Annotated in this window: 200 protein-coding genes, 1 tRNA gene, 4 pseudogenes and 3 riboswitches (2 of these 208 running past the window's edge); of the genes and pseudogenes, 130 read left to right on the plus strand and 75 right to left on the minus strand. The window is 64.1% G+C overall.

What is annotated here, in order from left to right:
- Window positions 1-705: the start of an aldehyde dehydrogenase family protein gene (locus tag OKW28_RS40500; RefSeq protein ID WP_429453738.1), read on the minus strand. Its footprint begins 744 nt before the window's first position; the window shows 705 of its 1,449 coding nt (coding positions 1-705); its start codon is at window positions 703-705; its stop codon lies beyond the left edge, outside the window.
- A 175-nt stretch (window positions 706-880) separates the two neighbouring features.
- Here OKW28_RS40500 and OKW28_RS40505 point away from each other — a divergent pair, with 175 nt between their 5' ends.
- Both OKW28_RS40505 and OKW28_RS40510 read left to right on the plus strand, forming a co-directional pair.
- Window positions 881-1,858: a LysR family transcriptional regulator gene (locus OKW28_RS40505; protein ID WP_018418915.1), complete on the plus strand. Its 978-nt coding sequence runs from the start codon at window positions 881-883 to the stop codon at window positions 1,856-1,858.
- A gap of 142 nt (window positions 1,859-2,000) precedes the next feature.
- Window positions 2,001-2,555 (plus strand): YaeQ family protein, encoded by a 555-nt coding sequence (locus OKW28_RS40510; RefSeq protein WP_429454621.1) that lies wholly within the window; start codon window positions 2,001-2,003, stop codon window positions 2,553-2,555.
- A gap of 44 nt (window positions 2,556-2,599) precedes the next feature.
- On the opposite strand, the gene OKW28_RS40515 is transcribed toward OKW28_RS40510, so the two are convergent.
- Complete coding sequence (locus OKW28_RS40515; protein ID WP_090802309.1) at window positions 2,600-3,025, minus strand: VOC family protein; 426 nt, start codon at window positions 3,023-3,025, stop codon at window positions 2,600-2,602.
- Window positions 3,026-3,488: 463 nt separating this feature from the next.
- On the opposite strand from OKW28_RS40515, the gene ada reads away from it, so the two are divergent.
- From ada to OKW28_RS40535, 4 genes are all read left to right on the plus strand, one after another.
- On the plus strand, window positions 3,489-4,676 hold the full coding sequence (gene ada, locus OKW28_RS40520) for a bifunctional DNA-binding transcriptional regulator/O6-methylguanine-DNA methyltransferase Ada (RefSeq protein ID WP_429453740.1): 1,188 nt from the start codon (window positions 3,489-3,491) through the stop codon (window positions 4,674-4,676).
- Entirely contained in the window at window positions 4,673-5,593 is a 921-nt protein-coding gene (locus OKW28_RS40525; protein WP_429453742.1) for a DNA-3-methyladenine glycosylase family protein, read from the plus strand. Before ada ends, OKW28_RS40525 begins: the two co-directional genes overlap by 4 nt.
- A 213-nt stretch (window positions 5,594-5,806) precedes the next feature.
- Window positions 5,807-7,423 (plus strand): glutamate--cysteine ligase, encoded by a 1,617-nt coding sequence (gshA, locus tag OKW28_RS40530; protein ID WP_429453744.1) that lies wholly within the window; start codon window positions 5,807-5,809, stop codon window positions 7,421-7,423.
- A gap of 223 nt (window positions 7,424-7,646) precedes the next feature.
- A complete protein-coding gene (locus OKW28_RS40535) occupies window positions 7,647-8,162 on the plus strand; it encodes a hypothetical protein (RefSeq protein WP_429453746.1) in 516 nt (171 codons plus the stop codon).
- A 51-nt stretch (window positions 8,163-8,213) separates the two neighbouring features.
- Here the strand turns inward: OKW28_RS40535 and OKW28_RS40540 are convergent, their stop codons facing one another.
- The gene (locus OKW28_RS40540) at window positions 8,214-9,776 is read right to left on the minus strand and encodes a DHA2 family efflux MFS transporter permease subunit (protein ID WP_429453748.1); all 1,563 of its coding nucleotides are present in this window, start codon (window positions 9,774-9,776) and stop codon (window positions 8,214-8,216) included.
- A 211-nt stretch (window positions 9,777-9,987) separates the two neighbouring features.
- A complete protein-coding gene (locus tag OKW28_RS40545; protein ID WP_429453750.1) occupies window positions 9,988-10,494 on the minus strand; it encodes a MarR family winged helix-turn-helix transcriptional regulator in 507 nt (168 codons plus the stop codon).
- A gap of 258 nt (window positions 10,495-10,752) precedes the next feature.
- On the opposite strand from OKW28_RS40545, the gene OKW28_RS40550 reads away from it, so the two are divergent.
- Together OKW28_RS40550 and OKW28_RS40555 are read left to right on the plus strand one after the other, a co-directional pair.
- Window positions 10,753-11,151 carry a hypothetical protein gene (locus OKW28_RS40550; RefSeq protein ID WP_429453752.1) on the plus strand — a complete coding sequence of 133 codons (399 nt, stop codon included), beginning with the start codon at window positions 10,753-10,755 and terminating at the stop codon, window positions 11,149-11,151.
- A 291-nt stretch (window positions 11,152-11,442) separates the two neighbouring features.
- Window positions 11,443-13,047, plus strand: coding sequence for an efflux transporter outer membrane subunit (locus tag OKW28_RS40555; RefSeq protein WP_429453754.1), 1,605 nt, complete (start codon window positions 11,443-11,445; stop codon window positions 13,045-13,047).
- 138 nt (window positions 13,048-13,185) lie between these two features.
- On the opposite strand, the gene OKW28_RS40560 is transcribed toward OKW28_RS40555, so the two are convergent.
- The 8 genes from OKW28_RS40560 to gspG all read right to left on the minus strand — a co-directional run bounded on the left by OKW28_RS40560 (window position 13,186) and on the right by gspG (window position 19,324).
- Window positions 13,186-13,965 carry a type II secretion system protein N gene (locus OKW28_RS40560; RefSeq protein WP_429453756.1) on the minus strand — a complete coding sequence of 260 codons (780 nt, stop codon included), beginning with the start codon at window positions 13,963-13,965 and terminating at the stop codon, window positions 13,186-13,188.
- A 28-nt stretch (window positions 13,966-13,993) separates the two neighbouring features.
- The gene (locus tag OKW28_RS40565) at window positions 13,994-14,497 is read right to left on the minus strand and encodes a type II secretion system protein M (RefSeq protein ID WP_429453758.1); all 504 of its coding nucleotides are present in this window, start codon (window positions 14,495-14,497) and stop codon (window positions 13,994-13,996) included.
- Entirely contained in the window at window positions 14,494-15,903 is a 1,410-nt protein-coding gene (gspL, locus tag OKW28_RS40570; protein WP_429453760.1) for a type II secretion system protein GspL, read from the minus strand. The genes OKW28_RS40565 and gspL overlap by 4 nt, the downstream gene beginning before the upstream one ends.
- A gap of 28 nt (window positions 15,904-15,931) precedes the next feature.
- Window positions 15,932-17,047, minus strand: coding sequence for a type II secretion system minor pseudopilin GspK (gene gspK / locus OKW28_RS40575; protein ID WP_429453762.1), 1,116 nt, complete (start codon window positions 17,045-17,047; stop codon window positions 15,932-15,934).
- A 1-nt stretch (window position 17,048) separates the two neighbouring features.
- Window positions 17,049-17,723 carry a PulJ/GspJ family protein gene (locus tag OKW28_RS40580; RefSeq protein ID WP_429453764.1) on the minus strand — a complete coding sequence of 225 codons (675 nt, stop codon included), beginning with the start codon at window positions 17,721-17,723 and terminating at the stop codon, window positions 17,049-17,051.
- Window positions 17,701-18,093: a type II secretion system minor pseudopilin GspI gene (gene gspI, locus OKW28_RS40585; RefSeq protein ID WP_429454623.1), complete on the minus strand. Its 393-nt coding sequence runs from the start codon at window positions 18,091-18,093 to the stop codon at window positions 17,701-17,703. Before gspI ends, OKW28_RS40580 begins: the two co-directional genes overlap by 23 nt.
- A gap of 52 nt (window positions 18,094-18,145) precedes the next feature.
- Complete coding sequence (locus OKW28_RS40590; protein WP_429453766.1) at window positions 18,146-18,682, minus strand: GspH/FimT family pseudopilin; 537 nt, start codon at window positions 18,680-18,682, stop codon at window positions 18,146-18,148.
- 177 nt (window positions 18,683-18,859) lie between these two features.
- A complete protein-coding gene (gene gspG / locus OKW28_RS40595; protein ID WP_429453768.1) occupies window positions 18,860-19,324 on the minus strand; it encodes a type II secretion system major pseudopilin GspG in 465 nt (154 codons plus the stop codon).
- A gap of 135 nt (window positions 19,325-19,459) precedes the next feature.
- On the opposite strand from gspG, the gene OKW28_RS40600 reads away from it, so the two are divergent.
- Entirely contained in the window at window positions 19,460-19,873 is a 414-nt protein-coding gene (locus tag OKW28_RS40600) for a type II secretion system protein N (RefSeq protein WP_429453770.1), read from the plus strand.
- Between the two features lie 76 nt (window positions 19,874-19,949).
- Here OKW28_RS40600 and gspF read toward each other — a convergent pair whose 3' ends face one another.
- The 3 genes from gspF to gspD are packed head-to-tail and all read right to left on the minus strand — an operon-like array spanning window position 19,950 to window position 25,085.
- Window positions 19,950-21,167 carry a type II secretion system inner membrane protein GspF gene (gene gspF / locus OKW28_RS40605; RefSeq protein WP_184036826.1) on the minus strand — a complete coding sequence of 406 codons (1,218 nt, stop codon included), beginning with the start codon at window positions 21,165-21,167 and terminating at the stop codon, window positions 19,950-19,952.
- 4 nt (window positions 21,168-21,171) lie between these two features.
- The gene (gene gspE, locus OKW28_RS40610; RefSeq protein ID WP_429454625.1) at window positions 21,172-22,686 is read right to left on the minus strand and encodes a type II secretion system ATPase GspE; all 1,515 of its coding nucleotides are present in this window, start codon (window positions 22,684-22,686) and stop codon (window positions 21,172-21,174) included.
- A gap of 5 nt (window positions 22,687-22,691) precedes the next feature.
- Window positions 22,692-25,085 carry a type II secretion system secretin GspD gene (gene gspD / locus OKW28_RS40615; RefSeq protein ID WP_429453772.1) on the minus strand — a complete coding sequence of 798 codons (2,394 nt, stop codon included), beginning with the start codon at window positions 25,083-25,085 and terminating at the stop codon, window positions 22,692-22,694.
- A gap of 497 nt (window positions 25,086-25,582) precedes the next feature.
- Here gspD and OKW28_RS40620 point away from each other — a divergent pair, with 497 nt between their 5' ends.
- Both OKW28_RS40620 and OKW28_RS40625 read left to right on the plus strand, forming a co-directional pair.
- On the plus strand, window positions 25,583-26,026 hold the full coding sequence (locus OKW28_RS40620; protein ID WP_429453774.1) for a lytic transglycosylase domain-containing protein: 444 nt from the start codon (window positions 25,583-25,585) through the stop codon (window positions 26,024-26,026).
- Window positions 26,027-26,171: 145 nt separating this feature from the next.
- A complete protein-coding gene (locus tag OKW28_RS40625) occupies window positions 26,172-27,512 on the plus strand; it encodes a GTP-binding protein (RefSeq protein WP_429453776.1) in 1,341 nt (446 codons plus the stop codon).
- 120 nt (window positions 27,513-27,632) lie between these two features.
- On the opposite strand, the gene ltrA is transcribed toward OKW28_RS40625, so the two are convergent.
- From ltrA to OKW28_RS40645, 4 genes and pseudogenes are all read right to left on the minus strand, one after another.
- On the minus strand, window positions 27,633-29,000 hold the full coding sequence (gene ltrA, locus OKW28_RS40630; RefSeq protein ID WP_429451686.1) for a group II intron reverse transcriptase/maturase: 1,368 nt from the start codon (window positions 28,998-29,000) through the stop codon (window positions 27,633-27,635).
- Between the two features lie 497 nt (window positions 29,001-29,497).
- Window positions 29,498-30,636, minus strand: a pseudogene (locus OKW28_RS40635) (IS3 family transposase); the annotation flags it as partial.
- A gap of 204 nt (window positions 30,637-30,840) precedes the next feature.
- On the minus strand, window positions 30,841-31,119 hold the full coding sequence (locus OKW28_RS40640; protein ID WP_018418891.1) for an HU family DNA-binding protein: 279 nt from the start codon (window positions 31,117-31,119) through the stop codon (window positions 30,841-30,843).
- Between the two features lie 18 nt (window positions 31,120-31,137).
- Entirely contained in the window at window positions 31,138-31,335 is a 198-nt protein-coding gene (locus tag OKW28_RS40645) for a hypothetical protein (protein WP_090802341.1), read from the minus strand.
- A 229-nt stretch (window positions 31,336-31,564) separates the two neighbouring features.
- Between OKW28_RS40645 and mnmC the strand changes: the two genes are divergently transcribed.
- The 7 genes and pseudogenes from mnmC (at window position 31,565) to OKW28_RS40680 (ending at window position 40,927) form a co-directional block, all read left to right on the plus strand.
- Window positions 31,565-33,532: a bifunctional tRNA (5-methylaminomethyl-2-thiouridine)(34)-methyltransferase MnmD/FAD-dependent 5-carboxymethylaminomethyl-2-thiouridine(34) oxidoreductase MnmC gene (gene mnmC / locus OKW28_RS40650; protein WP_429453778.1), complete on the plus strand. Its 1,968-nt coding sequence runs from the start codon at window positions 31,565-31,567 to the stop codon at window positions 33,530-33,532.
- A gap of 950 nt (window positions 33,533-34,482) precedes the next feature.
- Window positions 34,483-35,688: a cation:proton antiporter gene (locus OKW28_RS40655; protein ID WP_429453780.1), complete on the plus strand. Its 1,206-nt coding sequence runs from the start codon at window positions 34,483-34,485 to the stop codon at window positions 35,686-35,688.
- 87 nt (window positions 35,689-35,775) lie between these two features.
- Window positions 35,776-36,891: a YbdK family carboxylate-amine ligase gene (locus tag OKW28_RS40660; protein WP_429453782.1), complete on the plus strand. Its 1,116-nt coding sequence runs from the start codon at window positions 35,776-35,778 to the stop codon at window positions 36,889-36,891.
- Between the two features lie 571 nt (window positions 36,892-37,462).
- Window positions 37,463-38,102 (plus strand): annotated as a pseudogene (locus tag OKW28_RS40665) (MarR family winged helix-turn-helix transcriptional regulator).
- 142 nt (window positions 38,103-38,244) lie between these two features.
- Window positions 38,245-38,958, plus strand: a complete 714-nt coding sequence (locus OKW28_RS40670; protein WP_429453784.1) for a glutamine amidotransferase — start codon at window positions 38,245-38,247, stop codon at window positions 38,956-38,958.
- Between the two features lie 109 nt (window positions 38,959-39,067).
- Window positions 39,068-40,180 (plus strand): NADH:flavin oxidoreductase/NADH oxidase, encoded by a 1,113-nt coding sequence (locus tag OKW28_RS40675; protein ID WP_429453785.1) that lies wholly within the window; start codon window positions 39,068-39,070, stop codon window positions 40,178-40,180.
- 213 nt (window positions 40,181-40,393) lie between these two features.
- Window positions 40,394-40,927: an SET domain-containing protein gene (locus tag OKW28_RS40680; protein WP_018418882.1), complete on the plus strand. Its 534-nt coding sequence runs from the start codon at window positions 40,394-40,396 to the stop codon at window positions 40,925-40,927.
- A gap of 83 nt (window positions 40,928-41,010) precedes the next feature.
- On the opposite strand, the gene OKW28_RS40685 is transcribed toward OKW28_RS40680, so the two are convergent.
- Both OKW28_RS40685 and OKW28_RS40690 read right to left on the minus strand, forming a co-directional pair.
- The gene (locus OKW28_RS40685) at window positions 41,011-42,525 is read right to left on the minus strand and encodes a sensor histidine kinase (RefSeq protein WP_429453787.1); all 1,515 of its coding nucleotides are present in this window, start codon (window positions 42,523-42,525) and stop codon (window positions 41,011-41,013) included.
- 167 nt (window positions 42,526-42,692) lie between these two features.
- Complete coding sequence (locus tag OKW28_RS40690; protein WP_013090980.1) at window positions 42,693-43,379, minus strand: response regulator; 687 nt, start codon at window positions 43,377-43,379, stop codon at window positions 42,693-42,695.
- 149 nt (window positions 43,380-43,528) lie between these two features.
- Here OKW28_RS40690 and OKW28_RS40695 point away from each other — a divergent pair, with 149 nt between their 5' ends.
- Window positions 43,529-43,753 (plus strand): DUF3717 domain-containing protein, encoded by a 225-nt coding sequence (locus OKW28_RS40695; protein WP_429453789.1) that lies wholly within the window; start codon window positions 43,529-43,531, stop codon window positions 43,751-43,753.
- A gap of 104 nt (window positions 43,754-43,857) precedes the next feature.
- Here the strand turns inward: OKW28_RS40695 and OKW28_RS40700 are convergent, their stop codons facing one another.
- Window positions 43,858-44,148 (minus strand): 4a-hydroxytetrahydrobiopterin dehydratase, encoded by a 291-nt coding sequence (locus OKW28_RS40700; RefSeq protein WP_429453791.1) that lies wholly within the window; start codon window positions 44,146-44,148, stop codon window positions 43,858-43,860.
- A 116-nt stretch (window positions 44,149-44,264) separates the two neighbouring features.
- Window positions 44,265-45,151 (minus strand): annotated as a pseudogene (phhA, locus tag OKW28_RS40705) (phenylalanine 4-monooxygenase).
- A gap of 147 nt (window positions 45,152-45,298) precedes the next feature.
- On the opposite strand from phhA, the gene OKW28_RS40710 reads away from it, so the two are divergent.
- Complete coding sequence (locus tag OKW28_RS40710; protein WP_026225524.1) at window positions 45,299-45,790, plus strand: Lrp/AsnC family transcriptional regulator; 492 nt, start codon at window positions 45,299-45,301, stop codon at window positions 45,788-45,790.
- 85 nt (window positions 45,791-45,875) lie between these two features.
- On the opposite strand, the gene OKW28_RS40715 is transcribed toward OKW28_RS40710, so the two are convergent.
- Both OKW28_RS40715 and OKW28_RS40720 read right to left on the minus strand, forming a co-directional pair.
- A complete protein-coding gene (locus OKW28_RS40715) occupies window positions 45,876-46,412 on the minus strand; it encodes a class IV adenylate cyclase (RefSeq protein ID WP_018418876.1) in 537 nt (178 codons plus the stop codon).
- Window positions 46,413-46,648: 236 nt separating this feature from the next.
- Window positions 46,649-47,548, minus strand: a complete 900-nt coding sequence (locus OKW28_RS40720; RefSeq protein ID WP_429453794.1) for a LysR family transcriptional regulator — start codon at window positions 47,546-47,548, stop codon at window positions 46,649-46,651.
- A gap of 145 nt (window positions 47,549-47,693) precedes the next feature.
- Between OKW28_RS40720 and OKW28_RS40725 the strand changes: the two genes are divergently transcribed.
- The 26 genes from OKW28_RS40725 (at window position 47,694) to OKW28_RS40850 (ending at window position 78,274) form a co-directional block, all read left to right on the plus strand.
- Window positions 47,694-49,247: a CoA-acylating methylmalonate-semialdehyde dehydrogenase gene (locus OKW28_RS40725; RefSeq protein ID WP_429453796.1), complete on the plus strand. Its 1,554-nt coding sequence runs from the start codon at window positions 47,694-47,696 to the stop codon at window positions 49,245-49,247.
- A 128-nt stretch (window positions 49,248-49,375) separates the two neighbouring features.
- On the plus strand, window positions 49,376-51,091 hold the full coding sequence (locus tag OKW28_RS40730) for a GMC family oxidoreductase (RefSeq protein WP_429453798.1): 1,716 nt from the start codon (window positions 49,376-49,378) through the stop codon (window positions 51,089-51,091).
- 289 nt (window positions 51,092-51,380) lie between these two features.
- Window positions 51,381-52,160: an ABC transporter ATP-binding protein gene (locus OKW28_RS40735; RefSeq protein ID WP_018418872.1), complete on the plus strand. Its 780-nt coding sequence runs from the start codon at window positions 51,381-51,383 to the stop codon at window positions 52,158-52,160.
- The gene (locus tag OKW28_RS40740) at window positions 52,157-52,915 is read left to right on the plus strand and encodes an ABC transporter ATP-binding protein (RefSeq protein ID WP_429453800.1); all 759 of its coding nucleotides are present in this window, start codon (window positions 52,157-52,159) and stop codon (window positions 52,913-52,915) included. Before OKW28_RS40735 ends, OKW28_RS40740 begins: the two co-directional genes overlap by 4 nt.
- A gap of 62 nt (window positions 52,916-52,977) precedes the next feature.
- Entirely contained in the window at window positions 52,978-54,192 is a 1,215-nt protein-coding gene (locus OKW28_RS40745) for an ABC transporter substrate-binding protein (RefSeq protein ID WP_429453802.1), read from the plus strand.
- A 189-nt stretch (window positions 54,193-54,381) separates the two neighbouring features.
- Window positions 54,382-55,266, plus strand: a complete 885-nt coding sequence (locus OKW28_RS40750) for a branched-chain amino acid ABC transporter permease (RefSeq protein WP_429453804.1) — start codon at window positions 54,382-54,384, stop codon at window positions 55,264-55,266.
- Complete coding sequence (locus tag OKW28_RS40755) at window positions 55,266-56,237, plus strand: branched-chain amino acid ABC transporter permease (protein ID WP_429454627.1); 972 nt, start codon at window positions 55,266-55,268, stop codon at window positions 56,235-56,237. Before OKW28_RS40750 ends, OKW28_RS40755 begins: the two co-directional genes overlap by 1 nt.
- A gap of 558 nt (window positions 56,238-56,795) precedes the next feature.
- Window positions 56,796-57,962, plus strand: a complete 1,167-nt coding sequence (locus tag OKW28_RS40760) for an ABC transporter substrate-binding protein (protein WP_429453806.1) — start codon at window positions 56,796-56,798, stop codon at window positions 57,960-57,962.
- Between the two features lie 419 nt (window positions 57,963-58,381).
- The gene (locus OKW28_RS40765) at window positions 58,382-59,542 is read left to right on the plus strand and encodes an ABC transporter substrate-binding protein (protein ID WP_429453808.1); all 1,161 of its coding nucleotides are present in this window, start codon (window positions 58,382-58,384) and stop codon (window positions 59,540-59,542) included.
- 219 nt (window positions 59,543-59,761) lie between these two features.
- Window positions 59,762-60,817 (plus strand): branched-chain amino acid ABC transporter permease, encoded by a 1,056-nt coding sequence (locus OKW28_RS40770; RefSeq protein WP_429453810.1) that lies wholly within the window; start codon window positions 59,762-59,764, stop codon window positions 60,815-60,817.
- 4 nt (window positions 60,818-60,821) lie between these two features.
- Window positions 60,822-62,606: an ATP-binding cassette domain-containing protein gene (locus OKW28_RS40775; protein WP_184051700.1), complete on the plus strand. Its 1,785-nt coding sequence runs from the start codon at window positions 60,822-60,824 to the stop codon at window positions 62,604-62,606.
- Window positions 62,606-63,382, plus strand: a complete 777-nt coding sequence (locus OKW28_RS40780; RefSeq protein WP_429453812.1) for an ABC transporter ATP-binding protein — start codon at window positions 62,606-62,608, stop codon at window positions 63,380-63,382. The genes OKW28_RS40775 and OKW28_RS40780 overlap by 1 nt, the downstream gene beginning before the upstream one ends.
- Before the next feature lie 175 nt (window positions 63,383-63,557).
- Window positions 63,558-65,516 carry a tRNA uridine-5-carboxymethylaminomethyl(34) synthesis enzyme MnmG gene (gene mnmG / locus OKW28_RS40785; RefSeq protein ID WP_429453814.1) on the plus strand — a complete coding sequence of 653 codons (1,959 nt, stop codon included), beginning with the start codon at window positions 63,558-63,560 and terminating at the stop codon, window positions 65,514-65,516.
- Window positions 65,513-66,196, plus strand: coding sequence for a 16S rRNA (guanine(527)-N(7))-methyltransferase RsmG (gene rsmG / locus OKW28_RS40790; protein WP_429453816.1), 684 nt, complete (start codon window positions 65,513-65,515; stop codon window positions 66,194-66,196). The genes mnmG and rsmG overlap by 4 nt, the downstream gene beginning before the upstream one ends.
- A gap of 71 nt (window positions 66,197-66,267) precedes the next feature.
- Entirely contained in the window at window positions 66,268-67,059 is a 792-nt protein-coding gene (locus OKW28_RS40795; protein ID WP_429453818.1) for a ParA family protein, read from the plus strand.
- 18 nt (window positions 67,060-67,077) lie between these two features.
- A complete protein-coding gene (locus OKW28_RS40800) occupies window positions 67,078-67,965 on the plus strand; it encodes a ParB/RepB/Spo0J family partition protein (RefSeq protein ID WP_429453820.1) in 888 nt (295 codons plus the stop codon).
- A gap of 578 nt (window positions 67,966-68,543) precedes the next feature.
- Entirely contained in the window at window positions 68,544-69,089 is a 546-nt protein-coding gene (locus OKW28_RS40805; RefSeq protein WP_429453822.1) for an ATP synthase subunit I, read from the plus strand.
- A 165-nt stretch (window positions 69,090-69,254) separates the two neighbouring features.
- Window positions 69,255-70,106 (plus strand): F0F1 ATP synthase subunit A, encoded by an 852-nt coding sequence (gene atpB, locus OKW28_RS40810; RefSeq protein ID WP_429453824.1) that lies wholly within the window; start codon window positions 69,255-69,257, stop codon window positions 70,104-70,106.
- Between the two features lie 81 nt (window positions 70,107-70,187).
- Window positions 70,188-70,457 (plus strand): F0F1 ATP synthase subunit C, encoded by a 270-nt coding sequence (atpE, locus tag OKW28_RS40815; protein ID WP_007180033.1) that lies wholly within the window; start codon window positions 70,188-70,190, stop codon window positions 70,455-70,457.
- A gap of 136 nt (window positions 70,458-70,593) precedes the next feature.
- Complete coding sequence (locus tag OKW28_RS40820; RefSeq protein ID WP_429453826.1) at window positions 70,594-71,064, plus strand: F0F1 ATP synthase subunit B; 471 nt, start codon at window positions 70,594-70,596, stop codon at window positions 71,062-71,064.
- 2 nt (window positions 71,065-71,066) lie between these two features.
- On the plus strand, window positions 71,067-71,606 hold the full coding sequence (locus OKW28_RS40825) for a F0F1 ATP synthase subunit delta (RefSeq protein WP_429453828.1): 540 nt from the start codon (window positions 71,067-71,069) through the stop codon (window positions 71,604-71,606).
- Between the two features lie 56 nt (window positions 71,607-71,662).
- Window positions 71,663-73,204 (plus strand): F0F1 ATP synthase subunit alpha, encoded by a 1,542-nt coding sequence (gene atpA / locus OKW28_RS40830; RefSeq protein WP_184036907.1) that lies wholly within the window; start codon window positions 71,663-71,665, stop codon window positions 73,202-73,204.
- A gap of 140 nt (window positions 73,205-73,344) precedes the next feature.
- Entirely contained in the window at window positions 73,345-74,229 is an 885-nt protein-coding gene (gene atpG / locus OKW28_RS40835; RefSeq protein WP_429453830.1) for a F0F1 ATP synthase subunit gamma, read from the plus strand.
- A 101-nt stretch (window positions 74,230-74,330) separates the two neighbouring features.
- The gene (gene atpD / locus OKW28_RS40840) at window positions 74,331-75,725 is read left to right on the plus strand and encodes a F0F1 ATP synthase subunit beta (RefSeq protein ID WP_090802401.1); all 1,395 of its coding nucleotides are present in this window, start codon (window positions 74,331-74,333) and stop codon (window positions 75,723-75,725) included.
- Between the two features lie 158 nt (window positions 75,726-75,883).
- Window positions 75,884-76,309 carry a F0F1 ATP synthase subunit epsilon gene (locus tag OKW28_RS40845; RefSeq protein ID WP_008917918.1) on the plus strand — a complete coding sequence of 142 codons (426 nt, stop codon included), beginning with the start codon at window positions 75,884-75,886 and terminating at the stop codon, window positions 76,307-76,309.
- 234 nt (window positions 76,310-76,543) lie between these two features.
- A complete protein-coding gene (locus OKW28_RS40850) occupies window positions 76,544-78,274 on the plus strand; it encodes an AMP-binding protein (RefSeq protein WP_429453831.1) in 1,731 nt (576 codons plus the stop codon).
- Between the two features lie 790 nt (window positions 78,275-79,064).
- Here OKW28_RS40850 and OKW28_RS40855 read toward each other — a convergent pair.
- Window positions 79,065-79,856 (minus strand): transporter substrate-binding domain-containing protein, encoded by a 792-nt coding sequence (locus OKW28_RS40855; RefSeq protein WP_429453833.1) that lies wholly within the window; start codon window positions 79,854-79,856, stop codon window positions 79,065-79,067.
- 294 nt (window positions 79,857-80,150) lie between these two features.
- Here OKW28_RS40855 and hemE point away from each other — a divergent pair, with 294 nt between their 5' ends.
- The 6 genes from hemE (at window position 80,151) to OKW28_RS40885 (ending at window position 91,619) form a co-directional block, all read left to right on the plus strand.
- Window positions 80,151-81,251 carry a uroporphyrinogen decarboxylase gene (hemE, locus tag OKW28_RS40860; protein ID WP_429453835.1) on the plus strand — a complete coding sequence of 367 codons (1,101 nt, stop codon included), beginning with the start codon at window positions 80,151-80,153 and terminating at the stop codon, window positions 81,249-81,251.
- Window positions 81,252-81,725: 474 nt separating this feature from the next.
- The gene (locus OKW28_RS40865) at window positions 81,726-83,963 is read left to right on the plus strand and encodes a primosomal protein N' (protein ID WP_429453837.1); all 2,238 of its coding nucleotides are present in this window, start codon (window positions 81,726-81,728) and stop codon (window positions 83,961-83,963) included.
- A 169-nt stretch (window positions 83,964-84,132) separates the two neighbouring features.
- Window positions 84,133-85,563: a YeiH family protein gene (locus OKW28_RS40870; RefSeq protein WP_429453838.1), complete on the plus strand. Its 1,431-nt coding sequence runs from the start codon at window positions 84,133-84,135 to the stop codon at window positions 85,561-85,563.
- 109 nt (window positions 85,564-85,672) lie between these two features.
- A complete protein-coding gene (locus OKW28_RS40875; protein WP_429453840.1) occupies window positions 85,673-85,846 on the plus strand; it encodes a hypothetical protein in 174 nt (57 codons plus the stop codon).
- Between the two features lie 598 nt (window positions 85,847-86,444).
- On the plus strand, window positions 86,445-90,383 hold the full coding sequence (gene putA, locus OKW28_RS40880; protein ID WP_429453842.1) for a trifunctional transcriptional regulator/proline dehydrogenase/L-glutamate gamma-semialdehyde dehydrogenase: 3,939 nt from the start codon (window positions 86,445-86,447) through the stop codon (window positions 90,381-90,383).
- An 87-nt stretch (window positions 90,384-90,470) separates the two neighbouring features.
- Entirely contained in the window at window positions 90,471-91,619 is a 1,149-nt protein-coding gene (locus OKW28_RS40885) for a branched-chain amino acid ABC transporter substrate-binding protein (RefSeq protein ID WP_429453844.1), read from the plus strand.
- A gap of 95 nt (window positions 91,620-91,714) precedes the next feature.
- Here the strand turns inward: OKW28_RS40885 and OKW28_RS40890 are convergent, their stop codons facing one another.
- The 8 genes from OKW28_RS40890 to OKW28_RS40925 form a co-directional block, all read right to left on the minus strand.
- The gene (locus tag OKW28_RS40890) at window positions 91,715-93,460 is read right to left on the minus strand and encodes a thiamine pyrophosphate-binding protein (RefSeq protein ID WP_429453846.1); all 1,746 of its coding nucleotides are present in this window, start codon (window positions 93,458-93,460) and stop codon (window positions 91,715-91,717) included.
- 238 nt (window positions 93,461-93,698) lie between these two features.
- Window positions 93,699-95,087: an L-serine ammonia-lyase gene (locus OKW28_RS40895; RefSeq protein ID WP_090802417.1), complete on the minus strand. Its 1,389-nt coding sequence runs from the start codon at window positions 95,085-95,087 to the stop codon at window positions 93,699-93,701.
- A gap of 29 nt (window positions 95,088-95,116) precedes the next feature.
- Window positions 95,117-96,247 carry an alginate lyase family protein gene (locus OKW28_RS40900; protein WP_429453848.1) on the minus strand — a complete coding sequence of 377 codons (1,131 nt, stop codon included), beginning with the start codon at window positions 96,245-96,247 and terminating at the stop codon, window positions 95,117-95,119.
- Between the two features lie 139 nt (window positions 96,248-96,386).
- Window positions 96,387-99,323: an aminomethyl-transferring glycine dehydrogenase gene (gene gcvP, locus OKW28_RS40905; protein WP_429453850.1), complete on the minus strand. Its 2,937-nt coding sequence runs from the start codon at window positions 99,321-99,323 to the stop codon at window positions 96,387-96,389.
- A gap of 68 nt (window positions 99,324-99,391) precedes the next feature.
- Window positions 99,392-99,772: a glycine cleavage system protein GcvH gene (gene gcvH / locus OKW28_RS40910; protein ID WP_429453851.1), complete on the minus strand. Its 381-nt coding sequence runs from the start codon at window positions 99,770-99,772 to the stop codon at window positions 99,392-99,394.
- Between the two features lie 59 nt (window positions 99,773-99,831).
- Complete coding sequence (gcvT, locus tag OKW28_RS40915; RefSeq protein WP_429453853.1) at window positions 99,832-100,947, minus strand: glycine cleavage system aminomethyltransferase GcvT; 1,116 nt, start codon at window positions 100,945-100,947, stop codon at window positions 99,832-99,834.
- Between the two features lie 80 nt (window positions 100,948-101,027).
- Window positions 101,028-101,188: riboswitch (glycine riboswitch) on the minus strand.
- Window positions 101,189-101,209: 21 nt separating this feature from the next.
- Window positions 101,210-101,311, minus strand: a riboswitch (glycine riboswitch).
- A 219-nt stretch (window positions 101,312-101,530) separates the two neighbouring features.
- Window positions 101,531-101,881, minus strand: a complete 351-nt coding sequence (locus OKW28_RS40920) for a hypothetical protein (RefSeq protein ID WP_429453855.1) — start codon at window positions 101,879-101,881, stop codon at window positions 101,531-101,533.
- A gap of 218 nt (window positions 101,882-102,099) precedes the next feature.
- Window positions 102,100-103,149: an oxidoreductase gene (locus OKW28_RS40925; RefSeq protein WP_429453857.1), complete on the minus strand. Its 1,050-nt coding sequence runs from the start codon at window positions 103,147-103,149 to the stop codon at window positions 102,100-102,102.
- A gap of 308 nt (window positions 103,150-103,457) precedes the next feature.
- Here OKW28_RS40925 and OKW28_RS40930 point away from each other — a divergent pair, with 308 nt between their 5' ends.
- On the plus strand, window positions 103,458-105,548 hold the full coding sequence (locus tag OKW28_RS40930) for a UvrD-helicase domain-containing protein (protein WP_429453859.1): 2,091 nt from the start codon (window positions 103,458-103,460) through the stop codon (window positions 105,546-105,548).
- A gap of 120 nt (window positions 105,549-105,668) precedes the next feature.
- Here the strand turns inward: OKW28_RS40930 and OKW28_RS40935 are convergent, their stop codons facing one another.
- Window positions 105,669-106,568, minus strand: coding sequence for a c-type cytochrome (locus OKW28_RS40935; protein ID WP_429453861.1), 900 nt, complete (start codon window positions 106,566-106,568; stop codon window positions 105,669-105,671).
- A gap of 307 nt (window positions 106,569-106,875) precedes the next feature.
- Here OKW28_RS40935 and OKW28_RS40940 point away from each other — a divergent pair.
- Window positions 106,876-106,951, plus strand: a tRNA-Arg gene (locus tag OKW28_RS40940).
- Between the two features lie 92 nt (window positions 106,952-107,043).
- Here the strand turns inward: OKW28_RS40940 and OKW28_RS40945 are convergent.
- Window positions 107,044-107,544 (minus strand): hypothetical protein, encoded by a 501-nt coding sequence (locus tag OKW28_RS40945; RefSeq protein ID WP_429453863.1) that lies wholly within the window; start codon window positions 107,542-107,544, stop codon window positions 107,044-107,046.
- Window positions 107,545-107,890: 346 nt separating this feature from the next.
- Between OKW28_RS40945 and OKW28_RS40950 the strand changes: the two genes are divergently transcribed.
- Complete coding sequence (locus tag OKW28_RS40950) at window positions 107,891-108,877, plus strand: aldo/keto reductase (RefSeq protein WP_429453865.1); 987 nt, start codon at window positions 107,891-107,893, stop codon at window positions 108,875-108,877.
- A 638-nt stretch (window positions 108,878-109,515) separates the two neighbouring features.
- Here the strand turns inward: OKW28_RS40950 and OKW28_RS40955 are convergent.
- Window positions 109,516-111,807, minus strand: coding sequence for a LamG-like jellyroll fold domain-containing protein (locus OKW28_RS40955; protein WP_429453867.1), 2,292 nt, complete (start codon window positions 111,805-111,807; stop codon window positions 109,516-109,518).
- Between the two features lie 319 nt (window positions 111,808-112,126).
- On the opposite strand from OKW28_RS40955, the pseudogene OKW28_RS40960 reads away from it, so the two are divergent.
- Window positions 112,127-112,327, plus strand: a pseudogene (locus OKW28_RS40960) (IS5/IS1182 family transposase); the annotation flags it as partial.
- A 441-nt stretch (window positions 112,328-112,768) separates the two neighbouring features.
- Here OKW28_RS40960 and OKW28_RS40965 read toward each other — a convergent pair.
- From OKW28_RS40965 to OKW28_RS40980, 4 genes are all read right to left on the minus strand, one after another.
- Entirely contained in the window at window positions 112,769-113,830 is a 1,062-nt protein-coding gene (locus tag OKW28_RS40965; RefSeq protein ID WP_429453869.1) for a hypothetical protein, read from the minus strand.
- A gap of 171 nt (window positions 113,831-114,001) precedes the next feature.
- Complete coding sequence (locus tag OKW28_RS40970) at window positions 114,002-114,301, minus strand: flagellar protein FliT (RefSeq protein ID WP_429453871.1); 300 nt, start codon at window positions 114,299-114,301, stop codon at window positions 114,002-114,004.
- A 19-nt stretch (window positions 114,302-114,320) separates the two neighbouring features.
- Window positions 114,321-115,892 carry a flagellar filament capping protein FliD gene (gene fliD, locus OKW28_RS40975; RefSeq protein ID WP_429453873.1) on the minus strand — a complete coding sequence of 524 codons (1,572 nt, stop codon included), beginning with the start codon at window positions 115,890-115,892 and terminating at the stop codon, window positions 114,321-114,323.
- Window positions 115,893-116,064: 172 nt separating this feature from the next.
- Window positions 116,065-117,282, minus strand: a complete 1,218-nt coding sequence (locus OKW28_RS40980) for a flagellin (RefSeq protein WP_429453875.1) — start codon at window positions 117,280-117,282, stop codon at window positions 116,065-116,067.
- A gap of 387 nt (window positions 117,283-117,669) precedes the next feature.
- Between OKW28_RS40980 and OKW28_RS40985 the strand changes: the two genes are divergently transcribed.
- The 12 genes from OKW28_RS40985 to OKW28_RS41040 all read left to right on the plus strand — a co-directional run bounded on the left by OKW28_RS40985 (window position 117,670) and on the right by OKW28_RS41040 (window position 129,541).
- A complete protein-coding gene (locus tag OKW28_RS40985; protein WP_429453877.1) occupies window positions 117,670-119,352 on the plus strand; it encodes a glycosyltransferase in 1,683 nt (560 codons plus the stop codon).
- A gap of 84 nt (window positions 119,353-119,436) precedes the next feature.
- On the plus strand, window positions 119,437-120,555 hold the full coding sequence (locus tag OKW28_RS40990) for a DegT/DnrJ/EryC1/StrS family aminotransferase (protein ID WP_429453879.1): 1,119 nt from the start codon (window positions 119,437-119,439) through the stop codon (window positions 120,553-120,555).
- Window positions 120,556-120,572: 17 nt separating this feature from the next.
- The gene (locus OKW28_RS40995) at window positions 120,573-120,797 is read left to right on the plus strand and encodes an acyl carrier protein (RefSeq protein WP_018418810.1); all 225 of its coding nucleotides are present in this window, start codon (window positions 120,573-120,575) and stop codon (window positions 120,795-120,797) included.
- A gap of 4 nt (window positions 120,798-120,801) precedes the next feature.
- Window positions 120,802-121,839 (plus strand): ketoacyl-ACP synthase III, encoded by a 1,038-nt coding sequence (locus OKW28_RS41000; RefSeq protein WP_429453881.1) that lies wholly within the window; start codon window positions 120,802-120,804, stop codon window positions 121,837-121,839.
- 2 nt (window positions 121,840-121,841) lie between these two features.
- Window positions 121,842-122,597 (plus strand): SDR family NAD(P)-dependent oxidoreductase, encoded by a 756-nt coding sequence (locus OKW28_RS41005; protein ID WP_429453883.1) that lies wholly within the window; start codon window positions 121,842-121,844, stop codon window positions 122,595-122,597.
- A gap of 1 nt (window position 122,598) precedes the next feature.
- Window positions 122,599-123,243 (plus strand): acetyltransferase, encoded by a 645-nt coding sequence (locus tag OKW28_RS41010; RefSeq protein ID WP_429453885.1) that lies wholly within the window; start codon window positions 122,599-122,601, stop codon window positions 123,241-123,243.
- 4 nt (window positions 123,244-123,247) lie between these two features.
- The gene (locus tag OKW28_RS41015; RefSeq protein ID WP_429453887.1) at window positions 123,248-124,363 is read left to right on the plus strand and encodes an aromatic ring-hydroxylating oxygenase subunit alpha; all 1,116 of its coding nucleotides are present in this window, start codon (window positions 123,248-123,250) and stop codon (window positions 124,361-124,363) included.
- Entirely contained in the window at window positions 124,360-125,559 is a 1,200-nt protein-coding gene (locus tag OKW28_RS41020) for an FkbM family methyltransferase (protein ID WP_429453889.1), read from the plus strand. Before OKW28_RS41015 ends, OKW28_RS41020 begins: the two co-directional genes overlap by 4 nt.
- A 17-nt stretch (window positions 125,560-125,576) precedes the next feature.
- The gene (locus tag OKW28_RS41025) at window positions 125,577-126,494 is read left to right on the plus strand and encodes a sulfotransferase domain-containing protein (RefSeq protein WP_429453891.1); all 918 of its coding nucleotides are present in this window, start codon (window positions 125,577-125,579) and stop codon (window positions 126,492-126,494) included.
- Window positions 126,495-127,685 (plus strand): FkbM family methyltransferase, encoded by a 1,191-nt coding sequence (locus tag OKW28_RS41030; protein ID WP_429453893.1) that lies wholly within the window; start codon window positions 126,495-126,497, stop codon window positions 127,683-127,685. It begins immediately after the preceding gene.
- 12 nt (window positions 127,686-127,697) lie between these two features.
- Window positions 127,698-128,843 carry an aromatic ring-hydroxylating oxygenase subunit alpha gene (locus OKW28_RS41035; RefSeq protein ID WP_429453895.1) on the plus strand — a complete coding sequence of 382 codons (1,146 nt, stop codon included), beginning with the start codon at window positions 127,698-127,700 and terminating at the stop codon, window positions 128,841-128,843.
- Window positions 128,844-128,866: 23 nt separating this feature from the next.
- On the plus strand, window positions 128,867-129,541 hold the full coding sequence (locus OKW28_RS41040; protein WP_429453897.1) for a DapH/DapD/GlmU-related protein: 675 nt from the start codon (window positions 128,867-128,869) through the stop codon (window positions 129,539-129,541).
- A gap of 126 nt (window positions 129,542-129,667) precedes the next feature.
- On the opposite strand, the gene OKW28_RS41045 is transcribed toward OKW28_RS41040, so the two are convergent.
- Window positions 129,668-134,557, minus strand: a complete 4,890-nt coding sequence (locus tag OKW28_RS41045) for a tetratricopeptide repeat protein (protein ID WP_429453899.1) — start codon at window positions 134,555-134,557, stop codon at window positions 129,668-129,670.
- 426 nt (window positions 134,558-134,983) lie between these two features.
- Here OKW28_RS41045 and OKW28_RS41050 point away from each other — a divergent pair, with 426 nt between their 5' ends.
- Both OKW28_RS41050 and rpsU read left to right on the plus strand, forming a co-directional pair.
- Complete coding sequence (locus OKW28_RS41050) at window positions 134,984-135,925, plus strand: aldo/keto reductase (protein WP_429453901.1); 942 nt, start codon at window positions 134,984-134,986, stop codon at window positions 135,923-135,925.
- Window positions 135,926-136,343: 418 nt separating this feature from the next.
- Window positions 136,344-136,556, plus strand: a complete 213-nt coding sequence (gene rpsU, locus OKW28_RS41055) for a 30S ribosomal protein S21 (protein ID WP_006050883.1) — start codon at window positions 136,344-136,346, stop codon at window positions 136,554-136,556.
- Between the two features lie 99 nt (window positions 136,557-136,655).
- Here rpsU and OKW28_RS41060 read toward each other — a convergent pair whose 3' ends face one another.
- Together OKW28_RS41060 and OKW28_RS41065 are read right to left on the minus strand one after the other, a co-directional pair.
- Window positions 136,656-137,081, minus strand: coding sequence for a hypothetical protein (locus OKW28_RS41060; RefSeq protein ID WP_429453903.1), 426 nt, complete (start codon window positions 137,079-137,081; stop codon window positions 136,656-136,658).
- A 162-nt stretch (window positions 137,082-137,243) separates the two neighbouring features.
- Entirely contained in the window at window positions 137,244-137,840 is a 597-nt protein-coding gene (locus OKW28_RS41065; RefSeq protein WP_429453905.1) for a DNA-3-methyladenine glycosylase I, read from the minus strand.
- Window positions 137,841-137,980: 140 nt separating this feature from the next.
- On the opposite strand from OKW28_RS41065, the gene OKW28_RS41070 reads away from it, so the two are divergent.
- Both OKW28_RS41070 and OKW28_RS41075 read left to right on the plus strand, forming a co-directional pair.
- The gene (locus OKW28_RS41070; protein ID WP_429453907.1) at window positions 137,981-138,871 is read left to right on the plus strand and encodes a BadF/BadG/BcrA/BcrD ATPase family protein; all 891 of its coding nucleotides are present in this window, start codon (window positions 137,981-137,983) and stop codon (window positions 138,869-138,871) included.
- 47 nt (window positions 138,872-138,918) lie between these two features.
- Window positions 138,919-139,740, plus strand: coding sequence for a Cof-type HAD-IIB family hydrolase (locus tag OKW28_RS41075; protein WP_429453909.1), 822 nt, complete (start codon window positions 138,919-138,921; stop codon window positions 139,738-139,740).
- Between the two features lie 101 nt (window positions 139,741-139,841).
- Here OKW28_RS41075 and OKW28_RS41080 read toward each other — a convergent pair whose 3' ends face one another.
- The 3 genes from OKW28_RS41080 to aqpZ all read right to left on the minus strand — a co-directional run bounded on the left by OKW28_RS41080 (window position 139,842) and on the right by aqpZ (window position 142,104).
- Window positions 139,842-140,135 carry a PXPV repeat protein gene (locus tag OKW28_RS41080; protein WP_184069793.1) on the minus strand — a complete coding sequence of 98 codons (294 nt, stop codon included), beginning with the start codon at window positions 140,133-140,135 and terminating at the stop codon, window positions 139,842-139,844.
- A 287-nt stretch (window positions 140,136-140,422) separates the two neighbouring features.
- Window positions 140,423-141,190, minus strand: a complete 768-nt coding sequence (locus tag OKW28_RS41085) for a histidine phosphatase family protein (RefSeq protein ID WP_429453911.1) — start codon at window positions 141,188-141,190, stop codon at window positions 140,423-140,425.
- Window positions 141,191-141,363: 173 nt separating this feature from the next.
- Window positions 141,364-142,104, minus strand: coding sequence for an aquaporin Z (gene aqpZ, locus OKW28_RS41090; RefSeq protein ID WP_429453913.1), 741 nt, complete (start codon window positions 142,102-142,104; stop codon window positions 141,364-141,366).
- Window positions 142,105-142,390: 286 nt separating this feature from the next.
- Here aqpZ and OKW28_RS41095 point away from each other — a divergent pair, with 286 nt between their 5' ends.
- The gene (locus OKW28_RS41095) at window positions 142,391-142,693 is read left to right on the plus strand and encodes an H-NS family nucleoid-associated regulatory protein (protein ID WP_013090908.1); all 303 of its coding nucleotides are present in this window, start codon (window positions 142,391-142,393) and stop codon (window positions 142,691-142,693) included.
- Window positions 142,694-142,990: 297 nt separating this feature from the next.
- Here OKW28_RS41095 and OKW28_RS41100 read toward each other — a convergent pair whose 3' ends face one another.
- Window positions 142,991-144,055, minus strand: coding sequence for a glycosyltransferase family 4 protein (locus tag OKW28_RS41100; protein WP_429453915.1), 1,065 nt, complete (start codon window positions 144,053-144,055; stop codon window positions 142,991-142,993).
- Window positions 144,056-144,855: 800 nt separating this feature from the next.
- On the opposite strand from OKW28_RS41100, the gene flhD reads away from it, so the two are divergent.
- The 20 genes from flhD to OKW28_RS41200 all read left to right on the plus strand — a co-directional run bounded on the left by flhD (window position 144,856) and on the right by OKW28_RS41200 (window position 167,097).
- Window positions 144,856-145,176 carry a flagellar transcriptional regulator FlhD gene (gene flhD, locus OKW28_RS41105; protein ID WP_429453917.1) on the plus strand — a complete coding sequence of 107 codons (321 nt, stop codon included), beginning with the start codon at window positions 144,856-144,858 and terminating at the stop codon, window positions 145,174-145,176.
- On the plus strand, window positions 145,176-145,826 hold the full coding sequence (flhC, locus tag OKW28_RS41110; RefSeq protein ID WP_429453919.1) for a flagellar transcriptional regulator FlhC: 651 nt from the start codon (window positions 145,176-145,178) through the stop codon (window positions 145,824-145,826). Before flhD ends, flhC begins: the two co-directional genes overlap by 1 nt.
- 136 nt (window positions 145,827-145,962) lie before the next feature.
- On the plus strand, window positions 145,963-146,823 hold the full coding sequence (gene motA / locus OKW28_RS41115; protein WP_018418791.1) for a flagellar motor stator protein MotA: 861 nt from the start codon (window positions 145,963-145,965) through the stop codon (window positions 146,821-146,823).
- A 22-nt stretch (window positions 146,824-146,845) separates the two neighbouring features.
- Window positions 146,846-147,856 (plus strand): flagellar motor protein MotB, encoded by a 1,011-nt coding sequence (gene motB, locus OKW28_RS41120; RefSeq protein WP_429453921.1) that lies wholly within the window; start codon window positions 146,846-146,848, stop codon window positions 147,854-147,856.
- Between the two features lie 83 nt (window positions 147,857-147,939).
- On the plus strand, window positions 147,940-148,317 hold the full coding sequence (locus OKW28_RS41125; RefSeq protein WP_018418789.1) for a response regulator: 378 nt from the start codon (window positions 147,940-147,942) through the stop codon (window positions 148,315-148,317).
- 96 nt (window positions 148,318-148,413) lie between these two features.
- Entirely contained in the window at window positions 148,414-150,774 is a 2,361-nt protein-coding gene (gene cheA, locus OKW28_RS41130; RefSeq protein ID WP_429453923.1) for a chemotaxis protein CheA, read from the plus strand.
- A 78-nt stretch (window positions 150,775-150,852) separates the two neighbouring features.
- Window positions 150,853-151,386, plus strand: a complete 534-nt coding sequence (locus OKW28_RS41135) for a chemotaxis protein CheW (protein WP_090802480.1) — start codon at window positions 150,853-150,855, stop codon at window positions 151,384-151,386.
- Between the two features lie 39 nt (window positions 151,387-151,425).
- Window positions 151,426-153,282: a methyl-accepting chemotaxis protein gene (locus tag OKW28_RS41140; protein ID WP_429453925.1), complete on the plus strand. Its 1,857-nt coding sequence runs from the start codon at window positions 151,426-151,428 to the stop codon at window positions 153,280-153,282.
- Window positions 153,283-153,486: 204 nt separating this feature from the next.
- On the plus strand, window positions 153,487-154,458 hold the full coding sequence (locus tag OKW28_RS41145) for a CheR family methyltransferase (protein ID WP_429453927.1): 972 nt from the start codon (window positions 153,487-153,489) through the stop codon (window positions 154,456-154,458).
- Window positions 154,455-155,174: a chemoreceptor glutamine deamidase CheD gene (gene cheD / locus OKW28_RS41150; protein ID WP_018418784.1), complete on the plus strand. Its 720-nt coding sequence runs from the start codon at window positions 154,455-154,457 to the stop codon at window positions 155,172-155,174. The genes OKW28_RS41145 and cheD overlap by 4 nt, the downstream gene beginning before the upstream one ends.
- Before the next feature lie 5 nt (window positions 155,175-155,179).
- Complete coding sequence (locus tag OKW28_RS41155) at window positions 155,180-156,268, plus strand: protein-glutamate methylesterase/protein-glutamine glutaminase (RefSeq protein ID WP_429454629.1); 1,089 nt, start codon at window positions 155,180-155,182, stop codon at window positions 156,266-156,268.
- Between the two features lie 61 nt (window positions 156,269-156,329).
- Window positions 156,330-156,725: a chemotaxis response regulator CheY gene (gene cheY, locus OKW28_RS41160; RefSeq protein WP_018418782.1), complete on the plus strand. Its 396-nt coding sequence runs from the start codon at window positions 156,330-156,332 to the stop codon at window positions 156,723-156,725.
- Between the two features lies 1 nt (window position 156,726).
- The gene (cheZ, locus tag OKW28_RS41165) at window positions 156,727-157,437 is read left to right on the plus strand and encodes a protein phosphatase CheZ (protein ID WP_429453929.1); all 711 of its coding nucleotides are present in this window, start codon (window positions 156,727-156,729) and stop codon (window positions 157,435-157,437) included.
- A gap of 337 nt (window positions 157,438-157,774) precedes the next feature.
- Window positions 157,775-158,320 carry a DUF2844 domain-containing protein gene (locus OKW28_RS41170; protein WP_429453931.1) on the plus strand — a complete coding sequence of 182 codons (546 nt, stop codon included), beginning with the start codon at window positions 157,775-157,777 and terminating at the stop codon, window positions 158,318-158,320.
- Between the two features lie 14 nt (window positions 158,321-158,334).
- Window positions 158,335-159,660, plus strand: coding sequence for a DUF3443 domain-containing protein (locus OKW28_RS41175; RefSeq protein WP_429453933.1), 1,326 nt, complete (start codon window positions 158,335-158,337; stop codon window positions 159,658-159,660).
- Between the two features lie 175 nt (window positions 159,661-159,835).
- Complete coding sequence (gene flhB, locus OKW28_RS41180; protein ID WP_429453936.1) at window positions 159,836-161,071, plus strand: flagellar biosynthesis protein FlhB; 1,236 nt, start codon at window positions 159,836-159,838, stop codon at window positions 161,069-161,071.
- Entirely contained in the window at window positions 161,068-163,170 is a 2,103-nt protein-coding gene (gene flhA, locus OKW28_RS41185; RefSeq protein WP_429453938.1) for a flagellar biosynthesis protein FlhA, read from the plus strand. Before flhB ends, flhA begins: the two co-directional genes overlap by 4 nt.
- A gap of 248 nt (window positions 163,171-163,418) precedes the next feature.
- Entirely contained in the window at window positions 163,419-165,470 is a 2,052-nt protein-coding gene (gene flhF, locus OKW28_RS41190) for a flagellar biosynthesis protein FlhF (RefSeq protein WP_429453940.1), read from the plus strand.
- Entirely contained in the window at window positions 165,463-166,332 is an 870-nt protein-coding gene (locus OKW28_RS41195; RefSeq protein ID WP_429453942.1) for a MinD/ParA family ATP-binding protein, read from the plus strand. The genes flhF and OKW28_RS41195 overlap by 8 nt, the downstream gene beginning before the upstream one ends.
- Window positions 166,333-166,362: 30 nt before the next feature.
- Entirely contained in the window at window positions 166,363-167,097 is a 735-nt protein-coding gene (locus OKW28_RS41200) for an RNA polymerase sigma factor FliA (RefSeq protein ID WP_429453944.1), read from the plus strand.
- Window positions 167,098-167,190: 93 nt separating this feature from the next.
- Here OKW28_RS41200 and OKW28_RS41205 read toward each other — a convergent pair whose 3' ends face one another.
- The 5 genes from OKW28_RS41205 to flgA all read right to left on the minus strand — a co-directional run bounded on the left by OKW28_RS41205 (window position 167,191) and on the right by flgA (window position 170,625).
- Entirely contained in the window at window positions 167,191-167,601 is a 411-nt protein-coding gene (locus OKW28_RS41205) for a type II toxin-antitoxin system HicB family antitoxin (RefSeq protein WP_090802498.1), read from the minus strand.
- Complete coding sequence (locus OKW28_RS41210; RefSeq protein ID WP_429453946.1) at window positions 167,598-167,780, minus strand: type II toxin-antitoxin system HicA family toxin; 183 nt, start codon at window positions 167,778-167,780, stop codon at window positions 167,598-167,600. The genes OKW28_RS41205 and OKW28_RS41210 overlap by 4 nt, the downstream gene beginning before the upstream one ends.
- A 291-nt stretch (window positions 167,781-168,071) precedes the next feature.
- A complete protein-coding gene (locus OKW28_RS41215) occupies window positions 168,072-168,518 on the minus strand; it encodes a flagella synthesis protein FlgN (protein ID WP_429453948.1) in 447 nt (148 codons plus the stop codon).
- 94 nt (window positions 168,519-168,612) lie between these two features.
- Window positions 168,613-168,972 (minus strand): flagellar biosynthesis anti-sigma factor FlgM, encoded by a 360-nt coding sequence (gene flgM / locus OKW28_RS41220; protein ID WP_429453950.1) that lies wholly within the window; start codon window positions 168,970-168,972, stop codon window positions 168,613-168,615.
- Between the two features lie 177 nt (window positions 168,973-169,149).
- Complete coding sequence (gene flgA / locus OKW28_RS41225) at window positions 169,150-170,625, minus strand: flagellar basal body P-ring formation chaperone FlgA (RefSeq protein ID WP_429453952.1); 1,476 nt, start codon at window positions 170,623-170,625, stop codon at window positions 169,150-169,152.
- 218 nt (window positions 170,626-170,843) lie between these two features.
- Between flgA and flgB the strand changes: the two genes are divergently transcribed.
- From flgB to flgL, 12 genes are all read left to right on the plus strand, one after another.
- On the plus strand, window positions 170,844-171,344 hold the full coding sequence (gene flgB, locus OKW28_RS41230) for a flagellar basal body rod protein FlgB (RefSeq protein WP_090802505.1): 501 nt from the start codon (window positions 170,844-170,846) through the stop codon (window positions 171,342-171,344).
- Window positions 171,345-171,472: 128 nt separating this feature from the next.
- The gene (flgC, locus tag OKW28_RS41235) at window positions 171,473-171,898 is read left to right on the plus strand and encodes a flagellar basal body rod protein FlgC (protein WP_026225509.1); all 426 of its coding nucleotides are present in this window, start codon (window positions 171,473-171,475) and stop codon (window positions 171,896-171,898) included.
- A 10-nt stretch (window positions 171,899-171,908) separates the two neighbouring features.
- Complete coding sequence (locus tag OKW28_RS41240; RefSeq protein WP_429453954.1) at window positions 171,909-172,643, plus strand: flagellar hook assembly protein FlgD; 735 nt, start codon at window positions 171,909-171,911, stop codon at window positions 172,641-172,643.
- 43 nt (window positions 172,644-172,686) lie between these two features.
- Window positions 172,687-174,201 (plus strand): flagellar hook-basal body complex protein, encoded by a 1,515-nt coding sequence (locus OKW28_RS41245; RefSeq protein ID WP_429453956.1) that lies wholly within the window; start codon window positions 172,687-172,689, stop codon window positions 174,199-174,201.
- Window positions 174,202-174,218: 17 nt separating this feature from the next.
- Complete coding sequence (gene flgF / locus OKW28_RS41250) at window positions 174,219-174,977, plus strand: flagellar basal-body rod protein FlgF (RefSeq protein ID WP_429453958.1); 759 nt, start codon at window positions 174,219-174,221, stop codon at window positions 174,975-174,977.
- 104 nt (window positions 174,978-175,081) lie between these two features.
- Window positions 175,082-175,870, plus strand: a complete 789-nt coding sequence (gene flgG / locus OKW28_RS41255) for a flagellar basal-body rod protein FlgG (protein WP_429453960.1) — start codon at window positions 175,082-175,084, stop codon at window positions 175,868-175,870.
- 29 nt (window positions 175,871-175,899) lie between these two features.
- Window positions 175,900-176,598: a flagellar basal body L-ring protein FlgH gene (gene flgH / locus OKW28_RS41260; protein ID WP_429454631.1), complete on the plus strand. Its 699-nt coding sequence runs from the start codon at window positions 175,900-175,902 to the stop codon at window positions 176,596-176,598.
- A gap of 2 nt (window positions 176,599-176,600) precedes the next feature.
- Window positions 176,601-177,770 (plus strand): flagellar basal body P-ring protein FlgI, encoded by a 1,170-nt coding sequence (locus tag OKW28_RS41265; protein WP_429453962.1) that lies wholly within the window; start codon window positions 176,601-176,603, stop codon window positions 177,768-177,770.
- A 12-nt stretch (window positions 177,771-177,782) separates the two neighbouring features.
- Window positions 177,783-178,787: a flagellar assembly peptidoglycan hydrolase FlgJ gene (gene flgJ, locus OKW28_RS41270; RefSeq protein WP_429453964.1), complete on the plus strand. Its 1,005-nt coding sequence runs from the start codon at window positions 177,783-177,785 to the stop codon at window positions 178,785-178,787.
- Window positions 178,788-179,141: 354 nt separating this feature from the next.
- The gene (locus tag OKW28_RS41275; protein WP_429453966.1) at window positions 179,142-179,915 is read left to right on the plus strand and encodes a flagellar brake protein; all 774 of its coding nucleotides are present in this window, start codon (window positions 179,142-179,144) and stop codon (window positions 179,913-179,915) included.
- Between the two features lie 235 nt (window positions 179,916-180,150).
- Window positions 180,151-182,145 carry a flagellar hook-associated protein FlgK gene (flgK, locus tag OKW28_RS41280; RefSeq protein WP_429453968.1) on the plus strand — a complete coding sequence of 665 codons (1,995 nt, stop codon included), beginning with the start codon at window positions 180,151-180,153 and terminating at the stop codon, window positions 182,143-182,145.
- Window positions 182,146-182,154: 9 nt separating this feature from the next.
- Window positions 182,155-183,381 carry a flagellar hook-associated protein FlgL gene (flgL, locus tag OKW28_RS41285; protein ID WP_429453970.1) on the plus strand — a complete coding sequence of 409 codons (1,227 nt, stop codon included), beginning with the start codon at window positions 182,155-182,157 and terminating at the stop codon, window positions 183,379-183,381.
- Between the two features lie 67 nt (window positions 183,382-183,448).
- Here the strand turns inward: flgL and fliR are convergent, their stop codons facing one another.
- The 13 genes from fliR to fliF all read right to left on the minus strand — a co-directional run bounded on the left by fliR (window position 183,449) and on the right by fliF (window position 195,822).
- Window positions 183,449-184,231: a flagellar biosynthetic protein FliR gene (fliR, locus tag OKW28_RS41290; protein ID WP_184051828.1), complete on the minus strand. Its 783-nt coding sequence runs from the start codon at window positions 184,229-184,231 to the stop codon at window positions 183,449-183,451.
- Between the two features lie 30 nt (window positions 184,232-184,261).
- Window positions 184,262-184,531 (minus strand): flagellar biosynthesis protein FliQ, encoded by a 270-nt coding sequence (gene fliQ / locus OKW28_RS41295; protein ID WP_090802525.1) that lies wholly within the window; start codon window positions 184,529-184,531, stop codon window positions 184,262-184,264.
- Between the two features lie 34 nt (window positions 184,532-184,565).
- On the minus strand, window positions 184,566-185,375 hold the full coding sequence (gene fliP, locus OKW28_RS41300; protein WP_429453972.1) for a flagellar type III secretion system pore protein FliP: 810 nt from the start codon (window positions 185,373-185,375) through the stop codon (window positions 184,566-184,568).
- Complete coding sequence (gene fliO, locus OKW28_RS41305) at window positions 185,375-185,890, minus strand: flagellar biosynthetic protein FliO (RefSeq protein ID WP_429453974.1); 516 nt, start codon at window positions 185,888-185,890, stop codon at window positions 185,375-185,377. Before fliO ends, fliP begins: the two co-directional genes overlap by 1 nt.
- Window positions 185,887-186,351, minus strand: a complete 465-nt coding sequence (gene fliN, locus OKW28_RS41310) for a flagellar motor switch protein FliN (RefSeq protein ID WP_090802529.1) — start codon at window positions 186,349-186,351, stop codon at window positions 185,887-185,889. The genes fliO and fliN overlap by 4 nt, the downstream gene beginning before the upstream one ends.
- Window positions 186,344-187,342, minus strand: coding sequence for a flagellar motor switch protein FliM (fliM, locus tag OKW28_RS41315; RefSeq protein ID WP_018418751.1), 999 nt, complete (start codon window positions 187,340-187,342; stop codon window positions 186,344-186,346). The genes fliN and fliM overlap by 8 nt, the downstream gene beginning before the upstream one ends.
- A gap of 58 nt (window positions 187,343-187,400) precedes the next feature.
- The gene (gene fliL, locus OKW28_RS41320; RefSeq protein ID WP_429453976.1) at window positions 187,401-187,901 is read right to left on the minus strand and encodes a flagellar basal body-associated protein FliL; all 501 of its coding nucleotides are present in this window, start codon (window positions 187,899-187,901) and stop codon (window positions 187,401-187,403) included.
- Window positions 187,902-188,657: 756 nt separating this feature from the next.
- A complete protein-coding gene (locus tag OKW28_RS41325; RefSeq protein ID WP_429453978.1) occupies window positions 188,658-190,199 on the minus strand; it encodes a flagellar hook-length control protein FliK in 1,542 nt (513 codons plus the stop codon).
- 61 nt (window positions 190,200-190,260) lie between these two features.
- Window positions 190,261-190,710: a flagellar export protein FliJ gene (gene fliJ, locus OKW28_RS41330; RefSeq protein WP_018418748.1), complete on the minus strand. Its 450-nt coding sequence runs from the start codon at window positions 190,708-190,710 to the stop codon at window positions 190,261-190,263.
- A 17-nt stretch (window positions 190,711-190,727) separates the two neighbouring features.
- Window positions 190,728-192,371, minus strand: coding sequence for a flagellar protein export ATPase FliI (fliI, locus tag OKW28_RS41335; protein ID WP_429453980.1), 1,644 nt, complete (start codon window positions 192,369-192,371; stop codon window positions 190,728-190,730).
- Window positions 192,365-193,048 carry a flagellar assembly protein FliH gene (fliH, locus tag OKW28_RS41340; protein ID WP_429453982.1) on the minus strand — a complete coding sequence of 228 codons (684 nt, stop codon included), beginning with the start codon at window positions 193,046-193,048 and terminating at the stop codon, window positions 192,365-192,367. Before fliH ends, fliI begins: the two co-directional genes overlap by 7 nt.
- Window positions 193,041-194,036: a flagellar motor switch protein FliG gene (fliG, locus tag OKW28_RS41345; protein WP_429453984.1), complete on the minus strand. Its 996-nt coding sequence runs from the start codon at window positions 194,034-194,036 to the stop codon at window positions 193,041-193,043. Before fliG ends, fliH begins: the two co-directional genes overlap by 8 nt.
- Complete coding sequence (gene fliF / locus OKW28_RS41350; protein WP_429453986.1) at window positions 194,026-195,822, minus strand: flagellar basal-body MS-ring/collar protein FliF; 1,797 nt, start codon at window positions 195,820-195,822, stop codon at window positions 194,026-194,028. Before fliF ends, fliG begins: the two co-directional genes overlap by 11 nt.
- 236 nt (window positions 195,823-196,058) lie before the next feature.
- On the opposite strand from fliF, the gene fliE reads away from it, so the two are divergent.
- The 5 genes from fliE (at window position 196,059) to OKW28_RS41375 (ending at window position 199,316) form a co-directional block, all read left to right on the plus strand.
- A complete protein-coding gene (gene fliE / locus OKW28_RS41355; RefSeq protein ID WP_429453988.1) occupies window positions 196,059-196,394 on the plus strand; it encodes a flagellar hook-basal body complex protein FliE in 336 nt (111 codons plus the stop codon).
- 271 nt (window positions 196,395-196,665) lie between these two features.
- Entirely contained in the window at window positions 196,666-197,100 is a 435-nt protein-coding gene (gene fliS, locus OKW28_RS41360; protein WP_429453990.1) for a flagellar export chaperone FliS, read from the plus strand.
- Window positions 197,097-197,423 (plus strand): flagellar protein FliT, encoded by a 327-nt coding sequence (locus OKW28_RS41365; protein ID WP_429453992.1) that lies wholly within the window; start codon window positions 197,097-197,099, stop codon window positions 197,421-197,423. The genes fliS and OKW28_RS41365 overlap by 4 nt, the downstream gene beginning before the upstream one ends.
- 106 nt (window positions 197,424-197,529) lie before the next feature.
- A complete protein-coding gene (locus OKW28_RS41370; protein WP_429453994.1) occupies window positions 197,530-198,957 on the plus strand; it encodes a flagellar hook-length control protein FliK in 1,428 nt (475 codons plus the stop codon).
- Window positions 198,957-199,316 carry an EscU/YscU/HrcU family type III secretion system export apparatus switch protein gene (locus tag OKW28_RS41375; protein WP_429453996.1) on the plus strand — a complete coding sequence of 120 codons (360 nt, stop codon included), beginning with the start codon at window positions 198,957-198,959 and terminating at the stop codon, window positions 199,314-199,316. Before OKW28_RS41370 ends, OKW28_RS41375 begins: the two co-directional genes overlap by 1 nt.
- 832 nt (window positions 199,317-200,148) lie before the next feature.
- Here OKW28_RS41375 and OKW28_RS41380 read toward each other — a convergent pair.
- A complete protein-coding gene (locus OKW28_RS41380; RefSeq protein ID WP_429453998.1) occupies window positions 200,149-201,567 on the minus strand; it encodes a coniferyl aldehyde dehydrogenase in 1,419 nt (472 codons plus the stop codon).
- 107 nt (window positions 201,568-201,674) lie between these two features.
- A complete protein-coding gene (locus OKW28_RS41385) occupies window positions 201,675-203,363 on the minus strand; it encodes an isovaleryl-CoA dehydrogenase (RefSeq protein WP_429454000.1) in 1,689 nt (562 codons plus the stop codon).
- A gap of 316 nt (window positions 203,364-203,679) precedes the next feature.
- Between OKW28_RS41385 and OKW28_RS41390 the strand changes: the two genes are divergently transcribed.
- A complete protein-coding gene (locus tag OKW28_RS41390; RefSeq protein WP_429454002.1) occupies window positions 203,680-205,341 on the plus strand; it encodes a GMC family oxidoreductase in 1,662 nt (553 codons plus the stop codon).
- A 59-nt stretch (window positions 205,342-205,400) separates the two neighbouring features.
- On the opposite strand, the gene OKW28_RS41395 is transcribed toward OKW28_RS41390, so the two are convergent.
- Window positions 205,401-206,369, minus strand: coding sequence for a LysR substrate-binding domain-containing protein (locus OKW28_RS41395; RefSeq protein ID WP_429454004.1), 969 nt, complete (start codon window positions 206,367-206,369; stop codon window positions 205,401-205,403).
- Window positions 206,370-206,481: 112 nt separating this feature from the next.
- On the opposite strand from OKW28_RS41395, the gene OKW28_RS41400 reads away from it, so the two are divergent.
- From OKW28_RS41400 to OKW28_RS41460, 13 genes are all read left to right on the plus strand, one after another.
- Entirely contained in the window at window positions 206,482-206,973 is a 492-nt protein-coding gene (locus OKW28_RS41400; protein ID WP_429454006.1) for a CidA/LrgA family protein, read from the plus strand.
- Window positions 206,970-207,695: an LrgB family protein gene (locus OKW28_RS41405; RefSeq protein ID WP_429454008.1), complete on the plus strand. Its 726-nt coding sequence runs from the start codon at window positions 206,970-206,972 to the stop codon at window positions 207,693-207,695. The genes OKW28_RS41400 and OKW28_RS41405 overlap by 4 nt, the downstream gene beginning before the upstream one ends.
- A 65-nt stretch (window positions 207,696-207,760) precedes the next feature.
- Window positions 207,761-207,895, plus strand: a riboswitch (S-adenosyl-L-homocysteine riboswitch).
- Between the two features lie 33 nt (window positions 207,896-207,928).
- Entirely contained in the window at window positions 207,929-209,347 is a 1,419-nt protein-coding gene (ahcY, locus tag OKW28_RS41410) for an adenosylhomocysteinase (RefSeq protein WP_429454010.1), read from the plus strand.
- A 173-nt stretch (window positions 209,348-209,520) separates the two neighbouring features.
- Window positions 209,521-209,874 carry a phage holin family protein gene (locus OKW28_RS41415; RefSeq protein WP_090805530.1) on the plus strand — a complete coding sequence of 118 codons (354 nt, stop codon included), beginning with the start codon at window positions 209,521-209,523 and terminating at the stop codon, window positions 209,872-209,874.
- 10 nt (window positions 209,875-209,884) lie between these two features.
- Window positions 209,885-210,715 carry a methylenetetrahydrofolate reductase [NAD(P)H] gene (gene metF / locus OKW28_RS41420; protein WP_429454012.1) on the plus strand — a complete coding sequence of 277 codons (831 nt, stop codon included), beginning with the start codon at window positions 209,885-209,887 and terminating at the stop codon, window positions 210,713-210,715.
- A gap of 158 nt (window positions 210,716-210,873) precedes the next feature.
- The gene (locus tag OKW28_RS41425; RefSeq protein ID WP_429454014.1) at window positions 210,874-212,532 is read left to right on the plus strand and encodes an ABC transporter substrate-binding protein; all 1,659 of its coding nucleotides are present in this window, start codon (window positions 210,874-210,876) and stop codon (window positions 212,530-212,532) included.
- 204 nt (window positions 212,533-212,736) lie between these two features.
- A complete protein-coding gene (locus OKW28_RS41430; RefSeq protein WP_429454016.1) occupies window positions 212,737-214,368 on the plus strand; it encodes an ABC transporter substrate-binding protein in 1,632 nt (543 codons plus the stop codon).
- Between the two features lie 155 nt (window positions 214,369-214,523).
- The gene (locus tag OKW28_RS41435; protein ID WP_429454018.1) at window positions 214,524-215,534 is read left to right on the plus strand and encodes an ABC transporter permease subunit; all 1,011 of its coding nucleotides are present in this window, start codon (window positions 214,524-214,526) and stop codon (window positions 215,532-215,534) included.
- Between the two features lie 6 nt (window positions 215,535-215,540).
- Entirely contained in the window at window positions 215,541-216,458 is a 918-nt protein-coding gene (locus OKW28_RS41440) for an ABC transporter permease subunit (RefSeq protein WP_018418726.1), read from the plus strand.
- A gap of 2 nt (window positions 216,459-216,460) precedes the next feature.
- Window positions 216,461-217,465, plus strand: a complete 1,005-nt coding sequence (locus OKW28_RS41445) for an ABC transporter ATP-binding protein (RefSeq protein ID WP_429454020.1) — start codon at window positions 216,461-216,463, stop codon at window positions 217,463-217,465.
- The gene (locus tag OKW28_RS41450) at window positions 217,462-218,481 is read left to right on the plus strand and encodes a peptide ABC transporter ATP-binding protein (RefSeq protein WP_429454022.1); all 1,020 of its coding nucleotides are present in this window, start codon (window positions 217,462-217,464) and stop codon (window positions 218,479-218,481) included. The genes OKW28_RS41445 and OKW28_RS41450 overlap by 4 nt, the downstream gene beginning before the upstream one ends.
- Window positions 218,474-219,724 (plus strand): TraB/GumN family protein, encoded by a 1,251-nt coding sequence (locus OKW28_RS41455; RefSeq protein ID WP_429454632.1) that lies wholly within the window; start codon window positions 218,474-218,476, stop codon window positions 219,722-219,724. Before OKW28_RS41450 ends, OKW28_RS41455 begins: the two co-directional genes overlap by 8 nt.
- Window positions 219,721-220,026, plus strand: coding sequence for a hypothetical protein (locus OKW28_RS41460; protein ID WP_429454024.1), 306 nt, complete (start codon window positions 219,721-219,723; stop codon window positions 220,024-220,026). Before OKW28_RS41455 ends, OKW28_RS41460 begins: the two co-directional genes overlap by 4 nt.
- A 119-nt stretch (window positions 220,027-220,145) precedes the next feature.
- On the opposite strand, the gene pxpA is transcribed toward OKW28_RS41460, so the two are convergent.
- The 3 genes from pxpA to pxpB are packed head-to-tail and all read right to left on the minus strand — an operon-like array spanning window position 220,146 to window position 222,621.
- On the minus strand, window positions 220,146-220,898 hold the full coding sequence (gene pxpA / locus OKW28_RS41465) for a 5-oxoprolinase subunit PxpA (protein WP_429454026.1): 753 nt from the start codon (window positions 220,896-220,898) through the stop codon (window positions 220,146-220,148).
- 20 nt (window positions 220,899-220,918) lie between these two features.
- Window positions 220,919-221,971, minus strand: a complete 1,053-nt coding sequence (locus OKW28_RS41470; protein ID WP_429454028.1) for a biotin-dependent carboxyltransferase family protein — start codon at window positions 221,969-221,971, stop codon at window positions 220,919-220,921.
- Window positions 221,968-222,621: a 5-oxoprolinase subunit PxpB gene (gene pxpB / locus OKW28_RS41475; protein WP_429454030.1), complete on the minus strand. Its 654-nt coding sequence runs from the start codon at window positions 222,619-222,621 to the stop codon at window positions 221,968-221,970. The genes OKW28_RS41470 and pxpB overlap by 4 nt, the downstream gene beginning before the upstream one ends.
- 210 nt (window positions 222,622-222,831) lie before the next feature.
- Between pxpB and OKW28_RS41480 the strand changes: the two genes are divergently transcribed.
- Window positions 222,832-223,344 carry a winged helix DNA-binding protein gene (locus OKW28_RS41480; RefSeq protein WP_429454032.1) on the plus strand — a complete coding sequence of 171 codons (513 nt, stop codon included), beginning with the start codon at window positions 222,832-222,834 and terminating at the stop codon, window positions 223,342-223,344.
- A gap of 51 nt (window positions 223,345-223,395) precedes the next feature.
- On the opposite strand, the gene OKW28_RS41485 is transcribed toward OKW28_RS41480, so the two are convergent.
- Window positions 223,396-223,938: a 5-formyltetrahydrofolate cyclo-ligase gene (locus OKW28_RS41485; RefSeq protein ID WP_429454034.1), complete on the minus strand. Its 543-nt coding sequence runs from the start codon at window positions 223,936-223,938 to the stop codon at window positions 223,396-223,398.
- A 77-nt stretch (window positions 223,939-224,015) separates the two neighbouring features.
- On the opposite strand from OKW28_RS41485, the gene OKW28_RS41490 reads away from it, so the two are divergent.
- From OKW28_RS41490 to OKW28_RS41505, 4 genes are all read left to right on the plus strand, one after another.
- Window positions 224,016-225,983: a transglycosylase SLT domain-containing protein gene (locus OKW28_RS41490; RefSeq protein WP_429454036.1), complete on the plus strand. Its 1,968-nt coding sequence runs from the start codon at window positions 224,016-224,018 to the stop codon at window positions 225,981-225,983.
- Window positions 225,984-226,065: 82 nt separating this feature from the next.
- Entirely contained in the window at window positions 226,066-227,019 is a 954-nt protein-coding gene (locus tag OKW28_RS41495) for a complex I NDUFA9 subunit family protein (RefSeq protein ID WP_429454038.1), read from the plus strand.
- A gap of 27 nt (window positions 227,020-227,046) precedes the next feature.
- Complete coding sequence (locus OKW28_RS41500) at window positions 227,047-227,700, plus strand: glutathione S-transferase family protein (protein WP_184034757.1); 654 nt, start codon at window positions 227,047-227,049, stop codon at window positions 227,698-227,700.
- Complete coding sequence (locus tag OKW28_RS41505) at window positions 227,697-228,929, plus strand: multifunctional CCA addition/repair protein (protein ID WP_429454040.1); 1,233 nt, start codon at window positions 227,697-227,699, stop codon at window positions 228,927-228,929. The genes OKW28_RS41500 and OKW28_RS41505 overlap by 4 nt, the downstream gene beginning before the upstream one ends.
- Before the next feature lie 34 nt (window positions 228,930-228,963).
- Here the strand turns inward: OKW28_RS41505 and OKW28_RS41510 are convergent, their stop codons facing one another.
- Window positions 228,964-229,158: a DUF2905 domain-containing protein gene (locus OKW28_RS41510; RefSeq protein WP_018418711.1), complete on the minus strand. Its 195-nt coding sequence runs from the start codon at window positions 229,156-229,158 to the stop codon at window positions 228,964-228,966.
- Window positions 229,159-229,189: 31 nt separating this feature from the next.
- Window positions 229,190-230,392: a class I SAM-dependent methyltransferase gene (locus tag OKW28_RS41515; protein ID WP_429454042.1), complete on the minus strand. Its 1,203-nt coding sequence runs from the start codon at window positions 230,390-230,392 to the stop codon at window positions 229,190-229,192.
- Between the two features lie 13 nt (window positions 230,393-230,405).
- Between OKW28_RS41515 and OKW28_RS41520 the strand changes: the two genes are divergently transcribed.
- Window positions 230,406-230,686: the start of an SDR family oxidoreductase gene (locus OKW28_RS41520; RefSeq protein WP_184065800.1), read on the plus strand. Its footprint extends 547 nt past the window's final position; 281 of the gene's 828 nt are visible here — the first part of the coding sequence; it begins with the start codon at window positions 230,406-230,408; the stop codon falls past the right edge of the window.

The following is a 230,686-nucleotide window of genomic DNA, read 5'->3' on the forward strand; positions in this document are numbered from 1 at the left end:
ACCGGTGAAGCTGATCGCCGCGACGAGCGGATGTGCGACGATGCGCGCACCGACCTTGCGTCCGCTGCCCATCACGAGGTTGAACACGCCGGCCGGCAAGCCCGCGCGACTGACGATCGACGCGAGCGCCGCCGCGCAAGCCGGCGCCGATTCTGCCGGCTTGTAGACGACGCAGTTGCCGTGCGCGAGCGCGGCACCGATCTTCGCCGCGGCGATCGCGAGCGGCGCGCTCCACGGCGCGATGATGCCGACCACCCCGAGCGGCTCGCGCGTCACGTCGATTTCGACGCCGGCACGCGCCGACGCGAGCGGCTCGACGAACGCGCGCAGCGCCTCGGCCGCGAACAGCTTGAACAGTTGCCCTGCGCGCGTCGCTTCGGCGAGCGCCTCAGGCAGCACCTTGCCGACTTCACGCGCGAGCAGCCGGGCCAGCTCCTCGCGGCGCGCGAGCATTTCGCTGCCGATCGCGTCGAGCGCGTCGGCGCGGCGCTGGGCGGAGGCGAGCGACCAGTCGCGAAACGCCGCGTGCGCAGCCTCGATCGCGCTGTCGGTCTGCCGCACGTCCGCGCGCACGTATTCGCCGACCGGCTCGTCGAGATCCGACGGATTGAGCGACACGCCCGTGGTCGCGCCGGTCTCCCATCCGCCATTGATGTAATGGCGAAACGGGCTGGCAACGAGGGGGACGAGCGGATCGCGGTTCATCGGCGAAATAAAGGCGCACCGGAAGTTCACAAAAGTCCACGAATGGTATGAGCGGTCCCAATAACTTTCCAATCCCTTTTTAGGCTTCTCCGATATCAGTTTCGGTATGGCATCATGGAGCTTCAGAGGAAGAACGTACAAACATCGCTCGTAAAAAAACCCAGGAGACCCTGCGATGACGCGTAGCTATTCGAACTGGTTCGTGCGCGCGCGGCTAAAGACGCGCCAGTTGCTGCTGCTTGCCGCGATGGAGGAGGAGGGCAACGTGCGCCGCGCGGCCGACGTGCTCGGCATGACGCAGCCGGCCGCGTCGCGCCTGTTGAAAGAGCTCGAGGACATGCTCGGCGTGAGCCTGTTCGACCGCACGCCGCACGGTATGCATGCGACGCTGTACGGCGAGGTGATGATCCGCCACGCGCGCATGGTGCTGTCGAACCTGAGCCAGGCGCACGACGAAATCTCGGCGCTGCGCTCGGGGCTCGCGGGTCAGGTGCGTATCGGCGTGATCGCCGCGGCCGCCGCGACGATGGTGCCGCGCGCGATCGCGAGCGTGAAGGAGCGTTATCCGCAGTTGCAGATCTGGACCGAGGTCGAGACCTCCGACGTGATGCTGCCGCGGCTCGCCGAAGGCGATCTCGACATCATGATCGGCCGCGTGCTCGAACGGCAGAATCAATTCAAGACCGACGTGCGCTACGAACCGCTCGCCGACGAACCGCTGTGCGTGGTCGCGCGTCCCGGCCATCCGCTCGAAAATGAAACGGGATTGACGCTGCGCGGTATCGTCAACGCGGCGTGGGTGCTGCATCCGCCGGGCAGCGTGCTGCGCCATCGCTTCGATCTGATGTTTTCGCAGATCGGCCTGAATCCGCCGCAGAACGTCGTCAATACCAACAACTTTCTCGCGATTTCGAGCCTGCTGCTGCAAAGCGACATGTTGGCGGTATTGCCCGATGAAGTGGCGCGTCAGTACCAACAGTACGGGGTATTGAAGCGCGTCCCGATCGATTTGCCTTGCAGGATGGATACATTCGGTATCATCACGCGCCAGTCGCATCTGTTGTCGCCAGCGGCCGCCGTCGTGCTCGACGCGCTGCGAGATGCGGCTCGCGACGTGTACGGCACGGCCACGGAACCCGCAGTGGCCCGGTAAATGCTTCCTTCTGTGTCATAGGCACCGGCTGACGGCGCGGGAGGAACATCCGATGTACAGCAAACACGAGAAACGGCAACGCGCCGTCGACGATTCATTTTCGCTGCGCTCCGGTGGAGCGAGCGCCTGGTTTAGCAACGGCATGGCTCTCAAATCGACGATATACAAGGCGGAACTGCAGATCGCTGACATGGACCGGCACTATTACGCCGACCATTCGCTGACGATCGCCCGTCACCCCTCCGAAACCGACGAACGGATGATGGTCCGCGTCGCCGCGTTCGCGCTGTTCGCGCAGGAACGGCTGGAGTTCTGCAAAGGTTTGTCGGATGTCGACGAACCGGATCTGTGGGCGAAGGATCTGACCGGCGCGATCGACACGTGGATCGAGGTCGGCCAGCCCGATGAGCGCCGCATCGCCAAGGCGAGCGGGCGGGCGAATCACGTGGTCGTGATCGCGTATGGCGGGCGTACTTCGGAAATCTGGTGGCAGGGCGTGCGCAACAAGGTCGAGCGCCTGCGCAACGTGACGGTCTGGACGCTCGACGAAGACGTCGCGGCATCGCTCGGCTCGCTTGCCGAACGCACGATGCGGCTGCAATGCACGGTGCAGGACGACGAAGCATGGCTCGGCAGCGCCGAAGCCGATGCGGTGAAGATCGACCGGACCGTACTGAAGGCGCCCGCCGATGCGTGATGGCTCAGGTCTGAACCAGTTTTTGCGCCGCTTCGTTCTCGCCTTCAGAGCGACGTGACCCGCGCCGCTTCCGGCGGCCCCTTCAGCTCGACCATATTGCCCTCCGGGTCGAAAAGATACAGCGACGGCCCGAATCCGTCCGCGCCATAACGCACTCCCTGTTCGCCGAGCCGCGCGCCATGCGCGCTCAGATGCGCCTTCAGCGCGTCGGCGTCGAACGACTCGACGCGCAGACACAGGTGGTCCATGTTGCGCCCCGTGCCCGCCGCGCCGTTTTCCGCGCGATCGAGCTTCGCGCCGACCTGCAGCAGATCGATCAGCGATCGGCCCGCGCGCAGTTGCGTGAGGCCGAGTTCGCGCTGCTCCTTTTCAACACTGCAACCGAGTACGTCGCAGTAAAAGCGCGCGAGGGTTTCGACGTGCGTCGCCCGGATCACGACGTGGTCGATCTCGCGAATGTGGATTTTCATGTCGAACGCCCTTTCGCTAGTTCAGAGAACCGATTAGGAAGTGTAGGAGAAAGGAAAGGGCGGGGTGGATCGGCGGGAAGTCGCGGGCGAACCGGACCAAATGCGGACCAGGCGCGGACAAAAAACGCAGGCAAAAAAAAGCCCGCTCAAGTGGAGCGGGCTGAATCCATATCAGGAGGAGACATGGAGGAGACAAGTACTAATATACACATCGGCTTGGTGCGACGCAATAACTTTTTAAGGGAAAACCCGATATCGTGCGAAATTGCCGCACTTTGAGGCAAAACGTCCGGCCGCAGGGCATTCCAAGGCGCTTCGGATTGCGATTTGCCGGGTTTGACCCCACTACAGGTACGGACAAACGCGTCCGAATGACAGAGCAAGATCCGGCGCGTACTGTGTAGCGTTCGGGCCTAGATTGATGAGCATCGACACTGCCTGCCCATCCGGGCCCCAGGACATCATGAACGCCACCACTCGCCATTCCGTCCCCATGCGCACCGCCGCCGACGTCGACACCACCCAGTGGCGCACCGACGACGAACGCTGGGACGCCGTCACGCACCGCGACCGCGATGCCGACGGCGCATTCTTCTACGCGGTCATGACGACCGGCGTGTTCTGCCGGCCGTCGTGCGCGTCGCGCCAGCCGCGCCGCGAAAACGTCGCTTTCTTCACCGATGCCGCCGCCGCGCGCGCCGCGGGCTTTCGCGATTGCAAGCGCTGCCAGCCCGGTGGTCTGCCGCGCGAGCTCGACATCGTCGCCAGGGCGTGCGCCGCGCTCGACGCCGATCCGCAGCAGCGCCTCACGCTCGCGCAACTGAGCGATGCCGTGCACGTGAGCCCGTTCCATTTGCAGCGCCTGTTCAAGCGCGTGGTCGGCGTCTCGCCGCGTCAGTACCAGGCCGCGCAGCGCGGCGCCGCGTTGCGCGATGCGCTGCAGGGCGGCGCCGACGTCACGCGCGCGACGCTCGACGCCGGTTTCGGCTCGCCGTCGCGAATGTACGACAGCGCGCCGGCCGAGCTCGGCATGGCGCCGTCCGCGTATCGCCGCAAGGGCGCGGGCCTGACGGTGCGCTATGCGAGCGCGCCGACCTCGCTCGGCTTCGTGCTGGTCGCCGCGACCGACAAGGGCATCTGCAAGATCGGTTTCGGCGACGACACCGCGCTGCTGATCGACGAATTGCGCGGCGAGTTCGCGAATGCCGAGCTGCGCGAAGACGCCAGCCGGCTCGCGCCGTTCATCGCGCAGATCGACGCGTATCTGCGCGGCACGCGCCAGGACTTCGAGTTGCCGCTCGATATCGCGTCGACCGCATTCAAGCAGCGCGTGTGGGATGCGCTGCGGCGGATCCCGTACGGCGAGACACGCAGCTATTCGCAGATCGCCGAGGCGGTCGGCTCGCCGCGGGCGGTGCGCGCCGTCGCGAGCGCATGCGCGACCAACCCGGTCGCGCTCGCGATTCCTTGCCATCGCGTCGTGCAGAAGGGCGGGGCGCTCGCCGGCTATCGCTGGGGGCTGCCGCGCAAGGCCGCGTTGCTCGACAATGAGGCGCAGCACGCAGGCGGCGTTTCAGCCAGCGACGCGCCCCGCCGCGACGCAAGCCGCACAGATGACTCCCACAACTCCCAACTGGATCACGCCGCTTGAGCACGCTTAACGAGGTTGCAACTCTCGAATTACCGTTCAAGGCACCGTTCGACTGGCCGCGGCTGCTGCGCTTTTTCAGCGGCCGCGCGACGCCTGGCGTCGAAGCCGTCGAGGACGGCGCGTATCGTCGCGCGATCGACTGGAACGCCGACAGCGGGACGCTCAGCGTGCGGCTGCATCCGCGCAAGCGCTGCATCGTCGCGAGCATCGAAGGGCCGGCGAGCCGCCACGCCGATGCACTCGCCGCGCCAATCGCAAGAATGTTCGATCTGCGCGCCGATCCAAAGAAGATCGCCGCCGGACTCGCGGCGGACCCGTGGCTCGCGCCGCTCGTCGCCGCGGTGCCCGGCCTGCGCGTGCCGGGCGCGTGGTCCGGCTTCGAACTGGTGGTGCGCGCGATCGTCGGTCAGCAGGTCAGCGTGAAGGCCGCGACGACCATCATCGGACGGCTCGTGCAGCGAGCGGGCGAACGCATCGACGGGCATCCGCACGAAAACACCGCGTGGCGTTTTCCGACGCCGGCCGCGCTCGCCGAAGTCGATCTCGCGCAGATCGGCATGCCGGGCAAACGCGTCGCCGCGTTGCAGGGCTTCGCGCGTGCGGTCGCGGGCGGCGACGTGCCGCTCGACAGCAGCGACACCGTCGACGCCGCGAGCCTGCGTGCCGCATTGCTCGCGCTCGCGGGCATCGGCCCATGGACCGTCGAATACGTCGCGATGCGTGCATGGCGCGATCCCGATGCATGGCCCGAGGCGGATCTCGTGCTGATGCAATCGATCTGCGCGCGCGATCCTTCGCTCGTACGGCCCGCGCAGCAGCGCAGCCGCACCGACGCGTGGCGGCCGTATCGCGCGTATGCCGCGATGCATCTGTGGAACGAGGTGGCGGATCGGGCGGGCGCTGCGCGCGGGGGATGAGCTGAGCGTCGTCGCGACGTGCCGATGCCGATGGCGTAGTTCAGCGCGACCTCGACGTGCCCGCTGAAACTCCGCCGAAGCGGCCGCAAGCGGCGGTTCTGGCGAGATGTTAAAGTGCCCGCTACTGAAAATTCCGCCGAACGTTGTCAGCCGCTATACCGTCTGTGAATCGTCTGGCGATACACGGCAACCGGCAACGCCCGACTTGCATCAATGCCAAACACCACACCTTCCTGCACGACCGACGCGCTTTCGCACCGCCTGTCCGTGCTCGGCTCGAGCCCGCAGCGCGATGTGCTGATACGCGGCCTGCGCGGCATCGAAAGGGAAAGCCTGCGCGTGACGCGCAACGGCCAGCTCGCGATGACGCCGCATCCGCGCGCGCTCGGCTCGGCGCTCACGCACCCGTCGCTGACGACCGACTACTCCGAGGCGCTGCTCGAGCTGATCACGCCGGCTGAGCAGGACGCCGCCGGAACCCTCGCGCAACTCGACGTGCTGCATCGTTTCGTCTACGCGGAGCTCGGCGACGAGATCCTGTGGAACAACTCAATGCCGGGACTGTTGCCCTCCACCGACGATGGCATTCCGATCGCGCACTACGGCACGTCGAACATCGGCAAGCTGAAGTACGTGTACCGCGTCGGCCTCGCGCTGCGCTATGGCCGCACGATGCAGTGCATCGCGGGCATCCACTACAACTATTCGCTGAGCGAAGACGTGTGGCGCCTGCTGCACGCCGATCAGCAATCCACCGCGAGCGCCGTCGACTTCCAGTCCGACCGCTACCTCGCGCTGATCCGCAATTTCCGCCGCACGAACTGGCTGCTAATGTATCTGTTCGGCGCGTCGCCGGCGCTCGATCGGCGCTTTCTCCGCGATCGCAAACACACGCTCGACACGTTCGACGCCGACACGCTGTACCGCCCGTACGCGACCAGCCTGCGCATGAGCGATCTCGGCTATTCGAACACGACCGCGCAAGCCGCGCTGCGCGCCGACTACGACACGCTGCCCGGCTATCTCGACGCGCTCGCGAAAGCCGTGAGCCAGCCGTATCCCGCCTACGAGCGGATCGGCACGCAACGCGACGGCGAGTGGGTGCAGATCAACACCAACGTGCTGCAGATCGAAAACGAGTTCTATTCGACGATTCGTCCGAAGCGCGTCACGTATCCGGGTGAGCGGCCGTTGCATGCGCTCGCCGCGCGCGGCGTGCAATACGTCGAAGTGCGTTGCATGGACATTGATCCGTTCGAGCCGGCCGGCATTTCGCTGGAAACGTCGCGCTTTCTCGACGCGTACCTGCTCGTGTGCGCGCTCGACGACAGCGCGTCCCTGCCTCCGCCTGCGTACACCGAAGCGAACCAGAACTTCGGCCGCGTGACGATGGAAGGCCGCAAGCCAGGCCTCGAACTGGTTCGCGACGGCAAGCCGGTCGCGATGATCGACTGGGCCGACGAACTGCTCGTGAAAATCGACGCCGCGGCGGCCGTGCTCGACAGCCTGAAGGGCGGCGACGAACACGCGCGCGCGGTCGCCGCGCAACGCGCGAAGCTCGCGGACGTGTCGCTGACGCCATCGGCGCGCGTGCTGCAAACGATGCGCGACCAGCAGCAAAGCTTCCTCGCGTTCGGCCTCGCGCAAAGCGAAGCGCACGCCGCGTACTTCCGTGCGCGTCCGCTCGATGCCGCGCAGTCCAAGGCGTTTGCCGACCTCGCGGTGCGATCGCTCGACGAACAGGCGAAGCTCGAACGCGACGAGGTTGGTTCGTTCGATGCGTTCGTCGCTGCGTATCGGGCCTATACGCTCAATCGCTTCAGCGTCTGAGCGTTCGGACCACAGCATCCCGGAAGTGCTTCAAGCGGCCCACGTGGCCGCTTTTTCTTTGCCCCGAGTAACGCGCAGGTAACCTCTACGGATTGAGCTCTTCAGGCGTCCGCGGAATCGGCAAATACTCCGCGCGACGTCGCGATTCTCTGATCTGGGTGAAACACCGCTTCGATGGGGTGGTCCAAAATCTTATGACATGCTCCACAGGGGAGGTATCGACGTGAAGAACAAAGCTCTGTTGGCCGCGCTGTGTCTCGTGGCGGCGACGGCATGCTCGACCCAGGGTCAGGTCGATCCCGATGTCATGCAGATCGCGACCAGGCCGTTGACGTGTTCGAACAAGGCCGAATGCGACCTCTGGTGGCAACGGGCGCAAACGTGGGTCGCGAGTCATTCGAAGTACAAGATCGAGACCGCTAACGACTCGCTGATCCAGACCGCCGGCCCGGACGGCGGCAAGCGCGCGCTCGCGTTTCAGATCACGCGCGCCGCAGGTCCCGATGGCACCACCACGATCGGCTTTTCGGCGCATTGCGACAGCTCGCTCGGCTGCAAGCCGAATCCGTGGGAAGCCGGTGCGGATTTCAAGCAGTATGTGAGAGGCACCACGGGCACAGCCGCCAGCGCGCCGCAAGGCAGCGCGACGCCATCGCAGAACGCGCCCGATGCGACGCATCCGGAGACGATGCCCCGTAACACGACCACGCTGCCGAATGGCGAGGCGATGTCGCAATAGATCGAGCGGTGGCCGCAGCGGCGATGCGTTCGCCGCTGCCGCGCGTTTGCTTCAGTGTCCTAATGAGGGCCCGGTGCCTTTGCGCGGCTTCGTGATCCACACGAGCACCGCCAGCACGATAAACGCCGCGCCCGAGATGCGGAAGAAGTCGTTGGTGGCCATCATGTACGCCTGACTCGTCACCACCTGGTTCAGCTGCGCGGTCAGGCTGTCGCCGGAGAGCCCGGCGCCCGCCAGCGCATTCGTATAGGCGTTGGTGTTCGCCGAATACGTGCTGACCGAATCTGCAAGCATCGCGTGGTGATAGATCGTGTCGTTTTCCCAGAACGTCGTGCTGATCGCGGTGCCGATCGCGCCCGACAATGTGCGGAAAAAGTTCGACAGACCCGACGCGCTTGCAAGACGCTCGTCGGACACGCTCGACAGCGTGATTGTCGTCATCGGCACGAAGAAGCAGGCGACGCCGATCCCCTGCACGAGCCGCGGCAGGATCACGTGGCCGAACGGCACGTCGAGCGTGAACGTCGAGTTCCAGAACGACACGATCGCGAACACGATGAACGCGAAGCTCGCGACCATGCGCAGATTCAGCCGATGCATGTTCTTGCCGATCATCGGCGACAGAAACAGCGCGAGCAATCCGACCGGTGCCGTGGCGAGACCCGCGAGGCCGGCCGTATAGCCCATCACCGTTTGCAGCCATAGCGGGAAGATCACCACCGAGCCGAAGAACGCCATGAAGCCGAACGAGACGATCACGACGCCGAGCGCGAAGTTGCGATCCTTGAACAGCGACAGGTCGACGATCGGCTCCTTCTCGGTCAACTCCCACACGAGCAGGAACGCGATCGACACGAGCGCGATCACGGCGAGCGCCACGATGAACGTCGAGTTGAACCAGTCGCGGTCCTTGCCGAGGTCGAGCATCATCTGCAGACACGACACGCCGGTCACGAGCAGCACGAGGCCCACCGCGTCGATGCGCTGGCGCGTCGTCTGCGTCTCGCGGCCACGCAGCAGCAGATACGCGCAGAACGCCGAAAACAGGCCGATCGGCACGTTGATGTAGAAGATCCACGGCCACGTGAAGTTATCGGTGATGTAGCCGCCCATCACCGGGCCGAAGATCGGCGCGCAGATCACGGTCATCGCCCATAAGCCGAGCGCGAGTCCACGTTTGGCGGGCGGGTAGGAGCGCATCAGGATCGTCTGCGACAGCGGCACCATCGGCCCGGACACGAGCCCTTGCACGAGCCGGAATGCGATCAGCGATTCGAAGTTGTGCGCGAAACCGCAGGCCGCCGACGCGATCGTGAACAGCAGCACGGACAGCGTGAAAAGTCGTACCTCGCCGACGCGTCGCGCGAGCCAGCCGGTCAGCGGCACAGCGATCGCCGAGGCGACCGAGTACGACGAGATCACCCAGGTGCCCTGGCTTGCGGCGACGCCGAGGCTGCCGGAAATGGTCGGCACCGCGACGTTCGCGATCGAGGTGTCGAGCACCTCCATGAAGGTGCCGAGCGCAAGGCCGACGGTCAGCAGCGCGAGCGTGCCGCCCTTGAGCGGGGCGAGTTCTGCTGCGGGCAGCGTGGCGTTGGAAGCCGTGGCATCCATAGGTTTGTTCTCCTCAGGCGGCGAAAGCTTGTCGCGGCAGCCTTATCGCGTGCTTCAGATACGTTGCTTGCATGCCGCATCACCCTCTGCCCAGACAGATATCTAATGACAATGACGCCTTGGAAAAGCGCCTCGTGATTGTCCTGCTAGTACTTCGTGATGACGCGCCGCCGCCATCCGACGACGACCGTTGTTTGACGCATGCTTCGGCTCATCCCGGCAGCTCGTCCGGCGGTGGCGCCGGTCCGCAACCCACGTCGGCGCCTCCCTCGGGACCGTTTGCGATGAAACGGGCGAGCAGGTGAATCAGCGTCGCGTGCTCCTCGGCGGTAAAGCCGCGCAACTGGTCGTTCAGCACAGTTGCGCCGAGGTTCGGCAACTGGCGCGCGGCCTCGTGGCCCTGCTGCGTCAGCTCAAGTTTCACCATGCGTCGGTCGTCGCTGCTGCGCGTGCGCACGACGAAGCCCTTCTTTTCCAGCCGGTCGAGCAGACGCGTCATCGAGCCGCTGTCGTACGACATCGCGCGCGACAGTTCGAATGGCGTGCTCGCGCGCCGCGACGACAGCATCAGAATCACGCCGATCTGCTGCGCGGTGAGCCCGAGCGGCTTGACCGCACGGTCCGTGCGCTCGACCAGTACATTGCGCGCTTTCGTCAGGTAGTAGCCGAGACTGCTCGTGAGCTCGACCTCGTCCGCTTTGTAGGGGCCATCAGTCATGGGGTATCCGCAACATCCAGGCAAGACGAAGTTTAGCTGCCTAAGCAGACAAGTCAAATCGCATTTTGCGGTGCGCAACGAGGCCAACCGAAATACAACACTCGAATCATTTGCGCCGCACAGTATCTTGAAATTTGATTGCATAGTCAATATTATGACAAGCAATGAGTTTCGCGCGTCCTGCGCCATTCGAGACCATGTTCTGACCGATCGACCGCACGCCGCCCGCCTCGCGACGCGCGCCAAAGGATTTCCCCGATGCTGTACCTCAAAAACACGCTTGGCGGCCTCAGCCGCTCACTGACCGATTCCGCACTCCTTACCTTCCAGGGCCGACACCGCTGGTGGAAGCTCGCGCTGTTTGCGGGACTGTTCGTGCTGCCGGGTGGGTCGGTGGGTGTCGCGTTGCTCGCTTGGGCCGAGCATCGAAGGGGCACGAAGCGGGCGAGAAAAGGCAGCGTTGGGGGCGCGGAATCCAGCGAGATCGTGCTGCCTAAGGAAAGCTTCGTGATAAAGGCGGGAAACGTCGTCCCCGCGACGGCCAACAGCGGTAACGCTTGCCTCGCGCCAGGCGGTGCGTCGTGCCGGGCCTCCGCTGGCAAGCTCGCGTGCCAGCGTCAACGCCAGCAGACCCAATCCACGGAATCGCGGCTCTGAAGGTGCACCGATGGTGCACCGATTCGCAGCGCGCTTTTCGGCACACAGTTTCGCTTCGTCTCGCCATCTGAACCACCGCGAACCTGCAGCCTCTCGCGCCGCCGGTAACAACGCGTAACCATCGCGTCACCGCAAGTAACACAACTGCGCACGGCCTCGCATTAACCTTTCGGCTTTCAGTTTCCCGCGCTCGCGCGGGCTCATACGCTAACATTCCGGCAGACCACGATCTCGCCCGGCCGGTGGCGCCATTCCCCGGCGGCATTGCGGCGTCCAGAAGGAATTCATTGCATGCAGTCTGATCGAATGTCGCGGGCGCTTGCGCCGCGCGTCCTGTCCCTTGCCGTGAGCGCGGCCTGCGCGACGCTCCTGGCCGCCTGCGCGGTCGGTCCGAACTATCAGCGGCCGGCCACCGAGATCCCCGCGTCGTTCAAGGAAGCCGCGCCCGGCTGGAAAGTCGCCGAACCCGCCGATCAACACGACCGCGGCGACTGGTGGGCGATCTACGAAGACCCGAAGCTCAACGAACTCGAATACAAGCTCAACACCGCGAACCAGACCATCGCGCAATTCGCCGCGAGCTACCGGCAGGCGCGCGCGCTCGTCGGCGAAGCGCGGGCAGCGTACTTCCCGACGATCGGTGCGTCGGCGGGCGCGACGCGCTCGGGCAACGGCACGCAAACCAGTGGCAACGCGACTACGGCGACCAGTCGCGAGGGCATCACCAACAGCTTCAACGTCCAGATGACGGCGAGCTGGGAGCCCGACCTGTGGGGCTCGGTCACGCGCTCGGTCAACGCGCAGAAAGCCGGCCAGCAGGGCGCGGCCGCCGACCTCGCGAACGCGCGCCTGTCCGCCCAGGCGACGCTCGCGCAGACCTACTTCCTGCTGCGCGCGCTCGACTCCACGCAGAAGCTGCTCGACGACACCGTGATCGCCTATCAGCGCTCGCTGCAACTCACGCAGAATCAGTACGCGGCCGGCGTCGCCGCGCGCTCGGACGTGATCCAGGCGCAAACGCAGCTGCAATCGGCGCAGGCCGCCGCGATCGACAACGGCATCCAGCGCGCGCAGGACGAGCACGCGATCGCGGTGCTGGTCGGCGTGCCCGCGTCGATGTTCTCCCTGCCGCCGATGCCGCTCACCGCGACGCCGCCCGCCGTGCCTGCGCAGATGCCCTCCGCGCTGCTCGAACGCAGGCCGGATATCGCATCGGCGGAACGCAAGGCCGCGGCGGCGAACGAGCAGATCGGCGTGGCGATCGCCGCCTTCTTCCCGTCGCTGACACTGTCGGCAACCGGCGGCTTCGAGAACTCGGTGTTCTCGCAATTGTTGACGTTGCCGTCGCGCTTCTGGACGCTCGGCCCGCAACTGGCCGGGACGATCTTCGACGCCGGCCTGCGCAAAGCGCAAACCGAGGCCGCGCGTGCCACCTATGACGCTGATGTCGCGACCTATCGGCAGACGGTGCTCGCCGCGTTCCAGGACGTCGAGGACAACCTCGCGTCGCTGCGCATCCTCGAACAGGAAATCGTCGTGCAGCGGCAGGCGGTCGACTCGGCGCGCCAGGCGCTCGCCATCGTGACGAACGAGTACAAGGCGGGTACGGTCGGCTTCGTCAATGTGCTGACCGCGCAGACCACGGCTTTCACGGCCGAACAGAAGCTCGAGAATATCGCCGGGCAGCGGATGGTGTCGTCGGTGGGGCTCGTGAAGGCGCTCGGCGGCAGCTGGGACGCGTCGCAGATGAATCGCGAGACCGGCGATGTCGCGGCGCCCGCGCCGCTGCCGGCATCGGCGCCGAGGGCTGCGGCCACGTCAGTCGGCGCGCCGTCCATCGCACAGAGCACCGCGTCGGGCACAGACGCGCCGCAAGCGCGGGTGCAGAGCAAATAATGTCCGCTGCGCTCGCCGCGCAGCAACGCCACAAAACAGAAGAGGCATGGTCGCAACTCGCGGCCATGCCTCTTTTTTCATCGCGCCACGCGCGCGAAACACGCGCCTCGGCACACATCAGCGCACGTCAGCCTCAACTCAGTGCACGAACGTCAGCGCCACCGTATCCGGCCCGCTAGGCCGGCCAAGCAGATTCAGCAGGCCGGCGAGGTTATCGTGCTGTTCCGGCGCGGCGCTCGCCGTGCCATGAAACGACGTCGATGCGGCCGACACCGTGCCGCTGCCGGTCAGCGTCAACGGACCCTTGATCGTGCTCAGATCGAGCGCCGACGACGAGCCCTGCGCCTGAAACCTGACCCGGTACGACCCGAGCGGCTTCACGAGCGACACCCGCGAGCTGACGTCGTCGAGCATCATCGTCAGCTGGCCGAACGCTTCGCCGTTGAAACTGCGCGAGTCGGACCACGACAGCTGCACGTTGCCCTGCAGATCAAGCGTGTTGAATGGCGCGCCAAGCCCCGCGAGCAGCGACGCCGGCACCGCGAGCACGCCCGGCGTGACGGTTGCGCCGCGCGGCGTCACTTCGACCGTGACCGGGTCGGGCATCGCCTCGCTATGGCGCATGACCATGCGCACGCGTCCGGTGAAAAGCGGCCAGAACGCCGTGCGCCATTCGATCCGACCAGGCAGCAGCGTCGCCGCGCTCATATCGGCGCCGGCGGCCAGCATCACGGTCGCCGAGCCGTGCCACAGCGAGCCCTCGGCGTCGACGAGATTGACGTGCCCGTGCGTTTGCCGCGCGAACTGCGGCGTAATCCAGGCGGCCGGCAGTAACGCGAGCGTCACGGCCGCCATCGACAAAACGGCGACCGCCAGCCACGGTAGCGCCGCACGCAGGCGCCACATCCAGTAATTCATGCGAGATCCTGTAGCGAGCGGCGCGTTGTTATTTCGCGGTCGACGGTTGCAGCGCGACCGTCAGATCGACCTGGCCGTCGTCTTTCAACGCGGTGATGTGCGCCTCGGAGACCTGCACCTTGAACTGCTTGCGCACGTCATCGACCCACGCGGTCCAGGCCGGAAACGCCACGTTTTTCATTTGCACCTGCACCGCGTTGCCGACGAACTGCACCTGCGTCGCGGCGAGGCCATGTTCGCCGAGCGATGCGGAAAGCGCGTCCTTCAGCGCCGCGCCGGTCGGCGCGACACCTTGCGCGGCCGCCGACAGCGAGCGCGCCTCGTGCGACTGCGCAGTCATCTGCGCGAGCTGCCGCTGCAGGCTGGGCAGCGATTCACGCAGGTGCGCGCGGCCCTCCTGCGCGGGCGCCCACAGCACCGACCACGCAATCGCCACGGCGAGCGCGGCGCCGCCCCACGTCAGCAGCGCCTTTTCGCGATCGGTGCGCTGGTCCCAGAAGCCAGCCCATGTTTGAGCGAGTTCAGCTTTCATTGTCCGTTCCTGATGGTCCACTTGCCGGTACTGCTGTCGATCGCGCCGGTAAGGCCGTTGCGCGCGAGGCGCTTGGCGAAGTCGGGGTCGACCTTGACCGCGGGTTTGAAGGTCACGTCGAGGCGGTGCTCGTGATAGTCGAGCGCGGCAATGCCGTTGACCGGCAGCGGCGACAGCGAGCGCGCGAGGCCGTCGGCGAGCGACAGGAAGTCCTCCGGCGACAGCTCGCCCGCCGCCACGCGCAGCTGTTGCACCTGACGCGCCATCTGATCGGGCGCGTCGAGTACGACGGTCGTCTTCGGGAACGTATTGAGCAGCAGCTCCGTCATCTGCGTGTTGATCGCGTCACGCTGACGCGCAAGCATCAGCCACTGCACGTTCGCGCCGATGATCGCGACGACGAGCGCGGCGACCGCGAGCACGATCGGCAGACGCAGACGCCGCAGCGTCGCGCGATCGAGGCGCCACGGCTGCGACGCGAATTCGAACTGGCACAGGTCGAAGCGGCATTCGAGCGCGCGCCGCGCGAGCTGCTCGAACGGCAGCGGACTCGCGCCGTGAATATGCGAGGCGAGCCGCGCGGGACTCGTCGTGGGTTGGTTCGGCTCGTTGCCGGGCACCTCGGTCAGCATGTACAGCGACACCGGCGCCGCACCCGCTAGCGCGGACAGCGTCGCGTTCACCGCATCGGCCGGCGCCGCGAAACCCTCGCCCTGGACACCGCGTGCAATCGCCAGTTCGACGCGCGGCACGCCGCTGTCGAGCGCGCCTTCGACGAGCAGGGCGGGTGCGGTCTGCACGACCGCACCGAGCACCGCGGCCACCATCGGCACGATGGACGGCGCTTCGGGCGCGACTACCGGCGCGACGCCCGGTAGCGACGTCGCGACGCTCGCCGCGCCGGCCATCGCCGGCTCGCGCACTTCGGCTGTTTCATCGGCGTTCGCGGCAATTTCGGTCACCGGCGCCAGCGGCAGGCAACGCGTGACCGGCACCGCGCGCAGACTGCGATGACCGGCCGCCGTGAACGCCTCACAGATGAAACGGAACCAGCCGCGATCAATGACCGCGAGCAGGTGCCGACCTTCACCAAGCCCCTGCGGATCGACCGCGATATGGCAGGTCTGCGGGTCCTGGATCAGTTGATCCTCGACGATATTGGGCAGCGCCTGGCGCAGCTTCGGGCCACGCAGCGGCGGCAGCGTCGCGGGCATCAGCAGCAGGTCGCGCGCGGCGAGCATCAGCACCGTCGTGCCGGCGCGCGGCAGCAGCGCGAGTGCCGAGCGGCCGGCGCGCTGCGTGCGCCCCGTCTTGTCGAGCAGCACGAACGGCAGCTCGGGCAGTTGCCATTCCTGCGAGGGCACCGCCGGATCACGCGGCGGCAATAGGACGATCAGCGTGCTCAAAGGCCACTCTCTCTATGGATTGCGTTGTTCATAGTTGGTCTTGTACCCGCACGATACGCGTGGTGTGAGTCAGCGGATCGCGATAGACGAGCGTCGTGCGATCCACTTCGGCGCGCTCGTGCTGCACACTGCCGTGGACTAAAAAGTAGCTCGAATTGACGTCGAACTGGTTCGGATCGATCGACACCGACTGCACACCGGCGGCGGTCAGCGCGAGCTGCACGTCGCCGGCGTTGCGGAAAAACACGGTCTGGCGCCGCGCCACGAGTGCTTGCGCCTGCGACACGGTCATGCCCGGCACCACCGCCGCGATCACTTCGGCCGACGCGGTGTTCATGTTGATCGCGGTGGTCGTAGGCAGCACGGTGACGAACGGCCGCAGCTTCGCGACGATCTCCGGCGTGTAGCCCGGAATATCGAGCAGCGAATCGACGCTCGTCATCAGCAGCGGCGCGACCGCCACGTTGTCCTCGCCGTCCTCGATGCCGGGCTGGTTCGTGAAGTTGCCGCCCGTCATACCGCCGCCGCCAGCCACCTGCGGCGTGCTGCTGATCGACGTGCCGGTCTGAAAGCGCGTCGCCGATTGCGACAGCCCCGCGCGCACGTGCAGCGCGGTCACTTTGGCGAGCTGCCCGCTCAGGCCGAGCGACACCAGCAGGCGCTGATACGCGGCCATCTGCTCGGCGCTGATTTGCGTCACCCCGGGCGCCGGACTTGCGACCAGATTGCGCAGATTGAATCGGGACTGCGCGTCCTCGATCGAGCCCGACAGGTAGGTGGCCGCGCCTTGCTCAGCGCGTACCTCGCCAATCTGGCCGAGAAAATCCGACAGCCGGGTTTTCGCGATCGGCACACCCCACAAGCCGCCCAGATACGTGATGCCAGCCGACGTATCGCCTTCGGAGCGCAAAATCAGCCGGGTCCAGTCGAGCGCGCCGCGCGCGACCCATTGCGCCTGCGACAACAGCCGCTGATTCTCGATGCGCCGGATTTGTACCTGCTGGCGCCACAACATGCCGGACACGAGGATCGCCGACAGCGCGACGACGAGCAGCGCGCTGATGATGGCCGCACCGCGCTCCCGTGCGCCGGCCACGCGCGAACCGGATGCCGACTTTTTCGACGACGACGAGGAGAACGTCATGTCATTCTCCGACCAGAAAAACGCGCGTGACCGGCCGCGCGAGCGATGTTGCGCCGATGCTGACCTCGAGCCCCGTCACCGAGCGTGGCATCGGCGCGTTGCCGAGCTGCGGCACCTTCAGGTTGTTGACGGCCTCGGTCATCGCGGTCTGTACGTCGTTCATCCGTATGGTCCAGCCGAGCTTCGGCACGTACATGCGCGCCGAGATCGAGCCGACGCCACCCATCAGCGGCACCGCGCTCCAGTCTTCGTCGCTGCCGTGCAACGCGCGCCGCAATTCGCCGACGTTGCCGAGCGGCGGCGACGCGTAGCGCACCACGCGGCCGTTCGAGATCTGATAGCGCACCACCTGCAGACGCGGCGCGGTGGCCGGCAGCACCATGTGCCGCACGATCTGCAGCGCGTTGCCGGACACCGAGACCGCGGCCTGGCCTGATTCGTCGTCGCTGGCGGCCTGGCGTGCGTCGATGCGCATCTGGTCGAACAGCTGCGCGAACACGCGTTCGTCTTCCATCGCGTTCGTGATCGTCGTGCGGCCGCGGATGATCTGATCGAGCCCGCGCCATGACAGCACGGCGATCACCGCGAGGATCGCGATCGCGACCAGCAGTTCGATCAGCGTGAAGCCGCGCGCGCCATAACGGCGGCGGCGCTCACAGCGAGCGGTTGTTTTCATTCGCGACCACCGTGACCATCTGCGCGAGATTGCCGGACTGCCCAGGCATCGTCACCATCACTTCGACACGGCGAAACACCGGATTCGGCGTCGCCGTCACATGCTCGGTACAGCGCAGTTGCAGATTGCCTTGCGAGCAATCGAAGCTCGTTGAGCCGATGCTGGGCCATGCACGCTTCAGATGAAGGTCCGCGAGCGCGTTGTCCGCGCTCCAGCCGGCGAGCAGACGCCGGTGCAGATCGGCTTCGCCGCTCGCGAGACTGCCGACCGCGCGCAGCGACGCGGCAAGCGCGATCGCGATGATGGCGAGCGCGACCAGCACCTCGATCATCGTGAAGCCACGCTCCTCGCGGCACCCGACATCGCGCATCATGAAGAGGGAAGGGGCACGGACCGAACTGCCATAGCGAAGCATCCGCATCTCAGCGCACCTCGTAGCGGCCATTGCCGGTACCGACGATCGTCGCCTGGCCGGCCGCCGAAAACAGCGTGACCTGCACCGGCACGTCGATCGCCTCGGTACCGAACACGATGCGATCGGCGTTCGAATCCGAGCCGGGGTAACTGATCGCGACACTGGTCACGCCGCCTTCCCACTGACGCGGTCCGAGCAGATCGTCGCGCAGCGGACGCCAGCCGTCCTGGGTGCGCTGATCGAAACGGAAGCCGCCCTCGAACGGCTGCCACGCGATCGGCCGCGCGCGCACCTGCGCTTCATCGCCAGCCGATTCGAACAGCAACGCGAGACGCTGCGCTTCCTCGTTCAGATCGGTGCGCGGATTGCGGGTCATCGTGACCGCGGTCAGCGACACGAGCAGGCCCGCGATCACGAGCACGACCATCATTTCGAGCAGCGTGAAGCCTGCCGCGCGGCGGCGCAGGCGGGAGCGCGGCCGCGAAGCCGTACACGGAGTGTCCACACGGGACTTGCAAGCGGACGTGCGCATAGTGCCGGCCATCGACGATCAACGGAAATTCATACAGCAATGCATCGGTGAAGCACGCACGCTTGCACGCGCCGCGAACATAACGGCGTGGCGGGCAGGGCGCCTGGCGAAACAAGCGGCCGAACCGGTGGCAAGGAGGGCGCGTGCATGAACATCATCGGGTCTGGTGGGATGCCAGGTTCAGCCTGTTCATTGCCAGGACCCGACGTCGGAGTCGTTGCCTTCGCCGCCCGGTTTGCCATCGGCGCCGTAGCTGAACACATCGATCTCGCCGTGCACACCGGGATTCAGGTACTGGTACGCATTGCCCCACGGATCGTTCGGCAGACGCTCGAGATAGCCGCCTTCCTTCCAGTTGTTCGGCACCGGGTCGGTGGACGGCTTTTCGATCAGTGCGTGCAGGCCTTGCTCCTGGGTCGGATAGCGGCCGTTGTCGAGGCGATAGAGCTTCAACGCCTGCATCACGGTGCCGATGTCCTGCTTCGCGGCAACGCGCCGCGCTTCGTCTGGACGGCTCATGATCTTCGGCACGATCAGCGCGGCGAGAATGCCGAGAATGGCGATCACGACCATGATTTCGATCAGCGTGAAACCGCGTTGACGACGGCCGCGCGAACCCGCGTTGTCAGCGCGGCGAATGGTCGACAGTTGCATAGGTTGCTACCTCTTTTCAGGTGAAATTTTCGGTCCGGGTTATCAGATTGAACACGCCGGGCCGTCATTTTAATGTCATGCAGTTGAAGGGTTTCAACCCACCGCGATTTTCACAATAGTCCGTACAATGTGCGCATGAACGCCATCCAAATCCGCCTCCTGTCGCTCGCGCTGTTCGCCGCTTTCTGCGCGACGCTGACCTACTGGGTCATCACGCTCATCACGATGTCCGGCGCGCCGTTGCCGGCTGCGGCAGCGCATGCGCAGGTCTCGACCGATCAGGCCGCGACGCTATTCGGCGGACAGCTCACGCGCAACGTCAATCAGGACATCCATCTCTTCGGCATCCTCGCGTTGAGCGAAGGCGCCGCGGCGATCGTCAGCGTCGGTGGCGAGCCGCCGCGCGCGGTGTCGCTCGGCAGCACGCTGATGCAAGGCACCAGGCTCTCCGAAGTCCGCGCCCGCTCGATCATCATCGACCGCAATGGCGCCCATTCGGAAATCTTCCTCCCCGCCAACTCCAGCGGTCCCACCATTTACGTGCGCTGAAACCCGAAGCGGTTGCGCGGCTGATACCGCCCGCCGCGCAAATCCTTTCTCTTGCTTCCTCGCGCTACGACGACTACTACTGCACGAGGTTGTTCAGTTCGATGATCGGCAGCATCACCGCGAGCACGATCACCAGCACCACGCCCCCCATCGCCAGGATCAGCAGCGGCTCCAGCAGGCTCGTCAGGAACATCGTGCGACGCTCCAGCTCGCGCGCTTCGCCATCGGCCGCGCGATCGAGCATCGTCGTCACGTCGCCGGTCGCTTCGCCCGAGCGGATCAGGTGCACGAGCACCGGCGGAAACGTCTTTGTGTTGCCTAGCGCGCGCGACAGCGACGTACCTTCGCGCACTCGCACGATCGCGTCGTCGATGTTCTCGCGCATCGCATTGTTGCTGAGCGTTTCGGCCGCGGCTTGCAGCGCGCGCAGAATCGGCACGCCCGCCGCGGTCAGAATGCCGAGCGTGCTAGCGAAGCGGACCGTGTTATAGCCGCGCACGAGCTTGCCGATCAGCGGCGCGGTCAGCAGCCAGCGGTCGAAGGCGAGCCGTGGGCCCGGTTGCCTGAGCGTCGCGCGCACCAGATAGACGACCACGATCGCGCCGATCAGCATCGCCCACCACCAGTGCCGCACGAAGCCGGACAGCGCCATCATCACGATCGTCAGAAACGGCAGTTGCTGCTTGGTGCTCGCGAACACGTTGACGACTTGCGGCACCACATAGCTGAGCAGGAACGTGACGATGCCGAACGCGATGATCGTGACGATCGTCGGATACGTGAACGCCAGCACGATCTTCTGCTTCAGTGCATTGCGCTGCTCGATGTAGTCGGCGAGCCGCGACAGCACCAGGCCGAGCTTGCCCGTGTGTTCGCCGGCCGCGACGAGCGCCCGGTAGATCTCGGGGAAGTCCTTCGGATGCTGCTGCAGCGCATTCGCGAGCGAATGACCGCCGAGCACTTCGGCGCGAATCGCCGCCATCAGCTCGCGGATGTAGTCGCGCTCCGACTGCTCGGTGAGCACCGCGAGCGCTTCGTCGAGCGGCAGACCCGCGATCAGCAGACTCGCGAGCTGCCGCGTCAGAATGGCCTGCTCGCGCTGCGACAGACGACGCCCGAGCGCGAGCCGTTGATTGCGCTCGCCGCGCGTACGCGACGCCGCCGGTTCGACGACGAGCGGGGTGAGTCCCTGCGAGCGCAGGTTGGTGCGCGCGCCGCGCGCACTGTCGGCGTCGAGCACGCCTTTTTGTGCCTTGCCCGCCGCGTCGATCGCTTCGAAACGGAATGCCGGCATGCGCTTATGCTCCGCCCGTCACGCGAATCACTTCTTCGAGCGACGTCAGTCCCGATGCGAGCCAGCGCTCCGAATCCTCGCGCAGCGTGCGCATGCCGTGCGCGCGGCCCGCTTCGAGAATTTCGGCGTCCGCCGCGTTGCGGTGGATCAGCGCACGGATCGTTTCATCGATCAGCAGCAGCTCGTAGACGCCGCGCCGTCCCGCGTAACCGGATTGGCCACAACGGTCACAGCCGACCGGATGCCAGCGCTTGCTGCCGTCCTCTTCCGTGCGCTCTTCGCGACACACCGGGCACAGCCGCCGCACGAGCCGCTGCGCGAGCACGCCGAGCAGCGACGACGCGAGCAGATACGGCTCGACGCCCATGTCGGTCAGACGCGTGACCGCGGATGCCGCGTCGTTCGTGTGCAGCGTCGCGAGCACCAGGTGGCCGGTCAGCGACGCTTGCACCGCGATCTGCGCGGTTTCGAGGTCGCGGATTTCACCGATCATGATGACGTCCGGATCCTGACGCAGAATCGAGCGCAACGCGCGCGCGAAGCTCATGCCGATCCGCTCGTTGACCTGGGTCTGGCCGATGCCGGACAGGTCGTATTCGATCGGGTCTTCCACCGTCATGATGTTGGTGGTCGCCGTCTCCAGTCGCGACAGCGACGCATACAGCGTCGTGGTCTTGCCGGAGCCGGTCGGGCCCGTCACGAGCACGATGCCGTGCGGCTTGCCGATCAGCTTGTCGAACTTGCCGAGCGTGTCGGATGCCATGCCCAGCGCTTCGAGATTCAGTCGCGCCGCGTCTTTTTCAAGCAGCCGCAGCACCGCGCGCTCGCCGTGGCCGGTGGGCAGCGTCGATACGCGCACGTCGACCGGACGACCGCCGACGCGCAGCGTAATGCGGCCGTCCTGCGGCAGACGTTTCTCCGCGATGTCGAGCTGCGCCATGATCTTGATCCGCGAGATCAGCGCGCCGTGCAGCGCTTTTTTCGGCCGCACCACGTCGCGCAGCGTGCCGTCGACGCGAAAGCGCACCACGGACGCATTCTCGAACGGCTCGATATGAATATCCGATGCCTGTTCGCGCGCCGCTTGCGTGAGCAGCGCGTTGATCATGCGAATGATCGGCGCGTCGTCTTCCGATTCGAGCAGATCCTCGACCTCGGGAATGTCCTGCATCAGACGCGACAGATCGACTTCGCCTTCCACTTCACCGACCACCTGCGCGGCGCTGCCGTCCTGGCGCGCATAGGCCTGGTTGATCGCCTGCGCGAGATCGTCGGCGGGCACGCGCACGACCGATACCGTGCCGTAGTTGCGCGCGACTTCGGCAAGCGCGGCTTCGCTCGTGCGCTCGCTGATCCAGACTTCGAGGCTATCGGCATACTGATGCGCGACCAGGATCTGGCCGCTGCGCGCGAAACCGTACGGCACGAGCCGGGCGGCGAGCGGCGAAGGCGCCGCGCGCTCGCCGGCGGCGGCGTCGCCGTTCAACAGACCTTGCGATGGCGCGGTTTGCGCGGGCATCTGCGTCACGGACGCGCTCCCGGCGATACCGTACTCGGCACCACGCCGCTGGCCGGATCGACGACCGCCGGTTGCGGCACGGTTTGCGGCATCGTTTGCGGCACGGGTTGCGTCGTGGGCTGCGCGTTGGCTTGCGGCACGGCCTGCGGCGGTACCTGTTGAGGCACCTGTTGCGGTGCCCGCTGCGGCATCATCTGCTGGCGGCGCATCTGGTTCAGATCGAACAGGTTCAGCGCCGGCACACCGCCCTGGCTCGGGCCGAGCGGCATCGGCGGCAAGACCGGATCGTCGTGATCCTTCATGATGTTGTTGTCCGAACGGTACGCACCCTGCATGCCCTGGACGTAGTCGTAGCGGTTCGCCGTGACGGCCTGGGTGGTGTCGTGATCGGCGAGAATGACCGGGCGCAGGAATACCATCAGGTTAGTCTTGTCGCGCGTCTTTTGCTCGGAGCGGAACAGCTGGCCCAGCCACGGAATGTCGCCGAGCAGCGGCACCTTGCTGTTGCTGACCTGGTAGTTGTCCTGCATCAGGCCGCCGAGCACGATGATCTCGCCGTTATCGCACAGCACGGTCGACTGGATCGAACGCTTCGTGAATTCCGGGCCCGCCGGGTTCGTCGCCGCGTTGTTCGTACCGTTCACGATCGCCGAATCTTCCGTGTAAAGCTGCAGCTTCAGGATGCCGCCGTCGGTAATCTGCGGCTTCACGTGCAGCGTCAGACCGACGTCGACACGGTCGAACGTGTTGAACGCCGCGCTCGTCGTGCCGCTCGTCAGGTTCGAGTACGAACCGGTCTGGATCGGCACGTTGGTACCGACGATAATCTTCGCTTCTTCGTTGTCGAGCGTGATCAGGTTCGGCGTGGACAGCACGTTCGCGTCGGCGGTCTGCGACAGCGCCTGCAGCAGCGCGCCGAGACCCTGCACGCCGAAAATGTTGTGGATCCAGCCAACGTTCAGGCCCTGTTGCAAGTTCTGGGCGCCCAGTGCCGTAGCGAGACCGCCGGTCGAGCCGGCAGCGGCCGCGGCCGCCGTCAGGTTGACGATGCTGTTGCCCGAGCCAGTCGACAGGTTGGTACCGGCATACAAGTTACCGTTCGCGACCTGCCACTGAATCCCGAGGTTGCCGGCCGTATTCGAGTTCAGCTCGACGAGCAGCGCCTCGATATACACCTGCGCGCGACGTGCATCGAGCTGGTCGATCACCGCGCGCAAGTTGCGGTACGTCGCTTCGGGCGCCGTGATGATCAGCGAGTTGGTTGCGGGATCAGCCGTGATCATGCCGCCGCCCTGGTCTTCGCTCTTCTCCTTCTCTCCGCCGAGAAAGCCGCCACTACTACTATTCGAGCCCGAGGCGCCACCGCCCAACGGCGAGTTCATCGAGCTGCCGCCGAGTCCGCCTGACGGCAACGGTGGCGTGCCCGACGTGCCCGTCGAATTGCTGGCGTTCGACAGACCGCCGCCACCACCACCACCACTGCTGTTCTGGTTGAACGAGTTCGCCTCGTTCGAGCCGCCCGACGAGCCTTCGCCGCCGCCCTTGCCGAGCATGTTGCGCAGCGTGCGCGCGAGCTTCGTCGCGTCCGCGTTGCGCAGCGGCACGACGTGAATGTTGCCCGGCATCGTGGTCGGCACGTCGAGCTGTTTCGCGAGCTCCTTTGCCGCCGCGAGACGTGCGGTGTTCGACGCGCGCATCAGTAGCGAGTTGGTGCGCGGATCCGACGCGATCGACACCTTCAGCGTCGCGTCCGTACTGCCTATCGAGCCCGGATCGAGCATCTTGTTCATCTGCTGCGCGATGTCGATCGCATTCGCATTCTTCAGCGGCACGACCGCCACCGACTGGCCTGCCGCGCTATCGATGCCCGCGATGATCTGCGCGATGCGCCGCACGTTGTCGGCGTAGTCGGTGACGACGATCGTATTGTTGGCGGGGTAGGCCGCGACGGTGTTGTTCGGCGAAATCAGCGGACGCAGTACCGGCAGCAGGTTGTTGGCCGATTCGTTCCTCAGCGTGAAGACCTGCGTGACGACCTGGTCGCCGCGCGCCGTCGGCGCGTTGCCAACGTAGGTCGGCACGCCTTGCAGCTTGGCGTCGGCCTCCGGCACCACTTTCAGCACGCCGTGATCCTGCACGAGCGCGAAGCCCTGCATGCGCAGCGCGGACTGCAGGGTTTTGAGCGCCTGATCCTCGGGTACCGCGTTTTCGGACACGAGGTTCAGTTGCCCCTTCACCCGCGGATCGACGATGATCGTCTTGCCGGTCGCCGCGCCGATCGCCTTGGCGACCTGGTCGATGTCGGCGTTGACGAAGTTGAGTGTCACCTCTGCCTGTGCTGTCTGCGCGGTGATCAGTCCAGCCACCAGCAGCGCCGTTGCCACGCGACGCAAAGCCATACAATTTCTTCTCATGGAATGTGATATCGATGCCGGCAGCCTCTGCCACCGACGGTCATGCGATGCGGACCTGGCAGCAAAGTACCGCCCGGTCGGTCTGTGAGCCGGCCCCAAAAGCGAGTTTCGCTTCGAGCTCCAGCGTCCCGACGTCCGAAAAAAACGAACAGTAACAGCTTTTCATGTCGGATTTGAAACAAAACAATGGGCCTCATGCGAATCCTTAGGGATCGCAGGGTTGTTATTAAATTGAAAGCTAACCGGCACCGTACACAGACGCCATTACCCGGCTTTGTACGGTCTTATGTCGGTTAGCCAACTTGACGAAGGTCGGACTGCCGGTATGATACGAGCCGTTCGACTCACTGCTACGTGTTTGCTGACGCGGGTTTTTCCCCGATGCTCGACAAATGCCCGGCCAGCTTGCCGTTGCGGCCGAAACGCGGCCGGCAAACTGCCTTACCGATTCTTACCTCGGGTTTATCCAGTCCTGTTGACCGATGAAACGTCCGCTCGTCACCGTCGCCGCCATGCTCGCGCTGCTCGTCGCAGCCGGCTCCGCGCGCGCCGACTGCTTCGACGAAGCGGCGAAGTATCAGAAGGTCAACCCATTGATTTTACGGGCTATCGCGTGGCAGGAGTCGCACAACCGGCCGGATGCGCAGCACAAGAACGCGAACGGCTCGACCGACTACGGTGTGATGCAGATCAATTCGGTGCATCTGCCGGTGCTCGCCCAGTACGGGATCTCGCAGGGCACGCTGATGGAGCCGTGCAAGAACGTTTATATCGCGGCGTGGCATCTGCGCCGCCAGATGAACAGATACGGCAATACCTGGCAGGCGGTCGGAGCATACCACTCTGAGACGCCGGCGTTGCGGGACAAATACGCGCAACAGATCGCCGCGATTCTACGCAGCTGGAAGTTGATGCCCGCGCGGTAGGCTTCTCCAGCGCTGTCGCTCGCGCAGGCCGCGCCCGTTTTAATGCACAATGCGGCTTCATGCTGCTGTCGCGCCGTCGCAGCGACGCCGACCATTTGGCCCCGCCCCCGGCACGCCTTTCAATCCTCCCGTATTCCGTACCGCGATGAACCAGCCGCTATTGCCCATCACCGTGCTCTCCGGTTTTCTGGGCGCCGGCAAGACCACGCTCCTGAATCACATCCTCGCGAATCGCGCCGGTTTGCGCGTCGCCGCGATCGTCGACGATCTCGCCGCGGTCAATATCGACCCGACGCTCGTGCGCCAGGCGGCCGACCTGTCGAGCGTCGGCGAGCAGGTCGTTGAACTCAAGAACGGCTGTATCTGCTGCACGCTGCGCGACGAGCTGCAAAACGAAATCCGTCGCCTCGCCGGCGAAAATCGCTTCGACGCGCTCGTGATCGAATCGAGCGGCATCGCCGAGCCGATGTCGAGTGCCGAAACCATTACATTCGAGGGCCACGAAGGCGCGTCGCTCGGCGACGTCGCGCGGCTCGATACGATGGTCACGATCGTCGATGCGTTCAACTTCCTGCGCGATTATGCGTCGGCCGACGCGCTCGCCGAACGCGGCATCACGGTCGACGAAGACGACGACCGTACGATCGTCGAATTGCTGATCGAGCAGATCGAGTTTTGTGACGTGCTCGTCGTGAACAAGATCGATCTCGTCAGCGCCGACGAGCTAGCGCGTTTGCAGCGCATCCTCGCCCGCCTGAACCCGCGCGCGGTGCAGCTCGTGAGCCGCTTCGCCGACGTGCCGCTCGACCAGATCGTGAACACCGGACGCTTCGATTTCGACGAAGCGTCGAATGCGCCGGGCTGGCTCGCGGCACTCGAGCACGAGCACGGCGGTCAACACGGCCACATGCATCGCAGCGAAGCCGACGAATACGGCGTCGGCCATTTCGTCTATCGCGCACGCCGGCCGTTTCATCCGCAGCGGCTGTGGGAGCTGCTGCATCGGGAGTGGAAGGGCGTACTGCGTAGCAAGGGATTCTTCTGGCTCGCGACGCGCAACGATATCGGCGGTTCGCTATCGCAGGCCGGTGGCGCTTGCCGGCACGGTCCGGCGGGCATGTGGTGGGCCGCGCAGGATCGCAGCGAATGGCCGGCAGGCGACGACGAGCTGGCCGCCGAAATCGCCGCCGACTGGTACGGCGCGCCGGACGATACCAGCATCGGCGATCGTCGTCAGGAGTTCGTGCTGATCGGCGTGGATATCGACCCCGCCATCTGGCGCGCGAAGTTCGACGCCTGTCTGCTCACCGACGACGAATACGCGCTCGGGCCGCAAGCCTGGCAGCAGCTCCCTGATCCGTTCCCGGCGTGGGAGTTCGACGACCACGATCATGATCATGATCGCGGCCATCATCATCACGGGCACGGCGACGACTGCGAACATTACGGACATGACCACGGCGAGAACGCGCATCGTCATGACTGAACGAAGCACGTCCCGCGCTTGAACCATATGCATGGATCGGCATAGGGGGCAGCCTGAGGCTGCGCCCCTGCCACACCACCCGGCATGCGGGTCCGCACCGGGCGGTTCGGGAAGTTGAGGTTAGGAGAGTCGGGGCACACCCAGCTGATCGAAGTAAGTGATGGTCAGCACGCTGTTGAGGAGCTTGCCGCTGTTGCACCACCAGCGGCGACTGTTCGCCGCCACCTGTTGTGCCACAGAGCATGACGCGCCCAGCGCGCGCAGTTCCCGGTAGATGGTTGAGCCACGGCGCCAATGCTTAAGCTGGATGGCGCGTAGTCGGTGGCGCAGCCACTCATCCAGCTCACGCCAGACTCTGGGGGTTTGCGCCAACCGGAAGTATGCCCTCCAGCCCTGCACATAAGTCCGCAACCGTGCCACCACGTCCTTCATGCTGCGCCCGCCAGATCGGCGGGTCAGTTCACGAATGCGGTGCCTGAACGCCAGCAGCGGTTTGGCCGCCACCTTGCGCTTGACCACACCGCCTGGAGCCACCCATAAGCTGTAACCCAGGAACTTGCGACCGAACACACTCGCGACCGCACTTTTGGTCTCGTTGACCTTCAGGCGCAATCGCCCATACAGACGTCGCAGCAGCACCATTACCCGTTCGCCCGCGCGGCGGCTACGAACATACACGTTCGCATCGTCGGCGTAGCGCGCAAAGCAGTGGCCCCGCCGCTCCAGTTCCTTGTCCACCTCATCCAGCAACACGTTGGCCAGCAGCGGCGATAGCGGCCCGCCTTGCGGCGTGCCCTGGGCTCGCTGCTGAACCACTCCATCATCCATGATGCCGCTGTTCAGATACGCCCTGATCAGCCGGATTACACCAGCGTCTCCAATGCGTTTCTGTAGGCGGTCGATCAGGATGTCGTGGTTGACCCGGTCGAAGAACTTCTCCAGGTCAACGTCCACCACGATTCGCCGGCCTGACTGCACGTACGACTGCGCGGCAAGCACCGCATCGTGTGCACGCCGTCCGGGCCGGAAGCCGTAGCTATGCTCGCTGAAGGTGGGATCCAGAACCGGCTGCAGCACCTGCAGCAGAGCCTGCTGGATCAACCGGTCCGTTACCGTCGGGATACCAGGCTCGCGCTCGCCTCCGTCCGGCTTCGGAATCGTCACCCGCCGTACCGGGCTGGGCCGGTACGTCCCCTTCAGCAGTTGTTCACGAATCGCTGGCCACGCCGTCACCAGATGGCGCGCAGTCTGGTCAACGCCCAGACCATCCACCCCAGCGGCTCCTTTGTTGGCCCGCACCCGTTTGAACGCCCGCTTCAGGTTCTCTCTCGTCAACGCCGCTTCCAGCAACGCTGACCTTGTGCTCCCGGGTTCATGCCGCGGGCAGCCGGCTTCGTCGCTCACAGGTACATGCGCAGCTTCACCACGCGCTGCTCCCGCTCGCCCCGTTTGCACGGGCATCTGACGCATTGCCTGCCGCATCGGCATATCCCTGAACACTCCTTCCCGTTCGGTCCTTCGTCACCAGCTTCAGCCTTGCCGACCTGTCCTGTGACTACTACGACCTCGGCTGACTTCCCGCTCCGGTTCGACACCGTTGCCCTTTCAGGCATGAGGCGAGATCTCCCCAGGTAAGAACGCACTCCTTCACCGCACAACCGCCGGATTTACGGCACCAATCCTTGACCACAAGAGCTTCGCAGATTCGTGCCCGCTCGCCCTGATCGGTGCCGCCTCATATCCGGTTCTTGTCCATCGGCTCACGGCTTTGCTCCACGCTTCCTCCCCACGCTCGGTCACCCTTTGAGGTTGACCCGGTTCGACGGACGGATTTGCAGCCTGCGATTTGATGCGATCTAACCTCCGTTGAGTGTTGAGTCGCGGGTTGTCCACGGGCGGGCGGCGGGTCGCCTCTCACGACCATGACGCTGCCCGCCGGTGGACAACCCGCAAGGCGATACGGTTTGCCTTTTAACGTTGAGGTTTTCGAATTCAAGCGGCGAACGATAGCCAATGCCGCTGTGTAAGCGGCGTACGTTGTACCAGCCCTCCAGGAACCAGAAGATGCGTTGCCGGGCCTGTTCACGAGTCGCAAAGAGTTCTCGCGAGAGTAGCTCCGCTTCAAGCGTGCCGAAGAACGATTCGCACATCGCGTTGTCGTACGCGTCGCCGGCCGTCCCCATCGACGGTTGCACACCGGCTTCGCGGCAGCGCCGTCCGAATGCAATAGAGGTGTATTGGCATCCCTGGTCCGAATGTAGAATTACGCCCTCGTGGCGTCGCTGCAGCAACGCCATATCGAGTGCGCGCAGCATCAGTTCGGTGTACAGATGGCTTGACATCGCCCAGCCTACAATTCGGCGACTGAACACGTCGAGGACTACGGCCAGATACAGAAACCCCTCGCCAGTCGGGATGTAGGTGGCGTCCGCCACCCACAGCATGTTTGTCGCCTCCGCGCAGAAGTGCCGACGCACCAGATCCGGAGCGCGCCGAGCCCCCGCGCGTTGCCGCGTGGTGTGTGGCCAGCGCCGCCGGCTCGCACCATGCAGGCCGGCCAGGTGCATCAGACGTGCGACCCGCTTGCATCCCACATGCACGCCTTCCCACGCGAGCTGCGCATGGATACGTGGCGCCCCATATGTGCCGCGTGAATTCGCATGCAGCGTGCGGATGCGCTCGAGCAGTTGCGCATCGCTACACGAGCGTTTCGATGGCTCACGCACCAGCCATGCGTAGTAGCCGCTCGCGGAGACCCTGAGCAGCCGTGCCATCGTGGCAATGGGCCACCTGGCCCGGTTCGCTCTCATGAATCCGTACCGCCCTTCGGCGGAACGGCTCCCGTCTCCCTCGCGAACCAGGCCGCGGCCTGCGAGAGAATGTCCCTTTCCATCTTCAGTTGCCGGTTCTCGCGACGCAACCGTGTGAGTTCCTGCCGCTCGGCCGTGGTCAGCCCGTCGTGACGCACACCCGCATCGCGATCGGCCTGCGCGACCCAGTTGTTGATCGTCTGTTCGGTCGGCTCGAACTCGCGCGCCAGATCCTCAGGCGTTCTTCCGGCCTTAACCAGCTCGACCATGTGAGCCCGGAATTCCACAGGGTATGGGGTACGATGCCTGCCCATTTTCGACACCTCCTGATCAAAAGCATAGGTGTCCGTTTTCGCGGGTCAACTTCACTTACGCAGTTGCGCTTCACTTCATTCGCTGTGGTCAGCTTATGGGAGGACTTGCACCTCCAGGAGTGCGCCCATGCTGGGCGCACACGAAAAAAAACCCGCCACTGGCGGGTTTTTCTCGCGGGTGTCAACTGCCCGGCAGGAATCTGCCTAGCGCTTGTTGACCGAGTCCTTGAACGCCTTGCCTGCCGTGAATTTGACTGTCTTGGCAGCCGGGATCTTGATAGTTTCGCCGGTCTTCGGATTACGACCCGTACGCGCTGCGCGCTTGCCCGAACCAAAGCTACCGAAGCCGATCAACTGGACCGCCTCACCCTTCGACACAGACTTCTTGATCACTTCAAGTAACGTGTCCAGCGTTTCACCGGTTTGAGCTTTGCTGGCGCCCGTCTGTCCTGCGACAGCGTCGATCAGTTCCTGTTTGTTCATTAAGGTTCCTTTCTGAGTTTAGGTTGATACGAACAGCGCGACCGCGCCGATTATACGTGCGCGCACCGCGCCGTCGAGCAGCTGCGGCCCTGATCCTGAAGATCTCCCGCGCCGGACAAAACCCTGTTCGGCGGCCGTGCTGCCGCTCCCTTCGCGGCGCTTGCTATGATAGCGCAGCGCAAACCCAATCAGGATAAGGGTTTCGAGGAATTGCACGGTTTTCGGGCCGTTCTTGCAAGGAAATCGAAGTTTTGCCCCTCAGCACCCCCTAAACGGGGGCTGAAACCCAGTCCTGGCGGGGGTTAGCGTTGGTTTTTGCCAACGCAGCAAAGCGTCTGAATGCGTCCTGATGGGTCTTTTACGGCGACTCGCGCGCAGCGCGCGCCGGCTCGAACCATCGAACCCGCTCTTTCGAGCGACTTTTGAGCGTGTTTTCCCGTCGCGCATGACCGATCCGCTGATCCCCGCCGTCCTCGCTTTCCGCGACAACGGCAGCCCCTTTTCACCACACTACGACGACATCTATCACAGCGCCGTCGGCGCGCTCGAGCAGGCTCACTACGTCTTTCTGCGTGGCAACGAATTGCCCGAAAGATGGCAGAGCCGCCGTACGTTCACCGTGCTCGAAACCGGCTTTGGCATCGGCATCAACTTTCTCGTCACGTGGGCCGCATGGCGCGCCGATCCGGCTCGCTGCGAGCGGCTGCATTTCGTGTCGACCGAAAAGCATCCGTTTAGCGCCGCCGATCTGCGCCGCGTTCACGCAACGACGATCTCCGATCCGCTGATCGCCGGGCTCGCGGACACGCTCGGGAACGCTTGGCCGATGCTCGTGCCCGGCACGCACCGGCTCGAATTCGAAGGCGGCCGCGTCGTGCTGACGTTGATCTTTGCCGATGCGCTCGACAGCCTGCCCACATTGCGGCTGCGTGCCGATGCGTTCTATCTGGATGGCTTTGCGCCCGCGAAAAATCCAGAGCTGTGGAGCCCGGCGATCTTCAATGCGCTCGCGCGCGTCGCGGGCGATGACGCGACCTTCTCCACCTATAGCAGCGCGGGCGACGTCAAACGCGCATTGACGCAATGCGGCTTCGAGTATCGCAAGGTCGACGGCTTCGGCTGGAAACGCGCGATGCTGGTCGGTCGCTTCGCGCCGCGCTGGCGTGTGCGCCGTTATGAGCCGCCCGCGCCGTTCGGGCACGACGAACGACACGCGGTCGTGATCGGTGCGGGACTGGCCGGCTGCGCGGTAATCGAGCGGCTTGCGGCGCGCGGCTGGCGCGTGACTTCGCTCGAGCGGCATGCGTCGGTTGCACAAGATGCGTCTGGCAATCCAGCCGGCGTATTCCACCCAATGATTTCGCGCGACGACAGCGTCGCGTCGCGCGTCACGCGGGCGGGCTTTCTGTACGCGCTCAATCGTTGGGCAGCGCTCGAAAGTGCAGGGCATCGGCTCGCGCGCGGCGATCGCGGTCTGCTGCAGATCGCCGCGGACGACGACGAGGCGCGCGCAATCGGCGAGGCCATCGGTGCGTTCCGCTATCCGTCCGACTACGTGACGCCGGTGTGCGCGTCCGATGCCGAGCGACTCGCCGGCGTGCCGCTCGCGCGTGGCGGCTGGTTCTTTCGGCGCGGCGGCTGGATCGATCCGGCTTCGCTGTGCGCGGCGCAATTCGCATCGGCAGGCCGCTTGCTCGAACGACGCTTCGGTGTCGACGTCGCGCGGCTCGAACGTTCCGGCGATCAGTGGACCGTCTTCGATATCGCGGGAAAGGTAGTCGCGCGAGCGCCGGTCGTGATCGTCGCTGGTGCGCATGAAGCTGCGCGCATCGCTGGCTTGCGTCATGCGCCGACACGCAGCATTCGTGGTCAGTTGAGCTTGCTGTCGGCGGGTACCGTCGCGCCGCTTGCGCTGCCGGTGATCGGCGAGGGCTACGCCGTGCCGCTCGCGAACGGTGTCACGCTGACAGGCGCGACCTATGAACTCGACGACCCCGACACGTCGCTGCGCGCGGACGGTCATCGCGAGAATATCGAGCGCGTCGCGCAGATGTTGCCGTCGTTCGCAAGCGCACTCGATGCCGCGCCGCTGACCCCGCTCGCCGGACGCGTTGCGTTTCGCTGCGTGACCTCGGATCGCATGCCGATGATCGGCCAGTTCGCCGACGAAGCCGCTGCCGCCCGCGATGCTGCCCGCCTGCGCGGCGCATGGCCGCTCGATCTGCCGCGCCTCGACGGTCTGTACGGCGCATTCGCTTATGGTTCTCGCGGGCTGGTGTGGGCCGCGCTCGGCGCTGAACTGATCGCCTCGCAGATCGAAGGCGAGCCGTGGCCGCTCGAACGCGATCTCGCCGAAGACATCGACCCTGGGCGTTTTCTGCTGCGGTCCTTGCGACAGGGAACGATCGGTTAAACGGCTTCGACCATTGCGAAGTTATCTCTGCGCCCGGCACGTTAACTCCGCCCGCCCTGTAAACCAGGTTAACCAGGGCTCCGGCTTATCCACTGCGACCTGTGGATAACCGCGCGATTAACCGGCGCAAGTCGTGTGGAACCGTTGTGGACGTAAACGGGGTAACTGGGACATCGCGAAAAAGTGCGAAAAGTTGCTCGCGTATACCGGCAGCCGCCGCACATGCTGTGCATCCGGTTATGCGGCCGGGAACTCGATGATTTGTTTCGGTAAACATAGGTTATCCACAGAAACCGAGGCAGCTTGTTAACTGTTACTACGTATACATACGGTAAACCAGTAAACAGCAAAGACGGAGGCTAACGCCCCGCCTATCGGGCTAGCTGAATTTCGTTCGAGATCGCGTAAACCGGATCGCTCGACGCACTGCGTTAACGTCAAAACCGCGCCTCGAAATCACCGAAGCGGCGGTAACGCCCGGGAGCGGATTCGCCGTTCGCGACGTGGTCGAAACTGACGCGATACCTCGAAAAAAGGTCGCTTTTTCCGTTCACTTGGAAAATAACGTTCTTTTTTACCGTTTTGCCTGCGAGTTAACGTCTTTTCGGTTAACCCGGAAAAAGCTATGGCACAATCCCCGTTTTTCCGCGTCGTGCCACGCCAACTGACGGCACGCGCAGCAATGGAACGGTGCCGGTCAAACAGAATCTGATTCAAGGTCGACGGCGTTCCTTCAGCGTGCCTGTTGCTACTGCCGCATCCCGTGTATGTGCCCGACTCCGTGCGGTTCTTCGCGGCCGTGGCGCATTCCGATCATCCGATCATTGAAACCTCGCAACGCTGATTTCGCGAAGCGCTTGCGACAACGTGCGCTCCCGGTGCGCTCGTGACGGCGTGCGTGTGCGCCGGTTCGTGTCGTCTGCCGTTGCTGCCAAGGAGAACCCATTACGATGAATTCGGCGTTTTCGTTTTTGCCAGCGTGGCCGCTTTCGCCCGACGCCATTTTCTGGGCGGGTCTTGCATTGCTTGCCGCCGGTTTGTGCGGCGAGCTTTGCTATCGCGCGTGGCGTTTACCGCGCATTTCCGGCTATGCGGTGATCGGACTCGTGGCCGGCGCGGCAGGCTTTGGCGTGATCGATGCGGATTCCGCGAGCGCCGCGCGGCCGCTGCTCGACGTCGCGCTTGGCCTGTTGCTGTTCGAACTCGGCAGCCGGCTCGATCTGCGCTGGATCCGCCGTAATCCGTGGCTGATTCTGTCGAGCGTCGCCGAAGCCACGCTGACTTTCGTGCTGGTGCTGCCCGTGTTGCTGTTTCTGCACGTGCCGCTGATGGTCGCGACCGTACTCGCCGCGATCGCGATGGCGACATCGCCCGCGATGGTGATCCAGCTCAAAACCGAACTACGCGCGGAAGGCCAGGTCACGCAGCGTCTTCTGACCTTGACCGCGCTGAACAGCATGTACGCGGTCGTGATCGAAAAGCTCGTGTCGAGCTGGCTGCATCAGGAGGTTTACGGCAACGTGTTCGCGACCATCCTGCAGCCGTTGTACCTGCTGGTCGGCTCGCTCGTGCTCGCGTATCTGCTCGCGCGCACCTGCACGTTCTTCTATCGGCGCCTGAACATGCAGGACGAGCATTCGTTCGTGGCGCTGTTCGGTCTCGTGTTGCTCGCGATCGCGATCGCGCATCTTTTCAAGCTGTCGACGATTCTCGCGCTGCTCGCCGCGGGCATCATCGTGAAGAATCACGAAGTGCGTCCGCAGTTGTGGCCAGAGCATTTCGGCACTGCGGGCTGGCTGCTGACGGTGATCCTGTTCGTGCTGACGCTGACATCGTTCGAATGGAAGCACATCGCGTTGGGCGGAGTCGCCGCGCTGGGTCTGATCGTTGCTCGCCTCGTCGCGAAGCTGGTCGGCGTGCTGGCGTTCGCGAAGCCGAGCGGTCTGAACTTGAAGCAGGGCATCGCGCTCGGCCTGTCCTTGTCACCGATGTCGGCGCTCGCGTATCTGCTCGTCGACGACACGTACAACCTGTATCCGAACTTCGATCCGCAGCTGCGCGCGATCGTCATGTGTTCGATTTTCGTGCTGCAGATTCTCGGGCCGTGGCTCGTCTATCGCAGCCTCGCGCTCGTCGCCGAGCGGCGCGAGGGGTAAGCGTGAAACGCGCGTGGGCTGCCATGCGCGTTTCACGAACCCGTCTTTCAATTCCTTCGCCTCAAACGACCTGACTCAGGGGACGCCATGTCACTCGAACCCTTCATCGACTCGAAACCGTTCACGTTCGGTATCGAGCTCGAAATGCAGATCGTCAATACGCACGACTATGATCTGACCAAAGCCGGCACGGATCTGCTGCGCCTCATCAAGGACGAAAAAATCCCCGGCAATATCACGCCGGAAATCACCGAAAGCATGATCGAGCTGTCGACCGGCATCTGCACGTCGCACGAACAGGCGGTCACCGATCTGCGCAAGATTCGCGACACGCTGGTGTCCGCGGCCGATCATCTGAACGTCGGTCTGTGCGGTGGCGGCACCCATGCTTTCCAGCAATGGAGCGAGCGGCAGATCGTCGATACGCCGCGCTTTCAGTATATTTCCGAGCTATACGGCTATCTCGCGAAGCAGTTCACCGTGTTCGGCCAGCACGTGCACATCGGTTGCCCGAATCCGAACAGCGCGCTGTATCTCCTGCATTCGATGTCGCGCTTCATCCCGCATTTCATTGCGCTGTCCGCGTCGTCGCCTTTCGTACAGGGCGTCGATACCGGATTTCATTCGGCACGACTGAATTCCGTGTTCGCGTTTCCGCTGTCGGGCCGCGCGCCGTTCGTGCTGACGTGGGACAGCTTCGAGGAGTATTTCTCGAAGATGGTCCACACGGGCGTGGTCAACAGCATGAAGGATTTCTACTGGGATATCCGTCCGAAGCCGGGCTTCGGCACGATTGAGGTCCGCGTGATGGATACGCCGTTTTCGGTGGATCGCGCCGCGGCGATCGCCTGCTACATCCAGACGCTCTCGCGTCATTTGTTGCTCGATAAGCCGATCATGCCGCAGGAAGACGACTATCTGGTCTACACGTTCAACCGTTTCGAAGCCTGCCGCTTCGGACTCGGTGGCACCTGCATCAATCCGCAAACCGGTGAACGCAAGACGATTTCCGAAGATATTCTCGAAACGCTCGAACAGATCGGACCGCATGCGGAAGCGCTCGGCTCGGTGAATGCGCTGGCCGAAGTCGGCGCGATCGCGCGCGGTCAGGTCAACGACGCGACGTGGCTGCGCAGTGTGTTTGCGCAGGAAAAGTCCTTACATGAAGCGGTTCGCCAGCAGTGTCTGCAATGGCGCGCCTAGTCGCGAAGACTTCATGAAACCGTTTGCGTGCGCCAGGTACGCGACGTTCCGACGAAACCCGCCGCGTGCGGGTTTTTTTTCGTAAGAAAATTTTTATGGTTTTTCGCGCGCGCAACCCTTCAGATTTTTCGAAAGTTTACGTATACCAGCGTAGTAGTCGTAAGCAGGCATTGCCAAAGGCTGTGGACAACTGAATAATTTCCTGCAAAGTCAATGCGCTGGGGAAATGATAACTGGACTCGTAAAGCGGGCTCCCGGCCACGCCTGGCAAGCGCAACCGAGGAAACGTTCAGCACGCTGCAAGTGCTTGTTGCAAAACGGTACACAGGCTGTCCAAACGTTTTCCCCTGCTTATCCACAGCTCGCGTTGGATAAGTTAGCTGTACGATTAGCCGCTGTCGCATAGAATGTCGTTTTTCGCCGCCTTCGGCTTCCAAGACGGTGTATTTTTGAGATAGTACAAACGGTTTCATCCGCGGTTGGACGAAGCGACCCCACACACGCAACGGGTGTACTCCGGCAGGCAGCCGCCGGCATTGCACCAAAGCGGTAAATAAACGAATCGAAGATTATGAGCGAAGGCGTATACGGAGAACAGGCAGCCGGGCGAGTGACCCACAGCCTCTTGCGATTGAGCACGGCGATGCGAAGCCAGGCTTGGGAATGGGCGGAAGGCGCGGGCCTTACGCCGACCCAGGGCGAGATTCTCGTGCTGTTGATGCAACGTAAGGGGCCGATGCGTCTCGGCGAAATCGCGCGTGAAACGGCGCTGACTGCCGCGACCACCAGCGATGCGGTCAGCACGCTCGAGACCAAGGGCCTCGTCGAAAAGCGTCGCGCACTCGACGACGGTCGCGCGCTCGCGGTACGTCTGACCTCGCGTGGCCGCACCGCTGCCAAACGCGCCGCGCAATGGCCGGACTTCCTCTCGAAGGCGGTCGGCACGCTGCGCGACGACGAGCAGTCCGTGTTCTATCGCACGCTGCTCAAGACCATCTATCAGCTCGAAGCGCAAGACACGATTCCGTCGCATCGTATGTGCCTGAGCTGCACGCATTTCCAGCCGAGCAAGAATCCGAAGGAAGACGCCGCATCACTGCGCGCTGCTCGACCTGAACATGTTGGACACCGATGTGCGTCTCGACTGCTCCGTGCATGAAACGGCGGACGTCGCCACCCGGAAGAAGACCTGGAAGATCTTCGCCCAATAAGCGGCGTCTTCCTGGGCAATCCGCTAACATGGCCTGGCCGGCGACGGCGGGCGGTATGCGCCGCCTGCTTGCCGGCTGGTGCCGTGCAAGGATAAAGTCGCTGGCGGCAAGTCGTTAGTCAACCTGAAGATAGGGCAGGCCGATGAATCGGGAAGTACTCGCCATCCGCCATGTGCACTTCGAGGATCTGGGCAGTCTCGAGCTCGTGCTCGGCGAGCGCGGGCGTCCGGTCCGTTATCTCGATGTGGGCGTTGGCCGTATCGAGGCGCCCAATCCGGTTGCCGCGTCGCTGATGGTCGTGCTGGGCGGCCCCATCAGCGCTACCGACGACGCGCTGTACCCCACGCTCGCGCCGCTGTTGTCGTTGATCGAAAAACGCATCGCGGCCGGTCTGCCGACACTCGGTATCTGCCTTGGCGCACAACTGATCGCGCGGGCGCTCGGTGCGCGCGTCTACCCCGCGGCTCAGGCCGAACTCGGCTGGACGCCGCTCATGCTGACCGATGCCGGCCGCGCCTCGCCGCTGCGTCATCTCGATGGCGCTCATACCTCGATGCTGCATTGGCACGGCGACACCTTCGATCTGCCAGCCAACGCGACCCGTCTGGCATCGACTCCGGCTTGCGAGAATCAGGCCTTCGCATGGGGCGATCACGTACTGGGCTTGCAGTGTCATCCCGAGATCCGCACCGATCGGTTCGAACCTTGGCTGATAGGGAATGCAAACGAACTCTCGGGCCACGGCATCGACGCGCGTCGGTTGCGCGCCGACACCGGCCGATACGGTCCCGTGCTCGAAGCCGCCGCGTGCCGCATGTTCGGCGAATGGCTCGATCGCGTCGAGACGCAAGCCTGAATGGCTAGCCGAATGGCGACGTAAGCGGCCAGCCAGGTGCCACGTTCATGCAGTAAACCGCGTGCGGTGCTATCCTCGATCGCTCTCGGGCTTTCACTGGGCGTAATCCATGAGCGCGCTTTTCTCTCCGCTCACGCTGCGTAGCGTGACGCTTCCCAATCGTATCGTCGTCTCCCCAATGTGCCAGTACTCCGCCGAACGCGGCGAAGCGACCGCCTGGCACATGATTCACCTCGGCGGTCTCGCGCTGTCCGGCGCGGGCATGCTGTGCATCGAAGCAACCGCCGTCGAGCCGGACGGGCGCATCACCCCCGGCGATCTCGGCTTGTGGGACGACGCGACCGAAGAGGCGCTCGTGCCGGTGCTGGCCGCGATCCGCAAGCATTCGCACGTCAACGTGACGATGCAACTGGCGCACGCGGGCCGCAAGGCATCGAGCCACGTGCCGTGGGAAGGCGGCCAGCTGATTTCGGTGTCGCAAGGCGGGTGGCTGCCGCATGCGCCGTCGGCGCTGCCGCACAAGCCGGGCGAGGAGCCGCCGCTCGCGCTCGATGTCGTCGGCCTGAACCGGATTCGCGAGGCGTTCGCCGCGTCCGCGCGGCGCGCCGCGCGTCTTGGCATCGATGCGCTCGAAGTGCATGCCGCCCATGGCTATCTGCTGCATCAGTTCCTGTCGCCGATCGCCAATCAGCGCACCGACGACTACGGCGGCTCGCTCGAAAGCCGCATGCGTTTTCCGCTCGAAATCTTCGACATCGTGCGTGCCGCATTTCCTGCCGACAAACCGGTCGGCGTGCGCGTGTCGGCGACGGACTGGGTCGAAGGCGGCTGGACGCTCGAAGACACGATCGCGTTTGCACACGAGCTGGAAAAGCGCGGCTGCGACTGGATCGACGTGTCATCGGGTGGTGTCTCCCCGCTGCAGAAGATTCCGCTCGAGCCGGGCTATCAGATTCCGTTCGCGAAGGCGGTCAAGCACGCGACCGGTCTGACGACGATCGGCGTCGGACTCATCACTGATCCGCTGCACGCCGAGCAGCTGATCGAAGCGGGCGATGCGGATCTGATCGCGCTGGCTCGCGCGCTGCTCTATAACCCGCGCTGGCCGTGGCATGCCGCCGCTAACCTCGGTGCGACCGTCGAAGCGCCGCCGCAGTACTGGCGTTCACAACCGCGTGAGCAGAAAGCGCTGTTCGGCGACATTTCGTTTGGTCAACGGTGACGCCCGTCGCATGTTGAACGAACGCATTGGCTGACGGTTGAAGGAAGCCGTGGACAGCGTGTAGGATGCCGGTTGTGGCGCGGTGCGCGTCGCAAGTCGATGCGGCGCTTTCAGGGCGCCGCGTTTGCTATTCGCGTCAGAAAAAAGCCGCGCGCACGACGCGCCTGACGATTGCCAGACTTGATTCCCCAGTTCTTCACAAGGATTCATTCAATGAATTCACGCAGGATCGCCGTGCGCCGTTCGGGTGTGCACGGCAAAGGCGTGTTTGCTCTCGAACCGATCGCGGCCGGCGAGCGACTGATCGAATACAAGGGCGAGCGGATTACCTGGAAAGAAGCGTTGCGCCGCCATCCGCATAATCCGGCTGAACCGAATCACACGTTTTATTTCGCGCTGGATAACGGCAAGGTCATCGACGGCAAGGTGAACGGCAATAGCGCGCGCTGGATCAATCATTCATGCGCGCCGAACTGCGAAGCCGAGGAAATCGACGGACACGTGTACGTGCATGCGCTGCGCGATATCGCGGAGGGCGAGGAAGTCTTTTACGACTATGGCCTCGTGATCGACGCGCGTCAGACGAAAAAGCTGAAAAAAGAATACGAATGCCGCTGCGGCGCGCGCAAGTGCCGTGGCACGATGCTGGCGCCGCCGCAGAAGGGCAAGGGCGGCGGCAAGTCGGGTAAAGGCGCCGACAAGGGGGAAAAGTCGAGCAAATCGGCGAAGAAATCGAAGAAGAAATGAGCCGCGGGCCGGTGCGCGGCGGTAGCTGTCTGCGCTGATCGAAGCGCTGAGGCGAACGCCGCCGCGGCAGCCGGGCAGACCTTCTACAAATCGACCGGCGCCGAGTGCGCCGGTTTTTTCGTGGCGCGCCGTGCGTCGGCATCGTTGGCGGTGGCAGCGCCTGCGGACGCACCGGGCGGCAGCAACGGAATCCTCACGATAAAGCGTGCGCCGCCCTCCGGTGCGTCCTCGTAATGCACGCTGCCATGATGCAGCACCATGATGTCGTGGACGATCGCGAGGCCCAGACCCGCGCCGCTGTCGACGCCCGCCTCGGTCTGCCCGTCGCCGCGGAAGAATCGCTTGAACAGATCCGCCTGCTGCGAACGCGGCACGCCCGGCCCGTTGTCTTCGACGACGATCTCGGCCATGCGCAGATCGTCGATCAGCGTCTGCGAAACTGTGACCGTGATACGCCCGCCGTCGGCCCGCGAAGGCGGTACATACTTCAGCGCGTTATCGAGCAGATTCGCGATCACTTCATGGAGCAGCACAGGGTTGCCGCGTGCCATCAGCGGGTCATCGTTCGACGGATCGTCGAGGCGCTGGAAGCCGAGGTCCACGTGTACCGGTAGCGCGCGCGGCACCCATTCGGCGCCGGTGTCGAACGCGAGCGCGGCCATGTCGACATTGACGAAGCGGGCCGCCTGTTCGCCCGGCTCGGCGCGCGCGAGCGACAGCAATTGATTCGACAGCCGCACGGCGCGATCGGCCGCGGCGCGCAGTTCGCGCACGGCAGCGAGCGTCTGCTGCGGATCGCGTGCGACGACCGCCTGCTCCGCATGCAGCTTCACGGCGGTGAGCGGCGTGCGCAGCTGATGCGCGGCATCGGCGATGAATTTACGTTGCGCATCGAGGGCGGCTTTCAGACGATCGAGCAACGCGTTCAGCGCGCCCGTCAGCGGACGGATCTCGACCGGCACATAGGTTTCGTCGACCGGCTCGAGCGACGTGTGCGTTTGCCGGTTCAGCGAATCGGCGAGCGCGGTCAGCGGATTGAGCTGCTGATTGACGACGCGCCACACGATCACCCAGCCGGCTAGCAGCAGCAGCAACAACGGCATCATGATCGCGATGAGGAACTCGGCGGCGATGCGGAATCGGTGATGCACGGGCTGGCCGACTTCGACGACGATCGGATTACCGCTCGGCTGATCGACGCGCACCTGAGCGACCCGCACGGTCACGCCTTCGTGCTGCGTCTCGAACACGTACGCGTAATGCATGCGGCGCACGTTGGTGCCTTGCAGCGGCAGATTGTGGTCGCCGGCGATTTCGGTGTCGCCGGTGCTGATCCGGTAGACCAGATGTTCGACCGGGTCGGAGAACATCGCCTGCGCGAGCGGCGGCACCGTGATCGGCGCTTCCGGTCCGGCAATCTGGATCTGTTTGGAGATCGCGGTTGCGAGATCCGCGAGCGAACGGTCGACCACGTGCTGCGTGTACTGCCATGCGAGCCAGTAAGCGATCAGGCCGCTCATCAGCGCGAGCAGCGACAGGGGAGCAGCGAGGCGCCGCAGCAGCGTGCGGCGCAGACTATTGGCGGCCGGCTGGTGCATGATCGAACGCGCGGGAAAGTTGTGACTGCGGTGGCAACTGCGGTAGTAATGGCGCGAGGCGCCTTGAGACGGTCCGGGGCCCGGCACTACGCGCTGAGGGCACAGCCGATGCGCGGCGCCGCTCCGGCGCCGTCAGGCCGCGACGCAATGCGCGGCCTTCACGACGATTATGCGGCCTGGCGAATTTCCTGCAACAGGTAGCCAAAGCCACGCACGGTGACGATTTCGACACGGCAGTTCTCGAGCTTCTTGCGCACGCGGTGCACGTAGACTTCGATCGCGGTATCGCCGAGGTCGCCGCCGAAGTGTGTCAGATGATCCTGTAGTTGCGCCTTGCTGACGACGCGGCCGTGACGCAGCAGCAGCATTTCGAGCACCGCGAATTCGCGCGGCGACAGTTCGAGCGGTTTGTCGTCGTTGAAGATGCGGCGGTCGACGCCCGACAGCCGCACGCCGCCCAGCGACACTTCCGGACGCGGCATGTCACCGTGCGGACCGCTGCGGCGCATCACCGCGCGAATACGCGCTTCGAGCTCGGCCGGCTCGAACGGCTTCAGCATGTAGTCGTCCGCGCCCGAGTTCAGGCCTTGCACGCGGTCGTTCAGTTCGTCGCGCGCGGTCAGGATGATCACCGGCGTGTGACGGTTGCTCTGCCGGAAACGCGACAGCAGCGTCATGCCGTCGATGCCCGGCAGACCCAGATCGAGGATCACGAGTTCGTGGCGATTTTGCGTGAGGGCCTGCTCGGCAAAGATGCCGTCATGGACCATGTCGACGGTGAAGCCGGCTTGTTCGAGACTGCTTTGGATGCCGCGTGCGATGGGGCGGTCATCTTCGATCAGAAGGAGTCGCATGGATTTCGCTCAATTACAATGGGTTTAGGCGTTTGGGCAAGCGGTTCGCCGGGGCGCCTGCTACACAGCCAGCGTGCGAAGCGGCGGCAGACGCGCGACGAAGCAGCTGTCGAGCCGAATCGAAGCACCGTGCCAGCCATCACGAAGTCATGTCCGAGATCAGCATTCACGAACTGGATGCCGCGATCAACTTCTGGCGCACCCGCTCACCCTCAAGTGGCGACGAACACGTTCTGTGCAAGGAGGCAAGCGCGCTCTCCAAGCCGTATGCGCTGCTGATTGTACAGCGTCAGCAGTCGCTATCACTCGATCGTTTCGACCCGATTGCAAGGCAGGCCTGGGAAGCTTACGTTCAACTTAAGAATAGCCTGTAGAACTGAAGGTTTGCCTAGGGAATTGCCTGCATTGTCCTTTCATGGTCGTCTGATTACGCGGCGAATTATGCATAAACACGCATGAAGGCCCGTAATTATTTGTATTAGATAGTAATACCGTCGATGAATGCGGCAAGCGCGATGTCGCGTTCGGTCACGCCGTTCGCTTCATGGGTCGAGAGCGTGATGTCGACCTTGTTGTACACGTTGAACCACTCGGGATGATGGTCCATCTCCTGCGCCTTGATCGCGACGCGCGTCATAAAGCCGAAGGCCTCGTTGAAGTCGGCGAACTCGAACGCGCGACGAATCGCATCACGCTCAGCCACGCTTTGCCAGCGATCCAGTTTCGCCAGTTGCTGGGTTCGCTCGTCGGAAGTCAGTTTCTGAATCATGGTGTTACCTCGCTCGTCGAACTCGCTCGCCGGCAGGCGGACGAATCCGTCATTTTTTCATGGTTGCGCAACGCTCGCCGCACGCTGGGCCGGATCGGTTTGCGATGGCTTTTCGTTCAAACGTCGCTGCCGGTGTTCCAACCCTCGCGGGTTCCACGCGTAATCACGCAGTCGCCGTCGAACACGTCGCCCGCCGCGTAGGCAGGTGCGTTGGCGAGCTTCGTCAGCAGCGGCGCGAAGTCGCTTTGCGCGACGTGGAAAAGTCGCGCGAAGTCATCGATGACGAAATAGGTTTGTTGGAACGTATCGATGCGATAACGCGTGCGCATCACGCGTTCCAGCGCGAAGCCGAGTCGGTTCGGCGCCGCGCTTCGCTGGCTATGCAGCGTCTCCGCCTTGCTCGAGACGATGCCCGCGCCGTAGATCCTCACGCCGTTCGGACTCGCGTCATCGCGGATCAGCCCGAACTCCACTGTGTACCAATAGAGCCTCGCGAGCAGCGGCAGCGCGCCCGCGTCATTGGCAGCGAGCGCGGCGCGGCCGTACGCGTGCATGTAGTCGGCGAACACCGGATCGATCAATGCACATGGCCGAACAGATCGTGAAAACAGTCGGGCTCTTGCAGGTAGTCGAGCTGGTTGGGGCGGCGCATCCACCACGTGACCGGAAAGCGGCGATTCGCCAGATGCTCGAAAAATGCCTGATCCGGTACGAGGCCACGCACCGCGACGATGCGCCAGCCGGTTGCGGGCGTGAGCTTCGCGTTGACGTCTTCGAAGGACGGCACGCGCTCTGACGGCAGGCCGATGCGCTCGACGCCCGCGAGGAATTCATCGCAGGCACAGCCTTCGAGCAAGGCTGTTTGCCGCGCGTACAGTTGTCGCCAGACCGCATGGTCGATCGTGCCGTAGCGCTCAAGCGGCTGATCGATCGTGAAGTCGGCGCGGGTCTCGAGACCGGCGTCGAACTGTTCCTTGAGTTTGGCGGTGCTGGCTGTGGACATGGCGAGGCTGCTGTAAGACGAATTGCCTGAAATTGGTATATGCGAGTGTAAAGCGGAGCACGTGCGGAAGGGGCGCATGATTCGCGTATAAGCGGATGCCTATGCGATAATCGTGCGTTAAATGCCAGATTAATGCGGGATATCACCATGCTTGAACTCGACCACTTCGATCTCGCGCTGCTCGACGTGCTGCAGCGCTTCGGCCGCGCCACGCATCAGCAGTTGGCGGAGCAGGTGCCGCTGTCGCCGTCGCAGATCGGGCGACGCCTGCAACGGCTGGAACAGGTCGGCGTGGTGGATGGCTATCGCGTCGTGCTACGGCCCGAAAAGCTTGGGCTCGGCGTCACCGCTTTCACGAGCCTGAAGCTGAAGCATCACGGCGATTCGATCATCGAGCAGTTTCAGCAGCAGATCGACGTGCTGCCCGAAGTGCTCGAATGTCACGCGGTCGTCGGCGATGCCGACTATCTGCTGCGCATCGTCGCGCCGGATCTGAATTACCTGTCGACCTTCGTGATGAAGAAGCTGATGCGCGTGCCGGGTGTCGATAGCGTGCGCTCGAATATCGTGCTGACCACGTTCAAGCGCAATGGGCCGTTGCCGCTCGGGCATCTGGCGCCGGGGGCGGCGGCGGTTTGAGGGTTCGAAGCCGTTGCCGGCAGTGCCGACTGACAGGAAGAGGGAGCGCGCATGCCTTGCCGCGGCCCCTGCGGTGACGGGATCTCTATGCCGCCCGCTTCGGCTCGTCGTCGGCATTCAGCAGATCGACATACGCGACCGGCACCAGATCCGCTTCCGATACGCCAAGGCTCTTGAACATCGCTTGTGCTTCCGCGTGGCCGCCTTCTTCGTCGTCGTCCTGCGCGAGCACCACTTCGAGTTCGACGAAATCGCCGAGACCATCGACGCGATCCAGATGAATCCGCGTGCGCCCGCTCAGATATACGTGCCGCTCTTTCGAGACGATGCCGCGCGTAGTCAGCGCGGTCGCGAGCAGCGCATGCATCGCTTCGGGATTCGTCACCGGACTGCGCGTGTAGTACGACGCCTTCGGGCCGTCGCGGTCGTCGCGCTGATAGAAGATCAGCTCGGCCGGCGTGCCGTCGTCGAACTGGCGCAGCTTCAGGCGGCCGCGCGGCACGTCGTAGAAAAAGTCCTGCTGGCGGAAGATCAGCGGCGCGTCCGTCGCGAGCTGTGCGGCGCGCTCGCGCAGTTGGTCGAAATGCTGGGCGCGGGCTTTGATTTCGATGTTGCGTGCCATGTCAGGCTCCTGTGGATGGGGGAAGTGACCGACGGCTCCGGAGTTGCTGGTATTGCCGGGCGGAGGCCGCCGGGAAGGACGAAGCCAGGCGGAACGGAAAGCTGCGAGGGCGCTGCGCGAGCGCAAACCGACAATCTAGCAAAAACTTCGTGACGGAGCGGTTTCAGCTCGGCGGGCAAGTGGGAGAGGGCGGGCATTAGCGAGACTCATATCGCAACGCGTCAGACCGTCCCCGCTCAAATCGCCCACTGCTGTTCGATCAGCTTCAACGCCGCCGCGATCGCGGGCTCGTCCTTGCGCTCGTCGAGCGTGATGAAGCTCAGCTGCGTCGGCACCGTTATGCCATCGACGATCGTCAGCGCGTGCGCATGCGCCTCGGCGATCGCGGTTGCGTCGCGCGCAAGCGTGAGACCGACGCCCGATTTGACCAGATCGAGCATCGACGGCTCCTGGTCCACCTCGGCCACCTTGACCGGCTTCACACCGGCTTCGCCGAAACAGCGCGACAGCAGCCGGTTGTGCGCGGACGCCGGCGGCGTCCAGATCCACGGCAGCGCCGCGAGCGAGCGCCAGTCCCGCGCACCCTTCACGCGATCTTTCCAGCCCGCCGGCGCGAGCACGCGATACTGGAAATGCGTGAGCGTGACCGCGTGAAACGTGGCGCCGTCGCGCGTGTCGTCGTCGGCGGGCAGGCCAATGTAATAGCCGACGTCGAGCTCGCCCGCGCGAATCTGTTCGCGCACCCAGCCCGACATGCCGTGGCGCAGCGCGGTTTCGATCTGCGGCCAGGTCTCGACGAGCTGCTTCAGGAAACCGCCGAGGCGCAAAAACTCGGGGTCGAGAATGGTGCCGATGCGCAGGCGCCCGCGTACTTCCTGGCGCAGCGTCTGCGCCGCCCGCTGCACGTCGGCTGCCGCGCCGAGCGCGCGTTCGGCATGCGGCAGCAGCGCCTGGCCGTCGCGTGTCAGCACGAGCCCGTGCGAAGTCCGCGTGAACAGCGTCACGCCGAGCGTCTCCTGCAAGTGCTTGATTTGCAGGCTGACGGCAGGTTGGGTCAGATGCAGTTGCACCGCCGCACGCGTAAGGTTGCCCTCGCGTGCGACGGTGACGAAGGCCCTAAGGAGAGTCAGATCCATATGCTGATATTAGCGCGGCTTATAGCGCAGTTGAGCATTACTCATTGGATTTGTCGCTCGTAAGGGCCGTACGCTTGGTGTTCAGCACGCTTGTGCGCGCGGCATCGAGCGCGAAGCGGAAGATTTCACAGGAAAGAGGAACGAGATGAGCGAGACATATTCCGACGCAACCGCGCAGGACGAAGCCGCACGCAGCGCGGCGAGTGCACGCGCGCTGAGCCATTTCATCAACGGCAAGACGGTCGAAGGCACGAGCGGGCGCTTCGGCGACGTCTTCAATCCGGCGCTCGGCAGCGTCAGCGCGCGCGTGCCGCTCGCGAGCGTCGCCGAGGTGGACGCCACGGTCGCTGCCGCCAAAGCCGCGTTTCCCGCCTGGAGCGAAACCGCGCCGATCAAACGCGCGCGGGTGCTGTTCAAGTTCAAGGAACTGCTCGACCGTCATCACGATGAGCTCGCGGAGCTGATCACGCGCGAGCACGGCAAGGTATTTTCCGACGCCAAGGGCGAGGTGATGCGCGGCATCGAGATCGTCGAATTCGCGTGCGGCATCCCGAATCTGCTGAAGACCGATTTCACCGATCAGATTGGCGGCGGCATCGACAACTGGAATCTGCGGCAGCCGCTCGGCGTGGTCGCGGGCATCACGCCGTTCAATTTCCCGATGATGGTGCCGTGCTGGATGTTCCCCGTCGCGCTCGCGTGCGGCAACACCTTCGTGCTGAAACCGTCCGAACGCGATCCGTCCGCGTCGAACCGGCTCGCCGAATTGCTGAAGGAAGCGGGCCTGCCGGACGGCGTGTTCAACGTCGTGCACGGCGACAAGGTCGCGGTCGACGCGCTGCTCGTGCATCCGGAAGTCAGCGCGCTGTCGTTCGTCGGCTCGACGCCGATCGCCGAATACATCTACACCGAAGGCACGAAGCACGGCAAGCGCGTGCAGGCGTTGGGCGGTGCCAAGAATCACCTCGTCGTCATGCCCGACGCCGATCTCGACCAGGCCGTCGACGCCCTGATCGGCGCCGCCTACGGCTCGGCCGGCGAGCGCTGCATGGCGATTTCGGTGGCGGTCGCGGTGGGGCATATCGCCGATGAGCTGATCGAGCGTCTGACGCCGCGCGTGAGTAGCCTGAAGATCCTCAACGGCATGGAAGCGGCGGCCGAGATGGGGCCGCTCGTCACCGGCGCGCATCGCGACAAGGTGCTCGGCTATATCGACGCTGGCGTCGCCGCGGGCGCGAAGCTCGTCGTCGATGGGCGCGGTCATCAGGTCGCTGGGCACGAGAAGGGTTTCTTCCTCGGCGGCACGCTGTTCGACGACGTGTCGCCCGACATGAAGATCTACCGCGAGGAGATTTTCGGACCGGTGCTATGCGTCGTGCGCGTGCCCGACTTCGCCTCCGCAGTCGAACTGATCAACGCGAATCAGTTTGCGAACGGCGTGTCGCTGTTCACGTCCGACGGCGGCATTGCGCGCGCGTTTTCCCGGCAGATCGAGATCGGCATGGTCGGCATCAACGTGCCGATTCCGGTGCCGATGGCCTGGCATTCGTTCGGCGGCTGGAAGAAGTCGCTGTTCGGCGATCATCATGCGTACGGCGAGGAAGGCGTGCGGTTTTACACGCGCTACAAGAGCATCATGCAGCGCTGGCCTGACAGCATCGCGAAGGGCGCCGAATTCACGATGCCGGTCGCCAAATAAGCTGGCGGCTTTGCGCGGCATCAAGTCGGCAAGCGCGCGAGGAAAACAATAACAGCGCTTTGCGGCGCACGCGTGGAAGCGATCGAGCAGCCACGCGTGCGCCGCAAAAATGCTTAGGAGGCTGAACGATGAGTCATACCGACAGTACGCCTCGCGCCGCACGGCGACTCGAAGGCGAGTTCGACTACGTCATCGTCGGCGCGGGTACCGCCGGCTGCGTGCTGGCGAACCGGCTCACCGAAGATCCCGACATCCACGTGCTGCTGCTCGAAGCCGGGGGGAAGGACGACTATCACTGGATTCACGTGCCGGTCGGCTACCTGTATTGCATCGGCAATCCGCGCACGGACTGGCTGTACAAGACCCAGGCCGAGCCGGGTCTGAACGGCCGCACGCTGTCGTATCCGCGCGGGCGTGTGCTCGGCGGCAGTTCGTCGATCAACGGCATGATCTACATGCGCGGTCAGCGGGAAGACTACGACGAGTGGGCGCGTGTGACGAACGACAGGACGTGGTCCTGGAACGCGGTGCTGCCGGTCTTCAGGCGCAGCGAGGATCACCACGGCGGCGCCAACGAAGCGCACGGCGCGGGCGGACCGTGGCGCGTCGAGAAGCAGCGCCTCAAATGGAAGATTCTCGAAGAGTTCGCGCAAGCCGCGCAGCAAACCGGCATCCCCGCCACCGACGATTTCAATCGCGGCGATAACACCGGTGTCGGCTACTTCGACGTCAACCAGAAGCGTGGCATTCGCTGGAATGCGTCGAAGGCATTTTTGCGGCCCGCGTTGAAGCGGGAGAACCTCACTGTCATCACCGGTGCCCACACGCAGCGTGTCGTGTTCGATGGCCGCCGCTGCACCGGAGTCGAATATCGTGGCGGCGAGGTCGACTATCTCGCCAAAGCGCGTTGCGAAGTGATCCTTTCCGCCGGCGCGGTCAACTCGCCGCAACTGCTCGAATTGTCCGGTGTCGGCAATGGCGCGCGTCTGCAGAATCTCGGCATCGAGGTCGTTCAGGATCTGCGCGGTGTCGGTGAAAATCTGCAGGACCATCTGCAACTGCGCATGGCGTATCAGGTGCAGGGCGTGCGCACGCTGAATACGATGTCCGCGCACTGGTGGGGCAAGCTGATGATCGGCATGCAGTACGCGTTGTTTCAGAGTGGACCGATGTCGATGTCGCCGTCGCAACTCGGCGCGTTCGCGAAGTCCGACGCCGACGATCGCTCGTTGTCGCGACCCGATCTCGAGTATCACGTGCAGCCTTTGTCGCTTGATCGCTTCGGGGAACCGCTGCATCGCTTCAATGCGTTCACGGCTTCGGTGTGTCAGCTGCGCCCCACGTCGCGCGGCAGCATTCATATTGCGTCGGCCGATGCTTCCGCGCCACCGTTGATCGCGCCGAACTATCTGTCGACCGACTACGACCGCCGCGTCGCCGCGAACGCGTTACGTCTGACGCGTCGCATCGTCGCGGCGCCCGCGCTCGCGCGCTATCAGCCGCGGGAGATCCTGCCGGGCCTCCAGTATCAAAGTGAAGAAGAATTGCAGCAGGCCGCGGGCGCGGTCGGCACGACGATCTTCCATCCGGTCGGCACCTGCCGCATGGGCACGACCGACGATCCCGCCGCGGTCGTCGACAACCGGCTACGAGTTATCGGAGTCGAGGGCTTGCGTGTCGTCGATGCGTCGGTGATGCCCAACATCACGTCAGGTAACACCAATTCGCCGACGCTGATGATCGCCGAGCGCGCCAGCGACATGATCCGCGAGGATCGTCGCGCGCGCGTGAGCGGCAGCATGGCCGCGCATACCGGTGTGGCCGCGTCGATGTCAGCTGTGTGACATGACTCGGTGAGCGCATCGGTCAGGTTTTCCGCCGCGTACGTGAAGCGTGTGAACCGCGCGTCACATACGCACGGCGCGGGCCTCGTTCCCTAAGTGCAAATCCCAATGATTGCGCTGCATCATTGGCGCGACAATGGCAGCCATGCTGCGTGCCGCGCCATGGATTACCGTACGGATTGGTGCAGCACGCCAAGAAGCGGCAAGGGGTGCCGCAAAAACAACAAGTCGCGCAGAGCTTCGCGCGGAAAGATCGTAGTGCTTCGCCTTACTCCGTATGGAAGGGAACATGATTCTCGGCGATACGATTCTCGAAACGCGCGGCCTCACCCGCGAGTTCAAAGGCTTTGTCGCCGTGAACGGCGTGAACCTGCGCGTGCGCCGTGGCTCGATCCATGCGCTGATCGGTCCCAATGGAGCGGGCAAGACCACCTGCTTCAATCTGCTCACCAAATTTCTCGAACCCACCGCGGGCCAGATCGTTTTCAACGGTGTCGATATCACCGGCGAACGGCCAGCTCAGATCGCGCGGCGCGGCATCATCCGTTCGTTCCAGATTTCCGCGGTATTTCCGCATCTGACGGCATTGCAGAACGTGCGCATCGGGTTGCAGCGCTCGCTCGGCACCGCGTTTCACTTCTGGAAGAGCGAGCGTACGTTGCGCCGTCTGAACGATCGCGCGATGGATCTGCTGACCCAGGTCGGCCTGACCGATTTCGCCGATGTGTTGACGGTCGAGCTCGCCTACGGCCGCAAGCGCGCGCTCGAAATCGCGACCACGCTCGCGATGGAGCCGGAACTGATGCTTCTCGACGAGCCCACGCAAGGCATGGGTCATGAGGACGTCGATCGCGTGACCGCGCTGATCAAGAAAGTGTCGGCCGGACGCACGATCCTGATGGTCGAACACAATATGAATGTGATCGCCGGTATCTCCGACACGATCACCGTGCTGCAACGGGGTGAAGTGCTCGCCGAGGGCAGCTACGCGGAAGTGTCGAAGAATCCGCTCGTGATGCAAGCCTACATGGGCAGCGCCGACGCGGCGCTCGCCGGAGCCCACGCATGAATACGACGGTCGAGCGCGAAGGCCTCGAAGCGAGCGAAACGAAAAGCGGCGCACCCGCGCTGGAAATCGCGGGACTGCAAGCCTGGTACGGGGAATCCCACATTCTGCACGGCGTCGATCTGTCGGTCGGCCGCGGCGAGGTCGTGACGCTGCTCGGGCGCAATGGCGCGGGCCGCACCACGACGCTACGCGCGATCATGGGCCTCACGGGTCGCCGTACCGGCTCGATCCGTATCGACGGACGCGAAACGGTCGGCTTGCCCACGCATCGCATCGCGCATTGCGGCATCGGCTATTGCCCGGAAGAGCGCGGCATTTTTTCGAGCCTGTCGTGCGAGGAAAATCTGCTGCTGCCGCCGCCCGTCGGCGAAAAGGCGCGCATGATGTCGCTCGAGGAAATCTACGCGATGTTCCCGAATCTGCACGAGCGGCGCATGAGTCAGGGCACGCGGCTCTCGGGCGGCGAACAACAGATGCTCGCGGTCGCGCGGATTCTGCGTACCGGCGCGAATCTGCTGCTGCTCGACGAAATCTCGGAAGGGCTCGCGCCCGTGATCGTGCAGGCGCTCGCGCGCATGATCGTTACGCTGAAGGCGCGCGGCTACACGATCGTGATGGTCGAGCAGAACTTCCGGTTCGCCGCGCCGCTCGCGGATCGTTTCTATGTGATGGAGCACGGCATGATCGTCGAGCATTTCGGGGCTAGCGAGCTCGAAGGCAAGATGCCGGTGCTGCACGATTTACTGGGCGTATAGACACGGACACACGCGCGCCCGACTGCCTCTGATAACCACAAGCGAAGAACCAGGAGACATGCATGAAAAAGAACCCACTCGCGCGAATTGCCTCACTCTGTTTCACGGTCGCCGCCGGCACCGCACTGACGCTGGGCAGCGCGCAAGCGGCCGACGATGCCGTGAAGATCGGCTTCATCACGGACATGTCGGGGCTGTACGCGGATATCGACGGGCAGGGCGGTCTTGAAGCGATCAGGATGGCGGTCGCCGACTTCGGCGGCAAGGTCAACGGCAAGCCGATCACGGTGCTGTACGCGGATCACCAGAACAAGGCGGACATCGCGGCATCGCGCGCTCGCGAGTGGTTCGACCGCGACGGCGTGGACATGGTGGTCGGCGGCACGAACTCGGCGACCGCGCTCTCGACTAACACCGTCGCGGGCGAGAAGCACAAGGTCTATATCAGCGTCGGCGCCGGCGCCGATACGTTGACCAACGAGCAATGCACGCCGTACACGATCCACTACGCATACGACACGACCGCGCTCGCGAACGGCACGGGCTCGGCCGTGACGAAGCAGGGCGGCAAGACCTGGTACTTCCTGACGGCAGACTACGCATTCGGCAAGGCGCTCGAAAAAGCGACCTCGGACGTCGTGAAGGCGAACGGCGGCCAGGTGCTCGGCGCGGTGCGTCATCCGCTGTCGGCGTCGGACTTCTCGTCGTTCCTGCTGCAGGCGCAGGCGTCGAAGGCACAGATCCTCGGCCTCGCGAACGCGGGCGGCGACACGATCAACGCGATCAAGGCCGCGAAGGAATTCGGCATCACCAAGACGATGAAGCTCGCCGCGCTGCTGATGTTCATCGACGACGTGCACAGCCTCGGTCTCGAAACGACGCAAGGTCTCGTGTTGACCGACAGCTGGTACTGGAACAAGGACGCCGACACGCGTAAGTGGTCGCAGCGCTACTTCGACAAGATGAAGAAGATGCCATCGAGCCTGCAGGCTGCCGACTACTCGGCGACGATGAACTATCTGAAGGCGGTGCAGGCGGTGGGCTCGACCGATCCGGACAAGGTGATGGCGCAGTTGCACAAGACGAAGATCGATGACTTCTACGCGAAGGGCTACATCCGTCAGGACGGCAGCATGATCCACGACATGTACCTGATGCAGGTGAAGACGCCGGCCGAATCGAAGGAGCCGTGGGATTACTACAAGATCACTGCGACGATTCCGGGCGATCAGGTCTTCACGACCAAGGCGCAGACCCGCTGCGCGCTGTGGAAGTAAGCGCGGGCGCAGTGAGCGGTCGAGGACCGCGCAGACCTGAGAGAACCGCCGGCGCTGCAGGGGCACGCGCTGGCGGATGACCGTTTCAGATGCCGCACGCGATGGGCAGCGTCGCCGCTCGTCGCGTGCCGGCCGGATCGTGCGTCACCGATCTCACCTTGACGATGGCTTGAAGGGCTAAGGGCTTCAATGGACATCTTTGGCGTTCCGCTACCGGCGATGCTGAGCCAGCTTCTGCTCGGGCTCGTGAACGGCTCGTTCTACGCGATTCTGAGCCTCGGGCTGGCGATTATTTTCGGCTTGCTCAACGTGATCAACTTCGCGCATGGCGCGCTGTTCATGCTCGGGGCGATGCTCGCGTGGATGGGGCTGTCGTATTTCAATCTGCCGTACTGGGTGATGCTCGTGCTCGCGCCGCTGATCGTCGGACTGGTCGGCGTCGCGATCGAGCGCTCGATGCTGCGCTGGCTTTACAAGCTCGATCATCTGTATGGCCTGTTGCTGACGTTTGGCCTCACGCTGGTGATCGAAGGCGTGTTCCATTCGATCTACGGCTCGTCGGGCCAGCCGTACGACGTGCCGTCGGCGCTGTCGGGCGCGACCAATCTCGGCTTCATGTATCTGCCGAACTATCGCGCATGGGTCGTCCTCGCGTCGCTCCTCGTATGCTTTGCGACCTGGTTCGTGATCGAGAAGACGCGGCTTGGCGCGTATCTGCGCGCGGGCACCGAAAACCCGAAGCTCGTCGAGGCGTTCGGCGTCAACGTGCCGCTGATGATCACGCTGACCTACGGCTTCGGCGTCGCGCTCGCGGCGTTTGCCGGCGTGCTCGCCGCGCCGGTGATTCAGGTCTCGCCACTGATGGGCCAGTCGATGATCATCACCGTGTTCGCGGTGGTCGTGATCGGCGGCATGGGCTCGATCATGGGCTCGATTCTGACCGGCCTGATGCTCGGCGTAGTCGAAGGACTCACGCGTGTGTTCTACCCCGAGGCGTCGGCGACCGTCGTCTTCGTGATCATGGCGCTCGTGCTGCTCGTGCGTCCGGCGGGTCTTTTCGGCAGGGAAAAATGATGCAGAGAAAAGTGCTCTACGGTCTGCTGCTGATCGTGCTGCTCGCGGTGCCGGTGCTCGGCATCTATCCGCTCTTCGTGATGAAGGTGCTGTGCTTCGCGCTGTTCGCGGCCGCCTTCAATCTGCTGATCGGCTATACGGGCTTGCTGTCCTTTGGTCATGCGATGTTTCTCGCGTCGGCCGGTTACGTCACCGGCTATGCGATGCAGACGCTCGGCTTTTCGCCGGAGCTCGGCGTGCTGAGCGGCACCGCGGCGGCGACGCTGCTTGGGCTGGTCGTCGGCTTCTTCGCGATTCGCCGTCAGGGTATCTACTTCGCGATGGTGACGCTCGCGCTCGCGCAGATGGTCTACTTCGTGTTCCTGCAGGCGCCGTTCACGCACGGGGAAGACGGTCTGCAAGGCGTGCCGCGCGGCAAGCTGTTCGGCGTGCTCAATCTCTCTTCGGACGTCGCGCTATATTTCGTCGTGCTCGCGGTGATCGTCGCGGCTTTCCTGCTGATCGTGCGGATCGTGCATTCGCCGTTCGGGCAGGTGCTCGTCGCGATCAAGGAAAACGAGCCGCGCGCGGTGTCGCTCGGATACGACACCGACCGTTTCAAGCTGCTCGCATTCATCCTGTCGGCCGGCATTGCGGGTCTCGCGGGTTCGCTAAAGGTGCTGGTCCAGGGCTTCGAAACGCTGAGCGATGCCTATTGGACGATGTCCGGCCTCGTGATCCTGATGACGCTGGTGGGCGGCATGGGCACGCTGTTCGGGCCGTTGCTCGGCGCCGCGTTGATCGTGTCGCTCGAAGACAGGCTCGGCGATATCGGCGCGGCACTCGCGTCGATGACCGGCATCGACTGGTTCCGCTCGCTCGGCGAATCGGTGACGATCGTCACGGGGCTGATTTTCATCGCGTGTGTGCTGGCGTTCCGGCGCGGCATCGCCGGTGAGATCGTCGCGCGAGTGCGACCGTTGCGGGCTTGAGATTGGCTGTTTGATCCCGCCCGCGTGGTCGCTCGCTTGATGCGGTGCGATACGAAATTGCTTTGACGTCCGATCTAATTGCGGCTCGTGCTGAAGGTACGCTGGATCATGGGTTCGGGCGAACCTGTGGCAAACCGTGTGACGAAATGCGCCCTACGTGCCCCAATCCGGTGCCGCAGTGCACCACTAGGGTAATTGCTAGTTGTGACTGTTGGGGTGGTCGTTTAATCTTCATGCAGTTCTGATGCACCACGAATTTGCAGGTGGAGAACGAGGAGACAAGTGAGGCACTCAGTGCCCAGAAGAAAGCGCTGTTGGATCGATATCCAACAGCGCTTTTTTATTTGTGTTTATCGAATTTTTTGACGCGATCTCCCGGCTATTTCACACGCCATTTTTTACTCTCCGCCAGCCGCTGCAGGTAAACATCACAAGCCTGCGAAACGCTTGCAGCACGGCGCTTGCGTCCGCTACACTCGCTATTCACCGACCACTGGGTTGGCAATTAAATCCGCGGATTTAATTGCAATTGAATAACGGGATTAATAGAGGAGCAGGATGAAGTCGGCATTGCGTTGGATCAACGCGGCATTGGTTGCCACCGGGGTCTCGGCTGCTTGGAGCGGCCATGCATTCGCGGACGTGAAAATCGGCGTCACCGTGTCGGCAACAGGACCGGCCGCATCGCTCGGCATTCCGGAAAAGAACACGGTCGCGCTGCTGCCGAAAGAAGTGGCGGGCCAGAAGATCGACTACATCGTCCTCGACGACGCAACCGATTCCACCCAGGCGGTCAAGAACGCCCGCAAGCTCACTAGCGAAGACCACGTCGATGCACTGATCGGCTCGACCGTCGTGCCGAACTCGCTCGCCATGATCGACATCGCTGCCGAAACCTCGACGCCGATGATCTCTCTGGCCGCGGCCGCGGGCATCGTCGAGCCGATGGACGCGAAGCGTGGATGGGTCTTCAAAACGCCGCAAAACGACATTCTGATGGCCACGGCGATTGCGCAGCACATGGCCAATCACGGCGTGAAGACGGTCGCGTTCATCGGCTTTTCCGACGCGTACGGCGAGAGCTGGTTCAAGGAATTCAGCAAAGCCGCTGACTTCGCGAAGATCAAGATCGTCGCGAACGAGCGCTTCGCGCGCAACGATGCATCGGTCACGGGCCAGGTGCTGAAGATGATGTCGCAGAACCCGGACGCGGTGCTGATCGCCGGTGCGGGCACGCCGGCCGCGCTGCCGCAGAAAACGCTGAAGGAGCGCGGCTACAAGGGCAAGTACTATCAGACGCACGGCGTCGCGAACAACGACTTCCTGCGCGTGTGCGGCAAGGATTGCGAAGGCACGTGGCTGCCCGCTGGCCCACTGCTGGTCGCCGAGCAACTTCCCAAGGCGAATCCGGTGAAGAAAAGCGCGCTCGCGTACAAGCATGCGTATGAAACGGCGTATGGCGCGGGGTCGGTGTCGACGTTCGGCGGTCACGCATGGGACGCGGGTCTGCTGCTGCAGCATGCGATCCCGCTCGCGTTGAAGAAGGGGCAGCCAGGCACGCCGGCATTCCGCGAGGCGCTGCGTGCCGCGCTCGAAGGCACGAAAGATCTGCCCGCGTCGCACGGCATCTTCAACATGAGCGCGAACGACCATGCCGGCCTCGATCAGCGGGCGCGCGTGATGGTGCAGATCGTCGACGGCAAGTGGAAGCTCGCCGGCGACTGAGCGAAGGCTCTGCGCCACGGGACCTCATCGAAACAGACGCGTGCAGTTGACGCGTCTTTTTTATTACCCGGGCCGGGTGTCGGCATCGCGCAGAAATGTGGTTTCGCTGCTTCAGGACAAACCCGCATTTGGCGCACGCTCTCTTGACCGTCGATAATGCAGAACGCAAACTACTAACATATTAGTGGTTTATGAGATGCCTGATTGGAATAAAGCCGCGGCACAGAAACGCGGTGTGTGACGCGAATGCGCACTCGCGCGACGCGAGAGGAGCGGTACCCAGCGTAGCTGGGGAAGGTATGCGCGCCGAGCAGGGAAAACCATGCTTGGCACACCTGAACCCGCTCACTAGATTCAAACACCCGGCCCAGCAAGCCGGTTTACAGATAGGCGCTTTTCAAAGCGTTTGGAGACTCGCAATGAAAAAGACAAGGCATTGGGTACGCACCGGCATCGCGATGGCGCTGATGTGCGGCGCGGGGGCTGCATTCGCGCAGGTGAAGATCGGCGTCACGTTGTCGACGACGGGGCCGGCCGCGTCGCTCGGGATTCCTGAAAAGAACACGATCGCGTTGCTGCCGAAGGAGATCGGCGGCAAGAGCGTGCAGTACATCATCCTCGACGACGGGTCGGACACCAGCAAGGCCGTGCAGAACACGCGCAAGCTGATCGACGAAGACCACGTCGACGCGATCATCGGCTCGACCGTCACGCCGAATTCGCTCGCGATGCTCGATCCGGCCGCTGAGGGCAAGACGCCGGTGATCTCGCTCGCGGCATCGGCCGCGATCATCCAGCCGATGGATGCGAAGCGCGCATGGGCATTCAAACCGCCTCAGAACGACAGCCTGATGGCCGAAGCGATCGCCGATTACATGCAGCATCACGGCGTGAAGACGGTCGGCTTCATCGGATTCTCGGACGCATACGGCGACAGCTGGAACACGACGTTCGACGCCGCCGCGAAAGCGCACAACCTGAAGATCGTGTCGAACGAGCGCTTCAACCGCACCGATGCATCGGTGACGGGCCAGGTGCTGAAGACGATGGGCGCGAATCCCGACGCGGTGCTGATCGCGGGCTCGGGCACGCCGTCGGCGCTGCCGGCCAAGACGCTGAAGGAGCGTGGCTACAAGGGCAAGATCTATCAGACTCACGGGGTCGCGAACAACGACTTCCTGCGTGTGTGCGGCAAGGATTGCGAAGGCGAACTGCTGCCGGCCGGTCCGATTCTCGTCGTCGATCAATTGCCGGATTCGAACCCGGTGAAGAAGTCGTCGGAAGCCTATAAGAACGCCTATGAGAAGGCTTATGGCGCGGGTTCGGTCGCGACCTTCGGCGGCCACGCATGGGATGCCGGCCAGATGTTGCAGGCTGCGATTCCGGTCGCGCTGAAGACCGCCCAGCCGGGCACGCCGGAGTTCCGCGTGGCGCTGCGCAACGCGCTGGAAAACATCAAGGAGCTGCCAGTGTCGCACGGCATCATGAACACCACTGCGAACGACCACAACGGCCTCGACCAGCGCGCACGCGTGATCGTGCAGATCGTCGACGGCAAGTGGAAGTTGCAGAACAACTAAGACTATTTAGAAAAACAAGCAGCGGTACGCGCCTCTCGCGCAATCTGCGGTGCATGAGGCCGCATTGCCATTGTGTTCGACGACAATGGCATCGACCGCCGCGCCGCGTCCCGGCGCGGCGGTTGTCTTTTCAGACATGCAGATCGATGGCCGGCTTCGCACCGCGCCGTCGCGACTGTTTCCCGGTTTTTCGATTTCGACGCTTCAGGACGAGGAAGTATGGATCTATCAATTGCGGCGATCCTCGCGCAGGATGGCATCACGACCGGCGCGATCTACGCGCTGCTCGCGCTTGCGCTGGTGCTGGTGTTCTCCGTCACGCGGGTGATCTTCATCCCGCAAGGGGAGTTCGTTTCGTACGGTGCGTTGACGCTCGCCGCACTGCAAACGCAGAAGTTCCCGGCCACCTGCTGGCTGTTGATGGCGATGGGCGCGGCATGCTTCGTCGTCGAGACGGCGGCCGTGTTGCGGCATGCTGGGCGGCGTCGTCATGCCGCGCGCACGCTGCCCGTGCTGGCGGGGAAGTACCTGCTGTTTCCGATCGCGGTCTACGCGCTCACGCGCGGCATCTTCCTGCAGCCGCTGCCGATGATCGTGCAGATCGCACTGACGCTGTTGATCGTGATTCCGATGGGTCCGTTCGTGTATCGCCTTGCCTACGAGCCGATCGCGGAGGCGACCACGCTGCTGCTGTTGATCGTCGCGGTGGCCGTGCATTTCGTGATGGTCGGTCTCGGCCTTGTGATGTTCGGCGCCGAAGGCTCGCGCACCAACGCGTTTTCCGATGCGACGTTAAACATCGGCACGTTGTCGATCTCCGGCCAGAGCCTGTGGGTAATCGGCACCGCGGTCGTGCTGATCGGCGCGCTGTATCTGTACTTCGATCGCTCGATCTCGGGCAAGGCATTGCGCGCGACGTCGGTGAACCGGCTCGGCGCACGGCTTGTCGGCATCGGCACGACGCAGGCGGGACGTCTCGCGTTCACGCTTGCGGCGGGGCTCGGCGCACTGTGCGGCATCCTCGTCGCGCCGCTCACGACGATCTACTACGACTCGGGCTTCCTGATCGGTTTGAAGGGCTTCGTGGGCGCGATCATCGGCGGTCTGGTCAGCTATCCGCTGGCGGCGGCCGGCTCGATTCTCGTTGGTCTGCTGGAGTCGTATTCGTCGTTCTGGGCTAGTGCTTATAAGGAAGTGATCGTGTTCACGTTAATCATCCCGGTGCTGCTGTGGCGCAGTCTTGCGAGCCCGCACGCCGAAGAGGAAGAGGAGTGACACGATGAAACGAATCATGCAAAAGAAGTTCTTCTGGTTGTTCCTCGTGGTGCTGTTCGCTTTGCCGGTTCTGCCGCATCCGATCCATGTACCCGAGTACTGGGTCACGCTGCTGAACTACATCGGCCTCTATTCGATCGTCGCGATCGGCCTTGTGCTGTTGACCGGCATCGGCGGGATGACGAGCTTCGGGCAGGCCGCGTTCGTTGGCATCGGCGCGTATGCAACCGCGTATCTGACGACGAACTTCGGCGTGTCGCCGTGGCTCGCACTGATCGCGGGCGTGATCGTCACTGCGCTGGTTGCGCTGATGCTCGGTCTTGTGACGATGCGCCTATCCGGCCACTTTCTGCCGCTCGGCACGATTGCGTGGGGGCTCGCGCTCTTCTACCTGTTCGGCAATCTCGACATGCTCGGCAAGTACGACGGCATCAACGGCATCCCGGTGTTGAATGTTTTCGGGATCAATCTTGAGTCCGGCCGCCATATCTATTACCTGATCTGGGTGGTCGTGCTCGGTGCGGTCGTCTCTGTTCAGAATCTGCTTAATAGCCGGCCGGGTCGCGCAATCCGCGCGTTGCGCGGCGGTGGTCTGATGGCCGAGGCAATGGGCGTCAACACCGGCTGGATGCGCGTCGTGATTTTCGTCTATGCGGCGGTGCTTGCGTCGGTCTCGGGTTTTCTGTACGCGCACTTGCAGCGCGCCGTGAATCCGACGCCGTTTGGACTGAATCACGGCATCGAGTTCCTGTTCATGGCGGTGGTGGGCGGCGTCTCGCACGTCTGGGGCGCGGTGCTCGGCGCGGCGATCCTGACCGTGCTGCAGGATTATTTGCAGACGCTGCTGCCAAAACTGCTCGGCGAGAACGGCAACTTCGAAGTGATCGTGTTCGGCATCATCATGGTGCTGCTTCTGCAGTACGCGCGGCAGGGCGTATGGCCGTTCGTCGCGCGCTTTTTCCCGCGCGGCCCGCGGGCGCATCTCGCAGATCACGCGGATCCTCTGCCGCAGCGCAACAAGCCACAGACCGGCGAAGACCTGCTGACGGTGAACAAGGCGCGCAAGCAGTTCGGCGGTCTCGTCGCGGTGAACGACGTCAGCTTCGAGGTCAAAGCAGGGCAGATCATCGGGCTGATCGGACCGAACGGCGCAGGCAAGTCGACGACCTTCAATCTCGTGACCGGTGTGCTGCAGGCGACAAGCGGCGAGATCACATTCCGCGGCGAGCGCATCGATGCGCTGAGTTCACGTGAAATCGTCAAACGCGGCATCGGCCGGACGTTCCAGCACGTGAAGCTGCTGCCGGGTATGACCGTGCTCGAGAACGTCGCGATCGGTGCGCATCTACGTGGGCATGCGGGCGTGTGGCGCAGTGTCGTGCGGCTGAACAGCTCCGAAGAGCAGCGGTTGATGGCCGAAGCCGCTCGGCAGATTCGCCGCGTCGGCCTCGAACAGCACATGTATGACGAAGCGGGCAGCCTGGCGCTTGGTCAACAGCGGATTCTCGAAATTGCGCGCGCCCTGTGCTGCGATCCGACTCTGCTATTGCTCGATGAACCGGCCGCTGGTCTCCGGTATCAGGAAAAGCTTCAGCTCGCCGAACTGCTGCGCAGACTGAAGACTGAAGGGATGAGCGTGCTGCTCGTCGAGCACGATATGGATTTCGTGATGAATTTGACGGACCGGCTCGTGGTGATGGAGTTCGGCACGCGGATCGCAGAGGGCCTGCCGCAGGAAGTCCAGCAGGATCCGGCGGTGCTCGAAGCGTATCTGGGTGGGGTGGAATGATGGACAACATGACAACGACCGGCGTGGCGGCGGCGGGACCGATTCTCGAAGTGAGCCAATTGTCCGTCCGCTACGGCAAGGTTGAAGCGCTGCACAATGCGGCGATCAAGGTGCGGGCGGGGCAGATCGTCTCCGTGATCGGCCCGAACGGCGCGGGAAAGTCGACGCTGCTGAATGCGATCATGGGCGCGTTGCCGACGTCCGGTCATGCGAAAGGCGCGGTTTCCTATCAGGGCGACGACGTCAGCGCGATGCCGGTCGAAAAACGCGTTGCGCTTGGTATGTGCCTGGTGCCGGAAAAGCGCGAGCTTTTCGCTTCGATGACCGTCGAGGACAATCTGCTGCTTGGCGCCTACCGGCGCAAGCGAGCAGGGGAGCGCAACTTTCTCGATCAGCTGGAACCGGTGTTCGAACTGTTTCCGCGGCTGAAGGAGCGGCGCAAGCAGGCGGCCGGCACGCTTTCCGGCGGCGAGCGGCAGATGCTCGCGGTTGGCCGCGCCCTGATGGGCAAGCCCGATCTGCTAATGCTGGATGAGCCGAGCCTCGGTCTCGCGCCGCTGATCGTGAAGGAAATCTTTCACATCATCAGCGCGTTGCGGCAGACGGGCGTCGCGACGCTGCTGATCGAGCAGAATGCGCGCGCTGCATTGCAGATCTCGGACTACGGCTACGTGCTGGAAACCGGCGAGTTGGCGCTGGAAGGACCGGCAACCGACCTCGCGCAAAATCCCCGGGTGATCGAAACCTATCTCGGTCTTGCCAAAAAGGTCGCATAAGCCCGCACTTATTTCGCTGATCGCTGTCTGTGGAAGCGGTGTGTTTCACGTGAAACACACCGCTTTTTTATTGTTTCACCATTCGGACGAAATTCGGGCCGAAACTGAACCCGTTATAATTCGCCCATACATTTCTTTTGAAGGCTCACGCGACGATCTGGCGTGAGATCCCGCGATGCTTTTTCCCACAGAATTTGACGTAATCGTCGTCGGTGGCGGTCATGCCGGCACCGAAGCTGCTTTGGCGTCGGCGCGCATGGGCAACAAAACGCTGCTTTTGACCCATAACATCGAGACCCTTGGTCAGATGAGCTGCAATCCGTCGATTGGCGGCATTGGCAAAGGCCATCTGGTCAAGGAGGTCGACGCGCTGGGTGGCGCCATGGCGGCCGCTACCGACGAAAGCGGCATCCAGTTTAGGGTCCTGAATTCGTCGAAAGGACCGGCGGTCCGCGCGACGCGCGCTCAGGCTGACCGCGTGCTGTACAAAGCGGCGATCCGCCATCGTCTAGAGAATCAGCCGAACCTCTGGCTATTTCAGCAGGCCGTCGACGATCTGATGGTGGAGGGCGACCGCGTAGTCGGCGCCATCACGCAAGTGGGTATTCGTTTCCGGTCGCGCGCGGTGGTGCTAACCGCGGGCACGTTCCTCGACGGCAAGATTCACGTGGGGTTGAACAACTACACCGGCGGACGCGCGGGCGACCCGGCTGCGGTTTCGCTGTCGGCGCGGTTGAAAGAGCTGAAGCTACCGCAGGGCCGGCTTAAGACTGGTACGCCACCGCGAATCGACGGTCGCACGATCGACTATTCGCAGCTCGAAGAGCAGCCCGGCGATCTGGACCCGGTGCCGGTGTTCTCATTCCTCGGGCGTGTCGAGCAGCACCCGCGCCAGGTGCCGTGCTGGGTCACGCATACGAATCAACGGACACATGACATCATTCGCGGCGGTCTCGATCGTTCGCCAATGTACACGGGCGTGATCGAGGGGGTGGGCCCACGCTATTGCCCGTCGATCGAGGACAAGATTCACCGGTTTGCGTCGAAGGAATCGCATCAGATCTATCTCGAGCCGGAAGGTCTGACGACCAACGAGTTCTATCCGAACGGGATCTCGACGAGCCTGCCCTTCGACGTGCAGCTCGAGCTGGTGCGTTCGATGCGCGGCCTCGAGCATGCGCATATCCTGCGCCCGGGCTACGCGATCGAGTACGACTATTTCGATCCGCGTGGCCTGAAGGCATCCCTAGAAACGAAGGTGATCAGTGGCCTGTTCTTCGCCGGACAGATCAACGGTACGACCGGCTACGAAGAGGCAGCTGCACAGGGCACTCTGGCCGGCATCAACGCCGGTCTGTTCGTGCAAGGCAAGGAAGCATGGTGTCCGCGTCGCGACCAGGCTTATCTCGGCGTGCTCGTGGACGATCTAGTCACGCGCGGGGTGTCCGAGCCGTACCGGATGTTCACGAGCCGCGCGGAGTACCGTCTCAGCTTGCGCGAAGACAACGCCGATATGCGGCTGACGGAGATCGGGCACGAACTCGGCGTGGTCGATGACGCCCGCTGGGACGCCTTCAGTCGCAAGCGGGACGCTGTTTCACGTGAAACACAGCGCTTGCGTTCAACCTGGGTCAATCCTAAGACCTTATCGGCAGAAGAGGCGACCGCCTTGCTTGGCAAGTCAATTGACCACGAATACAGACTCGCGGACCTGCTGCGTCGTCCGGGCGTCAGCTACGACGGCGTCTGCGGGCTTCGTGACGGCACTTGTGGCGCGCCCGAGGCCCTTGCGGAAGACCCCGTGCTGCTCGCGCAAATCAAGGAACAGATCGAAATCGGCGTCAAATATCAGGGCTATATCGACCGACAGGCCGGTGAGATCGAACGCAACGAGGCGCAAGAGAACACGCGTCTGCCTGAAGGACTGGACTACACCGAGGTGCGTGGGCTGTCGTTCGAAGCTCGCCAGAAGTTGATGCAGTTCCGGCCGGAAACGATCGGACAGGCGTCGCGTATTTCCGGTATCACGCCTGCCGCCATCTCGCTGCTGATGGTCCATCTGAAGCGTGGCCTCGGGCGTCGTCCGTCGAAGTCCGCCGAGCCCGGCGCCGACAGCACGCCGGTGGTTCAATGACGGTAGCGCAGAGCGGAATTGACCAGCAGGCCTTGGCGTCATTGCTGGCGGACGGTGTCGGTGAACTTCGTCTCGAACTCAGCGACGCGCAGCAGCGCAAGCTGCTCGATTACGTCGCGCTGCTCGCGAAGTGGAACAATGTCTACAACCTGACAGCGATCCGCGATCCGAGGCAGATGCTAATCCAGCACATTCTCGATTCGCTATCGATCGTGCCGCACCTGGCGCCGCGCGGGCCGTCGTCGGTGCTCGACGTCGGTTCGGGCGGGGGGCTGCCGGGCATCGTGCTCGCGATCGTGCTGCCCGATTGGACCATCACGACGAACGACATCGTCCATAAGAAGACTGCCTTTCAGTCGCAGGCGAAGGCGGAACTGGGCCTCGCGGACCTGTCGGTTGTGACCGGTCGGGTGGAGACGCTGCGGCCTGGCGCCGAAGTACCGGCAAAGTTCGACGTAATTGTCTCGCGCGCGTTCGCAGAACTCTCGGATTTCGTTACACTGGCCCGTCATCTGGTTGCGGAGCAGGGCGCAATTTGGGCGATGAAGGGTATGCGGCCGGATGCCGAAATCGCGCGTCTGCCGGCGGGCGCCCACGTGGAACAGATCATCCGGCTGAACGTGCCGTCGCTCGACGCCGAGCGGCATCTGATCGAGGTACGAGTGGACCCCGAAAGCTGACGGCCGCCTCGGCCTGTAAGCACCCTCAACGATTTTCACTTCATCCAAGCAGCAAAAGGGACACACCAACGATGGCAAAAATCTTCTGCGTTGCGAACCAGAAGGGCGGCGTCGGCAAGACGACCACCACAGTCAATCTGGCCGCGAGCCTGGCAGCGCAGGGACAGCGAGTCCTTCTCATCGATCTGGACCCGCAAGGCAACGCCACGATGGGCAGCGGTATCGACAAGGCCGAATGTGCGAACACGGTCTACGAGGTGCTCGTGGACAACGTGTCGGTGGCCGATGCGCGCGTACGGCCCGAGGCGGTCGGATACGACGTGCTTCCCGCGAACCGTGAGCTCGCGGGCGCCGAGGTCGAACTCGTCAGCATGCAGAATCGCGAGCGTCAATTGAAGGCGGCGCTCGCCGGAGTCGAGGGCGAGTACGATTTCGTGCTGATCGATTGCCCGCCGGCTTTGTCACTGCTGACGCTCAACGGACTATGCGCCGCGCACGGCGTCGTCATTCCGATGCAGTGCGAATACTTCGCGCTCGAAGGGCTGTCCGACCTCGTCAACACGATCAAGCAGGTCCATGCGAATCTGAATCGCGACCTCAAGGTGATCGGTCTGCTGCGCGTCATGTTCGATCCGCGCATTACGTTGCAACAGCAAGTCTCGGATCAATTGAAAGAGCACTTCGGCGACAAGGTCTTCGACGCGGTGATTCCACGCAACGTGCGATTGGCCGAGGCGCCCAGCTACGGGCTGCCCGGTGTGGTGTTCGACAGGGCGTCGCGAGGCGCGCAGGCGTACGTGCAGTTCGGCGTCGAAATGATTGAGCGGGTGCGCGCGCTGAATGACGCGCCCCAGGCATCCTAAGCGGATCGAGGAAGCACGATGAACGCAGTAGCAAGAAAGAAGGGACTGGGCCGCGGTCTGGAGGCATTGCTCGGCGGCACCGCCGATATCACCGAGGCAGCGGTGATCGACGGCGCGCCGAACGTATTGCCGCTCGGCAAGATGCAGGCGGGCAAATACCAGCCGCGCATCCGCATGGACGAAGGCGCGCTGCAGGAGCTTGCGGCGAGCATCCGAGCGCAAGGGCTGATGCAGCCGATTCTCGTGCGTCCGATCGCGGCGGATCGCTATGAGATCATCGCGGGGGAGCGGCGTTTTCGCGCGGCGCGGCTCGCGGGCCTCGACGAGGTGCCGGTGCTTGTGAAGGACGTGCCCGACCAGGCCGCCGCGGCGATGGCGCTGATCGAAAACATCCAGCGCGAGGATCTGAATCCCCTCGAAGAGGCCCAGGGTATCCAGCGCCTGCTCGACGAATTCAATTTCACGCATGAGCAGGCGGCAGAGTCGGTGGGCCGTTCGCGCAGCGCGGTGTCGAACCTGCTGCGTCTGCTGAACCTTGCGACACCGGTACAGACGATGTTGCTCGCCGGCGATCTCGACATGGGCCACGCTCGCGCGCTGCTCGCCGTCGATGCCGCGACGCAGATCACGCTGGCCAACCAGGTCGTCAACAAGCGCCTGTCTGTGCGCGAGACGGAAAAACTGGTTGCGATGACCACGAAGGTGACGCCGGCGGCCAAGGCCCGCGCGAATCCGGACGGCGGCCGTGACACGCGACGCCTGGAAGAGGAACTGTCGGACCTGCTGTCCGCTACGGTGAAAATCAAGCTCGGCCGACGCGGTCGCGGCCAGGTGCTGGTGGACTTCGGCGATCTCGACGCGCTGGAAGGCATTCTGGTTCGTTTGCGCGGGAACGCGAACGTCTGAGCGCAGATTGGCGCTCAGCAGGCAAGGGTGGTGAACGGCTGGCGGCCTGTGCATGAGCACTGCCGCGAGTTGGTCTACCTCGGTGCGAGATCGACTATTGTGGATTCCAAAACAACCGATGCACGAATAATCAGGAATCCTAGCTTCAGACGCTCCACATTCACGCGATAATCATCCTGACGAGCCGCTATCAAAAGCGACCCAATCATCATCGAAATTTGCGGTGAGGCTGATTCCGCTCATTAGAAGAGCTATCCCGTTCAGCCCTTAAAAAAGAGGCATTTGTTGCATTTTCGAGACGTCCGCCGCTGCGTCGGAACGCACTGCCAACGAGCTTCGATCCACGCGACCACCCGCGCGGGTTTTGCCGCCCCCCGCCCGCCTTACATTTGACGTGTTTCGCATCGTTAGCGTACGTTTTACCGCATCGTGAAGGGAAGTTTCACGCGGTTATAGGCTGGCCTAAAGTCTTGAATTGCCTGCAACTATCGCTTACAATCGCCCGGATTTAATTGCACGGCAACCCCGTTAGCTGCTGCGTAAACTCGCGGGCTGAACGAGACTTTCGGAACATTGCGATGGCGGTCAAAACGTCGAATCTGTCGCCGGAGAATGGTGACGACAGACACCGCGCTGAACGCTCCGCACCCGAGATGTCCTCCAGTCGGCAGTTCGATCCGGCCGAAGCGTGGGATGACGCGCAGGATGATAACAATATCGTTCCGCTCACGCGGGCCGAGGCGGAAAAGCTGTTTGGTCCCGGCGTGGGTCGTCCATCGCGCGTAACGCCGTTCAGGGTCGTCGCAGCGCAAATGGTTTTGTCCCTGGTCGCAACGCTGTTGTGGTGGCTGTTCTACAAGCCGCCGGGCGCTGCTGCGCTGTCCGCGTTCCTCGGAGGGGCGATCTGCTGGGTGCCGAGCGCGTTGTTCGCGGCACGACTGAAAAAGCAGGGCGGCGCCGAGACCGTGATGAGCTGGATGATCGGCGAAGCACTCAAGATGGGGACAACGATTGCGATGTTTGTCGCAATCGCCTTCTGGTATCACGACGTACGCTGGATTCCGCTGCTCGTGACCTACCTCATCGCGCTGAAGACTTACTGGATCGCCTTGGCGTGGCGCTAAGGTAGCAGCACAAAAAACAGCAGCAAAAAGAATTTAAGGCCGGCGCGTAGCGCCGGCATGGGTGTGCGGGTGAGACAGGGCCCGCACCCGGCGCGTTCCCGCGACACAGTATTCCGGCGGGAGCGGCCTCGAACGATTTTCGACAATTTGGGTGGCTTTAACGATATGGCAGCTAGCGAAGGCACGCGCGCAATGGATCCGTCCGAGTACATCGCGCACCACTTGCAGAACTTTTCCACCGCACACCAGACGTCGATTTTCGACATCCATGTGTGGAATCTCGACACCCTTTTCTGGTCGATCGTGTGCGGCCTCGTCACGATTTTCGTGCTGCATCTGGCAGCCCGCAAGGCAACGGCCGGCGTGCCGGGTCGCTTCCAATGCGCGATCGAAATGCTGGTCGAAATGGTCGAGGATCAATCGAAGGCCATGATCCACGGCTCGCGCACCTTCATCGCGCCGCTCGCGCTGACCGTGTTCGTCTGGGTCGCGCTAATGAACTCACTCGACTTCATTCCAGTCGACCTGCCGGGCCGCGTGATCGGCTGGCTGGGACTCTCCGAAGTCATCCCGCATCACCGCCTCGTGCCGACCGCCGACCTGAATGGCACGATCGGCATCGCGCTCGGCGTGTTCGTGCTGATGATTTACTACAACTTCAAGATCAAGGGCGCTGGCGGCTTCGTGCATGAACTGCTGTCCGCTCCGTTCGGCGCGCATCCGCTGCTGTGGATCCCGAACCTGGCACTGAACATCATCGAGTTCGTCGCGAAGACGGTCTCGCTCGGCATGCGGTTGTTCGGCAACATGTACGCGGGCGAACTGTTGTTCCTGCTGATTGCCCTGCTCGGCAGCATCTGGAGCTTCGGCGCGGACACGACGGTGCTTGGCTTCATCGGCCACGTGGTCGCCGGCACAGTGTGGTCGATCTTCCACATCCTGATCGTTCTGCTGCAGGCGTTCATTTTTATGATGCTGACGCTGGTGTACATCGGCCAGGCACACGACACGCACTAACCTGCGTTGTCGGCAAAGAATCGTAGTTTTTTAAATCCCAGTTCCAACCAGTTCTAAAAGACTTTTCACAAAGGAGTGATCATGCAAGCTTTCATCGCCAACATCCAGGGTCTGACCGCCATCGGTATCGGCATCATCATCGGCCTGGGTGCTATCGGCGCCTGTATCGGTATCGGTCTGATGGGCGGCAAGTACATCGAAGCATGCGCCCGTCAACCGGAACTGATGAACCCGCTGCAAACCAAGATGTTCCTGCTGGCTGGTCTGATCGATGCGGCGTTCCTGATTGGCGTTGGTGTGGCAATGCTGTTTGCGTTCGCGAACCCCCTGCTCTCGAAGCTGGCAGGCTGAGGTTCCTCGGAGGTTTGCGCCTGAGCTATAACAGGTAAAGGCGCAGGGCGGAACGGGTACTGGGGCGCTGATCGAGCAGAATCGATGAGCGCCTTGCCGTTTCACTTTCCGAACTAGCAACGTTTAAGGAAACACCGTGAATCTCAACGCAACCCTGTTTGCGCAAATGGTCGTGTTCCTGATCCTCGCGTGGTTCACGATGAAATTCGTGTGGCCGCCACTGATCAACGCCATCGACGAGCGCGCGAAGAAGATCGCCGACGGTCTGTCCGCCGCGGAAAAGGGCAAGCAGGAACTCGAAGCCGCTCACAAGCGCGTCGACCAGGAACTGGCTCAGGCTCGCAACGACGGCCAGCAACGCATCGCCGACGCTGAAAAGCGCGCAGTCGCAGTCGCCGACGAAATCAAGGCTCAGGCGCAGTCGGAAGCCGCCCGCATCATTGCGCAGGCGAAGGCCGACGCGGACCAGCAAGTCGTGAAGGCGCGCGAAGCGCTGCGTGGCGAAGTCGCTGCACTCGCTGTGAAGGGCGCTGAACAGATCCTGAAGCGCGAAGTCGACCAGGCAGCTCATGCTGACCTGCTGAATCAACTGAAAGCAGAGCTCTGATCATGGCCGAACTTGCAACCATCGCCCGTCCGTACGCGGAAGCGCTGTTTGGCGTGGCCGAAGCTGGTGACATCGCCGCCTGGTCCACGCTCGTGCAGGAGCTGGCACAGGTTGCGCGTCTGCCCGAAGTGCTGTCGATCGCCTCGAGCCCGAAAGTGAGCCGCGCCCAGGTTAGCGATCTGCTGCTGGCTGCGGTCAAGTCGCCGCTCAAGGACAACGCGCAAGCGAAGAATCTGGTGCAGATGCTGGTGGACAACCATCGCCTGCAGCTGCTGCCGGAAATAGCCTCGCAGTTCGAAGAGTTGAAGAACGCCCGCGAAGGGGCAGCAGATGTGCTGATCGTCAGCGCATTCCCGTTCGAAGGTGCGCAGTTGAACGAACTCGTCGCAAGCCTCGAACACAAGTTCAAGCGCAAGCTGAAGCCGACGGTCGAAGTCGATCACTCGCTGATCGGCGGCGTACGCGTGACGGTCGGCGACGAAGTGCTCGATACCTCGGTCCGCGCGCGGCTCGCCAGCATGCAAACGGCCCTGACGGCCTGAAGCGCTTCGCGTTTTAGCGGCTGGCACGCAACAGAATTGACTATCAGGAGCGAATAATGCAACTCAATCCCTCTGAGATCAGCGAGCTGATCAAGAGCCGGATCCAGGGCCTTGAAGCGAGCGCAGACGTTCGCAACCAGGGCACCGTGATCTCCGTGACCGACGGTATCGTGCGCATCCACGGCCTGTCGGAAGTGATGCAGGGCGAAATGCTCGAATTCCCGGGCAACACCTTCGGTCTCGCGCTGAACCTCGAGCGCGACTCGGTCGGCGCCGTGATTCTGGGTGAATACGAACACATTTCGGAAGGCGACATCGTCAAGACGACGGGCCGCATTCTGGAAGTGCCGGTGGGTCCGGAACTGCTCGGCCGCGTGGTCGACACACTCGGCAACCCGATCGACGGCAAAGGCCCGATCAACGCGAAGAAGACCGATGCAATCGAAAAGATTGCTCCGGGCGTGATCTGGCGTAAGTCGGTTTCGGAACCGGTCCAGACCGGTCTGAAGTCGATCGACGCGATGGTGCCGATCGGCCGTGGCCAGCGTGAGCTGATCATCGGCGACCGCCAGTGCGGCAAGACCGCAGTCGCAGTCGACGCGATCATCAACCAGAAGGGCAAGAACCTCTTCTGTATCTACGTCGCGATCGGCCAGAAGGCTTCGTCGATCATGAACGTGGTGCGCAAGCTGGAAGAAACCGGCGCGCTGGAATACACGATCGTCGTGTCCGCTTCGGCTTCGGAATCGGCCGCGATGCAATACCTCGCGCCGTACGCCGGCTGCACGATGGGCGAATACTTCCGCGATCGCGGCCAGGACGCGCTGATCGTTTACGACGACTTGACCAAGCAGGCTTGGGCATACCGTCAGATCTCGCTGCTGCTGCGCCGCCCGCCGGGCCGTGAAGCTTATCCGGGTGACGTGTTCTATCTGCACTCGCGTCTGCTCGAGCGTGCTGCTCGCGTCTCGGAAGAGTACGTCGAGAAGTTCACCAACGGTGAAGTGAAGGGCAGGAGCGGTTCGCTGACGGCACTGCCGGTCATCGAAACGCAGGCAGGCGACGTGACCGCATTCGTTCCGACGAACGTGATCTCGATTACCGACGGCCAGATCTTCCTTGAAACCGACCTCTTCAACGCAGGTATCCGCCCGGCAATTAACGCTGGCGTGTCGGTGTCGCGTGTGGGTGGCGCGGCTCAAACGAAGGTCGTGAAGAAGCTGTCGGGCGGTATCCGTACAGACCTCGCGCAGTACCGCGAACTCGCTGCGTTCGCGCAGTTCGCATCGGACCTCGACGAAGCGACCCGCAAGCAGCTCGAGCGCGGCCGCCGCGTGACGGAACTGCTGAAGCAGCCGCAGTATCAGCCGCTGCAAGTGTGGGAACTGGCTGTGTCGCTGTTCGCGGCGAACAACGGCTATCTCGACGACCTCGAAGTTGCTCAAGTCCTGCCGTTCGAAAAGGGCTTGCGCGACCACCTGAAGTCGAGCCATGCTGACCTGGTCAAGCGTATCGAAGATACCAAGGAACTCTCGAAGGACGACGAAGGCCTGCTGCACACGGCCGTCAAGGACTTCAAGAAGTCCGGCGCTTATTGATCCGCGAGTGATCCGCAAGGCATAAACGGACCTTGAAGCGGCGCGGGCCGCATGCGAATGCTCCCGCGCTACTTCGGCCGCATTGCATGGGACCCGAGTAAGCGCTAAAGAGCTAACTCGGGCCGACAAAGGAGCAAGCAATGGCTGGAATGAAGGAAATTCGCGGCAAGATCAAGAGCGTGCAAAACACGCGCAAGATCACGAAAGCGATGGAGATGGTGGCCGCATCGAAGATGCGCCGCGCTCAGGAGCGCATGCGCGCTGCTCGCCCGTATGCCGACAAGGTCCGCGATATCGCCGCGCACATGAGCCGTGCGAACCCGGAGTATCGTCACCCGTTCATGGTGTCGAACGAAGGCGCGAAGGCGGCCGGCATCATCCTCGTCACGACTGATAAAGGTCTGTGCGGGGGGATGAACACCAACGTGCTGCGTGCGTCGCTGCAGAAATTCAAGGAACTGGAAGGCCAGGGCAAGACGATCGAGGCAACCGCGATCGGCAGCAGGGGTCTGGGCTTCCTGAACCGACTGCAGGCGAAAGTCGTGTCGAACGTCGTGCAACTGGGCGATACGCCGCATCTGGAAAAACTGATCGGCGCTGTGAAGGTGCAGCTCGACCTGTACTCGGAAGGGAAGATTTCGGCGGTGTACCTCGCGTACACGCGCTTCGTCAACACGATGAAGCAGGAGCCGGTGATCGAGCAGCTGCTGCCATTGTCGGCGGACCAGTTCGAGCGCACGGAAGAAGAGGGTACGACGCCGAGCACGCAGTGGGACTACATCTACGAGCCGGATGCGCAGGCAGTGGTGGACGAACTGCTGGTGCGTTATGTCGAAGCGCTGGTCTATCAGGCCGTCGCGGAAAACATGGCATCGGAGCAGTCGGCCCGCATGGTCGCGATGAAAGCCGCTTCGGACAACGCGAAGACGGTCATCAACGATCTGCAGCTCGTCTACAACAAGAGCCGTCAGGCCGCGATCACGAAAGAACTGTCGGAAATCGTCGGTGGAGCGGCGGCCGTCTGACCCCGGTCAGGCAGGTCGTTGCGTGTGCGCCCGAGCGGCGCGCCCATCGGAGAAACTGCGCCTTTGCGCGAGTGAAGAATTGAGTATCTAAAGGAAAAGCGATGAGTACTACTGCTTTGGTAGAAGGCAAGATCGTACAGTGCATCGGCGCGGTGATCGACGTGGAATTTCCGCGTGAAACCATGCCGAAGATCTACGACGCGCTCATTCTGGAAGGTTCGGAACTGACGCTCGAAGTCCAGCAGCAGCTGGGCGACGGCGTGGTCCGTACCATCTGTCTGGGTGCTTCGGATGGTCTGCGCCGCGGCACGATCGTGAAGAACACGGGCAACCCGATCAGCGTGCCGGTCGGCAAGCCGACCCTCGGCCGTATCATGGACGTGCTTGGCCGTCCGATCGACGAAGCCGGCCCGATCTCGAGCGAAACCACGCGTGCGATCCACCAGAAGGCTCCGGCGTTCGACCAACTGTCGCCGTCGACCGAGCTGCTCGAAACCGGCATCAAGGTTATCGACCTGATCTGCCCGTTCGCGAAGGGCGGTAAGGTGGGTCTGTTCGGTGGCGCCGGCGTGGGCAAGACCGTGAACATGATGGAACTGATCAACAACATCGCGAAGGAACACGGCGGTTACTCGGTGTTCGCCGGTGTGGGCGAGCGTACCCGCGAAGGGAACGACTTCTATCATGAAATGAAGGACTCGAACGTTCTCGACAAGGTCGCGCTGGTGTACGGCCAGATGAACGAGCCGCCGGGCAACCGTCTGCGCGTCGCGCTGACCGGCCTGACGATGGCCGAGCACTTCCGTGACGAAGGCCTCGACGTGCTGTTCTTCGTCGACAACATCTACCGTTTCACGCTGGCCGGTACCGAAGTGTCGGCACTGCTGGGCCGTATGCCGTCGGCAGTGGGCTATCAGCCGACGCTGGCTGAAGAAATGGGTAAGTTGCAAGAGCGTATTACGTCGACCAAGACTGGTTCGATCACGTCGGTGCAGGCCGTGTACGTCCCTGCAGACGACTTGACCGACCCGTCGCCGGCTACGACCTTCGGCCACCTCGACGCAACCGTCGTGCTGTCGCGTGACATCGCTTCGCTCGGTATCTACCCCGCGGTGGACCCGCTCGATTCGACCTCGCGTCAGATCGACCCACACGTGATCGGCGAAGAGCACTACTCGATCACGCGCGGCGTGCAGCAAACGCTGCAGCGCTATAAGGAACTGCGCGACATTATCGCGATTCTGGGCATGGACGAACTCGCGCCGGAAGACAAGCTCGCCGTCGCGCGCGCTCGTAAGATTCAGCGTTTCCTGTCGCAGCCGTTCCACGTCGCTGAAGTGTTCACGGGTTCGCCGGGCAAGTACGTGCCGCTGAAGGAAACGATCCGTGGCTTCAAGATGATCGTCGAAGGCGAGTGCGACCACCTGCCGGAGCAAGCGTTCTACATGGTCGGCACGATCGACGAAGCCTTCGAAAAAGCCAAGAAGATCCAGTAAAGGTCGGGTGTAACGAAGCGGGCGCCGACCTCGCACATCACGGCTGCCAAAACGGTAGTGTTGCGCAAAGCCAGCGTCTCTGATTACGCTCAACCCGCCTTGTATGGGACGGGAGTCAGCGCTAAAGCGCTAACTCTCGTCGACAGGAGTCGACACATATGGCAACCATTAAAGTAGACGTCGTCAGCGCGGAAGAGGAAATCTTCTCGGGCCAGGCGAAGTTCGTCGCGCTGCCAGGCGAAGCGGGTGAACTCGGCATTCTGCCGGGCCACACGCCGCTCATCACGCGGATCCGTCCGGGTGCGGTGCGCATCGAAGTTGAAAACGGCGAAGAAGAGTTTGTGTTCGTCGCCGGCGGCATCCTCGAAGTCCAACCGGGTGCAGTGACGGTTCTCGCCGACACCGCGATCCGCGGCAAGGATCTCGACGAAGCCAAGGCCGAAGACGCACGCAAGCGTGCGGAAGAGGCGTTGCAGAACACGGGCTCGAACCTCGAGTACGCGACCGCACAGGCGGAACTCGCGTACGCGACGGCGCAACTCGCGGCAATCCAGCGTCTGCGCAAGCTGCGCGGCCAGCACTAAAGCAGCACGTAGTAGAAGAAAGCAGCCTGCGCGGCTGCTTTTTTTTGACAGCTAGTTGACGTTTACGTAAAGGTCGGCAAAATCCACGAGAATGGAGGAACGGACGGTCGCCGCTCGCCGCGGTCGATGCGACGCGGTGCGGGTAAGACTTGATGCCGGCCGGATACGCGCCGGTGCACAATCGATTTCAAATTCATTTCAATCGAGCGCGCTTGCGCTCACGGAGACAACACCATGGCAACGCATAGCTCGGGAGAAGGTGCGCTCGTCGAACCCGCGGATGGACTGTCGTATGTGCGCGGATCGACTGAAAATCCGTTGAGCGAAGCGACCGTCGGCGAGCTTCTGCGCGACACCGCGGCGCGCTTTCCCGACCGGCCGGCCGTGGTGTTTCGGGAGCAGCGCATACGTTGGACGTGGAGCGAATTCGCGCAGGAAGTGGATGTGCTTGCGTCCGGCCTGCTTGCACTCGGCATCGCGAAGGGCGATCGCGTCGGCATCTGGTCGCCGAACCGCGTCGAGTGGCTGCTGACGCAGTTCGCGACCGCGCGTATCGGCGCGATCCTCGTCAACATCAATCCTGCCTACCGGCTCGCGGAACTCGAATACGCGCTGAACAAGGCCGGTTGCAAGGCGATCATCACCGCCGAGCGCTTCAAGACGTCGATGTACCTCGAGATGCTGCAGGAACTCGCGCCCGAATTGCCGACGCAGCCGCCGGGCGAACTGCATGCCGCGCGGCTGCCGGAACTGCGCTACGTGATCCGCATGTGCGACACGGAGACGCCAGGCATGCTGAGCTTTTCCGACGTGATCGAGCGTGGCCGTGCGTCGTTCGACGCCACTCGGCTCGATGCGATTGGCGCGACGCTGTCGTGCCGGGAGCCGATCAACATCCAGTTCACGAGCGGCACGACGGGCAATCCGAAGGGCGCGACGCTGACGCATCGCAACGTCGTGAACAACGCGCGCTATATCGCGATGGCGATGCGGCTCAGCGAGCAGGACGGCCTGTGCATTCCAGTGCCGCTGTACCACTGCTTCGGGATGGTACTGGCGGTGCTCGCGTGCGTGTCGGTCGGGGCGAACATGGTGTTTCCGGGCGAGGGCTTCGATCCGGCCGCGACACTCACCGCGACCGCGGAGGAAAAATGCACCGCGCTGCACGGCGTCCCGACGATGTTCATCGCAGAACTCGACCATCCGACCTTCGCCGCGTACGACTTCTCGCGGCTGCGCACCGGCATCATGGCGGGCTCGCCGTGCCCGATCGAGACGATGAAGAAGGTCGTCTCGAAGATGCACCTGAGCGAGATCACGATCGCCTACGGCATGACGGAAACCAGCCCAGTTTCGTTCCAGAGCTCGACGACCGATCCGCTCGACAAGCGTACGACGACAGTCGGGCGCATCCAGCCGCATCTCGAAGTGAAAATCGTCGATCCGCTCGGCAATATCGTGCCGGTCGGCGAAACGGGCGAGCTATGCACGCGCGGCTACTCGGTGATGCTCGGTTACTGGGGGGAAGAAGCGAAGACGCACGAGAGTATCGTCGACGGCTGGATGCACACGGGCGACCTGGCGACGCTCGACGCCGAAGGCTATTGCAACATCGTTGGCCGGCTGAAGGACATGCTGATTCGCGGGGGAGAAAACATCTATCCGCGCGAGATCGAGGAGTTTCTGTTCCGTCACCCGAAGATCCAGAGCGTGCAGGTGTTCGGCGTGCCCGATACCAGGTATGGCGAAGAAGTATGCGCGTGGATCGTGCTGCGGACCGGCGAACAGGCGACGGCAGAAGAAATCCAGCAGTTCTGCCGGGGACAGATTGCGCACTACAAGGTGCCGCGATATATCCGCTTCGTCGATGAACTGCCGATGACCGTGACCGGCAAGGTGCAAAAATTCGTGATGCGCGAACGGATGATCGGCGAGTTGAAACTCAGAGAGGACAAGACGGCATGACGCCGCCGCAGCACGCTGCGCAGCCAAATATGCCAAATAGGTGCGGTAGAACAGGAGTTGCGCGGCGAGGATTCGTCGCGCGCAAACGTTTGAGCAGGCGAAAAAAAAGCGGGCCTGGAGCCCGCTAAAAACCACACGCTACGGGGTTAGCGCGAGGAGACCAAAGATGGGACGGTTATCTCGACGACCCTGCGTCGATGACGGCCCCAGCAGGGATGCCCCTTTACAGGGCTTCGGCAAGCGCCGACCGGCAAGTGCATCGTATCCGCTCACACCACGCACACAGCCACATCCGTGTTGAAACCGTTGAGGGCATTGTGGGCGAATTACCCTATGAACGCGGTAACAAAGTGTTTCAGGTTGTAACGCCCGCCAGATAAGGCGCTGCGGGATTTATTACCAAAATGAAACCTTTAAAACGTAGTTATTACCGATGACTATGCCGCAATTTAATACGCATGATTGATGCCATTCACGACGCATAGTGCAGTAGAAATGGGGTCACTAATCAGCGTGAAATGGTTGCGTCTGCAGCTTTCGAGCGACGAATTTCCTGCGGAACAAGCGCTGTGACCCTGCCCCGAAATACGTCTCGATTAGACGAAAACTTGTGAAGCGATGCGGCAAAGCGAATCCGCCTAGGTTGTGTGTTAAAAAGGGGCGTATCGCTGCGCCCTCGACCCGACGACGTCGCGCTTCGTTACATCATCGCCGGCACCAAATCTTCAGGCCTGGCAGGCCGCCCTCGCAATCAGTCAGCAGCTGACAGCCTCCAACGGACACGGTCGGCTTACTTCAACCACTTGTCCGAGATGGCCTGATACTCGTCGGTCGCTCGAGCGAGATGCAGCCACTGATCGACGTATTGCTGGAACGCGACATCCCCGCGCGGTAGCAACCAGGCCTTCTCGCCGTACTGGAACGGCTTGTCCGGATGCACCGAGCAGAGGCCGGGATTGAGTTTCTGCTGCAGCAGCGTTTCCGACGCATCCGTCACCATCACATCCGCCTTGCCCGCGAGGATCTGCTTGAAGATCGTCACGTTGTCCGGATAAACGGTCACGTTTGCGTGTGTGAAGTATTGCTTCGCGAACTTCTCGTTGGTGCCCCCCGGATTGACGATCACTCGTGTGGACGGTTGATCGATCTGTGCGACCGTCTGATATTTGTTGACGTCGTCGCAACGGACGATCGGCGTTTTGCCGTCGATCATGTAAGCCTGTGTGAAGAACGCATGCTTCTGGCGCTCGAGCGTCGGCGACACACCGCCAATGCCGATGTCGCACTTTGCGACGAAGTCGTTCATCAGGTTCGACCACGACGTCTTGACGAACTCGACCTTCACGCCGAGCGACTTCGCGAGCGATTCAGCCATGTCGATATCGATGCCCTCGAACTGGCCATCGCCCTTGTAGAACGAATACGGCTTGTAGTCGCCGGTAGTGCAAGCGCGCAGCGTGCCGCGGCTGATGATGTCGTCGAGCCTGGACGGCGCGGGCGCGGCGTTTTGCGCGCTGGCTACGCCGACGTGCATCAGGACGCCGGCGAGCGCGCCGAGCATTGCGAGTGCTGCCTTCTTCATCGAGTCTCCTGGTGGTGTGTAGTGTGTAATTCATCGGTAAAGCTGTCGGATAGTAGCTTGGCAGCGCGGGCTTGAACATCGGCCGTTCAGCCAGGGCGACCCGGGCAGCGGAAGACACCGACCCTGACCAGTGCGGGCAGTGGCGGCCGGTCGCTGATCGAGGTGCGTCCGAGCTGCTTCCCGCCCGCTTCCCTCGACGCGCCGTCGCAACATTCATTACCCCGCGACGCGCGATGTCCGAAGCCGCCTCCGGTAAAATGCTCCTTTGCCCTCAGCTCTTCAGTCGCACGCAACGTGACCCATCAACTCCTGAACGACACTTTTCTGCGCGCGCTGCTGCGCCAGCCCACCGACTACACACCAATCTGGCTGATGCGGCAGGCTGGCCGCTATCTGCCGGAATACAACGCCACGCGCGGCCGCGCGGGCAGTTTCCTCGGTCTCGCGAAGAACCCGGCTTTCGCGACGGAAGTCACCTTGCAGCCCCTCGATCGCTATCCGCTCGACGCCGCGATCCTGTTCTCCGACATCCTGACCGTGCCCGACGCGATGGGCCTCGGTCTCGAGTTCGTCAACGGCGAAGGGCCGAGATTTGCCCGTCCGGTGCGCACCGAAGACGACGTCGCGCGCCTCGCGGTGCCCGACATCGACGCGACACTGCGCTACGTGACCGACGCCGTGCGTGAAATCCGCTCGGCGCTGAAGGACGCGCAAGGTCGCCAGCGCGTGCCTCTGATCGGCTTCTCAGGCAGCCCGTGGACGCTCGCGTGCTACATGGTGGAAGGCGGCGGCTCGGCGGACTTTCGCACCGTCAAATCGATGCTGTACGCGCGTCCCGATCTGCTGCAGCGGATTCTCGAGGTCAACGCGCGCTCGGTCGCGGCATATCTGAACGCGCAGATCGAAGCTGGCGCGCAAGCGGTGATGATTTTCGACACATGGGGCGGAGCGCTCGCCGATGGCATCTATCAGCGCTTTTCGCTGCGCTACATCGAGCAGGTGGTCAGTCAGCTGAAGCGCGAACACGACGGCGAAAAAGTGCCCGTAATCGCGTTCACGAAGGGGGGCGGCTTGTGGCTCGACGACATCGCCGCGAGCGGCGTCGACGCGGTGGGCCTCGACTGGACCGTGAACCTCGGCAAGGCGCGCGAACGTGTCGGTGGCAAGGTGGCGCTTCAGGGCAACATCGATCCGTCGGTGCTGTTTGCGCCGCCTGCCGCGATCCGCATGGAAGCGCGCGCGGTGCTCGACAGTTTCGGCAATCATCCCGGCCACGTTTTCAATCTGGGTCACGGCATTTCACAGTTCACGCCGCCAGAGCATGTTGCTGAACTGGTCGACGAAGTGCATCGTCACAGCCGCGCTATTCGTAGTGGTGCACATGGGCCCGCGTGAGAGTGTAATCATTACCGTTTCTTGTTGCGCTGCAGCGAATTGGGCTCTCGCCCTAAGGACCACAGCTCCGCGAATAGGCCGCCAGATGGTGGTCTTACGAAAGTCAAGAGCTGACTTATGCACACTTCGCACGCTGCGGCGCGGTAGAGACTTTAATCGTGCCCCGACCCTTGCACATACTCGGCGCATTTGATCTGAGCCTTGTCCGGCAAGGGTTTGCGGCGCGCGTGATGAAATGTGCGGAATCCCACACAAGGCCGTCGCGGCGCCGTTTGCGGCCCGTCGAAGCGAAGTTCTCAACAAAGTTATCCACAGGGCCGCGAGCCGAGCGCAATTGTTCAGTCGAATCCAAAACTTAGCGGTGAAATTAAGGTTTTACTTTAACTTCTACGGCTTCGCGTCCCGTGCGACCCACCCCGCGCCGCGAGTTGGCCTCGTGCCGGCTCATCCTCAGCGCCACGCCGAGTGAACGAAATGTTCGTCCGCGTCGCGCTCGACCATCCGCTGCCGACCCTGTTCGACTACCGCTGCGACATCTCTGCGGCGGCTGTCGTGGGCACGCTCGTCAGCGTTCCGTTTGGCAAGCGGCACGTGGTGGGGCTCGTTTGCGAAGTGACCGCTCACAGCGACGTGCCGGCCGAGCGCCTGCGTGATGTGGATCAGGTCTGCACGGCGTGTCCGCCGGTGTCGGCACATTGGCTCGCGCTCGCCGCATTCGCCGCGGACTACTATCAGCGCGGTCTCGGCGAAGTGGCGCTGCCGGGGCTGCCGCAGGCGCTGCGCGACGCGTCGCGCTGGTCGCGGCTGTTCGCGCCGGAAGAGCGCTATCGGTTGACGGCCGAGGGCCGCACGGTATTGCCTGACGCTTTGCCCGCCCGCGCGACGGCGCTCCGAGCGCTCGCGCAAGCGCTCGCTCGAGCCGACTTCCTCCTCGCTGCCGACGCCCGCGCGCTGCATCCGAAGGCGCTGGCGACACTCGACACATGGCAGACGGCAGGCTGGGTCACGCTCGATGTGATCGACGCCGCCGCGGTGCCCGCCGCCGCGTCGCTGCCGAACATGCCCGCGCCTGCCCTGCCAACCCTCACTGACGAACAGACGAGTGCGGTCGAAGCGATCCGCGACGCCCACGGCTTCGCGCCGTTCCTGCTGCACGGGGTGACGGGCAGCGGCAAGACCGAGGTGTATCTGCGCGCGCTCGCCGCGATTCTGGCCGGCAAGCCCGATGCGCAAGCGCTCGTGCTGGTACCGGAAATCAACCTGACGCCGCAGTTCGAGGCGGCGTTCCGCGCCCGCTTCGCCGCGCTCGACGCCAGCGCGATCGTCACGCTGCATAGCGGCCTCGCCGAAGGCGAGCGCGCCCGCAACTGGTTCGCCGCGCATACCGGCCGCGCGCGCATCGTGCTCGGCACGCGGCTCGCGGTGCTCGCGTCGCTGCCGCGGCTGGCGATCATCGTCGTCGACGAGGAGCACGATCCGGCCTACAAGCAGCAGGAAGGCTTGCGCTATTCGGCGCGCGATCTCGCGATCTATCGGGCGAAGCAACTCGGCGTGCCGGTCGTGCTTGGCTCGGCGACGCCGTCGCTCGAGAGCTGGTGGCAGGCAGATCAGGGCCGCTACGAGCGGCTCACGCTGTCGCGCCGCGCCGTCGCCGAGGCCGCACTGCCGAGCGTGCGTCTCATCGATCTCGAAGACGAGCGCCGGCGCGGGCGGGCATCGATCGAAGGTTTGTCGGGCCCGTTGATCGCCGCGATGAAGGCGCGGCTCGAACGCGGCGAGCAGAGCCTCGTGTTCCTCAACCGCCGTGGCTACGCGCCGCAACTCGCCTGCGACGCGTGCGGCTGGGTGGCCGGTTGTCCGCGCTGCAGCGCCTACGTCGTGCTGCACAAGCCCGAGCGCGCACTGCGCTGCCATCACTGCGGCTGGGAGTCTCGTATCCCGCGTTCGTGCCCGGAGTGCGGCAACGTCGATATCGCACCGCTCGGGCGCGGCACGCAGCGCGTCGAGGAAACGCTTGCGAGCGCGGTGCCGGGCGCCCGTGTGCTGCGTATCGACGCCGACAGCACGCGCCGCAAGGGCAGCGCGCAGGCGTTGTTCTCGGACGTGCACGCGGGCGAGGTCGATATTCTGGTCGGCACGCAGATGATCGCGAAGGGACACGATTTCCAGCGCGTGTCACTGGTTGGCGTGCTGAACGCCGATACCGCGCTGTTTTCGCATGATTTCCGCGCGAGCGAGCGCCTGTTCGCGCAGCTGATGCAGGTGAGCGGCCGCGCGGGCCGCGCCGGTCTGCCGGGCGAAGTGCTGGTGCAGACGCGCTATCCGCGTCACGCGCTGTATCACGCGCTGTGCCGTCATGACTACGTCGGCTTCGCCAATGCGACGCTCGCCGAGCGACGCGACGCGCACCTGCCGCCGTTCGTCTACCAGGCGCTGTTGCGCGCCGAAGGCCGCACGCTCGAAGCCGCGCTCGCGTTTCTGCACCAGGCCGCCGCCGAACTTGCGCGGATTCCTGCCGCCGAGCGCGTCACCGTCTACGACGCAGTGCCGCTCACGATCGTCAAGGTGATGCACGTGCATCGCGCGCAGCTGCTGATCGAAAGCGCATCGCGCGCGGCGCTGCAGGCTACGCTGCGCGCGTGGCAGCCACTGTTGCGCGCGCTCAAGGGCGTGCTGCGCTGGAACCTCGAAGTCGATCCGCTCGACATCTGACGCCACGGGCCAGATGGCGCCCGCCATACTTCTTTGAGTCATATCCATAGAGCGAATGATCGTTTCGCTTTGCGATCCCGCTCGCCTATAGTCGCCAAATCGGTGCATTTTGGGGCTAAACGACAATAACTTCGCGCCGATGCCACTCAACTTTCTCGGGGCATCTGCAATGAGCGACACCCATCACACCGTGCCGGAGGGCGCCGCGCCGGGTCAGCGGCAAGGTACACAAGACGCGCAAACCGCACGAGGCAGCGGCTTTTCGCTGACCGAAGACTGGCTCGCCGCTGGCGTCGGCCTGCTCGTGATCGTGATCGCGTGGGCGCTGTTCGCGTCGGGCAGCAGCATCAGGTGGCTCGCGGTCGCGCCGGCCAAATGGTCGAGCGTCGCGCAGGCCGCGCAGGACATCGGCAAGCATCTACCCAACTACCTCGCGCTATTCGCGACATTCGCGGTGCTGTTCGGCGCGAGCGTCGCCCTGCTCCGGCAGCGCGTCGGCGCGTTTCTCGCCGCGTTCATCGTCGTATTCGTCGCTTCCGCGCTGATTCTGACGCTCGGCGCATGGGTCGACGCGTCCAGGTACAACCTCGAGCCGCCGCTCGTCGCGCTCGCGCTCGGGCTGCTCGTGTCGAACCTGTTCACGCTGCCGGAGTGGCTCGCGGCCGGGCTGCGCGTCGAGTTTTACATCAAGGTCGGTATCGTGCTGCTCGGCGCGACGCTGCCGTTCACGCTGCTCGTGTGGGCCGGTCCGGTCGCGGTCGTCCAGGCGAGCATCGTGTCATTGGTGACGTTCTTCGTGATCTTTCTCGTTGCGCGAGCATTCGGACTCGATCGACGCTTTGCCGCCGTGCTCGGTGTCGGCGGCGCGGTGTGCGGCGTGTCGGCGGCGATCGCGATTGCCGGCGCGGTACGGGCGAAACGCGAGCAGGCGTCGGTCGCGATCACGCTGGTCGTGCTGTGGGCGATCGTGATGATCTTCGTGCTGCCGTTCGCGTCGCGCTCGCTCGGACTGCCGACGGCCGTCGCCGGCGCCTGGATCGGCACCTCCGAATTCGCCGACGCCGCGGGCATCGCCGCTGCCCAGGCCTATGGCGATTTCGCGCGCCACGCGGGCGGCGCGATCGCCGGCGCGCCGGAAGCGTCGTTGCAGGCCTTCACGCTGATGAAGGTGGTCGGCCGCGACATCTGGATCGGCATCTGGGCGTTCGTGCTCGCAATCGTCGCGACGACGCGCTGGGAAGCGCAGGACAGCGGCGTCGCCGCGCGCGCGAATGCCGGTGAGATCTGGGCGCGGTTCCCCAAGTTCGTGATCGGCTTCGTGATCGCGTCGGCGTTGGTCACGTGGATCGCGAGCCATTATTCACTCGCTGATTACCGTAAGGTCGTCACGCCGGAGTTCGTCGCGCCGATCACGGTGCTGCGCACGTGGGCGTTCACCTTCTGCTTCCTGAGCATCGGTCTGACGACGCGCTTCCGCTCGCTTGCCGCGACCGGTCTGAAGCCGTTCCTCGCGTTCACTGCGGGCGTGGTGGTCAATATCGCGATCGGTTACGCGCTGTCCGCACACGTGTTCGCGTCGTACTGGAACAGCCTCGGATAACGCCGTGAAGATTTCGATGGATCGTGGCGCCGGCGCTGCGCCATACATAGGCACCGTAGAGCGCAGCAGCGCGGCGGACGCGCCCTGCTGCGCCGGATGCCGGCATCGCGTGAGCGAACGGGATGCGCTCGAGCAGCGTATCCCGGGGCTTGCCGTGTTCAGTTCAGGGTTCGGCGCGAGCGTCGCCGATAGCCGACTGTGTCGTCTGCATGACCAGTTGGTATCGCCCGGCGATGTCTGTGCGCGGTTCGAGCCGGTTGCGCCGTCGCTCGGGCCGAGCTGATCCAACAGCGAACTTCAGGCGCAAATCCCCGTGCCAATCCGGTCGCGAATCCCCGCACTCGCGCGCATCCGGCTTCATGAGCCGTTGCGCGCTCTCTCCTGATCTCAGTCGTTCAGCGCGTTTCGCGTATTGCCCGCCGATCCACGCGAGGCCGCGCTCGCACGCTTGCGCTCCTCTTCGCGCCGATTCGGGCCCCTTGTCGCGCCTCGAATGAAAAACACCGCACAGGCCGCGCACATCGCCCAGATGCCCAGTATTACCAGCCACTTTTCCATCACACCAACCTTCGGGAACCCCGTTTATCTTTTCTGTGTGCCCTGAAACCGACGTTTCGGGCCGTCCGTCATCGTGCTTCTGTATATCGGCGCGCGAAGTCGTTTGATAAGGCTTATTTCAAAAATAATCACGCCAGGGAAAGTACCGATCGAAAACGCCCCGGTCCGACTGTCGGTCTCCGCCCGGAAACCCATGTTCCATAAGGCTTCCGACGGGGTGCAACCAACCTGCCGATTTGGTTGCACCTTTTTATTTGGAGGCGTACGATTCGCCCAACTTTTAGTCTTTCGCCAGGCTCGCGCCCGGTATCAGAGAAGGAAACATGGCCAGCACCACCCTTGGCGTCAAGGTCGACGACCTCCTGCGTTCCCGGCTCAAAGATGCCGCCACCCGCCTCGAGCGCACCCCGCACTGGTTGATCAAGCAGGCGATTTTCGCCTACCTCGAAAAGATCGAGCACGGCCAGTTGCCGCCCGAACTGTCAGGCGCGACCGGGACGGCCGATCTCGCCGACGGCGCGGCGGTCGAGAATGAGGAAGACGGCGCATCCCATCCGTTTCTCGATTTTGCGCAGAACGTGCAACCGCAGTCGGTGCTGCGCGCGGCGATCACCGCCGCATATCGCCGCCCTGAACCCGAGTGCGTGCCGTTCCTGCTCGGCCAGGCGCGTCTGCCGGCCAACCTCGCCGGCGACGTGCAGGCGATGGCCGCCAAGCTCGTCGAAACGCTGCGCTCGAAGAGCAAGGGCGGCGGCGTCGAAGGGCTGATCCACGAATTTTCGCTGTCGAGCCAGGAAGGCGTCGCACTGATGTGCCTCGCCGAGGCGCTGCTGCGCATTCCCGACCGCGCGACCCGCGACGCGCTGATCCGCGACAAAATCAGCAAGGGCGACTGGAAATCGCACGTCGGCCAGGCGCCGTCGCTGTTCGTCAACGCGGCGACCTGGGGCCTGATGATCACCGGCAAGCTGGTGACGACCAATAGCGAGACGAGCCTGTCGTCGGCGCTCACGCGCCTGATCGGCAAGGGCGGCGAGCCGCTGATCCGCAAGGGCGTCGACATGGCGATGCGCCTGATGGGCGAGCAGTTCGTGACCGGCGAGAACATTTCCGAAGCGCTTGCGAACAGCCGCAAGTACGAGGCGCGCGGTTTCCGCTATTCGTACGACATGCTCGGCGAAGCGGCCACCACCGAGGCCGACGCGCAGCGCTACTACGCGTCGTACGAGCAGGCGATCCACGCGATCGGCAAGGCCGCGGGCGGCCGCGGCATCTACGAGGGCCCCGGCATCTCGATCAAGCTGTCGGCGCTGCATCCGCGCTACTCGCGCGCGCAGCAGGAACGCACGATGAGCGAGCTGCTGCCGCGCGTGCGTTCGCTCGCGATCCTTGCGCGCCGCTACGACATCGGCCTCAATATCGACGCCGAAGAAGCCGACCGCCTCGAACTCTCGCTCGACCTGCTCGAAGCGCTGTGCTTCGATCCGGAGCTGCAAGGCTGGAACGGCATCGGCTTCGTCGTGCAGGCGTATCAGAAGCGCTGCCCGTTCGTGATCGACTACCTGATCGATCTGGCGCGCCGCAGCCGCCACCGTGTCATGGTGCGGCTCGTGAAGGGCGCGTACTGGGATACGGAAATCAAGCGCGCGCAGGTTGACGGCCTCGAAGGCTATCCGGTCTACACGCGCAAGGTCTACACCGACGTGTCGTACCTCGCCTGCGCGAAGAAACTGCTCGGCGCGCCCGATGCCGTCTATCCGCAGTTCGCGACGCACAACGCGCACACGCTGTCGGCGATCTATCAACTCGCAGGCAACAACTACTACCCCGGCCAGTACGAGTTCCAGTGCCTGCACGGCATGGGCGAGCAGCTCTACGAAGAAGTCACCGGCCGCGACAAGCTGAACCGTCCGTGCCGCGTGTACGCACCGGTCGGTACGCATGAGACGCTGCTCGCGTACCTCGTGCGCCGGCTGCTCGAGAACGGCGCGAACACGTCGTTCGTGAACCGCATCGCCGACGAATCCGTCGCGATCAAGGACCTGGTCGCCGATCCGGTCGAGGAAGCGTCGAGAATCGCGCCGCTCGGCGCGCCGCACGCGCGCATTCCGCTGCCGCGCAATCTGTATGGCGCGGAACGGCTCAATTCGATGGGCTTCGATCTGTCGAACGAGCATCGGCTCGCGTCGCTGTCGTCGGCGCTGCTCGCGAGCGCGCATCATCCGTGGCGCGCCGCGCCAATGCTCGAAGACAACCAGATCGCGGTCGGCACCGGGCGTGACGTGCGCAACCCGGCCGACCAGCGTGATCTCGTCGGCACGGTCGTCGAAGCGACGGCGGAGCACGTGAGCGCCGCGCTCGGCCATGCGGTGGCCGCCGCGCCGATCTGGCAGGCGACGCCAGTCGAGGCGCGCGCGGATTGCCTCGCGCGTGCCGCGGATCTGCTCGAAGCGCAGATGCACACGCTAATGGGCCTCGTGGTGCGCGAAGCGGGCAAATCGCTCGCCAACGCGGTCGCGGAAATCCGCGAGGCGATCGACTTCCTGCGCTACTACTCGACGCAGATCCGTGACGAGTTTTCGAACGACACGCATCGGCCGCTGGGTCCGGTGGTCTGTATCAGCCCGTGGAATTTCCCGCTGGCGATTTTCATGGGCCAGGTGGCCGCCGCGCTCGCGGCCGGCAACACGGTGCTCGCGAAACCGGCCGAGCAGACGCCGCTGATCGCAGCTCAAGCGGTGCGAATTCTGCGCGAAGCGGGTGTGCCGGCGGGCGCGGTGCAACTGCTGCCGGGCAATGGCGAGACGGTCGGAGCCGCGCTGGTCGCCGATCCGCGCACGCGTGCGGTGATGTTTACCGGCTCGACCGAAGTCGCGCGTCTGATCAACAAGACGCTGTCCGGCCGACTCGATCCGGATGGCAAGCCGATTCCGCTGATCGCCGAAACCGGCGGCCAGAACGCGATGATCGTCGACTCGTCGGCGCTCGCCGAGCAGGTCGTCGCCGACGTGCTGCAGTCGTCTTTCGACTCCGCCGGTCAACGGTGTTCGGCGTTGCGCGTTCTTTGTTTGCAGGACGATGTCGCGGACCGCACGCTCGAAATGCTGACGGGCGCGATGCGCGAGCTCGCGCTCGGCAACCCGGACCGGCTGTCGACCGACGTCGGCCCGGTGATCGACCTGGACGCGAAGCGCGGCATCGACGCCCACATCGCGGCGATGCGCGACAAGGGCCGCAAGGTCGAGCAACTGCCGCTGCCGGAGGGCGCGACGCAGGGTACTTTCGTGCCGCCGACGCTGATCGAGCTCGACAGCATCGACGAGCTGAAGCGCGAAGTGTTCGGTCCGGTGCTGCACGTGGTGCGCTATCGCCGCAGCCAGCTCGACAAGCTGCTCGAACAGATTCGCGCGACGGGTTACGGTTTGACGCTCGGCATCCACACGCGCATCGACGAAACGATCGCGCACGTGATCAGCCGCGCACACGTAGGCAACATCTACGTGAACCGCAACGTGATCGGCGCGGTGGTCGGGGTGCAGCCGTTCGGTGGCGAAGGACTGTCGGGTACGGGGCCGAAAGCCGGCGGTGCGTTATATCTGCAGCGTCTGCTCGCAACGCGTCCGGCTGGTTTGCCGAAGTCGCTCGCGCAGGCGCTGGTGGTCGAAGTACCGCAGGCGGCGCAGGCTGCACAACAGGGCGACAATCCGGCGGCCGCGCTGATCGCGTTGCGCGACTGGCTGATCGCCGAGCGCGAGCCGCAGCTTGCCGCGCGTTGCGACGGCTATCTGTCGCATGTGCCGGCGGGCGCGACCGCGGTACTGTCGGGGCCGACCGGCGAGCGCAATACGTACACGCTGGGCCCGCGCGGCACGGTGCTGTGTATCGCGTCGACGGCGAGCGGCGCGCGCGTGCAGTTCGCGGCGGCGCTGGCTACGGGAAATCGTGCGTTGTTCGAGGGCGCGGCCGGTGAACAATTGGTTTCGCAATTGCCGGCGTCGCTGAAGGCCCACGCGAGCGTGAAGAAGAGCGCCGACGCGCCGTTCGACGCCGTGCTGTTCGAAGGCGACAGCGATGAGCTGCTTGCGCTCGTGAAGGAGGTCGCGAAGCGCGCGGGGCCGATCGTGTCGGTGCAGGGCGTCGCGGCCCGTGCGCTCGCGAGCGGCGACGAGGACTACGCGCTCGAGCGTCTGCTCACCGAGCGCTCGGTCAGCGTGAATACCGCGGCGGCAGGAGGCAATGCGAATTTGATGACGATCGGTTGAGCGAACCTCGGCGATTTATTCAATAGAAAGGAAGCGGCACGGCGACCCCGACACCGCTTCATCCACACCTGGTATCAAGGAGAAGCTATGCAACACAAAATGAAACAGCTGGCAGGCGCAGCTCTGGTTGCCGCCATGTCGCTGGCGGGGACGGCCAACGCTCAATCGACGGAAGACGTGAAGATCGGTTTCGCCGGTCCGATGACGGGCGCACAGGCGCACTATGGCAAGGACTTCCAGAACGGCATCACGCTCGCGGTCGAAGAGTTCAACGCGACGAAGCCGGTGATCGGCGGCAAGCAGGTTCACATCGTGCTCGACTCGGCCGACGACCAGGCCGACCCGCGCACCGGCACGACGGTCGCGCAAAAGCTCGTGGATGACGGCATCAAGGGCATGCTGGGCCACTTCAACTCGGGCACGACGATTCCGGCCTCGCGCATCTACGCGAACGCGGGCATTCCGCAGATCGCAATGGCGACCGCGCCGGAATACACGCAGCAGGGCTTCAAGACCACCTTCCGCATGATGACGTCCGACACGCAGCAAGGCTCGGTCGCTGGCACGTTCGCGGTGAAGAACCTCGGCATGAAGAAGATCGCGATCGTCGACGATCGCACCGCTTACGGCCAGGGTCTTGCGGATCAGTTCGAGAAAGCTGCGAAGGCGGCAGGCGCGACGATCGTCGATCGTGAATACACGAACGACAAGGCCGTCGACTTCAAGTCGATCCTGACCAAACTGAAGTCGTCGAACCCGGATCTGATCTATTACGGCGGCGCGGATTCGCAAGCAGCACCGATGGTCAAGCAGATGAAGCAGCTCGGCGTGAAGGCGCCGCTGATGGGCGGCGAAATGGTCCACACGCCGACCTTCATCAAGCTCGCCGGCGATGCGGCGAACGGCACGGTGGCTTCGCTCGCCGGTTTGCCGCTCGAAGAAATGCCGGGCGGCAAGGCATACGTCGAGAAGTACAAGGCGCGCTTCAACGAAGACGTGCAAACGTACTCGCCGTACGCGTTCGACGGCGCGATGGCGATGTTCACCGCGATGAAGAACGCGAACTCGACCGATCCTGCCAAGTACCTGCCGGTGCTCGCCAAGACGTCGAAGCCGGCCGTGACGTCGGCCAACCTCGCATACGACGCGCGCGGCGATCTGAAGAACGGCGGTATCACGCTGTACAAGGTCGTCGATGGCAAGTGGACGACGCTGCAAAGCGTGGGCGGCAAGTAAGTTTTTTGCTGACTACGGTTGATAGAAAACCCCGCTCTGGCGGGGTTTTTTTATGGGCGGCGCATTCGACACGCTGTCAGGCCACGTGGCGATTTTCACTGCCCGCGCATCTTCCTCCCCTGCTCACGAATCATCTCGAGCGTCGCCGCGGGCGTGCTCGCTTCCTGCGGCATGCGAATATCGATCACGGCCGGCAGCTGCGATTCGATCGCGCGTTGCAACGCCGGCAGAAAATCCCCGGTACGTTCAACGGTTTCGCCATGCGCGCCGAACGATCGCGCGAATGCCGCGAAGTCCGGATTCGTGAGGCCGGTGCCATGCACGCGATGCGGATAGTGTCGCTCCTGATGCATGCGGATCGTCCCGAATTGGCTGTTGTTGACGACGATGAACAGCACGCGCAGGTCGTACTGCATCGCTGTCGCGAGCTCCTGCGCGGCCATCATGAAGCAGCCGTCGCCGGCGAGCGCGACCACCGCGCGCTGTGGATACAGCGACTTTGCCGCGAGCGCCGCCGGCACGCCGTAGCCCATCGCGCCGCTCGTCGGCGCGAGCTGGGAACGGAAGTGCCGATACGAGAAATGCCGATGCAGCCACGTCGCGTAATTGCCCGCGCCGTTCGTGAGGATCGCGTCGTCGGGCAAGTGGGCGCGTAACTGCTGGATCACTTCGCCCATCTGCACGTCGCCGGGAATTGGGCGCGGCTTGCGCCAATCCAGATACGCGCGATGCGCTTCTTCAGCGGCACCCGCCCAGGCGAGCCTGCCGGACGACGACGGTTTCAGTTCCGCAAGCATCGCCGCAAGCTCAGGCATGCCCGAGACGATCGGCAGATCGGCCGCATATACGCGGCCCAGTTCTTCCGCGCCCTGATGCACGTGCACGAGCGTCTGCTTCGTCTTCGGGATGTCGAACAGCGTGTAGCCGTTGGTCGTCGCTTCGCCGAGGCGCGGGCCGAGCGCGAGCAGCAAGTCCGCATCGCGAATGCGCTGAGCGAGCGCCGGATTGATGCCGAGACCGACGTCGCCCGCGTAGTTCGGATGCTCGTTGTCGAAGGTGTCCTGGAAGCGGAACGCGAGGCCAATCGGCAACTGCCAGTTTTCGATGAAACGCTGCAGGTCCGCGCATGCGGCCTCTGTCCAGCCGCTGCCGCCGGCGATCACCATCGGCCGTTGCGCGCCTTCGAGCAACTCGCGCAGCTTCGCGATCTGCGCGGCCGATGGCGACGCCGCCACGCGGTGATAAGCGGGTGCGCCAGTTACCGCGTCGCAGGCGTCGCTCAGCAAGTCTTCGGGCAGCGCCAGCACGACCGGCCCGGGCCTCCCTGAGGTGGCCGTATGAAACGCATGGCTCAGATATTCGGGGATGCGCTTCGGGTCGTCGATCTGCGCGACCCACTTCGCCATCTGACCGAACATGCGCCGGTAGTCGATCTCCTGAAAGGCCTCGCGATCGAGATGTTCGCGCGCGCACTGACCGATCAGCAGAATCATCGGCGTGGAGTCCTGGAACGCAGTATGAACGCCGATCGACGCATGCGTCGCGCCCGGCCCGCGCGTGACGAGTGCGACACCCGGGCGGCCGGTCAGCTTGCCGAGCGCTTCGGCCATGTTCGCGGCCGCGGCTTCGTGACGGCAGACGATCGTCTGGATGCGCCCGGTTTCGTCGTGCAGCGAATCGAGCACGGCGAGAAAGCTTTCGCCGGGGACGCAGAACACGCGCTCGACGCCGTGTGTGAGCAACGCATCGACGACGAGGCGCGCGCCGGTCGTGCGTGCGGTATGGGAAGCGATAACGGAATTGGAAGCGGGATTGGAAGCGGGAGCATTCGGCAGCGACATTGCGAAGAAGCCTCCTGGCAGTGCGTGGGTGCGTTGGGATGGAGCCGCATCGGCGGAACGTGCAACAGCGGCCGATGGGCGCTTCGACAGCTTACGCCGAGCACGTGGGCGCTGTCATGGCGCAGCGCAACTGTTCGATCGGCGTGCGCGCAACACGATCGCGCAAATGAAAACGCGAGCCGCAAGGCCCGCGCTTTTCCGATGCGATCGCACGCAATTGAATGCCGCGCTCAACGACTCAACACTCGACGATATTTACCGCGAGTCCGCCGCGCGACGTTTCCTTGTACTTGGTCTTCATGTCCGCGCCGGTTTCGCGCATCGTCTTGATCACCGAATCGAGCGACACGTAGTGGCTGCCGTCGCCGCGCAACGCCATGCGTGCGGCATTGACCGCCTTCACCGATGCCATCGCATTGCGCTCGATGCACGGAATCTGCACCATGCCGCCGACCGGATCGCAGGTGAGCCCGAGGTTGTGCTCCATGCCGATTTCCGCGGCGTTCTCGACCTGCTTCGGCGTGCCGCCCATCACGGCGGCCAGCGCGCCCGCGGCCATCGAGCATGCGACGCCGACTTCACCCTGACAGCCTACCTCCGCACCGGAGATCGACGCATTCAGCTTGTACAGGATGCCGATCGCGGCGGCCGTCATCAGGAAGTCGATCACGCCCTGCTCGTTCGCGCCCGGCATGAAGCGCGTGTAGTAATGCAGCACCGCCGGAATGATGCCGGCCGCGCCATTGGTCGGCGCGGTTACGACGCGCCCGCCCGCCGCGTTCTCTTCGTTGACGGCGATTGCGTACAGGTTGATCCAGTCGACCATGGACAGCGGATCCTGCAACGCGCGCTCAGGGTTGCCCGTCAACGCGCGATAGAGCTGCGGCGCGCGCCGCTTCACCTGGAAAGGTCCGGGCAAGTGACCATCGGCATCGGGATTGTTGATGCCGCATCCGCGCGCGACGCATGATTGCATCACGTCCCAGATCTTCAGCAGACCCGCGCGCGTCTCTTCCTCGCTGTGCCAGACGCGCTCGTTTTCCCACATCAGCTGCGCGATGCTCTTGCCGCTCGCCGCACACAGCGCGAGCAATTCGTTGCCGGTACGGAACGAATGCGGAAGCTGATCGACGGCGCTCAATACCTTCGTGTTCGGTGCGCCGGCCGTCACGACGAAGCCGCCGCCGACCGACAGATAGGTCGACTCGCGCAGCGTTGCCCCTTGCGCATCGAAGGCGAACAGCTTCAGGCCGTTCGGATGCTCGGGCAGCGCCTGACGATAAAACGCGATGTGCTCTTTCTGCACGAAGGGCACCTCGTGCGTGCCGAGCAGCGCGAGTTGGCGCGACGTGCGCACTGCTTCGAGCCGTTGCGCGATCGTCTCGGGATCGACGGTGTCGGGCGCGTCGCCCATCAGGCCCAGCATGACGCCGCGATCGGTGCCGTGTCCCTTGCCGGTCGCGCCGAGCGAGCCGTACAGCTCCGCTTTCACCGATGCAGTGGAAGCGAGCAGCCCGTCGCGCTCGAGTCCCTGGACGAACATCAGCGCCGCGCGCATCGGCCCGACCGTATGCGAGCTCGACGGACCAATGCCGATTTTGAAGAGATCGAAGACGCTGACTGCCATGTACTGCTCCCTGCCTATAGATAAAGAGTTTAGCGCGCCGGCAGCGGCAAGCACACGGCGAGCCACGCGGGCGGCGTCGGTGCGAGCTGCAGCGCGACTGGCGTAAAGCGTCCATCGAGACGGGCCGCCAGGTGAAACAGTTCCGTCGCGTTCTTCGGATCCCACTGACCCGAATAGCCGGGCAAGCCGGCCTCGCGACGTTTGGCATCGAACGCGACGTTCGAATGCACGAATTCCTCATGCGTCTGACCGCCGGTAGCAAACGGCACGAGCCAATCCAGCGCGGCGAGCAGCGTCGCGCCGTTCGCGCCCTTTTCTTGCAGCCAGTTGCGGTTGTGGCGGCGCGCGGCGAGCGCGGCCGTCACCAGCGGTTGCAGATCGTAGGTCACGTAGTGCAGCGCATCGCGCTCGCCGAAGTCGATCGTCGAGCCGTCCGGGGCGATGTTGTCGCCGATATGCTCTACAAACAGCCGCTGCGCGGCGTTGATCATCTTGCGGTTGTCGAGCGTGAATGCCGCCATCGCGATCAGCTTGATGCGGTGGCTTTGCCAATTGTTGCGGAACGTGCCCGTGAGCGGCCGCGGCTGCGCGTCGATCTGCGCGATGTAGCCGTTCGCGAGCTTCGTCAGAAACGCCATCGCCGCGTTGCGCGTTTTGACGGGCAACGCGCTCGCGGTCATGTCGTACGCGAGGATCAGACCTTCGAAACGCGTTTCGTCGATCGGATCGAAGCTCGGCTGATAGGTCGTGACCCACGCGTACAGCAGACGGTCGACGAGCTTCAGGAAGCGGTCGTCGCTGGTCGCGCGCCACGCGAGCGCGGCGTCGCGCAGCAGGTCGAGATCCTTCTCCGCTTCGACGCTCTGATCGTAGATGCCCTCGTGCGGCAGCGTGCCCTCGGTGTGCAATTTGGCGAGCGCATGGGGCTGCTCGTTCAGATGTGCCTGCACGTTGGCGACGAGCGCCTTGACGCCGGGGTCGGCATTGGTGCGCTCGCTCGTTTGCAGCGCCGGCGCCGCGCAGAAATTCATCGCGGCCTGCGCCGCGCGCAGCGGCAGCAACGCGGCCGCTGCGGCCAGCAGTACCGCGTAAGCGGGCCGCCACGGACGGACGCCTGCCGCCGCGGCCCGGCTTTGCATCAATCGCACCTTTCGCGCCATGCGAAACTCCTCGTTAGGCTGATTCGGTGTGTGATGTTAGCCGGTTGCGGCTTTCAACGACAGGACCGCGGGTGGACCGCTCGCGGACGCCGACGGACCTTCACAGCGCCGCGCATGACGTCTCGCCGACTCGCGCTGTTTACTCGTAATCGGCGATCGGCACGCACGAGCAGAACAGGTTGCGATCGCCGTACACGTTGTCCGCGCGACCGACCGGCGGCCAGTACTTGTTCGCGATCAGCGTCTTCAGCGGGTAGGCGGCGGTCTCGCGCGCATACGCGTGCTTCCAGTCGTCCGAGATCACGACCGCCGCCGTGTGCGGCGCGTGCTTCAGAGGATTGTCCTCGCGGTCCGCGCGGCCTTCCTCGACCGCGCGGATTTCCTCGCGGATCGCGATCATCGCCTCGATGAAGCGGTCGAGTTCTTCCTTCGACTCCGACTCGGTCGGTTCGACCATCAGCGTGCCCGGAACCGGGAAGCTCATCGTCGGCGCGTGGAAGCCATAGTCGGCGAGGCGCTTCGCGACGTCGTCGACGGTGATGCCGCTCGTGTCCTTGATCGGACGCAGATCGAGAATGCACTCGTGTGCGACGAGGCCGCCGGGGCCCGAGTACAACACCGGATAGTGCGGCGCGAGCTTGTTGGCGACGTAGTTCGCGTTGAGGATCGCGGTTTCGGTCGCGGCGGTCAGGTTCTTCGCGCCCATCATCGCGATGTACATCCACGAGATCGGCAGGATCGACGCCGAGCCGTACGGCGCGGCCGACACCGCGCCGATGCCATTCTCCGAGCGCTGGTAGCCCGACGAGGTCTGGTTCGGCAGGAACTGCGCGAGATGCGCGCCGACCGCGACCGGACCGACGCCCGGTCCGCCGCCGCCGTGCGGAATGCAGAAGGTCTTGTGCAGGTTCAGATGCGAGACGTCGCCGCCGAACTGACCCGGCGCGCACAGCCCGACCATCGCGTTCATGTTCGCGCCGTCCACGTACACCTGGCCGCCGTGCGCATGCACGATCTCGCAGATTTCGCGGACGTTCTGCTCGAACACGCCGTGAGTAGACGGGTACGTGATCATGATCGCCGCGAGCTTATCGGCGTGCTGCGCGGCCTTCTTCTTCAGGTCTTCGATATCGACGTTGCCCTGCGCGTCGCATGCCACGACCACGACCTGCATGCCGGCCATTTGCGCCGACGCCGGGTTCGTGCCGTGCGCCGAAGCGGGAATCAGACAGACATCGCGATGCGCTTCGCCGCGCGACGCGTGATAGGCGTGGATGATCAAAAGACCCGCGTACTCGCCCTGCGAGCCCGCGTTCGGCTGCAGCGACACGGCCGCATAGCCGGTCGCGGCGACCAGCATCTCTTCGAGCTGATCGATCATCTCGCGGTAGCCGACGGTTTGTTCGGTCGGTGCGAACGGATGGATCTGGCCGAACTCGGGCCACGTGACCGGCAGCATTTCCGACGTCGCATTCAGCTTCATCGTGCAGGAGCCGAGCGGGATCATCGAGCGATCGAGCGCGAGGTCCTTGTCCGACAGACTGCGCAGATAGCGCAGCATTTCCGTTTCCGAATGATGACGGTTGAACACGTGATGCGTCAGGTACGCGCTCGTGCGTTCGAGCGCGGCCGGCACCGACGCAGAGTTCGATGCGTTGAGCGCGGCGTCGATCGCGTCGACTTGCGGCACGTCGCTCGTGAAGGCCGCTTGAGCGAACACCGCGAGCAGGTCGGCCAGATCGTGGCGCGTGGTGGTTTCGTCGATCGACAGGCCGACTTGCGTCGCGCTCACGTGGCGCAGGTTGATGCGCCTGGCCGTCGCCGCGTCGTGCAGCGCTTGCGTGCGTGCGCCGGTGTCGAACGTGAGCGTGTCGAAGAAAGTTTCGTTGACGAGCTTATAGCCAAGCTGCTTCGCACCTTCGGCGAGCAGCGTGGCGATGCGATTGACGCGCAGTGCGATCGTCTTCAGGCCACGCGGGCCGTGGTAGACCGCGTACATGCTCGCCATGATCGCGAGCAGCGCCTGCGCGGTGCATACGTTCGAGGTCGCCTTCTCGCGGCGGATGTGTTGCTCGCGCGTTTGCAGCGCGAGACGCAGCGCGGGGTTGCCTTGCGCGTCGACGGTTACGCCGACCAGGCGTCCCGGCATTTGCCGCTTGAATTCGTCGCGCACCGCGAGGTACGCGGCATGCGGGCCGCCGAAGCCGACCGGCACGCCGAAACGCTGCGTATTGCCGATCGCGACGTCCGCGCCCCATTCGCCCGGAGGCGTAAGCAGCGTCAGCGCGAGCAGGTCGGCGGCGACGACGACATGGCCGCCCGCCGCGTGGATCGCTTCGGTCAGCGCGCGGTAGTCGCGCACGTCGCCGTTCACCCCCGGGTATTGCAGCAGCACGCCGAATGCGTTGGCGTCGGCGGCTTCAGCGGCCGGGCCGACTTTCACTTCGATGCCGACCGGCGTCGCGCGCGTCTTCACAACTTCGATGGTCTGCGGCAGCACGTCGTCGGCAACGAAGAACACGTTCGACTTCGGCTTGCCGACGCGTTGCAGCAGCGTCATCGCTTCGGCGGCGGCGGTCGCTTCGTCGAGCAGCGATGCGTTCGAGATCGCGAGGCCGGTCAGGTCGGTGACCATCTGCTGGAAGTTCAAGAGCGCTTCCAGACGGCCTTGGGAAATTTCAGGCTGGTACGGCGTGTACGCGGTGTACCACGCCGGATTTTCGAGCACGTTGCGCAGGATCACCGTCGGCGTATGGGCGTTGTAATAGCCCTGGCCGATGTAGGAGCGGAACACCTGGTTCTTGTCCGCGAGCTCGCGCAAGGCGGCGAGCGCTTCGGCTTCGCTCTTCGGTTGCGCGAAGGGGCCGAGCGGCAGCGTTTCGGTGCGGCGGATCGTCTTCGGGATGACGGCGTCGATCAATGCCGCGCGCGACGCGAAGCCGAGTGCTTCGAGCATCGCTTGCTGGTCGGCCGTATCCGGGCCGATATGCCGTTCGGCGAAGGCGTCGTGCACTTCGAGCGCGGCGAGCGAGAGAGGAGTGCGGTTCATCAGACGATCCGGGTGTTCGAGCTTCATGGGTGTTCCTGGCGGCGCGGCGCGCCGTTGTGCGAGCGCCGCGCCTGACGGTTAAAACAAAAAGTGACTCAGGCGCCGATCGACTTCGCGTACGCCTCGGCGTCGAGCAGACGGTCGAGCGACGCATCGGCGGCCGGCTTGATCTTGAACAGCCAGCTGTCGTACGGCGTGCTGTTGACGGTGTCGGGCGAGTCGGCGACGGTCGTGTTCGCCTCGATGACTTCGCCCGAGACCGGCGCGTAGATATCGGAGGCGGCCTTCACCGATTCGATCACGGCGACGGTGTCGCCCGCGGTCACGGACTTGCCCACTTCCTGGACTTCGAAGAAGACGATGTCGCCGAGCGCTTCCTGCGCGTGGTCGGTGATGCCGACCGTCAGCGTGCCGTCCGCTTCGGTGCGGACCCATTCGTGCGATTCGGTGTATTTCAGTTCGGCCGGGATGCTCATTGGATGCTCCTGAACGGTATGTTCGGTAGTGTTTGAATGTAGGGGCGTGCGCCGGCCGCTTAGACCGCCAGCACCTTGCCGTTGCGCACGAACGGCAGTTTTACCACGCTTGCGGGACACGCTTTGTCACGAATCTGGACGTGCACGGTGTCGCCCGGCTGCACGCCCTTCGGCACACGCGCGAAGGCGATCGATTCCTGCATGGTCGGCGAGAACGTGCCGCTGGTAATTTCGCCGTCGCCGTGCGGCGTGACGACTTTCTGATGCGCGCGCAGCACGCCCGCGGCCTTGCCGTTTTCCTTCAGCAGGATCAGGCCGACGAACACGGCGCGCGAGCCGTCGGCTTCGAGGCTGCTCTTGCCGACGAAATCGCGCGGCGAGGTGAGGTCGACGGTCCATGCGAGGCCGGCGTCGAGCGGCGAGACATTGTCGTCCATGTCCTGGCCGTACAGGTTCATGCCGGCTTCGAGGCGCAGCGTGTCGCGCGCGCCGAGACCGGCCGGGCGCACGCCTTGGGCGGCGAGCGCGTTCCACAGCGCTTCGACGTGGGTAGCCGGCACGATGATCTCGAAGCCGTCTTCGCCGGTATAGCCGGTGCGCGCGATGGTCAGCTCGCCAAACGGCGTGCCGTCGACGCGCGCGGCGTTGAACGGCTTCAGCGTTTCAGTCGCGGCGCGCGCGGCCGGCACGGTTTGCCAGGCCTTTTCGCGTGCGTTCGGGCCTTGCACGGCGACGATCGCCAGATCGCGGCGCGGCGTGATGGTGAGACCGAAGCCGCCCGCGTTGAGCTGGCCGAACCAGGCGATGTCTTTGTCGGCGGTGCCGGCGTTGACGACCACGCGGAAGTGGTCTTCGGCGAAGTAATAGACGATCAGATCGTCGATCACGCCGCCGTTCGGATTCAGCATGCAGGAGTAGAGCGCGCGGCCCGGCGTTTGCAGCTTCGCGACGTTGTTCGCGAGCGCGTATTCGAAGAACGCGCGGACGCGCTCGCCGGTGAAGTCGACCACGCACATGTGGGACACGTCGAACATGCCGGCGTCGGTGCGCACCGCGCGATGTTCCTCGATCTGCGAGCCGTAGTTGACGGGCATGTCCCAGCCGCCGAAGTCGACCATGCGAGCATTGAGCGCGCGGTGAGCGGCGTGGAGCGGGGTGTGTTTGAGTTCGGTCATGGGGCCTCGGGCATCTCGCGAAACAAGAAAGGCCATGCGGCGCACTGCCTCGCGGCTGTGTGCCTGCGAGCGTGGTTCTGCATGACCCCTCTGTCCTCGATACCTGAGAGATTGCGCCGCCGCGACTGGCTCAATGAGCTCGATCCGTCACGGTGAAACGCGCGCCCCTTCGGTGGGCAGCCTGCCTGCGGTGCACGACGTGCGACGCGGATGGCTACTGCCGCTCTCCAGAGTGCGAAAAAGCCGCCGGAAGACGGGTTTTTCGACGCGGTCGGTCCTTTTGCCTGAGAGTTTGCGGGTGTGCCCCTTCGGCGGCGCGGCCTGCGATTTTTCGCCTGCCAGCACGCTCTCCCGACGCGTGCGGCGAATTTACGCGACGGGCCGGGGCTTGTCAAATAAAGGCCCGGGAGCGGTGTGGGGCCGGCTGTGGCTGTTCGGGGGCGTCAAAAAGAAAAGCGCCGACCGTGGTGCCCGCGCTTTTCAGTTGCTTCTCCCGGTGCCATCCGTGACCGCACGATGAGCGGTAGTGGGGGCTCACCTGGTGGCTCGTTTGCCGATTCGGTTTGCCCACTTGCTCGCTGACTCACTCGCCGATCGCATGAGCCGCATTGTCCAGTTCCTGATTCAGCACGCGCTGTTCTTCCGCGGACAAACCGCCGCCATGCTGGGCGGCCATGTCATGCGCTTCCTGGCGGATCGTCTCGAGACGATGATGCAGCGCGGCGCCTTGCGGCGGCGGGTAATAGCCCTGATTCACGCGGTTTTCGATACGGTGCGCGAGATTGTCGATGCGGCCGTCGACCTGATGCAGACGCTGGTCCGCGATCTGCTGCGGAGTCGGGCCCGGATGCGGCGCCGGCGGGGGCGTTACCACGCAGGCGGCGACGGAGCCGAGCAGCGCGCATGCAACAAGGGCACGGATGATTCGAGACATGGATTCTCCCGGAGTCGTTGTCGTGTTGGGTTGCTACCTCACTAGCAACGGCTGACGAAGAACGCCCGCTGACTTGGCAGCGGGCGAATTTGTAACGTTGTGTTCCTTTCCGGAACGTCAGGAAAGCCCGCGCCGACAGCCTTCGGGGCGCTAAAGGCGGTCCCGTTTTTGGTACACAGATCGTGGTGGCGCGGTGTCGACGCGCAGCGGGGCGGGGTTCAGCGAATGCGCTCGAACGGCAGTCGCACGCCCTGCTCGGAACTGCGTGCGGCCAGTTCGATGATCGTCATCACGTCGACCGCGTCCTGCGTGCTGATCGGAAATGCGACGCGGTTCTGGATCGCGTCGGCCAACGCAATATAGAAGCCTGCGTACTCGCCGTTGCGGGTCGGCAATTCGCACTCGACTTCCTCGTCGCCTTCGAGCACGCGCAGCACGCCGGGGCTGTTGCCGGCGCCGAAGCCTGCGTCGCCGGGGCGCAGGCCCGCTTTCAGCTGATCTTCCTGTGTGTCGAGGCCGTACTTCACGTAGCTGCCGCGCGTGCCGTGGATAGCAAAGCGCGCTCCCGGCAACGCGGCCAGCGCGCTTGCGTGCAGCACGACCTCGAACTCGTCGTAGCCGAGCTGGATGTGCACGTAGTCGGGTGCACTTGCGTCGTCGCGATGGGTGCGCACCGTCGCCGATACGGTCTTCGGCGCGCCGAAGAGGGCGAGCGCCTGGTCGATCAGATGCGGACCGAGATCGAACAGCAGACCGCCGCCGCGCGTTACGTCTTCGCGCCAACGCTGACGCACACCCGGCCGGAAGCGGTCGAAACGCGATTCGTACTGCGTGACGCGTCCCAGTTCCACGCGTGCGAGCAGATCGCGCACGGTCAGAAAATCGCCGTCCCAGCGTCGGTTGTGAAAGGGCGCGAACAGCTTGCCGCGCGCGAGAGCGATATTGGCAAGCGTGTGGGCGTCGGCGGCGCTCAGCGTAACAGGCTTGTCGACGACCACGTGCTTGCCGGCTTCGAGGGTGCGGCGCGCGAGGTCGAAGTGGGTGTCGTTGGGGGTCGCGATCACGACGCAGTCGATGTCGTCGAGCGCGAGCAGCGCGTCGAGATCGGCGACGATTTTCGCGTGTGGATAGTCGGCGTGCGCGCGCTCGGATTGCCCGGTCGCAATCGCGGCGACCCTCGCGCGTCCGCAGTGTTCGATCACCGGTGCGTGAAACGTCGCGCCGGCGAAGCCGTAGCCCATCAATCCAATTTTCAGCGATGCGGACATGCGAGTCTTCCTGGAGGAGCGGCGCGCCGCCTTGCCACCGCGGCGGCGGCGCGCAATCTCATCATTGTGGCATTTGTGGGCTGGACTGGGGGCTGAGCATGACGGCCGGCCTTGCGCGCAGCCCGTCGGGGCGTCCGAACCATCGAGGCATCCAACGAGGGCGTCCATCGCGGTGGCCATCGCAGTGGCCATGTTAACATCGCACCTCTCGCGCGCATTGCGCCGCGCAGCATGCCCCGGGCCTTCGGCCGGCGCCACCCGCCGGTCCGACCTCAGCGGCCCTCAACCGCATTACCCATCCACAAACGATGTCCGCAGGCCTGAACCCCGCTCAAAGTGAAGCGGTCCGTTATCTCGACGGTCCCTGTCTCGTGCTCGCCGGCGCCGGCAGCGGCAAGACGCGCGTGATCACGCAGAAAATCGCGCACCTGATCGAAGCGAAGGGCTTCGAGCCACGCCACATCGCCGCCGTCACGTTCACGAACAAGGCCGCGGCGGAGATGCGCGAGCGCGTCGGCAAGCTGCTCGAAGGCAAGACGCTGACCGCACCCGGCAAGGAAGGCCGCAAGGTGCCCGTGAACCAGCTGACGGTGTGTACGTTCCACTCGCTCGGCGTGCAGATTTTGCGTCAGGAGGCGGAGCACGTCGGCCTGAAGCCGCAGTTCTCGATCATGGATTCCGACGACTGCTTCGGCATGATCCAGGAGCAGATCGGCTCGACGGACAAGGGCCTCATCCGCAAGATCCAGTCGATCATCTCGCTGTGGAAAAATGGCCTGATCATGCCCGAGCAGGCGATCGCGATCGCCTCGACCGAGGACGAGCATCAGGCGGCGATCGTCTATCGCAACTACGTGGCGACGCTGCACGCTTACCAGGCGGTCGATTTCGACGATCTGATCCGGCTGCCCGCCGAACTGTTCGCGAGCAACGAGCAGGTGCGCGACCGCTGGCAGAACAAGCTGCGCTATCTGCTGATCGACGAGTATCAGGACACCAACGCGTGCCAGTACGAACTGGTGAAGCTCCTGGCCGGCAAGCGCGCGGCGTTCACGGCGGTCGGCGACGACGATCAGGCGATCTACGGCTGGCGCGGCGCGACCCTCGAAAACCTCGGCCAGCTCGGCAAGGATTTCCCGAACCTGCACCTGATCAAGCTCGAACAGAATTACCGCTCGACGGTGCGCATCCTGACCGCCGCGAACAACGTGATCGCGAACAATCCGAAGCTGTTCGAGAAGAAGCTGTGGTCCGAGCACGGCATGGGCGACACGATCACGGTGACGGGCTGCAACGACGAGGAGCACGAGGCGGAGTCCGTCGTGTTTCGGCTGTCCGCGCACAAGTTCGAGCGGCGCGCGAATTTCCGCGACTACGCGATCCTCTATCGCGGCAACTTCCAGGCGCGCATCTTCGAGCAGGTGCTGCGCCGCGAACGGATTCCGTATGTGCTGTCGGGCGGCCAGTCGTTCTTCGATAAGGCCGAGATCAAGGACATCTGCGCGTACCTGCGTCTGATCGCCAACGCGAACGACGATCCCGCGTTCATCCGCGCGATCACGACACCGCGTCGCGGCGTCGGCAATACGACGCTGGAGGCGCTCGGCGCGTTCGCGGGTCAGGCGAAGGTGTCGCTGTTCGAGGCGGTCTACATGGGCGGCATCGAGGCGCGTCTGTCGCCGCGTCAGATCGAGCCGATGCGCGCGTTCTGCGACTTCATGCAGCGCCTGACCGACCGCGCGGAGAAGGACGCGGCGGGCACGCTACTCAATGAGCTGATGGAGGCGATCCACTACGAAGTGTATCTGTACGACGCGTTCGACGAACGCCAGGCGCAGGCGAAGTGGCAGAACGTGCTGGAGTTCATCGAGTGGCTCAAGCGCAAGGGCACGAAGGAAGAGCCGGAGCACGGCAGCGGCAGCGAAGCGACCGGCTACGACACCGCCGACGGCTTCGGCGACACCGGCAAGAACCTGCTCGGGCTGATCCAGACGGTCGCGCTGATGTCGATGCTCGAAGGCCGCGAGGAAGATCCGGATGCGGTGCGGCTGTCGACCGTGCATGCGTCGAAGGGGCTCGAGTATCCGCACGTGTTCCTGGTCGGCGTCGAGGAAGGCATCATGCCGCATCGGGGCGGCGCGGACGACGAGCCGATCGACGACGCGCGCATCGAGGAGGAACGCCGGCTGATGTACGTCGCGATCACGCGCGCGCAGCGCAGCCTGCATCTGAACTGGTGCAAGAAGCGCAAGCGGGCGCGGGAGACGGTCGTCTGCGAGGCGTCGCGCTTCATCAACGAAATGCTGCTCGACGATGCGCCGCCGCCGACACCGGAAGAAGCGCCGATGTCGCCGAAGGACCGGCTCGCGAGCCTGAAGGCGTTGTTGCAGAAGTCGTGAGCGGGCGGGACTGCAAGTGCCCGCCAGGTACGTTTGCTTGCGATTGCACATAAAAAATCCCTGCATCGCGTTAGTGCATGCAGGGATTTTTCATTTCAGCGACGACCGATGCCGCGTGCTTTACTTCACCGCGCTGACCATATAGTCGACCGCGGCCTTCACGTCCGCATCCGATGCGTTCGAGCCGCCCTTCGGCGGCATCGCACCCTTGCCGTGCAGCGCGTAGTTATAGACGGTGTCCATCGGGTCCTTCAGGCGCGGCGCCCATGCTTCCTTGTCGCCGAACTTCGGCGCGTTCAGCACGCCGGCCGCGTGACAGGCCTGGCATACCGACTGATACAGCGCCTTGCCGGCCTGCGAGGCGTCCGCGCTTTGCGCGCCACCTGCTGCCGGGGCGGGAGTCTGCGGCACGCTGGCCATTGCGGCCATCGCCGCGGCGGCCTGGGCCGCGCCCGCGTCCGATGCACCTGCTGCACCGGATGCCGCGGCCGCGCCGGATGCCGCGGCCGCGCCCGCCGCCGGCTGCGCCGGCTCGGGGAAGCTCGCGCCCGAATTGTTCGCCATATAGACGACCGCGCGCGCGATCTCGACGTCACTGTAGTCGTCGGGGCTCGTGCCGCCGCGCGGCGGCATGGCGCCCTTGCCGGACAGGGCGGTGTGCCACAGGGTGTCGAAGCCCTGCGCGATGCGCGGCGCCCAGTCGGCGGTGTTGGTAAATTTCGGCGCGCCTGCGGCACCCGACGCGTGACACGCCGAGCAGACCGCCTTGTAGACTTCCTCGCCGCTCTTGTAGACGCGCGGCGCGTTGGCGTCGCGGATCTCGACGTGGGCGATCGGATGGATGCGGGAGGTGACTTCGGCTTCGGAGAGAGAGTCGGTGCCGGCGCCGGTGCGCGTCGAATTATCGACGTAGACGGCGAGCAGAACGATGATGACGATCGGCACAGCAAACCCGGCGATGACCGCGGCGATGAGCTGTGCTGGGGTTTTGATCGGGGCTCCGTGTGGTGCTTCGCTCATGCTTGTCTCGTCTCCGTGGTGTGTGAGCGGTACAGCGCGACGGCAACTTCCTGTTCTTTATCAGCCACGGACGATTATAGACGCAAGCTTTCGGCGGCGGCGAGGGGGCCAGGACGGTGTTCAGCAGGCGTTTACCCGGGTCGGCATGGACGATGGCAGGGGCCGGGGAAGACGCTGGGATGGGCGTCGGAGGCCGTCCTGTGGACGGTTCGGCCGAAACCGGGTATCCTTGCGGTCTCTCGCGTTGCCGTCGCGTCCGTTCTGGTTGGCGCGCTCTCGCGTAGATTCCCCGCAGTTTTATGGTGAAGCGCCCGTAGCTCAATGGATAGAGTACTGCCCTCCGAAGGCAGGGGTTGCTGGTTCGATCCCAGCCGGGCGCGCCAAGCCAAATAAGGGTTTCAACGATTTTTGAACCTGTGAGTATTCGCCACAGATGTCGTAAACGACACCTGTAGCTACCACGTTAAGTCCAGAGCTAGACTTTGCGGCCGGGTCGTTCCAAATCCGGACGAACTCTCCTCCTCCTCCCTCCTGTCGACCCCGCGATTTTCGCGGCCGTTGCGGCGAACGCTCCGAGATGAGCTTTCTGCACGCGCCGAAAACTTCCAGGCACTATTCTCCCGTTCAATCGTTCGAGTACCCGCCTTCGCGAGGGATATACGCCCGCCGCGCGGAGGGAATTGCGTTCATCCAAATACATCACGTTGAACGTCTCTGTCGCTTCCCGGCGAAGAGACTCGGACAATTCGCGGCCGTGTTTGACCAAAAACGCATGTTGGTCAGGAAAGTTCTTTTTCAGATATTTCAGCGAAATCCCGGCGGCTCGCGCTGCTTCGGTTGCGTTAATTGCGCGGCCGCTGCGAATCAACGCGTCAACTTCTGCACGTAAGTCATCTTTTGGTCGCCGAGCGCCGGTCACTCCGCTCTGCATCAACCGACGACGTTGCTCACCCGGCGCGCGACGGAGCGAAAGCATGACGCGGTTTCCGAGCAGAATATCGGCGATGGCGCATCCACAGCTGCCGCGCGAAGTCGTTCGGCACGAACTTCCCGAGATTTTGCACGGATCGAACGATTACCCCGAGATCAAGGCAGGCACGCCGGCATGTAATCACGCGCGGTTAACACATGGCTTGAGCACGCTGCCGGAGTCGGTAGGCTAAACACCGGCTGGGTTTAAGGTCTGTCTTGGTCGAGAAGAAGTTACGACTCTCATTGCGCGCCTGTCCGGAACAATCAGGCAATGAATCAAGAGGAACTGACTAACATCCCCTTCCTGCATATGCCATCGTAAACGGAGCACTTTTCGATGGAGGAGCAGCATGCTTAAGACTCGGAAGCTTGGATGTGAAGGACTTGTGGTGTCGGAGATCGCGCTGGGCTGCATGGGGATGTCCTTTGCATACGGCACGCCGGACGACGAGGAATCGGTCGCAACGATCCATCGGGCGATCGAACTGGGTTGTGCGTTTCTCGATACTGCGGAAATCTATGGCCCATTCACCAACGAAGAACTGCTCGGCCGTGCGTTGAAGGGGCGCCGGCACGAGGTCACGATCGCGACCAAGTTCGGTTTTGCCTTTGAAAATGGTGTGCGCGGCCTCAATAGCCGCCCCGAGCACATCAAGGGAGTGATTGATGCTTCGCTAAAGCGCTTGCAGACCGATCACATCGATTTACTGTATCAGCATCGGGTCGATCCCGATGTGCCGATCGAAGATGTTGCGGGCACGGTGAAGGATGCGATCGCGGCCGGCAAGGTGCGCTTTTTTGGCTTGTCCGAAGCGAGCGTCGATACCATCCGGCGGGCGCACGCGGTGCAACCGGTTTCCGCCCTGCAGAGTGAATATTCGCTGTTCGAGCGCGGTGTCGAAGACAAGGTCTTGCCGGCGCTTCGTGAACTCGGCATTGGTTTTGTGCCATATAGTCCGCTTGGCCGCGGGTTTCTGACCGGCACGGCGCAGCGGGCGGAAGAGTTGCCCGCCGATGACTGGCGTGCTGCCAACGATCCGCGCATTCAGGGCAACAATTTCGACGCGAACATCAAGCTCGCCGACTTCGTCAAGGCGCTGGCGAAGGACAAGTCCGTGACGCCGGGCCAGATTGCCCTCGCATGGCTGCTTCATCAAGGCAACGATCTGGTGCCGATCCCGGGCACCAAGCGGCGCCAGTACCTCGAGGAAAACCTGGGGGCGGCTTCAGTCACGCTCACGGCCGCCGAGCTGGAAAGCATTCGCGCTTTCCTCTCGCAGCACAAGACGGCGGGTGCGCGCTACCTGCCGGCGATGCTATCGAATCTCGATCAGTAGCGCAGCGCGGACGATCAGGCGAGCTCCGCGAGGCAAGCCTCGAAGGTGGCGATCAGGCGGTCGACGTCAGTCGTAGAGGTTTAGTTTGTTTTTATTGAGCGTCTTGTAGTACCTTCGGCAGTTCCACATTCTGATGCATTGGCGCTGGATGATCGTCAGGTCATCCAGCCGCTCCTGACGAGCGACAACGTAAATAGCCGCCTTGGCCAAGGGTGCTTGAGTCGTACACCGTGAACGTCTGCTCTACCTCGGGAAGAGCCGTAGATGGCTCGCCATGGCGAACGTTGGTTCGGGGTCCGAAAGCGGCCCATTGCCGGTATGCGGCGAGCGTGGCGACGGCCGCAACTCACCCGGCTGGCAAAGCCGCCTGCCGCGTCAGCCGGTTCCACGGCGTGATCTGCCAGCGCAGCGCAGCATGCGTCGCACTGCGCGCAGCGCGCACACCCCTGTTCCGGCCGCAGTCATAGCCAACGAACGACGACGTAGCGCTCATCTGTGCTGTGCTGAGCCCGTTGGCATCAGGCACTCGCGGTCCGTACACCACGCCGACACTGGCCCGCCCGTGGTCTGACCCAATCGGCCATTTTCCTGAAGCCGATCGCACCGGCTCGCGAAAAGCCGGTGCGATGCTACCTACCTCAGGACGAGGCGAGCGTGGCGATGTCGCTGGCGCTCATGGCGCCGTTATAGACACGGAAGTCGTCGATCAGACCGCTGAAATACGGGTCATTAAATTGTGAACGTCCCAGCCAGTTGTTCGTCGTACCTCGCAATTGGAACGGCGAAAGTGACATCGAGGTATTGGTTCCGACAACGGCTCCATTGACGTACAACGTGCCAGTCGCACCGGACAGCGTCACCGCGACATGCACCCATTGCGACAACGGCAGCGCCGCAGTGCCGTTGATACGTTGCTCGGCATTCCCACCGCCGCTGTCCGTAATCGCAAACCGCACCTGGCCGCTATCGCTTCGCGGTGTCAAAAACATGTAACGAGTGCTGTTGTTGCCAAAGTCGAAAATACGCTGCCAATTCGAGGAGCCATTCCAGTACACCCAGGCCGCGATGGTGAAGTCGTTGATGCCTGAGATGAAGCCGGCCGGCAGGGTGACATAGGCGCCGCTCCCGTTGAGTTGCACGGCGGTGTTGTGCTTGCCGGCCGCCCATGTTGCGCCGCCGAGCAGCGTGCCGTTATTGCCATTGCGCGTCGCATCGGAGGCGGTGGTGCCGCTCCCCTGGTCGAAAGTCAGGTTGGTGTATAGCAGCGTGCCACTCACGCCCATCGCTTCGCTTGACTGCGTCGTTTCGCCGGACGGCGTGATCGCGGTCACCACATAGTAGTAAGCGCCTGCGGGCAGGTTGGCGTCGGTATACGCCAGAAGATCGGAAATACCGCTCGCGGCAAGCGTGTAGGGGCCGCCGGACGTCGTGCTCCGGTAGACGTTGTAGCTGGTCGCATAGGCGGTTCCCCACCAGGACAGGACGATCTGGCCGGCAATCGTCGGCGCGGTCAGGCCCGAGGGGGGTGTCCCTTGAGCAATCGGGTCGCGCTGGAAGGTCAAGGTGCCATAGCCCAACTGATCAGAATTGCCGCCGGTGCCAAGTCCGCCTTCCGGCGAGTGCGAGGTCGCAAACTTCTGACAGTATGGAGCGGCAATGCCTTTCCGGTTGACGTAATGGTTGTAAATCAGCGCCCATTCTGGCCGGGTGTTGCCCTGAGCTGCGGTCGAAAAGACGGTGTCATACGCATTGTTGGTAGGGCAGTAATAGGGAGCGAACGGCACGGAATAGTAGGTCGTGCCTGACTGGATGAGGTTGCCCTTTGCGACGTATTCGCTGGCAGCCAACGCCCGGTTGTTGTCGTAGCCGTACAGGTCGATGCCTTGGTTCCACGCCATTTCGCAGATGGGACCTAACACGGAAATGCTGAGTGTATCGTGTCCCTGGTCGCGCCCAGCCTCCTGGGTCTGGCCCAGATAGCCAGGATGAAGGTGAACGACCAGATTCTCGATAGCGCCGTTGCCAAGGCCTTGCTGGAAGTAGCTGATCGCCTGGTTGAAGATCGTCTGGTTGTCGCAGAGGACACCTACCGCTAGAACCATGGCGGTGGCGAGGAGATCCCAGCTTGCGTAGACGGCGAGGGCCGCGCCAGTCCCGCTGGCGACACCTCCGTTCAACGGATAAAACACGTTGAGCATCATGTTCTGGAACGCCGCGAAGTCCGCCGGCGCCCAGCCCGGATAGTCGCGCATCAATTCTGCGGCGTTGGCGAACGTGTAACCCTGGAGCCCGGCCCGCAAGAAGCCGCCGTAGTTACCGTTGGACACGGCGATTTGCGTCAGCGTCGACGCCCAGGCGTTCATGATGGCCACCGCCGTATTGGCGGCCGTCGTGTCTCCGGCAATCTTCCAGCGCAACGCGTTGGCATAGGCGGCGGCGACGTCGTTGTACAGATACCCGCAATTGTCCGCGTAGCCGGGCATGGCATTATAAATGACCGCTTGGGGACTGGGCTTCCATGACGTGCTGGCGTAAGGGCTTGTGAGCATCAGGTTCCAGGTGTCGATCCACGGCGAAGCCTTGGCTGCCACCTTCTGGGCCATCCGGTTCAAATCGGCTTGCGTATGGAGCAGCCCGGGATGGACGAATGAACTGCTTCCAGACGGTCCGTTTACGTTTGCCTGTGCGTTTGCGACTGCCTGCTGGCTGCGCGCTGCACTCGCTGCTCCCGTACTGCCGTCGGACCCCGAGCCGGCGCCACATCCCGTCAGAGCAAGCGCTCCGAGTCCCTGCAGGAAGTTGCGGCGCGACATGTTGCTTTTTAGGGACGACAACACATCGAACAGGGCGCCTCCCTCGTCGCCCCGACCGATTTCTGCCGCTGCGTATTCCGTTATCGTTTGAGTCGCGTCCTGATTCGGTTTGTTCATAGACACCTTCCTTTTGGTGATGCAGTGGGACAGCGATAGATAGAGTTCAAAGCTCGCCTGGACTTTGATGTTGGAGCCGGCGCATGCCGGGCACGAAAGGACGTGTGAGACAAACCGACCCGAATGTTGACCTGACCAATCGACGCACAGCACGCACAAGCGCGCTTCTCGACGAGATAAGGCGCACATCGCGCGTCGAAAGAATTGATGGCGCTGATTGCACCGCACGCGCAACCCTGGGCGAAGGGCCACCCCGCCGTTTGCCGTCGGAGCGTTGATGCGCATAAATGAGCACACGCCACTGAGCCCTCATGCCTATACGCTTAAGGAAGGCACGGCGGTTGATGCGATGCTGATTGCCACACCGTGTTCGACGACGAACAAGGGCGGCGAGCGCGGCCCTGAGATGCATCAGACCAAGACCTGGCGCTTCGGCGCGACGTGCCGTATTGACGTGGACGCCGACTTGGGGCTGGCGCATACGGTCGTGGGCACGACGGCCAACGTTCGCAATGCGACGTAAACTCATGCACCGGTGCGGCGATGGTGCGCAGATCGCTGAATGACACCTCGCTTTGCTCATCGGCGCAAGGCGATTTCCGAGCGCGGCGCCAGGGGAGCCGCATTCAGCCGGATGGAACTCCAAGGAATGCTCCAAGGTGAAGCGTTAAGCAAACGTTTGCATATGTGCTTACGGCACATTGTTACGTTTCTGAAGGTTTGCGGTTGTAAGGATTTCCTGCTTGTTGAGCGGCGTCGGGATCGGCAGCGGGTGAAAGTGTCGGCGCCCATGTCCCCCTTGTAGCGCCATCGCTTGTATCAAACCCTCCTGTCGCAAGATCTCTGCGCGAATCGGGTCGAGCTGCGTTTTGTGTGGAAACTGCATTTCATCGGGACGTAATTACGGCATCGCTAAGCAACTGATTCCATTGGGTGCTTTGTGTCAGACTCTGTTGTTCGTTTACCTGAGTAAGTAGCATGCCCAAAGTCTGCTTTGCCTGTCAGTCATGAAGGCTTCGAAGGCATCGGCGCGGACCAGTTCTGGATTTATGAAATGTGAGCGAAGATGCTCGTCTAGCCGTCCACGCTCGATTGATGGCGATGTTGCGTTTCCTGATTCAAGCTTCGCGAGATACTCCGACGGTGCGACTCCACCGATAATCCGGCTGGTTCGATAGGACAATGGCGTCTTATTGATAATTGAATCGAACACGGCTGGTTTGATGTTGTGCGACTTGCACCAGTCCTGAGGAAAAATGTGGTGAATGTCGACGTTTTCACCGAAGAACACAATATGGTCGAATTCCTGACCCGAGCGGAAGTCCTGTGCACCCCTCTTCATCAACAGGGCATTTACCCCTTTGTATGCGGCTGACAGACGCATTCGCATCGTTTTCAATCTGTCGGCGCGGAAAATGGTCTCGCTTACCGTCGTCGGTTCCGGTCCACCGTTGAGCCACGCCGGGACCTCCAGGAAGTCTTGAGAAAAACGCGAATCGGCTGCCGAACCATAGAGCTCGCCGAAGACTCCATTCCAGTACCACCGCACCAGTTTTGCGCGGGTGGTGTCATGTTCCCAAGCGTTCCCGATGTCGGCGAGAATCGCCGCTAGCGGGACGATTTGCGACTGATAGGGAAGGTCGAACACGCGATAGACGTGCAGCATGTGCAGGAACTTTGCTGCGTGTACAAAGCCGGTCTCAACCTGTGCCTCATACTTCTTGTAGGCACTCAGTGGCAGGTTCAAGAGCGCTTGCCGGTTGCCGGTAACGGCGGGCAGGTCTCTTCCGGATTTTCCGGACCGCTCCGCTTCTCGTCGTTTCTCGCGAGTATGAAATAGCGAGATTGCCTGCAAGAAGTCTGTGTTCGTCACATCGGCAATGATGCCGGAGGTTGCGCCCGCTGGTCGCAATGTTTCTGCGAACCGGCCCTGGCGTCCCCTGACATTCTCGATACCGTATCTCTTTTCATAACTTTCACCATGGTTCACGCCCTTCTCGTAGGTCCACGCGTTTGAATCCACGAAGACCTCACGAATCTCACCGTATGCGCCATTTGGCGGAACAGTGGCGGCATCGAGAATAGTCCAGGCATAACCGTCCGATCGAAAATCGCGGCTGCACAAAGAAAAGCCCGCGCAAGGCGGGCCGGGGTGCGCAAATGCACAGCGAATCAGCGAATCGTGGTTCCTGCTTCAAGCGAGAGCCACGCTCAAATACCGCCCGGCGTTGCGACTCGCCTGCATGTTCGCCTGATACTCGGCGCCCAGTTCCTGTTGCGCGACACGCGCGGCGTCGAAGATGCGGCTGTCGATCTCGTCGATCTCTCTGAGCCGTGCCATAACCTCCTGCGGCGGCTGCGCGCCGAGCGCCGTCAAGAGCGGCGAGCGCTCGTCGGCGAGCTGCGCGGCGCGCTCCCAGTCGCCGACAGCGGCCGCCAGTTCGAGGTCTTTCGTCATCTGCCAGATGCGCTCGATCGTGGCTATGTTCTGCATGGTTCGCTCCGCGCCACGCTCAGCCCTTGTTCGTGGCAAGCGCGCCTGCGCTGTTGGTGCCACCGAACAGTTGCGTGAGGTACTGCGAGTTGTTGTTCATCGTTGCCATCAGCGTGTCGAGTGCGGTGAACTGCGCGGTGTACTGGCTGGTGAGCTGCGCCTGCCACGCCGTCAGCGTCGTCTGCTGGTTCGAGAGGCTCGTCAGGTCGCTGTTGATCGCGTCCGTACGGTTTTTAATGATGCCGGCGGACGAGGTGTAGTTCGTGATGCTGTCGTCCAGTTGCGCGGCGATGCCGGTGGTCGGATTGAACAGCGAGGCCACAGCCGACTGGTTGTTCTGCAGCGCATCGCTGAGCTTCGTGTCGTCGACCGACAGCGTGCCGTCCGACTGGAGCGTAACGCCGATCGCGGCAAGCGTCGTCTTCGTGGTGCCGCTGCCCACGCCGCTGCCCACGATCTTGGCGAGCTGGTTCTGGATCACACTCAACGTGGAATCGCCGAGCAGCACCCCCTGCGACGTCGAGCTCGCGTTGTACGCCGTCAACGAGCCCATCGTCGTGACGAGTGTGTTGTAGACGGTGACGAAATTGTCGATCGCCGACGACTCCGTGCTGGTGTCCTGCGCGACCGTGAGCGTCTGGGTGGTGCCGACCGCCGCTGACGTGAGATTCAGCGTCACGCCGGACAGGGCCGTCTTCACGGCGTTCGTGGAGCTGCTCACGCCGACGCCGCCGAGCGTGAAGTACGAATCCTGGGCGGCCTGCGTCTGGCTCCAGCCTGTGCCGGAGATGGTCGACTGGCTGGGGTTGATCGTGTTGCCGCTGCTGTCGGTACCGGTGAGGTCGCTCGCGCTGGATATCGACTTGCCGGCGGTGGTCGTTACCGCGAGCTTGTTCAGGTCGTCGGTCGAAGTCGAATCGCTGATCGCGATGCTGATGCCGCTCGACGCGCCGGTCGAGTTCGATTGCAGCACGAGGTGGGCGCCGTCCGAGCCGGTCACCACGGTCGCGGTCACGCCGGGATTGTCATTGGCCGAATTGATCGCCGAGGCAATGCCGGCAATCGTGCTGTTCGAGCTGTTCAGGGAAATCGTGCTGCTCTGGCCGTTGACCGTCAGGGTCATCGTGGCTGAGCCGGAAGCCAGGTTCGTGCTCGCGTTATAACCCGCCGAGGTGAGCACTTGCGAGGTGGCGACCTGCGCCACATTGAGCGAGTACGAACCCGCCACCGCGCCGGTCGCGGCTGTGGCGGTGACGCCGGTGCCGCTCAGGGTGGTCTTGAACGTATTGAGCGTGGCGCCGTCGCTGAGCGGCACGATGGCGGCCTGCAACGCGGACAGTCCCGCGGAGAGCGTGCCGTAGGCCGAAATCAGCGTGTTGTCCGCGGTCTGCTCGGCGGCGATGGTCGCGGCCTGGCCGGCCGTCTTGCTGTTGACGAGCGCCGTGACGAGCGAACTCGTGTCCATCGAGGAATTGGTCGAGCCGCTGATGATCGACTGGGCGGCTGCCTGCACCGACGCCTTGGCGGCAGCGGTCGTGGTGGCGACTGCGCTCGAGATCGCGGCAGTCGTGGATCCGGTTACGGTGGACATGAGGAGGCTCCGTGCGTCGGCAAGGCCGGTCAAAACGCTTGAATGCGCGATTTAATTCGCGATTTAATTCGCGGTGTAACGCTGGAAACGACAATCGGGAGGCAAGCCTCCCGACGGATTTGCGTCCGGCTCGCGATGCGCTGCGCGCCGGACACCTGCGGCCGGAAGCGCCTTACTGGAGGAGCTTCAGGATCTGCTGCGGCTGCGAGTTTGCTTGTGCCAGCACCGAGATACCGGCTTGTTGCAGAACCTGTGCCTTGCTCAGGTTAGCCGTTTCTGCCGCGAAGTTCGCGTCCTGGATCGACGACTGGGCGGTCGACAGGTCGGTCGATTGCGCTTGCTGCGTCGAGCCGATGGCGGTGAAGCGGTTTTGTGCTGCGCCGAGCGTAGCTTGCAGGTTGTTCAGCGTGGTCAGCGCGTTGTCGATCGACTCCATCGCTGCGCTTGCGCCGGTCTGGCTGCTGATGTCGATGCTCGCAACGTTCGTCGGCGTGTTGAGCGCGTCGATCGCCGCACCGGTGTTGGTGTTCGAAGCCGCGGTGAAGGACGTGGTGAGCGTAGCGGTGGAGCCGCCTACCGCCGTCGACATGTCGGTAGCAAGCTTCGTAGCAATCGCCGCGCCCTTGCCGGCAGCATTAGCGGCGGTGATGACGGCGTTGCCGTTGGCGTCGGCGGTCGTCACGCCGGCGCCGAGCACGGAAGAAGCGACGGCTTGGGTCAGCGCCTGGTTGTTCTGGTCCGTCAGCGTGTAACCGCCCTTGCCGTCGGCGATCACGTTGATGGCCGTGATCGCGGCGCCCGTAGCAACCGTTTGGCCGCTAGTGTTCAGCGACAGGTTGCCGAACGAACCGAGCGTGTTGCCTGCTTGCACATTGCCGGTGCCGAGCTTCGCAGCCGACATGTCTTGCGTCAGGTTCAGGCTGATCGACTGGCCGACGTTCGCGCCAACCTGGAACGACACGGTGCCCAGCGAACCGTTGAGCAGGTTCATGCCGTTGAACGTCGTCTGCGACGCGACACGGTTGACTTCCGAAATCTGTTGCGAGACTTCCTGCTGCAGGGCCGCGCGGTCGTCGCTGGTCATCGAGCCGTTCGCTGCTTGCGTGGCCAGCTGGCGGATACGCTGCAGGCTGCTCGTCAGCGAGGCGAGACCGCTCGATGCCGTTTGCACCATCGACGTGCCGTCGTTCGAGTTCGAGACGCCCTGGTTCAGACCGTTGATCTGGGTCTGCATGATGTTCGAGATCGCGAGGCCTGCTGCGTCGTCCGCTGCGCTGTTGATGCGTTTGCCCGACGACAGACGCGTGATCGCCTGCGACAGTGCGCTGCCCGAACCGGTCAGGTTCTGCTGCGAAATAAGCGAGTTGATGTTTGTATTGATTCCGAGCATTTCAATTCTCCGAGTAGGGCACGGGCCCGATCCCAAAAATGGCAGCGTGGTGTGTGTTGGCCGCCTTGTTTGGGATATCGGTCCCTACCGGGAAAACTTTAAGGGGAGAATCAATCAAGGGAGTCAAATGGCGCAAAAGGGGCTTCGGCGCGGGATTGACGGCGCATGTCCGGCATTGAATCTTGCATCTTGCTTTCAGGGGGGCTGCGCCTGGCTTCAAGGGCTGGTCATTGGCTTCATTGCGCATTTTTCAGCTATGACTTAGCTTGCGCGAACCCGGCGTTTGCGCATCTGCGGAATTAGGCGCGAAAAGCGTGCTTGTCTGCCGGATCAACATTCCGCAGCGGCCGCTACACTGCCCGATCGCCTAATTCAGCCGCCAGTCGTATGCCCATAGTCAGCATCCTCATTCCCGCGTTCAAGCCGGCATACCTGGCCAAGACTTTGGCGAGCGCCTGCGCTCAAAGCTTCACGGACATCGAAATCCTCGTCGGCGACGACACGCCGGACGGCATACTGCGCGAGATTGCCGATGGAGCGAACGATCCGCGGATTCGATATTTTCACCACGGATTTCAGGACGGCCTGCGCAACCAGGAGCAGTTGTGGGCGCAGGCTAACGGCCGGTACGTGAAGTGGCTCTACGACGACGATCTTTTGATGCCGACCTCGGTCGCCACGCTGGTTGCAGCGCTCGACAGTCATCCCGAATCGACCCTGGCCTTTCATCAGCGCGTTGTCATCGACTCCGACGACAAGGTGATCGACGTGCCAGCCGCACTGATCCAGCCCGGCGAGACGGCGCTCCTCGATCGCGCGTTTCTGATCGAGAACGTGGTGGTGACCGCCAACAACTTCCTCGGTGAACCAAGCAACGTCATGCTTGTGCGCGAGCGGGTCAACGTCGGCGCCATGATGAAGTACAGGGAACACGGATTCATCTATCTGACCGATGTCGCGATGTACCTGAACATGGCGGAGCAGGGGCCGGTCGTCCTGGCTGGCGGCTACCACAGTTGCTTTCGGCGGCACGCGACGCAAAACTCCGGCGTGGCGAACCCCTGGCTGGCGGCGGGCTTTTACGAATGGGAAATCATGGTGCGCGGCGAAGCGGCCGCTGGGACCATCGGCGCGGAGGCGCTCGGCAAGGCTCGCGAGCGGCTCGGCGAGGTTTACCGCTTTGCCATTGAACAGCGCGGCCTGTCTGGGCTTGAACCGTTGAAGCAGAGCCTGGACGAGCTGGGGCGCCTGCCGCCTCGCGAACTGCCCGCGTCTCGCCGGTTTCTCGACGGCATCGCCCACTCGCGCGCGGTGGCGGCGGCAAAGAACCGCAAGCGTGTGCGGCTCGTCTGCGCCACGCGGGGAGACCAGCAGCAGTTCATGGCCGAAACCGCGCTCGGCCGTTCGCTGCGGCTATACAGCTCCGCCATGCGTGAAGACGACGTGCAGATCAGGCTGACGATCAACAACACGCAAGGGCTGGCTGCGATCTACAACGCCGCGATCGAGGCGGCGGCCACTGATCCGGCGATCCTCGTCTTTATCCACGATGACGTTTGGCTTGCCGACTTTTTCTGGCAGGAACGCATCCACACGGCACTCGATCACTTCGATGTGGCCGGTATCGCTGGCAACACGCGCCGCGTGCCGGGGCAGCCGGCCTGGCATTCGACGACGCTCAGCTTTGAACAGGACGCGGAGCATCTGAGCGGAAGCGTTGGCCGCGGTCGGGGCATGCCCTGCGACGAAGTCGATCTGTTCGGACCATCGGAGCAAGAATGCAAGCTGCTCGACGGCTTGATGCTTGTCGCCGATAGCGAGACGCTGCTTGCCCGCGGTGTCCGGTTCGACGAACGTTTTGCGTTCGACTTCTACGATCTGGACTTCTGCCGGCAGGCCGAACTGGCTGGCCTGCGGATGGGAACGTGGGCGTTGAGCGTGATTCACGAGGGCGGGCGTCGGTACGGCACCGAGGCGTGGCTCGAAGGCTACATCCGGTATCTGCAGAAATACGGCGAAAAGGCGGGGCATGACATGCCGGTCGCGCAGGTTTATGCCAATGAGGCGTAGTGAGGGGGAAAAGCCCCTTAGTTCGCCGGACTGAAATGGCGGCGCGAGGGTCAAAATCTCGGGACCGACTTATCTCGATTACCCATGAAATCGCCCGGCCACACGCCCATCTATGTCACCCAGCCGTACATGCCACCGCTGGAGGACTTCATTCCCTATCTGGAAAAAATCTGGGACTCCAAGCGGCTGACCAATCATGGGCCGATGCACGAGCATCTCGAGAAAGCGCTCGCCGAGTATCTCGGCGTCGAGCACATCGCACTCTTTTCCAACGGCACACTGGCGCTGGTCACGGCCCTGCAAGCCTTGCGCATCACCGGCGAGGTCATCACGACGCCGTACTCCTTCATCGCCACGGCGCACTCCCTGCGCTGGAACGGCATCGAGCCGGTCTTCGTGGACATCGACCCGGTCACGCTCAATCTTGACCCAGCGAAGATCGAAGCGGCCATCACGCCCAAGACCACGGCTATCCTGCCCGTGCATTGCTATGGCAATCCCTGCAAGGTCGACGCCATTCAGAAGATCGCCGACATTTACAACCTGAAAGTCATATACGACGCCGCGCATGCCTTCGGTGTGGGCGACGAAGGCGGCAGCATCGTGCGGCACGGCGACCTCTCCGTATTGAGCTTTCACGCCACCAAAGTATTTACGACCTTCGAGGGCGGCGCCATCGTCTGCCCGGACAGGAAGACCAAAGAACGCATCGACAACCTGAAGAATTTCGGGATCGTCGACGAAACCACGGTCGTCGCACCGGGCATCAACGGCAAGATGGCTGAGGTCAATGCCGCCTTCGGCTTGCTGCAACTGCAACACATCGACAAGGCACTGGCGCGCCGCCGCGAGATCGGCGCGAAGTACGGTGAGCTGTTGAGAGACGTTCCGGGCATCGAATGCGTCCAGCAACGGGAGGGGAATGGCAGAAATTTTTCGTATTACCCGATCCTGGTCGGACAGGAATATCCGATCAGTCGGGACGCGCTTTTTGAGCGATTGCGGGACAAGGGAATTCATGGCCGCCGGTATTTCTATCCGCTGATCACCGAGTTCCCGATGTATCGCGGCATGTCTGGCGCTTCGCGCGGCAATCTGCCGGTGGCGACGAAGGTGGCAGCGGATGTGATCTGCCTGCCGATTTATCCGAACCTCACGAACGATGAGGTCGAGAGGATTGCTGCACTGATTGGAGATATTTGATGACTACCGAGTATGTAATGCCCAGCATCGAAAGCTTTATTGAAAATTTTCTGGTTGTCACCGATTTTCAGAATCCGGTGGAAGTGAAACCGGAGACGGAATTGAGCAGCCTGGAAGAATGGGATTCGCTGGCTGCGCTGGGCGTGATCGTGATGTTCGACACGGAGTTCGGCAAGGTGATCTCGGGTGACGACCTGAAGAAGTGCGCAACGATCACCGACCTCTACAAACTGCTCGGATAAGAACATGGCATTTTCCACTCTGCGCAATGTGCGTTTCGCAGGCATGGCGACCTGTGTGCCCAGACGTGTCTATGACAACGTCCTCGATGCTCCGCCGCAAATCCGTTCGGAGCGCGAGCGCCTGGTGCGCAATATCGGCATCAAGACGCGACGCCTTTGCCCGGAGTGGCAATGCTTTTCCGACCTCGCTTTCGATGCAGCGGAGAAGTTGCTCGCTGAGTTGGAGTGGGCACGTGAAGAGATCGATGCGCTAGTTGTCGTGACGCAGTCGCCGGACTACCTGATTCCATCGACAGCGATCATCCTGCAGGATCGCCTGAAGCTGTCGCAGGCGACGATTGCCTATGACGTGAACCTCGGCTGCTCCGGCTATCCCTTTGGCTTGCATCTGCTGGGTAGCATGATTGCCGCTGGCGCTATCAAGAAGGCGTTGCTGCTGATCGGGGATCGTTCGGGCAATCTTCGCGATCCTTTGTTCTCCGATGCCGGCACGGCAACGGCACTCGAATTCGATGAGAAAGCGCCGCCGATGCACTTCGACCTCAACAGCGACGGTAGCGGTTACAAGGCCATCTGCTTGCCGGTCGGCGGACATCGGGAGCCGGTTGGTATTCACCATTTGATCCCCACTCGCGACGAAGGCGGTTTTTTTCATTCAGGACTGGACCTGACGCTTGATGGTCCAGCCGTGCTGAGTTTTTCCACGCAGCGTGTGCCGCCTGCCGTAGAAAGCATTCTGGAAAAAACCGGCACGAGCAAGGACGACATCGACTATTTCGTCTTTCATCAGGCCAACAAGATGATCAACGAAACCATCCGCAAGAAGCTGGGCTTGCCGGTGGAGAAAGTGCCTTCCACCTTGCTGGATTTCGGCAATACCAGCGGCGCATCCTTGCCGGTGACGATGACGGCCCGTTTGCACGAGGTGCTGGGCAAAGCCCGGCATCGCTTGCTATTGAGCGGCTTCGGTATTGGCCTGTCGTGGGGCACGGTCATTATGGATATTGAAGGCGCCAAGTTTCCGGCATTGATCGAGTCATGAGTATGGAAAACCCGTTCTCGCTTTCCGGGAAGCGCATCCTGGTCACAGGGGCTTCATCCGGCATCGGTCGCCAGATCGCGATTTCCTGTTCACAGATGGGCGCGCAGGTCGTTATCACGGGCCGCGACCGCGAACGTTTGAAGCAGACGCTAGAGATGCTCGATAAATCGGCATCGGCAGGACATCAAGCAGTTCAAGCCGAACTGACGGATGCGGCTGAGAGGGAGATGTTAGTCGCTGCGCTCGGCGGCGTTGCGCTGAATGGAGTCGTACATAGCGCGGGTATCTCGCGTTTGAGTCCGGTGCGAATGTTTACCGAGGCACATTTGCGCGAACTGCATTCCATTAATGTCGAAGCCCCCATGCTGCTGAGTCAGGCTTTGCTCAAGCGTAATTTAGTGGCTGCGGATGGCTCCCTCGTGTTTATGGCATCGATTGCAGCGCATATTGGTGTCGCGGGAGTCGCAGCATATTCCGGCACCAAGGCCGCATTGATTGCCATGATGCGTTGTCTTGCTATGGAAGTCGTTAAGCGCCGTATTCGCGCCAATTGTCTTTCACCAGCGCTCGTGGAAACGCCCATGCTTGACAGCCCCGGGGTTATGGTGGGGTTGCTAGAGAAGGAGCAAGGCAACTACCCGCTCGGCTTCGGCAAGCCCGAAGATGTGGCCAATGCCGCTGTTTTCCTGTTGTCGAACGCCAGCCGCTGGATCACCGGCACGACGCTGGTGATGGATGGCGGCTTGACGATCAGCTGATATGTCGAACTCTCCTCGCCACCTGTTGATTGTTGGGGCCGGAGGTTTCGGTCGCGAAGTACTGAGCTACATCGAGGACGACAATCCTTTATTCGAGGTGAAAGGCTTCCTCGATGGCCGTGCCGGTGCGCTCGATGCAACGCCACGCGACGTGCCGATCGTCGGCGATCCGCTGACGTACCAGCCATTGCCGAATGAGGTCTTCATGGCTGCGCTCGGCGATCCGCAGCAGCGTTTCAAGTACACCGCTACGCTCCGTGACGTTCATGATGTCGATTTCGCGACCGTCGTGCATCCGCGTGCAAATGTGAGTAAGCACGCAAATCTGGCACATGGTTGCATCATCGGCCCAGGCGTAGGCCTCTCGGTCGATACGCACGTCGGTGCCTTTACCTGCATCCAGGAATACACGGTCGTCGGTCACGATGCGCGTATCGGCGAGTGGTGCCAGATTAACAGCCATTGCACGATTGCCGGCGGCGCCCGTATCGGCAACTTTGTCACGATTCATCCCAACTGCGTGATTACCAGTCGTGCCGTCATTGGAGACGGTGTCACCGTTGCGCCGGGCAGTGTTGTCATCGGACGGATTCCGGCCGGTATCACGGTCCTGGGCAATCCGGCCAAACGTTTTTCTTTCCGCTGATTTTATGCCGACTCAACAGATTCCGCCCCGAGCTTACGTCGATTCTGCCCATCACGAAAACGAGCTGAATGGTTTGTTTCGTCAGTCGTGGATTTTCGTTGGCCTGAAACTGGAACTGCAGGGCAACGTGCATCAAGGCATGCGCCTGGGGAATACGGAGATCGTTCTGCAATGCGACGAAATGGGCAAGCCGCGCGCTTTTCTGAACGTGTGCTCGCATCGTCATGCCCGTTTGTGCGAGCCCGGGACTCATCGCGGGTTCGTGCGCTGCCCGTACCACAGTTGGGTGTACGACAAATGCGGCGTTCCTCTTAGCATTCCCCAGAAGCAGGCATTTCCTCAAGTAGTCGCGGAGCCGAAGAAGTTCCGACTGCATGAGTTTGCTTGCGACACGGCAGGACAATTCATCTTTGTGCGCCTGTCGGAGGAGGGGCCGAGTCTGCGCGACTATCTCGGTTCGCAATATGTCTTCCTCGAAAATGCAAGCGAAGGCATGGACACGGTGCTGGATGAATTCCGCGAAGATGTCGCGGCCAACTGGAAAGTCGTCATCGAAAACGCCCTGGAGGGCTATCACGTCCCCTCGGTGCATTCCGGCACATTCATGGAGGTCGACGGGATGAGTCGCGAAAAAGAAGCTCCGCGCTTTTTCTTCGACGACGCCCGACACAGTCACCTGGAGCACGATGCCAACGCCGATTGGGTCGCTCGTTTCAAGCGCATGGAATCCAGAATCGGCCGCTGGCCGTGGCCTTTCGAGCATTACACGCACCATCACATTTTTCCGAACCTGACCGTGACGTCCTTCATGGGCTATAGCTTTCACGTGCAGCGTTTCGATCCGACCTCCGTGGAGACCACGACGGTACATTCGCGCACGCTCGGCGTGAAATTCGAAGGAAGCACGGAGGCCGGGAAAAAAATGATGGAACACATCTACGCAGATGGGCACGCTTTCACGAGGAAGGTGTTTGCGGAAGATGGCGGGATTTGTGCCAAGGTGCAGGCGGGTGTGCGCAATGCGACGAAGCTGGCTGTTCTCGGCGAGGGAATCGAAGACCGTGTTCGTCATTTTCACCATGCCTATGTTGCAGCCCAACCAATCGAAGGACAGAAATGAGTGCCGTTGATATCGCAGGAAAATCTGCGGAAGAATCGTTTTATCGTGCGTTGGAGCAATATCGGGAAGATGCAGCGTGCTTTGTCCCCGACAATGCACGCAAGGTGATTGGGAAATACGGCAAGGCGACGAAATATGTCGTGCTTGGCACGAAAGATTTCGGCGCACAGTTTATTGCCGCGCTTGGCGAAAAGGGAACGGCGCTGCATGTCGTGGATGATTTCAAATGTCATCGCGGCGAGCAGTTTTGGGGCGTGGATATTATTTCCACCGACGTGTTCCTCGAACTGGTAAAGAAAGACCCATCCATCGTTGCGATCAATTCCTGCCGCTACGATCATTCCAAGCGCTTTTTCGACGACCTTTGCCGTCGCCATGACATTCCCTGTCTGAATTTTGAGCAGGCGGTGCGTGTGCTCGATTTGAATTCTTCGCTCGACTATCGCGTCGCGGATTGGGGGCGAGTCATTGCAGACCGTGCCGACGGGTTCGCTGCTTTGTCGAAACGACTTGCGGACAGCTACTCGCAAGAAACGCTTTGGCGCGTCCTCACCTTTCATCTGACGTGCGACCCGGAGTGGTATCTGAACGTCGCCAGACAATATTGCACCTTGTATTTCCGTTCCGGACTGTTGTCTTTTACCGAGCACGAAAAATTCGTCGATTGCGGTGCCTCCATCGCGGAATCCACGACAGGCTTGATCGGCACGACAAAGGGCAAGTTCGATCGTGCGTGGATGATTGAGCCGGATCACATCAACATCAAGACGCTCCGGCAATTCCTGCGGCGGTATGCAGGCACGGAACTGGAACGCAAGATCAGTCTGCATCCTTATGCCGTCGGCGAGAGTCGGGCGCAGGTGCCGTTCAATCATGTGGGTGGCCACGGCGGTTCCATTCTTCCTGGCGGCGATGAGAAGCCCTCGGGTATGGTCGAGCTTCGTCCCGTCGATGAGATCATCGATGACGTTCCCACCTTCATCAAAATGGACATCGAAGGTTTCGAGCTGCCGGCTCTCAAGGGAAGCATCAAGTCGATTCAGGCCGGACATCCGAAGATGGCGATTTCGGCTTACCACCGCGCTACGGATTTGCTGGATCTCCCTGCGTTCGTGGATTCCATCGAGCCGGGTTACCGGATCGGCCTGCGTCACCACACGGAAGACCGGTGGGACACTTGCCTGTACTTTTACTGAGCCGGCGAAGGAAAAGCATGGCAATCAGTAATATTTTTATCGCCGGCATGGACAAGTGCGGTACGACTGCACTGTCCCAATGGATGGTCGATAACGATCTGGCCGAAGACAGGGTGCCGGGAATCAAGGAACCTGCGCTGTATGTCAACGATGAACCGCATCCCGGCAAATTCCGCGTTTCAGCAGGGCGCCCGTTGCTAGACGCCACGGTAGCTTATTCCAAGAGCGCCGATTACGTCCGATTATTGCCCGAGCACGAGACCAGGATTGTCATTTGCTGGCGTAATCAGCTCGATCGGTCATGGTCGTTGTACAAGATGCTGAAGGTCTTTGAAAGAAGCGGTGCGGAACTCGATAGCTATTTTCATTCGTTCTGGAAGAGAGTGGGGGCGGAGGAATTCAGGCGCCAGACCTTTTTCGAGGTTATCGAGCATTATTTCCCACGGCGTCTTCACGACGTGTTCAGGCGATACGTCGAAAAGGAAATGGAGCATATCCGCACCCATAGCTTTGTCGAGCGCGTCGAATACGAAATGAGTTTTTATCTCTCGCGGCAGCAATGGCCGTTCTGCTCCGTGCTTGCCGGTGGGTTTTATTACCGCCCAATCCGCATGCTGCTGGAAAAGTATCTGCCGCAGGACATCGCGGTGATCTCGGTCAATCAGCTTGCCGACCAGGATCGACGCCGCCATTTCGTTCGCGAGGTGTTCGAGAAGGAAATCGAAACTCCTGACGTGCCTCTGTCTTTCTCTAATGAAAACATCGAGCTGGAAGAACCCAAACCGGATTTCCACGACAGGAAGTTCGACACGCTGCGCGCGTGTTTTCGCTACGACCTGGAACAGGCTCGTGAGCTGGTCAAAACGACATTGTTCGGAGACAGTCTTCTTGACCATGCCGGACTGGATCGCTATTTCACTGAACAGACAACATAAATGACGAACGCTTCCCTATCCTTGCGCGAGCGGTTGCTGCGCGCCTTTGCCGACGATACGGCGCCCGCACGCGCCGCTGCCAGTCTGAAGGGCGTGGCGCTGGTCGTCTTCGGTCCCGGCTCATTCCTCGCATCGATTCATCTGCCGGGCTTGCTCGCGCGCGGGGCGAACCTGGTGTTGGCTGTGGACGACTGGTCCCGCACGGAGGAAGTCTCCGGCATCCCTGTGTGCACATCGGCGCAATTACCCGCGGAACTGGCGCGGCGGGTGCCAACAGGCACGGAGGTCAAGGCCGTCGATTTCACGCAGAGCCGCTATGGGCAGGCCCGTTTCCGCGCGCTGGCCAGGCACTTGGGCATGCCGATTCACGGCCTTGTGGAATTGCTTGCGGCGTACGATTGCCCCGGTGTTTACGAGCCTGTCTTGCAGTATCGTGCGCGAACCCGGGAACGTGCCGATGACTGGCTTGCATTCGCCGAGCGGCTCGAAGACGAGCGGAGCCGCGAAACCTTATATGCCGTGCTGCTGCAGCGCCTGGAATTCGATTGCCGTGCGCTGGATTCAGTCATGGCCAGTCCGCACGACGAATATTTTGGCGTCGGTCGCGCACACAGCGAAACATTCACGATCGGCACCAGGGAGCACTTCGTAGATTGCGGTGCGCATACCGGCACGGTTGTCGCCAAGTTGTTGGGCGCGACCGACTGGAACGTGGCAACTGTGCATGCGTTCGAGCCGGATGCGCAAAACTATGAGGGATTGAACAAGCTGATGCCCTATCCGTTGCCTTTCATGCACACGCACCGCTGTGCGGTATCCGACCGTAGCGAGACGTTGCGTTTCCACCAGACCGGCACGATGGGCAGTCATGTCAGTTCCAGCGGAGGGGTCGAGGTGCCTTGCGTGAAGCTCGACGACGTGGTCGAAGACGCCACCTTCATCAAGATGGATGTCGAGGGTTTCGAGGCGCGCGCCTTGCGCGGCGCAGCGCAGCTGATCGCCCGTGCGAAACCGAGAATGACGATTGCCTCTTACCACTATGCGAACGATCTGCTCGACGTGGCCGATACGCTGCGCGAAATCGTCCCTGGGCATCGCCTGCGCTTGCGTCATCACTACAGCTTCTTCTACGACAGCATCATCTACGCTTCGCCACGCGATGATTGGGCACCGCTGACACGGGCCGAATAGGACGCAGTCGATATGGCTCTTGAATCGAAGCTTCCACCGCAATGCTTCTCTGATCCGGCAATCTTTGCAGCCGAGCAGTCCATCCTGTTCGAGCGAACCTGGCAATTTGCATGCTTGCGGACTGACGTACGTGACGACAAGGACTTTGTGACTGGCAACATCGGCTCACAGCCTTTCGTGTTGCAGAACTTTCGCGGCCGTCTGGCTGCATTGCATAACGTGTGCTCGCATCGCGCGGCACCGTTGCAGCCAACGGAGCGCGGTAATCGCGGCCTGCATTGTCCGTATCACGGATGGGTCTATGATCCATCCGGCGTGCCGGTTGGCATTCCGCACAACGAGACGTTCTATCCCATCAGTGTGGAGGAGGCCAAATGTCTGGCTGCGAAGTCCTTTTCCCATACAGCGTTGGGAAACATGGTGTTCGTCTCGGCCGCGCCGGATGCTCCCTTGTCTTCGCAGTTGGGAGAGCACACCGATTTGCTGGCGAATATCGGCAACGCGCTCGACGACATCAGCTTCCGCACCCGTATCCATGCCGCGTGTAACTGGAAATTCCTGATGCATAACGGCTATGACGACATTCATGCGCAGTTTGTGCACCCGTTGTCGTCGCTGGATACGCGAGATTATATTGGCGCGGAATGGCTGTCTCATCCTTTCGACAGCGATGTTGAAAGCATTCCAGCTGGTTACGGTAAACGGCATGCGTTGCTCAAGGTGATGATGACGCAAGCGGCGCAGGCGCGTAATGCTGCGATATTCAACGGCTGTCTTGCGAATAGAGAGTTTGCGTTCGATCACTACATGCATCTTGTCCTCTGGCCCAACGTCATCATTACTTCTGTGCAGGGGCTTTGGTACAACATCGTGCGTTATCGTCCAACCTCCGAGTCCTCGACGGAAATCGACGTGTCGGTTGTTCCGGGGCGTCAGAAAGATGGTCAGTCCAGAGTCACGCCGGACATTCTCTATCACCTGGCGCTTAGCGGCTTGCGAGTCTTCAACGAGGATATTGAGGCTGTCGAATCCAGCCAACGCGGCATTGCGTCGGTCCGGCGACATGCCGTATTGGGCGAACGCGAAGACAAGATAATCAATTTTGATAGCGCCTACGTCGCGGCCATGACGCTGGCCGGTATCGAAATCGGCGCATAACCGGGATACGGGAACGCTATTTCATGAGTCGCAAGATCGTCGTTTTTGGCATTAGCCCCTTCTCCCGGATGGTTTGTTCGTTGTTTGCGGACAGCGGTGCGGATACGGTTGTACGTACGGCACATCAGCGTTTCATTCCGCAAGACGAACATGGCGATTTGCCTTTCGTGCCGTTCGAGACATTGCCGCAGAGCCATCCGCCACATGAGTATGAGGTGTTCGTTGCGTTGGAACATGCACGGCAGAACATAGCGCGCGCCGAGATCGCCGAAACTGCCAGACAGCAGGGCTATCGGCTTGCTTCGTATGTCAGTCCTTCGGCACAGCTCGGTGCGCGTGTTGTCATTGGCGAGCACAGTCTGGTTCTCGAAGGTGCCATCGCGCAATACGATGTGCGTATTGGTAACAACGTCATCGTCGGGGCCAGGTGCTTTTTCGGTCAGGGTACCGAAATCGGTGAGAACGCCTACTTCGGCTCTGCCGTATTCGTCGATCGTTTTTCAAAGATCGGCCGCCATTGCACTATCGGTAGCCAGGTACGTATTGCCGAATCGGTCAAGGTTCCGGCCTGGTCGTATCTCAAGGCGTTTGAAGATGTTCATTCTTCATTGACGGAACCTGTTTTCATCCATGAGGCACTTCGGGCTTCAGGTCGCATTGTTGATCGTCGGCTTGCAGCGGGAAAGGAGGGGATCTGATTCGGGCCTCGCATATGGCGCGTGATCCAGCGGAACACTGCGCCGATGCCGTTCGGCAGATATTTCACCGGCGATTGGCGTAGCCTCGAAAAATCAGCTTCGTTCACTGGCTGCGCCTGCAATCTACTAGCTCCCGTATTTGCGCAAATACCGCTCGTACCCCTCACGCCATCCCGGCGATCCAAAAGCCCCACCGCTTTCATGCACCACGCTCAACGGCCAGGTGCCCATGCTCAGGCCCTTGAGTTCGGCCTCGCGACAAAAATCCATGTCATAGAAGTGGAACTTGAACTGCTCGTCGAATCGCACGTCGCGGCTCACGAGCGTTTCGCTGTCGGCAATCAGCAGGAGACCGTCGAGGAGCTTGCATTCCTGGGCGACCGGGCCGAAGTTCGATATCTCGTTGCACGGGAATCCCTTGCCGTGGCCGACCGTCCCGCTCAGGTACCGGCGCTCGTCCCAGCGCAGGTCCGGCGAGACGAAGGCCCATGAGGGCTGGTGCGGCACGCGGCGCAGGTTACCGGCAAGGCCCACCACGTCGAAACGCGTCAGCGATCGCCGCACGCGCAACTTCCAGAAGAAGTCGCTGAGCCAGATGTCGTCGTGAATGAAGACGAGAATCGCCGGATCCTGCCTGGCGTGCTCGATGGCTTCGTTGTAGATGCTGGAAAGCCCGCGCGAATTGTTGTCGAACAGTTGGAGTTGGACGTCAGGCTGGTTCGCGTAGGGCTTCAGCGTGCGACCCAGTGCGGTTTCGTTCCAGAACTGCTCGCGGCTGCAACGGGTGCCGCAGACGAAACGGATCGGCTTGATTGCCGCGGGGACGCCGTCCGCCTTCTCGCTCGACGTGACCGATGCCGCCGTCGTTCCGGCGGCGGCTTGCGTATCGCTTTCGCGCGCCGCGACTGGCTGCGCCGGCGCATTCGCGTCGCGCGCCGGAACCTCGAAGTGTGCGGGTTCCAGCCCGTCGCACCAGCGTTGCCACATCGCGCGCAGCGCACGCGATGCGGCCTCGGCAATCGTGCCCGCGCTGATGAGCGAGGACTGCGCGCAGTGCGCTCGAAGCTCGCGGCGCACCATGGCTAGCGCATCCAGATCGGCGGCCAGCGCGACGCACTTGCGCACAAAATCGTTCTCGTCGCGCGCAACGAATGCGTCGTCGATGCCGAGGTGCGAGAGCCATCCCGTGCTGCCTCGGCTCGCCATCGAGAAGCCGGGCAAGGTCACGGTCGGGACGCCCATCCACAGCGCGTGCATGGTCGTGGTCGAACCGGCGAACGGAAATGCGTCGAGACACACGTCGATCTGATGGTGCTGCGCCAGGTAGGCCGCCATCCCCGCGCGTGGCAGGAAGCTGATGCGGCTGGCGTCTATGCCCTCGTTGGCGAATAGCGCGCTGACCTTGCTCATTTGCTCGGGCGCCACAATCGCGCCGATGACCATCCGCGAATGCGGCACCTCGCGCAGCACGCGCGCCCACAGCGCGATGACTTCCGGCCCGATCTTGAGTAGCTTGCTGAAGCTGCCGAAGGTCATGAAGCCGTTTTTCAGGGCGGGCAACGCGTTGACGTCCGGCGCGTGCGGGTGCGGCTTGAACGGTGCGAGCGCGGGCAGGAACACGAGCTTTTCGGAGAACTGCCCGGCGAACTGCTCGAGCGGCGTGACGAAGCGGTCCGACATGTAATAGTCGATGGCCGTCAGACCGGTCGTCGATGGATTGCCGATCCAGCTCACCTGCACCGGCGCTGGTTTGTGCGCGAATGTCACGAGCCGGTTGCGGCCGGTATGGCCGGACAGATCGATGAGAATATCGATGCCGTCGCCGCGGATTTTTTCAGCGAGCACGGCATCGCTGATGCCGGAAACCGGGTGCCAGCCTTGGGCATGGGCGCGGATCTGGTCGGTGTAGCCGTCGCTGACCGTGTGGTTCGAATAGAAGTGCAGTGCGAGGCTCGTGTCGCGTGCCAGATTCTCGACGATCGACAGCAGGAAATAAGCGATTGGGTGATTGAACAGGTCGCCCGAAACGAAGCCGATCTTCAGACGCCTCGACGGATTGCGATCATTGGCGTGCTTTGGCCGGCGCGCGCGCAGGTGCGCCTCGTGGCGGGTCGCGAATTCGCGGTATTCGGCGAAGGCGCTCGCCGCATCGAGCCCGTTCTTGTGCATCAGGCAAAACAGCAGGTTGCTGTGCACCTGCGCCTGCGTCGGCGCCAATTCGAGTGCCCGGCGCAAGGCGGATTCGGCCTCTTTGCTCTCGCCATACTCAAGGAGTGCGACGCCGAGCGCGTCGTACGCGAGAGCGTTGTCCGGTGTCAGCGCCACAGCACGGCGGAAACAGGCGATGCTCTGCGCGTGTCGGCCCATTGACTGCAGGACGACGCCCAAGGTGTGATGCAGTCCCGCGCTGTCGGGGTGGCGTTTGAGCGCCTCGCGGCAGTGCGTTTCGGCTTGCTCGAACTGGCGCGTGATTTTCAGCGCGTCGGCCAGCAGTGTCTGTGCGGAAAGCGTGTCGGGCAGCAGGGTGGCGGCACGCTCAGCGGCGCTCGCGAACTCAGTGTGCCTGCCCGCGCGCTGCAACGCGCACGCAAGGGCGAGCCAGCATTCGCCGTGCGACGGGTATTGCTGCGTCAAGCGATGCGCGGTCTTGAGCGCCGCTTCGATTTTTCCCTTGCCGAAGAGATCCGTGTATTGCCGCATTTCCCTGGCGCTTGCGCGTCTGTCATCGCGTCTTGCGGGCCCGGCTGCGTCCGCTACCGCGATGTCGTGTTCCGGTTGCGGATCGGCGGCTGGTACACCGGTTTCGGCTGGAACCGGCAAAGCGGCGTCGAAATGCTCGGGCGCGAGTCCGTCGCACCAGCGCTGCCACATGATGCGCAGCGCGCGCGATGCGGCGTCTGCGACCGGTTTCGCACTGAACACTGATGACTGCGCGCAGTGCTGGCGAAGCTCGCGGCGCAGCGTCGCGAGAGCGTCGATGTCGGCGGCGAGTGTCACGCACTTACGCACGTAGTCGTCCTTGTCGTGCGCGACGAAGGGCGCGTCGAGCCCCAGCAATGAGAGCCAGCCGGTGCTGCTGCGGCTTGCCATCGAATCGCCGGGGAGCGTCACCGTGGGGACGCCCATCCACAAGGCTTGCAGTGTCGTGGTCGAGCCGCCGAACGGAAACGCGTCGAGACAGACGTCGATCTGGTGGTGCTGTTCCTGATAACCGCGCATGCCTTTGCGCGGCAGAAAGCCGAGCCGCGCCGCGTCGATCCCTTCAGCCGCGAACCGCTCGGTCAGCTTGTCGATCTCGTCCTGACCGGAAATCGAACCGATGACGAGACGCGCATCGGGCACCTCGCGCAGTACACGCGCCCACAGCGCCACGACTGCTGGCCCGATCTTGCTCATCCGGCTGAAACTGCCGAACGTCAGAAAGCCATTGCGCGACGCGGGCAGTTCGTCGACGGGCGGTGAGTTTTCCGGTGCCCTGAACGGGGCGAGGGCTGGCAGGAACACGAGCTTTTCCGAGAACTTGCCGGCGAACTGTGCGAGGGGCGTGACGAAACGGTCGGACAGGTAATAGTCGATGGACGTCAGGCCGGTCGTGGCGGGATTGCCGATCCAGCTGACCTGAACCGGCGCCGGTCTATGCGCGAACGCTGCAAGCCGGTTGCGGCCAGAATGGCCCGCGAGGTCGATCAGAATGTCGATGCCGTCAGCGCGGATCTGCTGGACGAGCGCGCCGTCAGGGAGGCCGTACACTTCTCGCCATCCATCGACATGCCCGCGGATCTGTGCGGTGACGCTGTCGCTGGCCGGATTGTTCGAATAGAAGTGCAGCGAAAGGCCGTTGTCCCGCGCGAGATGCTCGACGACCGGCAAAAGAAACGACGTCACGGGGTGATCCACCAGATCGCCCGAAACGAAGCCTATGCGCAGGCGCCGCGACGGATCGCGCGGATTCGCATGGCGGGGCCACTGCTCGCGAAGGGGCGCTTCGTGTCGCTTCGCGAACTCGCGGGCCTCGGCCTGGAACATCGCCATGTCGCGATCGACCTTGTGCATCAGACAGTGAAGCAAGGCGGTGTACGCGCTCGCATCCATCGGGGTCAATTCGAGTGCGCGGCGATACGCAGTTTCCGCTTCTTCATTCTGGCCGTGTCCGAGCAGAGCAGTGCCGAGCGTGCCATAGATGTCTGCATGGCCGGGTGCCAGCGCCGCGGCGCGGCGGCAACTGGCGATGCTGTCGGTGTAGCGGTGCATACCCGTCAGGCTGTTCGCCAGCATGCGATGCAGTTCCGCATAGTGGGGGAATTGCTCGAGCGCCTCGCGGCAGTGCGCCTCGGCGCGCGGCCAATCGGCGATGGCGCAGAGTCCGCTTGCCAGCAGCATGTGGGACACCAGATCGTTGCGGAGCAGCCGCACGGCGTGCTCCGCAACGGGCACGGATTCGGCGTACTGCCCCAGACGCTGCTGGGACAGGGCGAGTGCTCGCCAGCATTCTCCGTGCGACGGATAGTGCGTCGTCAGACGAAGCGCGATGTTCAGCGATGCCTCGATCTCGCCGTTGCTGAAGAGGGCCGCGTGCTGGTTCAACTCCTCTGTGCTCGCGCGACGCGTATCACTGGAGGGCATACGGGCGAGCAGCGTAGCGAATGCCGGCTTGCGTACGCCGAGCTGCTGTGCCGCGTCGCATGCCGCGCGGGCGGCTTCGTTCTGGCCGCTCTCGATGAGGGCATTGATGTAGCCGACCCAATACGCGCCGTTGTCCGGTTCACGGCCGAGTGCGGCTTCGAAATGCGGCCACGCCTCGGCCGGCCGGCCGGTTTGCACTAGCAGCAGGCCGAGGTGATGATTTGCAGAGGCGTGATCGCGAATCGCCTCGAGAATCGCGGTGTAGTGCGAAGCGGCCTGGTCGAATTCCTGCCTGCGATGATGCTCGAACGCCGCCTGCATGACGACCGCAATGTCGCGCTCCAGCTGTTGTTCGAGCTCCAGGGCGTCGGTTGGGTGGGAAGGAGTGGACATGTCGAATTCGCGCGTAGATCGCAAGGAGGCTGAGTTTGCAATTATGCGGTGGGGTCTGCTGCCCCGATGCGTCGAGCTAACGCCAAAACGGTCGTCAATTTGGCGGGATATCCGGAACTGTCGCTCATCGCGATATGGCGCGAGCCCGCAACCTGACCGTGGCGTGTGCCCGCGTCCGTGTCCTACGCGATGCCGCCGCTTGCGGCATTCGCCGTACCTGCGAGGGGCATTGGAAAAGACTTGAGAGGCGCGCGCATCCCGTTGCGTCCCCTTTTGCGCTGTGCATCAATGTGGTCAGTGCCATGCGCTGTGACTTGCAGCGGCGCCGCGCGCTGCAGCCTTGTTCAAGGCGGCGTATGCTCAACCGTCCCGGGTTCGCCCACCCATTTCCCGCATTGCGTTCGCCCACTCATACCTGGAGCCATCATGGAACTACGCAGGATCGGCACTTCCTCGTTGCAGGTCGCCCCGCTCATGTTCGGCGGCAACGTATTCGGCTGGACGGCCGATGAAGCCACCTCTTTCTCGATGCTCGACGCGTTCGTTGAAGCCGGACTCAATTTCATCGACACCGCCGATGTCTACTCGGCCTGGGTGCCCGGCAACCAGGGCGGCGAGTCGGAGACGATACTCGGCAAGTGGTTCCATCAGAGCGGCAAGCGCGAGCGGATCGTGCTCGCGACCAAGGTTTCGAAGCATCCGCAGCGCAAGGGGCTATCGGCCGCAAATATCCAGGCGGCGGTCGAAGACTCGCTGCGCCGCCTGCAAACCGATTACATCGACGTCTATTTCTCCCACGACGACGACACCGCGACGCCGCTCGCCGAAACGCTCGGTGCGTATCAGAAGCTGATCGAGGCGGGTAAGGTGCGCGTGATCGGCGCGTCTAACTATAGTGGCGCGCGCGTCGAGGAAGCGCTCGCGGTATCGCGCGAGCACGGGCTGCCCGGGTATCAGTTGCTGCAGCCCGAATACAACCTGTACGACCGCGCGCAATACGAGAGCGACAGCGAGCCGGTGGCGCTCGCGAATCATCTCGGCGTGGTCGTCTATTACAGCCTCGCGAGCGGGTTCCTGTCAGGCAAATACCGCAGCGGGGCCGATCTGGCCGGCAAGGCGCGCGGGAGCCGGGTCGAAAAATACCTGAACGGGCGCGGCTTGCGGATTCTCGGCGCGCTCGACCGCGTCGCGCAACGGCACGGCAGCACGCCGGCCGCGATCGCGCTTGCATGGCTGATCGCGCGTCCTAGCGTTACGGCCCCTATTGCGAGCGCAACCTCGGTCCAGCAGTTGAAGAGCCTGGTCGCGGCCGTCCAGCTGTCCCTCGCCGCCGACGATATTCGTGAGCTGGACGAAGCGAGCGCCTGATAAGGCGAACACCTCGGCCGCCGACGCGGGGGCGATCCGCGCCAGGGAAAAGCCTGGCGCAATCGGTAAACCCCTGGTAGGATGGAGAGTTTCCTGATATGATCGGGAGTGAATTGAGATCTTTGCCTGTTTCGTCAGTGTTCTTCGTTGATGAAAGGTTGGCGAAACGGCAACAGACGCGGCATTTGCATTACGTCTGTCCGCGTTGCGCGGTGAACTCCCCACCTCTCTTTTCCGGCCTCCGTGGCCGCTTTGCCTCTCGCTTCATTCGTGGTTTGGCCGGGGTTATTTATCAGCCTCGCGTTTGCCTGTTACTGGCCATGAATCGGAGCGACCGGAGGGCCGGCGCGTGAATGGTGACCTGAGCGGTTACCGCCATGCAATTAAACCCGTATCTAGTGATTGAGTTAGGAATTACATGACGACGATTCTTCTGAAGGAAAACGAGCCGTTCGAAGTGGCAATTCGCCGCTTTCGTCGCGCAATCGAAAAGAATGGCCTGATCGCTGAACTGCGTGAACGCCAGTCGTACGAAAAGCCGACCACGGCTCGCAAGCGCAAGAAGGCAGCAGCTGTTAAGCGCCTGCACAAGCGTCTGCGCAGCCAGATGCTGCCGAAAAAGCTGCACTAAGCACGCTTTTTACATACGCCGAACGGCGGTGTGAGCTTCGAAAGAAGCCACTCGCCGTTTTGCTTTTGCGGCGTCGGATTTTGCCCCTGCGTGCAGCCGTTACGCCGCGCTCCTCAGCCGCTCGGCCGACAACCCGAACTCGCGCGCGATCGAGCCCAGCCGGTCGTGCCACTCCCATGTGCCGAACACGTCGTGCACGTTTTGCAGGCAACTGAGCAAAGCGATGGTCACCGGGTCGCATACGTTGATGCGGGCGCGAAGCAGCGCTTTTTTCAGCGCGGCCAAGCCGGCATCCATGTAAGCGGGCACTTCGGCCAGTGGCTTGCCGATGAAGCGCACCGGCACGCCTTCCATTGCGGTCATGTAATCGCGCGGCTTGATCAGGTTGCCGACCGGGCAGCCGCCACAATAGCCGCGGTAGGCGCCGCCGCCCCTCGGTAGCAATGCAGCGCGTTTCTGTTCGAACAGATGCGTGACGGACTGATCGTAAATGTCCTGGTGGGTCAGGAAGCTAAGTGTTTTCATGGTTGGTCTCCCGCGTCCGAGGCGGTAGTTATTTGTTGTTGAGCGCGCATCACGTGAGCGCATGGCGACGAGTATCCGCCGTGCGTCGTCCGACGAAGGGCCGACTACGAGCATGAAAGGGCGCCAATTCACGCGTTTGCGCCTCCCGCGGACGCCGTGGCCTCACCTCGCCTTCCGACCACGCCCCTTCTTGCCCAGCGACACGCATCGCTCACGACACATGCAGGTCGTCTCATGATCGTTGACCATGCCGATCGCCTGCATGAATGCGTAGCAGATCGTCGAACCGACAAATTTGCAACCGTAGCGCTTGAGCGCCTTGCTTAGCGCGTCCGATACTTCCGTCGACGCAGGTGCATGCTTATACGAAGCCCATTCGTTCTGAATCGGCGTGTCGTCGACGAATGACCACACGAAGTTCGCGAGCGAGCCATGTTCAGCCTGAATCTGCTGCACAGCGCGTGCGTTCAGGATGGCCGCCTCGATTTTGCCGCGATGTCGCACGATGCTTTCATCGGCGACGAGCGCATCCACGTGCTTCGGCGTGAAGGCCGCGACCTTGTCGATGTCGAAGTCGGCGAATGCACGGCGGTAGCCGATGCGCTTGTTGAGGATCGTCGACCATGACAAACCGGCCTGCGCGCCTTCGAGCACGAGCATCTCGAACAGGTGCTGGTCGTCGCGCGAGGGCACACCCCATTCGGTGTCGTGGTACTGTGCGAGCGCTTCGCTCGATACCCAGTTGCATCGTTGTGTCACTGTCGCGCTCCCGCGTGATCATGTCGTTCGCCAGCATAGCGGAAGCGGTGTACGCCGCAAGCTGGCCAATCTGCCAATTGCGCGATTCAAACTGACCTGCCACGCTAAGCGTTATTCACCCACGGAACTGATTCGATTCGATGAACCACGACTTCTTTCTGATCGGCGTCGACGGCGGCGGCACCGGCACGCGCGTCGTGCTCGGCGACGCGCAGGGCCGCGAACTGGCGCAGGCGGCAGGCGGCCCATCGGGCCTTGGGCTCGGCATCCCGCGCGCATGGCAGTCCATTCAGGCCGCCTGCGGCGAAGCGTTCCAGCGAGCTGGAGTCGCGCTGGACTGGTCGCGTTGCGTGCTCGGTTGCGGACTGGCGGGCGTCAACAATCGTGACTGGCTCGCCGAGTTTCACCAGCAGGCGCCGCGGCTCGCCGGACTGGCCGTCGAAACCGACGCCTACACGACCCTGCTCGGCGCGCACGACGGCGCGCCCGGCGTGATCGTCGCACTCGGCACCGGCAGCGTCGCGGCTTCGCTCGCGAGCGACGGCGAATTCCGCATGGCCAGCGGCTACGGCTTTCCATCGGGCGACGAAGCGAGCGGCGCGTGGCTCGGCCTCCGGCTGATCGTGCGCGCGCAACAGGCGCTGGATGGCCGCGTTCCCGTCGACGATCTCACGCACGCGCTGCTCGCGCATACCGGCGCGCGAGATCGCGACAGTCTCGTCGTGTGGCTGTGCGCGGCCAATCAGACTGCCTACGCGCGGCTCGCGCCGATCGCGATCGAACACCGCGCACATCCGTTCGCGGCGCGGCTGCTCGGCGAGGCCGGCGTCGAAGTCGGCAAGATGATCGCCGCGCTGGACGCGACGGGCGCGCTGCCGGTCGCGTTATGCGGAGGCCTCGGTACGCCGTTGCGCGAGTACGTGCCGCAGGCGTATCAGGCGCGCCTGCGCGAGCCGCGGGCGGATTCGGTGCATGGCGGCTTGCAACTGGCGCGGCGCGAGGCGCAGCGGCTGGCTCGAGGAGACCTGTAAAATACCCGCTTTGACGCTGCCTCGACGGCTCAGCCGCCGGACTCACCATGTATAAAGTCATCGCCACGGATCTGGACGGCACACTGCTCAACGCTGATCACCAGGTAGACCCGTTCACGGTCGCCACGGTGCGCAAGCTCGAAAGCGACGGGCTGCAGTTCGTGATCGCCACCGGGCGGCATTACTGCGACGTCGCGGGCATCCGCGATCTGCTCGGCATCAATCCGTATCTGATCACGTCGAACGGCGCGCGCATTCACGCGCCTGACAACACGGTGATCCACGCCGACGATTTGCCGCCGGCGATCGTCCAGCGTCTCGTGCAGCCCGAAATTGTCGGCGCGCATGGTCGAGTGATCGTCAGTCTGTTTGCAGACGAGGCGTGGCTCATCGACCGCGACGCGCCCCATCTGCTGGAATTTCACCAGGATTCCGGCTTCACGTATGAATTGACCGACCTGCCGAAGCACGATGGTGTCGACATTGCCAAGGCGCTGTATATCGGCGATCCCGCCGATCTCGCGCAGGTGGCCGCCAATCTGGAACGCGACTTCGGCGAACGACTGTACGTGACGTATTCATTGCCGGATTGTCTCGAAGTGATGACCGCGAATGTGTCGAAGGGGCGCGCCCTGCAGATCGTGCTCAAGCGTCTCGGTGTCGACGCGTCGCACTGCGTCGCGTTCGGCGACAACATGAACGATATCGATCTGCTCGAGACGGCCGGCCATCCATTCATGATGAACAACGCCAATCCCGATCTGATCACCCGTCTGCCGCATGTGCCGCGCATCGGGAACAATTTCGAGGCGGGCGTTGCGCATCATCTGCGCAAACTGTTTGCGCTCGACGACGAAATGGCATCTTGAACCGTAGTCACTGCGATTGAAAGCGGCCCGCATCCACTCGCGTGGATGCGGGCCGCAAACGTTGCTCCCGAAGCACGCAGCGCGCGCTCCGCTTGCGCTCGTCAATCCCGCCAGCCGCGGTGCTCGCCTCGATTGTCATGACCCCAGCGACGGTTGTCGTGACCCCAGCCGCGATCATCGCGGTGATAGTCGCGGTAGTAGTCACCACGCGGGTAGCGATGATCCCAGCCGCCGTAATACACCGGCTCCGGCGCGGCGTAGACGCTCACGGGCGCGGCATAAACCGGGGCGCCGAGCGATAGGCCGACGCTCAGATCCGTATGCGCCTGCGCGACACCGCATGCGCCCGCCGCGAGTCCGGCAGCAACCAGCAAGTGAGTGACGATGCGTTTCATGTTGGTCTCTCCTGTGAGGCGACGTAGGTTTGTCGCACAGGACCAATGTACGCACTCGAGGCGGGCTGGACTGCGACCAGATGTTACGGACTGCAAGCATCGTCGAAGTCATCAAAGCCAGGAAAAACGCTCGCGCGGACGTTGCGCGCAAACACCTCACTTCGCTTGCAGCCGCGCCCCACGGGGCTTTGCGGCCGGTCAATTCAAGCCGGCAGGCGGCTCGTCGCGCACGCTCGCCGCTTGCCGCGCCAGCGCACGTAAACACGGCTTACATCTGTATTGCTCAATTAATCCGCCGCAGGCGCCGAAGCGGCCGAAGTTGCGGAAGAGGCCGCCCCTGCCGAAGATGCCGACACTCCTGGCAAGGCCGCGCAAGGGCAATCGGTTGCCCGCCCGTCGAGCCCTTCGCGATCGTGTTTGAAGCTCGCGCGCGGCGTGCCGTTCTGCCAGTCGAGTCGGACGATGTAAATGCTGTCGAAGTCGTCGCTTTGCCATTTCGGCACGTCGGCCGCGCGACCGCCATGCGTGCTCAACATCTGCCGCAACAGCTTCTCGATCAGCTTGTGCTCCCAGGCAACGACGATCAGCTTGCCGCGATTGGCTGGGTCAACGAGCGCGTTGCCGAGCTGGTCGATCTGCGCAAAACCGTACGGTGTTTGGACCGGCATCTGGAATTGAATCGCGGTCGGTTCGATCGTCGCTAGCGGGCGCACGTAATAGTACGGATGACCGCCGTCGTCTTTTTGCTGGCCGGGGTCGGGCGCGTAGATCGCATCGGGTTTGCCGAATTTGGCGGCGATCACGGCCGGCAACGCGAGCGCACGGTTGAGCCCCTGGCAGTCTAGCTGGCCGTACCCCTGCGCGGGTTTCTCGCCGTGTCGAACGAATACAAGGGTTTCGATATTGCCGCCCGCCGCGGCAACGGCGGGGGCCGCGGTCGCAACGACGGTCGCCGTGTTCGTCGCCGCGGACGCGGCCGGCAACGCCATCGTGCTCGCGCACAGGCCGCCGAGCGACAGTGCGACGCCATGCAGGAATCCGCGGAAACGGTTCATCGAAAGCACCTGTGCGAGGCGGGGAAGTCGCCCGATTCTAGCAGCGGTGCCCACCGGCACGCGGCCGGCGCGGCATTCATCTCGCATTGGCGAGCGCAATGAATAATGGGCGCCGAAGCGCCCATTCATGCCGACTACGCGACGATCGCGAGACCAGGGCGTCGAACTGGCCGTCAGTCGAGCGCCAGCCTGCGCGCATCGCTGCTGCGATCCTCAGCGATCAGCGGATAGACGACACCCGCGATCACCGCACCGATGATCGGCGCAACCCAGAACAGCCACAGCTGATCGATCGCCACACCGCCGACGAATAGCGCCGGGCCCGTCGAGCGCGCCGGATTGACCGACGTGTTGGTGACAGGAATCGAGACGAGATGGATCAGCGTCAGGCACAGGCCGATCGCGATGGGCGCGAAGCCGGCCGGCGCGCGGCGGTCGGTCGCGCCGAGAATCACGAACAGGAAGAAGCCAGTCATTACCACTTCGCAAATGAAGGCAGCGGCGAGCGAGTAGTGCCCCGGCGATTGCTCGCCGTAACCGTTCGTCGCGAAGCCGCTCGCGACCAGGTCGAAGCCAGGCTTGCCCGACGCGATCAGCGACAGCACGAATGCGCCGAGCACCGCGCCGACCACCTGCGCGACGACATAGGGCAGAAGATCGCGCACCGGAAATCGGCCGGCGACGGCCAGTCCGACGCTCACCGCCGGATTCAGGTGGCAGCCCGAAATGTGGCCGATCGCAAAAGCCATCGTCAGCACGGTCAGGCCGAAGGCCAGCGACACGCCGACGAAGCCGATGCCCAATCCGTGAACCGGCCCGGCGAAGTTGGCGGCGAGGACCGCGCTGCCGCAGCCTCCGAGCACGAGCCAGAAGGTGCCGAGCAATTCGGCAACGACGCGCTTTGACAACTGCATGTTTGGTGATCCTAAAAAGAATGGGTACTTCAGAAGCACGCATCGAAAAGGGCGAGTACGTACCTTGAGCGCGCAATTCTAGGCGGACAGCGCCAAATCGGGTGTCAAGGATTGTCAATCCGGACAGAATTTATAAACTATTGCGAGATAAAGCGGAGGTTTTACAATTCACACATTTTAATAATTATCAGAGGAAAATTCGCTAAACCGGTATTAGTCGCCATTGCGAATTTTTATAATTGCAGCTAGTCTGCGGTCGAATGAGTTCTAGAAAGGGGAGAACCGAATGTCTCAATATGCAGACCTCAAGGCGCAGATTGCCAAATTGCAGGCACAGGCCGAAGAAGCGCGACGCACGGAAATCGACAATGTCGTCGCCGACATCCGCCAAAAGATCGCCGAATACGGTCTGACCGCGCAGGATCTCGGTTTCGCGGTCGCCGCCAAGCGCGGCCGCCCGCCCAAGAAGACGCCGCTGCCGGCGAAATATCAGGACCCGAAGTCGGGCAATACATGGAGCGGGCGAGGCAAGCCGCCCAAATGGATCGTCGGCAAGAATCGCGAGCGCTTTCTGATTGGCTCGGCGTGACGCCCGCCCGACCTGATGTGAGACGGGGTGAAGGCGGTCTGAAGGTTTCTTTGCTGTTTGGCTTATTCGCCGCGCGCTAATCCACCGTGGAAGCGCAACCATCCCTGTATTAAAAAGCCGCCCATACAGGGCGGCTTTTTCGCGTCCCGCAGCCAAAAGACTTCGTTTTTCGCTCGCGCAAACGATTCCGGTGCCGGACTCGCCGCTATTGAGCGTCATAAGCGAAGGTTCACAGCGCCGCTTCAATGCGTGCCGAAAACGGCCAGCCGTAAAAGCGCCGGCCGTTTTCAGGCGCGCCTAGCCGACCGCGACCTGGCGCAATACCGGGCGCCGCGACGTTTCAATCAAGGCGGAATAGCCGTCGATATAGTTCTGCGCCATCGTTTTCGAACTGAAGCGGCGTTCGAACTGGGCGCGGATTTCGATGCGCGACAGCTCGTCGAGACGCTGCAGAGCCGCTACCGCGCCTTGCACGTCCTCGACGATATAGCCGGTCACGCCGTGGTCGATCACCTCAGGCACGGAGCCGCGGTTGAACGCGATAACCGGCGTGCCGCAGGCCATCGACTCGATCATCACGAGGCCGAACGGCTCGGACCAGTCGATCGGGAACAGCAGCGCCTTCGCGCCCGACAGAAACTCGGGTTTCTGCGCCTCGTTGATTTCGCCGACGAACTCGACATGCGCCATCGACAGCAGCGGCTCGATCTCGCGCTTGAAGTACTCCATGTCGACCTTGTCCACCTTGGCGGCGATCTTCAGCGGCAGACCGCTTTGCGCGGCGATCCTGATAGCTGTATCGACGCGTTTTTCCGGGCAGATGCGGCCGAGGAACGCGAGATATTCGGGCTTCTTGTGCGGCTGCGGCGTCAGCAACTGGTCCGGCAGACCGTGATAGATCGTGTTGAGCCAGTTGGCCTGCTGTAGCGGCAGACGCTGCGAATCCGAAATCGACACGACCGGCACATGCGAGAACGCGTCGAACACCGGCTGTAATTCCGGCAGGTCGAGACGACCGTGCAGCGTAGTCACGAACGGCGTGTCCATCGTCGTGAACAGGGGGAACGGCATGTAGTCGAGATGAAAGTGCAGCACGTCGAACTCGTGCGCGATCTTGCGGACCTTTTCCATCATCAGCACGTGCGGCGCCAATGCATCGCGAATCGTCGGATCGAGGCGCAGCGCGCGCGGCCAGCATGCCTCGAGATTGGCGGCCGTGACCGAGTCGCCGCTCGCGAACAGCGTGACGTCATGGCCGAGCTCGACCAGCGCTTCGGTCAGATACGACACGACACGTTCGGTGCCGCCATAGAGTTTCGGTGGGACAGCTTCGTAGAGCGGCGCGACTTGTGCGATTCGCATGCGTTTTCTCCTGTGTCGATCAGAGTTAGCGCTGTGGCGCCGACCCGGATCCCATGCGGATTTTTGATACTTACCGGGGCTTCGCACGACGGCTGAATGGCGCGAGGTACGTATGCCTAACCGGACGGTTGGGCGCGGTTTGCCCCGCCCGAGGGTTGCTCCGAAATAGCTATCGGGTAATCCCTAAGCCTTCATTATCGGGATCGACCGCGGTAATTCGAGTTATTTTTCAAACGCTTAATGTTGTTACAGCGCGAAACATGGACCGTTAACAGCTGCCGCGCAAGGTCGGGTCGCCAACAGTCCCCATAATCGGGAAGCGTAATTCCACCGACTCAATCAAGCTCGACAGGCGAAATGCACCGTAGCAAGCGGCGGACCCGAGGGTCGGATGAGCCGGGAAAGGTCTCTAACCGAGCCAGATTGCAGCCGGGTGAAAACGTCTTATAATTTCTTTTCCACCGATTTACGGTGCGGCGGTGCAGTTCTGAAAACTCACCATCCGGTACACGCCGCAGCCGTATAAATTCCCAGCGCGCATCGTCAGTCCCGCCCCGCGCATCAATTCGGCCCAATTCGTGCCTCGCCGCAACCTGGGTTGTAGGAATAATTCCTACACAAATGACGGATTAATCCGTCACCCAGCTGGGGTGTCTCTCCGATTTTCGGCTGTGCCTCCTTTCGAGACAATCCTTGCAAGACCAGAGACGAGCGGATTCGCGCGGGTTCAGCGCGCGCATTCGAGCAAACGTTTCCGCAAAAATCGGCCTGACCAGCCGGGCATACGAACGGGGGAAATCATGAGCACGACTAGCCATATGCTCAGTGAGATCAGGGAAGTCAATCTTTCCTATCTGCTGCTCGCCCAGCGTCTGCTGCGCGAAGACAAGCCGATGGGCATGTTCCGCATGGGTATTTCGGACCAGCTGGCCGACGTTCTCGCCAATCTGTCGTTGGCGCAGACCGTCAAGCTCGCGGCGTCCAACCAGATGCTGTGCCGCTTCCGCTTCGACGATCACTCGGTGCTGTCCGCCCTCGCGGACAAGGACAAGTCCAGCGCGATCGCGCAGGCTCATTCGGCGATCCTGATGGCGAGCCAGCCGGTCGAGCAACTCGGCTGATGGCCAGTAAGAGCGTCGTACTCGAAGTCCGGGAAATCACCCTCGCGATCGAGCTGATCGAACTGGGCGCGCGTCTGCAATTGCTGGAGGCGGAAACCAGCCTGTCGCGCGACCGGCTCGTCAAGCTGTACAAGGAATTGAAAGGGGTGTCGCCGCCCAAGGGCATGCTGCCGTTTTCGACCGACTGGTTCATGACCTGGCAGCCGAACTTTCATTCGTCGCTGTTCTACAACATCTACCGTTTCATGGCCGGTCACGGCGGCTGTCGCGCGATCGAATCGATCGTGAAGAGCTACCGGCTGTATCTCGAGCACGTGCAGTTGCACGACGACGAGGCGGTGCTCAGTCTCACGCGCGCGTGGACGCTGGTGCGCTTCTTCGACTCGGGCATGCTGCAGATGAGCGCCTGCCGCCGCTGTGGCGGCCACTTCGTCGCGCACGCGCACGATCCGCAGCACGGGTTCGTTTGCGGGCTGTGTCAGCCGCCGTCGCGCGCGGGCAAGACGAAGAAGGCGGCGCAAACGCGGGCCGAGCGGCAAATCGCCGTCGCCGAAATCCCGGCGGAGGTGCTGCAAGTGACCGACGCGCGAGCTCACGAGACCCGCTGCCCCGCCCCCACGCTCGATATCGTCGTCACCGCCGAAGTCTGAGCAGCACGCGTTGAGGCAGCGCAAGCCTCTGGTTTACACCGGACTCGAGCGCCGCCTTTTTCCCCAAAGTTTTCCGCCTCGGTGCCGTAAACCTGACTAACGACGGTGACCGTCGCTTTTTTGTGAGGGCTCGGCAGTGCTGATTTTCGTGGGAACACTCGTGACGCTGTTGTCCGTTTTCGGCGGTTACGCGCTCGAAGGCGGCCATCTCGGCGCGCTGCTGCAACCCGTTGAAGTGCTGATGATCGTCGGCGCTGGACTCGGCGCGTTCATTCTCGGTAACGGGATGAAGACGATCCGGGCGACACTGCGCGTCATTCCGACCCTGTTCAAGGGCGCGAAGTACAACAAGGACGTCTACATGGAGCTGATGGGGCTCCTGTACGTGCTGCTCGCGAAGGCACGCAAGGAAGGCACGCTTACGCTCGAAGCCGACATCGACGATCCGTCGAAGAGCCCGATCTTCACGCAGTACCCGAAGATCCTCGCCGACAAGCACATCATCGAGTTCCTGACCGACTACCTGCGGCTGATGGTCGGCGGCAACATGAATGCGTTCGAGATCGAAAGCCTGATGGACGAGGAGATCGAGACGCACCATCAGGAAGGCGAGGCGCCCGCGCACGCGCTGACCAAGGTCGGCGACGCGATGCCGGCGTTCGGTATCGTCGCCGCGGTGATGGGCGTCGTGCACACGATGGCCTCGGCCGACAAGCCGCCCGCGGTGCTCGGTGAAATGATCGCGCAGGCGCTCGTCGGCACGTTCCTCGGCATTCTGCTTTCGTACGGGCTGATCGGGCCGCTCGCCAGCGTCGCCGAGCAGCGCGTGACCGAGTCGACCAAGATGTTCCAGTGCATCAAGGTGACGATCCTCGCGAGCCTGAACGGCTACGCGCCGGCGATCGCGGTCGAGTTCGGCCGCAAGGTGCTGTTCTCGACCGAGCGCCCGTCGTTCGCCGAGCTCGAAGAGCACGTGCGCCGCGTCAAGGCGAAATAAGCAGGCGACGGGAACCGAACCGATGAGCAGCAAGGACAAAGACCGCGCAATCGTCGTCAAGCGCAGCGCGCCGAAAAAGTCCGGTCATCACGGCGGCGCGTGGAAGCTCGCGTACGCGGACTTCATGACCGCGATGATGGCGTTCTTCCTGCTGATGTGGCTGCTGAGTTCAGCCTCCACCGTGCAGCTGAAAGGTATCGCCGACTACTTCAACCAGCCGTTGAAGATCACGCTGTGGGGCGGCGATCGCAGCGCCGAAGACTCGAGCATCCTGAAGGGCGGCGGTCGCGACATCTCGACCGACGCGCAGGGCGTGACCCGCTCGACCGACGGCAGCAGCAGCCGCGCCGAGCGTACCGCGTCGCATAACAACGAGGACTCGGTGAAGCAGCTGCAAGGTGAGCTCGAACGCCACGAGCAGGTGCGTCTGCATGACCTGCAGGTCAAGCTGATGGCCGCGATCGAGGCGAACCCGGTGCTGCGCCAGTTCAAGCAGCAGATCCGCATCGACTCGACGCTGACCGGCCTGCGCATCGAGATCGTCGACTCGCAGAAGCGGCCGATGTTCGCGACCGCGCGCGACGTCGTCGAGCCGTACATGCGCGACATCCTGCGCGAGATCGGCCACACGCTGAACGACGTGCCGAACCGCATCATCGTGCAGGGCCATACCGACGCCGTGCCGTACGCGGGCGGCGAGAAGGGCTATAGCAACTGGGAGCTGTCGGCCGACCGCGCCAACGCATCGCGGCGCGAGCTGGTCGCGGGCGGCATGGACGAAGCGAAGGTGATGCGCGTGCTCGGTCTCGCGTCGACGCAGAACCTGAACAAGGCGGACCCGCTCGATCCGGAAAACCGTCGCATCAGCATCATCGTGTTGAACAGGAAGTCCGAGGAGGCGCTCGATCACGACGACTCCACGACGACGACCCTGTCGGACGACGCAGCCGGCTCGAAGCCGCTGCTGCAAAAACTTGCGCAGCCGGTGACGGCTGCACCGAAGTTGCCGGCGGCGGCGCCACCGGCCCAGTAACAGACCGCGGCCGCCGGGCCGCGGCCCGCGCCCGACCGGCGCGCACCGCCCGGCGGCCCAGTGTTAAGCGCAGCGAGGTTTTCATGATCAGGCACATCCTGGCAATCGACGATTCGGCATCGATGCGGCAGATCCTCGCCGCGACGCTGACGGGCGCCGGCTATGAAGTCACGCTCGCGGCGGACGGCAACGAAGGGCTCGAAAACGCGCTCGCGATGGCGTTCGATCTCGTGTTGACCGACCAGCACATGCCCGGCAAGACCGGTCTCGATCTGATCACCGCGCTGCGCGGAAATCCGGCCTATCAGGCGACGCCCATCCTCGTCCTCACGACGGAATCGGGCGAACCCTTCAAAGAGGCGGCGCGCGCGGCGGGCGCGACCGGCTGGATCGAAAAGCCGCTCGACCCGGACATGCTGACCGAGCTGGTGGCGGCGCTGGCCGAACCGGACCCGGCTTGATCCGCGTCATCAGCACCTTTAGACACAGTACAGATAGCTCTCGACGCGCCTCTACGGCGACTCACGCCAGACAGGCACTCTCGCGGTGAACCAGGCATGACACTCGACATCACACAGTTCTATCAGACGTTCTTCGACGAAGCGGACGAACTGCTCGCGCAGATGGAGCAATTGCTGCTCAATCTCGACGTGGCCCACCCGGACCCCGAAGACCTCGCGGCGATCTTTCGCGCCGCGCATTCGATCAAGGGCGGCGCGGCGACGTTCGGTTTCACCGCGCTCACCGAGACCACGCACATTCTCGAGTCGCTGCTCGATCGCGCGCGCAACAACGAGCTGGTGCTGCGCAAGGACATGATCGACACGTTCCTCGAAACCAAGGACGTGCTGTCCGGCCAGCTCGCCGACTATCGCGCGAGCGCCGAGCCCGATGCGGCGGTGGCGCGTGCGATCTGCGCGAAGCTGGAGCAGCTGCACGCGGAAAGCCGCATGGGCGGCGCGCCGGCAGCGGCGGCGAGCGCCGAAACCGCGCCGGCCGTGAGCGCCCCCGCGCCCGCAGCAGCGCAGGCGATGGCAACCCAAACAACAACACAAGCAACCGCGGTACAGCAGCAAGGCGGCACCCCGCCCGAGCACGTCGTCGAACAGGCGGTGCAGGCGGCGGGCGAATGGATCGACGGCGAACCGGCACAGACCGGACAAGCCGCGGGCACGGCCGACAGCGCCGGCCCACATCTGAAAATTACGCTACGGGGCGTGGGAGAGAAAGACCAGGAACTGCTCACCGAAGAGCTGGGCAACCTGGGCAACATCGTCGGGCAGGTCAAGAGCGGCAGCGATCTGACGCTGTGGCTCTCGAGCGACGTATCTTCCGACGACATCATCGCCGTGTGCTGCTTCGTGATCGACGAAAGTCAGATCACGATCGGCCGCGGCACCGCGCCGGCGGACGACGCGCAGCAGGGCGAACCTGGAACGCCCGACGCTGCCGTTCCGACACCGGCGCAATCCGCGCAGGTCGCGCCCGCCGCTCCCGCGGCGCAAGCGCAAGCGCAGCCGGTCCTTCACACCGAGCCCGCAGCATCGTCGACCCCGGCGGCCCTCACCGCTGCGGCCGCAAGCGCACCCGGTCAGGCGGACAGCATCGAGCCGCCGCCTGCGGCACCCGCGGCGGCTCAGGCGGCGGCCAAACCAGCTTCGGCCGCGTCCGCCGATCAGGACCGCAAGGCGCCCCGTCCGGCCGCCGCGGCGGCCGGCGGCGAAGGCAGCTCGATTCGCGTGGGCGTCGAGAAGGTCGATCAGCTGATCAATCTGGTCGGCGAGCTGGTGATCACGCAGGCGATGCTCGCGGAGACCACCAGCACGTTCGATCCGGCGCTGCACGACCGGCTCTTCAACGGCATGGCGCAACTCGAGCGCAACGCGCGCGATCTGCAGGAAGCGGTGATGTCGATCCGCATGATGCCGATGGATTACGTGTTCAGCCGCTTCCCGCGTCTGGTGCGCGATCTCGCGGCGAAACTCGGCAAGGAGGTCGAACTCGTCACCTTCGGTCAGGCGACCGAACTCGACAAGAGCCTCATCGAACGGATCATCGATCCGTTGACGCACCTCGTGCGCAACAGTCTCGACCACGGCATCGAGACCGTCGAGGCGCGGCGCGCGGCGGGCAAGGATTCGACCGGTCAGCTGGTGCTGTCGGCGGCGCACCACGGCGGCAACATCGTCATCGAGGTCAGCGACGACGGCGCGGGCCTGCGCCGCGACAAGATCCTCGCGAAGGCGGCCAAGCAGGGCATGCAGGTCAGCGAAACGATGAGCGACGAGGAAGTCTGGAACCTGATCTTCCTGCCGGGCTTCTCGACCGCGGAGCAGGTCACCGACGTGTCCGGCCGCGGCGTCGGCATGGACGTGGTGAAGCGCAACATCCAGTCGATGGGCGGTCACGTCGAGATCACCTCGCACGCGGGCAAGGGCAGCACCACGCGGATCGTGCTGCCGCTCACGCTCGCGATCCTCGACGGCATGTCGGTGAAGGTCGGCAACGAGATCTTCATCCTGCCGCTGAACTTCGTGATGGAGTCGCTGCAACCGCGAGCCGAAGACATTTACACGGTCGCCAACGGCGAGCGCGTGGTGCGCGTGCGCGGCGAATACCTGCCGCTGGTCGCGCTGCACGAGGTGTTCAACGTGTCGGATGCGAAGCAGGAGCCGACGCAGGGCATCGTCACGATCATGCAGACCGAGGGACGGCGCTTCGCGATGCTGATCGATGAACTCGTCGGCCAGCAGCAGGTGGTCGTGAAGAATCTGGAAACGAACTACCGCAAGGTGCACGGCATTTCCGCGGCGACCATTCTGGGCGACGGCAGCGTCGCGCTGATCGTGGACGTCGCGGCGCTGAACCGTGAATCGCGTCATGCGCATGGGCATGCGCAGGCGATGAGCCTCGCGTAACGCACGCAGCAAACGCGGCACTGACAGACATCGCAACACAACTTCAACTCAATTCATCCCAACCGTTTGGGGGCTAACGTGGCAGAAGTCCAATCCATCAATTCGAGCGTCGCAAACGCGAGCGGTACGAATGGCCGCCGCGACGCGCAGGCGGACGCCGGCGGTCAGGAATTCCTCGTCTTCACGCTCGGCGCGGAAGAGTACGGCATCGACATCCTGAAGGTGCAGGAAATCCGCGGCTACGACAACGTGACGCGCATCGCCAACGCGCCCGAGTTCATCAAGGGCGTGATCAACCTGCGCGGCATCATCGTGCCGATCGTCGACATGCGGATCAAGTTCCATCTCGGCCGCGTCGAGTACGACCATCAGACCGTCGTGATCATCCTGAACGTCGCGCATCGCGTGGTCGGCATGGTCGTGGACGGCGTGTCGGACGTGCTGACGCTCGCGGTCGATCAGATCATGCCGGCGCCGGAATTCGGCGCGACGCTGACGACCGAATACCTGACCGGTCTCGGCACGGTCGACGGCCGCATGCTGATCCTGATGGACATCGAGAAGCTGATGACCAGCTCCGAGATGTCGCTGACCGAAACGCTCGGCGTCTGAGCGCAGGCAGTAACGGAACCCGGCACAAGGAGCATCAAAATGCTGAGCAGGTGGTCGATCCGCACGTCGCTGACGATGGTGGGGATTCTTCTGGTGACGCTGACCGTGGTGGTCGGCGCGCTCGGGCTGACCGCGCTGAATCGCGCGAGCGGCTCGCTCGATCGCATCGCACGCGGCGAACTGGTGGCGATTCATGCGCTCGACGATGCGTCGGCGTATCTGTTGCGTTCGCGCATCGCGATCGATCGCTTCAACACGCTGACAGCCGCCGGTAACGCGGACGAGGCGAAGAAGGCGCTCGATCGCGCGCAGGAGCTGCTCGGCAAGAGCAAGCAGAGCTGGCAGGCGTATCTCGACGCGCCGAAGCACGGCGTCGAGCAGGCCTTGCTCGACGATGTGCTCGCGAAACATACGACGGTGATGCACGACGGCGTCGACGTCGAATTCGCCGCGTTGAACGCGAACAATCTCGATGCGTATCACGCGGTCGCGGACACGAAGATCAGCCCGCTGTTCATCGCCTACGACGCGGCTGCCGCCGCCGTGATCCAGGCGCTGCAGCAGAGCGTGGCCGACCAGGAGACGAGCGCGCAGTCGAACGCCTCGTTGATGGTCACGCTGATCAGCGTGATCACGGTGTTCGCGCTGCTGGTGGTGATCGGCATCCGTTTCGCGCTGCGCGGGCTCATCGTGCAGCCGCTGAACGACGCGAGCGCCTGTTTCGAGCGGATCGCCGGGGGCGACCTGTCCACCCCCGTCGAGGTGCTCAGCAACAATGAAATCGGCCGTCTGTTCGCGGGCATCAAGCGGATGCAGGAAAGCCTCGCGACGATGGTGCGCGCGGTCCGCAGCGGCACCGAATCGATCGACACCGGCGCGCGCGAAATCGCGATGGGCAACACCGATCTGTCGCAGCGCACCGAGCAGCAAGCGGCGTCGCTGCAGGAAACCGCATCGAGCATGGATCAGCTGACCGGCACCGTGCGGCAGAACACCGAGAACGCGCGCCAGGCGAGCCAGCTCGCCGTGAACGCGTCGGACATCGCGACGCGCGGCGGCGACGTGGTGAGCCAGGTCGTCACGACGATGCAGGAAATCGCGACCAGTTCGAACAAGGTCGTCGACATCATCGGTGTGATCGAGGGCATCGCGTTCCAGACCAACATCCTCGCGCTGAACGCGGCGGTCGAAGCCGCACGCGCCGGCGAACAGGGCCGCGGATTCGCGGTCGTCGCGGGCGAAGTGCGCAGCCTCGCGCAGCGCAGCGCGAGCGCCGCGAAGGAGATCAAGGAGCTGATCGGCGATTCGGCCGACAAGGTCAAGAGCGGCTCCGAGCTGGTCGGCCGCGCGGGCACGACGATGGACGAAATCGTGCAGGCGGTGCGTCGCGTGACCGACATTATGGGCGAGATCAGCGCGGCGTCGGAAGAGCAGTCGGGCGGCATCGAGCAGGTCAACCGCGCGGTCGTGCAGATGGATTCGGTTACGCAGCAGAACGCGGCGCTGGTCGAACAGGCGGCGGCCGCGGCGGCGTCGCTCGAAGATCAGACGCGGCAGTTGCAGGCGGTGCTGGGCGGCTGGAAGGTAACCGGTACACCGGCGCGTCAGAGCGCCCCGGCGACGCGTGCGCAGACGCCCGCGCGGCTCGCCAGGGCTGCACCGCAAGCGGCGAGCGCGGCGACTCCGGTGAATCCGGTGGGCGCGAGCAAGGAATCGAAGGCAACTGCGGCGAGCGCGGCGCCCCCCACGCAGCACGACGCGGCCGCACGCGTCGAACCGGCATTGAAGCCCCGGCCGGCCGCAGCCGCGGCTCGCGTCACGACCGACACGCCCACGCGCGCCGCTCCGCCGGGCACGGCGAAGGCGAGCTCGGACGCGGACTGGGAAACATTTTAGGCAACGGCAGAGTGACATGTGGTCAACCGGCATCGCGCCCGCGGATGGGCGAAGCATCGAAGCACGCACGGTACGCGTGTCGCGAGCCGGCCATATGTCGCTGGTACTCGCGGGAGGGCGCGACCCCGCGACGACAATTCCTACTTCCCAGGCAGTCCGGCTGGGCGGCGAGCGTGATGGCTCATATCGCAGACAGGAATTTTCATGATGGCAACGCGCGCAACACAACGCCCCGCGCGGGCAGCACCTGACCGCACAGAGCCGGCCAGGTCCGTCGAGACGGGCCGCGATTTCGAATTTACGGCGGCGGATTTCGCCCGCATCCGCGACCTGATTCATCGCGGGGCGGGCATCTCGCTGTCGGACCACAAGCGCGACATGGCGTATAGCCGCCTCGCGCGCCGCTTGCGGGCGCGCGGCATCGATACGTTCCGGCAGTATCTCGATCTGCTCGAAGCGGACAACGATCCGGCCGAGTGGGAAGCGTTCACCAATGCCCTGACCACCAACCTCACGGCGTTTTTCCGCGAAGCCCATCACTTTCCGATCCTCGCCGAGTTCGTGCCGCGCCGTGCGCAACCGGTGTCCGTGTGGTGCTCGGCGGCATCGACGGGCGAGGAGCCGTACTCGATCGCGATGACGCTGATCGAGGCGCTCGGCGACAGCGGCGCGCGCCAGGCGTCGGTGCTCGCGACCGACATCGACACCCAGGTGCTCGCGAAGGCCGAGGCCGGCGTCTACCAGTTCGACCAGGTCAAGCACCTGTCGCCCGAGCGGTTGAAGCGCTTCTTCCTGAAGGGCACGGGCGCGCATTCGGGGATGGTCAAGGTGCGTCCCGACGTGCGCGCGCTCGTGCGCTTCGAGCAACTGAACCTGACCAATCGCGATTACCAGTTACGCACGCAGTTCGACGCGATCTTCTGCCGCAACGTGATGATCTATTTTGACAAGCCGACGCAGGCGCAGGTGCTGACGCGCTTCGAGCCGCTGATGAAACCGGGCGGCCTGTTGTTCGCCGGCCATTCGGAAAACTTCACGTACGTGACGCAAGCGTTCCGGCTGCGCGGCCAGACCGTCTACGAACTGACGCGCGACGTGGGCGGCACTCGCGCGCCGTCGCGCGCCAACGCGCCTGACGCGCATGACGCGCATCAATCGAGCGGGGTGGCCGCATGAGCAGCACGCTGCCGATCGCTTCGAACCTGTACTACGACAACCACTTCCAGCGCCCCGGCGTGAAGCTGTTGCCCAACGAGTTCTATACGACGAGCGAAGACATGGTGCTCGTGACCGTGCTCGGCTCATGCGTCGCGGCCTGCATCCAGGACCGCACCGCGGGCATCGGCGGCATGAATCACTTCATGCTGCCCGACGACGGCGCCGACGTCGCGCAGGCCGCGTCGGACTCGATGCGCTACGGCGCGTACGCGATGGAAGTGCTGATCAACGAACTGATCAAGGCGGGCGGGCGGCGCGAGCGCTTCGAGGCCAAGGTGTTCGGCGGCGGCGCGGTGCTCGCGGGCATGACGACGATGAACATCGGCGATCGCAACTCGGAGTTCGTGCGCCGCTACCTGGCCACCGAAAAGATCCGCATCGTCGCCGAGGACCTGCAGGGCTCGCACCCGCGCAAGGTCGCGTTCATGCCGCGCACCGGTCAGGTGATGGTGAAGAAATTGCGCTTGCAACAGGAAGCGGGCGTCGCCGAGCGCGAACAGGCGCTCGTGCGGCAAAGCGCCGAAGCGCGCGCGGAGCGGCTCGCCGCCGCGCGCAAGCGGGTCGAGCTGTTCGCGAAGCCGGCCGCCGCCGCCGCGCGGCCGAGAATCGAACTGTTCGGCGCGAGCCCGCGCCCGACTCATTCCAACAACGCCAGAACCACAGAGGAGGCGTGAGCGCTGTGCAAAAGATCAAGGTATTGTGCGTCGACGATTCGGCGCTGATCCGCAGCCTGATGACCGAAATCATCAATGGCCAGCCGGACATGACGGTGGTCGCGACGGCACCCGATCCGCTCGTCGCGCGCGAGCTCATCAAGCAGCACCACCCGGACGTGTTGACGCTCGACGTCGAAATGCCGCGCATGGACGGCCTCGACTTTCTCGAGAAGCTGATGCGTCTGCGGCCGATGCCGGTTGTGATGGTGTCGTCGCTGACCGAGCGCGGCAACGAAATCACGCTGCGCGCGCTCGAACTCGGCGCGGTCGATTTCGTGACCAAGCCGAAGGTCGGCATTCGCGACGGCATGCTCGACTACGCGGAAAAGCTCGCCGACAAGGTTCGCGCGGCAGCCCGCGCGCGCGTACGCCAGGCCGCGCCGGCGCAGCATGCGGCCACGCAGGCCGCGGATGCGCCGGTCGGCTCCGCGCCGCTCTTCAACAACCCGCTGCTGAGTACCGAGAAGCTGGTTATCGTCGGCGCCTCGACGGGCGGCACCGAAGCGATCCGCGAAGTGCTGGTGCCGCTGCCGCCCGACGCGCCCGCGGTGCTGATCGCGCAGCACATGCCGCCGGGCTTTACGAAATCTTTCGCGCAACGCCTCAATGGTTTGTGCCGGATTACCGTTAAAGAAGCGGAGCACGGCGAGCGTGTGCTGCCGGGGCACGCGTACATCGCGCCGGGCCATGCGCATCTTTTGCTCGCGAGGAGCGGTGCGAACTATATTGCGCATCTGTCCGACGACCCGCCGGTGAACCGGCATCGTCCGTCGGTCGATGTGCTGTTCCGTTCGGCCGCGCAGCATGCGGGCAAGAACGCGGTCGGCGTGATTCTGACCGGCATGGGGCGCGACGGCGCGGCCGGGCTGCTCGAGATGAAAAAGGCCGGTGCCTACACGCTGGCGCAGGACGAGGCGAGTTGCATCGTGTTCGGCATGCCGCGCGAGGCGATCGCGCTCGGCGCGGCCGACGAAATCGCCGCGCTGCCGGACATGAGCCGGCGCGTGATGGCGCGTCTGTCGTCGATGGGTGACCGCGTTCAGCGGGTATGATGCGTGGCGGATGGAATGACGCGGCCGAACGCCGCAACATGGATCAAGCAAAGGGAAAGAAATGGACAAGGGAATGAAGATTCTGGTGGTTGACGATTTTCCGACGATGCGCCGGATCGTCCGCAACCTGCTGAAGGAACTGGGCTACTCGAACGTCGACGAGGCGGAAGACGGCGCGGCCGGTCTCGCGCGTCTGCGCAGCGGCAGCTACGAATTCGTGATCTCCGACTGGAACATGCCGAACCTCGACGGTCTCGCGATGCTGAAAGAAATCCGCGCCGACGCGAGCCTCGCGCACCTGCCGGTGTTGATGGTGACGGCCGAGTCGAAGAAGGAAAACATCATCGCGGCGGCGCAGGCCGGCGCGAGCGGTTACGTCGTCAAGCCGTTCACGGCCGCGACGCTCGACGAGAAGCTCAACAAGATCCTCGAGAAGATGGCGAAAGCCGGGAGCTGACGTGACGCCGCCGACCCAAACGCCTGGCGCCGAAGCGGGCAACGACAGCGGCGACTTCGCGTCGGACCGCATCCTTGCCCGCATCGGACAACTGACGCGCACGCTGCGCGATTCGATGCGCGAACTCGGGCTCGACAAGCATGTCGAGCGCGCGGCCGAAGCCGTGCCCGATGCGCGCGATCGTTTGAAGTACATCGCCGACATGACCGAGCAGGCCGCCGAGCGCGTGCTGTCGGCGATCGACATCGCGAAGCCGATCCAGGAGCAGCTGCAGAGAGACGCGGGCACGCTCGACGCGCGCTGGGAGCAGTGGTACGCGGCGCCGATCGAGCGCGAGGAAGTGCGCGCGCTGATGAACGACACGCGCACCTTCCTGCGCGGCGTGCCCGACGCGACCAGCGCGACCAACTCGCAGCTGATGGAGATCATGCTCGCGCAGGACTTCCAGGATCTGACCGGCCAGGTGATCAAGAAGATCACCGACGTCGTCTATCTGATCGAGCAGCAGCTGCTCGGCGTGCTGGTCGAGAACATCGCGCTCGAGCGGCGCGAGCAGTTCGCGGCGAACGCCGCGGCTCTCAAGGCGGAGGTGTCGTCGACGGGCAGCCCCGAGCATCTGCTCAACGGTCCGCAGATCAATCCGGAAGGCAAGACGGATGTGGTGCAGGACCAATCGCAGGTCGACGATCTGCTCGCGAGCCTCGGTTTCTGAGCAAATGACTGGGCCCGGCAAGCGCGCCGGGCTGGTGGTTTCTCCGCGATTTGCGCCAAACACGCATTCAATGAGTACCGGCTACCCATCTTCCGTACGTTTTCCTGCTAGTAATAGGCGGCAAGTCGCGCGCGTGGGCGCACCTTGCGCCGGCTGAAAGAATCCGCAGGCATACTACGAGGTCAAAGCGGTACGGCACCCGGCCCGCGCAACGCCGGGCAGTCGCCCGGTGAGGCCATCCCTCAGCGTTGCGGCCGCGACGGTGCCGTATCATCTGCGGATAAGCGGCCGCTTCGCGCAGTCGGCGAAGCGTGCCGCGGCTCGGGAGGAGCTTCTCATGTGGAGTCGTATTGGTCGCGCCGGAGTCACGGCGCTCGTATTGCCATGTTCGTTACTGGCCCTGACGGCCGCGCAGTCAGCCCATGCAGCGCTGGGCAGCGCGCCGCTTACCCCCCCTTCCGACGCGTCGGTGTCGTCCCGCGTGGTGCAACCCGCCAGCGGCACATCGCAAAGTGTCATGCGTTCTGAATCGAGCGCGGCGTCTTCCACTTCTTCCACACCCGCTTCCTACACGGTACGCGAGACCACGTTCGGCAACGGCACCGTGGTGCGCGAATACCTGAGCACGGGTGGCGCGGTATTCGGCATTTCGTGGCATGGTCCGCAAATGCCCGATCTCAGTGATCTGCTCGGCAGCTATTTCCCGCAGTACGTGGCCGGCGTGAAGGCCGTGCGGGCCGCGCGCGGCAACGCGCGGGGGCCGGTCGCCGTCGAAGACAGCGCCATCGTGGTGCGTTCGGGCGGTCACATGGGCGCGTACAGCGGCGTCGCGTGGCTGCCCTCCGCGCTGCCGGCCGGCGTCAGCGGTTCCGACATCCAGTAACGGCGAGGACGACGATGCGAACCATGCTCACGACCGTGAACATCAAAAACTGGATGCAGGCCGCGCTTGCCGTGCTGCTCACGGCGACGCTCGTCGCCTGCGGCGGAGGCGGAGGCGGCGGTAGCGACAACAACTCCAGTTCCAACAATGGCAGCAACACCTCGAACGGACTGAACGGCGGTTCGCTGCCGGCCAGCCCGACCCAGCAGCCGATCTCCGCGAACGCGTCGAACACGGTGCCGATCACGGTCGGCCGGGGCGTTTCGGGTGTCATCAACATCCCGACCGTCAGCGTGAGGATCTGCGCGCCGGGCTCGTCCAGCAACTGCCAGACGATCGACAATATCCAGGTCGACACAGGCTCGTTCGGCTTGCGCGTGGTCAGCTCCGCGCTCAATTCGACGCTGCTCGGCGCACTGCCGGTCAGCAAGATCGGCAGTAACAGCGCGGACCTCGCCGAGTGCGCGACGTTCGCGGACGGTTACACGTGGGGCTCGGTGCGCACCGCGATCGTGGCGATCGGCGGTGAAACGACGATCAGCAGCATCCCGCTGCAGATCATCGGTGACAAGGCGGCGAGCACGGTGCCCACGCCCGGCTGCGGCAATGGCTCGGCGCAGAACACGGCTAGCGATCTCGGCGCGAATGGCATTCTCGGCATTGGCACCGCGCTGAACGATTGCGGCGCGACGTGCGCGGACCCGACCAAGGCGGCGACCTACAGCAACTACTTCGCCTGCCCTGGCGGTACGTCGTGCGCCCGCACTCAAGTCACGACAGATCAGCAGGTTACGAATCCGGTCTCGAAATTCCCGCTCGACAACAACGGTGTGATCGTGCAGATGGCGCCGGTCTCGAACACCGGCCAGGCGTCGGCGACCGGCACGCTGGTGTTCGGCATCGGCACGCAGGGGAACAACCCGCTTGCCGCTGCGCAGGTCTTCACGACCGACGCATTCGGCGACCTCAACAACAGCACCTTCAACGGCACGACCGTCCAGGCGTTCCTCGATTCCGGCTCGAACGCCTATTTCTTCGCCGATAGCACGCTCACGCTGTGCGGCAGCCAGTTCGCGGGATTTTATTGCCCGTCGTCGGCGCAAACCCGCACGGTCACGCTGGTCGGGTTGAACAACGTGTCGGCGGTCGCGAGCATCGGCATCCTGAACGCGCAGACGCTGTTCGCCAACGGCAGCAACTACGCGTTCAACACTCTCGCCGGCCAGATCGGCGGCAACGCCAGCTTCGACCTCGGTCTGCCGTTCTTCTTCGGCCGCTACGTGTACTACCACCTCGATCAGACCGCGACCGGCGGTCCCTCCCCCTTCGTCGGCTACTGAAGCCGCACGTCGATCCAACGCCGGATGGCGCGCGCGACAGACGCGCGCGCCGTCCGCTCATCCGTCGAAATACCCCGGTTTCTCCGCCCTTATCCGCCGATCGGCGCTTGCGTCGAGCAGGAATAATCGCTCTCACTGGAAAGAGGCGCCGTGCCTCGGCCGACTGGAGAGCTTTGTGGCAGAGGACAGCGACCTCGAAAAAACCGAATCCGCCACCCCTCGGCGCCTGCAGAAGGCGCGCGAGGATGGGCAGATCGTGCGTTCGCGGGAGCTGTCGACCTTCGCGCTGCTCGCGGCCGGGTTCTACGGCGTATGGGGCATGTCGGGCAGCATCGGCGAGCATTTGCAGAACATGCTGCGTGCGTCGCTCACCTTCAACCACGCGAGCGCGTTCGACACCAGCCGCATGCTGATCGGCGCAGGCACAGCGGGTCGCCAAGGACTCCACGCGCTCGTGCCGATACTCGGCGTCACCGGACTTGCCGCGCTGCTCGCACCGATGGCGCTGGGCGGCTGGCAGCTGTCGGGGAAAGCGCTCGAGCCGAAGTTCAACCGGCTGAACCCGATCGAGGGCCTCGGCCGCATGTTTTCGATCAACGGACCGATCCAGCTCGGCATGTCGCTCGCGAAGACGCTGGTGGTGGGGTTGATCGGCGGCACGGCGATCTGGAATCGCCACGAGCAATTCCTCGCGCTCGCGACGCAGCCGCTCAATCTCGCGCTCGCCAACTCCGTGCATCTGATCGCGGTGTGCTGCGGCATGACGGTGGCCGGCATGTTCGCGGTGGCCGCGCTCGACGTACCGTACCAGCTGTGGTCGTTCCACAAGAAGCTGCGCATGACGAAGGAAGAAGTGAAGCGTGAGCATCGCGAGAGCGAAGGCGATCCGCACATCAAGGGCAAGATTCGCCAGCAGCAGCGCGCGATCGCGCGGCGCCGCATGATGGCGCAAGTGCCGAAGGCCGACGTGGTCGTGACGAACCCGACGCACTTCGCGGTCGCGCTGCAATACACGGATGGTGAGATGCGCGCGCCGAAGGTGGTCGCGAAGGGCGTGAACCTCGTGGCCGCGCGGATTCGCGAGATCGCCACCGAAAACAACGTGCCGCTGCTCGAAGCGCCGCCGCTCGCGCGTGCGCTCTATCAAAACGTCGATCTGAATCGCGAGATTCCGGGGCCGCTCTATGGCGCGGTCGCGGAAGTGCTCGCGTGGGTCTATCAGCTGCGCCGCTTCAAGGCCGAAGGCGGCGACGTGCCGGTAGCGCCGACCGAACTCGACGTGCCGCCCGAACTCGACAAGGGCGGCGTATCGGACGAGGACGCCGCCGAGGAAGCCGCCAACACGCTGAACCCGACCGACGACGACGCCAACGACGCCACTAGCGACGACAACAACGGAGCCTCCGCATGAACGCTCGCGCCGGTTTCCTCGCCCGACGGCCGGATGCGCTGAGCAGCACCAACCTGCGCGCCCTCGCCGGGCCGGTGCTGATCTGCATGATCCTCGGCATGATGATTCTGCCGTTGCCGCCGTTCCTGCTGGATCTGCTGTTCACGTTCAACATCGCGCTGTCGGTGATGGTGCTGCTCGTCAGCATGTACACGATGAAGCCGCTCGACTTCGCCGCGTTCCCGAGCGTGCTGCTGTTCTCGACGCTGCTGCGGCTGTCGTTGAACGTCGCCTCGACGCGGGTCGTGCTGCTCGAAGGCCATACCGGTCCCGATGCGGCCGGTCAGGTGATCGAGTCGTTCGGGCACTTCCTCGTGGGCGGCAACTTCGCGGTTGGTATCGTCGTGTTCGTGATCCTGATGGTGATCAATTTCATGGTGATCACGAAGGGCGCGGGGCGGATCGCCGAAGTGTCCGCGCGCTTCACGCTCGACGCGATGCCTGGCAAGCAGATGGCGATCGACGCCGATCTGAACGCCGGCCTCATCAACGAAGAGCAGGCTCGCACGCGGCGCAAGGAGATCTCTCAGGAAGCCGAGTTCTACGGCTCGATGGACGGTGCGAGCAAGTTCGTGCGAGGCGATGCGGTCGCCGGCCTCCTGATTATGGTGATCAACATCATCGGCGGGCTGATCGTCGGGATGGTCCAGCACGACATGAGTTTTGCCGCGGCGGGCAAGAACTACACGCTGCTGACGATCGGCGACGGCCTCGTCGCGCAGATTCCGTCGCTGGTGATTTCGACGGCGGCCGGCGTGATCGTGTCGCGCGTCGCGACCAACGAGGACATCGGCACGCAGCTGACCGGCCAGCTGTTCACGAACCCGCGCGTGCTGATGATCACCGGCTGCATTCTCGTGCTGATGGGCCTGATCCCGGGCATGCCGCACTTCGCGTTCCTGATTCTCGGCGGCGGCCTGATCCAGCTCGGCCGCACGATGAAGAAGCGCACCGAGGAGCGCAAGAACGCACCGGCGCTCGTCGACGTCGCGCCGGCCGCGCTGGCGCCGGTCGAAAACGCCGAGGCGAGCTGGGACGACGTGACGATGATCGACACGCTCGGCCTCGAAGTCGGCTACCGGCTGATTCCGCTCGTCGACAAGAACTCGGACGGCGAGCTGCTCAAGCGGATCAAGAGCATCCGCAAGAAGTTCGCGCAGGAAATCGGCTTCTTGCCGCCGGTCATTCATATCCGCGACAACCTCGAATTGCGGCCGAACGGCTATCGGATCGCGTTGAAGGGCGTCGAGGTCGGCTCGGGCGAGGCGTATCCAGGCCAGTGGCTCGCGATCAACCCGGGCCAGGTATCGGCCGCGCTGCCGGGCACGCCGACCCAGGACCCGGCGTTCGGCCTGCCCGCCATCTGGATCGACACGAATCTGCGCGAACAGGCGCAGGTATACGGTTACACGGTCGTCGATTCGAGCACGGTGGTCGCGACGCACCTGAATCACCTCGTCGTCACGCACGCGTCGGAGCTGCTCGGCCGCCGCGAGGTGCAGTCGCTGGTCGAGCGGATGCAGAAGGACACGGCGTCGCTCGTCGACGATCTGGTGCCGAAGATGCTGCCGCTCACCACGCTGCAAAAGGTGCTGCAGAACCTGCTCGAAGAAGGCGTGCCGATTCGCGACATGCGCACGATCCTCGAAGCGCTCGCCGAACACGCGGCCAAGCTCACCGACCCGCACGACCTCACCGCCGCGGTGCGGCTCGCGCTGGGCCGCGCGATCACGCAGCAGTGGTTCCCCGGCACCGCCGACATGCAGGTGATGGGCCTCGACGCGAACCTCGAACGGGTGCTGTCGCAGGCGCTATCGACCGGACCGAACCCGGGCCTCGAACCGGGTCTCGCGAACACGCTGCTCACCGAAACGCAGAAAGCGATGACGCGTCAGCAGAACCTTGGCCTCGCTCCGGTGCTGCTGGTGCAGCACGCACTGCGGCCGATGCTCGCGCGCTTCCTGCGCCGCAGCCTGCCGCAGCTGAAGGTGCTCTCGTATGCGGAAGTGCCCGATACGCGCAACGTCAAGGTGGTCAATCTGATCGGCGCGCACGGCTGACGAAGGTCGCTCGCTCGCGGCCGTCGATACAACGCAAACCGGCGCTCCAATGGGGCGCCGGTTTGCGTTTGCACGGCTCTCCCAGGCTCGTCGAACGATGCGCCTGCCGTGTGTCCATCGCGCGAATTACCCACCTTTAACGGTCTTTATCCATCGATCGTCGCCCGACGCCTTTCGCAATAATTGATCGCAATGGGAAGCGGTGTATTGCCGGTCCGTCAGTCCGTATACCTCATCGGGGGTCCAGCTTGAACATTCGTAAATTTGTCGGTGCTACCAGTCGCGACGCGCTGCGTCTCGTTCGCGAAGCACTTGGCCCCGATGCGGTCGTGCTGTCGAATCGCACGATGGACGACGGCAGCGTCGAAATCGTCGCGCTCGCCGATAGCGATCTCGCCGCGATCACGCCGAAAGCGCGTGAAGGCGCGCAGGCCGCGGCGCTCGGCACGAGCTCAGGTGCGGCATCGACGCTGGCCCCGCGCGGATTGTTCGCGGCGCCGACGAATCCGTACGCGAGCGCAATGCCGGACGTGTTTTCGTCGGTGTTCGGCGCGAGCCCGGAAGCGGGTGGTGAAGCGACGCCGGCGATCGAGCCGGCGCATGCGGCTGCGGATTTCATGGCCGGCTCGGTGAACAGGACGGCGCTCAATTCGGCGCTCAATTCGGCGGTCAGCCAGGCGCTCAGCATGTCCGCGAATCAAGCAGCGTCCGCCGCCGCGTTGCCCGGCAATTCTCCAATCGGCCCGGCGATGCTGGGCGCGACCGGCGCGTCCGCGGCCATCGCGACAGGCCCCGCGCCCGCCGCAAGCCAGTCGGCATCCAGCGCGGCCACATCGTTCAACGCACCGGCCACGTCCGCGGCTGCCGCCACGCCTTCCGGCGCGAGCGCCCGCGCCGCGGCCGCGCGCCTGTCGAAAGACATCCGCGCGGATTTGCTGAAAGCTGCCGGCGTGCCGGTACCGCCGGCAATCCCATCGAGCGAAGCCGCCGCGCAGCGCACGATGGCCGAGTCGAATCCGTGGCTCATCGATCACGCGCGCCGCATCGCGGCCGAGCAGCAGCAACAGAGCGGCCAATACAGCGCGCGTCCTGCCGCGATGACCCCCGCCGTCGCGACCGCCAAAGGCCTCGGCAGCGCGGTCGACGCGCGGCCGGCCGCCGTGCCGCCGGTGATCGACACGCCCGACTGGGCGCGCGAAGCCGCCGAAGTCGCTGCGCGCCGCGCCGCTCAGAAGATCGCGCCCGTGCCGTCCGCTACTGACGAAAGCCGCACGCCGTCCGCCGTCGCCGAAGCGATCAAGGGGCGCATGGAGCAGGTCGTCAAGGACACCGTGATGAACGAGCTGTCGTCGATGCGAGACATGATGGAAGAGCACTTCGCGGGTCTGCTGTGGGGCGATCGACAGCGCCGCAGTCCCGCACGCGCCGCGCTCACCAAGCACCTGTTCGCCGCCGGCTTTTCCGCGCAGCTCGTGCAGATGCTGGTCGACAACATGCCCGAAGAGGTCGACACGATGGATGGCGGCATGGACTGGGTACGCTCGGTGCTCGAGTCGAACCTGCCGGTGATGGAGGACGAAGACGCGCTGATGGAGCGCGGCGGCGTGTTCGCGTTGATGGGGCCGACCGGCGTCGGCAAGACGACGACCACCGCGAAGCTCGCAGCGCGCTGCGTGATGCGCTTCGGCGCGAGCAAGGTGGCGCTGCTGACGACCGACAGCTATCGCATCGGCGGTCACGAACAGCTGCGCATCTTCGGCAAGATTCTCGGCGTTTCGGTGCATGCGGTGAAGGACAGCGCCGATCTGCAGCTCGCGCTCTCGGAATTGCGTAACAAGCACATCGTGCTGATCGACACGATCGGTATGAGCCAGCGCGACCGGCTCGTGTCCGACCAGATCGCGATGCTAAGCCGCGCCGGCCAGCCGGTGCAGCGTCTGTTGCTGCTCAACGCGACGAGCCACGGCGACACGTTGAACGAAGTCGTGCAGGCGTATCAGCGCGCGCCGGACCAGCAGCCGCTCGCCGGCTGCATTCTGACCAAGCTCGACGAAGCGACCAACCTCGGCGGCGTGCTCGATACGGTGATCCGCTACAAGCTGCCGGTGCATTACGTATCGACCGGACAGAAGGTGCCGGAGAACCTTTACGTCGCGACGAAGAAATTCCTGATCAAGAGCACCTTCTGCATTCCGCGCGACAGCTCGCCGTTCGTGCCGCACGACGACGACATCCCCGCTTTGCTGTCCTCGCTGTCCGCACGTTCGACGGCCGAGCTGCACGAGGTTCGCTTTGGATAAGTTCGTTTCAGATCAAGCCGAAGGGTTGCGGCGGCTGCTCGCGCGCGGCGGCGCGCGCGTGATCGCGTTGGCGGGTGCGTCGTCGGGCGTCGGTAATACGACCGTGGCGGTCAACCTCGCGGCGGCGCTCGCACAACAGGGCAAGGACGTGCTGGTGATCGACGAATGCGTCGGTGAGAAATCGGTGAGCGCGATGCTTGGCGGCTTGCGCGGCGCGGGTAACTTCGCGGCGGTGATGCGCGGCGAGAGCCCGGTCGATTTCGCCGCCGCGCGTCACGCGCTCGGCTTTTCGGTGCTGTCCGCCTCGCGCAACAATCGCGAGGGGCATACGGAGGCCGAACTCGGTGTGCTGCTCGGCGGCTCGGCCGATATCGTGCTGATCGACGCGCAGCTCGACGACGAAGGGCATCTGTCGCCGCTCGCCAAGCAGGCGCATGACGTGATGATCGTCGCGCGCATGTCGGGCGAGGCGATCACCGAGGCCTATGCGTGCATCAAGCGTTTGCATTACGCGCACGCGATCGCGCAGTTGCGCGTGCTCGCGAACAACGTGCAAAGCGCCAACGACGCGCAAGCAGCGTTCGCGAATCTCGCCGGCGTGGCCGGCCGTTACCTGACCGTCGCGTTGGAAAACGCCGGCTGCATTGCGGCCGACGTGCGCATCGCACGGGCACTCGAGCTGTCGCGCTGCGTGGTCGACGCGTTTCCGTCGACACCGGCCGCGCGCGACTTCCGCCATCTCGCCGCCGAATTGCAGTACTGGCCGATGCGGCCAGCGATGTCGTCGCAAACGCCCTGGCGGGCGCCTGCGACAGTTACAGCGGCGCACCACGCCGACCAACCGTCCGCGCATCACGCTTAAAAGGCGTGCACGAAGGACAAGGGGAGCACGATGTACAACGCTCAGGGAAAGATTTCTCAGGCCGAAGTTCTGACGAAGTACGCACCGCTCGTGCGTCGACTCGGCTTGCAGCTTGTCGCGAAAATGCCGGCGAGCGTCGATCTCGACGACCTGATCCAGGCCGGCATGATCGGTTTGCTGGATGCCGCCGGCCGCTACAAGGAAGACCAGGGCGCGCAGTTCGAGACCTATGCCAGCCAGCGGATTCGCGGCGCGATGCTCGACGAGTTGCGCAGCAACGACTGGCTGCCGCGCAGCCTGCGCCGCACGTCGCGCGAAGTGGAATCCGCAGTGCACAAGGTGGAGCAGAACCTCGGCCGTTCGGCGAGCGAGGCGGAGGTCGCCGAGCACCTGCAAATGCCGCTCGACGAATATCAGTCGATGCTGCAGGACCTGCATGGCAGCCAGCTGATCTACTACGAAGACTTCGACCGCTCCGCGGACGACGAACCTTTTCTGGACCGCTACTGCGTCGATCATTCCGATCCGCTCTCGGCGCTGCTCGACGACAGCCTGCGCTCGGCGCTCATCGAAGCGATCGACCGCTTGCCGGAGCGCGAGAAGCTGCTGATGTCGCTGTACTACGAGCGCGGCATGAATCTGCGCGAGATCGGCGCGGTGATGGAAGTCAGCGAATCGCGCGTGTGCCAGTTGCACAGCCAGGCCGTGGCACGCCTGCGCGCCCGACTGCGCGAAATGGCCTGGGCGAACGCCGAAACGAACTGACGCCACCGCGGCGCCGCACGCCATTTTTCAAACGCTGCCTTCAGATGCGGCGGTGCGCCGATGCCGATGCGCGCCTGTGCCGCCTGTCGTTGCTCAGGCGTTCGCCATCTCATGCTCGGCGGCGAGCGCGAGAAACGCCGAGCGCGACATACCGCGCGCCTGCGCATACGCGTCGATTTCCTGCACCAGCACCTCGGGCAGCGAGATGTTGATGCGAACCGCCTTCTTCAACGCCGGAATATTGCGCGTCGTCACGAAACCCCATGTGAACCCCGCGAACTCGGGATTGCGCCGATGCTCGCCTAGCGTGAGAGGCTCGGGCAGCGGCAACCCTTCGTCGAGCAAGGTTTCGAGATGCGATTCGATTGCCTCTTTCGCGTTCACATACGCTTGTTCGAGCGTGTCGCCCGCGGAGTAGCAGCCTGGAATATCGGGCACCACGACGCCGAACGCGTGCGTGTTGTCCCCGGGTTCGATGGCGATCGGAAAGATCAGATGCTTCATTTGAGCCCCGCCTGTTTCAGAATGCTGTTCAGGGTGCCGGCCGGCAAATCTTTTTTCGGATACGGGATGGTCACGAGCCCCCGTTTTCCCGCGTGCCTGAAATGATGGTGACTGCCCGCTATGCGGACGAGCTGCCAGCCATTCGCTTGAATCAATTTGACGACCTCGGCACTGTTCATACATCATACCCTCCATTATACACACGCCTACACAAACCAATGGGCAAACAAGATTCCGCCCGTCGAATTGCGGCCACGTCGAAGCCGCGGCGTTGGCGAAAGCTCGAACGAAGTCACCATTTCAACGTGACGAGGTGGACTAGCGCCAGCTAGCCGAACGGCTAACGCAGCGTGGAACGGACAGGGAAGTGGGTGGAAAAGCGGCGACGGAAAACAAAAAAGCCCGTCGATGACGGGCTTTTTCATTCTTTTCGTATATTGCTGCGATTGCAGGCCGGGCAGGCGGGCCGATCAAAGTCCCGAATAAGCTGGAACTCGCCCATCCGGCCCGTACAGATTCGTCTTGCGCGGTACGTTGACCTGCAGCGCCTTTAGCGCGCGCTCGTTGTAGTCCATCCGCACGCGGATCAGCTCGCCGTTGTTCGTGTTGACGCGCCGCGCGCGATCCGCGGCTTTCTGCAGCAGCTTCCATTGCGTCGCGACGCGCGCGTCGGTGCTGGCCGCGAGCTCCATGCCGGACCAGCCGGTCGGAAAGCCGAGTTCGGCCAGATGCGAGTCGCGCGCGGCTTCGAGCCTCGCGAGCACGCCGATCAGCTCGGTTTTTTTCTCGACGATCGCCGGCAACTGCTCCAGCGGCGAGATCGCCGTCAGCGCTTTGGTTTCGAGAGTGAGGATCGAGGCGAATGCCTCGACGGTCGAATATTCTTCGACCAGGGTAGCAACGAGGGCATCTTTCATATCAACAACTCGCTACGCACACTGGCTCGCGATTGGCGCGCGAACCGGGTTGGTCGGACGCCGCCCGGCAGATCACCGCGCGGCGAAATGCCGATCAGTTGCCGGTCGACGAGGTTTTGTTCTGCAACAGGTCGCGCGCCGTCTGCAGCACGCCGTCGGCGATCTTGCCGGAGTCGATCTGCAGCTTGCCGTCCTTGATCGCCTGTTTGATCGACTCGACGTGCGCGGTGTCGATGTCGGCCGAGCCGGAGGCCGCGAGGCTGCGCAGATGCTGCGACAGATCCGACAGGCTCACGCTCGTGTCGCCCGACGCGCTGCTCGCGGCCGGCGCGGCTGTGCTCGTCGCGCCCTGCGTGGTGCTGGCTGCCGGCGTGGCTTCGCCGCTCTGCTGCGAACGGGACAAAGCGTCTTTCAACGACGGCAGATTCGAAGAGGTGGTGGGATCGACTTTCACGATTGGCTTCCCTAACGATTTGATCCTGATAACGGCAACCGCTGATCAAAACTTTAGCGTAATCGCTCGACACCCGGCCCGCCGCCAGGTGGCCATCTGCCCCTTTCAATCCCCGTCCGTCTGCCCTGGCCGCCGGGGCGCCGACCGTTTCGACGATGCTCGTTGCCGCCAGCCCGCTCACATCGGGATCTCCACCGTGCCGCCGTCCTTGACGATGCCGGAGATGATCTGGCCGTTGGCGGTCTTCACGCGCACCTGCTGGCCCGGCGACGCGTTGTTCATCGCGCTGCCCTCGGACGAGATCGAGAAACCGTCGCCGGCCGCGATGACCCGCACGGTCTGGCCGAACACCACCGCCGACGCGCTCTTCAGCATGTCGCGGCGCAGCGGCATGCCGCCCGCGATCCGCACGAGCGAGACCGAGCCGACCGCCTGCGACGGGTCGGTGACGATCGCCTGCGGCAGGCCGGTCAGGTCGCCCTCGCGCGCGACGAGGTCGGCGGCCGTGAGCACTTCGCCCGGCGCCATCGCGCGGGCGGCGAGGTAGTAGGTCGCATGCAGCGAGATGCGCGCCTGCAGATAGATGGTCCACGGCCGCTCGCCCGCGCAGCGCACGCCGACCGTCAGCCGGCCCCACAGGCGCGCGCCGGTCGGCATGAACGGTTCGAGCGACGTGCACGCGGCGAGGCCGCGCGGAAACGCGGACGCGACAGTGATGTCGGCCTTGCCGGGCAGGCCGACGGCCTGCTGTTGCAGGAACGCGAGCGCGCTCGCGTGAATCGCTTCCGGGTCCTGCTGGCCTGGCAGCGGCGCGGCTTGCGCAGCCGTCGCGGCGGTAGCGGTCTGCGGCGTTCTCTGTGCAATGACGGCCGCCGGTTGGCGCGAGCCAGGCGACGTCGCGGGCGTTCTCGCGATCCCGGGATGCGCCGCCTGCGCCGCAGCGGCCGCGATCGGCTTGCCATTCGCGCCGAACTCGGGTGGCTCGCCGCGCGCGGCGAGACTGTCGAAACCGTCGCCTTGCGGCGCATTGGCCACGACCACGCGCTGATTCGCGACGCTGGCGGCCGGGCCCGCTTCGACATTGACGCGCGCGACGCCCGACGCCCCAGTGCTGGCCGCCGGCGGAATCGTCACGACGCCGTTGGCGTCTGGTTTGAAGTTGGTGCGGATGATGGCCGGCGCGGCGGCAGCGGGCTCGCCCGCGCCCGGAATCACGATCGCGCCGCTTGCGCTCGCGGCACGCCCGAACGTATCGGTGTCGCGCGACGCGCTCGCGCGGCCGAGCGACTGTGCGGTCGCCGCCGCGAGCGACGCCGCCGACGCGCTGCGCTGCGCCGGCGTCTGAATCCGTTGCGCGAGATCGTTCAGCGCGGCGGGATTTTTCTCGGCGGGCCCGGCAATCACGATCGGGCCGCCCGCATCCTGCGCCTGGGTCGTAGCCGGCAGCAACACGATGCCGCCCGCAACCCATACCGCGACGTTGACGGCCGCCCGCGTCAGGCAATGCGCAAGGCAACGCGAGAAAGAGCGCGGCACCGGCTGGACGAGCGCGTCCTCCGAACCATCGACCCGTTCATCGACCCGGCCACCCCCCACGCGACGCATCGTCGTGCCGCTCGCCGGCTGCGGCAAGGTGTTGGTGGGCTGGTCCATCGCGGGTCTCCATCGAATGCATCGGTACGCCTTGCATTCTAGTGAGCCTCCCTTTCGCGCAAACGTTGAATAGAAGCCCCCTTTCCCGGTTATTCGTCCGATTGCCGGTTGCGCCCCACCCATAAGATGCATCACATGCAAAAAGGCCTTCGCACCCGCCGCGTGTCTCTCACGATGCGCACACGGGACGGCCTTGGAAACGTTCTCGGGAGATTCCGATGCTGGACAAGCTCGATGCCGAATTCGCATTCGGCCGGCAGGCGATGGATGTGCGCGCATACCGGCAGGAACTGCTGTCGTCGAATATCGCGAACGCCGACACGCCCGGCTACAAGGCGCGCGATATCGACTTCGCGTCGTCGCTCGCCGGCGCGCTGAAGAAGACGGGCGGCAGCACCGCGGGCCAAGGCGCATCGAACAGCTCGACGCTCGCGATGACGCAACCCGCGGGCGTGACGAGCGGCATGTCGATGAACACGACCGAGGCCGGTCACATGAGCGGCAAGGCCACGCTGACGGCGACGGGCGGCAGCCCCGACGATTACGGCAACCTGCAATACCGGATTCCGCTGCAGCCGGCGCTCGACGGCAACACGGTCGACGTCGACACCGAGCGCGTGCAGTTCGCCGACAACACGGTGCACTTCGAGTCGGGTATGACGGTCGTGTCGAACCAGATCAAGACGATGCTGTCGGCGATCACGTCGGGCTCGTCGTAAGCCGGGCACGAGCACGGCACACAAGCAGGGCGCATAGCAGCTGAACACAGGCAGCATGCACGCACGAACAGAAACGCTACGGGACTTAACGTAAAGCCGGTGCGAACCGGCAGGAGAGGTCAGGAAACATGCCATCCCTGATGAACATTTTTGGTGTCGCGGGTTCCGCGATGTCGGCGCAGTCGGAGCGGCTCAACGTGACGGCGTCGAACCTGGCCAACGCGGACAGCACGACGGGCCCCGACGGTCAGCCGTACAAGGCCAAGCAGGTCGTGTTCGCGGTGAGTCCGCTCGGCGGCGCGCGCACACGCTCCGGCCAGCAGGTCGGCGGCGTGCAGGTGACGGGCGTGGTCGACGATCCGTCGCCGATGAAGACCGCGTACGAGCCCGGCAATCCGGCCGCCGACGCGAACGGCTACGTGACGCTGCCCAACGTCGACCCGGTGCAGGAGATGGTCAACATGATCTCGGCCTCGCGCTCGTACCAGGCCAACGTCGAAACGCTGAACACCGCCAAAACCCTGATGCTGAAAACGCTCACGATCGGAACCTGAGGAGAGAGCCTTGACCACCAACACCACGATCGGCGGCAGCGGCACGACCGTTTCGCAGACGCTGCTCGACACGATGAACGGCACGAGCAGCAGCTCGAGCGCGACCGGCTCGACGAGCAGCGCGTCGAGCAGCACGTCGGGCACGTCGGCGACGGACCTGCAGAACACCTTTCTGCAGCTGCTCGTCGCGCAAATGAAGAACCAGGACCCGACCAATCCGATGGACAGCTCGCAGATGACCTCGCAGCTCGCCCAGATCAGCACGGTGCAGGGTATCAGCCAGCTCAATACGTCGCTCTCCTCGCTGTCGACGCAGCTGTCGGCGGGCCAGCAGTCGCAGGCCGCGCTGCTGATCGGTTCGACCGTGCTCGCACCGGGCAACTCGATCACCGTGTCGAGTGGCAAGACGAACGAGTTCGGCGTCACGCTCGCGAACTCCGTCAGCGACCTGCAGATCGTCGTGAAGAACTCGGCCGGCACGATCGTCAACACGCTCGATCTCGGCAAGCAGTCGGCCGGCACGATTCCGGTTGGCTGGACGCCGACCGATTCGGCGGGCAACACGCTCGCAGACGGCACCTACACGATCACCGCGACAGGCACGATCAACGGCCAGCAGGCGACGGCTACCACGCTCACCGGCGCGACGGTGCAAAGCGTCGTCCAGCAGAGCAGCGGCACGCCGGGGCTCGTGCTGTCGAACGGCTCGACGGTCGGCCTGACCAGCGTCGCAGCGATCCTGTAGTCCGGATCCATTCAGTTACGACTTTACAGATACGGAGTACGTCATGAGTTACCAAACAGGTTTGAGCGGTCTGTCGGCGTCGTCGAGCGATCTCGACGTGATCGGCAACAACATCGCCAACGCCAACACCGTCGGCTTCAAGAGCGGCACCGCGGAATTCGCCGACATGTACGCCAATTCGGTCGCGACCGCGACGAGCCAGCAGATCGGTATCGGTACGCAACTCTCCGAAGTGCAGCAGCAATTCTCGCAAGGCACGCTCACGACGACGAACCAGGCGCTGAACGTCGCGATCAACGGCAACGGCTTCTTCCAGATGTCGAACAATGGCACGCTGACCTATTCGCGCAACGGCGTGTTCCAGCTCGACAAGAACGGCTTCATCACGAACGCGCAGGGCCTCGATCTGATGGGCTACGCGGCCAATGGCTCGGGCATCATCAACACCGCGCAGACCGTGCCGCTGACGGTGCCGACCGCGAACATCGCGCCGCAGGCGACCAGCAAGATCACCGCAGGTCTGAACCTGAACGCGCAGGACAACATCATGCTCGGCTCGCCGACCGCGAAGGCCGGCGCCGGCAACACCGGTACGCTGGCCACGACCGGCGCGACGATCACCAATGCGGCCGCGGGCACCAACACCGACAACTACAGGATCGACTTCCCGACCACCACCACCTACACGGTGACGGACACCACGACCGGTCTGGCCGCGGGGTCCGGGACCTACACGGCCGGTACCGCGATCACGCTCGGCAACGGTGAGAGCATTACGTTCAGCGGCGCGCCGGCGGCCAGCGACAGCTACACGATCACGCAGAACCCGACCGCGTTCAACCAGAACAGCTCGTCGACCTACAACTACTCGACGAGCACGACCGTCTACGACACGCTCGGCGGCTCGCAGACCGTCAATATGTACTTCGCGAAGACGGGCTCGGGCACATGGAACGTGTACGCGGGCCCGTCGACCGGCACCGCTTCCCTGATCGGCACCGCGAACTTCAACTCGTCGGGCACGCTGGTCAGCACGACCGACGCGACGACCGGCCTCGCGACCGCGACGCTCGGCGCGTTCACGATGTCGATCCCGAACACCGACGGTTCGGGCACGCCGCAGAACGTCACGCTGAACATGGCCGGCACCACGCAGTACGGCGGCAAGGACGGCGTCAACAGCCTGTCGACCGACGGCTACGCGGCGGGCCAACTGACGAGCTTCACGGTCGGCTCCGACGGCACGCTGACGGGCAACTACTCGAACGGCCAGACCGCGGCGCTCGGCCAGATCGTGCTCGCGAACTTCTCGAACCAGAACGGCCTCGTCGACCTCGGCAACAACGAGTACGGCCAGACGGCTGCCTCGGGCGTCGCGCAGATTTCGACGCCGGGATCGACCAATCACGGCGTGCTGCAAGGCGGTGCGGTCGAGAACTCGAACGTCGATCTGACGAGCGAGCTGGTCAACCTGATCACCGCGCAGCGCAACTATCAGGCGAACGCGCAGACGATCAAGACCCAGCAGGCCGTCGACCAGACCCTGATCAACCTGTAAGCCAACGGGACCTCTTCATGGATCGGCTGATCTACACCGCGATGTCGGGCAGCGCGCAGGCGCTGGAACAGCAGGCGATCGTCGCGAACAACCTCGCGAACGCGTCGACCACGGGCTTTCGCGCGCAGCTCGAAACCTACCGCGCCGTGCCGATGTCGTTCGGCGACGGCAGCACGATCAACGACGACACGACCCGCACCTTCGTGCTGTCGTCGACACCGGGCGCCGACTATACGCCGGGGCCGATCCAGCAGACGGGCAATCCGCTCGACGTCGCGATTCAGGGGCCGGGCTGGCTGTCGGTGCAGACCGCCGACGGCAACGAGGCCTACACGCGCGCGGGCAATCTGCACATCGACGAAAACGGCCAGCTCGTGAACGCGACCAATCAGGTCGTGCTCGGCAACGGCGGGCCGGTAGCGGTGCCGCCGGGCGCGCAGATCACGATCGGCAAGGACGGCACGGTGTCGGCATTGACGCCGGGCGATCCGCCCACCGCCGTGGTCACCGTCGATCAGCTGAAGCTGGTCAATCCCGATCCGCAGTCGCTCACGCGCGGCGACGACGGTCTGTTTCGCACCGCCGATGGCAATCCCGCCGACGCCGATCCGACCGTGACGCTCGCGCCGGCGTCGCTCGAAGGCAGCAACGTGAATCCGGTCAGCGCGATGGTCTCGATGATCACCAACGCGCGCCAGTTCCAGATGCAGACGCAGTTGCTGGAAAACGCCGACAAGAACGATCAGTCCGCCAACCAGCTGCTCAGCTTCAGCTAACGGATTGCCACGGAGTGCGCTACGAGGCGCGCTCCGAGACAGCTTTGCATGGGGCGGGAGGAAGCGCTAAAGCGCCAATTCCGCCCGACACTGGAGAACCATAAGTGAACCGCTCACTGTATATCGCCGCTACCGGCATGAATGCGCAACAGGCGCAGATGGACGTGATCTCGAACAACCTCGCGAACGTCAGCACCAACGGCTTCAAGGGCTCGCGCGCGGTGTTCGAGGATCTGCTGTACCAGACCATCCGCCAGCCGGGCGCGAACTCGACGCAGCAAACCGAACTGCCGTCCGGCATCCAGCTGGGCACCGGCGTGCAACAGGTCGCGACCGAGCGTCTGTACACGCAGGGCAACCTGCAGCAGACCGGCAACTCGAAGGACGTCGCGATCAACGGCGCGGGCTTCTTCCAGGTGCAGATGCCCGACGGCACGACGGCCTACACGCGCGACGGCTCGTTCCAGACCAACGCGCAGGGTCAGCTCGTCACGTCGAGCGGCTACCAGGTGATTCCGGCGATCACGATCCCGACCAATGCGACCTCGCTGACGATCGGCAGCGACGGCGCGGTGTCGATCACCGTGTCCGGCTCGAGCAATACGCAGCAGCTCGGCACGATGCAGCTCGCGACCTTCATCAACCCGGCCGGCCTCGACGCGAAGGGCGAGAATCTGTTCGCGGAGACGGCGTCGTCGGGTGCGCCGAACGTGTCGCAACCGGGTCTGAACGCCGCGGGCACGCTCAACCAGGGTTACGTGGAAGCGTCGAACGTGAACGTCGTGCAGGAGCTGGTGAACATGATCCAGACGCAGCGCGCGTACGAAATCAACAGCAAGGCCGTGACGACCTCCGACCAGATGCTGCAGACCTTGAGCCAGATGCAGGTTTGAGGACTGGAAATTTAAGGCGGTAAACGATGATGTCGCACTCCACACGCACTCCGGTTCATTCGCGCACGGCCGAGGCGCTCGTGCAACTCGCGCTGCTCGCCGCGCTCGGCGGCTGCGCACTCGTGCCGAAGCAACCGATCACGCAACAGCCGATGAGCGCGCTGCCGCCGGTGCCGCCGCAGGCGCAGGCGCCGGGCTCGATCTACAACCCGGGCTACGCGGGCCGTCCGCTGTTCGAAGATCAGCGGCCGCGCAACGTGGGCGACATCATCACGATCGTGATCGCCGAGAACATCAACGCGACGAAGTCGTCGGGCGCGAATGCGAAACGCAACGGCAGCACGGACTTCAACGTGCCGACTGCGGGCTTCCTCGGCGGACTGTTCGCCAAGACCAACCTCAGCGCGACCGGCAGCAACGGCTTTGCCGGCACCGGCGGCGCGAACGCGTCGAATACGTTCAACGGCACGATCACGGTGACCGTGACCGGCGTGCAGGCGAACGGCAACCTGATCGTGAGCGGTGAGAAGCAGATGCTGATCAATCAGGGCAACGAGTTCGTGCGCTTCTCGGGCGTCGTCAATCCCAACACGATTTCGAGCCTGAATGCCGTGTACTCGACCCAGGTCGCCGACGCGAAAATCGAATACTCCGCGAAGGGCTACATAGACGAAGCGGAGAACATGGGCTGGCTGCAGCGGTTCTTCCTCAACGTGGCGCCGTGGTGATCATGGGTACTGTCTTCAACACGCTGTCGCGCGCGGGCCGTGCACTGATGTTCGTCGTGCTCGCCTGCGCGGCGCTGCCGGCCGCGACGCCGGCGCACGCGGAGCGCCTGAAGGACCTCGTGCAGATCCAGGGCGTGCGCGACAACCCGCTGATCGGCTACGGCCTCGTGGTCGGCCTCGACGGCACCGGCGACCAGACCACGCAGACACCGTTCACGACGCAGACGCTCGCGAACATGCTCGCGAACCTCGGCATCTCGATCAACAACCAGGCGGCGGGCTCCAGCAACTCGCAGTCGTCGCTGTCGAACATCCAGCTGAAGAACGTCGCCGCGGTGATGGTGACCGCGGTGCTGCCGCCGTTCGCGCGGCCGGGCGAAGCGATCGACATCACGGTGTCGTCGCTCGGCAATGCGAAAAGCCTGCGCGGCGGCACGCTGCTGCTCACGCCGCTGAAGGGCGCCGACGGCCAGGTGTATGCGCTCGGCCAGGGCAACGTCGCCGTGGGCGGCGCGGGCGCGAGCGCGAACGGCAGCAGGGTGCAGGTCAACCAGCTCGCCGCGGGGCGCATCACCAGCGGCGCGATCGTCGAGCGCTCGGTGCCGACGGCGGTGTCGCAGGCGGGCACCATGCAGCTCGACCTGAACGACATGGACTACGACACCACGCAGCGCGTCGTCGCGGCGATCGACAACGCGTTCGGCAGCGGCACCGCGACCGCGCTCGACGGCCGCACGATCCAGCTGCGCGCGCCGGCCGATCCGCAGCAGCAGGTCTCGTTCATGGCGCAATTGCAGAACCTCGAAGTGCGGCCCGGGCAGGCCGCCGCGAAGGTCATCCTGAACGCCCGCACCGGCTCGATCGTGATGAACCAGATGGTCACGCTGCAGAACTGCGCGGTCGCGCACGGCAATCTGTCGGTCGTGATCAATACGCAGCCGGTGGTGAGCCAGCCGGGCGCGTTCTCGAACGGCCGCACGGTGGTCGCGCAGCAGTCGCAGATCCAGATGAAGCAGGACAACGGCTCGCTGAAACTCGTGAACGCCGGTGCGAACCTCGCCGAAGTGGTGAAGGCGCTCAACGCGCTCGGCGCGACGCCCGCGGATCTGATGTCGATCCTGCAGGCCATGAAAGCAGCCGGTGCATTGCGCGCCGACCTTGAAATCATCTAAGGAGCACGCGAGATGAATTCCGATACGACCAATAGCGTCAACTCCGCCAACGATCTGACCAGCCGGTTCGCGCTCGACGTGCAGGGCTTCGGCGCACTCAGCGCGCAGGCAAAGGCCTCGCCGCAAGCCGGCATGAAGATGGCCGCGCAGCAGTTCGACGCCGTGTTCACGCAGATGATGTTGAAGAGCATGCGCGATGCAACGCCGCAGGACGGTCCGTTCGATTCGCACGACACGGCGACGTTCACGTCGATGATGGATCAGCAGATGGCGCAGCAGCTGTCGAAGAAGGGCATCGGCGTCGCCGACGCGATGCTCAAGCAGCTGATGCGCAACCAGGGCATGCAGGTGAGTGGCGCGAACGGCGCGGGCGCGGCGGGTGGTCTCGCCGGCATGGCCAACGCGCTCGGCGGCGGTAGCGGCGGCGACGAAGGCCAGAGCGCGGCGCTCCACGCGCTCGCGCGTGCCTACGGCAACGCCCAGGCCAACGGTCAGCTCGGGCTCGGCCGCGCCTACTCGGCCAATAGCGCGCTGACGCCGCCGGTGCGCGGCGACGGCAGCTCGTCGAAGGTCGACGCCTTCGTCGACAAGCTCGCCGCGCCGGCGCAGGCCGCGAGCGCGGCGACCGGCATTCCGGCGCGCTTCATCATCGGTCAGGCCGCGCTCGAATCGGGCTGGGGCAAGAGCGAGATCAAGAAGGCCGACGGCTCGGCGAGCCACAACGTGTTCGGCATCAAGGCGGGCAACGACTGGACCGGCAAGACCGTGTCGACGGTCACGACCGAATACGTGAACGGCAAGCCGCATCGCACGGTCGAGAAATTCCGCGCGTACGACTCGTACGAGGAAGCGATGACCGATTACGCGAGCATGTTGAAGAGCAATCCGCGTTACGCGCAGGTGATCAATTCGTCGCACGACGTGAACGGTTTTGCGAACGGCATGCAACGCGCCGGTTATGCAACCGATCCGCATTACGCGAAAAAGCTGCTGTCGATCATGCAGAAAATGGGCTGATTAAAAATAACGCACGCGACGGGCATTAAAGCGGTTTTAAAGGTGTCGGTAAAAACGGCGATAAAGGCAGCAGAAAAACCGGCATCGGTAAAAAGCTCCGCAAGGTCCGGGGCGAGCAAGGTCGCGGAAAATAGGGCGGATACGCTTTTAACGTTTGCGCGAAATTTTCCGGCGAATATTTAAATTGAGCCCCTAAATTTTGGCTCGATGCTGCCGCTAACGAGTTAGACCCGATACCGGAATAGCGCTGTAAGGTCCGGTCGAACGCGTGTGTTGCGGCTTTGCATGAAGACCCTCAGAGTCCATGGCTAGGCCCTGGCACGTGCCCGCAAGAACATGCTTACCGGCAAGCCCATGGATATGAACCAGTCGAACGGCCTGATTGACACGAACGGTCAGCCGCACGTCCCGCAAAACGAGAGCGCTTCCGATTTCGGCCGCCGCAATCCGCTGGAAATCGGCGTGCAGCTGCGCAATATAGTCAATCGCGGCGATTTCCTCACTGTCGAATATGCGGGCGGGCAGATCGTCACGCGCCTGCTCGACGTCGACGTGCGCGAGCGCACCTTCACCTTCGATTGGGGCGCGCTTGCCGATCAGAACAAGGAGCTGCTCAACGCGCCGCGCTGCCAGTTCCACGCGTCGCCCGACGGCGTGCGCGTCGAGTTCACGACCCCGACGCCACGCGAGACGCGCTTCGAGGGAATGCCGGCGTTCGAGGCCGACTTTCCCGAGGTGCTGTTCTACGTGCAGCGCCGCGAGTACTTCCGCGTCGCCGCGCCGATTCTCGACCCGTTCATGTGTACGGGCCGCCTGCCCGAGGGCGACACGTTCCGCTTCGAGGTGCACGACCTGTCGCTCGGCGGCGTCGGGATGCGCACGACCGACCTGCGCGTCGCCGAGCTGCCGATGGGCGCGCGCCTGATGGACTGCGAGCTCACGCTCGGCGCGCTCGGCCGTCTGTCGCTCGATCTGCAGCTCGTGTCGCATCGCTCGCTCGCGCTGCCGAACGGCACGCAGCGCTATCAGCTCGGCTTCCGTTTCCTGTCGCTGCCGGGCAGCGCGGAAAACACGCTGCAGCGGCTGATCACGCAGCTCGAAATGAAGCGCCGCTCGCTGGCTCGCTGAGCGGCGAGCCAGCGCGCGGTGCCGTGCGCGCGACGCCCGGCACCGCGCGAACGTTTTGGCCGACGAAGCAAACGTTGCACTCGCGTCGGAGGCAACAGCGCGGCAACGTCGCGCAAACGTCGCGACGAGCGCAAACGAAGTGGAATGGCCCTCAATTTTTCGCACGTCGGGCCGTTAAAGAGGATGTTCCACTAACGCGGTGGCATGTCTGCGATGCCGCCCTTCAGGATGACGCATGTCCAGCAATCTGTTGACTATCGGCCTTAGCGGACTCAACGCGGCCCAATGGGGTTTGACGACGACTGGTGAGAACATCAGCAACGCGTCGACACCCGGCTATACGATGGAAACCCCGGTGTATTCGGAGACGGGCGGCGCGTATACCGGCTCCGGCTACCTGCCGATGGGCGTCTCCACCGACACCGTGACGCGCGCGTACAGCCAGTACCTGACGACCGAGCTGAACAACGCGCAGTCGTCGAGCAGCGCGCTCACCGCGTACAACACGATGATCACCCAGCTCAACAACCTCGTCGGCAGTCCGACCGCCGGGATTGCGAGCGCGATCAGCGGTTACTTCACGGGGCTGCAGAACGTCGCCAACAACGCGTCGAGCGTGTCGACGCGGCAGACCGCGATCAGCGACGCGCAGACGCTCGCGAACCAGATCAACGCGGCGGGCCAGCAGTACGACCAGTTGCGCTCGAGCGTCAACACGCAGCTGAGCAACTCTGTTACGCAGATCAACACCTACACCGCGCAGATCGCGTCGCTGAATACACAGATCAAGCAGGCGAGCAGCCAGGGCCAGCCACCGAACCAGCTGCTCGACGCACGCGACCAGGCGGTGTCGAACCTGTCCCAGCTGATCGGCGTGTCGGTCGTGCAGGACAACGGCAGCTATAGCCTGTTCATGTCGAGCGGACAGCCGCTCGTGCTGGCCGGCAACAGCTTCAATCTCGGCACGGCGACTTCGTCGAGTGATCCGAGCGAGCTGTCGGTCCAGTATCTCGGCCAGGCCGGGGCAAAGCCGACACCGACGCCGCAGACGCTGTCCGACACGAGCGTGTCCGGCGGCACGCTGGGCGGACTGCTGCAATTCCGCTCGCAAACGCTCGATCCGGCCGAGGCGCAACTCGGCGCGATCGCGACCAGCTTCGCCGCGCAGGTCAATGCGCAGAACGAACTCGGCCTGACGCTGAACGGCACCGCGGGCGGCGCGCTGTTCACGGTCGGCTCGACGACCGTGTACGCGAACTCGCAGAACACCGGCAACGCTACGCTCGGCGTCTCGTTCGCCGACGCGACCCAGCCGACCACGGGCGACTACACGCTGTCGTACGACGGCAGCACCTACACGCTGACGGACAGCCAGACCGGCAGCATCGTCGGTTCGGCGGCGAACCTGACCAACCCGATCGGCGGCCTGCGGTTCTCGGTCGCGAGCGGCACGATGAAGGCCGGCGACTCGTTCTCGGTCGAACCGACCCGCGGCGCGCTCGACGGCTTCGCGCTGACCACCACGTCGGCGTCGGCAATCGCGGCCGCGGCGCCGGTGCTCGCGTCGGCGTCGACGTCGAACACCGGCACCGGGACGATCACGCAAGGCACGGTATCTGTCGGCTACAGCGCGCCGACCAGCGCCTCGACGATCACTTACACCGCGGGCACCGGCCTGACCGGCTTCCCGGTCGGCACGGTGGTGACAGTCGCCGGCTCGCCGTCCACGCAGTACACGATCAGTGCGTCGACGACCGCGGTGCCATACTCGCCGAGCTCGGGCGCGACGCTGACGATCACCAACCCGAGCAATTCGACGAGCGCGGGCGTGATGAACAACGTGACGGTCACGATCAGCGGCACGCCCGCCAACGGCGACTCGTTCACGATCGGACCGAACACCGGCGCGACCAACGACGGCCGCAACGCGCAACTGCTGTCGAACCTGACTTCGGCGCAGGTGCTCAACGGCGGTACCTCGACGCTGACGGGCGCGTACGCGAGCTACGTCAACAACATCGGCAACCAGACCACGCAGATCCAGACCTCGGCGACCGCGCAAAGCACGCTCGTCACGCAGATCACGTCGGCGCAGCAGTCGGTGTCGGGCGTCAATATCAATGAGGAAGCGGCCAACCTGCTTCAGTACCAGCAGCTCTATCAGGCCAACAGCAAGGTCATCCAGACGGCGCAGACGCTGTTCCAGACTTTGCTTGGCATCTTCTCGTAAGGCGGAACCATGCGAATTTCGACCCAGCAGTACTTCAGCATGAACGTCGCGAACATGAGCAATCAGCAGGCTCAGTTGTCGCAGATCTATCAGGAAATCTCGAGCGGCCAGAGCCTGACCACGCCCGCCGACAATCCGCTCGGCGCCGCGCAGGCCGTGCAGCTCAGCTCGACGGCGTCCGCGCTGTCGCAGTACACGACGAACCAGAACGCGGCGCTCACGTCGTTGCAGGCCGAGGACTCGACGCTCTCCACCGTCGTCACGACGTTGCAAAGCGCGAACACGTTAGGCCTGCGCGCCGGCGACGGCGGTTTGAACGATGCCGACCGCACGGCGATCGCCGCGCAGCTGACCACCCTGCGCGACCAGCTCGTCACCTACGCGAATGCGACCGACAGCTCGGGCAATGCGCTGTTCGCCGGTTTCCAGAATTCGACCCAGGCCTTCACGACCGATGCGGCCGGCAACGTCACCTATACGGGCGACACGGGCACGCGCACCGTGCAGGTCACCGGGAGCAACGCGGTCTCGACCGGTGACAATGGGCTGTCGGTGTTCATGAGCGTCGGTGCGACCAACGCGCAGCCGATCGCCTCGGGCGACCCGGCCAATACCGGCAGCGGCGTGATCGGCGCGGTGTCGGTCAAGGATCCGACCAACGCGGGGAACGCGGACTCGTACCAGATCCAGTTCAGCGGCAGCGGCAGCTCGCTCACCTACACGGTCACTGACACGACGACCAACGTCGCGGGTACGGCGCAGCCGTACACGGCGGGCTCGGACATCACGATCGCGGGCCAGACCGTCGAAATCACAGGCACGCCGGCCGCCAACGACAAATTCACGGTGCAGCCGGCCAACCAGGCGGGCACCAACGTGTTCACGAACCTGAACGCGATGATCGCCGCGCTCCAGCAGCCGGTGAGCGGCGACCCCGCGGCCTCGGCGAAGCTGCAGAACGCGTTGAATATGGGCCTGTCGCAGCTTGGCAACACGCTGAACAACATCACCGCGGTGCAGGCATCGGTCGGCGGCCGCGAGCAGGAAGTCAAGGCGCTGCAAACGGTTACGGAGACCAACTCACTGCAAACGCAAAGCGATCTCGCGGACCTGACCCAGACCGACATGGTCTCGACGATCAGCAAGTACACGATGCAGCAGGCGGCCCTGCAGGCTTCGCAGCAAGCGTTCGTAAAGATCCAGAACATGTCGCTGTTCCAGTACATCACCAGCTGATGCCGCTGCGGCGGCGCAATAAAGAAACCGGCGCGAGCCGGTTTTTTTATGTCCGCGATTTTCGGCGTTATCTCAGCGCCGCCGCGACCCGTCCCATCTCATCGATGCCGTTATCGAACAAGCGCACGAAGAACGGAATCATGTTCGGCAGCATCAGCTGCACGAGCAGCAGGCCGACCAGCATCGTCAGCGGAAAGCCGATCTGGAACACGCCGATCTGCGGCGCCGCGCGATTGAGAATGCCGAGCGCGAGGTTCGCGATCAGCAGTGCGACGACGACCGGCAACGCGAGCAGCAGCCCCGCCGAGAAGATCGAGCCGCCCCAGTTCGCGAGCGTTTGCCAACCGTGCGGCGCGAGCAGGTTCGCCGACACCGGCACCGACTGGAACGTCGTCACGAGCGCGGCGATCATCTGCAGATGACCGTCGACGGCGAGAAACACCAGCGTCGCGATCGTCGTCATGTAGCGTGAGATCACGACGCCCGAGCCGGTCGCCTGCTGGTCGAAGAAGGTCGCGAAGCCAAGGCCCATGCCGAGGCCGATGAAGTAGCCGGTCGCGTCGATCGCCTGGAACACGACCTGCATCGTCACGCCGAGCGCGATGCCGATCAGGAACTGGTTGACGAGAATCCACACGCCGGCCGCGGAAAACACGGTGACCTGCGGCAGCGCGCCGATCGTCGGGGCGACGATGATCGTCGCGAACGCGGCGAGACCGATTTTCACGCGCGAGGGCAGCGACATGTTGCCGAGCACCGGCGCGGTCGCGATCAGCGCGGCGATGCGCGCGAACGGCCACAGGAACGCGGTCAGCCAGACGTTCAGTTGCGCGTAGGTGACCGTGAACATGGAGTGGGGGAGCGGACGTGCCAGCGGCGCTCAGTTGACGAGCGTCGGAATGCTGGTGATCGTGTGGCGCAGATAGTCGAGCATCGTGGTCAGCATCCATGGTCCGGCGATCACCAGCGTGAGCGCGATCGCGAGCAGCTTCGGGATGAACGACAGCGTGCTTTCGTTGATCTGCGTGGCAGCCTGGAACAGGCTCACGACCAGACCGACGACGAGCGCGACGAGCAGCAGCGGGGCCGCCAGCACGAGGCCGACGTACATGGCCTGGTGGGCCAGCGTCATGACTGCTTCGGGTGTCATCGTGAGTGCCTGAGGAACAAGGAGTCGAAAAAAATCAGACGAAGCTCTGCGCGAGCGAACCGAGCAGCAACTGCCAGCCGTCGACGAGCACGAACAGCATCAGCTTGAACGGCAGCGAAATCGTCGCCGGCGACACCATCATCATGCCCATCGACATCAGCACGCTCGCGACCACCATGTCGATGATCAGGAACGGAATGAAGATCGTGAAGCCGATCGTGAAGCCGGTCTTCAGCTCGCTCGTCACGAACGACGGCACCAGCAGCGACAGCGGCACGTCTTCGGGCCCCTGCATCGGCGCCGCATGGGAGATGCGCGCGAACAGCGCAAGGTCGCTTTCGCGGGTCTGACGCAGCATGAAGGTCTTGAACGGCGCGACGCCGCGAGCCACCGCCTGATCCATCGACATCGTGCCTTCGGAGAACGGCTTGTAACCTTCGTTATAGGCTTTATCGAGCACCGGCGACATCACGAACAGCGTCAGAAACAGCGCGAGACCGACGACCACCTGGTTCGGCGGCGTTGTGGTCGTGCCGAGTGCCTGGCGCAGCAGCGACAACACGATCACGATGCGCGTGAAGCTCGTCATCATCAGCACCATCGCGGGCAGGAACGACAGCATCGTGAGCAGCAGCATCGTCTGCACGCTCAGCGAGTAGGTCGTGCCGCCGTTGGGGCCGGGGCTCGTCGTGAACGCTGGCAGGCCGGCGGTTTGCGCGAAAGACAGCGTCGGCAGCGCGAACAGCAGTGCCGGCAGCGCGAGTTGAAGCGCTGCGGGGAGCGCCCGCCCCGCACGGCGCGTAAGCGTGAAGAACGAACCTGACCGCCTGAAACTGACCTGCATTACCGATCCCCGCCGCGGTGCGCGTTGAAACGTTTGCCCACTTCGCCTTTCAGGGCGTCGCGAAAGCGTTGACCAAAAGTGCCGGAAAGCGGTGCCGGCGAAGCGGCAACCGTATCGGCCGCGACGGAACCCGCCGGCATCGTATGCAGCAGCCGCACGTTGCCGGGCGCGGCGCCGAGCACGAGCCACGTATCGCCGATCTCGACGACCGCGACGCGTTCCTTGCCACCGAGCGAAGCGCCGCCGACCGTCTTCACGAGGCCGCCGCGCTGGCCCGGTTGCAGGCCGAAGCGTCGCGCGAGCCATGCGCAGCCGAACACGAGGCCGATCACGACCGCGAGCCCGACGAAGGTTTGCAGGACCGCGCCGACGCCGAGCGCCGGCACCGCGCTACCCGCGCCGACACCGGAGGCGATCTTCGCGGCGTTGTTGACCGCGTTCATGTCGGCGGCGTGCGCGACGGTGGACTCGAAAAACGACGCGAGCAGCACGCCGCGACCTGCCAAACGTTTCATCGATTGAGTTTCCGGATGCGTTCGGACGGCGTGATGATGTCGGTCAGCCGGATACCGAACTTGTCGTTGACGACCACCACCTCGCCCTGCGCGATCAGGCAGCCGTTGACGAGCACGTCCATCGGCTCGCCGGCCATGCCGTCGAGTTCGACGACCGAGCCCTGCGCGAGCTGCAGCAGATTGCGGATCGCGATCTTGGTGCGGCCGAGTTCGACCGTCATCTGGACGGGAATGTCCAGGATCATGTCGATGTCGTTGTGCGTCGAGGTCGGCGCGGCCTTCGACAGCGGCTGGAACACGGCGCCCGCGGCCGGGTTGATTTCGTCGTTGCCGTTCTGCTCGGCGAGCGCGCTTGCCCAGTCGGCCATCGCCGCGTCGTCTTCCACGGCGGACAGCTCGCCGGCGGCGAGTTGCTCGGCTGCCGCGAGATCGGTCTCGGGCTTTGCGTTCAGGTCACTCATATCCACCTTCCTTCATCGTGTCGGCTGCGCTGATCATCTTCTGGACCCGCAACGCGTACTGACCATTGAAAATTCCGTAGCCGCATTCCATCACCGGCACACCGTCTACTTTCGCGGTGATGTGCTCGGGGATGTTGATCGGCAGAACATCGCCTTTGCGCATGTTCAGGATCTGTTCGAACGTGACCGGCACCTGCGCGAGATCGGCGCTCAGCTGCACTTCGGCGGCCTGCACCTGCTGCGACAACACGCGCACCCAGCGTCGGTCGACGTCCACCGCCTCGCCCTGGATCGGCGACGAGAGAATGTCGCGGATCGGCTCGATCATCGAGTAGGGCATGCAGATGTGCAGCGTGCCGCCCGTCGAGCCGAACTCGATCGAGAACTGCGTGACGATGACGATCTCGTTCGGTGTCGCGACGTTGGCGAACTGCGTGTGCATTTCCGAGCGCACGTATTCGAACTGCAGCGGGCGCACGCTCTTCCACGACGCCGCGTAGTGCTCGAACGTCAGATTGAGCAGCTTCGTGATGATGCGCTGCTCGGTCTGCGTGAAATCGCGTCCTTCGACGCGCGTATGGAAACGACCGTCGCCGCCGAACAGGTTGTCGACCACGAAGAACACGAGGTTCGGATCGAACACGAACAGAGACGTGCCGCGCAGCGGCTTCACGTGGACCAGGTTCAGGTTGGTCGGGATCGGCAGGTTGCGCGTGAACTCGCTGTACTTCTGCACCTTCACCGGGCCGACGGAAATTTCCGCCGAGCGCCGCATGAAGTTGAAAATGCCGACGCGCAACAGGCGCGCGAAGCGGTCGTTGATGATTTCGAGGCCCGGCATCCGGCCACGGACGATACGTTCCTGCGTCGCGATGTTGTACGGACGCACGCCCGTGCGGTCGTTTTGCTCGGATTCCGTGTCGGATTCGCCGGTGACGCCCTTCAGAAGGGCATCGACCTCCTCCTGGGACATGAACTCTTCGTGGCCCATTGCTTATTCCTCGTGCGTCCCTTGGCGATTGATGATGGCAGCGCTTGACAACGTCACGTCACTGCACGACGAATTCAGTGAACAGCACGTCCTGCACGCGGATCGGTGCGGCGCCCTTGTCGGTCGGCTCGGTGATCAGCGTCTTCAGCTCTCCGGCGAGCGCGCGCTTGCCTTCGAGCGGCGCGAGTTCTTCGGGGTGCTTGTTCGACAGCGCGAGCAGGATGCGGCTGCGCACTTCCGGCATGTGATCGGTGAGCGCCTGCTGGGTGGCGGCATCGCCGAGCTTGAGCGTGAGGCCGATGCGCAGGAAGTGTTGCTGGCCGTCGTCCGATTGCAGGTTGACGGTCATCGATTCGAGCGGGAAGAACAGCGGCACGGCGGATTGCGCCGGCGCGGCTTCGGCCGATACGGCGACGGGTGCGCGCTTCGACAGGAAGAACCACACGCCGGCACCGGCAGCGCCCGCAGCGATCAGCGCAATGAGGACGATCAGGATGATGCGCTTCATGGGGCCCGGCGAGGCGGGCGCGGCTTGTTGCGGGGCGGTCGTGGTTGCCATTTGGTTTGCCAGCTTGTTGCTGGCCTAGTAAGGGTTAGGGTGATTGTTGTTGATTTGCCTGCGGCGCTATGGGTCGAAAAGAAGGGCTATTTCTGGCTATTTCTGGCCGTTTCTGGTTTTTGGGTTTTTTTTTGTCGTTGTTCTGGCTTTGTTGGCCTTTCCTTGTTGTCTTGTCGGTCTATTAGCGTTGCCCCTGTGCGGGGCGGCACCTACTTTCTTTGCTGCTGCAAAGAAAGTAGGCAAAGAAGACAGCTAAAACCGCCAACTCTTAAGCGGGTCCCTCGGTCTGCATGAGGTAGTGGTGCATCTGGAATCCGTGCTCCTGCACATTCCGCGGTAGTGACAAGGCCGTCATTCTTCCGGCGGCGCTACGCGCGCCGAAACCCCGTTCCAAAACCACCGGTTGTTTCGGCGCATCGCCGAGGCGCAGCCGAGGGTCCCCGCTGCGCGGGCCAAACCATTGGTTTCCCTGGCAGACCCGTCCGCGACGCACGTAGTGCGGAGTGGGAGGGATGACGGCTTTGTCACGAACGGCGGAATGTGCGGCGGCCCGGATTCCAGATGCACCACTACCCCTTCCAAGCCAGGGGCCCCGCTTAAGAGTTTGCGGTTTTAGCTGTCTTCTTTGCCTACTTTCTTTGCAGCAGCAAAGAAAGTAGGTGCCGCCCCGCACAGGGGCAACGCTAATAGACCGATAAGTCAGCAAGGAAAGGCCAACAAAGCCAGAACAACGACAAAAAAGCGCCCCGCCTCGCTTCAGGCAAACGTATCGACTAGTCCAACCTGCTGCCGCACGGCAACGTTACCGATGGCATCGCTGGACTCCACCGAGCTGTCCCCTGCAAGGGCGCCCCCACCACTACCCCTCTTCCCATTCCCCCCACCCGCGCCAGCGCTCTGCTGTTGTTGCCCGCTCTGCCGCGCAAACCCATCACTCACACTCGCACTGCCGAGCCCAATCCCATTCGACTCCATCGCCTCGCGAAGCTTCGGCAACGCCGCCTCGACCGCCTCCCGCACCGACTGGTGCTGCGAAACGAACAGCGCATGCGCATGGTTGTCCGCCACCTGCAACACGACCTGCAACGGCCCCAGATCCTTCGGATTGAGCGTCAGCTCAGCACTCTGCGAATGCGCATTCGACAAGAACACCACCTTCTGGCTCAGCGCGTCTTCCCAGTCGCTCGTGCCGACCTGCGGCGTCAACGCATTCGCGGCGGCGGCCGCGCTCGCATTGCCCGTACTCTGCGCTGCCGCCGTCGTGCTCGCGGCGTTCGCTGCCGCCTGCGTCGCGGCCAGCGCGGCGTTCGCCGCCTCGGACGCGCTGCGCGCCGATGCGAGGTTGTCCGCCTGGCCGCCCGTCGCGGCCGCGGCGCTCAACGCATCGGCGGCCGACTTCGCTGCCGACGGATCGGCCAGCGCGGTCGCCGCGGCCGACGCCGTCGACGTCGTGTGGGTCGTCGAGGCGCCCTTGCCGTTGCCGAACAGGCCGCTCGCGAGCGTCTTGTCGTCCGACGTGCCGTTCAGTCCGTTTTTCGTGCTAGCCAAGCCGCCCGCCGCGCTCGACACGCTCGCGGCTTTTGCGGCCGCGCCGCCAGCGAGCGCGGCCGCGGGCACCGCGCCCTGGCCGCTCGACAGCGCGGACAGCGCACTCTGCAACGCATCCTGCAGCGACTTCGGATCGACCGCGCCTTTCCTGCTTGCCGCGGTGGCCGCGAGCGCGCTCGTGGCCGTGCCGGCCAGCGCGCTCACCGCATCGGCGGCGGAGCTCGCGGCATCGGTCGTGGTGGTGGCGTTCGAGTCCGCGTTGTTGGCGACGACCTGTGCCTGCGCTTGCGCCTGAGCCTGGGCGGCAGCCGCAGCGGCGGCGAGCGCGCCAGCGTCGGTTTGCGCCTTGGTGTCTTTCTGCCTGGCTTGCGTCGCGGTCGTCTGGCTGTTCGATGCCTGCTGCGTTGGTGTCGTCGACGGCGTGGACGACGGCGATGACGCGCTGCTGCTGGCGGCGTTGCTGGCTGTGCCGTTGCCGTTCTGGTTGCCGCTCGCGCTCTGCTGCGAGGAAGCGGGAGCGGACGCGGAAGCGGGCGGCGGCGCACTGGGCGCGCTCGGCGCCGAGGCTTGCGACGCCGTCGCTGATCTGGTCTGCTGTTGATTCGCGCTGTTCTGCTGGTCGATGCTTTGCTGCAAGGTCTGCGCGAACGGGCTCGAGCCCGCGGCGTTCGCGGACGCGCTGCTCGACCCATTGCCGCTCGTGTCGAGCAGCGTGCTCAGTTGGGAGCCGATCTGTGAAAGAAGCGACATAAAGAATCCTGTGAATCGGTCGAACGGGTGTGCCGTAGGGCGTTAGCCGCGAGGCAAGGCCTCACGCGCCGTCGGCTCGCATGCGCAGACTCCGCGCCGCATATTCGTCGGCGTCGCGCTGTTCGCGCCGCGCCGCAACCTTCGCCTCGGCCGCCTCGCCGCGCGCCTGCAGCACTTCGTACGAGCCGAGCTTCTGCTTGTGGCGCTGCCAGTCGGGCTTCGCCGCCTCGAGGCGCGCGCTCGCCGCCGCGAGCAGGCTGCGCTGCTGCTCGATCGCGGCATCGAGCGTGTCGATGAACGCCTGGAAGTTGCGCATGTTGCCGGCCGGCATGCCCGACTGCGCGCTCTCCATGAAGCGTGCGTAGTATTCGTCGCGGTACTGCACGAGCGCATCGAGTTGCGCCTGTACGTCGTTGCGCTCGCGCTGCGCGCGGCCGAGCCGCTGCGCGGCGGCATCCACGTCGTCCTGCGCGAGACCGATCAGCGTCTTGATCGGAAAATGTTTCGACATCGTCAGCCTCCTCGGCCCTAAGCAAACAGCGCATTCAGCATGTCGATGCTCGGCTGGAAGTTCGCGCACTCGCGAAAGCCTTGCTGCAGGAACGCTTCCATCCGCGGATACAGCGCGATCGCGCGATCGAGCACCGCGTCGCGCCCGCTCGAATACGCGCCGACGTTGATCAGATCGCGGTTGCGCTGATAGCGCGACAGCATCTGCTTGAACATACGCGTTTTATTCAGATGGTTATCGTCGATCAGCGCGGTCATTGCCCGGCTAATCGACGCTTCGATATCGATCGCAGGGTAGTGGCCGGCTTCGGCGAGCGAGCGCGACAGCACGATGTGGCCGTCGAGAATCGCGCGCGCCGAGTCGGCGATCGGGTCCTGCTGGTCGTCGCCTTCGGTGAGCACCGTGTAGAACGCGGTGATCGAGCCGCCGCCCGCCGGTCCGTTGCCGGTGCGCTCGACGAGCGCCGGCAGCTTCGCGAACACCGACGGCGGATACCCCTTGGTCGCGGGCGGCTCGCCGATCGCGAGCGCGATCTCGCGCTGCGCCATCGCGTAACGGGTCAGCGAATCCATTAGCAGCAGCACGTGCTTGCCCTGGTCGCGGAAGTATTCGGCGAGCGAGGTCGAGTACGCGGCGGCCTGCATCCGTAACAGCGGCGACACGTCGGCCGGCGCGGCGATCACGACCGAGCGCGCCAAACCTTCCTCGCCGAGAATCTGTTCGATGAACTCCTTCACTTCGCGGCCACGTTCGCCGATCAGGCCGATCACGATCACCTCGGCGCTGGTGTAGCGCGCCATCGTGCCGAGCAGCACAGATTTACCGACGCCCGAACCCGCGAACAGCCCCATCCGTTGACCACGACCGACGGTTAACAGCGAGTTGATCGCGCGCACGCCGACGTCGAGCACCTTGTGAATCGGCTCGCGATTGAGCGGATTGATGACCGGCGCGGACAGCGGCGCGTCCTTTTGCGTGCCGAGCGGGCCGAGCCCGTCGAGCGGACGGCCGGATGCGTCGAGCACGCGGCCGAGCAATTCCCAGCCGACCGGCAGACGCTTCGCGCCCGCGAGCGGGTCGGCGATCGGCGCGCTTTCGAGCGGAAAGACCCGCGCGCCGGGCAAGAGGCCCATCACTTCGGTGGTCGGCATCAGGAACAGCTTGTCGCCGGAGAAGCCGACCACTTCGGCTTCGGCCATCGGCAGCGAACTGCCGGGCGGCAACTCGATCATCACTTCGGCGCCGACCGACAGACGCAGGCCGACCGCTTCGAGCACGAGACCGGCCGCGCGGGTGAGACGCCCGCACGCGCGCAGCGGCTTCGCGATCGCGTTGCGCGCGCGCAGCGCGTCGAGCTGGCCGCGCCATGCCTGCATGTGGGGATTGATGTCGAGCGCGGGATCGTAGGACGGCGCGTGCGGAGCGTGAGCGGCGGAAGCACTGCGCGCGGCGTGGTCCGTCGCGGCGGACTCGCGGCTCGCCGCCGCGCCTGTCGCTGGATGTGCGCTCGCAGGAGCCTGCCATGCCGCATCCGGGGGCTCCGGAAGACCGGCCGACTCGACATCGGCCAGCGCCTCGGCGCCGAACGACGCCAAGGCGAGCTCGCGTTCGAGCGGCGTCAGATCGCTCGCGCGGATCTCGTCGAGCGTCGGCTTCACCACGTGCGCACCTTGCCGAGCGCGGCGGCGACGCGCTGCCAGCGCGTGTCGATGCCCGCGTCGACCTCGCCGGTGCCGGCCTGCGCGCGGCAACCGCCACGCTCCACCGATGCGTCGGTGCGCACGGTCCAGCCGCGCGTTTGCAATTCTTCGAGCAGATACGCCTCGACGACCGGCAGATCGGCGGGACTCACGATCAGCGCCGGTGCGCCGGCGAGCGCGGGCTCGGCCGCGAGTACCTCGCGCGCGGCCGCGATCAGTGCGGTCGGGTCGTACTGCACGTGCTGGCGCACGACCTGCTGCGCGATGTCGAGCGCGAGTGCGATCAGCGTTTCGGAGATCGCGTGCTGCGCGCCATCGAGCGCGCTCTTGAAGGTTTCGGCGAGCGCGGCGAGCCGCATCGCTTCCTCGCGCGCCTCGGTCTGGCCTTGCGCGAAACCCTGCGCGTGCCCCTGGTCATAGCCCGCCTGATAGCCGAGCGCCTGGCCGGCCACATGACCGGACGCGACGCCCTGTGCATGCGCGGCTTCGCGGCGGTGCTCGAGTTCGGCTTCGAACGCGCGCTCGTCGAATTCGGGTTCGGCAGGCGGCGGCGCTGGCGGAGCCGGGTCGAACGACGCCATCTCCCAGCGCTGGTAGGCCGAGAGGCTTTCCTTTGCCGGGGCGTTCGGATCAGACATAGGCGTCTTCCGCCTTGCCGCCGATCACGATCTGCCCGCTCTCGGCCAGGTTGCGCACGATCTGCAGGATGCGGCGCTGCTGCGTCTCGACTTCGGACACGCGTACCGGGCCGCGCGCGTCGAGGTCTTCGGCGAGCAACTCGGCCGCGCGCTGCGACATGTTCGACAGGAACTTCTGACGCAGCGCGGGCGCCGCGCCCTTCAGCGAGATGATCAGCGCTTCGGATTCGACTTCCTTCAGCAGCAGCTGGATCGCGCGGTCTTCGAGGTCGAGCAGGTTCTCGAACACGAACATCTGGTCGATGATCTTCTGCGCGAGCTCGGCGTCGTACTGGCGCACGTTTTCGATGACGCCTTCCTCGTGGTTGCTCGACATGAAGTTCAGAATCTCGGCCGCCGTGCGGATACCGCCCATCGGGCTGCGCTTCAGGTTGTCGCTTCCGGACAAGAGGCCGGTCAGCACGTCGTCGAGCTCGCGCAGCGCGGCCGGCTGGATGCCGTCGAGCGTCGCGATCCGCAGCAGCACGTCGTTGCGCAGCCGGTCCGTGAAACAGCCGACGATCTCCGAAGCCTGATCGCGGTCCAGATGCACGAGGATCGTCGCGATGATCTGCGGATGCTCGTTCTTGATCAGTTCCGCGACCGCCGCCGAATCCATCCACTTCAGGCCTTCGATGCCGCTCGTGTCGCTGCCCTGCAGGATCCGGTCGATGATCGCGCCGGCCTTGTCGTCGCCGAGCGCCTTGGTCAGCACGGAGCGGATGTAATCGCTCGAATCGAGCGACATGCCGGTGTGCTGCTCGGCCTCGCGCACGAACTCCTGCAGCACCTCGTCGACCTGCTCGCGGGTGACGTTTTTGAGCGCGGCCATCGCGACGCCGATTTTCTGAACCTCACGGGGGCCCAGAAACTTGAATACCTGCGCCGCCTCTTCCTCGCCGATCGACATCAGCAGCAGCGCGCTCTTCACTACGCCTTCAGCGCTCATCGGACACCCAGTTCTTGACGACGGTTGCTACGATCTTCGGATCCTGACGCGCGATGCTGCGCGCGAACTCCAGGTTCCGCTCGTATTTGTGCTTCGCGTTTTCGAGCGCGAGCTTCTCGCTATCCGCTTCGATTTCGACCACCGCGCCATCGCGCTCCTCGGCCGGGATGCCGTCGAGCAGCACCGGTTCGTCGGGCGCCATCAGCGCGGCAACCGGCTCGGGCGGCGGCGGGAAGGCGCGGCGCAAGGCCGGCTTCACCATCACGAAGTAGAGGAACAGGGCCACCGCGCCGATGCCGAGGTACGTCGCGATCTGCTTGTACAGCGCGAGCATGTCGGGCGTGCGCCACCACGGCAGGTCGGCGTTCGGGTCGAGCTCGGTGGTAAACGCGCTGTTGACCACGTTGACCGAGTCGCCGCGCGACGCGTCGAAGCCCATCGCGTCCTTCACGAGCTGGGTGATCTGCGCGAGCTTGTCGGCGCTGACCGGCTGCATCGTCACGTGACCCTTCGGATCGACGACCCGCAGATAATTGACGACCACCGCGACCGATAGTCGGCGGATGCCGCCCATCGGCTGGTCGACGTGGCGCACGGTCTTGTCGAGCTCGTAGTTGGTGGTCGAATCCTTGTGATCGCTGACCGGCGTCGTGCTCACCGAGCTCGCGCCGTTGCCGGCCACGATCGGCGCGGAGGCCGGCTGCGGCGGCTGGTTCGACAGCGCGCCCGGCACGCCCGAGGCGCCGCCTTGCGACATTTCGGTGGCGCTGCTCTGCTGCTGGCTGCGGATCGCGGCCTGCTGCGGATTGCCGTTAGGGCCGTAATTTTCCGAGGTCTGCTCGCTGTGCGAGAAGTCGATGTCGGCGCTGACCTGCGAGCGCGCGTTGCCGGCGCCGAACAGCGGCGCGAGGATCGTGTCGATGCGCTGCTGGGTGTTGCGCTCGATCTGCTGGCGGAACTTCAGCTGGGTCGCATCGAGTCCGCTGCCATTGGTCGGCTGCGTGAGCAGGTTGCCGTCCTGGTCGAGGATCGTCACGCCGCGCACCGGCATTTCCGGCACCGCCGACGCCACCATGTGCGTAATCGCGACGACCTGCCCTTCGTCGAGCACGCGGCCCGGGTACAGGTTCACGAGCACCGCCGCCGACGGCGCTTCCTTGTCGCGCACGAACACGCTCGGCTTCGGAATCGCGAGATGCACGCGCGCCGATTTGACGCTCGAGATCGCTTCGATCGTGCGTTCGAGTTCGCCCTCGAGCGCGCGCTGATAGTTGATCTGCTCGTCGAACTGGCTGATGCCGAATTTCTGGTTGTCCATCAGTTCGAAGCCGACCGAGCCACTCTTCGGCAGCCCCTGCGATGCGAGGCGCAGGCGCATCTCGTGGACCTGCTCGGCCGGCACGAGGATCGCGCTGCCGCTTTCGGACAGCTTGTACGGAATATTGGCCTGCTGCAGCGCGGTGATGATCGAGCCGCCGTCGCGGTCGGACAGATTGCTGTAGAGCACCTTGTAGCTGGGCGCGCGCGACCACAGGAACAGGCCGGCGACGACCGCCACCAGCAGCGCGACCGCGAACACGAGCGGCGCGCGCGGGTTGCCGCGCATCTGCGCGAGTCCGGACAGACGCTGGCCGAAATTGCCGCCGATACCTCCGAAGCCGCCGAGGCCACCGAGGTCGGCCGTGCCGCCGGCCTGGCCGCTACCGGCCTGACCGGCAGCGGGCTGCGCGCCGGCGAGCCCCATACGGGCGTCGGGGTTGATCAACGAGTTGGCTGACGAATCCATGCGTCGGGTTTCTCCGGGGAATGCCTTGGCGTTCTGTCGTGATGCCGCGCCGGGGCTCGGCGGACGGACAGAGACTTTCACTTTTGAAATTATCCGCAGCGCCGCTCAACCCGATTGCTTGAATAGAGCCGGGTTTCCCCTCTAGTTTCGGGACTTTCCGCGAGGAGCCGCTGCTATGCTTTCGTCCAGATCGGTACACCGTCCGGCGGTCCGATCGCACATCCAACGGAGAAAACATGACCATGCCCGTGAACGCGCTATCGTCGGCGCTGCAACAGATGCAGGCGATGGCGGCGCAGGCGGCCGGCGACGCGACCCCGGCGGCGGAGCAATCCGGCGCCGCGACGCCCACCAACTTCGCGGCGGCGCTGAAGGCCTCGCTCGACAAGGTCAGCGGCGACCAGCAGAAGGCGATCGGCGAGTCGCAGGCGTTCGAGCTCGGTGCGTCGAACGTGTCGCTGAACGACGTGATGGTCGACATGCAGAAGGCCAACGTCGGTTTCCAGTTCGGCCTGCAGGTGCGCAACAAGCTGGTCGCCGCGTACAACGACATCGCGCAGTTGTCGATCTGAGCGGGATCGCGCAGGTCTGCCTGAAAGACTGAATGAAGGTCCACACGAGTCCCGTCCGACGATCCGGAACGCCGCTGCCGGCGCTTGCGCCGGCAGCTTCGTGCCGTGTTTCCCGTGCCCGCCCAGCGGCGCTTTCGATCCTCCTTACGCCGGACTAAAGCTTTGTCGTCGCGCATCCGATAACCCAATTACAGGTCAGCGACCAGCGCGTCAACGCGCCGCGCGGCCACGCCACGACTTAACCGCAGCCAGTATCAGAGGAGGAGCGCCGATGTTTTCCCAAGGGCACGCTGGAGCCAACGCGTATGCGCGTGTCGGTATCGAGACATCCGTGATGGGCGCAAGTCCGCATCGTCTGATCGTGTTGCTGTACCAGGGCGCACGCCAGGCGATCGCGCAAAGCCGCATGCATTTGCAGCAGGGCAACGTGGCCGAGCGTGGCATGGCGATCAGCAAGGCGATCCGGATCATCGAAAGCGGGCTGCAGACGTCGCTCAACCTCGAGGTGGGCGGCGAAATCGCCGAACGGCTCAATGCTTTGTACGACTATATGGCGCGTCGACTGTTGCAGGCCAATATCAATCAGAGCGAGGCGATGCTCGTGGAGGTGGACCGTCTGCTCGCGACGCTCGAAGAGGCATGGATCGGGATAGCCCCGGAGATCGCGCGGATGGCAGCACAGCCAGCCGCGGAAAGCCTGAGATGACATCGAACGCAGAATATTTTGCCCGCTACGAGGCGATTGCCGCGCTGTCCTGCCGCATGCTGATGGCGGCCCATCGTGCACTGTGGAACGACCTGGCGCACTTGCAGGAAGAGTATCGGCAGCTGGTCGAAGCGCTGCGCGAAGCCGACGTGGGCGTCAAGCTCGACGAGGCCGAACGCCTGCGCAAGTACGCGCTGATCCGCCAGATCCTCGCCGACGACGCCGCGATCCGCGACCTCGCGAATCCGGGTATGGCGCATCTGTCGGCGCTGTTCGCCGGCCGGTCGACGCGCGTGCTGAAGGAGTTGTACGGGGCGCGCTGAGCGCGAGCGGGCGCGCGCGTGAGCTGGCGCCACGCCGCACGCGTCTGAAGGATCGGAGCAATCAGAGCATCGCGCGCGTCGCCGCCGATGCGACCAAGGAACCGGCATGAACGGAATCGATTCGGCCCTCGCTTCGGTGCTGTCGAGCCGGATCGACAGCCTGCTCAGCATCGCGCCGGGAACCGCGACCACCTCGCAGACCGGCGCGGCCGGCGTCGATACCGCGGTTCCCGCGGCGCCTGCGAACGTGACGCCCGCGCCCCAGTCGTCCGCGCAAACGGCGCTGTCGGCCATCGCGCTGACGCTGAATGCAATTGCGCACTCAGGCGGCGAGGCCACACCGGCGGTGCTCGGCCGCGCGCCGATCTGGGCGGCCGCGCCGGCGCTCGACGTCGCCATCGAAAGCTTGCAGCTGACCGATGCGGCGGGCGCCGCGACAGTCAATTTCGCTGCCGGCGATTCCGCCGCTGCTGCCAACACCAACACCAATCCCAACGTTGCCGCCAGCGCAACCGCGGCCGCCACCGCGAGCGTGGCGGCGACCGAAGTGCCGGTCGCGGCGCTCGCGGCCGCGCTGCAACAGACGGTCGCCGACAGCGGCCTGTTCTACGAGGCGCATCTCGCGGCGTGGCTGGTCGGCCAGCGTTCGCCGGCCCAACTGGCGAACGAGGCGCAGAACCAGCTCGTCGCAGATTCTCAATTGCCTCCCGACTGGAGCGCCGACGCTGGCGACGCGAGCGCGCGGTCCGCTGCGGCGAACGGAGCCCCCGAGGCAACGCCACGCGGCACGCCGAACGTTGCCGAGAACAACCCTGCCATGCACGCGATGTCGTCGATCCTGACCGCGCAGGCCGCGCGACTCGTCGCGGGCGAGTTGCTGGCCAGCTCGGTGTCCGACCTGAATGGCCAGTCCACACACGCGGGGCTGCACAGCGCGGTGTCTCAGGCGGCCGATGCCGGCTCGTCGCAGAGCGCGCAGGCAATGACGGCGGCGGTGCATCCGGCGACGGTGCCGCTCGTGCGCCAGCAGCTCGATCTGCTTGCGACCGGACAGTTCCGCTGGACCGGCGAGGCGTGGCCCGGCGCGCGTCTGGACTGGACGATCGAGCAGGATGGCGACGAATGGGACCGCAGCGGCGGCGGCCTCGCAAGCGAGGACGACCAGCCGTGGCGCACGCGCCTGACGCTGTCGCTGCCGACGCTCGGCACCGTCGATGCCGAACTGACGCTGACCGGCACGCGGCTGACCGCGCGCGTGCAGGCGAGCCCGCGGGGCGCCGCGCGGCTCGCGATGCAGGGGGACGGTTTCCGTCAGCGGCTCGCGGCGGCGGGGCTCGATCTGCAGGGATTGACGATTCGGGAGATCGGCGGCGGTGTGCCTGGTACTACCGCGGCGGGCACCTCGGCGGCGGGTGCGCAGGCCGCGGGCGCGTATGCACGGTCGGCGTCGGCGGCTGTGGCCACGTCGACGGCGTCGGCGTCGGCGTCGGCGTCGGGCGCCGCATCGCGCGACGACTTCAATTGGGATATCTGATGAGCCGCACCCATCGTCGCAGCGCGGCTGCGCTTGTTTATGACGCTCATGGCGGCGAGCCCGCCCCGCGTGTGGTCGCCAAGGGGTATGGGCTGCTCGCTGAGATGATCGTGCAGCGCGCGAAGGAGGCTGGGCTGTATGTGCATGAGGCGCCCGAGATGGTGTCGCTGCTGATGCAAGTCGATCTGGATGCGCGGATTCCACCGCAGCTTTATCAGGCTGTCGCCGAGTTGCTGGCCTGGTTGCATCGGCTCGAGAGTGGGGCTGATGCTGAGCCGGGCAATGGCGCTGGCGCGCCGGATGTGGTTGATGTTGTTGCTACTGATGTGCCTGGCGGCGCTAGTACTGCGGATCACTGAAGGTGTGTGTTTGCCCTTTGGCAGGGCGGGGCTTTTTTGTCGTTGTTCTGGCTTTGTTGGCCTTTCCTTGTTGTCTTGTCGGTCTATTAGCGTCGCCCCTGTGCGGGGCGGGGCTTTTTCCGTTGTTCTGGCTTTGTTGGCCTTTCCTTGTTGTCTTGTCGGTCTATTAGCGTTGCCCCTGTGCGGGGCGGGGCTTTTTCCGGTGTTCTGGCTTTGTTGGCCTTTCCTTGCTGACTTATCGGTCTATTAGCGTTGCCCCTGTGCGGGGCGGCACCTACTTTCTTTGCTGCTGCAAAGAAAGTAGGCAAAGAAGACAGCTCAAACCGCCAACTCTTAAGCGGGTCCCTCGGTCCGCATGAGGTAGTGGTGCATCTGGAATCCGTGCTCCCGCACATTCCGCGGTAGTGACAAGGCCGTCATTCTTCCGGCGGCGCTACGCGCGCCGAAACCCCGTTCAAAAACCACTGGTTGTTTCGGCGCATCGCCGAGGCGCAGCCGAGGGCCCCCGCTGCGCGGGCCAAACCATTGGTTTCCCTGGCAGGCCCGTCCGCGACGCACGTAGTGCGGAGTGGGAGGGATGACGGCTTTGTCACGAACGGCGGAATGTGCGGCGGCCCGGATTCCAGATGCACCACTACCCCTTCCAAGCCAGGGGACCCGCTTATGGGCTGGCGGTTTTAGCTGTCTTCTTTGCCTACTTTCTTTGCAGCAGCAAAGAAAGTAGGTGCCGCCCCGCACAGGGGCAACGCTAATAGACCGATAAGTCAGCAAGGAAAGGCCAACACCGCAACGAACAAAGACAAAAAAGGCCCCACCCCGCCCAGGGGCTAAATCAGAATCTCATCATCAACTTCAACACCGCGTTCACGCGTCTACCGTACGGTGGCGAAATCAACCCACGCGCATTCAACCGCGCCTGCATGAGCACGGGCTTCATCTTGGAAAAAGTAACGAACCCCTCGTACCCGTGGTACGCCCCCATCCCACTCGCCCCGACCCCGCCGAACGGCAAACTCTCACATGCCAGATGCATCAGCGTCTCGTTAACCGCCATGCCGCCGGCGATCGTTTCATGCGTGACACGCTCAACCGTCTGCGCATCGTCGGCATAGAGATAAAGCGCCAGCGGCCGCGGCCGCGCATTGATCCACGCGATCGCGTCGTCGAGCGTGTCGTACGGCACGAGCGGCAACAGCGGCCCGAAAATCTCCTCCTGCATCAGCGCGCATTCGTCCGGCGCGCCAGTCACGGCGATCAGCGGAAAGCGCCGGCTCCCGGCATCGGGCGTCGCGTTGGTCAGCGCATGCAATTGCGCGCCCGCAGTCCGCGCCTCGTGGGCGAGACGTTCGAGCCGCTCGAAGTGCCGCGAAGAAATGATCGACGTGTAATCCGGGTTCTGCGCGAAGTCTGGATACATCCTCGCCATCCGCACGCGCGCCCGTTCGATGAACGCCTGCTCCTTGCCGCGCGGCACCAGCACGTAGTCGGGCGCCACACAGGTCTGCCCCGCGTTCAGCGTCTTGCCGGCGATCAGATTGTCGACCGCGTTGTCGAAACGCGCATGCGCGCCGATCAGCGCCGGCGACTTGCCGCCGAGTTCGAGCGTGACCGGCGTCAGATGCTCGGCCGCCGCGCGCATCACTTCGTGACCGACCTTCGTCGAGCCGGTGAACAGCAGATGATCGAATGGCAGCGCGCTGAACGCGGCCGCGAGCGCCGCATCGCCGTTGACGACCGCGACGTGAGTGCGCGCGAACGTCTGACCGATCAGCAGCTCGAATAGCGCCGACGTGCGCGGCGTCAGCTCGGACATCTTGATGATCGCGCGATTGCCGGCCGTCAGCGCGCTGATCAACGGGCCGACCGCGAGCAGCACCGGATAATTCCACGGCACGATGATGCCGACCACGCCGAGCGGCTGCGGCACCACCTTCGCGCGCGCCGGCAGCAGCCACTTGTTGGTGCGGCGGCGCTGCGCTTTCATCCAGCGCTTGCCGTGACGCAGCGCGGCGTCGATCTCTTCCTTCACGAGCAGGAATTCGGCGAGCAGCACTTCTTCCTTCGCGCGATTGCCGAAGTCCGCGTGCATCGCGTCGGCGAGCGCGTCGCGATTGTCGAGCATCAGCTTGCGCAGCGCACGCAGATGCGTCGCGCGCGTGTCCCACGACGGATAGGGCGCGCGCAGATACGCATGACGTTGATCGCGCAACAGTGCTTCGAGCGCGGCGACCTCCGGCAGATCGTTCTTCATGTGAGTCCACTCCCAGACGGATGACCGTGCGCGTCGAGCGCGCTTATTGGCTTGAGGTTGAGTCGGAGTTGCGAGCGGTGCGCTCGGGGTTTGCGTGCCCGCCGCGTTTACGCGGGAAAGGCGCGCTCGACGATCGCCGCGTGATCGAACGTGGCCGGCAGCGTGCCGAACACGCGGCCGCTTTCGCCGCAGCCGTCGGCGAGACGCGTCGCGATGAACGTGTCGGCGACCTCGACGGGCGCGTGCTGCGCGAGCAGCGTCGCCTGCGCGATCAGCACGATCTGCTGCGCGATACGTCGCGCCGACGCCTCGCGCGGTTCGGCCGGTCCGTTCAGCGTCGCGTCGAGACGCGCGAGCGCCGCGCCCAACGCCGGATGCGCGCGCGCGACGTCCTGCCAGGCGGCGAACAGCGCTTGCGCGGCCTGCGGCTCGCGCTCCATCGCGCGCAGCACGTCGAGGCACATCACGTTGCCCGAGCCTTCCCAGATCGAGTTGACCGGCGCCTCGCGATAGAAGCGCGCCATCGGCCCGGTTTCGACGTAGCCGTTGCCGCCCCAGACTTCCATCGCCTCGCCGGTGAATTCGAGCGCGCGCTTGCAGACCCAGTACTTCGCGGCAGGCGTAACGATGCGCCGCCAGGCGCGTTCGGCCGATGAAGCCGACGACGCGTCGGCGGATTCCTCGAACGCGCGCGCGAGACGCATGAACAGCACCGTAGCCGCTTCGGATTCGAGCGCGAGATCGGCGAGCACGTTGCGCATCAGCGGCTGCTCGGCAAGGTGCCGGCCGAACGCGCTGCGATGCCGCGCATGATGGACCGCCTGCACGAGCGCGGCACGCATCAGCGCGGCGCTGCCGATCACGCAGTCGAGCCGCGTGTAGCTCGCCATTTCGATGATGGTCGGCACGCCGCGTCCTTCGTCGCCGATCATCACACCGTACGCGTCGAGAAATTCGACTTCGCTGCTTGCGTTGGAGCGATTGCCGAGCTTGTCCTTCAGACGCTGGATCTGCACCGCGTTCTTGCTGCCGTCCGGCGCGAAGCGCGGCACGAAAAAGCACGACAGTCCCTCGTGCGTGTCGGTGCGCGCGAGCACCAGATGCGCGTCGCACTGCGGCGCCGAGAAGAACCATTTATGACCGACGAGCCGGTAGGCGCCGCCGCGTCCGCCGGCACCGTCGAACGCATCGGCGCGCGTCCGGTTGCTGCGCACGTCGGAGCCGCCCTGTTTCTCGGTCATGCCCATGCCGATCATCGCCGAGCGCTTTTGCGTGAGCGGCACGTCGCGCGGATCGTGCTCGCGTGTGTACAACTGATCGCGCAGCGTATCGAACAACGTGGATTCGCGCCGCAACACCGGAATGCTCGCGAATGTCATCGTCAGTGGGCACAGCGAGCCGGATTCGATCTGCGCATGCATGAAGTAGCCGGCGCAGCGTGCGGCCATCGCGCCGCTTCGCGGCTCGGCGAACGGAAGCGCGTGTAGCCCTTCGCGGCGCAGCAGCGCGAGCAGTTCATGCCACGCGGGATGGAACTCGAGCGCGTCGATGCGCTCGCCGCGCGGACTATGCGTGACCAGCTCCGGCGTATGGTGGTTGGCGAGCTCCGCGAGCGCGAGCGTGTCGGGCGTCGTCAGCGTCGCGCCGTGTCGCAGCAGCACCTCGCGATGCCAGCTCGCGCCGTCGCGATCGACGGCCGCGCTCAAAGCGGCGTCGCTCGCGAACAGGTTGTAGTCCGCGAGCGGCGGTGCCTGATTCGTCACCTCGTGAGTCTGGCCGAAGCCGTGCCGTTCCATCTGCTGTCTCCGTGCTTTCGCTATTGTGCGCCGCTTTGTCGACGGCATCCGCGATGCGCTTCGACGCATCTGTTCGAGCGCCGCGCGTGATGCCGCATGCCGGAAGGAGGACGCGCGTCGCGCCATGTTTGGAAGCCGCGCGCGGGCCGTGCGCGCCTTTCATCATAGGGGCGCGTTGCCGCCGGCGTTTAGAGGAATCGTTCTGTCAGGGAGCCGCCGCAGCCCCAATACGCTCCCTACAATGCGCAGAAAACACACGTAGACAAGTGTGCACGAGACGGGGTCCGCGAGCAACGCGGCCCATCAGGAGGAGCGCATGCAATACGACTACATCATCGTCGGTGCGGGCTCGGGCGGCTGCACGCTCGCGAGCCGTCTCGCGGATAGCTGTCCCGACGCGACCATCGCGCTGATCGAGGCCGGGCCGCATACCGAGCGCAATCTGTTGGTGAACATGCCGGTCGGCGTCGCGGCCGTGGTGCCGAATAGACTGAAGACCAACTACGGCTACCTGACCACGCCGCAGCCGGGGCTCGCCGGTCGCCAGGGCTATCAGCCGCGCGGACGCGGTTTCGGCGGATCGAGCGCGATCAACGCGATGATCTACACGCGCGGCCATCCGCTCGATTACGACGAGTGGGCGCGGCTCGGCTGCGACGGCTGGTCGTGGGCCGAGGTGCTGCCGTATTTTCGCCGCGCCGAAGACAACGAGCGCGGCGCCGATGCGTGGCATGGCGAGGCCGGTCCGCTGACCGTGTCCGATCTGCGCTTCAGGAATCCGTTTTCCAGGCGCTTCGTGCAGGCCGCGCTCGAAGCGGGCTACAAAGCGAACGACGACTTCAACGGCGCGGATCAGGAAGGCATCGGCTTCTATCAGGTCACACAACGTGACGGGCGCCGTTGCAGCGTCGCGCGCGCGTACATCTACGACCGGCCGCGCGCGAATCTGCACACGATGGCCGACGCGACCGTGCTGCGCGTCGTGTTCGACGGCAAGCGCGCGAGCGGCGTCGAAATCGTGCGCGGCGGCCGCGCCGAAACGCTCGCGGCGCGCGCCGAGGTCGTGCTCGCCGCTGGGGCGTTCAACTCGCCGCAACTGTTGATGTGCTCGGGCATCGGGCCGGCCGCGCATCTGCGCTCGCTCGGCATCGACGTGCTTCACGATGCGCCCGAGGTCGGCCAGAACCTGATCGATCACATCGATTTCACGATCAACAAGCGCGTGAGGTCGATCGAGCCCACCGGTTTCTCGGTGCGCGGCATCGCGCGGATGCTGCCGCAATTCGTGACCTTCATGCGACACGGGCGCGGCATGCTGTCGAGCAACGTCGCCGAGGCGGGCGGTTTTCTGAAGAGCCGGCCGACGCTCGCGCGGCCCGATCTGCAACTGCATTTCTGCGCGGCGATCGTCGACGATCACAACCGCCATATGCACTGGGGCCACGGCTATTCGCTGCATGTATGTGTGCTGCGTCCGCATAGCCGCGGCACCGTGACGCTCGCAAGCGCCGATGCGCGTGTCGCGCCGCTGATCGATCCGCGCTTTCTGAGCGATGCGCACGATCTCGATCTGCTCGTCGAGGGCGCGAAGATGGCGCGGCGCATTCTCGGCGCGCCGTCGCTCGCGCTGCACGGCGGCGAGGAGTTGTACACGCGGCCAGGGCAATCGGATGCGGAGCTGCGCCAGACGATCGCCGAGCGCGCGGACACGATCTATCACCCGGTCGCGACCTGCCGGATGGGCGGCGACGCGCGCTCGGTCGTCGATCCGCAATTGCGCGTGCGCGGCGTGACGGGGTTGAGGATCGTCGATGCGTCGGTCATGCCGACCCTGATCGGCGGCAACACCAATTCGCCGACGGTGATGATCGGCGAACGGGCGGCGGAGTTGATCGCGACGAGCCGGCGAGACGGAGCGGGGAGGTCGGCGACGGTGACGCCCCCGAACTCAGGTGACATGCCCGCGCAGGCGGTTTGATCGCCGTTTGCAAGGAGGTCGGCAAACGCGAGCGGCGTAACGCGGCTGGCCGCCGCCCGTCACTCGCCTGAGGGTGCCGGAGCTCCTTGCGGCGCTGCGATTCCGTTAAAGCCGATCCCCGGTCCGAGGATGAAATCGTCGCTGACGTGTGTCGGCAGCGTTTCGCGCGCGACGTCGAGCCACGCGCGCGCCGCGTGCGACAGATAGCCGTTGCGGCGCCAGCCGATCGCCATTTCCCACGGGATCTCCGGTTCGATGACCGGGCGGCACGTGAACTGCGCGGGATCGAGCCGCCGGCAATAGGGCGCGGGCAGCAGGGCGATGCCGACGCCAGCCAGCACCAGCGCCGCCATGAAGTCCCAATGCCCGCTGCGTCCGACGATCGCGGGCGCAAATCCCGCCGCGCGGCACGCGTTCAGCACGACGTCGTTCAGCGCGAGGCTTTCGCCGTAAAACACGAACGGCTCATCGGCGAGTTGGGCGAGCGGCACCTCGTTCAACGCATCCCAGCGCGAGCCGGCGCGCGCGACGAGCCACAACAGCTCGCGCGACATCGGCAGCACGTCGATGTTGTCGGGGTCGACCGGCTGCAGCACACCGCCCAGTTCCAGTTCACCGTTCATCAGCGCGGCTTCGATCGCGCGCGAGCCCTGCTCGAACAGCTTCAGCTCGATCTTCGGATAGCGCTGGCGGAACGCGGCGATCGCGGGTGTGAAGAGCGCACCGCCCATCGGCGGAATGCCGATTGCCAGTTCACCGCGCCCGAGCGTGTCGAGATCGTTCAGCTCGGCCTGCAGTTGCGCGTGCGCGGCGAGCACGTCCTGGCCGCGCTGATAGACGATCCGGCCCACGTCGGTGAGAACCATCTGGCGGCCGTCGCGCAGCAGCAGCGGCGAGCCGATTTCGTCTTCCAGCGACTTGACCATCTTGCTGATGGTCGGCTGCGTGACGAACATCTGCTCAGCGGCGACGGTGAAGCTTTGCTGACGGACCACTTCGACGAAATAGCGCAGCGCGCGGAGTTCCATGGGCGTGGTCTCCAGAATTCCAGTTTGGAATGATTTCGATGATTGTAAGTCATTTTGTTTATAGCACGGCCGGCCCCATACTAAGTGCCTTCCACGCCAGCCAGGGAATGCCATGTCCGCGCCAGTTTTCGCCCGTTCCGTGCATCCCGCCGGTGACGGCTCAAGTGGGGACGCGGGTGGCTTCGGCCGTGTCGCACGCATCGCCGTGCAAAGCGCCACGATCGCGGCGCTGTGGATTGGCGCCGACTTCATCGTGCGGCGGCTGCATCTGCCGGTGCCGGGCGGCGTGGTCGGCCTCGTCGTGTTGCTCGCGCTGCTGTTCTGTGGCGGTATCGCGCCGCGCTGGGTCAAGGCCGGCGCGGACTGGCTGCTGTCCGACATGCTGCTGTTCTTCATTCCGGCGGCGGTGGCCGCCGTGCAATACGGCGGCCTGTTCCGCGCGGACGGCTGGCGCCTCGCGCTGGTGGTGATCGCCGGCACCCTGATGGTGATGGTCGCGGTGGCGTTCGCTGTCGATCAGGCCGCGCGCGTCGAACGGCGTTTCGCGCTGCGCCGCGTGCGGGTTGCGCGTAAGGCAGGCAGTCTGTCGCGCGAGCGCCGATGAACCCGCTCCCGTTCGCTTCGCTGTTGGCCGACGACGCCTCGCGCCTGATCGCGGCCGGCTGCCTCGTGCTGACGATCGCGCTGTACTTCGCGTCGAAGGCGCTGTATGCGCGCGTGCGCTCGCCGTGGCTCACGCCGATGCTGACGGTGCCGGCCGCGCTCGTCGCGATCGTCGTACTCGCGCACATTCCGTATTCGCTTTACTTCGAGGACACGCGCTGGCTGATGTGGCTGCTCGGCCCCGCGACGGTCGCGTTCGCCGTGCCGATCTACGAGTACCGCGCACTGTTGAAGCGCCACTGGATCTCGCTGTCCGTCGGCGTGACGGTGGGCATTCTGGTCGGCGTCGGCGGCTCGCTGATGCTCGCGAAGCTGCTGCACCTGTCGCCGGACTTGCAGCGCAGCCTGATGACGCGTTCGGTGTCGACGCCATTCGCGCTCGCGGTGTCCGACAGGATTCACGCGCCGAAGGACCTGACCGCGCTGTTCGTGATCGCGACCGGCGTCTGCGGCATGCTGTTCGGCGAAATCGTGCTCGCGATCGTGCCGCTGCGTACGCGGCTCGCGCGCGGCGCGCTGTTCGGTGCGGCCGCGCACGGCGTCGGCACCGCGAAGGCACGCGAGCTCGGCAGCGAGGAGGGCGTAGTGTCCAGCCTGACCATGATGATCGCCGGCGTCGCCATGGTACTGCTCGCACCGATACTGGGGCTGCTGCCAATCTGAACCAGCGCGCTGCCGCACCATCCGGCGCGCGCCGAAGTCATCTCGATTTGCTACAATCGCCGTTCGTCTTCGAGGAGCGTTGCGACGGGTACCGCGAATCCGCATTCGCCGGCCGCCCGCCAGGCTCGAAGGCTTCAATTGGCAGCATGGAATGCGCATCGCGCGAATCCAAACGCTGCCTCAAACCGCGCTCACGTCACATTTCTAGTCAATTTCTTAGAAAGGAGGGCGTGATGAACGCCGCAGTCATCGATTCCCAGAAGCAGGATTACGTTGTCGCCGACATGTCGCTCGCCGCTTGGGGCCGCAAGGAACTCACGATCGCCGAGACCGAAATGCCCGGCCTCATGCAGACCCGTGACGAGTACAAGGCGCAGCAGCCGCTGAAGGGCGCGCGCGTCGCCGGCTCGCTGCACATGACGATCCAGACCGGCGTGCTGATCGAGACGCTGACCGCGCTCGGCGCGGACGTACGCTGGGCCTCGTGCAACATCTTCTCGACTCAGGACCATGCCGCCGCCGCGATCGCGCAGGCCGGCACGCCGGTGTTCGCGTTCAAGGGCGAATCGCTCGATGAATACTGGGAGTTCTCGCACCGCATTTTCGAATGGCCGAACGGCGAGTTCGCCAACATGATCCTCGACGACGGCGGCGACGCGACGCTGCTGCTGATCCTCGGTTCGAAGGCCGAAAAAGACCGCTCGGTGATCGCCAAGCCGACCAACGAGGAAGAAGTCGCGCTGTACAAGTCGATCGCCGCGCACCTCGAGATCGACCCGACGTGGTACTCGAAGCGCCTCGCGGCAATCAAGGGCGTCACCGAAGAAACCACCACCGGCGTGCACCGTCTGTACCAGATGGAGAAGGAAGGCCGCCTGCCGTTCCCGGCCATCAACGTCAACGACTCGGTCACGAAGTCGAAGTTCGACAACCTGTATGGCTGCCGCGAGTCGCTCGTCGACGGCATCAAGCGCGCGACCGACGTGATGATCGCGGGCAAGATCGCGGTCGTGGCCGGTTACGGCGACGTGGGCAAGGGCTGCGCGCAATCGCTGCGCGGTCTGGGCGCGACCGTGTGGGTCACCGAAATCGATCCGATCTGCGCGCTGCAAGCGGCGATGGAAGGCTACCGCGTCGTGACGATGGAATACGCGGCCGACAAGGCCGACATCTTCGTGACCGCGACCGGCAACTACCACGTGATCAACCACGATCACATGAAGGCGATGCGTCATAACGCGATCGTCTGCAACATCGGCCACTTCGACTCGGAAATCGACGTCGCGTCGACCCGTCAGTACCAGTGGGAAAACATCAAGCCGCAAGTCGACCACATCATTTTCCCTGACGGCAAGCGCGTGATCCTGCTGGCCGAAGGCCGTCTCGTGAATTTGGGCTGCGCGACGGGTCATCCGTCGTTCGTGATGTCGAACTCGTTCACGAACCAGACGCTCGCGCAGATCGAACTGTTCACGCAGGGCGCGAAGTACGAAAACAAGGTGTACGTGCTGCCGAAGCATCTCGACGAGAAGGTCGCGCGTCTGCATCTGGCGCGCATCGGCGTGAACCTGACCGTGCTGTCCGACGCGCAGGCCGGCTACATCGGCGTCGACAAGAACGGTCCGTTCAAGCCGAACCACTATCGCTATTAAGCACGCGGCCGTCCGCGGCTCGATGCGCGCGTTCGCGCGCCCGGCCACGCGGGCGGCGGTAAAAGCTTGACGGTCCGATCTCGGGGCGGCGCGCAATGCGCCGCTTTGTTCGCCAGCGCCGCTTTCCGTTTGCTGGACATCTTCTCCGCACAGGTGCTTACAAGGAGTTCTACATGACCGTGCTGCTGACCTGGCTCATCAACGCGCTCGCGCTGCTGATCATCACCTACATCGTTCCGTCGATCCATATCCGTAGTTTCGGTACCGCGCTGATCGTCGCGATCGTGCTCGGCCTCATCAATACGCTGCTGCGGCCGCTGCTGATCCTGCTGACGCTGCCCGTCACGATCCTCACGCTCGGACTCTTCATTCTGGTCGTCAATGCGCTGTGCTTCTGGCTGTGCGCGTCGCTGCTGAAGGGCTTCGAGGTGTCGGGCTTCTGGTCGGCGTTCTTCGGCTCGATCCTGTACAGCATCGTGTCGTGGCTACTGTCCGCGCTCATTTTCGGCAACCGCAGTCTCGGTTGACTTTTTGACTATGAATCCGATCGAACTCTCATTCGAATTCTTCCCGCCGAAAACGCAGGAAGGCATCGACAAACTGCGCGCGACGCGCGCGGAACTCGTGTCGCTCAAACCGAAGTTCGTGTCCGTCACGTTCGGCGCCGGCGGCTCGACCCAGCAAGGCACGCTCGATACAGTCGTCGACATGGCGAAGGAAGGGCTCGAGGCGGCGCCGCATCTGTCGTGCATCGGCTCGTCGAAGGAAAGCCTGCGCGCGATCCTGGGCGAGTACCGCGCGTACGGCATCCGCCATATCGTCGCGCTGCGCGGCGATCTGCCCTCGGGCATGGGCGCGGTCGGCGAGCTGCGCTATGCGTCGGAGCTCGTCAGCTTCATCCGTGCCGAGTTCGGCGACTGGTTCTGGATCGAGGTGGCGGGTTATCCGGAATACCATCCGCAGTCGCGCTCGCCGCGTCACGATCTCGAAAACTTCGCGCGCAAGGTGAAAGCCGGCGCGAACTCGGCGATCACGCAGTACTTCTTCAACGCGGACGCGTACTTCCGTTTCGTCGACGATGCGCGCCAGATCGGCGTCGACGTGCCGATCGTGCCCGGCATCATGCCGATCACGAACTTCTCGCAGCTGATGCGTTTCTCCGAAATGTGCGGCGCCGAAGTGCCGCGCTGGATCGCGCGCCGGCTAGAGAGCTTCGGCGACGACCGCGAGTCGATCCGCGCGTTCGGGCTCGACGTGGTGACGGCTCTGTGTCAACGGCTCCTCGACGCGAAAGTGCCGGGTCTGCACTTCTATACGCTGAACGCGGCCGCGTCGACCAAGGCGATCTGCGAACGGCTCGCCGTGTAATTGCGATGCCCGCGCGGCTGCAACGGCCGCGCGGTCCCCGCCAGTCTGGCGTGGGTCGCGAATTTGTCCCAAATAGCGTGGTAAGTCCCTGTTGAAGCTCATTTTTGGGCTGTCTATCATCGAGACGCAGCCAACCCGGCTGCTGTGCGGAGGACGATATGACAGTGACAAGAAAGACTGCGGCACACCGACTGTTCGCGCTTCACCCGTTCTGCCTGCCGGCTCTCGCCGCGCTCGCGGTCGCCACGAGCGGCCTCGTGCCCGCCGCGTCGCAGGCGGCCACGCTGCCCGACAAGACGCTGATTTTCTGCTCCGAAGGCAGCCCGGCGGGTTTCGATACCGCGCAATACACGACCAGCGTCGAATTCAGCGCCGGCTCGTACACGGTCTATAACCGGCTCGTCGAATTTGCGCACGGCAGCACGGACATCGAGCCAGGACTCGCCGAAAAGTGGGACGTGTCGCCCGACGGCCTCACCTATACGTTCCATCTGCGCCACGGCGTCAAATTCCAGACCACGTCGTACTTCAAGCCGACCCGCGAATTCAACGCGGACGACGTCGTGTTCACCTACGAGCGCATGTTCGATCCCGAGAACCCGTTCCGCAAGGCGTATCCAGTCAATTTCCCGTATTTCAACGACCTCGGTCTCGCGAAGAACATCGCCAAAATCGAGAAGGTCGATCCGTACACGGTGCGCTTCACGCTGAAGGAAGTCGACGCGCCGTTCCTGCAGCAGATCGCGATGCCGTTCGCGTCGATCCTGTCGGCTGAATACACGGATCAGCTGCTGAAGGGGGGCAAGGCGTCCGACATCAACCAGTACCCGGTCGGCACCGGTCCGTTCATCTTCCGCAGCTATACGAAGGACGACACGATCCGCTTCGACGGCAATCCCGACTACTGGAAGCCGGGCGTCGCGAAGGTCGGCAAGCTGATCTTCGCGATCACGGTCGATCCGGCCGTGCGCCTGCAAAAGCTCAAGCGCGGCGAATGCCAGGTGATGTCCTATCCGCGCCCGGCCGACATCCCCACCGTGAAGGCCGATGCGTCGCTCGCGATGCCGAGCGAAGTGGGCTTCAACCTCGGCTATATCGCGTACAACACGACCAAAAAGCCGCTCGACAACGTGCTCGTGCGCCGCGCGCTCGACATGTCGGTCAACAAGAAGGCGATCATCGAAGCGGTCTACCAGGGCGCGGGCCAACTCGCGACGAACCCGATGCCGCCGACGCAATGGGGTTACGACAAGAACCTGAAGGACGCGCCCTACGACGTCGACAAAGCGAAAGCGCTCCTGAAGCAGGCGGGCTACCCCGACGGCTTCGAGCTGACGCTATGGGCGATGCCGGTACAGCGCCCGTATAACCCGAATGCACGCCTGATGGCCGAAATGCTGCAGGCGGACTGGGCGAAGATCGGCGTCAAGGTCAACATCGCCACTTACGAGTGGGGCGAGTACATTCGCCGCGCGCACGCCGGCGAGCATCAGGCGATGCTGATCGGCTGGACGGGTGACTACGGCGACCCTGACAACTGGCTCGGCGTGTTGCTCGGCTGCGACGCGGTCAACGGCAGCAACTTCTCGAAGTGGTGCTACAAGCCTTACGACGATCTGATCAAGCAGGGCCGCAGCACCACCAACATGGCCGATCGCACCAAGGCCTATACCCAGGCGCAGGAGATCTTCAAGGACCAGGTGCCGTTCACGCCGATCGCGCATTCGACCGTCTATCAGCCGATCAGCAAGAACGTGACGGGCTTCAAGATCGATCCGTTCGGGCCGACGCAATTCCTGGAGGTTGGGGTGAAATAAGCGGGCGCGGCGCGCTTTTTGTGCCGCATTCGTCGCCGGGCGGCTCGAATGGGCCCGCCCGGCCCGTGACAAAACCGTGGCAAAACGTTTGCACGAAATGTTTCCTATCGTCAACAGAGGGATTTTGCTCCGCTTGGTAGCCGGCCCAAGCTCAAGTAATATCCCGCTACGCCGGCGCAAGCCGGCCCCGAACCTGGAGGAAACATGAAGCAAAACAATCTGTTGCGCGTCGCGCGTAGGTCCACGCTCGTCGCTGCCGCAGCGGCATCCCTGCTTGGCGTCACGAGCGCGCAGGCCGCTGGGATCCCGAACAAAACCCTCGTTTACTGCTCGGAAGGCAGTCCCGCGGGTTTCGATCCGGCCCAATACACGACGGGCGTCGACTTCACGGCCAACACGTTCACCGTCTATAACCGCCTCGTCGAGTTCGAACGCGGCGGCACCAAGGTCGAGCCCGGCCTCGCGGAGAAGTGGGACGTGTCGCCCGATGGCAAGACCTACACGTTCCATCTGCGTCATGGCGTGAAGTTCCAGACCACCTCGTTCTTCAAGCCGACGCGCGAATTCAACGCGGACGACGTGGTCTTCTCGTTCCAGCGCATGCTCGACCCGAACCAGCCGTTTCGCAAGGCGTATCCGGTGCAGTTCCCGTACTTCACCGACATGGGCCTCGACAAGCTGATCACGAGCGTCGAGAAAGTCGACCCGTACACGGTCAAGTTCACGCTGAAGGAAGTCAACGCGCCGTTCATCCAGAATCTGGCGATGGAATACGCGTCGATCCTGTCGGCTGAATATGCGGATCAACTGCTCAAGGCAGGCAAGGCCGCCGACATCAATCAGTTCCCGGTGGGCACCGGCCCGTTCATCTTCCGCAGCTACACGAAGGACGCGACGATCCGCTTCGACGGCAACCCGGACTACTGGAAGCCGGACGCGGTGAAGATCTCGAAGCTGATCTTCTCGATCACGCCGGATGCCGGCGTGCGCGTGCAGAAGATCAAGCGCGACGAATGCCAGGTGATGAGCTATCCGCGCCCGGCTGACATCGCGCCGCTGAAGGCCGAGCCGAACATCGACATGCCGTCGCAACCGGGCTTCAACCTCGGCTATCTCGCGTACAACGTGACGCACAAGCCGGTCGACAAGCTCGAAGTGCGCCAGGCGCTCGACATGGCGATCAACAAGAAGGCGATCATCGACTCGGTCTACCAGGGCGCGGGCCAGCTCGCGACGAACCCGATGCCGCCGACGCAATGGTCGTTCGTCAAGAACCTGCCGGCCGCCTCGTACGATCCGGCCAAGGCGAAGGATCTGCTCGCGAAGGCGGGCTACCCGAACGGTTTCGACCTCACGCTGTGGGCAATGCCGGTGCAGCGCGCGTACAACCCGAACGCGCGTCTGATGGCGGAAATGATCCAGGCGGACTGGGCGAAGATCGGCGTGAAGGCGAAGATCGTCACGTACGAGTGGGGTGAGTACATCAAGCGCGCGCACGCGGGCGAAGACGACACGATGCTGATCGGCTGGACCGGCGACAACGGCGATCCGGACAACTGGCTCGGCACGCTGCTCGGCTGCGAGGCGATCAACGGCAACAACTTCTCGAAGTGGTGCTACAAGCCGTTCGACGATCTGATCCAGAAGGGCCGCACGACTTCGGACGTGGCGACGCGCACGAAGATCTACGGCGACGCGCAGCATATTTTCGCGCAGCAACTGCCGTTCTCGCCGATCGCGCACTCGACCGTCTATCAGCCGGTCAGCAAGAAGGTGGTCGACATGCGCATCGAACCGCTCGGCTACGCGCGCTTCGACGGCGTCAGCATCAAGTAATCGTAAAGTTCGCACAGTAGGCCGCAATACAGTACGCCGCAACACAGTACACTTTTCGCACGGTTAGAAAACTGGTCGAAATGGTCCGGCGACCGGGGTCACGAGCCCTCGTCGCCGGTTGCGTTTTTTCATCACCAGTACCATGGGAGCGAACCATGTTCCGCTTCGTTTTGCGCCGCATCGGCATGGTGATACCGACGTTCATCGGCATCACGATCCTCGCGTTCGCGCTGATCCACCTGATCCCGGGCGACCCCATCGAAGTGATGATGGGCGAGCGCGGCGTCGATCCGGCCATGCATGCGGCCGCGATGCACCGCCTCGGGCTCGACGAGCCCTTGCCAATGCAGTACTTTCACTACATCGTCCGTGCCGTGCACGGCAACCTCGGCACGTCGATCATCACCAACACGAGCGTGATGGGCGAATTCCTCGCGCGCTTTCCCGCCACCGTCGAACTGTCGCTCTGCGCGATGCTGTTCGCGCTGATCATCGGCCTGCCGGCGGGCGTGTTCGCGGCGCTCAGGCGCGGCACGGTGATCGATCACGGCGTGATGGGCACCGCCCTGACCGGCTACTCGATGCCGATCTTCTGGTGGGGCTTGATCCTCATCATGGTGTTCTCGGTCAAGCTCGGCTTGACGCCGGTGTCGGGCCGCATCGCGGTCGAATACGACATTCCGCACGTGACCGGCTTCATGCTGATCGACTCGCTGATGTCCACCGACGAAGGCGCGTTCAAATCCGCACTCAGTCACCTGATCCTGCCCGCGATCGTGCTCGGCACGATTCCGCTCGCGGTCGTCGCGCGCATGACGCGCTCGTCGATGCTCGAAGTGCTGCGCGAGGACTACATCCGCACCGCGCGCGCGAAGGGGCTGTCGCCGGGACGCGTGATCGTCGTGCATGCGCTGCGCAATGCGCTGATTCCGGTCGTCACCGTGATCGGCCTGCAGGTCGGCACACTGCTTGCGGGCGCGGTGCTGACCGAAACGTTGTTTTCATGGCCGGGCATCGGCAAGTGGCTGATCGACGCGATCGGCCGGCGCGATTATCCGGTCGTGCAGGGCGGTATCCTGTTGATCGCCACGCTGGTGATTGTCGTGAACCTCGTCGTCGATCTGCTGTACGGCGTGCTCAACCCGCGCATCCGCCATACGAGGTAAATCACAATGGCTGATATCCAAAACACCGTCCCCCAAGCGGTTACCCCGCCGAGCGGCCGCGCCATCGCGGCACGCGAATTCTGGGCCAACTTCTCGCGCAACCGCGGTGCGGTCGGCGCGGGCATCATCGTGCTGGTGCTGGTCTTCATCGCGATCTTCGCGCCGCTGATCGCGCCGCACAGCCCGATCGAGCAATACCGCGACTCCGTGAAGATCCCGCCGGCGTGGCTCGACGGCGGCAACTGGAAGTTCATTCTCGGCACCGACGAAGCGGGCCGCGACATCCTTTCGCGTCTGATGTACGGCGCGCGGCTGTCGTTCTGGATCGGCTTCGTCTCGGTGGTCCTCGCGCTGATTCCGGGCGTTGTGCTCGGCCTCGTCGCCGCGTTCTTCGAGAAATGGGCCGACACGCCGATCATGCGCATCATGGACGTGCTGCTCGCGCTGCCGTCGCTGCTGCTCGCGGTCGCGGTGGTCGCGATCATCGGTCCGGGTCTCGTCAACACGATGCTCGCGATCGCGATCGTCGCGCTGCCCGGCTATGTGCGTCTGACGCGCGCGTCCGCCCAGGGCGAGTTGCAGAAGGAGTATGTGACCGCTTCGCGCGTCGCGGGTGCGAGCACGTTGCGGCTGATGTTCTCGCAGGTGCTGCCGAACTGCACCGCGCCGCTGATCGTGCAGGCAACTCTTGGCTTTTCGTCGGCGATTCTCGATGCCGCCGCGCTCGGCTTCCTCGGCCTCGGCGTGCAGCCGCCGTCGGCGGAGTGGGGCGCGATGCTCGCGTCGGCGCGCGATTACATCGACAGCGCATGGTGGATCGTCACGATGCCCGGTCTGTCCATCCTGATCTCGGTGCTCGCGATCAACCTGCTCGGCGACGGGCTGCGCGACGCGCTCGACCCCAAACTGAAACGGATGGCCTGATCATGAGCAATCTACTGACCATCCGCAATCTCGCGGTCAACTTCGGCGGCCTGCCCGCGGTCGACCGCATCAATCTCGACGTCGCGCCGGGCGAAGTGGTCGGCGTGGTGGGCGAATCGGGCTCGGGCAAGAGCGTGACGATGATGGCGCTGATGGGCCTGATCGACGCGCCCGGCAAGGTCTCCGCCGACGAAATCACGTTCGACGGCAAGAACCTGCTGAAGGCCTCCGCGAAGCAACGCCGCAAGATCATCGGCAAGGACATCGCGATGGTGTTCCAGGACGCGCTGACGAGCCTGAACCCGAGCTACACGGTCGGCTATCAGATCAAGGAAGTGCTGAAGCTGCACGAGGGCCTGCGCGGCAGCGCGCTAGACAAACGCGCGCTCGAACTGCTCGATCAGGTCGGCATTCCGGACGCGAAGAACCGTATCGGCTCGTTTCCGCATCAGATGTCGGGCGGCATGAACCAGCGCGTGATGATCGCGATGGCGATTGCCTGCAACCCGAAGCTGCTGATCGCCGATGAGCCGACCACCGCGCTCGACGTGACGATCCAGGCGCAGATCATGGAATTGCTGATGCGCCTGCAGAAGGAACGCGGCATGGCGCTCGTGCTGATTTCGCACGATCTGGCCGTGGTGTCCGAGGTCGCGCAGCGCGTCGCCGTGATGTATGCGGGCGAGGTGATCGAGACGAACAAGGTGCCGGAGATCTTCGCCGCGCCTCATCATCCGTACACGGAGGCGCTGTTGGCCGCGATTCCCGAGCACAACGTGGGCGCGGTGCGGCTCGCGGCGCTGCCGGGCATGGTGCCGGGCCGCGACGACCGGCCCAAGGGGTGCCTGTTCGCGCCGCGCTGCAAGTACGTGGTCGACGACTGCATGAAGGCCCGCCCCGCGCTCGCGCCGCTGCCCGCGCACACCGAGCTCACGCGCGTGCGTTGCATCAAGCCGCTGAACCTCGAGAAGGACGCCAACGTCCACACGCAAGGAGGCGCCCGATGAGCGCAGTACCCGAAACCCGTCGCCAGTCGGATCGTACTGGCGATCACGTGCTCGTCGCCGACCAGCTCGCGCGCTACTACACGGTCAAGCGCGGCATGTTCGCGCACGGCACGGTGAAGGCGCTGAACGGCGTGTCGTTCGCGCTCGACCGCGGCAAGACGCTGGCGGTAGTCGGCGAGTCCGGCTGCGGCAAGTCGACGCTCGCGCGTCAGCTGACGATGATCGAAACGCCGAGCGCGGGCCGCCTGCTGATCGACGGCGAGGACGTGGCCGGCGCGAATCACGAGAAGATCGCGGCGCTCAGGCGCCGCGTGCAGATGGTGTTCCAGAACCCGTTTGCGTCGCTCAATCCGCGCAAGACCGTCGAGCAGACGCTCGGCGAACCACTCGCGATCAACACGCAGATGAGCGCGACCGAGCGCGCCGAGCGCATCGCGCAGATGATGCGCACGGTCGGCCTGCGGCCCGAGCACGCGAAGCGCTATCCGCACATGTTCTCCGGCGGCCAGCGTCAACGTGTGGCGATCGCGCGCGCGATGATCCTCGATCCGCAGATCGTGGTCGCCGACGAACCGGTCTCGGCGCTCGACGTCTCGATCCAGGCGCAGATCCTGAACCTGTTCATGGACCTGCAGGACGAGTTCAAGACGAGCTACGTGTTCATCTCGCACAACCTGTCGGTGGTCGAGCATATCGCCGACGACGTGATGGTCATGTACTTCGGCGGCGTCGCTGAACTCGGCGACAAGCAGAGCATCTTCTCGAAGCCGCGTCATCCGTACACGCGCGCGCTGATGTCGGCGACCCCGTCGATCTTCGAGGCCGACCGCACGATCAAGATCAAGCTGCAAGGCGAAATGCCGTCGCCGCTGAATCCGCCGTCGGGCTGCACGTTCCATCAGCGCTGCCCGTACGTGATCGACCGCTGCCGCAGCGAGGAGCCGAAGCTGCGAGAAGTGGATGGCCGCCTGGTCTCCTGTCACCGCGCTGAAGAGGTGGGGGACGTGGATGCCTGATGTGGTGGCGGCGCGTCGTCTTGCGCGCCGCTTGTGTGAGGGCGGCTGGATAGCCGCCTTTGCGCGGCGCCGCGGGGCGCGTGCGCTGGGAGGCGCCGCGCCCTGCGGCGCATTTGCTGGAAGGTTCGCCGGCAAGTTTTTTCGCACGTTTCTCTGCGCGTTCGTTCATGCGCTCGCGCGCGCCTTTTTCTCCGTATTTCTTCCCGCGTCGCTGTCCGCTTTATTTCGCGCAGGCTGCGCGCTGTCGGTCGGCGCGGCCGTACCCTGCATCGCTCACGCGGCCGGCGCGGCGGCCAAGGCGCCAGCCCAGGCGGCCCGTCCTGCCGTCACGGTGCCAAGCCCGCCACCGCCGTCAATTGCGCCGCCCCCGGTCCCCGGCACCACCGCGAGCGGCCCGGTGCGCCAGCAACCGGCGCACATGCCGTTCTATGTCGCGACGCGTGGCAGTACGACGATCTACGTGCTCGGCACGCTGCACGTCGGCGATCCCGTCGACTATCCGGCGGGGCGGCCGTTCCGCGCGCCGATCCTCGCGGCGCTCGCCGCATCGCAGACGCTCGCGCTCGAATTGTCGCCCGACGAGTTGCTGGTGTCGCAGGACGACGTGTCGAAGTACGGCGTATGCAAGCACGACTGCCTGCCGGGTCTGCTGCCCGAGCCGCTGTGGCACAAGCTCGCGTTGCGGCTGCGCGGCAACCCGGCCGCGCTCGATGCGATCAAGAAGATGCGGCCGTGGCTCGCGTCGCTGGTGGTCGAGACCTACGACTCGCTGTCCGCGGGGCTGCAAACCGAGTACGGCACCGAAGCGCAATTGCAGAACGTCTATCTGAAGACGCGCGGCAAGATCGTCGGACTCGAAACGCTCGCGCAACAGATGCGCGCGTTCACCGGACTGTCGGCCGCGCAGCAGCGGGAGATGCTCGCGCAGGATCTGGTGCAGACGCCCGCGCAGAACGTCGAGGACGTGCACACGCTGCACCGGCTGTGGCGGGTCGGCGATGCCGATGCGATCGCCGCGTGGCAGGCTGCCAAATCGGAGAAGCTCGCGCGCGACCCGCGCGTCTCCAATTCGATCGACAACCGGATCGTCTACGAGCGCAATCGCCGCTTCGTCGCGAGGATGCTGCAACTCGCCGCGCCGAACAAGCCGCTGTTCGTCGCGATCGGCGCGCTGCATCTGGGTGGGCCAAAGGGCGTGCTGCAGCTGTTGCGGCAGCACGGCTTCGTGGTTGAGGCGGGTTGAGTCGGTTCGAGACTGCAGCCGTAGCGAAAAAGGCGCTGATTTGTATTGCGCTCGCACTGGCGCTGACGCTTCCCATCGCAGTGGGAATTGCCCGCATGCCGGGTATTGATGAATGGTTTGCGAGCGGCGCGGGCTCTGAGTTTTTTGCTCCGCTTTTCAAGGTACTGGATTCGGTTGGCGGAGAAAACAACACGGACATCATCGTCGCAACGTTGCTCGTTGTCAGTTTTCTGGTCTCGTTGATATTGGCCGTCGCTCTGTTAGCGATCGTTAGTCATTTGCGTCGGCCGCGCCATCGTTGATTGGACAGCAGCAGCTTTCGGACGACGAGGTACTGCGTCAGATGGCCAGCACCTCGTCGATTTGAAAGGAACCGCCGGATCGGATCGGCGCGCAGTGTGGACGACGGTGATGCGAACGCTCAGACGCGCGCGGCGGCCGCCGCATGCACTTCGATGCCTGCGTCGGCGAGCGCGCCGCGAATGCGTCGCGCGAACGCCAGCGCATGCGGGCCGTCGCCGTGCAGGCAGATGGTCTGCGCGTTCAACGGCACCCACTGCCCATCGACGGCTTTCACGCGATGCTCGCGGATCATCGCGAGCGTGCGCGCGAGCACTTCGTCCTCGTCGTCGAGTAGCGCGCCCGGCTCCTTGCGCGGCACGAGCGAGCCGTCCGCGCGATAGCCGCGGTCGGCGAACACTTCCTCGATCGCGGTCAGGCCCGCGTTGCGCGCGGCGCTCACGAGCCCGCTGTTGGCGAGCGCGAACACCGCGACAGACGGATCGAAATCGTGCACCGCGGAGACGATCGCGTCAGCGATCTTCGCGTCGCGTGCGGCCTGGTTGTACAGTGCGCCGTGCGGCTTCACGTGCGCGATGCGCCCGCCCTCGGCCTGCGCGATCGCCGACAGCGCGCCGAGCTGATACAGCACGCCCGCGTAGATCTCGCCCGCCGGCAGATCCATTTCCTTGCGGCCGAAATTCTCGGGATCGTTGAAGCTCGGATGCGCGCCGATCGACACGCCTTTCTGCACGGCCCAGCGCACGCAGTCGCGCATCGCGTTGGGGCTGCCCGCATGCCAGCCGCACGCGATGTTGGCCGAGCTCACGAGGTCGAGCAGCGCCTCGTCGGAGCCGCAGCCTTCGCCGAGATCGGCGTTCAGATCGATTTCCATGGGGATTCCTTTACTTAGTGTCACAGCGCCGCGAGCGCCACCCGGCGCGCGCAACGCTCTTCATGCATCGCGATCGCGGCGTCGATCTGCCGCAGATACGTGCGTTCTTCCAGCAAAGCCTGGCGCGCTTCATAGGGCGTCGTCGGGATGAAACGGACAGCACCGTTCAGGCGCACCTGCGCGAGCTTCCACAGATCGGCCTGAATCACCGCGCCGATCTTCGGATAGCCGCCGGTGGTCTGCGCGTCGCTCATCAGCACGATCGGCTGACCGTTCGGGGGCACCTGGATCGTGCCGGGCAGTACTGCGTGCGACAGCAGGTCAGTCTTGTGCGTGCGCTTCAGCTCGGTGCCGGCAAGGCGATAGCCCATGCGGTTGCTGTTCGGCGTCACGAGCCACTCGTCGGACCAGAACGACTGCTGTGCATCCGCGGTGAAGCTGTCGTATTCGGGGCCGCGCAGCACGCGGATCGGTATGGCCCACGGCATGCCCGACGGATGACGACCGCGCCGCAGCGGCTCGTTGACCAGCACGAACTTGCACCAGGCGGGCGCCTTCACGCCGAACTCGGGCGCCTCGGGCGTGAAGCCGAGGTGGCCGCGCTGCTGCGGCGCGCCGACCGGCAGACGGTCGCCGTCGTTGAGCGCGCGGCCGCCGAGTCCGCCGAAATGGCCGGCAAGGTCGGTGCTGCGCGAGCCGAGCATCGGCAGCACGTCGATGCCGCCCGCCACGCAGACATAGCCGCGCATGCCGCGCTTCGCCGCGTGCAGCACGAGCTCCTGGCCGGCCTGCACGGGCAGACTCCAAAACGAATAGACGGGTTTGCCGTCGAGCGTCGCGCCGAACTCGGTGCCGGTGATCGCGACGCGCGTCGCGCGCAAAAAGCGCAGCGCTGTCGGGCCGAAGGTGATTTCGAGGCCGGCCGCGTCGGGGCGGTTGCCGACCAGCCGGTTGCCGACTTCGAGCGACAGCCGGTCGAGCGCCCCCCCCATCGCGACGCCGAGATGCCGATAGCCGTGGCGGCCGAGGTCCTGGATCGTGGTCTGGAGACCCGCGCGGATCACGTCGATCATGCGTGCATCCCCGCGATCGTGAAGCGCACCCGGTCGCCGGGCTGCAGCAGCGTGGGCGGACGGCGCGCCGGATCGAACAGCGGCACCTCGGTGCGGCCGATCAGCTGCCAGCCGCCCGGCGACACCGCCGGATAGATGCCAGTCTGCTCGCCGCCGATGCCGACCGAGCCCGCTGGCACCTCGAGCCGCGGCGACGCGCGGCGCGGCGTGTACAGCGCGGTGTCGAGCCCACCCATATAGGCGAAGCCGGGCTGGAAGCCGAGAAAGAACACCACGTAGGTGCCGCCCGCATGATGTTCGACGACCTCGCGCGCGCTCAAGCCAGTATGTTCGGCGACCGCCTGCAGATCGGGGCCGAATGCGCCGCCGTACTGCACTGCAATCTCGACGTCGCGCCCGGGCGCGACGGCTTTGGCCGCTGCGTTCCAGGCCGTCAGCAACTGCTCGCCGAGCGCGTCGGCGTCGGTCGAGAGCGGGTCGAATACGAGCGTCAGATTGTTCATGCCGGGCACGACTTCGAGCACCTGCGGCCAGTCGCGCGCGGCTTCGGCCGCAGCCCACACGCGCTGCTGGCACTCCAGCGTGGCGGGCGGCGGCGCTTCGCAGACGAGCGCGGCATCGCCGAGGGGAAATATTCGTGGTTGGCTCATGACTGGACGGCCCGGATCGAGTCGGAGGATGAGGCGGACAGCGCGGTGCGTTGGCGCATGCCCGGCACGGAGTCGGCGACCTTTGGAGCGTACATTATCAATAAAATATCGACGATTTAGCAATAAGCATTTTTGCCACGCTCGTCGGCGGCGAGCATCGTCGTACACTTGCGACACTTTTCCAGCCCATTTTCGTCACGGGAACCTCGTATGACGCGTCATCCCACCAAGATCGTTTCGTCGGAACACCTCGTCTCCGAGAGCAGCGCGGAACTCTCGGAACTCGAATACGCGCTGATCATGGCGGGCAATGCGTTCAACCGCTGGATGGTGCGCTGCATGTCGGCGGCCGGCGACAAGGACATGACCGCGATCGAGGTGTCGCTGCTGCACCACGTGAGCCATCGCGAACGCCGCAAGAAGCTCGCGGACATCTGCTTCGTGCTGAATATCGAGGACACGCACGTCGCGACGTACGCGTTGAAAAAGCTCGTAGCTAGAGGGTACGTAAAAAGCGAAAAGACCGGCAAGGAAGTGTTCTTTTCCGCAACCGACGCGGGCCGCGAACTATGCCTGAAGTATCGCGAGGTGCGCGAAGACTGCCTGATCTCAACGCTCAAGGAAAGCGGCCTGACCAACCAGCAGATCGGCGAGGCCGCGCAGTTGATACGCAATGCGTCGGGCCTGTACGACACGGCGGCGCGCGCGGCGGCTTCGCTGTAACGACGAAGCACCGCGCAAGCGCCGGCGCGTCACACGCCGCGCATCGCGCGTTCAGCCCGGCAGCGCCGGATGAAACCCCGCCTCTGTGACGATCAGATCGAGTGGAATGTCATGCGCCTCGCGTTCCAGCGTGTCGGTGCGGCACGCTTCGTATGCGATGCCGACCGTGATCGGCTTGTGCGCCGCCGGCCAGCCGGCCAGCGTGCGGTCGTAATAGCCGCCGCCGTAGCCGAGGCGGTAGCCGTCCGAGTCGAAACCCACGCAGGGCACGAACAGCAGCTCGGGCAGCACCACGCGCCCCGAGGTGGGCTCGGCAATCTTGTGATGGCCGATTTTCATCGGCGTCGCGGGCGTCCAGGCATGGAATTCGAGCGCCATGCCACGTTCTTTAATGATTGGCAGACTGGCTTCGTGGTGCGAGTCCGCGGCAAGCCAGATCGCAATCGCCCCGCGCGCGTCGAACTCGCCGGCAAGCGGCCAGTAGAATCCCGCGCTGCGTACCGCGTAGTGCTTCAGCGCGTCGAGCATCCGACGCCCGAGCGCGGCATTCTTCGCCGGCTGGGAAGCCGCTTGCAGACGGCTTTCCAGCAACATCCGGCGCAGCGCCTTTTTCGTTGCCGGGACAGGGTTGCATGCTATGCTTGGGTCCAATTCGCGCTCCAGAAACAACGATGTCAAAACGCTTTTTTCGAGTATATCGCGCGGCCGGTATCGCGCTTGCCGCAGCGGCACTCGTGGCCTGCAGCACTGCCTCGGCCGTCAAGCCCCTTCCGATCTCGCAACTCACGAACGACGACCAGATTTTCGTCCAGCTTCGCGAAGCCTCGCGTACTAACGACGCGGCGCGCGCAGCCCAGCTCGCGAGCATGATCCCGAATTATCCGGCGCCCTCGTATCTGGAGTACTTCCAGATCAAGCCGCAGCTGTTCGATTCGACCGGCCATGCGCGCATCGACGCGCCGGACGCGCCCGTGCTCGCGTTCCTGCAGAAGTACGACGGCCAGGCGATCGCCGATCGCATGCGCAACGACTACCTGACGGTGCTCGGCACGCGTCACGACTGGCGCAACTTCGACCAGCAGTACGCGAAGTTCGTGCTCGACGACGACACTCAGGTCAAGTGCTACGCGCTCGAATCGCGCGCGTCGCGCGGCGAGAACGTCGCGGACGCGGCGCGCGCGCTGCTCGTCGAGCCGAAGTGGTACGGCGACGGCTGCGTCGATCTGATCACGGTGCTCGGCGTGAACCACCAGTTCAGCGCCGACGACATCTGGGCGCAAATTCGTCTCGCGTACGAGCAGAACTACACGAGCACCGGCAGCAAGCTCGTCGACGCGCTCGGCGACCAGCCGCCCGACCCGGTGCTGTTCAGCCAGGCGACCAATACGCCGCCGCTATTGCTCGCGCGCGGCGTCGGACCGGATGCGCAATCGCACCAGCTGGCGCTGCTCGCCATCACGCGCATGGCGCGCAACGATCCGGCCATGGCCGCTGCCACGTTCGCGTCGGTCGCGCCGTCGCTGAATTCGCCGGAGCGCGCGATCGGCTGGGGCACGATCGGCTATCAGGGCGCGCTCAAGCAGATGCCAGGCGCGGTCGACTGGTTCCGGCTGTCGGCCAACGCGCCGCTGTCGAATCCCGCGTATGAATGGCGCACACGCAGCGCGCTGCTCGCAGGCGACTGGAACATGGTGCGCTGGTCGATCGAGCAGATGCCCGAGTCGCTGCGCAAGCAATCGTCGTGGGTGTACTGGCACGCGCGCGCGCTGAAGCAGGCCGGCGACACGGCCACGGCCGATCAGGAATTCCAGTCGATCGCGTCGAACTTCAACTTCTACGGCCAGCTCGCGCTCGAAGAGCTCGGCCAGAAGATCACCGTGCCGCCAAAAACCACCGTGACCGACGCCGAAGTGCAGCAAGCCGGCACCACGCCGGGCTTCGATCTCGCGCAACGCTTCTATGGGCTGAACCTGCGGCTCGAAGGCAATCGCGAGTGGAACTGGCCGTTGCGCAACATGTCCGACCGGCAACTGCTCGCCGCCGCCGAGTACGCGCGCCGCATCGAGCTGTACGACCGCACCGTCAACACCGCGGACCGCACGAAGAGCGAGCACGATTTTTCGCTGCGCTATCTATCGCCGTTCCGCAACATCGTCGAGCAGGACGCGCAGTCGAGCGGGCTCGACGTCGAGTGGGCGTACGGGCTGATTCGCCAGGAGTCGCGCTTCATCATCAACGCGCGCTCTGACGTCGGCGCGGGCGGACTGATGCAGCTGATGCCCGCCACCGCGCAACTGGTCGCGAAGAAGATCGGTCTGGGACCGGTGTCGCGCGAGCAGATGAACGACATCAACACCAACATCCTGCTCGGCACGAACTACCTGGCGATGATCTACAATCAGTTCGACGGGTCCGCCGTGCTGGCCACCGCTGGCTACAACGCGGGTCCGGGCCGTCCGCGCAACTGGCGGCAGTCGCTGCAGCGCCCGGTCGAAGGCGCGGTCTTCGCCGAGGCGATTCCGTTTCAGGAAACTCGCGACTACGTGAAAAATGTGTTGTCCAACACGGTCTACTACGCGGCATTGTTCGAAGGCCGTCCGCAATCGCTGAAGGCGCGCCTGGGTTACATCGCACCGTAAGCGCCTTGGCGCCGCAATCTCGCTTCGAGGTTGCGGCGCGCTTCGCCAGCCGTTGCCGCGGCTTCCATCAGGGAGTCGAAAAATGCGACATCAAGCCATTGCGGTCATCGGCGGTTCAGGGTTTATCGGCAGCCACCTCGTCAACGCGCTCGTCGAGACGGGCAAGGACGTGCGCGTCGCCACACGGCGACGCTACAACGCGCGCCATCTGACCATGCTGCCGATCGACGTGCTCGAAACCGACGTGTTCGATCCGGTGCAACTCGCGCGCTTCGTCGAGGGCGCGGATTGCGTAATCAATCTCGTCGGTATCCTGAACGGCAAACGCGGCAAGCCCTATGGGCGTGAGTTCGCGCATGCGCACGTCGAGCTGCCGACGCGCATCGTCGCCGCCTGCGAAGGCAAGGGCGTGCATCGGCTGATTCATCTGAGCGCGCTAGGCGCCAATCCGAACGGCCCGAGCATGTATTCGCGCTCGAAGGCCGACGGCGAGAAAGCCGTGCATGCGGCCAACGTCGCGTGGACGATCTTCCGGCCGTCCGTCGTGTTCGGACCCGAGGACGCGTTTCTGAACAAGTTCGCGTTCCTGCAGCGCGTGTTTCCGGCCATTCCGCTCGCGATGCCGGACGCGCAGTTCCAACCGGTCTATGTCGGCGACGTCGCGAAGGCGATCGTCAACGTGCTCGATCTCGATGGCGCGAGCGGCCGCACCTACGAACTCGGCGGTCCGACCGTCTACACGCTCGAAGACCTGGTTTCGTACTGCGGCGACGTGATCGGCAAGCATGCGCGCATCATCCGTCTGCCCGAGCCGCTCGCGCGCCTGCAGGCGTTGAGCTTCGAAATGGCGCCGGGCAAACCGGTGATTTCGCGCGACAATCTCGATTCGATGAAGGTCGCCAACATTCTGAGCGGGCCGCTCGCGCCCGAGCTCGGACTCGAACCGGTCAGCATCGAAGCGATCGTGCCGACGTACCTGACCGGTGCTGCCTCGGGTTCGCGACTCGACACGTTCCGCGCCAACGCCGGGCGCTGAAGCCTTTCCCTCTACCTGATAACAAGTATGAAACTGCTGATTGGTGACAAGAACTATTCGTCGTGGTCGATGCGTCCGTGGCTGCTGCTCACGCACTTCGGCATTCCGTTCGACGAGGAACTGATCCTGCTGTACGAAGCGGACACGAATGCGAAGATCCGCGCTCAGGCGCCGCGCGGACCGGGCAAGGTGCCGTGCCTGATCGACGACGCCGGGCAGGCCGTGTGGGATTCGCTGGCGATCGCCGAAACGCTCGCCGAGCGCTTCCCGCAACACGCGCTGTGGCCGCGAGACGCGGCGGCGCGCGCGCATGCGCGCAGCGTCAGCGCCGAGATGCATTCGGGGTTCGGCGAGTTGCGCTCGAAGATGTGGATGAACATCCGTGCGTCGTTCCCGGGCAAGAACGCGACGCCGGGCGCGCTCGCCGATATCGCGCGGATCGAGACGATCTGGCGCGACTGCCTCGAGACCTACGGCGGTCCGTTCCTGTTCGGCGAATTCGGCATTGCCGACGCGATGTTCGCGCCGGTCGCGATGCGCTTCAACACGTGGAAGCCGGCGTTGTCGGAGACCGCAGCCGCCTATGTCGAGCGGCTCACCGAGCTGCCCGCGGTCAATGCATGGATCGACGCCTCGCGCCGCGAAACGCACGCGATCGCCTATCAAGACGAATGCCCATGAATATCTATGCGGTAGGTGGCGCGGTCCGCGACGAGCTGCTCGGCGTGCCGGTGCAGGACCGCGACTACGTGGTGGTGGGAGCGACACCCGAGCAGATGGTCGCGCAGGGCTATCGGCCGGTGGGCAAGGACTTTCCGGTATTCCTGCATCCGCAGACGCACGAGGAGTACGCGCTCGCGCGCACCGAGCGCAAGACGGCGGCCGGCTATCACGGCTTCCAGTTTTTCTATGCGCCCGACGTGACGCTCGAAGAAGACCTCGCGCGCCGCGATCTGACGATCAACGCGATGGCGCGCGAGGTGCGCCCGGACGGCGAGCTGACCGGCCCGGTCATCGATCCGTTCAACGGCCAGGCTGACTTGCAGGCGCGGCTTTTTCGCCATGTCAGTGCCGCGTTCCTCGAAGATCCGGTGCGGATTCTGCGCATCGCGCGTTTCGCGGCGCGTTTCGTCGATTTCACGGTCGCGCCGGAAACGCTGGCGCTGATGCGCGAGATGGTCGCCGACGGCGAAGCCGATGCGCTGGTGGCCGAGCGCGTGTGGCAGGAGGTGTCGCGCGGGTTGATGGAGAAGAAGCCGTCGCGGATGTTCGGCGTGCTGCGCGACTGCGGCGCGCTCGCGCGGATTCTGCCGGAGATCGACGCACTGTTCGGCGTGCCGCAGCGCGCCGACTATCACCCCGAGGTCGATACCGGTGTTCACGTGATGATGGTGCTAGACCATGCCGCGCAGCAGGGCTACGCGCTGCCGGTGCGCTTCGCGGCGCTGACGCACGACCTCGGCAAGGCGACCACGCCGGAGGACCTGCTGCCGCGGCACATCGGCCACGAGGGCCGCAGCGTCGATCTGCTGAAGCCGCTGTGCGAGCGGCTGCGCGTGCCGAACGAGTGCCGCGATCTGGCGGTGCTGGTCGCGCGCGAGCACGGCAATATTCATCGCGTGATGGAGATGGGGGCGGCGGCTCTGGTGCGCCTGCTCGAGCGCAGCGACGCGATCAGGAAGCCGGCGCGCTTCGCCGAGGCGCTGCAGGCCTGCGAGTCGGATGCACGCGGGCGGCTCGGCCTCGAGATGAGCGAGTACCCGCAGGCCGAGCGGCTGAGGCTTGCACTGGTGGCCGCGCGAGGCGTGGATGCAGGGGCAGTGGCGCAGCGGCTCGCCGATGCGCCGGCAGGCATCAAGGACGCCGTGCATGAGGAGCGCGTGCGTGCGGTAGAGGCTGCGCTGGCTTGAAGTCGCGCGGGCGTAATGTAGCGCGCGACGGCGCCTACAACACCCGCGCCAACAGCGACAACAGCATCGACAGCACCAGCGTCGACATGAACGGAAACGGATACTCGCGGCCGAACAGCCGCAAGGTCACGTCGCCGGGCATCCGGCCGATGCCGAGCTTCCTCAGCCACGGCCAGCACGACGACAGCACCGCGACGGCAACGAAGGTAGTCAAAAGCCAGCGAATCATCGCGAGTCCTCGAGCCAGAGCGGATTCACAATCACAGCGTATGCGAACGATCGCCGCTCGAAAAGGCGCGCAGCGCATCGTCGAGTCCACGCGAAAACGCGATCACCTTGAAGAGCTCGCCCATCTCCGCCTCGGACAGCAGCTTCTGTACCGCATTGGCGGCCGGAAGAAAGCGCGCGGCGTCGGCGGGATCGATTTCGCCGAGCGCCTCGGTGACGCCCGCGTTCAGCAGAAAGCGCGCTTGCGATGTGAAGCCGAGCAGGTCCGCGCCGGTCTCGACGCCCGCCTCGGCGATGCCGGTGAATTCGACGTGCGCGGTGATGTCCTGCAGACCGGGGTACAGGAACGGGTCGCCGTGCGCGCGGTGCCGGTAGTGGCACATCAGCGTGCCCTGCGCGCGCTGGTCGTGGTAGTACTCGTGGCGCGGAAAACCGTAGTCGATCAGCAAGATCGCGCCGCGCGCTAGCATCGTGCAGATGGTGCGCGTGAAGGCGCGCGCGGCTTCGTGCGTTTCTGTCACGTAGTCGTCGCCGGCCGGTTCGCGGGTCGCATCGATTTCGGTCAGCAGCGCGAGGTCCGCGGCGGCCGCGACGGGGCGGTCGTCGAACGCGAAGGCGCCGTCGCGCCACACCACGCCGCGCTCGCGCCAGACACCGCCGTTTTGCGCGAAGAGCCGCACCGGCATCGCATCGAGCACCTCGTTGCCGATCACCACGCCTTCGAAGCGCTGCGGCAACGCGTCGAGCCAGCGCACTTTCGCGAGCAGCGCGGGCGCGGCCGCCGCGATCGTTTCGCGCTGCCGCTCGCGCAGCTCACCCGATAGATCGATGATCGAATAGCTGTCGAACTCGGCGCCGAGCGTGTCGAGCGCATTGAGCAAGCCCGCGGCGAGCTTGCCGGTGCCGGCGCCGAACTCCATCACATCGCGCGTGCCACTCGCCTCCAACGCTTCGGCGAGCGGGCGCGCGAGCGTCGCGGCGAACAGCGGCGACAATTCCGGCGCGGTGACGAAGTCGCTACCGTCGTCGGCGCGCAGGCCGAATTTACGCGCACCGCCGCTGTAGTAGCCGAGCCCCGGCGCGTACAACGCGCGCTCCATGTAGCGATCGAACGGCAGCCATCCGCCGGCCGCGTCGAGCTGCGCGCGGATCTCGGCGACGAGCGCGTCGGACTGCGCGAGCGCACTCGGGCCGGGAGCAGGTAAACTATCGGGTTGGTGAGCTTTCGGATTCATCCCCGCATTGTAAATGACCGTTTCTCCGGACATCGCTGCCCGCGCGGCTGAACTGCCGCCCGAAACGCCCCGCGTCGTGCTGATTACGGGCGCTGCGCGCCGCATCGGGCGCGCGCTCGCACTCGGCTTCGCCGCGCGCGGCTGGGACGTGGCCGTGCACTACGGCGCCTCCCGTGAGGACGCCGACGAAGTGGTCGCGCAGATCGTCGCGCTGGGCCGCCGCGCGGTCGCGCTGCACGCCGAGCTCGGCGACGAGGCGCAGGTCGCCCGGCTGCTGCCGGACTGCGCCGCTGC

The sequence above is a fragment of the Paraburkholderia sp. 40 genome (genome assembly GCF_050434105.1).
Taxonomy (GTDB): domain Bacteria; phylum Pseudomonadota; class Gammaproteobacteria; order Burkholderiales; family Burkholderiaceae; genus Paraburkholderia; species Paraburkholderia tuberum.

Bases quoted from the DNA above. Each gene is read 5' to 3' on its own strand.
- OKW28_RS40640 (WP_018418891.1), bottom strand. From the start codon at position 31,119: ATGAACAAACAGGAACTGATCGACGCTGTCGCAGGACAGACGGGCGCC.
- OKW28_RS40565 (WP_429453758.1), bottom strand. From the start codon at position 14,497: ATGAAAGCTGAACTCGCTCAAACATGGGCTGGCTTCTGGGACCAGCGC.
- OKW28_RS41380 (WP_429453998.1), bottom strand. From the start codon at position 201,567: ATGAAGAACGATCTGCCGGAGGTCGCCGCGCTCGAAGCACTGTTGCGC.
- OKW28_RS40950 (WP_429453865.1), top strand. From the start codon at position 107,891: ATGCTTAAGACTCGGAAGCTTGGATGTGAAGGACTTGTGGTGTCGGAG.
- OKW28_RS41030 (WP_429453893.1), top strand. From the start codon at position 126,495: ATGACGAACGCTTCCCTATCCTTGCGCGAGCGGTTGCTGCGCGCCTTT.
- OKW28_RS40795 (WP_429453818.1), top strand. From the start codon at position 66,268: ATGGCAAAAATCTTCTGCGTTGCGAACCAGAAGGGCGGCGTCGGCAAG.
- pxpA (WP_429454026.1), bottom strand. From the start codon at position 220,898: ATGGAAATCGATCTGAACGCCGATCTCGGCGAAGGCTGCGGCTCCGAC.
- OKW28_RS40660 (WP_429453782.1), top strand. From the start codon at position 35,776: ATGTCACTCGAACCCTTCATCGACTCGAAACCGTTCACGTTCGGTATC.
- atpE (WP_007180033.1), top strand. From the start codon at position 70,188: ATGCAAGCTTTCATCGCCAACATCCAGGGTCTGACCGCCATCGGTATC.
- fliE (WP_429453988.1), top strand. From the start codon at position 196,059: ATGACCATGCCCGTGAACGCGCTATCGTCGGCGCTGCAACAGATGCAG.
- flgB (WP_090802505.1), top strand. From the start codon at position 170,844: ATGCTGGACAAGCTCGATGCCGAATTCGCATTCGGCCGGCAGGCGATG.
- OKW28_RS40550 (WP_429453752.1), top strand. From the start codon at position 10,753: ATGCTGTACCTCAAAAACACGCTTGGCGGCCTCAGCCGCTCACTGACC.
- OKW28_RS40805 (WP_429453822.1), top strand. From the start codon at position 68,544: ATGGCGGTCAAAACGTCGAATCTGTCGCCGGAGAATGGTGACGACAGA.
- gspE (WP_429454625.1), bottom strand. From the start codon at position 22,686: ATGCCCGCGCAAACCGCGCCATCGCAAGGTCTGTTGAACGGCGACGCC.
- OKW28_RS41170 (WP_429453931.1), top strand. From the start codon at position 157,775: ATGTGGAGTCGTATTGGTCGCGCCGGAGTCACGGCGCTCGTATTGCCA.
- flgA (WP_429453952.1), bottom strand. From the start codon at position 170,625: ATGGACCAGCCCACCAACACCTTGCCGCAGCCGGCGAGCGGCACGACG.
- OKW28_RS41085 (WP_429453911.1), bottom strand. From the start codon at position 141,190: ATGAACCGTTTCCGCGGATTCCTGCATGGCGTCGCACTGTCGCTCGGC.
- OKW28_RS41000 (WP_429453881.1), top strand. From the start codon at position 120,802: ATGGCATTTTCCACTCTGCGCAATGTGCGTTTCGCAGGCATGGCGACC.
- OKW28_RS40890 (WP_429453846.1), bottom strand. From the start codon at position 93,460: ATGTCGCTGCCGAATGCTCCCGCTTCCAATCCCGCTTCCAATTCCGTT.
- OKW28_RS41490 (WP_429454036.1), top strand. From the start codon at position 224,016: ATGTCAAAACGCTTTTTTCGAGTATATCGCGCGGCCGGTATCGCGCTT.
- OKW28_RS40515 (WP_090802309.1), bottom strand. From the start codon at position 3,025: ATGAAAATCCACATTCGCGAGATCGACCACGTCGTGATCCGGGCGACG.
- OKW28_RS41430 (WP_429454016.1), top strand. From the start codon at position 212,737: ATGAAGCAAAACAATCTGTTGCGCGTCGCGCGTAGGTCCACGCTCGTC.
- metF (WP_429454012.1), top strand. From the start codon at position 209,885: ATGAATCCGATCGAACTCTCATTCGAATTCTTCCCGCCGAAAACGCAG.
- cheA (WP_429453923.1), top strand. From the start codon at position 148,414: ATGACACTCGACATCACACAGTTCTATCAGACGTTCTTCGACGAAGCG.
- fliR (WP_184051828.1), bottom strand. From the start codon at position 184,231: ATGTTCACGGTCACCTACGCGCAACTGAACGTCTGGCTGACCGCGTTC.
- OKW28_RS41265 (WP_429453962.1), top strand. From the start codon at position 176,601: ATGGGTACTGTCTTCAACACGCTGTCGCGCGCGGGCCGTGCACTGATG.
- OKW28_RS41095 (WP_013090908.1), top strand. From the start codon at position 142,391: ATGTCTCAATATGCAGACCTCAAGGCGCAGATTGCCAAATTGCAGGCA.
- cheY (WP_018418782.1), top strand. From the start codon at position 156,330: ATGGACAAGGGAATGAAGATTCTGGTGGTTGACGATTTTCCGACGATG.
- OKW28_RS41485 (WP_429454034.1), bottom strand. From the start codon at position 223,938: ATGTTGCTGGAAAGCCGTCTGCAAGCGGCTTCCCAGCCGGCGAAGAAT.
- OKW28_RS40920 (WP_429453855.1), bottom strand. From the start codon at position 101,881: ATGTCTCGAATCATCCGTGCCCTTGTTGCATGCGCGCTGCTCGGCTCC.
- fliD (WP_429453873.1), bottom strand. From the start codon at position 115,892: ATGTCCACCGTAACCGGATCCACGACTGCCGCGATCTCGAGCGCAGTC.
- OKW28_RS40995 (WP_018418810.1), top strand. From the start codon at position 120,573: ATGCCCAGCATCGAAAGCTTTATTGAAAATTTTCTGGTTGTCACCGAT.
- flgH (WP_429454631.1), top strand. From the start codon at position 175,900: ATGTCGCACTCCACACGCACTCCGGTTCATTCGCGCACGGCCGAGGCG.
- OKW28_RS41210 (WP_429453946.1), bottom strand. From the start codon at position 167,780: ATGAACAGTGCCGAGGTCGTCAAATTGATTCAAGCGAATGGCTGGCAG.
- OKW28_RS41080 (WP_184069793.1), bottom strand. From the start codon at position 140,135: ATGAAACGCATCGTCACTCACTTGCTGGTTGCTGCCGGACTCGCGGCG.
- fliL (WP_429453976.1), bottom strand. From the start codon at position 187,901: ATGGCAACCACGACCGCCCCGCAACAAGCCGCGCCCGCCTCGCCGGGC.
- OKW28_RS41215 (WP_429453948.1), bottom strand. From the start codon at position 168,518: ATGAAAGATGCCCTCGTTGCTACCCTGGTCGAAGAATATTCGACCGTC.
- OKW28_RS41500 (WP_184034757.1), top strand. From the start codon at position 227,047: ATGAAACTGCTGATTGGTGACAAGAACTATTCGTCGTGGTCGATGCGT.
- rpsU (WP_006050883.1), top strand. From the start codon at position 136,344: ATGACGACGATTCTTCTGAAGGAAAACGAGCCGTTCGAAGTGGCAATT.
- OKW28_RS41395 (WP_429454004.1), bottom strand. From the start codon at position 206,369: ATGGAACTCCGCGCGCTGCGCTATTTCGTCGAAGTGGTCCGTCAGCAA.
- OKW28_RS41245 (WP_429453956.1), top strand. From the start codon at position 172,687: ATGAGTTACCAAACAGGTTTGAGCGGTCTGTCGGCGTCGTCGAGCGAT.
- OKW28_RS40700 (WP_429453791.1), bottom strand. From the start codon at position 44,148: ATGATTCAGAAACTGACTTCCGACGAGCGAACCCAGCAACTGGCGAAA.
- OKW28_RS41385 (WP_429454000.1), bottom strand. From the start codon at position 203,363: ATGGAACGGCACGGCTTCGGCCAGACTCACGAGGTGACGAATCAGGCA.
- OKW28_RS40850 (WP_429453831.1), top strand. From the start codon at position 76,544: ATGGCAACGCATAGCTCGGGAGAAGGTGCGCTCGTCGAACCCGCGGAT.
- OKW28_RS40900 (WP_429453848.1), bottom strand. From the start codon at position 96,247: ATGGCGCGAAAGGTGCGATTGATGCAAAGCCGGGCCGCGGCGGCAGGC.
- OKW28_RS40755 (WP_429454627.1), top strand. From the start codon at position 55,266: ATGCAGAGAAAAGTGCTCTACGGTCTGCTGCTGATCGTGCTGCTCGCG.
- OKW28_RS41015 (WP_429453887.1), top strand. From the start codon at position 123,248: ATGCCGACTCAACAGATTCCGCCCCGAGCTTACGTCGATTCTGCCCAT.
- OKW28_RS41020 (WP_429453889.1), top strand. From the start codon at position 124,360: ATGAGTGCCGTTGATATCGCAGGAAAATCTGCGGAAGAATCGTTTTAT.
- OKW28_RS40725 (WP_429453796.1), top strand. From the start codon at position 47,694: ATGAGCGAGACATATTCCGACGCAACCGCGCAGGACGAAGCCGCACGC.
- gspG (WP_429453768.1), bottom strand. From the start codon at position 19,324: ATGCAACTGTCGACCATTCGCCGCGCTGACAACGCGGGTTCGCGCGGC.
- OKW28_RS40720 (WP_429453794.1), bottom strand. From the start codon at position 47,548: ATGGATCTGACTCTCCTTAGGGCCTTCGTCACCGTCGCACGCGAGGGC.
- OKW28_RS41325 (WP_429453978.1), bottom strand. From the start codon at position 190,199: ATGTCGCTTCTTTCACAGATCGGCTCCCAACTGAGCACGCTGCTCGAC.
- OKW28_RS40730 (WP_429453798.1), top strand. From the start codon at position 49,376: ATGAGTCATACCGACAGTACGCCTCGCGCCGCACGGCGACTCGAAGGC.
- OKW28_RS40800 (WP_429453820.1), top strand. From the start codon at position 67,078: ATGAACGCAGTAGCAAGAAAGAAGGGACTGGGCCGCGGTCTGGAGGCA.
- OKW28_RS41515 (WP_429454042.1), bottom strand. From the start codon at position 230,392: ATGAATCCGAAAGCTCACCAACCCGATAGTTTACCTGCTCCCGGCCCG.
- flgF (WP_429453958.1), top strand. From the start codon at position 174,219: ATGGATCGGCTGATCTACACCGCGATGTCGGGCAGCGCGCAGGCGCTG.
- OKW28_RS40885 (WP_429453844.1), top strand. From the start codon at position 90,471: ATGCAACACAAAATGAAACAGCTGGCAGGCGCAGCTCTGGTTGCCGCC.
- OKW28_RS40620 (WP_429453774.1), top strand. From the start codon at position 25,583: ATGAAACGTCCGCTCGTCACCGTCGCCGCCATGCTCGCGCTGCTCGTC.
- gspK (WP_429453762.1), bottom strand. From the start codon at position 17,047: ATGACGTTCTCCTCGTCGTCGTCGAAAAAGTCGGCATCCGGTTCGCGC.
- OKW28_RS41510 (WP_018418711.1), bottom strand. From the start codon at position 229,158: ATGATTCGCTGGCTTTTGACTACCTTCGTTGCCGTCGCGGTGCTGTCG.
- OKW28_RS40760 (WP_429453806.1), top strand. From the start codon at position 56,796: ATGAAGTCGGCATTGCGTTGGATCAACGCGGCATTGGTTGCCACCGGG.
- flgL (WP_429453970.1), top strand. From the start codon at position 182,155: ATGCGAATTTCGACCCAGCAGTACTTCAGCATGAACGTCGCGAACATG.
- putA (WP_429453842.1), top strand. From the start codon at position 86,445: ATGGCCAGCACCACCCTTGGCGTCAAGGTCGACGACCTCCTGCGTTCC.
- ada (WP_429453740.1), top strand. From the start codon at position 3,489: ATGAACGCCACCACTCGCCATTCCGTCCCCATGCGCACCGCCGCCGAC.
- gcvP (WP_429453850.1), bottom strand. From the start codon at position 99,323: ATGAAGCTCGAACACCCGGATCGTCTGATGAACCGCACTCCTCTCTCG.
- atpB (WP_429453824.1), top strand. From the start codon at position 69,255: ATGGCAGCTAGCGAAGGCACGCGCGCAATGGATCCGTCCGAGTACATC.
- aqpZ (WP_429453913.1), bottom strand. From the start codon at position 142,104: ATGCAGTTGTCAAAGCGCGTCGTTGCCGAATTGCTCGGCACCTTCTGG.
- OKW28_RS41035 (WP_429453895.1), top strand. From the start codon at position 127,698: ATGGCTCTTGAATCGAAGCTTCCACCGCAATGCTTCTCTGATCCGGCA.
- gcvT (WP_429453853.1), bottom strand. From the start codon at position 100,947: ATGACCGAACTCAAACACACCCCGCTCCACGCCGCTCACCGCGCGCTC.
- OKW28_RS41025 (WP_429453891.1), top strand. From the start codon at position 125,577: ATGGCAATCAGTAATATTTTTATCGCCGGCATGGACAAGTGCGGTACG.
- OKW28_RS40555 (WP_429453754.1), top strand. From the start codon at position 11,443: ATGCAGTCTGATCGAATGTCGCGGGCGCTTGCGCCGCGCGTCCTGTCC.
- OKW28_RS41045 (WP_429453899.1), bottom strand. From the start codon at position 134,557: ATGTCCACTCCTTCCCACCCAACCGACGCCCTGGAGCTCGAACAACAG.
- fliJ (WP_018418748.1), bottom strand. From the start codon at position 190,710: ATGTCGAAACATTTTCCGATCAAGACGCTGATCGGTCTCGCGCAGGAC.
- OKW28_RS40865 (WP_429453837.1), top strand. From the start codon at position 81,726: ATGTTCGTCCGCGTCGCGCTCGACCATCCGCTGCCGACCCTGTTCGAC.
- OKW28_RS41175 (WP_429453933.1), top strand. From the start codon at position 158,335: ATGCGAACCATGCTCACGACCGTGAACATCAAAAACTGGATGCAGGCC.
- OKW28_RS41140 (WP_429453925.1), top strand. From the start codon at position 151,426: ATGCTGAGCAGGTGGTCGATCCGCACGTCGCTGACGATGGTGGGGATT.
- OKW28_RS40735 (WP_018418872.1), top strand. From the start codon at position 51,381: ATGATTCTCGGCGATACGATTCTCGAAACGCGCGGCCTCACCCGCGAG.
- OKW28_RS41060 (WP_429453903.1), bottom strand. From the start codon at position 137,081: ATGAAAACACTTAGCTTCCTGACCCACCAGGACATTTACGATCAGTCC.
- OKW28_RS41505 (WP_429454040.1), top strand. From the start codon at position 227,697: ATGAATATCTATGCGGTAGGTGGCGCGGTCCGCGACGAGCTGCTCGGC.
- OKW28_RS40680 (WP_018418882.1), top strand. From the start codon at position 40,394: ATGAATTCACGCAGGATCGCCGTGCGCCGTTCGGGTGTGCACGGCAAA.
- fliQ (WP_090802525.1), bottom strand. From the start codon at position 184,531: ATGACACCCGAAGCAGTCATGACGCTGGCCCACCAGGCCATGTACGTC.
- atpA (WP_184036907.1), top strand. From the start codon at position 71,663: ATGCAACTCAATCCCTCTGAGATCAGCGAGCTGATCAAGAGCCGGATC.
- OKW28_RS41375 (WP_429453996.1), top strand. From the start codon at position 198,957: ATGAGCCGCACCCATCGTCGCAGCGCGGCTGCGCTTGTTTATGACGCT.
- fliH (WP_429453982.1), bottom strand. From the start codon at position 193,048: ATGTCTGATCCGAACGCCCCGGCAAAGGAAAGCCTCTCGGCCTACCAG.
- OKW28_RS41040 (WP_429453897.1), top strand. From the start codon at position 128,867: ATGAGTCGCAAGATCGTCGTTTTTGGCATTAGCCCCTTCTCCCGGATG.
- OKW28_RS40825 (WP_429453828.1), top strand. From the start codon at position 71,067: ATGGCCGAACTTGCAACCATCGCCCGTCCGTACGCGGAAGCGCTGTTT.
- OKW28_RS40745 (WP_429453802.1), top strand. From the start codon at position 52,978: ATGAAAAAGAACCCACTCGCGCGAATTGCCTCACTCTGTTTCACGGTC.
- OKW28_RS40685 (WP_429453787.1), bottom strand. From the start codon at position 42,525: ATGCACCAGCCGGCCGCCAATAGTCTGCGCCGCACGCTGCTGCGGCGC.
- ahcY (WP_429454010.1), top strand. From the start codon at position 207,929: ATGAACGCCGCAGTCATCGATTCCCAGAAGCAGGATTACGTTGTCGCC.
- fliG (WP_429453984.1), bottom strand. From the start codon at position 194,036: ATGAGCGCTGAAGGCGTAGTGAAGAGCGCGCTGCTGCTGATGTCGATC.
- OKW28_RS41435 (WP_429454018.1), top strand. From the start codon at position 214,524: ATGTTCCGCTTCGTTTTGCGCCGCATCGGCATGGTGATACCGACGTTC.
- OKW28_RS41425 (WP_429454014.1), top strand. From the start codon at position 210,874: ATGACAGTGACAAGAAAGACTGCGGCACACCGACTGTTCGCGCTTCAC.
- OKW28_RS41455 (WP_429454632.1), top strand. From the start codon at position 218,474: ATGCCTGATGTGGTGGCGGCGCGTCGTCTTGCGCGCCGCTTGTGTGAG.
- OKW28_RS40955 (WP_429453867.1), bottom strand. From the start codon at position 111,807: ATGAACAAACCGAATCAGGACGCGACTCAAACGATAACGGAATACGCA.
- cheD (WP_018418784.1), top strand. From the start codon at position 154,455: ATGAGCAGCACGCTGCCGATCGCTTCGAACCTGTACTACGACAACCAC.
- OKW28_RS40930 (WP_429453859.1), top strand. From the start codon at position 103,458: ATGTCCGCAGGCCTGAACCCCGCTCAAAGTGAAGCGGTCCGTTATCTC.
- OKW28_RS40675 (WP_429453785.1), top strand. From the start codon at position 39,068: ATGAGCGCGCTTTTCTCTCCGCTCACGCTGCGTAGCGTGACGCTTCCC.
- OKW28_RS40970 (WP_429453871.1), bottom strand. From the start codon at position 114,301: ATGCAGAACATAGCCACGATCGAGCGCATCTGGCAGATGACGAAAGAC.
- OKW28_RS41470 (WP_429454028.1), bottom strand. From the start codon at position 221,971: ATGATCGACGTGATCCGCGCGGGTCTCCAGACCACGATCCAGGACCTC.
- OKW28_RS41370 (WP_429453994.1), top strand. From the start codon at position 197,530: ATGAACGGAATCGATTCGGCCCTCGCTTCGGTGCTGTCGAGCCGGATC.
- OKW28_RS40775 (WP_184051700.1), top strand. From the start codon at position 60,822: ATGAAACGAATCATGCAAAAGAAGTTCTTCTGGTTGTTCCTCGTGGTG.
- OKW28_RS41405 (WP_429454008.1), top strand. From the start codon at position 206,970: ATGAACCCGCTCCCGTTCGCTTCGCTGTTGGCCGACGACGCCTCGCGC.
- OKW28_RS41440 (WP_018418726.1), top strand. From the start codon at position 215,541: ATGGCTGATATCCAAAACACCGTCCCCCAAGCGGTTACCCCGCCGAGC.
- OKW28_RS41200 (WP_429453944.1), top strand. From the start codon at position 166,363: ATGTACAACGCTCAGGGAAAGATTTCTCAGGCCGAAGTTCTGACGAAG.
- gshA (WP_429453744.1), top strand. From the start codon at position 5,807: ATGCCAAACACCACACCTTCCTGCACGACCGACGCGCTTTCGCACCGC.
- OKW28_RS41480 (WP_429454032.1), top strand. From the start codon at position 222,832: ATGACGCGTCATCCCACCAAGATCGTTTCGTCGGAACACCTCGTCTCC.
- atpD (WP_090802401.1), top strand. From the start codon at position 74,331: ATGAGTACTACTGCTTTGGTAGAAGGCAAGATCGTACAGTGCATCGGC.
- fliN (WP_090802529.1), bottom strand. From the start codon at position 186,351: ATGAGTGACCTGAACGCAAAGCCCGAGACCGATCTCGCGGCAGCCGAG.
- gspI (WP_429454623.1), bottom strand. From the start codon at position 18,093: ATGCGCGATGTCGGGTGCCGCGAGGAGCGTGGCTTCACGATGATCGAG.
- OKW28_RS40690 (WP_013090980.1), bottom strand. From the start codon at position 43,379: ATGCGACTCCTTCTGATCGAAGATGACCGCCCCATCGCACGCGGCATC.
- flhD (WP_429453917.1), top strand. From the start codon at position 144,856: ATGAGCACGACTAGCCATATGCTCAGTGAGATCAGGGAAGTCAATCTT.
- OKW28_RS40780 (WP_429453812.1), top strand. From the start codon at position 62,606: ATGGACAACATGACAACGACCGGCGTGGCGGCGGCGGGACCGATTCTC.
- rsmG (WP_429453816.1), top strand. From the start codon at position 65,513: ATGACGGTAGCGCAGAGCGGAATTGACCAGCAGGCCTTGGCGTCATTG.
- OKW28_RS41495 (WP_429454038.1), top strand. From the start codon at position 226,066: ATGCGACATCAAGCCATTGCGGTCATCGGCGGTTCAGGGTTTATCGGC.
- OKW28_RS40590 (WP_429453766.1), bottom strand. From the start codon at position 18,682: ATGGCCGGCACTATGCGCACGTCCGCTTGCAAGTCCCGTGTGGACACT.
- fliP (WP_429453972.1), bottom strand. From the start codon at position 185,375: ATGCAGGTCAGTTTCAGGCGGTCAGGTTCGTTCTTCACGCTTACGCGC.
- OKW28_RS41205 (WP_090802498.1), bottom strand. From the start codon at position 167,601: ATGAAGCATCTGATCTTTCCGATCGCCATCGAACCCGGGGACAACACG.
- ltrA (WP_429451686.1), bottom strand. From the start codon at position 29,000: ATGCCGATGCGGCAGGCAATGCGTCAGATGCCCGTGCAAACGGGGCGA.
- flgJ (WP_429453964.1), top strand. From the start codon at position 177,783: ATGAATTCCGATACGACCAATAGCGTCAACTCCGCCAACGATCTGACC.
- OKW28_RS40505 (WP_018418915.1), top strand. From the start codon at position 881: ATGACGCGTAGCTATTCGAACTGGTTCGTGCGCGCGCGGCTAAAGACG.
- OKW28_RS40855 (WP_429453833.1), bottom strand. From the start codon at position 79,856: ATGAAGAAGGCAGCACTCGCAATGCTCGGCGCGCTCGCCGGCGTCCTG.
- OKW28_RS41070 (WP_429453907.1), top strand. From the start codon at position 137,981: ATGAACCACGACTTCTTTCTGATCGGCGTCGACGGCGGCGGCACCGGC.
- OKW28_RS41415 (WP_090805530.1), top strand. From the start codon at position 209,521: ATGACCGTGCTGCTGACCTGGCTCATCAACGCGCTCGCGCTGCTGATC.
- OKW28_RS40600 (WP_429453770.1), top strand. From the start codon at position 19,460: ATGAACGCCATCCAAATCCGCCTCCTGTCGCTCGCGCTGTTCGCCGCT.
- OKW28_RS41400 (WP_429454006.1), top strand. From the start codon at position 206,482: ATGTCCGCGCCAGTTTTCGCCCGTTCCGTGCATCCCGCCGGTGACGGC.
- OKW28_RS41145 (WP_429453927.1), top strand. From the start codon at position 153,487: ATGATGGCAACGCGCGCAACACAACGCCCCGCGCGGGCAGCACCTGAC.
- flhC (WP_429453919.1), top strand. From the start codon at position 145,176: ATGGCCAGTAAGAGCGTCGTACTCGAAGTCCGGGAAATCACCCTCGCG.
- fliM (WP_018418751.1), bottom strand. From the start codon at position 187,342: ATGGGCCACGAAGAGTTCATGTCCCAGGAGGAGGTCGATGCCCTTCTG.
- OKW28_RS40625 (WP_429453776.1), top strand. From the start codon at position 26,172: ATGAACCAGCCGCTATTGCCCATCACCGTGCTCTCCGGTTTTCTGGGC.
- OKW28_RS40670 (WP_429453784.1), top strand. From the start codon at position 38,245: ATGAATCGGGAAGTACTCGCCATCCGCCATGTGCACTTCGAGGATCTG.
- flhA (WP_429453938.1), top strand. From the start codon at position 161,068: ATGAACGCTCGCGCCGGTTTCCTCGCCCGACGGCCGGATGCGCTGAGC.
- OKW28_RS40710 (WP_026225524.1), top strand. From the start codon at position 45,299: ATGCTTGAACTCGACCACTTCGATCTCGCGCTGCTCGACGTGCTGCAG.
- OKW28_RS41100 (WP_429453915.1), bottom strand. From the start codon at position 144,055: ATGCGAATCGCACAAGTCGCGCCGCTCTACGAAGCTGTCCCACCGAAA.
- OKW28_RS40695 (WP_429453789.1), top strand. From the start codon at position 43,529: ATGTCCGAGATCAGCATTCACGAACTGGATGCCGCGATCAACTTCTGG.
- atpG (WP_429453830.1), top strand. From the start codon at position 73,345: ATGGCTGGAATGAAGGAAATTCGCGGCAAGATCAAGAGCGTGCAAAAC.
- OKW28_RS40545 (WP_429453750.1), bottom strand. From the start codon at position 10,494: ATGACTGATGGCCCCTACAAAGCGGACGAGGTCGAGCTCACGAGCAGT.
- OKW28_RS40765 (WP_429453808.1), top strand. From the start codon at position 58,382: ATGAAAAAGACAAGGCATTGGGTACGCACCGGCATCGCGATGGCGCTG.
- fliO (WP_429453974.1), bottom strand. From the start codon at position 185,890: ATGAAACGTTTGGCAGGTCGCGGCGTGCTGCTCGCGTCGTTTTTCGAG.
- OKW28_RS40655 (WP_429453780.1), top strand. From the start codon at position 34,483: ATGAATTCGGCGTTTTCGTTTTTGCCAGCGTGGCCGCTTTCGCCCGAC.
- pxpB (WP_429454030.1), bottom strand. From the start codon at position 222,621: ATGAGCCAACCACGAATATTTCCCCTCGGCGATGCCGCGCTCGTCTGC.
- OKW28_RS40540 (WP_429453748.1), bottom strand. From the start codon at position 9,776: ATGGATGCCACGGCTTCCAACGCCACGCTGCCCGCAGCAGAACTCGCC.
- OKW28_RS41010 (WP_429453885.1), top strand. From the start codon at position 122,599: ATGTCGAACTCTCCTCGCCACCTGTTGATTGTTGGGGCCGGAGGTTTC.
- OKW28_RS40945 (WP_429453863.1), bottom strand. From the start codon at position 107,544: ATGCTTTCGCTCCGTCGCGCGCCGGGTGAGCAACGTCGTCGGTTGATG.
- OKW28_RS41445 (WP_429454020.1), top strand. From the start codon at position 216,461: ATGAGCAATCTACTGACCATCCGCAATCTCGCGGTCAACTTCGGCGGC.
- OKW28_RS41365 (WP_429453992.1), top strand. From the start codon at position 197,097: ATGACATCGAACGCAGAATATTTTGCCCGCTACGAGGCGATTGCCGCG.
- OKW28_RS40845 (WP_008917918.1), top strand. From the start codon at position 75,884: ATGGCAACCATTAAAGTAGACGTCGTCAGCGCGGAAGAGGAAATCTTC.
- OKW28_RS40985 (WP_429453877.1), top strand. From the start codon at position 117,670: ATGCCCATAGTCAGCATCCTCATTCCCGCGTTCAAGCCGGCATACCTG.
- OKW28_RS40580 (WP_429453764.1), bottom strand. From the start codon at position 17,723: ATGAAAACAACCGCTCGCTGTGAGCGCCGCCGCCGTTATGGCGCGCGC.
- OKW28_RS41125 (WP_018418789.1), top strand. From the start codon at position 147,940: ATGATCAGGCACATCCTGGCAATCGACGATTCGGCATCGATGCGGCAG.
- OKW28_RS41390 (WP_429454002.1), top strand. From the start codon at position 203,680: ATGCAATACGACTACATCATCGTCGGTGCGGGCTCGGGCGGCTGCACG.
- gspF (WP_184036826.1), bottom strand. From the start codon at position 21,167: ATGCCGGCATTCCGTTTCGAAGCGATCGACGCGGCGGGCAAGGCACAA.
- OKW28_RS41275 (WP_429453966.1), top strand. From the start codon at position 179,142: ATGGATATGAACCAGTCGAACGGCCTGATTGACACGAACGGTCAGCCG.
- OKW28_RS40750 (WP_429453804.1), top strand. From the start codon at position 54,382: ATGGACATCTTTGGCGTTCCGCTACCGGCGATGCTGAGCCAGCTTCTG.
- flgC (WP_026225509.1), top strand. From the start codon at position 171,473: ATGCCATCCCTGATGAACATTTTTGGTGTCGCGGGTTCCGCGATGTCG.
- gspD (WP_429453772.1), bottom strand. From the start codon at position 25,085: ATGGCTTTGCGTCGCGTGGCAACGGCGCTGCTGGTGGCTGGACTGATC.
- OKW28_RS41005 (WP_429453883.1), top strand. From the start codon at position 121,842: ATGGAAAACCCGTTCTCGCTTTCCGGGAAGCGCATCCTGGTCACAGGG.
- OKW28_RS40895 (WP_090802417.1), bottom strand. From the start codon at position 95,087: ATGGCAGTCAGCGTCTTCGATCTCTTCAAAATCGGCATTGGTCCGTCG.
- OKW28_RS40990 (WP_429453879.1), top strand. From the start codon at position 119,437: ATGAAATCGCCCGGCCACACGCCCATCTATGTCACCCAGCCGTACATG.
- flgK (WP_429453968.1), top strand. From the start codon at position 180,151: ATGTCCAGCAATCTGTTGACTATCGGCCTTAGCGGACTCAACGCGGCC.
- OKW28_RS40770 (WP_429453810.1), top strand. From the start codon at position 59,762: ATGGATCTATCAATTGCGGCGATCCTCGCGCAGGATGGCATCACGACC.
- OKW28_RS40925 (WP_429453857.1), bottom strand. From the start codon at position 103,149: ATGTCCGCATCGCTGAAAATTGGATTGATGGGCTACGGCTTCGCCGGC.
- OKW28_RS40715 (WP_018418876.1), bottom strand. From the start codon at position 46,412: ATGGCACGCAACATCGAAATCAAAGCCCGCGCCCAGCATTTCGACCAA.
- OKW28_RS40935 (WP_429453861.1), bottom strand. From the start codon at position 106,568: ATGAGCGAAGCACCACACGGAGCCCCGATCAAAACCCCAGCACAGCTC.
- motB (WP_429453921.1), top strand. From the start codon at position 146,846: ATGAGCAGCAAGGACAAAGACCGCGCAATCGTCGTCAAGCGCAGCGCG.
- OKW28_RS40870 (WP_429453838.1), top strand. From the start codon at position 84,133: ATGAGCGACACCCATCACACCGTGCCGGAGGGCGCCGCGCCGGGTCAG.
- OKW28_RS41050 (WP_429453901.1), top strand. From the start codon at position 134,984: ATGGAACTACGCAGGATCGGCACTTCCTCGTTGCAGGTCGCCCCGCTC.
- OKW28_RS40560 (WP_429453756.1), bottom strand. From the start codon at position 13,965: ATGAATTACTGGATGTGGCGCCTGCGTGCGGCGCTACCGTGGCTGGCG.
- OKW28_RS40980 (WP_429453875.1), bottom strand. From the start codon at position 117,282: ATGCTCGGAATCAATACAAACATCAACTCGCTTATTTCGCAGCAGAAC.
- fliF (WP_429453986.1), bottom strand. From the start codon at position 195,822: ATGGATTCGTCAGCCAACTCGTTGATCAACCCCGACGCCCGTATGGGG.
- OKW28_RS40740 (WP_429453800.1), top strand. From the start codon at position 52,157: ATGAATACGACGGTCGAGCGCGAAGGCCTCGAAGCGAGCGAAACGAAA.
- OKW28_RS41075 (WP_429453909.1), top strand. From the start codon at position 138,919: ATGTATAAAGTCATCGCCACGGATCTGGACGGCACACTGCTCAACGCT.
- mnmG (WP_429453814.1), top strand. From the start codon at position 63,558: ATGCTTTTTCCCACAGAATTTGACGTAATCGTCGTCGGTGGCGGTCAT.
- gcvH (WP_429453851.1), bottom strand. From the start codon at position 99,772: ATGAGCATCCCGGCCGAACTGAAATACACCGAATCGCACGAATGGGTC.
- OKW28_RS41450 (WP_429454022.1), top strand. From the start codon at position 217,462: ATGAGCGCAGTACCCGAAACCCGTCGCCAGTCGGATCGTACTGGCGAT.
- fliS (WP_429453990.1), top strand. From the start codon at position 196,666: ATGTTTTCCCAAGGGCACGCTGGAGCCAACGCGTATGCGCGTGTCGGT.
- mnmC (WP_429453778.1), top strand. From the start codon at position 31,565: ATGACCGATCCGCTGATCCCCGCCGTCCTCGCTTTCCGCGACAACGGC.
- OKW28_RS40510 (WP_429454621.1), top strand. From the start codon at position 2,001: ATGGCTCTCAAATCGACGATATACAAGGCGGAACTGCAGATCGCTGAC.